Consider the following 226,132-nt stretch of genomic DNA (forward strand, 5'->3'; position numbering starts at 1 on the left):
AACTTACCCACCCGGCCAGTCCCTGTCAAATCGAAGAAACACCCAGTTTCAAGCGCCAAAAAGCGACCAAAACCATGCGACTCGACCAACTAGGAACAGCAGGAGGGAGGCTTACTATCTTAGCCCAACACCGACGCTCTTGAAACAAGAACCCGAAGTTGTGATGACTACGATTTGGTCCCACGTGAGGCCGAAAAGCACTGCGGCTTTCCGCACCTTTGGGGTACGTATAGATACATTACGGCCACCACACCCACCCGTCAAAACGCCCCCCACCCGGGCGTGTCGCACCACCAGCATCCGCTCCCCCACCACCCGAACGACCGGGCCCACCTTATGAACATGGGCCCGGTTTACAACCTGGGCCCAGGGACGGGGCCCAGGCCCCGTCCCTGAAAGCAGGGGCTAGTAGCGGTAGTGGTCTACTTTGTACGGGCCTTCTACGGGAATGCCCAGGTAGCCAGCCTGCTCAGGAGTGAGCACGGTCAGCTCGACGCCGAGAGCGTCGAGGTGCAGGCGGGCAACCTTCTCATCCAGCAACTTCGGCAGCACGTACACGCCAACGGGGTACTTCTCCGGCGAAACATACAGCTCAATCTGCGCGAGGACCTGATTGGTGAAGGAGTTGCTCATGACAAACGAGGGGTGACCGGTGGCGTTGCCCAGGTTCATCAGGCGCCCCTCCGACAGCACGAGCACGCTACGCCCGCTCGGCATGCGCCATTCGTCGACCTGCGGCTTGATCTGCACCTTGACCGCCCCCGGCAGCGACTCAAGCGCGGCCATGTCGATCTCATTGTCGAAGTGGCCAACGTTGGCGACGATGGCAAGGTGCTTCATACGCAGCATGTGGTCGACACCGATGACGTTGAAGTTTCCGGTGCCACTGACGAAGATGTCGACCTGTTCGACGACGGAATCGAGGCGGGCGACCTGAAAACCGTCCATCGCGGCCTGGAGCGCGTTGATCGGGTCGATCTCGCTCACGATCACCCGAGCGCCCTGACCGCGCAGTGCTTCGGCGGCTCCCTTGCCAACGTCACCGTAGCCAGCGACGAAGACGACCTTGCCGCCGATCAGCACGTCCGTGGCCCGGTTGAGTCCGTCCGGCAGCGAGTGTCGAATGCCGTACTTGTTGTCGAACTTGCTCTTGGTGACCGAGTCGTTCACGTTGATAGCCGGAAACAACAGTTGTTTGCCCGCCGCAAGCTCGTAGAGTCGGTGAACACCGGTGGTGGTCTCTTCGGTGACGCCCACGAGGTCGGCGGCCACCAAGGTCCAGCGGTCGTTCGATTCCGCGAGCGAGTGACGGAGGGCGGCGAGGATGACTCCGTATTCGTGGCTGTCCTCGGCAGCATCCGCTGGTACGGCGCCGGCCAGTTCGAACTCGCGACCTTTGTGTACGAGCATGGTGGCGTCGCCGCCGTCGTCGAGGATTAGGTTCGGGCCGGTCCACGCGGCTCCGGCCGCAGCCGCTTCGGCGCTCCAGTCGAAGATCTGCGACGTGCACCACCAGTACTCCTCAAGGGTCTCCCCCTTCCAGGCGAACACGGGAACACCGGCCGGGGCATCGGCTGTGCCGGTGGGGCCCACCGCGATCGCGGCGGCCGCGTCGTCTTGCGTGGAGAAAATGTTGCAACTGGCCCAGCGCACTTGAGCACCGAGTGCAACGAGGGTCTCGATCAACACGGCGGTTTGCACGGTCATATGCAGCGATCCGGCGATGCGGGCGCCGGCCAGCGGCTTGGTCTCACCGAATTCGGTGCGCAGAGCCATCAGCCCGGGCATCTCGTTTTCGGCCAGGCGCAACTGGTGGCGGCCAGCCTCGGCTAGCGACACATCGGCGATCTTGTAGGTGAAGGTGGAGGGCACGGTGGGTGCGGCGACAGTCATGCAGCTATCTTGCCATTTCTCTCTGAACGACCCCCACATTGTTCGGCTGGTGCGTGGGCAGTCCACCCAGCGAACGGATGCCACCCCCACCAAGAATGTGTCACGGCAGCGTCGGGCTTTCAATGTCGGGATCGTCGGCCAGAAGCCGGTGTCGTATGAGGTGCCAGCCACGCGGAGCACTCGTCCGCTCCGCATGTCGAGAGCACAGGTCAAAGCTGTGTGGTTCCGCTTGAACGGAGAGCGGGCCGAGTACTGCCAGGGACTCCCCATAGTCAAAGGTGAGTGTGGCCACCGAGGGTTCGAGGCAGGCGACACGAGAACACGGGCGGAATGTCATTGCCTGTAAGGGTAGCCGCTTCCCGGCCGCCGTAGGATGGCAGCATGTCTCGATCCCGTCGTTCAGCAGCGCCCGAACCGACGGTGCGCGGTCGCGGACGCGACCGGCACGGCCGCGGCATCCGTAGTTCGGCGACCGGCCCGTTCCTGCCGCCACTGCGTACCCGCATCGACCTGTTTGACATGACGATCGCCAGCACAATCGAGTATTTGCGCGGCGTCTGGCCCGAAGAACTGGGCAAATCCGTGTTCGAGGTCGCCTCCGGACCGCCCTCGGTCATACCGGGCATTGGCGTGGAACGCTGGATGGTGACGCCGGAGACGAACCGCGTCGTGTTCTACCGCCTGCCGATCCAGCGACTGTCACGCCTGCACGAAAACGATGAGATACATCAGCGCATGATGATCGAGACCTGCGTCTTTCGCGGCGTCGCCGAACTCCTCGGCAAAGACCCCTGGGACCTCGCGCCGGATCGCTTTCGCCACTTCTAGGTATCGGTCCACGACCGGCGACCACCGCGCGGGCGTCGCGGCACGTGTGCGAGATGGTGACCCGTGATCGAATCAGTGCCACTTCTGCATTGCCTGCCGCGAGCAGCAATCCGGCTCGACCGGCATCCGCTTTTCGGATCGATCCTTGCCATGACTGGGATCGCGGCTTGTCGACGCGATTAGCCGGCGTGTCCGTGTGTCTGGACGTTTGCTGTATTTAGTAACAGAAAGGTAACAGATCGGAGCAATTCCAAACCGATTCCGGGACGGAGCCGAACACCATTCAGACCCCAACACCACCTGCTCGATCTACGGAAAAGGATTCATCCCATGCGTATCTTCACCAAGGCCACCATCGGTTTCGCCTCTGCTGGAATTCTCATCGCCGGCCTCGCCGGCTGCTCGTCGGACGCCGGCACGACGACCCCGGCGCCCGCTTCGAGCTCAAGCTCGTCCAGCTCGGCCGAAGCCACGCCGACGCCGCTCGCCTCGATTCCCAGCCTCTCCGGTGTGGACACCGCCGTGTTGCTCGACGCCGACTTCGGCGCTGCACTGACGAGCCTCGGCCTGGCCGCTGGCACCGTCGGAACGGCCACCCTCGAAGAGGGCAGCCTGCACTTCCCGATCACCGGTGGCAACGTGGACTACTACGACCCGGCCGAAAGCTACCGCCCCTTCGTTCAGGGTTCCATTCAGCACGAGGGATCCGGATTCTCGCTGACCGCCGGCGACACCGTCGTCGAGCTGACCAACTTCACCATCGACCCAGGCACTTCGGAGCTCTTCGGTGACGTCTCGGTCAACGGGGAGTCCGCCGCGACCCAGGCCCTGCTGTTCGACCTCTACGGTTCCACCCTGGAGCCCCTCAAGATGGAAGGTGACAATGCCATCCTCACCGGCACCACGGTTCACATCTCCTCCGTCGCCGCCGGCCTGCTGAACTCCACGTTCAGCACCGACGCCGTCACTGACCAGATGCTCGTCGGCATCGCGACCATCACCGCCGCGACCAAGTAGTGGCTCGGCTCGTCACGAGCGAATAAACAGCACACAAAGATCGGGGCCCGCCACACGGCGGGCCCCGATCTTTGTGTGCGTGGGGCGGCTTACGGTTCGTGGCACGTAGTAGGGAAGCGGGCACCCGTTCGTACGAATGCCCGCTTCCCTACCGAGTGCCACGACACGATTGGGCTACGACACGATTGGGCCACGACACGGCTGGGCCACGACACGATCAAGCCGCGGGATGCGCCAACGGGCGCTCAGCGCATCAAACGGATGCCGCCACCCGGCTGCGCAGCTCGTCGCGCACGCTCACGGCAAGGTCGGGGTGGTCGACGAAGACCCCGTCGATTCCGCTGCCCATGACCGCCGCGAACTCGTCGCGCCAGTGGCCGAAACTGGCCGGCTGATCCCCCCGGCGACACGACGCGGTAAGAAAAGCATTCTCGGGCCGCAGGGTCCAGCAGAAGATGTCCAGCCCGGCCGCGTGGGCGTCAGTAACGAGAGAAGAAATCACCAGGTCGCCGACGGCATCTGCCTGGATGATCAAGGATTTGTCTACGCTGATGCCGTCGACGGTGCTACTGAGGGCATCGAGACCGGTTGCGGTGAGGTAATCGGAGTAATACGGCGCTCCGGCGCCGAGACGGGCGACCTGATCGAGCGGCTGACCGGTTGCGGCGATCAGGAACACGCCTCGAGCGGTCATGCCGCGTGCCGCAATCTGCTCAAGCACGGTCGCTTCGAAGCTCTCGATGATGAGGCGGTCGTCGTCGGCGTTCCAACCGGCCGCGCGCACCTCGGCGACGAACAGCTCGTCGAGGGGCAGTCCGATCGAGGCGAAATAGGCGGCGTCCTTAATCTCCGCGACCATGCCGAGGGGGCGCCGACAGGTGTGTGAGGCCTCGTCGATAAGCTCAAACAGGTCGCTCAACCTCATGATCGGGTATCGGTCGTCGTACTGCGCATTCTGCGGGCGCACGTGCGCAAGACGCTCCCGGGCGCGCAGGGTGGCCAGTTCGGCCCAGGTGAAGTCTTCGGTGAACCAGCCAGTGAGGGTGTGACCGGCGAACTCCTTGGTCGTGCGGCGGCCGGTGAACTCGGCGCGAGAAGCGACATCCGTGGTGACGGAAATGTCGTTTTCGTGGCGCAGCACCAACACTCCATCTCGGGTGGCGACGATGTCGGGTTCGACCGAGTCGGCGCCGAGCTCGAACGCGAGGGCGTAGGCGGAACGGGTGTGTTCGGGGCGGTAGCCGCTGGCTCCGCGGTGACCGATGACAAGAGGGGACATCTGCACACCGTAACGCCGACGAGTGACGCCGACGGTCGGTCCAGGTGAACACCCGCTGAAGTTTTGACGCGGTGCAGGCGAACGCCACGCGACAACTGCGCGCATACGCGTAAATCGACCGATCGGCTATCGATACGTTGCCTAACCTGACAGAGTCTGCTGCTTGGCCGACGGCACTTTTCAGGGGGATTTACGCGCATGCCCACCATCGAGGACCTGCACCGCGGCACTGCGTCAGCGGTAGCGGCCCCGACGAACGTCACGACCCCCGCGCCGCGCCGCGCATTCACCCCGCGCAAGAAAAAGAAACCGTGGAAATCGTGGTCGCTGTTTCTTCTCTTCGCCGGGCCGAACGTGGCCCTGCTCATCGTCTTCACCTATAAGCCACTCCTGCAGTCGCTCTATTACTCGACCCTGCAGTGGAACCTGGGTTCGGCCTCGGCAATTCCGGTGGGTCTTGGCAACTACGTCACCTGGTTCAACGACCCCGGCACGGCTCGGGTCGTCACGGTCACCCTGATCTTCACCGTCGCGACCGTGGGCGGCGGCATGGTGATCGGCCTGCTGTTCGCGGTGTTGCTCAACCGCAAGCTGCACGGCCGCGGCGCCGCCCGCACCGTTATCGTTGCGCCGTATGTGCTCTCCGGGGTCGCGGTCGGCCTGCTTTGGCTGTTCGTTTTCGACCCGAACTTCGGCATCACCGCGGCGCTGCTCGACGCCATCGGCGTGGCCTCACCGCCCTGGTACAACGATCCTCAGTGGGCCCTGGTCATGGTCATCATCGTCTACCTCTGGAAAAACGTCGGCTACGTTGCGCTCATCTATCTGGCGGCCCTGCAGTCGGTGCCCCGAGACTTGCTCGAGGCGGCGTCGCTCGACGGCGCAACGCCGGTGCGCGCATTTCGCAACATCGTGCTGCCGCTGCTCGGCCCGACGACTTTCTTTCTGTCGATCACGACGCTGCTGAGCTCGTTGCAGTCCTTCGACATCATCCAGGCGATGACCAAGGGCGGACCGCTCGAAGGCACCACCACGATGATGTACCAGATCTATCAGGAAGGCTTTCAGGCCGGTCGAGCCGGATATTCTTCCGCGGTCGCGACGATTTTGTTCGCCGTCTTGCTCGTGGTCACTCTGATTCAAATGAAGTACGTCGAGAAACGAGTGCACTACTGATGTCCACGCCTACCTCGACCTCGCGTCGACGTACACCGCTTCAACTCGGCGGCTACCTCGGTCTGATCCTGGCCATCGCGATCATGATTCTGCCGCTGGTCTGGATGTTCCTCGCCGGGTTCAAGGAACGCGACGAGATTTACACGGTGCCGATCCAATGGCTGCCCGACAGCTACGACCTGTCGAACTATGCCGCAGCCCTGGCCGCCGTGCCGTTTGCGAACTTCTTTCTCAACAGCACCATCACCACGGTGATCGGTGCCGGGCTAAAAATGCTGCTCGGCCTGACCACCGCGTACGCTGTCGTCTTTCTGGAGTTTCCGTTCAAGAAGTTCGTCTTCGGCCTGGTGATCTTCGCCCTCCTGGTCCCGCAGCAGATCGTGATGATTCCCAACTTCACCCTCGTGGCCTCGCTCGGGTGGATCAACACGTATCAGGGCATCATCGTGCCTGGCCTCGCCAGCGCGTTCGGCACCTTTCTGTTTCGCCAGCACTTTCTGACCCTGCCGATCTCCATTCTCGAAGCCGCAGCACTCGACGGAGCCAGTCACTGGACCCGACTCTGGCGTTTCATCGTGCCCATCTCGGCACCAACCATCGCCGCGGTGGCTTTGATCTCGATCGTCTCCGAATGGAACGAGTACCTCTGGCCGCTGCTCGTCGTCGACCGCTCCGACATGATGACGCTGCCGGTGGGACTGACCCTGCTGCAAAACAACGACGGCGTCACCAACTGGGGCGTGCTGATGGCCGGCACTGTGCTGGTCACCGTGCCGGTGCTCATCGCGTTTTTTGCGCTACAAAAACGCATCATTGCCGGGCTGACCGCCGGCGGCGTAACCGGCTGACGCATCGGCATCCGGTTATTCAGCGGATGCCGCCCTTCAATTTTCCACTTGTGATCACCCCCTACCAGGAGAGTTCTATGAACACGACACCCTCGTTCACCATCAACCGCCGGCAGATATTAAAGCTCGCCGCCGTATTCGGCGCCACGGCCACCCTCGCCGCGTGCAGCGGACCGTCGCTGGGAGCGGGTGCCGGTGCCGCTGACGTCGCGGTAATGGACTGGACGGGCATCACACCAGCCAAGGAGATCACCTGGTGGAGCAACCACCCGGGAACCTCGAAGCTGATCGAGGAAGAGATCATCAAGCGCTTCCACGCCGAGAACCCGAATATCACGGTGAACCTGGTCACGGCCGGCGCCAACTATGACGAGATCGCGCAGAAGTTTCAGGCGGCGTCGGGTACCAACAGCGTGCCCGACCTCGTGCTGGCCAGCGATGTGTGGTGGTTTCGCTACATGATCAACGGCCAGATTCTTCCGATCGACGATCTTGCCCGGCACCTCGAGATCGACACCGCCGACTTCAACAAAACCCTGTACGACGACTACACCTTCACTGGCAATCACTGGGCCATCCCCTACGCCCGCTCGACGCCGCTGTTCTATTACAACAAGGACGTCTGGGCCAAGGCGGGGCTGCCCGACCGCGCGCCCAAGACCTGGACCGAATTCGATGAGTGGGCGCCGAAGATTCAGGCCGATGGCGGCGTGACCCCCCTCGGCCTCGGCAAGGGTGCGTCCTGGGCTGCGTGGTGGTTCTGCAACATGCTGTGGGGACAGGGCGGTGCCTACTCTGACGAGTGGACGATGACGCTGGACACCCCCGAAGCGATCGCCGCAGCGGACTACCTGCAGTCACTGATTTACGACAAGAAGGTCGCCACCGTGGCGGCTGTGGACCAGGTCGCCGACTTCGGCGCCGGCCTGACCGGCTGCATCATGGGCTCGACCGGCTCGCTCACCGGCATTTTGGAAGCCGCCACCTTCGAGGTCGGCACCGGCTTCCTGCCGGAAGGACCCGAAGGCCAGGCCTGTCCGACCGGCGGAACCGGCATCGCCATCGCCGCCGACCGCACCCCGGAGCAGCAGTTGGCCGCCGGCATGTTCTTGAAGTTTCTGACCAACTCCGAGAACACGGCGTACTTCTCCTCGAACACCGGCTACATGCCGGTACGTACCTCCGCCCGCGACGGCGAGACGATGACCAAGGTCTACGCCGAGTTCCCGCAGTTTCGCACGGCCGTCGACCAGCTCGAGACCACTCGCTCGCAGGACTGGGGCCGCGTCTTCGTGCCGAACGCCGACAAGGAGCTCACTACAGCGCTGGAGAAGATCATGCTTCAGCAGACCGACCCGGCCGAGGCTTTCGCTGTCGCAAGCACGGCGATCGCGACCTCGTTCGACGAGAACGTGAGCCCTTACCTGTAGTTTCGAGGTTTTGTGGAAGCGGGTCCGCCGAGTTGGCGGGCCCGCTTTTGTTCGTCTGGTGATATTTTCCGCGCGTGCGGTGCTGATTTCGGGTCGAGACTCACCGGGTCAGTAGAGCGACTGGCCCGCGATGCCGGTCAGGGCTTTCAGCGCCCGGCCGCCGTAGACGGCGCGAGTTCGGCCAGTTCCGCATCAAGATCGTCGTCGAGATGGAAGTCACGTTGTGTATCCAAACCGAGGTCTGTCACTCCGATGGCTCGATAGAATTCCGCAACCGCCCGACGTCCATACGCCTCATGGTCGAAGGCGCTCGCGACGACGTCTCCGCGCAAAAACGCGGTGAGGCCGGCCGCGAGACCTGCGTCGGTCTGCGGAACGACGAGACCGGCGGCCTGCGGCAACGCATCGTGAACGGATGCGAAGGCCACCGTCACCACCGCCCGCCCCAGTACCAGCGCTTCCAGAATCACCATCGGGGCGCCCTCGTAGTCGCTCGACAGCACGAAGCAGTCCGCTGCCGCGAGCACAGGGTAGGGATTGGCGAGCGCTCCGGTCAGGGTGACCGCGGCCGACAGCTCCAGATCGAGGATCAGCGCTGCGAGTTCGGCTTTCAGCGGCCCCGCGCCGACGATGACGAGCCGGGTGAACGGATTCCGAGCGTGCACGAGAGCGAACGCCCGAATCAGGCGGGCCTGATTCTTCTCCGGAGAGAGACGCCCGATGGTGACGAATGTGGTCGTGGCGGCGGTGGCCGGCGACTCGGTGCACGGCTGGGACACGTCAGCCGCGCCGCGCAGGATGCGTTCAACGTCGACGGTGTTATGCGCGACGGTGAACTTGGAGCGCGGCGCATAAGCGGCGAGCGCCTCGGCGTTGATTTCGGAAAGCGCGGGCGACACGGAGACCAGGTGGTCGTAGCGGTCGTAGCGGGCGAAGGTCTCGGTGAGGCCGTGCAGCATCCGCTTGACTCCCCCGATGGCGCGGTGGGCGTCGGCGCCGAGGTCATTGTGCAGCCAGATCGAGCGCACAGCGGGAGGCGAGTGCAGCAGTAATTCAGCCCAAAATGGACCGTAGCCGCTGAAATCCACGACGTGATCGAAACGGCTGTCGCCAAAGCAGCGGGTGAACTCCGCAGCGAAGTCGGCGTGCGCCGCGGAGGTAGCACGGGCGCCGGACGTGATGCGCGCTCCGCGGGAACCAGCCCCGCCGGGGGCGTCGGCCCGGGCGGCGCGGCGACGAGCAAGCCGCTGCCTCACTCCGCCATTCATGCCGCCGATACGGGCGAACTGTCGCACTCGCGGGTCGATCAGGCGCTGATTGGCACGGCGGGCCGGCGCGGCACTCTTCGCGAAGGTGACCGAGATGTCAAACCGTTCGTGGTCGATCGCGCCGAGCAGGTTGAGCGCGGCAGAGGTGATGCCGTTGGGCTTCATGCCGCCGAGATAGATGAGCACGGAGGTGCGGGCGGCGGCGGTCGGCACGCGTAGCAGCGGACTGGGGTCGGCACCGCGAAAGACGACGTCGATCACGCGGGCACTCGCAGCGCCGTCATCCTGGCCGACATAGTCGTGTTGGGCGATTCGATAGCGCTCGGTGAAGGCCGGCAGCCTTCCATGGTCTGCGATTTGGCCAATGAATGCGACGACCTCCGCTACCGTGCGACAGACCGGGCCGGGCAGCTCAGTCGGCGCCAGGTAGAGCCCTCGGGTCTGCTCGAAGTCGGCGAGGTCGGGCGTGAAGAACACGATCGGCAGACCGGTTGCGAGAAAGTCGAAGAAGATGCTCGAGTAGTCCGTGACGAGTATGCCGGCGAGCCCGAGCACGACGTTGGTAGGCAAGTCGTTCGGCACCAGAATCCGGTCGAGGTCCGCGCGGCCGGAGGCGAGTGCGTGCACAGCCTGGTGAGTTTTCAGCAACACGATATAGCGACTGCCGTCGATTCCGGCTTCAATTTGCCGAACGCGCTCGAGCAGGGCGTCGAGGTCGTCGTCGGGGTCGGCGAAGGAAGCGCCCTTCCACGTGGGGGCGTACAGCACGATCTCGCGGCCATCGGGGTTGAGCTGCGCGAGCCGGGAACGGGCGCTTTGGGATTCCGCAGCGGAGAGCGTCTGCCGGTCGATGCGGGGGTAGCCGGCCAGCAGCATCCGTCCGTGAAAGATGCCGTCGAGTTTGTAGGCGCGCTCATACATTTGACGGGCCATGAACGGGTTGGCGGCGAGCAGATAGTCCGCACTGACAAAGTTGCGCACGATGTTGGCGGTCCCGAAAGCGCCGTCGGCCATGTCGTAGCCCATGTGTTTGAGCGGCGTGCCGTGCCAGGTGTTGAGGTAGATCTGGCCGACTCGTTTGGAAAATTGCGGCGGAAAGGTGGCGTTGCTGATGAGGTAGCGGCTCGTGGCGAGTGCCCGATAGTAGGCGGGCGAGCCGCTTTTCACAAAGCGCACCGTGCGATCGTGGCGAAATTCCCGGCGTGCCAAACGTGGGTTCTTGAGCGCCCAGACATGCCGTAAATGCCTCTGATCGGGCGTATTACGCAGTTGTCTGAACAGGGCCTCTGGGTTGCAGAGCAGCCCGGATCCGTTGAACGCTTCGTACAGCACGTGGTGCGGGCGAATCGGGCGGGTGCGCCAGTAGGCGTGGGCTTCGTAGCATACCGCCCGACGGATGCGGCCAATCAGCCTGGTGAGGCGGCGACGTGGCCCCGCGCTCCAGCGTGAAAAAACGGAAGCGAAGAGCCGCGCGAGCATGCCCAATTTGGCGGCGAGGCCGGAAGCAGGAGGCCCAGCAAGTTGGAAGGCGACGGGTTCAGTGTGGGGCCGGGGCGGCAGTGCGGGCACGGTCACAGCGCCGGGTACGCCGTCGGGAGGCTGAGGCCGCGCTCGGTGAGCACGGCGCGCAACCGGGTGGGATAGTCGGTGATGATGCCGTCGACGCCCAGGTCGACGAGGGTGTGCATGAGCGCGGTCTCGCTGACCGTCCACGGGATCACGGGCAGTCCGGCGGAGTGGGCCTCGACCATGAGCTCGGGCGTGACCGTCTTGAACGTCGGCGACAGGGCGTCATAGCCCTTCGCGGCAGCTGCCCGGGCGACGGACCCGTCGTAGTCGTCGATATCGATCCCACCGAGGTGCACGCTTCTGCCAGGCTGGCCCACTTCGAGCCAGTCGTCGTCCTGGGCGAGGGCGACGAGTCGCAGCTCGGGCGATATCCGCCGCACGAGGTCGAGGGAGGCCCAGTCGAAACTTTGCACGGTGATTCGGTCGGCACGGCCCGAGACCGTAATCGCGGCGACGACGGCGCGCGTGAGCGCCATCATTTCCCCGTCACCGGTTGGGCCTGGGGTTTCGATCTTGGTCTCGATGTTGAGCTGCACGGTGTCGGCCTGGTGAGCGTCGACGAGCGCGAACACATCGGCCAATTCGACGATCATGTTGCCGGGTACGTTGTGCTGCTCCGGATAGCCGGGCAGCTGCTGGTATCCGCAGTCCAGCGTCTGAATCTGGGCAAGGGTCAGTTCACGCACGCGCGTGCCTGCATAGGGGAAGGCGGGGTCCTTACGGAAGGCGGCCTCCGTGTCGCGGCATTTGCTCGTGGTGAGCACATCGTCGTGCCAGACGACGACGGCGCCGTCGCGGGTGAGGTGCGTGTCGAGTTCGAGCGTGCTGACGCCGAGTTCGAGCGAGGCGGCGAAGGCGGCGAGGCTCTCCTCGGTGTGTTCGCCGCGCCCCCCACGATGGGACTGCAGGTCGAAGGTGGCGCTCTCGTCGAGGGGCGCAGCTGCCCGGGCCGGTTCGGCGAGCGCCGACTCTCCCTGCGCGGCCACGACAGCCCCGCCAACCAGAACCGTACTGAGGGCGGCGGCCGCCGCGATGATCAAAATCTTGCGCATGCCGGCACTCTTTCGTGGATCGCAGCACGCCGAAAGGCGCGCCGCTGCTCACGTTATGGAGCCGAGGTGACCGGCATCCGCCGCGCAGCCGTCAGGCGGATGAACTCTGTATGAACACAAATGGGTGCCGCATCCGTTTCAACACTCCGGGGCCGGCGCGACGCAGTGACATGGCGACGATCACGATGACCGCGATCGCGATCGACACCCGGGTGAGCTCCGGGTTCGGCACGAGCAGCCGCAGAGTGAGCGCCATCGGAACGAGCAGCCATTCCCAGCGGCCGCTGAGTGCCACGAACGGCAGCAGCAGCAGCGCATACCAGGGGTAGCGGGGGCTGAGCACGAGCAGGGTCACGCCGATCATGACCAGTTGCCCGACCCAGGGCCGGTTCTGGTCGGTGGTGAGAATCACCAGCACGGCGACCACGGCTAGGATCAGGCCGGCCACGATAATAGCGGATGATCCCGGCGCGACCAGAGACACCAGCGCGAACCGAGAGCCGTCCTGGTACCCCTCCTCACTCAGGTAACCGGGCAGGTAGCCCAGCACCCCGATTCCGGTGGCCAGCACATAGGGCACATACAGCAGCGCAAAGCTGAGAACGGATGCCACCACCATGCGCCAGCCGCCCCGCTTGAGCAGGGCCGGCGCCGCCAGTACCGGGATGAGTTTGGTGCCGATCGCTATTCCGAGCATGATGCCGCCTCGCCAGACCTTCCTGGTCGAAACTAGAAAAACCGCTGCGACGACGAAGATGACGCCGAGCATATCGACGTGCGAGTTGGTGACCGCCTCGGTCGCCACGAGCGGACACCAGGCCCAGAGCGCCGCATTTCTTTCATCGAGGCCGCGGCGGCGCATTCCAACCAGCAGCATGACGGTCGTGCCGAGGCTCAGCAGCAGCCCGGCGAGCTGCAACGGCCAGTAGGCGGGGCCGGGTCCGGTGAGAAAACGTACACCGGCGAAGAAGATCTCGCTGGCCGGCGGGTAAATCGTGGGCACGGCCGTGCGGTTGAGGGCTGAGCAGAGCAGATCACCGTCGGTCGTGCGGGCGCGCGCGATGCGCTCGCCGATGCAGACTTCCGTGCCGGCGGCCGTGGTCTGGGGCGCCGGGAAAAGCCAGTCTGGTCTCAGGGAATCGAGGCGGGCATCCGCTGGTGTGAAGGCGTAGGGGCTGATGCCATTGTTTTGTACGATGCCGTCCCACGCGTAGCGAGCCGAGTCGGTGCTCGTGTTGGGTGGACCGACCATGGCCGCGCCGCCGATCAGCGCGGAGCCAGCCAGGATCAGAGCAACCACAGCCCTGCCGTTCACGCGACGCAGCAGCCACCAGGCCAAGCCGAACAGGAGCCAGAGCGCACTGGTGACCAGCACGAGTGGTACCTCGTCGCGGTCGGGTGCGAACAGGTGGAGGGTGCTGACGCTGAACGCGGTGAGGGCAGCGCTGAGCCCAAGCAGTCCCGAGATCAGAATGAGTCGCACTAGACCATCCTCACCTACCTCTGCCCAATCGCGATGTTTTCGGGGAAGCGCGAGTGAGAAACGTGCAGACTGTAAGACCTCCCGAGTGAACGCTCATCGCCCCCGGTGACGGTAGAGCAGGTCGAGATCCGGCGGCCCGACACCGGCGGCGCTGCTGAGCCCCACCCTTCGGGTTCAATGAGCACGATCAGCGAATTGAGGCAGCGGCCCACGAGAGTGCCGGCGGGCTTGCAGCCACCGAAGCTGATCAGTTCGTCGATCACCACGTCGACCGGCCGCGCCGCGCAACAGGGGCACCAGCCTTTAGCGTCAAAACTGGCGCGCAGGGCTTCGATACAGTCCTTCCGCGACATTCCGACAATGTCGGCGACGATCGCCGTCGGTGTGCGGCCGTCTGAACTCATTCCAGTGAAGGTGCGCCCACAGTCGTACGCCCCGTTGGGGTTGCGCTGGCTGACCGGGCAGGGATCGATCATGCAGACCAGCCCGCTGAAAAAATGATTCCGACCAGCGACTTTTCTGGGAAAAAGTTTGGTCATGTGCAGACCGTAAGAAATTCACAGCGGTTTTAGGGACTGTGTGATGGTGAAATAGAAGTATGCGGCGATTGATGTATGAAGCCCAGCGAGCGCTGGCATCGCCGGTGCGCAATCCGCGGATGGCGACAGTGATCGGGCGGCTGCTCGGCGCCGCTTTTCTGATCTGCTTCGGCACCGGCCTGTACAGTCATTTTTTGCAGGAACCCCTCGACTGGATGCGATTTCCGACCCGACCGGAGTTTCTGTACCAGGTGACGCAGGGCACGCACATCATCGCGGGAATCGCCTGTTTTCCACTGTTGCTGGCCAAGCTGTACATCGTTTTTCCCAAACTGTTCGCCTATCCCCCGGTACGCGGGCTCGTTCATTTTCTGGAACGGGCCTCGATCGCCCTTTTTGTAGGCGCCTCGCTCGTGCAGATCACGATGGGGCTGCTCAACACTTTCCAGTGGTATCCGTGGCCGTTTCCGTTTCGGCAGGTGCACTTCGCGCTCGGCTGGGCGCTGATCGGGTTGTTGGTTATTCATATTGGGGTGAAACTCCCGGCGATCACGCGGTACTGGAGCAAGGGTTCCTTAGACAGCGACCATCCGGAAGATGCGGTCTCGGTCGACCGGGCTTCCGACGCGGAGGCCGTGCGATTGTGGGGCAGCAGCCGGACCGGCGGCGTGACCGGACGCGTACTCGATTACATCGACGCGACGCCGCGCACCCTTACCGATAGCGTCAGTCGGCGCGGATTCCTCACGACGGTCGGCGTGGCCACCACTGCCGTCGTGGGCCTGACCGCTGGCCAGACCTTCACGCCGCTGAACGCGGTCAACCTGTTTGGGCCGCGCAAGAAAGGCGTCGGCCAGCAGGGTGTTCCGGTGAACCGCACGAGCGAGCAGGCCAAGGTAGCGGATGCCGCCCTGGCCTCTGGGTGGACCCTCACCGTGGCGGTGGCCGGCACCGAACGCTCCTTCACTCGTTCCGAGCTGCTGGCGCTGCCGCAGACCGAGGTTCAGCTTCCGATCGCCTGCGTCGAGGGTTGGAGCCAGATGGCCCACTGGCGCGGTGTGCGATTGAGGGATCTGGCCGACCTGCTGAGCGCCGATCCGGACACCTCGTTTCGCCTGATCAGCCTCGAAGAACGCGGCAGCTTCAGCAAGACCCAGATGGGCCGCGAGTATGTGCGGGACCCGCTCACCCTTGTCGCGCTCGAACTGAACGGTGAGACGCTCGACCTCGAGCACGGGTATCCTGCGCGCATGATCGCGCCGGGCCGCCCCGGCGTCCTACAGACCAAATGGCTTAGCCGAATCGAGGCGATCTGATGACAACGAGTGGTACGGGGCTGAATCCCCCGCCGGCCGGAATCTCGGCGTCGACCAGCCAACGGATGCGCAGCATCCGCCTGGCGCTGGTGGGTGTCGGTGTGCTGCTGCTCGCCTGGGGCGCGTTTGTGATGTTCGATTCGGTGCGGGTATCCCGCATACCGGGGGTCGCACTGTGGATTGCGGCGGCGATTGTGCTGCACGACGCGATTCTGGCGCCGATCGTGTTTGCGTTCGGGATCGCGCTTCGGCGTGCCGGTCGGCGCGTAACCGGCACGGTCATTGCGATCGTTCAAGGCGCGATAGTGGTCGGATCGATCGTGTCGCTGATCGCGGTGCCGACGCTCGTGGCGAAGAATTTCGCGCCCGCGAATCCGACCGTGCTCCCACTGAATTACGGGCTGAACCTTGCGATCTTCTGGCTCTTGCTGGCCCTGGTCACCGCGGGGCTGTCGGTATGGGCATTCCTGCGCTGGCGGAGCCCGGTCGAGGCAGTTCCGGACGACTCCGGGCGGTGACATGTCGAGCTCCGGGCCCACCTTGTGGCCGTGGGCCCAGTTTATAGACTGGGCCTTTGGACGGGGCCCAGGCCCCGTCCGTGGGTGGGGGCCCCGTCTTTGGATGCGGGCAGGCAGCTAGGAGCGGGCCAGGCGGACGAACGAACGGCCCCCTCTGGTCCATTCGGCGACCTGCACCAGTCCAACCTTCGCGGCCCGACGACACAGGGCGCTGACGCCGAGTTCGGCCCACGGGAACGCGTCGCTCGTGTGTCCGGCGGCGTCGTGCAGGGTGCCTTCGTAGGCGAGGTCGTGATCGGGGTCGCGGTGCACCTCAACGACGAGCACACCGTCGACGGCGAGTAGCGACGCGCATCGGTCGAGTAGGGCGTCGGGATCACCACCAATGCCGATGTTGCCGTCGACGAGCAGCAGGGTCGCCCACGTTCCCTCCAACGGAATGTCGTCGAAGACGGAGCGTTGCAAAACGGCGAGACCCGCCGCGAGGGCGATTCGCACGGCGGTCGGCGAAACGTCGATTCCGAGGGCGCTGAGTCCCGCGTCGAGGGCCGCTTGGATCATGCGGCCCGGCCCGCAGCCAATGTCGAGCACCGGTCCGGCAGCCCCGTCGAGCAGGGAATGGTCGATCGGATCGGCTCCGGCGCTCCAGCGCCCGGCGTGCATTGTCGACACGCGCATCGGCGTGCCCGGGTCGGCACCGGCCCAATTGCCGTGGAGGTAGAGCACGTTGTCGTCGCTCTGCAACGCCTGGGCATACGGTTCAGACCCGCCAGCTCCGAACGTGGTCGGGCGGCGAAAGCGTTCCGCGGTCGCGCGGTCTATGTTGTCGACTGTTCCGTTTGCCCATTGCTCCCACAGGCGAGGCGACACGAGGGTCACGAGCGCGCCCCGCTCAGGGCTGCTGGCAGAAAATCGGCGTTCTGCAGGCGAGCGGATGCCCGCACCTCCGCGTAAGCACGCGCGAAGCGCGTGCGGGGGGCGGCCGAGGCGACGGTGTGAGCATCCGTTATGGTGTCGATATCGGTGAGCGTCGGCAAGACGCGCACGCTGAGTCCGGCCTCGTCGAGGCGTCGCAGCTGGTGGGCGCCGGTGTCGGAGCGACTCATCGGGACACCCCGGAGCAGCGTTCCACTCGGATTTTTCAGGGCGAGCGCCCAGAAGCCGCCGTCGTCGGCCGGGCCGAACCAGGCATCCGTTTCGTCGCCCCAGTCCGTGAATACGGGGGCGAGCAGCTCGGCACTGACCTGGGGGGTGTCCATTCCGAGCAGCAGAGTGGGCTCGGCGAGGGTGTCGAAAATGGCAGCGAGGCGTTCGTCAAGGCCTCCAGTGCTTTGCGGCAAAATTTCCCACGCGGATGCCTCCACGGGCGCAGTCACGCCATCAAACGCCAGAATGTGGCGCGTTGCCGGCAGTTGTGACGCAACGGCGAGAGTGTCAGCGAGGCTGGCGGCGGCGAGTTCAGCAGCCTGCTCAAGCGAGAGCGGCGGGTGCAACCGGGTCTTGACCTTGCCGGGCAGGCATTCCTTGGCAATGACAACGATCGCGGTCATGAGCGAGCCTCGTTCCGGATGCTGGGGCCGATGTTGTCGGCGGCGGCTGGTCTTCTGCGGTCGGTACTGAGCAGCGCGGACATGTCCGTGATGGCGGTGAGGGTGCCGCGCACGGTTCCGGTCACTTTGCTGCGGCCGACGCGCGGCGCGTAAGGGGTATCGACTTCACGAATGCGCCAGTTGGCCGCTGCGGCACCCAGAAACATCTCCAGCGGATACCCGCTACGGCGATCGATGAGGTCGAGGGCGAGCAGGTGGTCGCGGCGCGCCGCTCGCATAGGGCCAAGATCATGAATGTTCACACCGGTTATTCGGCGCAGTCGCCAGGAAAGATAGGTATTTGCTAGACGGGCGTGCGGAGGCCAGGCGTTGCGGGTGGTGGGGCGGCGGCGTCCAAGCACGAGATCAGCATCGTCAGCGCTGATCGGGTCGACCACAAGCGGCAGGTCGCGGGGGTCCATCGAGGCGTCGGCGTCACAGAACGCCACGATCGGAGCCGTGGCAGCCAGGAGACCGGCGTGGGCGGCGGCACCGAATCCGCGGCGATTTTCGTGCACGACCTGCGCGCCGAAACTACGGGCGATTGCGGCCGATCCGTCGGTCGAGCCGTTGTCGACAACGATCGCGCGGTAGCCGACCGGCATGCGTTCGAGAATCCACGGCAGGGCCTGCACCTCGTTCAAGCAGGGCAACACAACGTCCACCCGGAAATTGATCATTAGGCGAATCTAGGCGGGATGTCTGGGTGTGCGGGGTGAAAGAGGTTACGAAGCACGGAAAAAAGCTGGGGAACCCGTGTGAAGAGTGTTCCGCGGCGGGCGTATGACGTTGCCAGATGTGCGCTAAGCGGTGCGCCACCCCGGTGACCGAGCCCAGGTTCCGGACTCAGGCTCGCGCCGGCCTGTCCCGAAGGCGAAGGCATCCGCTCGGCTGGTGCGCGCGCCGCGGCGGCGGCGCGCTTAGTCTGGGGGGGTGCCTCCCTCTCAACATTTTGCGCCGCCCCAAACGGATGCCCCCGCTGGCCGCCGCGTTCTCGTCATCGAGGACGACCCGATGGTATCCGAGGTGGTCGGGCGGTACCTGCGCGCCGCCGGATTCGTCGTGGATGAAGCCACCGACGGGCTCGCCGGCCTGCGTCAGGCCGAAATCGCCCTGCCCGATCTGGTGGTGCTGGACCGTATGCTGCCGCTGCTGGACGGTATCGAGGTATGCCGGCGGATCCGCATCAACTGGGGCGCGTTACCGGTGATCATGCTGACCGCGCTCGGCGAAGAGGAACACCGCATCGAGGGCCTCGAAGCTGGCGCCGACGACTACCTGGTCAAGCCGTTCTCGCCGCGGGAACTCGTGCTGCGGGTGCGGTCGGTGCTGCGGCGAAGTAACACCGAGTACATTCCGGAGGGGATTCTCGATGTCGGCGAATTCTCGCTCAACCTGGCCGCGCACGAGATTCGACTGCGCGGCCAGCCGCTCGTGCTCACCGCCCGCGAGTTCGATCTGCTCGCCTATCTCATCTGGCGGCCGTCGAAGGTGCTGACCCGCGAGGAGTTGCTCCGTTCGGTCTGGGGCTGGGAGTTCGGCGACCTGTCCACGGTGACCGTGCACGTACGGCGGTTGCGGGAGAAGATCGAGGCCGACCCGGCGCATCCGCTTCTCGTCACGACGGTGTGGGGGGTCGGATACCGGTTCGATCCGGTTCCGCTCGGCGCCAGCGCAGGCACCGTTGACGAAAGCACCGTTGACGAAAGTAGCGTTGACGAAAGTAGCGTTGACGAAAGTAGCGTTGATGAAGGGTCGCGATGAGCGCTGAGATGTTTGCGACCGTCGTCGGCATCGCGCTCGGCTGTGCGCTCGTCGTGGGGGCGCTCGCCCTGCTGACACTGCGCCTGCTGTCGCGGGGGTCGCTCGTGATTCAGGTGGTCATCGTCGCGTTCGCAACCATTACGTCGGTGGTCAGCGGAACGTCCGCGGTGGCGACGCTCATGTATATATCGGCGCACGACCTGAACATGTTCTATACGGTGGCCGTCGTCGCCGGGATTGTGTCGCTCGTGATGGCCGCGGTGCTGGGGCGCTCACTCGCGCGCGACAACCAGTATTTTCGGGCCGCGGCAGCAAGCATCGGCCGCGGCGAAGCCGTTACATCCCCGGAGCGGCATACGAGCACGGAGTTCGCCTCGCTCGCGGGGGAACTGGCCGAGACGGCCAATCGGCTGACCGAATCTCGCAAGCGGGAGGAACGCATGGAGGCGTCCCGCCGCGAGATTGTGGCGTGGATCTCGCACGACCTTCGCACGCCCCTCGCCGGTATTCGCGCCATGGCCGAGGCCCTCGAAGACGGCATGGCGCCAGACCCCCAGCGCTACTACGTGCAGATCCGTGGGCAGGTCGACCGGCTCAGCAGCATGGTCGATGACCTGTTCGAGCTGTCTAAGATCCACGCCGGGGCCCTCCAGCTCCACCTCGAACGGGTCGCCCTATATGACTTGATCAGCGACACAATCGCCGATCTCGCGCCGGTTGCCCTCGCAAAATCCCTCCACCTGCGGTTCGAGGGTGAGCGCGGTCTCACGCTACAGGCGGATGCCCGCGAACTCGCCCGCGCGGTCGGTAACCTGGTCATGAATGCCATTCAGCATTCCCCGGCCGGGAGCACCATCGTTGTCTCGGTCACCCCGCACGTCGACGGGCGGGCGGTGATCTCGGTCGTCGATGCGGCCGGAGGTATTCCCGAGCGCGACCTTGGCCGGGTGTTCGAGGCCGGCTGGCGAGCGAGCGAGCCGCGCACCGCGTCCGGAACCGGCGCCGGCCACAGCGGCGGTGCCGGGTTGGGCCTTGCGATCGTCGAGGGAATCGTGCGAGCGCATGCTGGGCAGGTGACCGTGACCAATGTTGAGAACGGATGCCGGTTTGAGCTGCTGTTGCCGCAGCATCCGTTGGGGTGACGGGGCTGGGTGCTCATTCAGGGAAACGAGGCGCGGTGCACTCGGGCATGCCTGAAAAAATGAGCGGCAGCCTGTGAAAATCTCCCCGGAATGCGTGAATCGGCCCCGAGTGCACGCGCGGGCCGCGGTCAGGGGCGCACTGCTGCGCGCAGCGGAGCCGTGGCGAACTCACGCATACCGTCTTCGAACGAGACCTGAGCTGACCAGCCGAGTTCGGTGCGCAAGCGCTCGGAGGACGCGGTGATGTGCCGCACATCGCCGAGCCGATACTGCCCGGTCACGATCGGAGCCAGGCCGCCCGCCGTAGCAGCAGCGAGGGCGGTGGCCATGTCGCCGATGGTGTGCACGATTCCGCTGCCCACGTTGAATGGCCGCACAGCGCCGGAATGCGCGGATCCCTCCAAAGCGGTGAACTCCAGTGCGGCCACGTTGGCTGCGGCAACATCTCGCACATGCACGAAGTCGCGGCGCTGGCGCCCGTCTTCGTAGACCCGCGGGGCCTCACCGCGCTCGATCGCCGACCGGAACAGCGACGCCACTCCCGCGTAAGGCGTGTTCTGCGGCATGCCCGGACCATAGACATTGTGGTACCGCAGGGCGGCAACCCGCCCGCCGGTCGATCGAGCCCACGCCATGGCGAGGTATTCCTGGCCGAGTTTACTGCTCGCGTAAACGTTGCGCGGGTCGAGCGGATCAGTTTCAGTCACCAAAACGGGTTCGAGCGCCTGCCCGGTCTCGGGATCGAGGGGGTCAAAGCGTCCGGCGTCGAGGTCGCTCGCGAGGCGCGGGCCCGGCCGGGTGAATCCGTTCGGACCACGGTAGCTGCCCTCGCCGTAGACCACCATGGACGAAGCCAAAACCAGGCGACGGATGCCACGCTCGCTCATCGCGGCCAGCAACACCGCCGTTCCGACCTCGTTGCTGTGTACATAGTCGGGGGCATCGGCAATGTCGACGCCGAGGCCCACCTTGGCGGCTTGGTGGCACACCACGTCGATGCCGGCGAGGGAGCGGGCGACCGTGGCAGGGTCGGTGACATCGCCGTGCACGAACTCCACGCGCGGGTCCAGCCCCGCCGGCCGAGCGTTCCCGGCCCCGAGCCCACGTTCCGCACCCGGAACGTGGGGAAGCACCGAGGCAGGGCCGTGCACGTCGGCGCGCAGGGAATCGAGCACGCGCACCGTGTAGCCGTGGGCGAGAGCAGCATTGACGATCGCGGACCCGATGAAGCCTGCGCCCCCGGTGATGAGCACGACGGTCATGCGATCTCCGATGCCACGCCGCGTGCCAGCACGGCGTCGACCTCGGCCGGGTCGATGAGCTCGCGCGGGACGAAGTCCGTGGGCAGGGCACGCAGGATCCCGTCGATCGCGGCCAGGATGCGTGGCTGGGCGTCGTGTAGGCGACGGAACACGGCTGACGCGGTGACGGCATCCGTCTCGCTGGAGGTTGGGATGACGAACGGCGTGGGGCTGCCGGAATCAGGGGCGTCAGCGGCAGCTACCGGGGCCAGACCGGAATCAGCGGCGGCTACCGGGGCCAGACCGGCGTCGGCGTCGGTTACGAACGACAGGTTGACCGTGGCCATGTTGAGTTCACCGGCCAGCACGATCTCAGGGTAGGCGGTCATGTTGACGATGTGCGCGCCGATCGACCGGAACCAGACCGACTCGGCTCGGGTCGAGAACCGCGGGCCCTGAATAACGACGACGGTTCCGGTCGGCGCGAAGTTCTCGCCGAGGTCCTCGAGCGCACGCACGGCATAGCCGCGCAGCGACGGGTCGAACGGGTCGGCGGCGGGGAGGTGCTGCACCGATTCCCGGTCGTAGAACGTGTCGGGGCGGCCGCTCGTGCGGTCGATGAACTGGTCGGTGACCACGAGCAGCCCCGGCGCGTACTCCGGAGTGACGCCGCCGACGGCCGACGAGGAGATGATCGCGCGCACGCCGATCGAGGCGAGAGCCCAGATATTGGCGCGGTAGTTGATCCGGTGCGGAGCGACGCTGTGGCCACTGCCGTGCCGCGGCAGGAACGCGACGCGGCGACCGGCGCGCAGACCGATCGTGACCGGAGCGGTACCGTAGGGCGTCTGCACCTGGTGCGTGACGGCGCCGGATGGGTCAATGAGTTCGTAGAGTCCGGAGCCGCCGATCACGGCGATCTCGGCCCGGGCGGTCGGGTCGGCCACAGGGTCAGCCAAAGAATCGACCACGGGGTCGACCATCGAGGCGGTCGGGTCAAGCGTCACAGGCGGCTCCCAGCGAGTTACAAGTTGAGTGTCCAGTGTGCCATCGAAAGCTGCATACCCACGGAAGCCCGCCGCCGCCACACAGGCACCTCACACGTTCCGGGCCTGGGCCCCGTCCGCGGGCCCAGGTTATAAACCGGGCCCGCGGTCCGGGCCCAGGCCCCGTCCGCGGAGAACTAGTGCGTATAGACGCGGATCGAGGACGCCAGTGGCCCGGGCGGGTTGAGTGCGAAGGACGACAGCACCCCGTCCCCGGAATAGTCCACGAGCGCCCAGAGTTCCGAACCACCGCTCACGACGTAGGTCGTGCCGCCAGACACCGGCACCGTGGCGCTGGCCCCGGCATCGATCTGGAGGTCGACCGGGGTGCCTTCGCTGGGCGTGAGGGTGAGTGCGGCATCCGCTGCCCCGCCGTTGACCAGGTGCAGAGTCGGCGATGGGCCAGCGGCCACGGCTACGGCGAAGGAACCGGCCAACGGTGCCGAGGCGGAGAACCAGCCGAAGTCCTTTCCGCCGGCACTGTCGGTGGCGGTGCGCGCGGCCGCGACGATCGGCTCGTCGGAGCGCAGGTGCACGGAGAAGCTGCCCACGGCCAGCGGCGCAAGCGGAATCTCGGTGGCGATGCCGGGTTCGACGTCCACCTGGGTCGACGTTCCCTCTGTAGTGCCATCGGCACTCGTCACGCCGATCTGCACCGTCGCCGCCTTGGTTCCCGGCACGAATACCCGAATCGACGGGGTGTTGGCGTTGAAACCCTCGCCCGTCGTGACCGTCTCAGCGCTGACGGCCGCCATTACGCGCACCCCGGCAATGGTCTGGTTGGTGGCGGGCGTCGCGGTGACGCCGACGATCTCGACTCCGCCCGGTTCGATACCCTGAATGCTGCTCTGCTCCAGTGACGCAGCCACCTGTCCACCGCGAGATGACACCTGCAGCACCGGCGACTTCAGGTTCGGCGCGAGGCCGGCCAGTGGAATGACCCGCTGCTCACCCGGCTGCACCAAAATGCCGGTCGCTCCGGGCGCGTCAACGAGGCCGCTCTCGCCGAAGACCATCACGTCGACGGTCGCGAGCACGGGGGTCGGGTTGCTCAGGAGCAGCAGGCTGGTGCTTCCGATATCGGTCGACCCCCCGACGATCCAGCTGTCGCTGGCCGCTTCAGCGCAGGCAGCGACGGCGAGTCCGCCAATGGTGTCGGTAGCGGCAAGCTGCGACTGGCTGCCGGCCAGCAGCGGCGGCACTGTGGCACCATTTTGCACGGGAACGGTCAGCAGCACCGGGGGTTGACGACTGTTCGAATCGTCGACCGCGGTGATCTCGGTCACCTGCGGCCGAATCTGTTGCAGCGACACCGCATCAACGGCGCCATACACAGCGGATGCCGCCCCCACGCTCGACGCGGACTGCGCCTGCGTCGAGTCCTCGGCGAGGGTCAGGAGCGGCCCGGGGCAGACCCGCTGCTGCTCGCTCGGCAGGGGCAAGATCTCGCTGGATTGCGCGCCGCGTTCGATGGTCGGCAGGGTCACGAGCGTCGCCGCGCCGAGCGTTGCAACGACGACGGCGATGCCGACGAGGCCGAGCACACCGCGTCCGGCTCGGCCGCCGATGCGGGCAAGTTGGCTCTTATCGGGCATGGTCGTCCTCCACGGAATCGGCGGTGCCACCATCAGGTGCTTCCAGTCCGGTGCCGACGCCGGTCTCCCGGTCTATGGCGAGGTCGGCTTCGAGGTCGGTGCCGAGCGGCACGTCCAGGTCGGCATTCAGGTCAGACGCAACCGATCCCTTCCCCCGCCGCACGCGTCTGGGCTTCTGTTTGGCGTCAGCGCGGGCCGCCCGGCGAATCGCGTCACGGTTAGCCTGCCGCACGGCTTCACGGCCGGCGCCGATGGGCAGCGACAACAGCACCGCGCTGCCCACTACGGTGAGGGCGATGAGCAGGGTCACAAGCCCGAAGACGCCGCCGGCGCGAGCCGGTATGGGCGTGGACGCCGCAGTATCCGTTTCGCCGAACTGCCACAGGCGGCCAAACTCGGTGTCGCCGACCGGAGCCAGCGCCGAGTTGCCATCGAGGGCGGTTTCGGTGCGCAATGCGGTGTCGGCGGCGTCGATGCTGGAACCGGCCGGCTGCAAGACGATGAAGCGGATACCCAACTCGGCCAGGTCCGCGCTGGCGTCGCGTCCGCTGCGTGAAGCCAGGTTGCCAGCGAGCTCGGCGAGCATTTTCTCACGGATGCTGAGGGTCTGGTCCGTGCTGTCCAGAGTGGATTGTTGGTTCAGGGTGGCGCCGACGCCGCGCTCGATTGACGCGAGCAGGCCGCCGTCGGCCTGCGGGGTGAGCTTGAGCGTGCCGACCCGGTTGTCGATCTGGGCTTCAGCGGCGACGAAGGCCGGCTGGGTCTGCCCGGTTCCCTCGCGCACGACCGCGGTACCGACGTGCAGTGAACCAATGAGCGGCAGTACCACCACGGCCAGGGCGAGGGCTGCGACAACGCCGGGCGTCGACGCGAACCGGCGCAGCGAGCGCAGACCGATAATGAGGGCGCCGACCAGGCCGAGCCAGTACAGGCTGAGCCCGGAACCTGACCAGACGCGCACCGGTTCGGCGCCGATCGCGGCGAGCACGAGCTGGTTGGCGACGAGGGCCGTGCCCAAGCCGAGCAGCGCGACCAGCCAGGCACCGCTGGCCAGGCGCGCGCCGGGCAGCAGCAGCGCCAGCAGGGCGAGCACGGCCAGCGGCGCGAGCAGGATGGGCACGAACAGTTGCGGGTCGAAGCCGACGATCCCGAACCGGTCGAGCACAGCCGCCCAGCCGTCAGAGCCGGGCAGCCCGAGCAGCAGTTGCAGGGTTGGTGCGTGCCCGCTCGGCACGGGCAGGCCCGGATCAGCGACGAGGGCCAGCCAGTCACCGCGCAGGCCCCGGTCGAGAATGAGCGGCAGCGCCAGGGCGAGCGCCGGCATCGGAATACCGATGAAGCGCATCACTCGACGGCCAGCCAGGGCCACGCTGAGCAGCCAGCCCACGAGCAGTGCCGGGGCCAGCGACGGCGCAGAGGCCGAAACGGCAGCAAACAGCAGGGCAGCGGATGCCGACGCCGACCAGGTGCGCGCGGCGGCGATCCAGGCGAAGAACAGCCAGGGCAGCAGCAGGTGCACGAGAATCGCGGCGGGGCGTCCGGTGGCGAGAGCAATCAGAAACGTCGGGGCCAGCACCCAGAGAGCTGCGGCCAGGGCCCGCAGACTGCCGCGGTCGGTCAGTCGGGTTGCGGCCATCCACGCGCCGACTGCTGCCAGCGGAAAGGCCAGGGCGTAGACCAGCACAAGCGCGAACGAGGGCGACCAGAACGCGATCGAGCCGAGCACGGCCACGACCGCGGCAAAGGGGTCGGCCGCTCCGACGAAGCCGAGTCCCAGGTCGCGCCAGCCATAGCCGACGCTCGCCCACAGTTCGGGCAGGCTCGGTGAAAGCGGCAACAGTCCGCCGCCGGTGAGGGTGTCGGCGCCGAGCAACGGCACCATCATGATGATTCCCACAACGGCCGCGGCGAGCATGGTCCAGGCGCCGCCGCCGGAGAAGAATCGAATTTCAGGCCTGTCACCGTGCAGGCCGAACAGGCTCGACTCACGCTTGAGCGAGTGCCGTCGGCGCACTTCCGCAGAGGGAACCCGCAGGGTCGCAATGGCATCCCAGCCGAGAGTTCGGGTTCTGGCGAAGGAACGGCGGGCATTGCCAACGCGCATTCCGTTGAAAGCGGCGCCGAATGCCGCAGCGAATTCACCGACAATCGCACCCGGTTCTTTGCGCAGCAGCTGCCCGATCGATCGGAGAAAGGCGAGCGGCAGCAGAGACAGCCAGTGAAAAACCAGGGTCCAGGCCGGAGCGTAGACCAGGCGACGATGCAGTTGGGCAGAGCGTTCGGCCCGTACCCGACGGCGACGGAGGCGCCCCCGCGAGGACTGGTTTGGTCCGGCAACACCGTCACCGGCCGATGCCACACGAGCAGCCGGTACGACCGACACGCGATACCCGGCCAGGCGCACGCGCACGCAGAAGTCGAGCGAGTCGTCCACGACCGAAAGGGCCGGGTCGAATCCCCCGAGCTGCTCCCAGACCGTGTGGCGCACGAGCAGACCACCGGCGCTGACGGCGAGCACGTCGCTCAGGCCGTCGTGCTGGCCCTGGTCGAGTTCACTTTCGACCAGGGTGACGGTGGCACCGGTCGGCGTCATCGACTCGCCGAAGTTGTGGATATATTCGCCGGCGATCCACTCCATCACCTTGGGTCCGGCGACGGCTACCGAAGGGGCGATTTCGAGTGCGTCAACGAGCACTTCGAGCGCATTCGGATCGGGCGCGCTGTCCTGGGCGAGCAGCCAGAGCAGCTCGCGATCGTGCGTGGGCGGCGGCGTCACGCGCACGGCGGCAGCAATCGCCTGTCCAAAGTGCAGATCCGCGTCGGCGGCAATGAACTGCGTCGGCCCGAATTCGGTGAGCAGTTGCGCGGTCGCATCGCTCGAGCCGCAGTCAACGGTGATGACAATGTCGGGTTTACGGGTCTGTAGCGACAGCGTCTTGAGAGTTCGCTCAAGGTGTTTCGCGCCGTTTCGGGCGACAAGGATGGCGGTGACTCTCGGTTGCATAACAGAACTAGCCTAAGTCGGGATCGGCGGGCGGCCCTGAACCGAGAGGGCGCGCCTCGAATATTGGCTGGGCGGATGCCGCAACATCCGTTCACACACCGCGTCGCGACAAGGGGCCGATCGGGAATCCGCTTGGAGCAGGCCGAGCGTTACTCGACGAGCGAACGCTAAGCGCGCTTACGCAGTTTTCGGCGCTCGCGCTCGGACAGGCCGCCCCAGATACCGAACCGTTCGTCATTGCCGAGCGCGTACTCGAGGCACTGGTTACGAACCTCGCAGCCGGAGCAGATTTTCTTAGCGTCGCGCGTGGAACCGCCCTTTTCGGGAAAGAAGGCCTCGGGGTCGGTCTGCGCGCAGAGCGAGTCGGCCTGCCAGGCCAACAGGTTTTCGTCACCGAGATCTTGTCGTATTCCCGGAACACCGAGGGTGACGGGGTCAACGAACCAGTCCTCTGGTACTCCGGAACGATAGTCAGGTATAGCCATATCGTCTCCCAGCGCTCGCTCCGCACCGTTTAGTGCTGTACCTAATTACACCGGTGTAATTCGATAACGTCAAGTCGCAGATCGTAAACCCTCAACACGGGCTAGAGGGTTACGACGCGCCGACGGTGACGACGAATTCGCACATTCGAGGGCAGCAGGCGCATTGCAATGTTGCGAACGTAGCACGATCAGACCCGGGGTCGGCGTGTCGCTGCCCTCAGCGCACGAAGGCGCGCGAGGAATCCCAGGCGCTCTGCACCATCTGCTCGAGGGTGTGGCTCATGCTCCAGCGCAGATCACGGGCCGCGAGCGCGCCGGAGGCCACGATGCGATCCGGGTCACCGGCGCGGCGTGGGCCGATCTCTGGCACGAAGTCGATACCGGTGACTCGGCGCACGCTCGCCATGATTTCACCGACCGAGACGCCGTCGCCACTGCCGAGGTTGTAGACCGGCTCGATCGCGTCGCCGGCGTCGAGGCGGCGGGCTGCGGCGACGTGCGAGAGCGCGAGGTCGGCCACGTGGATGTAATCGCGCACGCAGGTTCCGTCGGGCGTGGCATAGTCGTCGCCGTTGATGCGCGGGGTGCGCCCATCGAGCAGCGCGGCGAAGATCAGAGGGAAGAGGTTGTGCGGGCTGGTGTCGCACAGGGCGAGGTCACCGGAGCCGACGACGTTGAAGTAACGCAGCGAGGTGTGGCGCAGCCCGGTTGCGACGGCCTGATCGCGCAGCAGCCATTCGCCGATCAGCTTGGATTCGCCGTAGGGCGACTCCGGGTTCTTCGGTGTGTCTTCGGTGACGAGGTCCGTGCGCGGCGTGCCGTAGACGGCAGCGCTCGATGAGAACACGATACGGTCGATCTCGGCCGAGTTCATGGCGGCGAGTAGCGTGGCGGTGGCCGTCACATTCTGTTCGTAGGTGTGCAACGGGCGCTGCACCGAGACGCCGGCGTACTTGAATCCGGCAACATGCACGACGCCGCTCACGTGATGCTTGTGAAAGGCCTGCGACAGGGTTCCACCGTCGAGCACATTCGCCCGAATGAACGGGACCCCGGCCGGCACAAACGACTCGTGGCCGCTCGAGAGGTCATCGAGCACGACCACGTCGAGGCCTTCAGCCTGGAACGCACGCACCACGTGGGATCCGATGTAGCCCGCTCCGCCGGTTACCAACCATGCCATGACGCCCCGTTCGTTCGTGCGACACTCGGGTGCGCCACCGCTACAGGCTAGCGCCAGCGAACCGCGGCATCGTACTCGTCGGCCATCAGGGGTGCTCTGCGGCCAGAGCTATCGCGCCGAATGGCGCGAATCGTGCCAACGATTGCGGTGACGGCGAGAGCTGTGAGGAGGAAAAAGAGAATGAACATGGCAGAAATTCTATGAATTGTGCTTTTCTGCCGCGAGTGGCAGAGTCGTCACTGTTTGATACATTCCTGCCAATGTTGACGAGAGGATGCTCATGCTCCAGAAGATCGTCTGCGTCACCCTCCCGGGTCTGGCGCCGTTTGAATTCGGCGTGATCTGCGAGGTGTTCGGTATCGACCGCAGCGCCCAGGGCGGGCCCTTGTTCGACTTTCACGTCGTGGCCGCCGAACCCGGACCGATCCGCACCAAGATCGGCTTCGACATCGTCGTGCACGACAACCTGTCAGCCGCGGCCGATGCCGACCTCATCGCCATTCCCGGCTACGAACAAGGCGAGTCCGTCGACCCGCGCGTGCTGCAGGTGGTGCGCGACGCTGAAGCCCGCGGCGCCTGGGTGCTCAGCGTCTGCAGCGGTGCATTCGTGCTCGCCCAGGCCGGCATCCTCAATGGCCGCCGCAGCACCACCCACTGGATGTACACCGACGCCCTCGCCCGCTCGTTTCCCGAGACGACCGTCGACCCCGATGTTCTGTTCGTCGACGACAGCCACGTCGTCACCGGGGCCGGCACCGCCGCGGGCATCGACGCCGCGCTGCACATCGTGCGCACCGAACTCGGCGTGACGGCCGCCAACGTCATCGCCCGCCGCATGGTCGTGCCGCCGCAGCGCGACGGCGGGCAGTCGCAGTACATCGAAGCGTCGGTCGTCGACTGCCAGAACGAATCCTTCGCCGCCGTCACCGAGTGGATGCTGCGCCACCTCGACCAGGACTTACCGGTCGACCTGCTCGCCCGCCAGTCGCTCATGTCGCCGCGCACCTTCGCGCGCCGGTTTCGTGCCGAGCTCGGCACGACGCCCACCCGCTGGCTCAACCGGCAGCGGCTGCTGCGGGCGCAGGAACTACTCGAAGACTCCTCGCGCAGCCTCGAAGCAATCGCCGTCGATACCGGTTTCGGCGGAGCCGCCGTGATGCGTCACCACTTTCTGCAGGTGCTGCACACCACTCCCACCGCCTACCGCCGGGCCTTCGGCCCCCGCAGGGTCGGCTAGTCGATCGGGCGTGCCGGTATTCGTCGAGATCCGGGCTACGCACCGGGCATCGCGAGAAAGACCTCGCCGGTGCCGGCGAACGTCAGGGTGCCCTCATCCGGCGTGATGTATACGGCCTGGCCGTGCTTGAGCGGTCGCGACGACGCGCCGCCCGCGATGAGAAATCCGCCGGCCGTGCAGATCGCGATGGCCGGGCCGGTGAGGGTGACCTGTCGCATCGTGACGGGCGCCGGCGACGTGGCGTCGGCATCCGCGTGAATGCGCACGAGCTCGAAGTCGGCAACCCCGGGCCGATACCGCGAGACGCCGTCCGCGAGAATGATCGGAGCGAGCAGCGGCGACGTCGCCGGAGTGAAGTCGAGCACCGCGAGCAGCTCCTCGATGTCGATGTGTTTGGGGGTGAGCCCGCCGCGCAACACGTTGTCGGAGGCGGCCATCACCTCCACGCCGAGTCCGGACAGATACGCGTGGATGCTGCCGGCCGGCAGATACAACACCTCACCACGCTTCAGGGAAACCCGGTTCAGCAGCAAAGCGAGCACGATTCCGGGGTCGCCGGGGTACTCGGCGGCGAGCACGCGCACCGCCGCCAGCTCATTCGCGTAGCCGATGATTGCTCCCCCTCCGGCTAGGAACTTGGCGTGCTGGGCGAGCAGGACCACCCGTTCGACCAGCCATTTCACCTCGCCGGAGTCGCCTCCGCGGCCGTCTCGCAACAGCCAGTCCACGGTGTCGCGCAGGCCCTCGGCCAGGTGTTGCTCGAGCAGGTCGATGGCGGCGGCCTGCGGGTTCTCGTTCGCGAGGTCGAGCAGGCGCAGCTCGGCGATGATGCCGCGCACCTCGGCGAGCGGGCGGAACCCGCAGAGCGCTTCGAACGTGTCGCTGAGCGCAAAGAGAAGTTCGGGCTTGTGGAAAGGGTCGCGGTAGTTGCGGTTGCCGGCGTCGACGGCGATTCCGGCCTCGTTCTCAAGCGCGAACCCCGCACGGGCCTGTTCGGTCGTCGGGTGCGCCTGCAGCGACAGCGGGCGTCCCGCGGCCAAAATTTTCAGGAGGAACGGTAGGCGCGGGGCAGTCGTAGCCGCCGTGGCCGAGCCGGCGGTATCCGCTTGCCGCGTCGCCCAGTCCGCTCCGAGTGCCACCGCCGGCGAAGCCGCGATCCAGCCAGCGAGGTCGGTGGAACCGCCCGCCTGCTCCGCGTCCTCGATCACCGATGGAGAGCCGGCGTGGGCCCCGAGCCAGAGCTCGGCCTCCGGCCCGCCCGACGGCGTATGACCGAGCAGATCGGCGATGGCGTGTGTGGAGCCCCAGGCGTAATCGCGCGGGGTATTGGTGATGCCCACAAACATTTTCGGCTCCTTCGTATGCTGTTTAGACCAAACTACCAACCGACTTCGATCATCCAGCCAACGACCCTAGGCTGACGGCTAGACCGGTTGCGTATCGGCCGCCTATTTTGCAACGGAGCATCCATGACCTTTGAGCTACTCGGCAGCGACATCTTCGGCTATGAAAACCTTCTCACCGCGCCCGAGCAGGGGGCCATCCTGAAGCTGCGCGCCTACCTCGACCAGGAGGTTCGCCCCATCGCGAACGGATGCTGGGAGCGCGCCGAATTCCCCGCCCAGATCATCAAGCCGCTCGCCGAGCTCGGTGTGTATTCCTTCGGCTGGGACGAAACGAAACCGTTTACGAATTCAGCCGTGTTCCGTGGCTTCGCGGCTTTAGAACTGGCACGAGTGGATGCATCCGTTGCCACCTTCGTCGGCGTGCAGAACGGGCTGTCGGCCGGGTCGATTGCGGCCTGCGGCTCCGCCGAGCAGCGCGCCGAGTGGATTCCGCGCCTCGCCTCGGGCGAGATCGTGGGAGCGTTCGGGCTGACCGAGCCGCTTAGCGGCTCCGATGCGGCGCAGGGCCTGCGTACCACCGCCACCCGCACGGGTGACACCTGGACCTTGAACGGCGCCAAGCGCTGGATCGGCAACGCCACCTTCAGCGACGTGACCATCATCTGGGCCAAGGACACCGCCGACAACCAGGTCAAGGGTTTCATCGTCCCCACCGACACTGCCGGCTACTCGGCCACCAAGATCGAGGGCAAGATCAGCCTGCGCACGGTGCAGAACGCTGACATCACCCTGACCGACGTGGTCGTTCCCGAGAGCCTGCGCCTGCAGAACGCCAATTCGTTCAAGGACACCGCCAAGGTGCTGCGGGCCACGCGCGCCGAGGTGTCCTGGGCGGCCGTCGGCAACGCTATCGGCGCCTACGATGCGGCCGTGGCCTATTCGAAAAATCGCGAACAGTTCGGCAAGGCCATCGGCGGTCATCAGCTCGTGCAGGATCTGCTGGTGAAGAGCCTCGGCAACATCACCGCGAGCCTCGGCATGGTCGTGCGGGTATCGCAGCTGCAAGACGAAGGTGTGCAGCGCGACGAGCACTCCGCGCTGACCAAGGCCTACACGACCAGTCGCATGCGGGAGAGCGTGGCGTGGTGCCGCGAGCTGTTCGGCGGTAACGGCGTGACCCTCGAGTACAACGTGGCGCGGCACTTCGCCGACGCCGAGGCCATCTACTCCTACGAGGGAACCCAGGAGATGAACACCCTCATCGTGGGCCGTACCATCACCGGCCAGGCCGCCTTCGTCTGAGCCAACGGCCCCGAAAGCGCCGGCCCCGGGATACGGTGTCGGAATGAGACCACAGCAGCGCGGCCCGGCGTGACCACCGACCAGGGGCTCGACGCGATCGTTGTCGGATCCGGCCCGAATGGCCTTGCCGCCGCCGTCACCCTCGCCCGCGCCGGCCTCAGGGTGCGCGTCTACGAGCGCAACCCGCAGATTGGCGGCGGGGCGGCGACCGCCGAACTCACCCTGCACGGGTTCCGCCACGACGTGGGGAGCGCCGTGCATCCGCTCGCGCTCGCCTCCGAGTTCTTTCAGAAGTTCGGCCTCAAGGACCGCATCGAACTTAAAGTTCCCGAGATCTCCTTCGGGCATCCGCTGCCCGGCGGCCGCGCCGGCGTGGCCTGGCACGATATCGAACGCACTGCCAGCGGCCTCGGGCGCGACGGTCCGGCCTGGCTGCGGCTGCTGGGGCCGCTCGTGCAGAATATCAACGCCATCGCCGAGCTCACCGGGGATGCGCTGCTGCGCGTACCGCGGCATCCGCTCATGCTGGCCCGCTTCGGGCTGCGCACCCTCGAGCAGGGCAGCCCGGCCTGGAACTGGCGCTTCTCCGGCGTGACCGCGCCGGCGCTGCTCACCGGAACGTTCGCCCACTCGATCGGGCGGCTGCCGAGCCCCTCGACCGCCGGTGCCGGGCTCACCCTCGCCGCGCACGCGCACGCTCGGGGCTGGCCCATTCCGATCGGAGGAAGCGGCGCCATCGTGCAGGCTCTCGCCGACGACCTGCTCGCGCACGGCGGCGAAATCGTGACGGATGCCAACATCACCAGCCTGAAAGAGCTCCCGCCGGCCCGCATCGTGCTGCTTGACGTGACGCCGCGCGCCCTTGTCGACCTCGCCGACGGGGCATTGCCCGCTCGCTACGCCGCATCGCTCAGGAGCTTTCGTTACGGTAACGCGGTCGCCAAGGTGGATTTCGCGCTCTCCGAACCGGTTCCCTTCACCGCGACCGACCTGCGGCGAGCGCCGACCCTGCACGTGGGCGGCACCCGCGCCGACCAGGCACGCGCCGAGAACGCCGTCGCCCGCGGACGGCACGCTGAGTTCCCCTATGTGCTCGCCGCGCAGCCGAGCATTCTCGACGCCACGCGCGCTCCCGCCGGAAAACACACCCTCTGGGCCTACACGCATGTGCCGGCGGGCTCCACCCACGACCAGACCGAGCAGATCACCCGACAGATCGAACGCTTCGCCCCGGGATTTCGCGACACCATCCTTGCCTCCTACAGCCAGACGGCCGCGCAAATGCAGAACCACAATCCCAATCACGTCGGCGGCGATATCGCGGCCGGAGCGATCAGTATGACCCAGCTCGTGCGCCGCCCGGTGCTCTCCGGCGACCCGTGGCGTACCCCACTCGCCGGTGTCTACCTGTGCTCCTCGTCGACTTCTCCCGGCCCGGGCGTGCACGGCATGTGCGGCTACCGCGCCGCCCTGAGCGCCCTGGCCCACGAATACAACGTCGTTGACCCGCCGGACCTCACTCCCCGTCAGGGCAACTAGGGTCCATCCCGCTGCCAAGTCGACCACGAAACGTCACATGCCGCGCATAACTCCTGCAATTTCTCTCTGCTCGGGAAGACATCCCCGTAATTCCGGGCACGTCGTGGGAGCACCCCCAGGAATTGCAGGAGTTATGCGCCCTGGCCCATAGAGACCGACCGGGCCGAGGGCCACGCCGACCAGCGGCGCGGAACCCGGCGCAGCAACACCGGTAATCTGAAACCATGTCCGCCGTACAGAGTCGCCTCGCCATTCGACTCTTCGCGACCTTCGTCTGGTTCACCGTTCTGGCCGGCCAGTTCTGGCGCAACCTCGGCGGCTGGTGGGGCTTCGGCGCCATCGCCGTGATCGTGGTCGTCGGCAGCATCATCGGCCTCAGCACCCAACGCACCAACGCCCGCAACCGCGCCGCAGTGAACGCCGCAGTGAACGCCGCAGCATCAGACGACACCCCCACCGACCGCGACATCGCCAGGGGCCACACCTACCAGGCGGCCCTGGCCCCGCCCCTGAACTGGCGCAAGTTTCCCAAGACCATCACCGCGTTCTTGCTATTGGCCACCCTGTCGATCGCGTGGTCGTACTACCCGGGGGCATCCGCTCTCGGAATCACCCTGCAACTCATCACCACCCTCGCCGCCCTGTTTCTGGCCGTCACCCTCACCTGGCCGGAGCTGCTGCGCACCTTGGCCGGCGCGCTGCGCTGGGTGCTCGCGCTGAGCCTCGTGTTCGAGCTGTTCGTGGCCGTTGTCGTGCAACACGAAGTGCTGCCGTTCTTCGTCGATTACGGCACCGACGACGTGCCGAACGCCTTCTACTGGAGCCGGGGCCTGCTGCTGGACGGCGGCCCGATCGAGGGCATCGTCGCCAATCGCAACCTGCTCGGATTCGTCGCGCTAACAGCCATCATCGTCTTCATCGTGCAGCTGCGAGCCCGCACCGTCAGGCGCAACTCCGGCCTGGTCTGGCTGGCGCTGGCCGTCGGTATGCTGCTGCTCACCCGCTCGGCCACGGTCACCGTGTCGCTCGTCGCGGTCGTCGCCGCCCTCATCTTCGCGCTCTGGGCCAGACGGGTGCACGATCAGCACCGGCGGCCGCTGTATGTCGTGGCGGCGGCATCCGTTCTGGCGGTGGGAGCAGCCCTCGCACTGTTCTCCTCGCAACTCTTCGGCTTGCTCGGTCGCAGCGACGACCTCACCGGCCGCTTCGATATCTGGGCCAGCGTCACCCAGCTCGCCCTGGAACGACCGGTGTTCGGCTGGGGCTGGGTGAGCTACTGGGTGCCGTGGGTGGAACCGTTCAACGACCTCGCCGTGCGCAAGGGCGTCACCTACCTGCAGGCGCACAACGCCTGGCTCGACGTGTGGCTGCAGCTCGGCATCGTCGGCGTGATTCTGTTCGCCGCGCTGGTCGGCTCGACCCTATGGCGGGCCTGGTTTCTCGCCGTCGACCGGCCCCGTCTCGGCGTGAAAGACACCGAACCGTTCGCCGTGTCGGCCCTGCTTCCGCTGCTGCTGCTCGCCGCGCTGATCGCGCAAAGCATCGCCGAAAGCCGCCTGCTGATCGAGAGTGGCTGGGTGATTCTCATCGTGCTGGCCGTGGTCACCAAGCGGCAGCAGCACGCGCCGAGGCCGATGCCCTGACGCCAGCGCGGTAAATTAGAGGATGCCCACCCTGCCCGACGCCCTGCGGCGCGTGCTGGCGTCGCCGAAATTCGCGGCCGCGCTCACGCTCGCCATTCTGGCCACCGCGTTTGGTACCCACCTGCTGCGCAGCGTGGTGGGCTGGCCCGGTCTCATCGGCATTCTCGGCGGCCTCATCGTGCTGGCCGTGCTCTCACTGCTCGCCCGCCGTCCGATCGTGGAGTGGCACGGTCTGTTGCCCATCTCGATCATCGTGTTCGTGGCGTGGTGCGCGCTCTCCGGCGTGTGGAGCGGCTACGTCTCCGAGACCATCATCGGCGTCGGCTACCAGATCACGGTCGGGTTCCTCGCGATCTACGTGGCCCTCGTGCGCGACACCTTTCAGGTTGTGCGCGCCACCGGCGACGTGCTGCGGGTGCTGCTCGCGCTCTCCATCGTGCTGGAGGTACTCGCGGGGCTGCTGCTCGACCTGCCCATCGCCTTTCTCGGTGTCAGCGGCAACATCGACCAGCTCGGCCCCATTCAGGGCGTCTTCGGCTCGCGCAACGTATTCGGTCTCATCACCCTCATCGCCGCCGTCACCTTCTACGTGGAGCTCCGCGCCCGGTCCATTCCGCGCGGCCTCGGCATCGGCTCCATGTGGCTGGCCGGCATCTGCCTGGTGCTCACCCGCTCCCCCGTCATCGTGGTCGTCGCCATCTGCGTCACCGTCGCTGCACTCGCTCTGTACCGCCTACGCCGCGCCCCCGTCGACGGCCGACGGATGCTGCAGCTCGGCCTCCTGAGCGCGGCTCTCGTCGCCGCCGGCGCGGCCTGGCTCGGACGCATCACCATCATCGACGCCCTCAACGCCGGCAGCGAGTTCGAGGTTCGGTACTCGCTCTGGAGCGAGATGTGGCGGCTGGTGGAGCTGCATCCGCTCGAGGGCTGGGGCTGGGCCGGATTCTGGCCCCAGGACGTCACGCCCTACGGTTGGATTGAATTCACCACCGGACGCCTGCACGCTACCGGGCTCAACGCCTACCTCGACGTGTACTTTCAGGTGGGACTGATCGGCTTTCTCGCCTTTCTCGCCCTGGTGCTTTTGGCCTTTGTGCGTTCCTGGCTGCTCGCCTCGAACAAGCGCTCGCTGGCGTATGTCTGGGCGCCGCTCATTCTGGTCACCCTGCTGGTGACCAGCGCGGCGGAAAGCACCATCCTGTTCGAGTTCGGCTGGCTGCTGCTGGTGATCTGCTCGGTCAAGGCCGCGCAGGGCCTGAGCTGGCGCAACGCACTGCCGCACAAGCCGCACCCCGACGCGCCGTAGGCGGGCACAACGAGCCCTCACACGAGAGCATGCCCGCACGGCGTCAGGACCGCAGCCCGACTCCCCACTGAAGTCGTCGGCAAGCAGTTTGAAACCGCCGACCACCTCGCTGAATACGCAGGCCTCGCACCAGTGACGAGACGATCCGGGTCGTTAATTCGCGGCGAGGAAACAAGTCATTTAAAATGACCCCTGATCCTGTCCGCCTTCGCAGCACTCCGAGCCCCGTGGCACGGACCTCCTAGGACCGCAAAATCGCTCACGACAAACGCCACAACCAAGCCCTCATCGCTTTCGCCCGACGCCGGTGTGACGTCCTATTCGCCATGCGCCGCGACGGCACCCTCTGCGCAACCGAACACCAAGTCGTCGCCAGATAAAAACATAGGGGTGCCCCTAATTGGGGGCAGGACGCTGCGTTTTGGTGCAATACAAATGGCAATAGAGTATTCAGATGACCAAAATTCGGCCCGAGCAAATGGGCCATAGGTCTCTGTTACGCCGGGGACGCAGCACAAAGCCGTTGCAGTACACGCTTCTGGCAATTGCGGCCGGGGCCGCCGGAGTCACCTGCTTTCTCGCACTGACGACATGACCGTGGCCCGTCCCGCAGTTTTCTGGGTAAGCGCCGTGACGATCTCTCTGTCCCTTATCTTCTCGGCACCACCGCCGGCGTTGGCGTTAAACGTGCGCGCCGAAGACGCCCCACCTGCTATCACCACGGAACCGCCGCAATCCCCCACCGAGGAACCGGCTATTGTTCCGGACCAGACGCCGGATCCGATACCAGACTTGATGCCAGACCCGGCGCCGGACGTCGTAGACACCCGCACCGACACACCGCACGACCCAACGGCGACACCAACGGACACCACGACGGTGCCCTCCGAGGTGGACCCCGCGCCGAGCTCGTGGATTTACGTTCCGCCGGCGTCAACCCGCCGGTCGACCTCCGTGGAGAAAAAAACGGCGTCCCCCACGCCCACCCCCACTCCCGAACCGACGGCGGTCGAAGAGGTAGCTCCCACCCCGGTGCCGAGCTCCACACCTACCCCCGAACCAACCCACGAGACCGTGATCACTGAGGTCGACTACACGACTGCGACCTCAGCCGGGGCGTCAACCCTCGCTGTAATCGCTCTCAGCGCCAGCCTCGTACTCGCTGCCCTGCTTGGCGGCTGGGCACTGCTCTACAAGCTGCGCCTCGCCAACCACCCCACGACTGCTCCGTTCAAGCGCCGCTAAACCATACTCGACCTCAACGTTCGAACGGACGGAGATTGCGCACTGCCAGAAAGATATGTGTTGCAGGCTGGAACACTCTTCTTTTTAAAGTTCCGACAGTATGTCGAACTTCGACGACAGTTACGCCTTTGCAGTTGATTTGTACGTGAACGACCCGTTCAGAACATCAGGCCAAAGGCACCGTTTATCAGACGCTGCGCGCGCCGCGTCGACGATCGGAGCGGTGTAGATCGGTTTCACCGCTCGTTTCATCGCATCTCAGTCCTTCTTTGAGTCCAGCTTGAACGTGTGGCGGATCAGATGAATGATGCAGGTCTGTACCGTCGTCAGCGGCCACACGCTCCCGAAACGTCGGGCGGACTTTTTAAGCCGTCAGAGACTAGGAAGAACGTATCGTTGACGCCTCAGTTTTTGATGTCCGTCAGCACAGACATCCAGAACTTAGCGTCCTCTCCGCCGTTGCCGGCCCACAGCTCAAGAATATCCTTGTCGCCGTCCAGAGTCATGCCGATCGCCGCGTAGATGGGCCGGTTAGCGACCTGCCCGTCTCGGATCTTCACCACGATCGCATCTATGAAGATCGCCGCGTAAACGCTGTCCAACGGGCGGAACTACCACGTCTGTATCTCCTCGATCACCTTGTCCGTGATGCGGGGAATGGTCCCTTCGATACCTGCCCACCATAAATCCGGTTGAAGTGCACGCAGAACTCGCCAGTTGTGAGGCCGCGGACGTCCAAGGACGGCATGACCTCATCGACGCCGGTCAGGCGGCGATGTCGTTTCGGCACCATCACCGGAATGAACGTGTCATCCCGGTCACGGGGCCCCTGAACAATCACGGACCCTGTCGTGGAACTGATCACGATTTGGGCCGGGTCCCGTTGCGCACGTTCGAGTCGCCGCGCTCGTCCGACGCACTGTTCTTTTCAAGGCCGAGGTGATCGGTCATTTCCTCGTTGAGCGCCTTCTCGAGAAACGTTTCGTGAACTCGCCCAGCAGCCTGGTCAAGGCCCTCGGCGCCGACACTGGCATCTCCAAGTCCAAAGTGTCCAAGATTTGTGCGGATCTGGACGGGGAAGTGGCCGCGTTCCGCGACCGCGACCTGGTCGAAACCGGGTACCCGTATGTGTTCCTCGACGCCACATATTGCAAAGCCCGCGTTAACCACCGCGTCACCTCCCAAGCGATGGTCGTCGCCATCGGCGTCGCCTCCGACGGTCGCCGCGAGGCCCTCGGTTTCGACGTCGGTGACAGTGAGAACGAGGTCTTCTGGACGGGCTTCCTGCGCTCGTTCCGTGCTCGCGGTTTGGACGGGGTGAAGCTCGTCATCTCCGACGCCTAAATCGGTTTGAGGGACGCGATCAGCACCGTTTTCCAAGGCATCAGCTGGCAACGCTGCCGGGTGCATTTCATGCGGAGCGTGATCTCGATCGTACCGCGCGCCAGTCAGGAAGTGGTCGCGTCGATGATCCGCACCATCTTCGCCCAACCCGACGCGAAGTATTTTCAAGCGCAGTTTGATGAGGTCGTCCGGGTGCTCACACCATCCCACCCCAAGGTCGCCCGGATGCTCCAAGACGCCCGGGAAGACATCCCCGCGTCCTGCGGGTTCCCACCCAAGCACTGGCGTCAGATCTGCTCCACCAACCCGATCGAACGAGTGAACAAAGAGATCAAACAACGCACCGAGGTCGTCGGCGTGTTCCCCAACCCGGCCACCTTGCTCCGCCTCGCCGGCGCCGTCTTCGTCGAACAGCACGACGAGCGGGAAGCCGGCTCTCGCCGATACCTATCGGAGGCCTCCATGCGCCAGCTCGATACCCTCAACGTGGCTCTCACCGACGCTGACGCGGGCACGCTAACCGGGGTGATTCACATTCCCGAACTCACTGCGGCATAATCAGAACCGCTGACCTGCACGGTGTCGAGAAACTCCACAGAGATACTGGATGTGACTCTGGTGCGGGGTGACTCAAAATTACACTGACTCCTTTCGAGGTTGTCTTTGAGTGGATCTGTCCGCCGCACCAGAGCTGCTAATGCCGCTTGATCGGGTCGACATGACTTGATAGGAGCTTGGCCAACAGTCTCACCTCTGTGCTGTCTGCCCTCCCGACCCAACGGTTATTTCCCTTCAACGAAGAAACGGGAGTACCGAAGTCATGACACTTGCAATCAGTGAACCGCCACAATTCAGCATCGCGGTCGAGTCACCACGAACCATTCTCGCCGGGGTTGATACCCACAAGGACACGCACCACGTCGCTATCGTCGATGACCACGGACAACCGATCGTCGACCGGGAGTTCCTCGCAGTCGGCAGCGGCTACCGCAAAATCATCGAGTTCGTCCACGCCTGCGGCATCGTCGACGTTGTTGGCGTCGAAGGCACCGGTTCCTACGGTGCGGAACTTGCCCGCGTTTTGGCGAATGCCGGAATGCGTGTGCTTGAAGTCACTCGCGCCAACCGTGCCGAGCGTCGACTGCGCGGCAAATCCGATCCCCTCGACGCCCACCAAGCGGCGTTGGTTCTCGCCGGGCGCGGGCTATCAACCCCGAAACAACGCGATGGCGACGTCGAGTCGATGCGGGTCTTACTCGCGGTACGCTCCTCTGCCACCAAGGCGCGCACTGCCAGTATCAATCAGATCCATGCACTGTTGGTGAGCGCGCCCGAGGCCATCCGGCAAGATTTTCGCCGATACGACGGTAACAAACTCACGATTGCTCTCGCGCGCACACGACCCACACCGGGCGCCACCCCGGCGCTGATCGTGCGGGCATCAGTGAGTATTTGAGGGTTTGGGGGCCGACCAATATTGCCTTCGGGGGCCGCTGGTATTGCCAGGGGATGCCGGGCTGCCGCGCTGTCGGGGGCCAGTGACCCTCGACCAGCGCGACAGGTTTAGACCGTGACCAAGCCGGCGGTGTGTTCTCGCATGTTGTGGCCGCCCGTCTCGACCCAGATGGTGTTGTGCACGATGCGGTCCATGATCGCGTCGGCGTGAACCCCAGAGCCAAGGCGTTGGTGCCAATCCCGTTGTGCGTACTGGGTGCAAAACACCGTTGAAGCCTGGTCGTAGCGCCGCTCGAGGAGTACCAAGAGCATGCTTCGGGTGCTTTCATCGGGTTCGTCGAGGAGCCATTCATCGATCACCAGGAGCGTGAACGCGGCGTACTTGTTCAGGAACTTCGTCGTCCCGGCGGGTTTGTCGCGGGCCAGCTGCCAGGCTTCTTCGAGCTCCGGCATTCGAATGTAGTGCGCTCGGACCCGGTGCAGGCAGGCGGCCTTCGCTAACGCGCAACCCAGATACGACTTCCCCGACCCGGTGAAGCCCTGGAACACGACGGTCTGCTGCCGATCGATGAACGAGCACGTGCCCAGTCCAGCGATCACAGACCGGTCAAGGCCGCGTTCCTCGACGAGGTCCAAGCGCCGCAGGTCAGCGTTGGGATACCGGAGGTTCGCCCGGCGGATCAGCCCCTCGACCTTGGTTTGGGTGAAGGAGGCATGGGCGTCATCAACGGCAAGTTTGATTTTCTCCTCGAACGCCAAACCGAGGGTCAGGGTGTCGTCTTGGGCATCGAACGCCTCTAACAGGGTGGCCACGCCCATCTCACGGAGCTTGCGTTTGGTCTCAATATCGATCCGGCTCATCGCGCGCCTCCCGCGTAGTAATCGGCGCCGCGGACATACCCGCCCGATTCAGGTTCGGTCGGTTCGAAGCGCGGAATCCTGCGGGCGCTTGCCTTGTCTTGCCCGGTCTCCAGGATCGGCCGCAAGTGCGCATACCGGGGCGACCGGACACGCCCTTCAAGCGCGATCTGACATGCCCTTTCCACTCTCTCACTGGAGTAACGACGGCTCAGCCGCAGCGCTGCCAGAGCGGCATTAAAGCCTTGCTCCTCCACGGGCACCGCCTCGAAAATCCTGTTCACGACGGTCACCATGTTCGGGCCGACACGCGTGGCCCAAGCCCGGATCCTGACGGCGTCCCACTCCCTATATTTCTCTCCCTGAGGCTGATCAGCATCGTTGGTCCGGTATTCATCGATGACATGCTCCGGGAGCAACAGGTGGCTGGTGAGGCGCTCATGATTGCGGTAAACCTCCAGCACTTGGGTGGTGATGCGAAGATCCACGCCCTGCCCGATATGCGCGTAGGGGGCGGAGTAGAAGTTCTTCTCCCAGACCACATGGCCGTTCTTTTGGACTCGGCGCCCCATGACCCATTTGCTGATCTCGTAGGGAGCCGACGGCAGCGGCCGCAGCAGTGCCTTCTCCTCCGTTTGGAACGCGCTCAGGCGTGAGCCAGCGCGTTTCTGGAACGGTTTCTGGTTATAGGCGTCCATGCGCTCCCGGATCGCGACCCGCAGTTCGGGAAGGGTTCCGAAACGTCGATTGCGCAGGCCAGCGATCACCCAGGTAGCCACGTGGGAGACCGTGTTTTCGACGCTGGCTTTGTCTTTCGGGCGACGAATTCTGCCGGGGAGCACCGCCGCTGAATAATGCGCAGCGAGCTCCCGGTAAGCGTCGTTCAACACAATCTCGCCCTCGCGCGGGTGCTTGATCACCCCGGTCTTCAGGTTGTCGGGCACGATCCGGGGAACCGATCCGCCGAACCACTCAAACATCCCCACATTGGCCAGCAGCCAGGTGTCTTGCCGCATATCCAACGCCGGCTCGACGAACGCATACCTCGAAAACGGCAGACACGCCACGAACAAATACACCCGAGACGTCTCCCCCGTCACCGGGTCGATGAGCTGCATCGTTGGCCCCGACCAGTCGACTTCGATGGTCTGCCCAGCCTTATGACCGACCCGGGACGCCGCTCCCGTGATCAACGTATGCGCTGCATATGCCTTGCAAAATCGGTCGTAACCCATCGACGGCTGCTTCTTCACAGCGCACCCGTCGACGTACTCGCCATGCAGCAGCTTCAGCGTCACCCCGACCTTGGCGAGCTCTTTATGCACCCCGCCCCAGTCGGCCTGCACGAAGACACTTTCATGCTCGCCGCGACCCGGGAACAACAACACGTACACCTCAGCATCGCTGCGGCCAACGTGGCCCTCACGGCCGACGCCAGCCTTGTCAGCGGCGTCAAACACCGCCAGCACACTCTTGCGCGACATGCCCTCCGCGAGTGCGATCGCGCGCCCGGTCATGCCCTCGGCGCGGAGTTCGAGCACCCGTTTCGCTTTTATCCTTCGTACCATTGCTAACTACTCCTTCCGCTGCGTGCCAATACACGCAGCGGATGGAGCTAAGCAGATGGCCCCTAACGGAAATATTCGACGGCCCCAGAACACGCTACTCACCGCTTGGATTAGTGGCCCCGAAAGTCAATAACACCGGCCCCCAGGAGAGCGAATATTCATCAGCGAAACGCCTCGCTCTACGCCATCAGGTGCTGACGGCGGATATCGCCCTAATCGACAGCCAACTTGGCCAACTCGCCAGCCGTCAGAATCCGGCTCTCATGGTCGCAAGCGGTGTCGGCCCGTATGTTGCCGCGCACCTGCTCGCCACTGCCGGCGACAACCCAGACCCCATCTCCACCAAGACCCAGTTTGCCGCTCTCTGCGGCGTCGCACCCATTCCTGCATCTTCGGGAAAACATCAGCGTTTTCAACTCTCGCGCGGTGGCGACCGGCAAGCTAACGCCGCCCTGCAGCGAATTTTGCTCCTACGCAAACGCCACAAGGAACCTCGGACTATGGCCTACATCGCCCGACGCACCGCTGAAGGCCTTTCCGACCGCGACATCGTCTGCTGCCTCAAACGCCACGTCGCCAACGAAATATTCGCGTTACTCACCCAAAAGCACACTGACCCTCTGCCCAGCGGACCGCGGCTGCGGCAACGCCGACAAACCCTCGGCATCGTCCTCACCGACGCAGCCAAGCAGCTCAACGTCCCCTACCAGCGCTCACGCCGACTCGAGATAGGGCAACGCGCTGACACCGACCTGGAAACCACTTTCAGCGCCTGCCTCGACGACAAATCCCGACAATCGAATCTCACCCCAAAGGCCCCTTGACATCAATAGGAGCATCCACTGGGCGGGACGTGACCCAAGACCAAATAGAAGCCGCATAAAAGCGCGAGCCCGGAACATTGCCCTACCGCCTATGTTCAGACCCTTGGTCGCCAATGAAAAATCACCACTAGACCAAGCTGCTGCGCGCTCGTTGAGTTCATGTGCAGATTCTCGTGCAGGCATCATGTCCCCACCGACCACGACGGTTTGCAGGGTGCACGCGTGTGCCATCGCATCCACCAAGGCCGACTTGACAGCAAGCGCCCGAGCGCTGATCCACACTATGGCGGGCGTGAATATGACAATTCCCCAATAGACATACTGACGTAAACCTGACGACGTCGATTCACGCGGATTCTTCGAAACGAATGACTGCGTCGTTGGCCCAGCAGAGAATTCGACCAAGAAAACCTTAAAAAGAGGAAGTCGCAGTCGGCCCTAGTCCGAATAAATCCACTTCTCAGTAGCCGCCGGCACTTTCAAAAATGATCAGCGCAGCAAATGCAAAAAAATTCAAACAGGCAAACACAGCATTAAGTAATGGCTCATCAAGTAAACTGTGATGCCAAGCCCCCATGCAAACTTCTTGGTTTGTCCTCGCCGAAAAAAACATCCGGACACCACATACACTTTTTCAGTGGGGCATCGGCCGATTACGACAGATCGAATCTCATATTTCGACCCGACGTATGTATAGTTTGAGCTCAGAAACTTCCATTATGGAGTGGTCGCTGTCCGTCTAGCGCCGACTCGTCCCGTTACAGTAAGATCGCATTTTTATCCAGCCACCCGAGGAGAAAATCTTCGCGTGGGCCTTGGGAGCTCCTTTTCCCGCAAGTGGCATGCATCACCCGCGCGCATGACTGGTCAACTCAAATTTAGATGCTGGAGCTTCACTACCGTCTTACTCGTCAGGCAATGCATATATTACTGAGTCCATATCGGTCAGATAAAGATCTCGACTCCCTTCGACGATATTCACAATGACTGCAGGGAATACAAAAATCGCGATAACACATCTGTCTAAAAGACCGCGAATAACGCCTCAAATGAGGCTAAAGAAAAGTTGAACACATGAATCATCGAATGCTTATTCTCAGTAGCATATCAAACAGTTTGTACACCGTCGCGGTACAAGGTTTAGCATTGGCAACGCTTCTGCCGGCGGAATTTGGTATATTTTCACTGGTATACCTATTTTTCGGATTATCCCTATCATTTTCGCATTCAACGCTTATCGACGTTTGGGTGAGGTCGCCTAAAGTTGCTTGGGCAGAGTACGGCAGCGTGCTTTTCTGGCTCAGTACGGCCATATCTTGGCTAGGGTTTGCAGTTGCACTAACGGTTTCCAGCTCAGTCATCGAGGCAGCATTCATCGGTTTGGGTTTAGGCGCCGGTGTATACCGCAACGGAGCACGTTTCTACTCGGCGCGGAGCCTGAAATGGGGACGAGTCATTGCACCCGATATTTTTGGTCTCGTCATATTACTTTTTTCATTTTATATCCTAAGCATGAGTCAAAATAACTTTACGAGCGTCCTTGTCGCATGGTCGCTTTCCCTTGCCATTTCTGCTGCATCATCAAAGCGTGCGATTATTACAAATCCGAAAGGAATGCAAGCCTGGCTGTCGCGGCATAAGAAATTAATCAAACCTCTATGGCTCGACTCTTCCCTTCTTGATATTAGCGTCATCCTCACACCTATTATGATGTCTGCTTTTATGAGTGCAGCAAGTTTCGGTTTATACAGATCTATCTCGAGTGCCGCCCTGCCCGTTCGGCTCCTATTGTCACCGCTAAGGCCGAACATAAGTTCACTGTCCCCGGATTTTCTCCTGCGCGGGAAACATTTGACGGCTGTGGTGGGTACCGGGGCACTCGTGGCTTTGGGGATATCCCTGGTCCTTGTCGGGATATCTGTATTGGGCGTTTTACCTGAATCGATTCTCCCTAAAGTAGCTGATTACGCCATACCAGCTGGGATTTTTGCATTCGGAACCCTCATTTCAAATGTATACTATATTTCGGCACGATCGCACGCTAACCTAAGATCCGTTAATCTTGGAAGGGTGGTTGAAACAATTCTCATGGTGGCAGGCCCCGTGATTGGGTTAATCTTCAATGGCATTAGTGGAGCAATCTGGGCATTCGCAATTTGTGCCGCGTTGACGGGCGCTTCTTGGCTCTACATTCTCCTTCGAGAGAACCATCATCCGAAATATTAGGCATCGAATTCGCGAGGGTGTGGTTGTATCTCAATGTCGCTATTTAGCCGCGTTGCACCTGCTACGAGGAGAATCCGTTTCAGGTTTTGGGAAATCTCGCACAATGGGAGCAGACACGGCCTCCGAATCAAGTCAGTAGCGCCCGCCCGCACTTATACGAAGTTGATTCCCCGATCCGTGCGGGCGCGCTTGATCCGGTTAGCCATATGCGAGGGGCAAGCGTGTTACCTATCCGTACGGATGGAAGCGAGTCCACCTCGATGCTGGCTCATATACCAGCCGTGAGCGCGGCTTACGTCCTTTGATTGGCGGGCGGACAGCGGGAGTCTGGATGTTTCTCTGACAACGTTCGCGCGGGCATAGCGATCGCGCCAGCGTCATTCGCAACGGGAAGTGAACGGTCCCAGGTTTCATGCCGCCGTTTTGTTGGCGGCTTCAATAATTGGGCCGTTTATTCCAGCGTAATAGTTGACCTCAAATTCAGTCGGCAGCACGTTCCCCCGCGTCGCTATGAAGCCGCCGATTGTTGTACCAGATCGGCTTAGTCGAATCTGAGTTTCTCGATGGCGGCAAGGGTCTTCAACGGCCCGGTGATGAAGGGTGAGTTCCCCGCGACGGCCTCGTTCTTTCAGAGGTCGTTACGGTCTCAGCGGCCGCACTGTCATACTCGTCATCCACCGTTCCAATTGATGCGACCAGTCCCTCGAGTGCAACAGTCTCGGTGAACTTGATCGACGTCTATTTGGTGAGTTCAACTGGTCGAAGCAACACCGGCCCGGGCGGTCAATAATAAATGCTCTGCCCACACCTCGGTGGGGGTTTTTTAGCCAAAATTTTCGCGCGGTCGGTCGTTGACTTTCACAGCAACGGCGTCGAGTTCATCAGCATCCCATCGCGTAAAATTTGTTCCTTTGGGGAAGTACTGGCGTAGTAGTCCGTTTGTGTTTTCGTTCAAGGGTCGTTGCCACGAGGTCTGGGCGTCGGCAATCCCGGCCGCCTGCGCCAATTCCACGTGCTGGGACAGCTCCTTGCCTCGATTCCAGGTCAATGATTTGCCCATCGCCGCCGGCAGAGCACCCACCTTGAGCACAAGAGTGTCAGCGCTCTTCGAAAAGTAGGCCAGTTTCGCTGACAGTTTCAAGAGGATAATGCAAGTGTTGCGGCGTTGTAGACCTCTTGAGGAGTCTGCCACTTTAAAGCTCTACGGGGGCGATTGTTGAGTTCGGTCACGATCTCCGTAAGTCGCGCGGTGTCGGTCAGGTTGAGATCGGTGCTTTTGGGTAGGTATTGACGAAGAAGTCCGTCGGTGTTTTCGTTGGTGCCGCGTTACCAGGTCGAGTACGCGTCGCAGAAGAAGACGGGAATCCCGGTCGCTGTGGTGAAGTCAGCGTGGCGGGCCAATTCGTTGCCACGGTCCCAGGTCAATGTTCGGCGCATGGTTGCGGGCAACATGTTGAACTTTTCGATGAGTGCGGCGATCACTTTCTCGCTCTTCGCGCCGAGCGGAAGGGATAGGGCGATCAGGAGGCGGCTGTGCCGTTCAACTAGGGTCACTTAGTGTGACTTGCCGTAGCGTCCAACGATCATGTCTCCGTCCTTACGATGTTGTGAGTGTCGGAGGCGGAGTAATGTTCCGGCAACCCTCGGGCGATGGGTATGGCTGAGGTCTCCTTGCCGCGTCGGAATTTGATGCTCCTATTGTTGTCAAGCACTGACTTTCGGTTGTTCACTGAGCCATGCGCGGTAGCGCTCAGACAGGACTCGATCTTGGGTGGCGCCGCGTTCAATTCGCGAGATGGCTTTGGGCCAGGCGCTCAGCTCGAGTGCTACTGCGGTCTGGGTGAGGTGCAATGCGAGGCGCCGTGGACGCAGGTCGTTGGTTAGCAGGCCAGGCCGTGGGTTTTGCAGCACGCGGTATATTTCGCGGGCGACGTAACGCTTGAGGCAGCGCATGATCTCCTTCTTGCCTTTGCCCTCGCTGGTGCGTTTGACGACGTAATCCTGGGTGCGTTGGTCCTTCGCCATGCGCACTAGAACGATGCGGTGAATCGCGGAGTTCGCGGCGCGGTCGCCACCGCGGGAAAGCCGGTGCCGTGTCGTCTTGCCCGATGACGCAGGGAGCGGAGCACCTCCCGCGAAATCGTTGAGGCCGGCCGCCGCAATTCGGCCGCGATCGCCGTCAGCGACCGACTCGCGGCGAGACCGCGAGAGATGCTCTCGCGGTCATCGAGCGATAACCGAAACGCCGGCTGCGGCTTTGTCGCACGTGGTCGAACGCCGCCCGATTGCTTGAGCCACAGACAGGCAGTCGACCTCGAAATCCCGGCTAGCGCCGCGGATTTCCGAAGAGATGTCCCTGACGCGCGCGCCGTGAAGAATGCCATCCACGGCTCCGGTGGCTTTGGTTTCCGTCCCATTTCATTCCTCCTACGAAGTACTTTAGGAGGTCACCACGGCCGCGCCGTTGCATTGACCGCTTGAAACTGTCGGCGATACTGGCCCTATTTTCAATCGGCGTTAACACGCCATACCCAGTTCCGCAGCATTTCAACGCCGACATTGAGCTGGGGTGACAGGTCGCGACACGCGGCCCACATCGATGGGTAGTCCTTTACACGATCAAACGTCAGACGAACCGCTCGCTCACGAACCTCAGCACGGTGTTACTTAGGCATAACCGAATCCTCTCACCAGAAAAAAAGCGGCAAGAAATCGGGCACGGTTCAAAGACGCGCGTCTGCGACTTTTGTCGACGCGGGAGGGACAATCTTTGATGCCACATTCAAGCAGCCAATTTGGTCAGGCGATGCGTTGTGGGTAGACGCCACGAGAGCGGTCGTGTGGGTCGATCGAGCAGCGTCAGCCCCCAATCGGTCGCGACGTTCGATCTGATTCTTCCAAGCTGCAGTTGGTTTCTCGACAAGAAACCAACTGGCGATGGCGGCTGAAACGGTGAAGAGGATCGAAAGCGCGCCATCCGCAAGCGACATTTCCATGCCTCCCATCCAGATCACGATCGCGTAATTCCATATGTACGCGGCGTAGGAGATAGTTCCTAGCAAAAGCAGAGGGCGCAACCACTGAGTTGGCAGGCTAACCCAGTTCCTCACGTGGAAGATAACGATAACTGTAAGCGCGCTCACAAGGGGGCCGAGTACGAGATACGTCAACGGTGAGTTTTTGTCTTCTGGGACAAAAAGCAGGACGGCAATCGCGCCAAAGGCGACCGCTGCGAGGGCACCTGTTGGAATGGGCGACCGTGCCAACGCGCTCGATATCCGAGGTTCGCCGAGGCGCGCTGAAGCGCCGATCAGCATCGCAAGAGCCCAAGAACTCGGGAGACCCTGCACGCGCGAAACGTCCGGAGCGGCAAGAATCATCGACGCGATAAGAACGCCGATTATGGCAGCCGCCGAAACGATTAGTACAAGCCGCACACGCTTGGTGCGAAGCCCCACGGCGAGGATGACCGGCCAGATAATATAGAACTGTTCCTCTGTTGCAAGCGTCCACAAATGATCGATTGCCGCAGTCCCATGGTCGATCGGGATGTTGGCGGTGTACGTAACCCCGATTATCACCGAACGGAGCAATCCTGGGCGGTCACCTACGGGGTCAAATACCAAGGTTATAAAGGTGAGGCCCAGCAGGAAAAAGAGCAGAGCTGGTAAGAGTCGGAGTGCTCGGTTCCGGTAAAACCTTTTGTATCGGATTTTCGAGAACCGCTTAATGTCATAGACAAGTACCCCGGTGATCAGATATCCGCTAAGCGCGAAGAACATGACGACCCCGATGGTGCCGCTACTGCCCATCACATCCGGCCATGCGTGTCGAATCATTACTAATGCTATTGCGAACCCTCGCAATAGGTCTAGCCCAGCAATTCGTGTCATTGCGCGCCCCCGCATTCAAAGTTGCATCCGCCGATACTTGATCAGTATACTGCCCGGCGCAACCGCGACTAACTCCCTGTTGTTTCGTATCCGCATAACCGTCTATTTCGCACAGTTGCAATGTTTGCGCAGGTCGCCGATCTTGGGAAACCGGCGTACGGCACTCCGGCCCTCGACCAGCGGCGAGAACAAAAACAAGGGCAAGGGCAAGGGCAAGGGGAAGGGAAAGGGAAACAGACTTCCATATCTGGAGCTTTCCGCGAAAGCGGGTTCGTCGCCGCGCGGTCCTGCTCGATCAGATCGATCGGACGGGGCCCGTCGCGACCGAGAATAACGCGCATTCGCCAGCGGCAACCAGTCGGTTATCTGCTAGCTGAAGTCCGGGGATGCGAAGTGCCGCCTCGGCATGAACGACGACCGAAAGAACCGGTTGCGGCACTCGACCAAGCCCTTGGTTTCCGGGTCGCGGGCTTTGAGTCGCTTTATCTCCACGCCGACGATCCAGGGGTCCTGACATGAGCGACTGGGGTTGGTACATTACTCGTAACTCAAAACCATTCTTTGCTGGCAAATTGCTGGATCAGGTCGGTGCCCAGATAACGGCTTTTGGTTTCGATGAGACTGGCGTGCGGCTCACTGACAGCCGCGGTTTCACGCTCGGTCTGCATCGCGTCCAGCGTGATAATCAGGATGCTCGGCTGGGTAAGGTCGACGTCGCCGGGCTGCTTGAGGATTGGCCGACAAGTCGTGGGCTTGACGGTCGGCACCCTGGAGACCGCTGTTAGTGCGGATCTCACGGGCGAGAGCCACAGCCTTGTTAAAGGCGGCCATCCGGATGATGTGGATGACGCGTTTCATTTCTTGGTCCATTGGCTGCTGTCGGGGTCGCGGCTCGGACCCAGCGAAATCCTGACGGGCAGCTGCCGGTAAGCGTCTTCGGCCACGGCACCCATGGTTTGGGCCGCCAGTAAAATTGCGTGGATGTCGTTGTGCATCTGGTTCGTGATCGTGACGCCGTCGGCAAAAGGCACCAAAGTGTTGATCGCCAATAGTGAGCATTTGAGGCTTTGAGCACGATCTTTTCGTGCGGTTGAGCACCACCGATCGTGCGGTTGAGCGCCAGTGGTGGTGTGGTTGGTAACCGCTGACGCACTCCGTCTTCGATTATGCGCTGGCCAGTGTGGTGTGCTCCCTCATGTTGTAGGTGCCGGTCTCGACCCAGATGGTGTTGTGGATGATGCGGTCCATGAGCGCGTCGGCGTGGACTCCGGAGCCGAAGCGCTGGTGCCAGTCCTTCTGCGAGTACTGGGTGCAGAACACTGTCGACGTTTCGCCGTAGCGTCGTTCCATCAACTCCAGCAACATACCGAGCATTGATTCCATCGGCCGGCCTAGCAACCACTCGTCGATGACGAGCAACGTGAACGCGGCGTATTTGCGGAGGAACGTCCCGGACCCGCCGTGGCTGTCTTGCGCGGCGACCCAGGCTTCCTTAAGGTCGGGCATACGGACGCAGTGGGAGTGGATGCGATGCTCGCAGGCGCGTTTAGCAATCGCGCACCCCAGATACGAGTTCCCCGACCCGGTGAATCCTTGGAACACGACGTTTTGCTGCCGGGCCACGAAGGAACGGGTGCCGAGTTGGGTCAGTAACTGCCGGTTGAGGCTACGCTCGTCGAGTAGGTCGATGCGGCGCAGGTCAGCGTTCGGGTAACGCCGCCCCGCCCGACGGATCAGACCCTCGACTTTGGAGTGCGTGAAGGTGAAATAGGCGTCGTCGACGACCAGCCGCACGCGCTCTTCGAACGGCATGCCGATGCTGAGGGGTCTCGTCCTGACTGCCGATCGTTTCCAGGAGCTCGCCGGCGTTCATTTCGCGGAGCTTGCGTTGGGTCTCCCCGCCCAGCCGACTCATCGGGTGCCACCGGCGTAGTACGCGCTGCCGCGGACGTATCCGCCGCCGTAGGCCTCGGACGCATCGGGGGACGCGCCCCGTTTTGTCTTGCCCTGTGTCGAGGATCGGCCGCAGGTGCGCATCCGAGGCGAGCGGATCGGCCCCCGCAGCGCCAGCTCGCAGGCCGCTATAACCCGGGTCGGGGAGAACCGGCGTGACAGGCGCTGCACGGCTAACGCCGGGTCGTAGCCAGCTTCTGCGATGGAGGCAGCTTCGCAGATCTTGCCGATCACCGTCACCGTGGCCGGCCACATCCGGGCGGCCCAGTCGTCGATCCGGGCCCGGTCCCATGCCTGCCAACTGCGCCCCTCCGGCAGGTCGGCGTCGTTGGTCTGATACTGATTCGTCGTGCTTTTCGGGAGCAGCAGGTGACAGGTCAGGCGCTCATCAGCCCAATAGACCTCCACCATCGTGTCCGTCACGCGAAGGTCAACGAGGACGCCGATGCGACCGAAGGGGACGGAGTGGAAGTTCTCCGCCCAGACCACGTGCGCGTTCTTGCCCACCTTGCGTTTGTAGGACCACGTGCGCGTTCTTGCCCACCTTGCGTGAGTATTTGATGCCTTGAGAGCCACTCGATCGTGCGGTTCAGAGCCACCGATCGTGCCGAAGAGAGCCAGTGGTGGTGCGGCTGGGAGCCACTGGCTCTCTCCGCCGGATTTTTAGGCGCTGGTGAGGGCTGTCTGCTCCCTCATGTTGTAGGTGCCGGTCTCAACCCAGATGGTGTTGTGGATGATGCGGTCCATGATCGCGTCGGCGTGAACGCCGGAGCCGAGGCGCTGGTGCCAGTCCTTCTGCTGATACTGGGTGCAGAACACCGTTGAGCTCTCCCCGTAGCGGCGTTCCATCAACTCCAGCAGCATGCCGCGCATCGATTCCGTCGGGCGATCGAGCAGCCACTCATCAATGACGAGCAGAGTAAACGAGGCGTATTTGCGCAGGAACTTCCCGGCGCCGCCAGGGGTGTCTTGGGCGGCGACCCAGGCGTCCTCGAGGTCGGGCATGCGGACGTAGTGGGCGCGGATGCGATGTTCGCAGGCGCGTTTGGCGATCGCGCAGCCCAGATATGACTTCCCCGACCCGGTGAACCCGTGGAAGACGACGTTCTGCTGCCGGTTCACGAACGAGCACGTGCCGAGCTGGGTCAGCAGTTGCCGATTCAGGCCCCGCTCGTCGAGCAAGTAGATGCTGCGCAGATCCGCGTTGGGATAGCGCAGCCCCGCCCGCCGGATCAGCCCGGCGACCTTGGAGTGCGTGAAGGTGGAGTAGGCGTCATCGACGACCAATCGGACCCGCTCTTCAAACGACAAGCTGATGCTGAGGGTTTCGTCTTGGGTGTCGATCGCCTCCAGCAGCTCGCCCGCGTTCATCTCTCGCAGCTTGCGTTTGGTCTCGGTATCGAGCCGGCTCACCGAACTCCTCCGGCGTAATAGGCGCTGCCTCTCACGTATCCGCCATCATCAGCTTCCGGCTTGTCGGGGACGTGGCCGGTCTTGTCTTGCCCGGTGTCCAAGATCGGCCGCAGGTGCGCATAACGCGGAGAGCGGATCGGCCCCTGCAATGCCAGCGCGCAAGCGGCCTCGACCCGAGTCGGAGAGAACCGGCGCGACAACCGCAACACCGCCAACGCCGGGTCGTAGCCGGCCTCCTCGATCGAGGCGGCTTCGAAGATCTTCCCGATCACCGACACGGCCGACGGTCCCATCCGCACCGCCCACTCCTCGATCCGGGCCCGGTCCCAGGCCTGGAAGCTGCGCCCCTCGGGCAGGTCCGCGTCGTTGGTCTGATACTGGTTCGTGGTGCTGGCCGGCAGCAGCAGGTGACTGGTCAGGCGCTCGTCGTTCCGATAGACCTCCAGCATCGTGTCCGTGATGCGAAGGTCAACTTAGCCGCCGATGTGGCTGAACGGGACGGAGTAGAAGTTCCGCGCCCAGACCACGTGTGCGTTCTTATTCACCTTGCGTTTGTAGGACCACGTACTGATCTCGAACGGGGCCGCCGGCAACGGTTGCATCAGCGGCTTCTCCTCAGTCGTGAAGACGCTCAGCCTGGACCCGTCGCGTTTCTGGAACGGCTGCCGGTTGTAAGCATCGATCTGCTCAGCGATCCGAACCCGCAACTGCGCCAGAGATGCGAACTGCTCCTGCCTGAGGCCAGCAATGACCCAGGTCGCGACGTGGGAAACGGTGTTCTCGACGCTTGCTTTGTCCTTAGGCGCCCGAACTCTGCCCGGCAGCACCGCGGCCGAATAGTGCGCCGCCATCTCCCGGTAGGCATCGTTGAGAACAACCTCGCCCTCGCGCGGGTGGGAGATCACCCCAGTCTTCAAATTGTCAGGCACTAGGCGCGGGACGCTGCCGCCGAAGAAAGCGAACATCGCCGTGTGGGCGCGCAGCCACGCCTCCTGCCGCATGTCCAACGTGGCTTCCACGAACGCATACCGGCTAAACGGCAGGCACGCGACGAACAAATACACCTTCGAAATTTCGCCCATCGTCGGATCCAGCAGCTGCATCGTCGGCCCAGACCAGTCGACCTCGATGCTGCGGCCGGCCTTGTGGCCAACGCGGGACGTCGCGCCCGAGACGGCGGAGTAGTCGCCATAAAGCCGGCAGAAGCGGTCATAACTCATCACCGCTTGCGTCGGGCCGGATGCGTCGACGTATTCCTGGTGCAGCAACTTCAACGTCACTCCGACCCGCGCCAGTTCGGTGTGTACCCGACCCCAATCCGGTTGCGCGAACACGGACTCGTGCACTCCGCGACCCGGAAACAACGCCGAATACACCTCAGCTTCCGGCATCTCCTCGACGTCAGCCCAGCCGACGCCGAGTCGGTCCGCCGCCTCGAGCACCACCTGGACGCTATTGCGAGCGATGCCCTGCCCCGACGCGATCGCCCTGCCAGACAAGCCTTGGTTCCGTAACTGCAAGACAAGCTTCGCCTTGATCTTCCGTACCATTATCGGTACTCCTTCCGCCACGTGGCCCTCACGTAGTGGAAGGAGCCTTGCAGGTGGCTTTCAACCACGCCAACTATGGCTCTGAACGACACGATTCATGGTTCAGTGCAGTGGCCTTCACCCGTTCCACCCTTGGCTCCCTCGGAGGCCAATATTCATTGCGTTTGTAGGACCACGTCCGGATCTCGAACGGGGCCGCTAGCAGCGGTTGTATCAAAGGCTTCTCCTCCCTGAAGAACACGCTCAGCCGAGACCCGTCCCGTTTCTGGAATGGCCGCCGGTTATAGGCAACGATCTGCTCAGCGATCCGGCCCCGCAACTGCGCCAAGTCGCGACATGAGAGACCGTGTTCTCGACGCTCGCTTTGTCCTTTGGCGCCCGGACGCGGCCCGGCAATACCGCGGCTAAATAAGCGCCACCATTTCGCGGTAAGCATCGTTGAGAACAACCTCGCCCTCGCGCGGGTGATCACCCCGATCTTTAAATTGTCAGGAACCAGGCGTGGCATGCTGCCGCCGAAGAAAGCGAACATCGCCGCATTGGCGCGCAGCCACGACTCCCGCCGCATATCCAACGTGGCTTCCACGAACGCATACCGGCTAAACGGCAGGCACGCGACGAATAAATACACCTTTGAGATCTCGCCCCTGGTCGGATCCAGCAGCTGCATCGTCGGCCCGGAACAGTCGACCTCGACGCTGCGGCCCGCCTTATGACCGATACGGGACGACACCCCAGTCACGGCGGCGTGCTCACCATAAAGCCGGCAGAACCGGTCGCCACTCATCACGGCCTGCCCGGCGCGAGAAAACGCATCATCATGATACTGGTGCAACAGCTTCAACGTCACTCCCACCCGAGCCAGCTCGCTGCGTGCCCGTGCCCAGTCCGGCTGTGCGAACACGCTCTCGCGGACACCGCGGCCGGGGAACAGCGCTGCATAGACTTCGGCTTCCGACAGCTCGACGACGTCATCCCACCCAAGACCGGCCCACTCCGCCGCATCAAGGACCGCGTGAATGATGTGCCGAGACATCCCCTGCGATGACTCAATCGCTCGTCGCGACAAGGTTTAATTACGCAGCTCCATCACTAGCTTCGCTATGACGTTCCGTACCATTATCGGTACTTTTTCCACCACATGCCATCACATAGTGGAAGGAGCCTTTGAAATGATGATCAACCATACCGGAAGCGATGCTGAACAACGACATCACGAACCTGAACAATAGCGCTCACCCGCACCACAGCTGGAACCCACAGCAGCCAATATTCATCCGGGCTGCCCAGTCGCCGATCCGGGTCCGGTCCCAGACCTACCAGCTGCACCCCGCGGACAGGTCCACGACGTTCGTTCAATACTGCTTCACCGTGCTTGTCGGCAATAGTAGGTGCCTGGTCAGGCACTCATCAACCCGACTGGCCTCCAACATCGTGTCCGTAACGCAAAAGACAACAAGGCGCCGATGTGGCTGAATGGCACGGAATGAAGGTTCTTCACCCAGGCCACGTAATATACCCAGCCCTTAAACCTGGTTCGTCAGGCCTGCGAATTACTCGACCTACCCGCCTCACGTCCACTCAATCAGCGGCTCTGTCGCATAAATGTGTGCAGAATCGGCGCAGTGGAATTTCAACGAATAACGGGAACCAGTAATGTGCGAAGCGAACGCGCATCTTCCGACCTTCGCGACAAATGCAATACTGAACTGGTCTAAGAGGACCGCAACTAAATAAGTGTGGCGTACAGCGCGAGCAACCGCGACTCCATTTTGGCCCAATCGAACTGTTTAGCGAAAACGTCCTTACCAACATCACCCATGGATTGTGCAGCTACCTCATCGGATAGGAGGGCGTCAACCGCTTCTTCAAACGAGTCGATGTTGTAATCCACAACAAGCCCGACGCCAAAGCCCTCAACGAGTTTGTCCACTCCAGTAGCACGAGCAACAATAATCGGTTTTCCTAAAAAAAGTGCTTCGTAAAACTTATTCGGCGCAGAGTATGTGTGATTTGGAATGGTCGGATCGTAGACAGCAAAAAGGGCACCTGCCGTCGCTTCAAGGGACAGAGTCTCTTCATACGAAATCCTGCCGTGATATACAATATTCTCGAACTTTCGCGCAAATTCCTCGACGATTGACTCTAATTGACCGAATCCACCAATATGGAGCTCCAAGTCGGGCCGGCGGCCAAACAATACTAAAATTTCTTCGAGGAGCCGGTGCCTGCTTAAAATACCGACATAAACAAAACGATTCGAACTCTCCGCGACCAACGGCTGCAAAACCGGCGAAACATCGGGCGTGTTGTGAATTACGCAAACCGATCGCGGTCTCGTACGCCATAGTTGCTCAACTCGCGATTCAGTTGCAATAATTACAACTGTAGCCCTGTTGATGATGCGAACATCGAACCATTCAACAATGCCCTTAAGCGCTTTTGGTACGGGATATCCATCAACATAGTAGTCATAAATATCATAAACGAGGGGAACTTTCAGTATCTTTGACATGAGAAGACCTGCTGCGGCTGTACTTAGATCTGCAGCATGAATCACCTCGATCCCGCGTCGCATCCTCCATATTTGTCCGACTAGGAAAAATTGAAATCCTACAAGTGCGAGCATGTTTTTCATACCCCTCCCGTGACGACCTTGAATTTTAGATCGAATAACATTCGCTTTCCCAGTACCGAGATCCAGGACTTCAGACCGTTTTAGACCACCGTCGCGATCCCACGCCAAAATAGAGATGTCCGAGACTACTCTCAATAAACTTCGTACTTCTTTTTCGACCCTAGGATCGGGCGAAACATGACTGGCCCTCAGAAAAACAATGGACATTATTTCGCTGCCTTTGTTGAAGCGCCCAAAACTACATCACTGACGTCGAAGTCCGGTAAACGCTCGCCGAAACCAAGCATATGCCCAATCGCAGCAAGCGACCTAGCGGCAGCCAAGCCATCACCGTAAGGGTTCACGGCCCTAGCCATGCGTGAATAGTGATCAGCATCGCAGAGAAGCATATTTACTTCGTGAACGATGAGTGCCGAGTCAGTGCCCACCAAGCGCACAGTGCCCGCTACTACGGCTTCAGGCCTCTCCGTATTCGTACGCATGACGAGCACTGGCTTCCCCAAACTCGGTGCTTCCTCCTGAACGCCACCGGAATCACTTAGGACTATCGTGCTCGCACCTAGAACTTTCGTGAATTCTCCATAGCTTAGGGGCTGCGTTACATAAATATTGTTATGATCCATAAGAAATGGGAGAATAACTTCGCGCACAGCAGGATTAAGATGCAGTGGAAAAATCACCATTAAATCAGGATGCGTATTGGCAATTTTTGCGACTGCTAAACCGATATTCTTCATACCATCGCCAATATTTTCGCGTCGATGCGTCGTGACGAGTAATAACTTACGCCCACTGTCCACTAAAAACTGCAAACGTTCATCCAAGAAACTTACGTCTTTTTCAACGACATGCATGAGGGCATCGATCACAGTATTCCCGGTGACAACTATTTTATCCGATGCCACTCCTTCTCTCAGCAAATTTTGCCGACTGATAGCCGTCGGCGCGAGATGCAAGCTTGATATCTGGCTAGTTAATTTTCGGTTTGCTTCCTCGGGGAAAGGAGAATGCATATCTCCGCTTCGCAGGCCCGCTTCAGCGTGCACTACCGGAATTTTATGGTAAAAGGCGACTAGGGCCGCGGCTGTGGAGGTAGTCGTATCACCCTGAACGATAACAACATCTGGCCGATCTTCTGCAAATACTTCCTCCAGTCCAACTAGTGTCCTCGCCATGATTGACGTTAAACTTTGGCGTTCTCGCATAATGTTTAGGTCATGAGAAGGAGAAATACCGAATAGCTCGTTCACTTGATCCAACATGGCTCGATGTTGGCCTGTAACAGTCACAACGCAATCAAACAACGCGCTTCTTTTCAATTCCTGAATAATAGGTGCCATTTTGATAGCTTCGGGCCTAGTACCGTATATGGGCATGATTTTTATCATTGAATGCCTCTCCTCATGCTTAGTTCATTTGTTCGGTGAAATGCATCAACATAACGGTGCTCAGAATTTCCGTCTGCGAAATCAAATTTGGCTTCAACTTACTTACTTAGGAACTTTCTGCTCGACTGCCCCGTCATACTTCTAAAACTTTGCCGCTCATCAGCACTTCTACGAGGAGCGTATTTTCCCAATACAAGCGGTAAAAGTAAAATCATGGTCGAACCCCTCATTCGCACGACGATCCCATAGTTTGTTAAACTTACGGACATTGCGAGTAAAAGCAGCCCAGCAGCCGTCAACAGTACAAGACTAATTGTCTTTTCTTGTATTTGAAAAGTCGATCGGATTGCTAAATACAAAATGGTCAACCACGCAATGGTGTTTATTCCCACCCATATCCACACCGGTGCAAATTCAAATTCCCAAGGGAACGGCCCGAACAAGAGCCTAGGGAAACCTTGAACTGCGGTCGTTAAGAAACCGCCGATGCCTGGCTGAAGGCTTCCAGAGCTAAAACCAGTCGTGGCCTCCACCGAAATGTACTCACGATTTGCTTGAAGACTCGCCTCTGTTACGCCAAGGCCATTAAGAGCGAGTCTGAGCACTGTTGAAGCAAGTGTCACGCACATGACGCTGGCCAGGAGCAGAGTCAAGCGCTTCTTTTTCTTGATTAAGACAACGATTAACCAACCCAAGATGAGTGCAACCAGCACCAAGATTGCTAAAGACGTTCTAACCGCCCCAAAAATGAAGACGCCTATCGCGCCCGTCCACAACGCGCTAACTCTACCCCGAAAGACCGACGCGAGGGCGAAACACATTAGCGAGATACCCAGCCAACACAACGCCTCACGAAGTAAAGAAGGACCAAGCAATGCCAGTAGAGGCGTGCAGAGATACCATAAAATCATTCTCCTCCTGGAAGAACTGCCAAAGATTATCTCAGCGGTGCGAGTGACGTATATTGCGCTGACTGCCGTTGCGACACAATTTATTATGATGCCTACAAATGTCACACGTCCAAAAATGTAGTAGACGCTGCCAAGCAGAATAGGCCAGCCTTCTTTTCCATTCGTCAGAGCCGCCTCGGTTTCTTCCTCACGTATACTTTCTGCAACGCCTAACGCTTGTTCATCGTAAATCGGGCTGTCCGGTGCCAAGAAAAACGGACCGAAAAATGTTACAACCACGCAGCCAATTACGACGAGATAGATGTATAGAGCGAGTCCGTCAGAACTCGCACCCAACAACCGTCGACTAATGACGCCAACGACTAGAAGACCAAGAAGGAAAAAAAGTAAGCCAGCAAGAATGGCTACAGTCGTGTCGGCTGAACCTAAGTGCGCATTCTGGTCTATCGACGCGATTAGCATTTTTTCTGTATACCCGCACTCTTCGTTAAAATAATGATTTGCGATGATCTATTAAGATCAATGCGCCGTCTACGTGCATTATTGGCGGCATTATCTAAACCTCATCTATGATGAAAAACTTACGCTCTCGCACGGATTAGAGACATGACGAAATGATCGATTGCCGCTGCGCTCTTCCGAACGTCGAGCAGATTACGGTCAAAACTAAAACTTTTTGACATCCCATTGACTTCAACATCACTACGAATGGCGTCAGCAAGAAGATGCGGAGAACCTTCCAGCACTAATCGGGCACCTGGAATGTCACGCACGCCCTTGACATCATAAGCGTACGACTTGCGTCCGCAAGCCAATGCCTCCAGCATTACCCTTGGCAACCCTTCCCATTTGGCCGTGTGCACAAGTGCGGTCGCCATTTGCATGTAGTTCTGAACATCAGCGCGCCCAGGAAGTGTCACGATGCTATCCAAATTCGCGTCTTTGACGTGGTCACGCACTCTTTGAAGGAGCGGCCCCTCACCGAGCATGGTGAGAGTGCAGTCGACTCCAAGCTCTTTAAGACGTTTAACAACTAAAATGGCGTCGTGCGGTTGTTTTCTGTCCGTAAATTCACCCACCCAAAGCAGTCTTACCCTTCCGTCCGGCACCACGCTAAACTGCGAATAGTTCTGCAGGGGTACGCCGACGCCGAAACGCAGTCGCAACAGTTGTTCCGGTCTCATTCGAGGCGAAAACCATTCCTCATCGGCCTGATTTATGGTTATCACGCCGGCAGTCCGAGAGACCAATCCTGCTTCAATCATCTTCCACATTTGGTCAGAAGCCGTGCGCCCCTGATTCCAATGCAAACCATGACAAAAGTAGACGACAGGTATGGATAGTTGACTCACACGAGATATCGCGGACGCAGTCGCAGTATTTGTTAGGATAACGTCTGGCCTCACCGCACCAATCCAACGGCGTATCTGCTGTGGTGCCAATAAGTTCCGCATTGAGGGGCCACGTGACAGTGATGGGATTCGCGTGAATGGATGCAGCTTTGACGCCGTCGAGGCCGCAGTTACGACCTCCGTCCCCATAGCGCGCCATTCGGCGACCATTTCAGGAAAGAATGCGTCTAGTGTCGAGCCCATGCTTGCGAGAAGTGCTATTTTCAAAACTGCCTACTGCCCTTAAAATTTTCTAATTCGGCGGTGAGATCTCGTTGCGGAACTCCAGAGCAATTCCTTTCATTCATTCTGTGTCTCACGTCTTTCGTTCTGGATATAACAAATTTAAGGGCCAATTTTATAGTCTTACATTCAGATCCAGGCAGCTCTATTTTTGCGTATCGCTTCTCGTCCGCCGCTCTGGTAACTGTCATCAACTTTGCTCGCGTACCTTGCGTGCTCTTCCGTGAATAGAGCGTGGCTTCTTGGAATAACCTGACTGGCTTCTTCGGCACCCATCTCGGTACTGTCGTCTTGGTACCTCAAAATTCCCTCAAGGTCAGACGCCCTAAATACCCATTTTCTCCACGGATCCTTTGAATAAGTCCGGGACTTCCACTACCTCGGGGTAATGGCAGACTTGATTCTCGTGCAATCCACCTGGACGTCGCACGCGAATTGCTTTCCATCCGAGACTCAATGGGGCCTGAAAATCTTTGAATGGATTATCCCCAATGTAGACACACTGTTCCCTACTTACGCCGAACTTCTTTTCAAGACTAAGGAATGCTGATCTGCCCGGCTTGTGCCAACTCGAATCGTGCTCATCCGTAACTATGATCGCATTTAATAAGTCCGCTAACCCCAAACTGAGTATTTTCGCACGTTGACTTATTTGGGGACCATCCGTAATGAGGGCAGTTTTCACGTCACCAGCAAAAGAATTAATAAAGGCCGCCGAGTCAGGTAAGAGCTTAATTCTCGGGCAATGCTCACGATAGAACTCGACGCATGTTTCAATTTCGTTCGCAGTTAACGCTTTCCCTTCAATGTCTCGAGCGGTATTGAAAATATCGCCTCGCCTGCCTGATTGGAATAATTGCCAGAATTCTACGAAAAACGAAGACCGGCCGTATGCGGTCTCCAGCATGTTGCTCACCGCTGCAAAACCACTTTCTACGTACGACCGTTCAAGAAACAGCGTGTCGTCCATGTCAAACACTACGAGTTTTACGTCCATGGGTTCATCGCAAAATTCGGATCCAGATAGAAAGCGGCTTCGTCGTACCGCAACATGACCGTGCCGGGCTCCCATGCCACCGACAGCGCTTGGTCTGCTTTACTACGGCACATTGCACCGATGAGGTTACCGCCAGACGCATGGCTAAGTGGATAGCCGCCGCCAAACCGAGGATTGATCTCTAAGATCTGCACGGACTTCATAGCGGGGTCGAAAATAACCTGTACATTCAGCACACCGTAGGCACCTGGCAGGGCCGTTACAACATCACGAACCAGCAGCTCTATTTCTGGAGCGTGGATTGTGACGCCCTTCGACACTTCCCCCGAACGCACCTCTAATCGGCGTCGAGGAATGGTTGCTAAGACTCTTCCGCGCGCATCAACGGCGACATCCACTGTCACTTCGATCCCCGGTGCGAAGCGCTGAATAATATAATCGTCAGTCAATGAATCGAAGTCTAGGTCGACAGAATCGTTGGCGATGATAACGCCAACTGACGACGACCCGGACCGAGGTTTGGCGACGATCTTTCCCTCAAAAGGAGAATGCCGCGCTTCGATTAACTCCTGCGTATCAATAGTGGGAAATCGGTTGCTGATCATCCATTGGAACATTTTCCACTTGTCCCAGCCCAGTACGGCGACCTCGGAACTGGATACCCAAACATCGATGCCTCGCTCTTCAAAGTGGCCGCGGGCAGTAGCGAAGACTGCGATCTCAGGGTCGATGGTCGGCACTACTATCTGCGCACCATGCTGCACGGCAATCCGCAGAGTTTCCTTAATGAAATCGTGGGAATCGACGCGGGGTACGATCTCAAATCGATCAGCAAGCCGACCCGCAGCGGAAAGTTCCGACGCATCCGTCACAATTACTCTTGCTCGGCGATTCGGATCTGCAGCACGAATGAGTTCTACTAGGGCCCCGCGACGCCCACCACTCGATACCAGCCAATTACGTGGACACATTCTGAACTCCTTGCTCGAATTCAGGCATGGCCGCGTTCCCTTCGGCGGTCACCCCTTCTCGACGCACGACTGACCTCAGGGTTCGAAAGACGATAGACGTGTCAAGTGCAAAGGTCCGATGATCGACGTATTCGACGTCGAGTTGGAATTTACGCGACCACGACAAAGAATTTCTACCGCTGACTTGTGCCAACCCGGTTATACCGGGCCGGACCTCGTGTCTGCGGTTCTCCAATGATGAATAGCGACTGAGATATCTCACCAGAAGAGGCCGGGGGCCCACCATGCTCATGTCGCCCTTGACCACATTAAAAAGGGTCGGGAGTTCGTCCATGCTCGTTGCTCTCAGGATTCGACCGAATCGTGTCAGTCGTTCGTCGTCACTGACGAGCCCGTGTGCCAACGACACGTTTCGCATCGTTCGGAACTTTCGGAGCGTAAAAATGCGACCGTTCAACCCAGGACGCTCTTGTCTGAACAAAACGGGGCGCCCCAGTTGTACTGCGACAGCGCCCGCGACCACGAGCTGCATCGGGGCAGTCACGACGAGCGCGATCGAAGCACCAATTATGTCAAGTGCGCGCTTGACGATGTCATATCTGTACTGCGGGCTTAAGCGCATCATACTCGTCTCAAAATTAAGTCACTCATTCGGGTGAGAACACGTTCGATCTCATCGGGCCCCAACGATGATCCGCTAGGAAGCGTCAGCCCAGTGTTGAAGAAACGTTCCGCTGTGCCGTTAGACGAAGACCGCGCTCCTCTAAAGATAGGCTGCAGGTGCATCGGCTTCCACAGGGGCCGACTCTCGATGTTATCTAGCAGGAGATGTGCACTGAGTTCGGCGGGTGTCCAGCCCGAGACGGACGAGTTCACTATTACTGACGTTAGCCAGAAGTTGTCGTTCTTGTCGTTCTCTCCCCCGAATATTTCGACACCCGGAACGTCGGCGAAGACTTCGCGATAGGACTCCCGCATCCTGCGCCGGCAGGCGATCATGTCGTCGAGACGAGTGAGCTGGGCGCGGCCAAGCGCGGCGAGCAGGTTGCTCAAGCGGTAGTTGTAGCCAATGTCGGTGTGCTCATAGTGTGTGACCGACTGACGGGCCTGCGTGGCCAAGTAGCGGGTGTGCGATGCGAGCTCCGCATCATCCGTAAGGAGCATACCGCCCCCAGACGTGGTCATGATCTTGTTGCCATTGAACGACAAAATGGAGGCACGCCCGAAGGAGCCAGCGGCCTTCAAATTATGTGTGGCGCCGAGCGACTCAGCAGCATCTGCCAGCACCGGAATGCCATATTCTTCGGCGATCGCACAGATGGCTGTGTAGTTGACCGCCTTTCCCAGCAGGTCAACAGGAACGATGGCGGCGACCATCTCACCGCTGTGGTAAAGCTGATCGAGGGCCTCCCGAAGAAGGGCTGGGTCCATATTGCCGGTCGCTTGCTCGCAGTCGATGAAGTAGGGCTCTGCGCCGGTATAGACGATGGCATTTGCGGTGGCGGCGAAGGTCATGGTGGAAGTGACGACGATGTCGCCCGGCCCTACACCGAGGCCAAGTAGCCCGAGGTGCAGAGCGGCGGTCCCCGAGCTGAGCGCTACGGCGTGTGTAACGCCGACCCGCGCAGCCATCTCTGCTTCGAAGGCATCAACGTCGGGGCCGAGGGGAGCAATCCAGCCGGAACGCATGGCGGCGAGAACGTATTGCTCCTCGAGCTCACCGACGTCAGGCGAAGACATGTAGATACGGCTATTCATGGCTCACTTTTTCTCGGCTAAGCGACGCGGGCACCAGATCAGTGGAACTTGCGTGGCCGTGACGCCAGATCTGTCCATCAAGGCGATCGGGCGCGATGGGGGGCACCTGGGTGTGCGAAATTTTTGGGTGGAGCGGGCGTTCATCGGTTTCACCGAGGCCAACGAGCTCTTCGTGCAGCTTTTCACCTTCACGAAGGCCCGTATAGATGACCTCGATGGCTTTGCCTGACTGGGCGATCATGCGCTGAGCGATGTCGAGAATGCGCACCGGCTCTCCCATGTCGAGAATGAGCACTTCGCCAGGGCGACCGATACCGCCAGCCTGCACGACCAGCTGGCAGGCCTCAGGGATGGTCATGAAAAAGCGCGTGACGTCAGGGTGCGTGATGGTGAGTGGACCACCCGCCTCGATGAGCGCGGTGAAGGTGGGCAGCATAGACCCACGGCTGCCAATCACATTGCCAAAGCGCACCGAGATATAGTCATGCCCCGTCTGTTGGGCAGCGTAGGCGGTGAGCTGCTCACCGGCACGTTTGGAGTAGCCGAGAATGCTCGTAGGGTTCGCAGCCTTGTCGGTGGAAACGTTCACGAACGTCTCGACCCCCACGTTCTGGGCGGCTTCAAGTACATTGCGGGTGCCGAGGACGTTTGTCTTCCACGCTTCGTCGGGGTACTGCTCAAGCATCGGTAGGTGTTTGAGAGCGGCGGCGTGAAAGACCACGTCCGGGCGACGGTCGTTGAAGATGTCGGTGAGCGCATCGAGGTCGCGAATGTCGGCGAGCACCACGTCTTTGGTGTCGAGCAGGCCGTGACCGAGAATCGAAATTTGAGTCGTCTGCAGGCCGGTCTCATCACGATCGAGCATGATGAGCTCGCTCGGCCCGAATTTGCTGATCTGCCGGCACAGTTCCGAGCCAATCGATCCGCCAGCCCCAGTAACCAAAACCCGCTTGCCGGCAATATACCCAGCAATAGACGCCATGTCAGTGTCAACTGGATGGCGACCGATCAGGTCGTCTATAGAGATGTCGCGCAAGTCGTTCAGGCGCACCTTGCCCTTGAGTACATCGTCAAGTGTGGGGAACACTTTGACCCGCAAGCCGACGACGTCCGCTGCGTCTGAAATCTCGCGCAGCAGCTCTGCCTCGACACGAGCGATTGAAACGATCAATATTGTGGCCTTGGTTGCTTCGGCGACGCGCACCAGGTCTGCTCCTGTGCCCATCACTCGAACACCATGCAGCCACACATTGCGCTTTCGCGGGTCGTCGTCGATCAGGCCAACCGCTCGAAAGGACGACTGGGGGTCGGTTTTCATGCGCCGCACGATGGAACCGCCGAGATAGCCAGCACCGTAAATTAGTGCATTTCGGGCGTTGTCCGCGGGCACGATAGACCGTTCAAGGAGTAACCGATTGTAATAGCGCACGCCCCCCATAAATACGAACGCCATAGGCAGTGCAATGACCACGGTGCTGCGAGGTATATCTAATGGGCCGCCAAAAGCAATTACGGGCACACCGAGCACCAGAGCTGTCACGACCACCGGCCAGAGCAGCGAGCGGACTTCGGCGAAGCTACCGTACGGATGGCGGCCCTGGTACAGGTGATAGCTCGACCCGACGACTAGCTGCAAAATTGCGGCGCCTGCACACAGCCCAGCGAGCGGTGCCCAACTGATTTCCGCAACTTGAAACTCGTACCGGAATGCCTGGGCAAGGATGAGCGCAATCGCCCATGAAACGGCATCGAAGCCGAACTGCGTGCCGAATCGTACAAGAGGCACAGACTTTTGTAGGTGCCCTACCGCGTTCGTCACAAACTTACTCAATGCCACGGCTTACTCCCCCAGATTGAAGTGCGCCGCACCCCTGATTGGTCAGCGAGAACGGTCAACTTCGTTGATTGCTATGTTACACGCTGAAAAATTCGGGCATTCGGGGGGTGCCCCTATGAAGCTTCTATATCTCGTCAACCCTCAATTTTGTGGCTGACACGGTGTTGAGGTGCCGGTAGATGCTTCTGGCCAGGTAGCGTTTGAGGATGCGGCGGATCTCTCGGTCGGTCTTTCCCTCAGCGCGTCGGCGTTCGACGTAGTCGTGTGTTCCCGGGTCGTGGACCATTCGGACCATCGCGATGATGTTCAAGGCACGGTTGAGTTGGCGGTCTCCGCCACGGTTTAGTCGATGCCGTGTGGTGTTGCCTGATGATGCGGGAATTGGATTCACGCCGGCGATCGCGGCGAAGGCGGCTTCGCTCTTGACCCGGCCCGGGTGGGACCACGCGACGAGTGTTCTGGCTGCGGTGACGGGACCGATACCGGTTTTTTCCAGCAGCTCGGCTGCAGGGCTCGCTGCGACGAGGTCACTAATACGCGTCATGTTTTGGCCGAGCTCGGTGTCTAACTCGAGGATGCGTTTGGCTAGACGTATTGCTTCTGTGCGCGCGGTGGTCGCGGCGAGGGCTTCTTCTCGTGTGCGCCAGCGCGCGACCTCAGCGATCTTGCGTGCTCCGAGGGGACGTCGGGCGTCGATGCCGAGGTCGATAATCCGAAGTAATGCGGTGAGTGCGTTCACCGCGCGGGTGCGCTCAGCGGCGAGTCCATCGCGTGCAGTCAGGAGGATTTGCGCTGCTGCCCGCACGCCCTCATCTTGCCGCGGGGTGCGGAGTTGATTGACCGGTAAGGACAGCACAGCGGCGGCGATCCGACGTGCGTCGAGGGGGTCGGACTTCCCAATGCCGCGCCGGCCCGTCCGGCCCATGCGTGCGGCCTCAACAACACGGTAGCCGGTGTCCGCTACGTTGCGGGCCAGCTGGGCGCCGTAGCTCCCGGCTCCCTCGATCACCCAGAGCGCATCGGTGACGCCGCCAGAGCGCCGCCCGGCCCAGTTGATTGCGCGGGATCGACCAGCGGCGGTATTGGGGAACGTTTCGGTTCCGAGGTACTGACCTGCCGCCGTGAGGACAGCGTAGGTGTGGGTTCTGGCGTGCGTGTCCACGCCGATAACGAATGGATGAGTGTGCGCAACTATGGTGTCCATAGTGTCCGGGTTCCTCTCTTTGAGATGGGCGATGATCCAGTCGCTGACGACCGGCGCCGATCCGGAGAGGAATCACTTCGGGGCATACCTGTAATGAGCCACGATCCGCACGGATCGGGCATGCTTCTTATTAAGCCACTGAGGTGGGCCGGGCCGGCGTCGGTCACCCACCACGGCCGGACAGTTCATAGGCAAGGCACCCGCGAGGGCCAGTTTTGTCATGAGTCACGACCACGGCGGAGCGACCAACACCAACTCTGCCAGCCAGTCCCGGACCAGCCACCCCAAGACTCACAGCTTTTGTCAAGCAGCGAGTTGGTGTTCAGTTTCTTAGAGGGTGCCGTCTCGCAGCATGGCGAATAGAACATCACACCGGCGTCGAGCGAGTGCGAGGAGGGCTTGGTTGTGGCGTTTGCCTTGGGCGATTTTTCGGTCGTAGTAGGTCCTCGAGACGGGGTCTCGGAGTGCTGCGAAGGCGGACAGAAACAGGGCACGTTTGAGGATCTTGTTTCCTCGTCGGGAGGGATGTTCGCCGCGGATTGAGCTGCCGGAGCGTCGGGTCACGGGTGCGAGGCCGGCGTAGGAGGCGAGGTGGCCGGCGGTTTCGAAGTGCTTGCCGGTGACCTCGGTGAGGAGCCGGGCTGCGGTCCTGACGCCGACTCCGGGCATGCTCGTCAGGACGGGGGAAAGAGGGTGGTCGTTCACCAGCTTCTCGACCTCGGCGGCGAGGTCGGATCGTTGCCGGCGTAGGGCAGCGAGTTGTTCGGCCAAGCGTGGGAGGACCGTTGTGGCGGCATGGGAGCCGACGACCACGACGGTCTGTTCGCCCAGTGCCTGGGTGATTTCCTCTGCCAGGCGGCGGCCCATCCGTGGGGCCAGCTTCAGCAGCCGGTTGGCCATCCGCGTGGTGCCGGCTGTTTTCATCGCCGCTGGTGACGGGTAATGCTGGAGCAGATCTAGCATCGCCGGGTGGTCCAGATGCGGGCCCACGACCCGCTCCAACGCTGGGTGAATCTGGGTGAGCAGCCCGCGAATTCGGTTGCCGGTCGCGGTCATCTGACCCACGATGTCATCGTCAAAACCACACAGCATCGACAGCTCCGCGACGGACTCATCAGCCAGCTGAATCGACCGCAACGCATGCGGAAGCGTTCGGGAGGCTTGGGCGATGATCGCTGCGTCGCGGGCATCGGTCTTCGCCTCACCCGCGTGGAAGTCGGCGATGCGCCGCATCGCCAGGCCAGGCAGGTAGCCGACGAGGACTCCTTCGGCTTGGGCGACGGCGATCGGCAGGGCGCCGATCGTGGCCGGCTGGTCCACGATGACGAGCACCGTACCGGACTGTTTCAGCTTCTGCAGCACCGCCCGCATCTTGCCTTCGTCGTTCGGTAATGCTTTGTCGAAGAGGACCTTGCCTGCTCGGTTCAGGGTGACGGCGTAGTACTCGCCTTTGCCAACGTCGACACCGACGAACACGTCGACGCTGTCATAGTTTTCGATCATGACTGCTCCCATCCACTTGTATTCGTGGCCTGGTCTACGGCGTCAAGTCTCGGAATCCACGTTACGAACGACCTCGGCTTTACGCCGAGTCGAGCCCCTATCAGCGATCACCCGACGCCAATCGAGTCCGGTGACAACACCCCCCGGATCATCAACGACTGGGGGCAACAATCATGCCGGACCCGACAGGCCAACTCCCTCAGATACTCACACCATCCGAGGTTACGAACAAGGTAACGGGGTAGGTGGTAAATTCCACATGACCACGCTGTCGATTACAGCCACGTTGCACCTCCGTCATTTGATCTGCTCAGGGCGGCTCCGGCCCACAACCACAGGGTTCCCCCGCCACTCGACACGGCGACGTCGCCCGGGTTGAAGGCAGCCTCGCGGCAGCCAGCAATCGACAATGGCACCTCCGTCGGCTCGCCGGTCACGAGCACCTGCAGGCCATCACAACTAGCCTGGCTTTGCGCGACCACTAAGTAGCCGTCGCCAGCTGAAGTGAGGTTGACGGCCCCGTTCAGCGCAATGCCCGCCCCCCAACTCGCACCGGCGTCGGTCGTGCGCAGAAACGTGCCATCGGCGCAGAGCAACGCGGCAGCGGTGCTGCTGCGTGCCGCGAGTACTGCCACGCTGGCGCACGGCGCGGCCACGTCACCGTTCGGAGTGTGCACGAGCGCCCGGTTGGACGGGTTGACAAACCAACGACCGCTCGCGCGCTCTGGGTAATTGGCCCACTCTTCGCCAGCAACATAGGTATCGACGACCTGCGGGGCACAATCACTCGCGTCGAGAGTAACGAGTGACGTCTCGGTCTGATCGACCACCGTCATGGTGAGAATCGACGATGCATCAGTCTCGATCGATGCATTGAAGGAGGCCCAGCTGCCACCGGAATCGGTCGTGCGCTCGACCTCCGCCGTAGTGGTCGGACACGGGCCGGTAGTACCGCGCCAAGCAGTCGTGGCGTCAAGAACTGAGAGAATACGCGCGGGTGGCGTCGTTTCAATGGCGACAGGAACGACGTCAACGGGCGCCACCGGTGCCGAGGTCTCGACCGCCGCCACGGCGGGGGTTGCCGGGGCCGTGGCATGCGTGTTGTCGACAATATCGGCCGACGGTGCACCGGGAGGAGCGAGGGCAAGGGCGACCAGAGCTATGTCCCCGATGATGAATGCGGCGAGTGCCGCCAGCATCCATCGGCGGCGCACGGCAGTGTTATGACTCGAGCGTTTCAGCGTCTTGAAAGCAGTCATTCGTGACCCTCGAACTAAACGACGGTCGCAGCCCGCTGAAAAAGCGAGACCACAGCGGTAACGGCGGGTACAAGTTGTCTTGCTGATTCGGCATAGACGTTATCGCTCTGACGGTACGGGTCAACGATGTCGTCGTCCTCGGGATTTTCTGGTGGCAACACCATGCCTCGCTGGGAGGCAGAAAGACCCACCACAGACGCAAACCGTGCGACAGTATCGTCAAGAGGGATGCTCGCAACCTCAGACAGGTCGGCGTCTGTGAGATCGTGCACCAGCCTCGCGAACTCACGAAGAGTGAAAGTGTAACGAATAGCCCGCGGGGAGAGCTCCGCGATAGCACGTCGGTGTTCCCGCGACATCGCTAATATCAGGTTCGACGAGGTGAGGTGCTCGACGGTGAGCTCACGCGCAACGTGAGCCGACGGATCGCCCCCGAATTGGCGGGAAAGCTCTGCAGCTTGATCGGGCATGCCCTGTCCCTTGAGACCGATGGTGCCGGCGCTTGCTACCGACACGCCGGGGTAGGTTCCGAGGCCCACCCGAAGAAGTTGCTCCGCCAAGGGCGATCGGCAAATATTGCCCGAACATACCGTGAGAAGGGAAAACGTCGCCATCATGCGGTTCGCCGATTCATACTGCGCAATGCGCGATCGCTGACCTGTGGGGCTACTTCCACGGACTCGTCGACAATATTTCCGTAGCTGTACTGGCCGTAGCCGTAAGAGTCCGGTCCTGTCGTGGGGAGCATAGTAATGATGACACCAATCGGGGCGCTATCGACCCGTTCAAGAGCTTTCACCGCGCTCGCGAGTTCATTGCGCTTGGTGCGGCCAGAGGCCACCACGAGAAGAGCACCACCGGTGAGCTTGCTCAACACCGCCGCATCAGTCACGAGAAGAAGTGGCGGGGCATCGATCAGCACGACGTCGAACTCCGCCGTGAGAGTATTGAGTAGATTTGCCATTGCCGATGAACCGAGCAATTCGCTGGGGTTCGGGGGAACGCGACCGCTCGGGAGCACGACAAGCTTGCCCCGCCCCCAGCTTTGCAGGACGTCGGCAAGCTCGGCGCGGCCAATGAGCACATCCGTTAGGCCGACAGCGCCCTCAATGCCCATGTAGTGCGCGAGGCGGGGCAGCCGCAGGTCGCCATCGATGAGGGCTACGCGCACGCCCGTTTCCGCCAGGGCGATGGCCAGGTTGGCCGTGGTGGTGCTCTTTCCCTCACCGGGGATGGAACTCGTTACGACGAAGCTGCGCGGGCCGCCTGAGATGTTCACAAACTGCAAGTTGGTGCGCAGGCTGCGGAATGATTCGGCGCGTGGGCTCTTCGGGTCGGCATGCACCACGAGCGGGCGTTTTTTTGCATCGGGGTCAAAGTTGATGCCACCGAGCATAGGCGTGTCGGTCACGAGTTCGATTTCGTGCAGGCTGTGAATGCGCGTGTCGAGAACACTGCGCAGCACCGCAATGCCGATGCCAATGCCAATGCCAACCAACAATCCGAGCGCGATGTTCAACGGTACGTTCGGACTCGCCGGTTGCGTGGGTATCTGAGCCGGCTGGATGGTCTCGATTTTCACCGGGCTGACCGCTTCACCGTCGGGCTTCTCTAGTTCATCGACCACGATGCGGCTGAAATTGCTACCCACAGAGTTGGCAATTTTCGCCGCCAACACGGGGTCACTGTTCGTCACCGATACGTCGATGAGCACGGTGTTCAACGGAGAAGACGAAGCAATTGAGGGGGCTAGCTGCGCGGCCGTTAGGTCGAGACCTAGTTCGGCGATGACTTCGTCGAGCACAATGGCACTGTTGACTACATCCACGTACGACGCCACAGCCTGGCGCGCGAAGCTCGTGCCCTGCACCAATTCACCGGAGCCGGCATCTGCTGCCGACTTCACCGATACGTATAACTGCGTACCGGCAACATATTTTGGTGTTGTGGCGATAGAGCTTGCGGCTGATGCTGCAATGCCCAGAAGCACACACGCCACGATCAAGATCCAGCTTTTATGAAAAATCCTGACGTAGTCTTTTAGCTCCACGTGCATGCCTCCGATAGATCCTGTTGCTGGGAAATTCCCAATGGAGGGAATATCCCCTATCTATAGTGCCATACGAGTACGCGTGACTTGTGCGCCCCATCAATGCACGCCACACCCAATGCTGTTCGTGGTGCGGGGTTGAACGCCCCTACACGTAGGCGCGACTACTTGACGGACACGCTCGCGCAGTCGAGCGGCACGTCTGAGATGGCCGTGGGGTTGACCATCGGTGTCACCTCCGCCGCCAGCACCTTCTGGGCCGTACCGGCCGCGACGACGTCTACGCTCAACTTCGACGTGGCACCCGGTTTCATAGTGAGAACGACCTTAGCCACCGGATAGTCGGTGTCGTGATACTGCTGCAGCTCAACGGCGCCGCCATCGATAGTGGCGCCCACGATTTGTGACCCTGGAGGCGCGTAGACCATGACAATCATGCGCTGTACGCCGGGCTTCAAGTCCTCCCTGACGAACGTGCCTAAAATTGACGGGCTGATCGATGTCGCAGCGTCGAGGGGCAGGTCGTTTGTGAGCTCCAGGCTGATTCGATACGACGCCTTCTGGTCCTCCCGACACACGGCCTGTCCGAGGCCCACCGACTGCTGCAGGTAATAGTTCATCTTGGAACCTACATTCTCCTGCAGGTAGACCCCGACCCGGTCGGTCGTCTCGTCGCTCTGAGGCAGCGGGCCGTCTAACCCGAGTGACATAAAAAGTGCTTGCTCTTTGTCCAAAGGGCTCCACAACAGCATGCGTCGTTCGTCGACAGCTTGGGACACGGCCGACAACAACATGCTGGGATCAGAATTGCCGCCCATCAATTGTTCGAAAGTCTTCTGCACTATCTCTGCATAAACGACGTCCTGCGCCGCGTTGTCAGCCCGTGCGTCTGCAGTGGTATTGCCTGACCAGAATCGCATGTAAACCTCGTTGAGCAGCAAGGGCACGAGCGACTCGCTCGTAAGAACATCGCCGGTCGAGAGCGTCACGGGGGTGACTCCGCGAAGCAGGTAACTCAGCGCCACCGGATCCACAGAGATCACGCCATCGATGTCGGTACCGAACTGACGTTTCCACATCTCCTGGGTCACCTTGGCTGCACTTTCGAAGCTCGGGCGCACTGTGACGTTAGACATGGCCCGCCCGAATTCCGAACCGTAGAGCTCGGCAACACCGTCGGGCATCGCAATGACAGACTCCTGGTAGTAGGCGAAGTTACCGAAACCAGCTGGAACCGCCTTGCCCAGACTGATGCTGCCATTGTCAATCGTCAACAGAACAAAAGACAGGGAAGTACCGCCGAGCGCACGTGCTTCGGCGCTGTTTTGAAACACGATGACGTAGTCACGCGGGGCACTGGCGCCCAACGCATCGGGGATAACGTCGAGAGCTTGGCTGGCGGACGCGAGCGGCGGCGCGAGGCTCGCGAGCAGGGTGTCGAATTTAATCACAGCCGCGGTGAGTGGCGCCATGGTTACGCTCGTGTCTATATCGTTGATCCGGTCCCGTGCTGCGGTAAGTACCGTGCTGGCTCCATTTATAATTTTACCCGCTGAGACGAGCGGTTCAAGATCAATACCCCCATCAACGGACTTGAGCGTTGCCGGGTTCAGATTGGCTACAACCTCCACCAAAGGCATAGCGGCATCCGTGATCACGTCATCGGCGACGGCCGCCAGGGTGCGCACGGCAGCGAGATTGACCCCGACAAACGGCACGAATTCAGCGGCGCGCCACACCGGGTCTCCGGTCAATTCGCGGGCACGTGCGGTGTGGCTGGCCATTTCAGTGACCGACGCGTTGGCCGCTTTTGTGTCTCCTGCAAGTGCTTGGCTCTTGATCGTGGCGGCCAGTGGAATAGCGGCTTCGAGTTCTGTCTTCGCTTGCCATCCGCGAACGCCTACCCATGAGCTCGCAAGCGCGACAACGACGACCACGCCGATGATCGTCCAGAACCACCAGCGGCGGTAGAATCGCGGCCGGGGTCGTTTCGCGGATTTCTGGGCACCAATTGTTGTTTCACTCACCATGCCATTGAATCAGTTCAAACCATCCTAAGAGACCACGGTCGGCGAGTCAGACCGGCTGCACCAAGTCGCGTAGCACGTCTTGCAGGCCCAGCCCGAAACGGAAGTAGTCGCCCGTGCGCCAGCCGCGCAGAATCGGCGCTACCCGCAGTAGCCGTGCCGCTGGCAGCGTGCTTCGACGCGTTTCATGCGCGAGCTTCGCATCGATCAGGGCCAGTACTGAAGTGGATAGCGCCGGCTCAAACTCTGAGGCCCGCTGTTGCAGCGCAGCGACTCGCGCGAGAAGTCGGGCGTTGCGGGCGGTGCGTGACGCACGTAGTCGGCCGAGCTTGCCGGAGGCGTCGAGGGTGGTCACTCCGATCTGGTTACCGCGGTGCTGACGATAGTCGGTGAGGGGTTCTTCAAGCAGGTCGACCAGGCCCGTCACGGCGGCGACCATGGCCATCCACTCGTCGTGCACCCACGCGGGCGGGAACGGTCGTGAGCGCTCGACCAACTCTCGCCGCACCATCATCGTCGCGCCGGTCACGATATTCCGGCGGAGATAGGCGTCGATCGCGTGCCCCGCGTGCACGGCCGCGCGGTCGGTTTCCGACACACCCAACGTTTGCAGCAGCGTATGACCGAGGGGGGCGCCAGCAGCGTCGACGAGGCGGGCGTCGGTGTGCAGCATCTGCAAAGCGGGCCGTCGGGTGAACTCGGTCACCATGCGCTCCACCCGCTCGGGCCACCAGACGTCGTCCTGGTCGCAGAGCGCGATGAGATCTCCCGAGCAGGCGGCGAGCGCCTGCTCGAAGTTCGCCGTCACGCCGAGCGCGCTGGCGTTGCGCAACACCACGACCTCGATGACGTTTCCGTCACCTTTCGTGCGCCAGGCCGCTACGACCCGCTCCAGCACCGCCAACGTCTCGTCGGTCGACCCGTCGTCGGAGACCACTATCTCATCGGGGCGCAACGATTGCCCCAAGATGCTGAGCAGCTGCTCTTCGAGATAGTCGGCACCGTTATAGGTGCACAACGCGACGGAAACGCTTGCAACCATTAGCTACGTTTCACGCCGACCGACAGAACGCCGAGGAACATTCCGGCCATGATCGTCTGCGAACCCAGCATCATGAGCAGCGCGGCCGGAATCGCTGCACGCAGTGTGGCACCCGCGTCGAGCGGGCCAAAGTCGTTTGACGCCCATCCGGTCAACTGCGCAACCGCAACGCCGAGACCGATGAGAAAGAGTAGGAGGCCGACAACGGCTCCGCTCTCCAAGCTGATGCGTTTCTGCAGACGGTCGAAGTTGCGGCTGCGCGGAATGCGAAAACCCTCTTGCTGTGCATAGATCTTAGTGAGAATCGCGAACAGCACTGATTGATAACCGACCACCGTTAGCGCCGCCAAGTAGAGCTGGCTGGAATAGGTGAATCCGACGCGGCCGAAGACGACCGGCCCAAAGCTCAATAGCAGGACGCCGACAAAACCCAGCACAAAGGCCGCCGTACCGGGAATCAGAAATAGCCAGCGCGGGCTGAAAATCAGCAAAAAACGCAGGTGGCGCCAACCGTCGCGCCAGCTGCGCAGGTGCGGCGGCCGGCTCCGGCCGTCTTTCGCAAGAGTGGTCGGCACCTCACTGACTCGGGAACCGCCGAGGGTGGACTTGACGACCATTTCGCTGGCGAATTCCATGCCGGTGGTCTGCAGGTGAAGGTCAAGCATGGACTGGCGGTTGAAACCGCGAAGTCCGCAGTGAAAGTCCTTGATCGGCGAACGAAACAGCATGCGACCGATCCACGACAGCACGGGGTTGCCGAGGTATTTGTGCAGCGGGGGCATTGCGCCGGGCTCGATGCCCCCGCGAAAGCGGTTACCCATGACGAGTTCGTCGCCAGCGCGCAGGCGTTCGACGAACCCGTCGAGGCTGCTGAAGTCGTAGCTATCGTCGGCATCGCCCATGATCACATAGGTGCCGCGGGCGTGTTCGATGCCGCCATTAAGGGCGCTGCCGTAGCCCTTCTCAGCGATGGAAACCACACGGGCGCCGAGCGACTCGGCAATCTTCTGCGAACCGTCGGTGCTCCCGTTATCGGCGATCAACACTTCGCCCACCACACCGCTGCGCTCAAGGTAGCCGAGGGCCTTATTCACGCACACCGCCAGAGTCTCAGCTTCGTTCAGACACGGCATGAGGATCGTCAGTTCGATCGTCGAAGTTTGCTGCATGTGCGTGTGGGTCCTGTCTGTGTTCTATGGTGCGCCCTCAATCGTACAGACTTAGTGCACTATGAACATTGGCCTCGTCGTCACCACCCTCGGTCGAGAGCTGGGGTTGCGCCGCCTGCTGCAGTCGTTGGTTGGCCAGGTCACCGCCGCAGACACGATCGTGATCGTCGCGCAGCGCAATCTGCAAGTGGTCAAGGATCTCGCGGTGGAGTTCACTGCCATCGGCTGCGAGATTATCGTGACGACGTCGCCGTTGGGCGCATCGCGCGGACGCAACGCCGGGGTCGCGACGCTCCCGGCGGGCGTGGACTATCTCCTGCACTTTCCCAATGACACCACTTGGTTTCCGCCAGGAATCATCGCGGGTCTCCGTTCGATTCCTCCCGCGGCCAGTGTCGCCGCATTGACCGTCACAGATGAAAACGGTCCGAAATTTCACCTCCCGACCGCGGGCACGCCCCTGGACCGATGGAACGTCTGGACCGTCATCGAGATGGGCCTCGTCATTCGCCGCAGCTTGTTCACCAGGCTCGGCGGCTTCACAGAGTCGATCGGCACCGGCGCTTCGACACCGTGGCAGTCAGGCGAGGCGACCGATTTGCTCTTGCGTTTGATGCACGCCCGCGAATCAGATTCGTTCGTTTGGTTGCCGGCTGAGGTGGCCATTGGTGGTGTCTCAGACCCGCAGGGGCTTTCCAACGGCGAGCGCCGGCGCAAGTTGCGCAGCTACGCCCGGGGCTTCGGTCGCCTGCTCACGGTGTGGCATTACCCCCTGTATTGGCGGGCCGCAGCATTAGCCGGCGGTCTTCTCTTCGGTCTGCGCAATCGGTCATCTTTTCAGACAGCGGATGGCTGGTGGGTTTTCGTAGGCCGTTTCGAGGGCCTTACCGGCCGCTGCTTCGGTAAGACGTTGTCGAAAGCGGTCGATCGATGAGCCTTTCCCTGCCCCCGCAGATTCGCCTACGCGGCGCAGCAATGTCGCTCATCACACTTCTCGGCGGCGTCTCCTTGGCTGTTATTCCGGCCGCGACCGTTGCCATCTCGGCGCGGCAGTTCAACCTGCACGAACAGGGTGCCATCGCCGTAGCCGTTATGTTCGCCACGTTCGTGGGCCAGGTAACTTTCGCGGTCGTCGTCGAATCACGGTTGAGTTCAGCCGCAACAGCTCGACGGGTGACGTTTCCGCTCTGGCTGGCCGCGCTTTCAGTGCTGACAGCGATCATCGTCGGCTTCAACTCCAGCAACGCCGTCGCGCTGTGCGTCGCTCTCCCCATCCTGCTGGCATCGCTCGAGGTCGGTCGTGGAGTGTCCGTCGCCGAGCGCCTCGACACTCGCGAAATCTGGGCATCCGTTCTCGTCGGCTCCGGGGCCCTGGCTGGCGTACTTGTAGCTTTCTCCGCACAGACCTGGGGAATGATTCCGTTGGTAGCCGGGATCGCCGCGGCCACCTGCGTGCGCTCCCTTCCTGTATCCCACCAGCCGAGTCGGCCCGACCCGGCCGTCATGGGGTGGGTAGTCGCAGACACCTCAATTACCGGTGTCATCTACCCGCTTCTGAACGTGATGATTCTCGCGTTTATCGGCCCGGCTCAGGCCATCATCTTCACCGCCATCTCCACGGTGTCAGGGTTGCTGGCAATACCGCTCAACTTCTTGCGACTGCGGCTGCTGAAGGAGCACTCCCGCCTTGATATCGGAGTGTCCGGGCTCGCACTGTTGGGGGCCATTGTCGCACTCGGCATTCTCGAAGCGACCGGCACGTTTGGTTTCATCTTCGGATCTGCGTGGTCGCTCTCCGACACTGCGCTACCGCTGGCCGTCGCCTGCGCCTGGCGAGCCACATCCATTCTCACCACAATCCCTTTTGCTGCCCTGCGGCGCATGGGCGCGGTACGGCTGCTGACGGGACTGCGGGCGATCGTGGCCGCCATCACATTTGCTCTTGCCGGACTGGGCCTCGTAACCCAGAACATCATCTGGGTCTTTGCGGGAATGCTCGTCGCCGAACTGATTTCCGCGGTCATCTACGAAGGGGCCCGCCGTTCCCGAACCACTTTGGTAATCAAGGACTGATTCGATGCCACTACCACTTATCTTGGTCGACCTGCTCTTCTTCACCGGAAAGAAGGGGGGCATGGAATCGTACGTTCGCGAGGTCTACAGCCGAATGCCGCGCGAAATCGTCGGTCTTCGATTCATGGCCCTCGCGTCGAGCGAACTGGCCGCCGGCGATACCTCCTGGTTTCCCGGCGACGTCATCGATTCCGGCATCAGCGGCGAGAACCGTATCGCCTGGGCACGCGGTGAGTTGTTCACTGTTGCCGGCTTTGCGCGGCGCCGTCGCGCAGCGCTCATCCACTGCCCAGCGAACCTCGGGCCGCTTCATTCAAGGATTCCCGTCGTTCTGACAATTCACGACCTCTTGCCATTCCGGCACCCCGAATACGTTCCCGGTGCCTACTCCATCATTCTCCGAACTCTCATTCGGTTGGGCGCGCGCACCGCACGCCGCATCCTCACAGTCAGCATGGCCTCGCGCACCGACATTCGTCGCTACCTACACATCAAGCGCACCCCAGTCGACGTCATCCCCCTGGCGGGCGAAACGTTGGTCAAAGGCGCAATCCCACCTACGGTTCGTCGCGCCAACCAACTGCTGGCCGTCGGCAACCGGATGCCGCACAAAAACTTCTCGACGCTGCTGACAGCGCTGGCGCTCCTCCCTGAACAAACGCGACCGCACTTAGTGATTACTGGCAGTCACGGCGAGGACCCGCTCACGCCGCTTGTGACCGAACTCGGGCTTCAAAAATGGGTGTCTTTGCGTGGCTGGCTCACGCCGCACGAACTCGACGCACTTTATGCGGAGTCAACCCTGTTCGTCTTTCCAACTTACTTCGAGGGCTTCGGACTGCCGGTACTCGAAGCGATGGCGCATGGCTGCCCGGTGCTCTGCTCCGACATTCCAGTGCTGCATGAGGTCGCCAACGATGCGGCCGGGTACGTCGACACTCACGACGCCGCCCGGCTCGCCGAAAGTATCGGCGAGCTCCTTTCGTCGCCTGACGAGTTGGCGCGTCTCGCGGCTAGTGGGCTCGCGCGGGCCGCAGAGTTCACCTGGGACCGCACCGCGCAGCAGACGCTCGAGTCGTTTCAGCGGGTCTTAGCAGAACGGTAAGCAACCAGAATCTGGTCGATGGATCGACCGAGGCCTCCCGCCGCGCGTTCCTGCTCAAACCAAGCCTGCGTGGAGCGTCTCAACGGCTCACCGGCAGACACCACCGTCACAATGGCGGTAGCAAGGTCGTAAGGTCGCACCGACGCTGCGATAAACCCGTTGATCCCGTTGTGAACCAGCTCGGCTGCCGCGTTGTCGGGGCCGGCCACGACCACACTGGGTGTGGCCACTGCAGCTGCCTCAGCGACGACAAGTCCAAATCCTTCGCGGCGTGACGGGTTGACTAGCGCGCGTGAACCGACCAGCAGCGTGTGCAGTTCAGCGTCGCTGACCCGACCGGCTAGCGTGACCACGTCATCGAGGCCCAGCTCGCTGATCAGTGCGGCCACCGCGGCAGTTTCCGGCCCGGAACCCACGATGACGAGGCGCAGGTCGCTAATCTGCTTGCGCGCCTCATGTAGGGCAGGCAGCAGATCGATGAGTCGCTTGTCAGCGATGTGACGACCCACGAAAATCAGGTACGGATCGTCGCCGCGTTTGGTCGTCACATCGGGTGCGGCACCCACGAGGTCAATCAGCCCCAACGTCACCGGGGTGGCCCGCCGCCGATAGCCCCGAATGCGCGAGCCGGTGAAGTGACTATTGACGGTGTGGAGGTGGCCGAGGCGGATCGCTATCAGTTGCAGCACCGAGGCGACGGTGCCCATGAGCATGCCCGAGTAAGCGCGCCACTGGCGCCACCCCCAAACCTCGAGCCAGTCGGTCACCACGAAGGCCTTGCTTCCGATTAATGCCAGTTGCACCGCGAAGACATTGAGTACGGGTAAGGCGCTCACGATGACCACGTCATAGTTATCGCGGCGCGCCCGAAAGTGGTGAAAAAGAGCCAATGCAAACTTCACGGCGCTGATCGGCGTGCGCGTTCCCGCGTCGTCGTAGATCGACCCGCGCCACACCGGAACGACCGAGAAGCTCGCTTTCGGCGCTGGGCCATCCCACTGGGCGCGCGTCACATAGTCAACGGCGCTCCCCCTCTCGGTGAATAACTCCGCGATTCGTCGATACACCCGTTCGCCGCCGCCCGAATTGATCGGAAAGAAGCAGTCGTAGGCGATCGCCACGCGTGGTTCAGTCACGAAGAGAGCACTCGGTCGGCGCTGCAGCAGTCAGGCTTTCAGCCAGGTCGGCCGCATCCTCGAGTCGCGCCGCGCGCGCGGCAACCCACCCCGTGCACAGAACGAACGCGATCGATACCAGCGCATAAAGCACGACCAGGGTTGGCCAGCCGAGCGGCGGCTGCCAGGCCGGATTTTTCCACATCTCACTGATCGGCTGTCCACTGCCGACTACGTAACGCCACATCACGACTACGAAAGCCAGCAGCCCGTATGACGCGATCAGCGCTGCGCTAATCCAGGTGACTCGTGTCGACAGGAACGCCACGCGATTTCCCTGTTTCGCAGAAAGCAGCCAGGCCGCCAGAATCGTCACGCCAAGATAAAGGAAGAGGCCGTATCGCCCCTGCCAGATAACTCCGGTTTGGCTCACGCTGTAGCCCTGCACCAAGGCCGGTACCAAGACGGCAGCGGCCGTAATCACGGCCATCGTGACCAGGCCGCGTCGCCGGGAGGCGGTGACAGCGAGAACGATCAGAATGCCAATCGGTATGACAAACAGCCAATAAGCGGATGTCGACAGCGGCGCGTCGAACCAACCAAAGTACCCGATGGCCTGCTGAACGAACTGCGGTGTGGTGCGAAGTACGTGCACGAAGCCCTGCACGAATGATGCACCTACCAGCGGCGCGTCCGATTTCTCGGCCTGGCTCGACAGGCTGCCGCCGCTCAGCGTCCACACGATCGAGAAGATACCTCCGGCCGCGACGATACCGAGCGGAATATATGAGCGCGAAGTTGTGAACAGCGACTTGACCGAATTCCAACCGGTCGCGATGAAACAGATACCAACAACGACAATCAACCACAGAGGCCCCGTCGCTCGAGCTGTCGCGAGCGTCACGGAGGCGACGGCTACGATCATCCAGAGATACCAGCGTGAGAGTGAGGACACCTCTTGTGCGACTCGTCGGGTATCGAACCGTTCGAGGAGACGAGGAAGGGTAGCCCAGAGGGCGACAGCCGAAGCGATCTCAATGCCGTTGGGGTTCACCGAACCGAAGAAATAGACGACCATCGGGGCTGCCACAAAGGCCAGGCCCAGCGGCATCCACCGCGATCTGCGCACGGACATCGCTGCTTGAAAACCCCAGGCGACGAACACTGCGGCGAGCAATCCACTCACGATGCGCATGCCGTAGATGCCAGCTGATCCGTCCAAGATCAAGCTCGGCCATCCGACTGCGTAGTAGTACAGGGGGTTGTAGGCGCCCACCCAGGTGTTGAACCAGTCGGCTCCGCCCTCATCGCCAAGTTCGACCCCACAGTTCGCAGGCTGATCAGGGTGAAAAGCGAAACAGAGAATCTGTGGCGAGTACGAGTACCCCCCTGGCAGGTCAACCACCGTGTGCTTGATCCCCGGCACGTCATAGCCGATAACCTGACCATGCATTTGCGCGATGGCCTTGGTTGCATGCGCGTTCTCGTCGGGTACCGAGAAGATGGGGCTGGCCAGTGACCACAGGGTCGAGAGTGCGAACACGAACAGAAAGACCAGCCAAAAAACTGAGCGCGAATTGCCTGCAGTTCGCCCGCCGGCCGTTTGCTTCGCCAGCAAGAAAGTTCGTGGCACGTGTGCGTAGCTCCAGACATTTCGCCAGGACCGACGCCCAGTCAAATCAGAATACCGTCCACTGTCGTCAGCGTCATGATTGTGCGTAGATCCGCCACGCTGCCAAAGCGTCCGCGAAGCCATCGAGGCCATCGAGGCCATCGAAAGACTCGTTCTTCCCGGTCCCGTAGGCAGTTTCGATTGCCGTCATCGTTGACAAGGGGACCCCTGCACGTTCCATTCCCATGCGATTTGCAGACGCCACCTTGGCCGGGTTGCCATACGCCTTGGCGAACGGCGGTATATTGCGTGTTACGACAGACCCCATCCCCACCATGGCCCCGACTCCGACGTACCTTCGTTGATGGACGCACGTGCCCAATCCAAGGTTCGCACCAGCACCGATGCGAACGTGTCCGCCCAGTAGCACACTGGAGGCGAGAGTTACCCCGTCCTCAACCGTGCAATCATGCGCTACGTAAGTCTGGTTCATCAAGAAAACGTCGTTGCCGATGCGTGTTTGATGATGCCAGCCCTGATGAATCTGGGCGTACTCGCGAATGACGCTGTTGTTACCGATGTGGATACCGTTCCCTGAACCTGGATTGAGGGCATCGGCAGGATGCGCCCAACTTCGCACTTCGGGCGGTGCCCCAATCACACAACCGGTACCGATCCAATTTCCGTTCCCAATGGTAACCGGCCCAATAATCACGGCCAGCGGGCCGATCGTGTTGCCTGATCCAAGAAGAACATTCCCGATTAACTGGGCGGTTGGATGTACAGAATTCATTGCTCCCTCACTAAATCTGGATCCGCGTGTCCGGATGGACGTCACACCATCCGTTATTCTTGAGGCGCACGTATTTACACCAGCACATCGAATCTAATCTACGAGGCGACATGATCCCGATTACAACTGTCGAGTTCGGCGAAGAAGAGCAACAACTAGTCTCGGAAGTTTTGCGATCCGGCGCCGTTGCGCAGGGCCCCAAAGTCGCACAACTTGAAGGGCGTTTTGGCCAACTTTTCGGTAGCCCCCATGTTGTCGCTGTCAACAACGGCACCACCGCACTCATTGCAGCTCTGCAGGTTCTTGACCTCCAGCCGGGAGACGAGGTTATCACCTCTCCCTTCACCTTTGTTGCCACACTGAACGCGATCCTGGAGGCGGGTGCGACAGCCACCTTCGCAGATATCAGTGCCGACGACTTCAATATCGACCCAACTTCTGTCGCCGAACGGGTCACAGACCGCACCAAAGTGCTCCTGCCCGTACACCTGTACGGGCAAATGGCCGACATGGACCCATTGGTCGCGCTGGCAACGGACCGGGGCCTTCGCATTCTTGAGGATTCGGCGCAATCTCACGGCGCCAGCTATAAAGGAAAATACGCTGGGAGCTATGGGCTTGGGGCATTTTCCCTTTACGCCACAAAGAACATCACGACCGGGGAGGGCGGTCTCATCACGACGAATGACGACAACCTCGCCGATAAACTCCGACTGCTGCGCAATCAAGGCATGCGAGCGCGCTACGTGTACGAGATGGCAGGCAACAACTACCGTCTGACCGATCTTCAAGCCGCCCTGGGCATTCCGCAGTTGGAGCGCTACGCACAGACGGTGGCCAAGCGTCAGAGGAACGCAGATCGCCTTATTGAAGGACTCGCCGATGTTCCAGGTGTAGTCGTGCCTCGTCAATTGGACGGTCGGGAGCATGTTTGGCACCAATTCACCGTGCGCATCACTGCCGAGTCCCGGGTCCCACGCGACGCATTTGTCGAGGCCCTCGCTCAGCGAGGCGTGGGCAGCGGAATTTACTACCCCAAGCTCGTTACGGATTACGACGCCTACCGTTCCCACCCGCAGGTTATCCCGGCCGACGTGCCCGTCGCGACCCAGATGGTCAAGGAAGTCTTGTCGCTACCGGTACACACGGCACTGTCCGACGCGGAGATCGCAAAAATAGTATCGTCCGTTCGCGCCGTGGCAGGAGTTTGAGTATGGCATCGAAGAAGAAAATTGCTCTGGTAGGCGCCGGCAATATGGGCACGAACCATGCGCGCGTCATCGCTCAGTCCGATCGAGCGGACCTTGCCTACCTAATCGACCCGCGCGAAGATGTAGGCCGACGGGTAGCTGATCGTTTTGGAGCCATTTGGCTTCCCGAACTTCCGACCTTGACGGATGTGGATGCTGTTGTGGTCGCCGCCGCAACCGAGGCGCATTTTGACCTCGCCATGCGCGTTCTGTCCCAAGACCGTCCTCTTCTGATCGAGAAGCCCGTCGCGGACAGCCTGCTTCGAACACAGGAGATTCTGGACGAGGCTGATCACCGCGATATTCCACTCATGTGCGGACTTCTCGAACGTTACAATCCGGCTGTTCTCACTGCTCGGTCACTGCTGGAGCAGCCGCTTCACGTTATGGCCACGCGCCATTCACCATACGCTCCGCGCATTCGCACAGGCGTTGCTTGGGATCTGTTGGTTCACGACGTGGACCTCGCCATCAACATCATCGGCTCTAACCCAACTTCGGTGGACGCGACTCTGGGCTTCTTCCACCCCGATTCCGCTCCCATGGCGGAAGATGTTGCTGAGACCGTGCTCGGCTTCGAAAATGGCGCTATCGCTCACGTTTCTGCCAGCCGCGTCGGCCAGCGCAAAATCCGCCAATTGTCGGTCTACGAGGTCGACCGTCTCATCGAAATTGACCTACTTCGTCGGGATGTCACGATCTATCGACACGTCTCTGAAAACTCCGTCGATGACGGCCGCGGATATCGTCAGCAGACTGTCATTGAGATTCCGGAACTCATTACATCTCAGGAGCCTCTGACAACGCAATTCTCGCGCTTCATGGACGTCATTGATGGTTCAGTAGATGCCGCGGTGGAACGTTCGACTATCGTGGCATCCCATGAAGTCATCGACCAGGTCATCTCCCGAAAACTCGCAGCACTGAGGTGAATAAAGCTGTCCGGTCCCGCGACACGTCGACCAATCCAATCCAATGGCACGTTCGCGTTCGCCAAAATAGCGGGCTTCGATACCTTTTCGCCGGTGGTCTGGCATTCCTTGTCGACGTGGGTGTTCTCGCCCTTCTGAAGAATGTGCTGGACTGGCCTCTCTGGTTAGCAACCGGCGCAGCATTTCTGCTGAGCTTCTTTTTCACATATACGATTCAGCGGATCTTTTCCTTCGGTTCGAACGCACCACACGGCGTGGCGCTGTTCAAATACACGATGCTTGTGGTGGTTAACACTCTGGCCACCGTCGCCATCGTTTCACTTATCGATCAAACCGTTCTCGGATGGCTCGGCGGCAAGGTAATAGCGACTGCCTTGTCAACGCTCTGGAACTATTTTGCATACCGCTATTGGGTCTTCGCTGACACCCGCCCACATAAAAAGGATTAATCGTGTATCACGGTGCTCGTATCGCCGCAGTTGTCCCCGCGTACAAAGAAGAAAAGATGATCGCGACGGTCATCTCGACAATGCCAGACTTTGTCGACTTCATTGTCATCGTCGACGATTGCAGCCCAGACCACACGAGCGCGGTCGTCAATCTCATTGCGGATGAACGCGTGACTCTCATTCGCCACGAGGTCAACCAAGGCGTCGGTGGCGCCATCGTGACGGGACACAAGGCGGCCATGGCACTCGGTGCGGACGTTAACGTCATCATGGCCGGAGATGCCCAAATGGACCCTAATCATCTGCCGGCCTTGTTGGACAAAGTCACCCGCGACGGCTACGGCTTCGCCAAGGCCAACCGATTCTTCGCCCCTGAATCGTTTGACGGCATGCCCCAATACCGTGTATTCGGTAACATCGTGCTCTCGTTCATGACGAAAATGGCTTCCGGATACTGGAATTTGTTTGACCCGCAAAATGGATACACCGCCGTCCGCACCGAGGTATTGAAGCGTGTGCCCCTGGACAGAGTGTCCCGACGCTACAGCTTCGAGAACGATTTTCTCATCCACCTCAACATTCTCCAAGTCCCCGCCATCGACGTGCCGATCCCGGCGGTGTACGCGGACGAGGTATCGAGCATCCGGCTCAGCAAGGTCATTCCAGAGCTCCTGAACCTTCTGGGGCGCGGATTTTGGCGCCGTATTTGGTATCGCTACGTACTCTGGTCCTTCTCGCCGATCGCATTGCTGCTGGCACTGGGGCTGGTTCTCTCCACGATCGGAATTAGTATCGCAATCTGGGTGTGCTTCCAGATTGCAACCTCAGTTATAGCAACCGCGGCCACCGTGATGTTGGCAGCGTTGCCTCTGATGCTCGGCACCCAACTTTTGATTAGCGCTCTGCAACTCGATATTCAGGCCAGCCCATCTAGCCCGACATTCGCCCCATTCGAGTAGGGCCGCAACCAAATCCTCACTTCGCCCCCGTCCCAGCCCGGTCACGGCCCGCGATACTGAGTCGTCGAGGGTTATGGGACCGTCGGTCCGACAGAGGCGGCTTCCTCCAAGGGAAGCACTTCGTAGAGGAAGAACGTAGACGGTCCTTCCTCAACAACTTCGATTTGCTGCATGCATGCCTGATCCGTCTCGGCAACCGCGAGAATATATTTGACGTGATCCTGAGCAAATGCTGCGCAAGAATCAAAAGTCATAAGGATTTGGTCTGGCCCCGGATTTGTTGGGTCTGGCTCACCCTCTCCAGCTACCCACGAGATGTTTGCAAGGCGATTCCATGCCACTTCGTACTCTTCTGCAGGGTCGATTTGATCCCACATCTCCGGGGACGGAGCACCTTGAAAACCGTTATAAGACGGCAGCCCCGACTGGACCAAAATCGCAGTTGGAAGAAAGGAATCGCCAACCCCGACCCAGGCCCCCGCCGCATCGCCCGCGAGACTCTTCATCTCAGAGACCACCCTGGTTTCGTTTAGATCGTAGACACCGACGTAAATCGGATTGACACCAGCAGATCCGAGTAGGGAAGCTGCGAGGAAGCAGCTCGCCCCCGCCAACGCCCACCCTCGCGCGAAAAAGTAAATCGCCACAACGCTGATCACCGATATGAATATCCACGCAGTCGAATTTTCTATAATCCCCGCGTCACGCAGCAGGAGGTATCTCAGCACGAAGAAAACTGGCACGGCACCTACGCAGACTGCGACGAGTGCGATAAGTCGCGGCGGGCGCGTACCAGATTCTGATCTCAATGTGTCAGTGCGAGAAATTGTGACCGCCACAACAATTATGGACAAAACTCCCAGTGCAATTCGAATACGGCCAGTTGTTGTCCGGTCAAGCAGAAGGATATGTGCAACTCGGTCCCACCCCGGGACGAGGAGGTAAGCAAGAATCACGGCGGTAACCGCCGCGAGAGCAACGACGACCCAATCCGTAAGTTTCGCTGACCGCCGGTCTTTCCACGCGAACCATGCAAGGGGGATCAGTAGGAACATGGCAAACAAAAAGAATGTTGAAGCTTCCGATGCGTTCCCGCCGAGCGGCTGGCCATTGGCAAGGCCCAAGCTCTCCGTCACAGGCGCGCCGAAGAGAGAAACCAAACCGTCTTTACTCAGATCACCCGTCTTGCCCAATCTCTGTCCAGGGTAAATTGTTGAGAGGAAACGGTCGATCGTTTCCATACGGGTGAGTAGCCAAACCACCAGCACGCCCACTGCGGTCGCCCCCGCGACGAGCAGAGGCAGGAGCCGATACAGCCTGCGCCTGAGCGGTTCTGCTGCCCATGTCGAACTGCGCGACAGAGTGAAGCCAATGCTGAACGCGGCTGCCACGAAAACTACAGGAACGATGAAGGGTACATAGACGCCCATTCCCATCGTTACTGTCGTGTACCCCACGGCTGCGCTAATACCGATTCTGGGAAGCAACCGTTTCTCGCGCACTAACCAAATGGTGGCCGTCATAACGAGGAAACACCAAGTCACGGGCCAGAATGTGATTGGCAGAAACCACCATTGAAAAAACGGCGCAAAGAAAAATGCGGTCGACAATACCGCTGCCGTGACCGGACGTCGAGGAAGAAGACTCACCAAAAACAGATAACACGCTGCAATCATTGCGAACGCCGGCAACCACCATTTAAGTGACATGGCATTATCGAGCGGGAAAAAGAAGAAACCAGCGAGATGAGGCCGAAAAGCTACAGACCAATCCGTGGAAGGCAAATCGCTCTGCACGGTCGTGTCCGAACCGCCCGGAAAAGTTCTGTTTTCAACCGGAAGTCCCTGTTCGACCTGGGAGATAGTCCACGCGGTTTGCACCGCCCATTCATCACTTCTAATGGACTGCGGGGTTCCAGAGATCAACGCAGGGTCGCTCTGCGAACTGAAGAATTGCTGGAGGAACCCCGTCGAGGATCCTGTGATTCCTAGCCCTACCAAGACTGCAAGAGCAACGGCAAGGATGGCAGGACACCCCCACGTTACCAAGCGATTGGGCATGCCTCCATCAGAAGGACGGAGCCAATGCGTTAACCTCGATCCGAACTGGACTGAGTATGACTTCTCACCGACGGCCCCCGTGTGACTACCGTCAGCACGGGATGTTTTTACTTCTTTATTCCTCAACACCTAACCCAAGTTTTCTACCGTGCGGATGCCCGAGCATTCCTCGCTGTCGGCCACTCCCACAAATCCTTTTTGCTGATACATACGTGCCTCAGCTAACTATTCGCCCGCCCGACTGTGCAGACCACTCGATGGTACCGTTCTGAAATGACTGGGTGCAGCGACCATCAGCCTCGCACACGGCACTCCCCGCCGGCCAACCAAGCGCGCCCGTTTCTCCTCCCACAGTGAAGTAAAAACTTCTAATTTCACCTGTGACCAGGAATGCACCACGCCCACTCGACCAGTAGACAGAGCCTCCCTGATAAGCCTGACCGAGCCCACCGCCATTGGCCGTCGAGGCCAACAGAGTACTGGTTCTTAATTTGAGAACACCGGTGGCGCCACCGGAGGAGGTATATGCCGACTCAATTTCGGGCGAAGCAATTCGTGCGCCCTCGCGCGACGACCAGTAAATAGCGTTGTTCTGAAACAATTGAGAACATTCGTTTTGATCAACACAAACCCGGGGACCCCGAGGCCAGCCCAGTCGTCCCGATTCGCCAGACTGGCTGAAATAGAAGTCGCGGATTTTGCCGTCTACAGCGAATCCGCCGTGAGCACCTGTCCAGTATATGGATCCCCTGTCAAACGCCTGCCCGATTCCTCCGCCATTTGCTGACACCTTGAGGACGCCACTGGTTCGAGATCCCAGCGGGCCCTCTGCGCCGCCTTGGTCGTTGTAAACGGCCTCGATTTCCGGCGCCCCCACTCGAACGGTTCCATTCGTTGCTAGATAGAGTGTCCCGCCCTGAAATGTTTGAAGGCACGCGCCCTCAGGCAAACCGCATTCTTTCGAGCCGGTTGGCCATCCCAAACTTCCGGCCTCACCACCCTGCGAGAAGTAGAATTTCCTGATTGCATCCGCAACAGCAAACGTGCCGCGTCCAGGAGACGAGTAAATCGACCCGTTGGAAAATGCCTGACCACGACCGCCACCATTGGCAGAAACTAAGATGAGGTCACTCACAGGCCAACCGAGCTCCCCGACCTCGCCATTCGCTTCCACGTACGCAGCCTGTATTTCCCCCGAAACGACTCGGGTCGGTCGCCCATTCGGCCAATAGACAGATCCGCCCTGAAAGGCCTGACCGCGTCCTCCACCATTTGCCGACACACTCATAGCCTCACTAGTTGGCCATCCCAACAAACCGGTCTCTCCGCCGACTGCGTGATAGGCGTCACGAATATTCGACGATACTCCGTGGGCTCCGCTCCCTGCCGTCCAGTAGATGGAACCACCGTGGAAGGCCTGCCCTAATCCTCCCCCGTTAGCTTTGGAAGACAAAATGTCGCTCACTGGCCAACCAAAGGGACCTGTTTCGCCTGCTTTGACAAAGTAGTAGTCACGAAGCGGGCCCGTCATCACACGGGCACCCGCAGCCGCCGTCCAGTAGATCGAGCCGTTCGCGTACGCGCGGGCAACGCCTCCACCATTTGCTCCAGGCTCGAGGTACGCGCTTGTAACGCCGCCGAGGATTCCTGCTGCGCCACCCTGCGCTGCGTAGGCCGCATCAATGCGTGCCGGGCCTGGTGAAGTTGCCGGTCCAAACCAGGTGGTGTAGTTGACCCAAAAATTCCGATTGCCATAGGACGAGCATGCATCGCCGCTACCACGAAGATTCGCCAAAGCGGCCGCGTTTGGCTGGTAGGGCGTGTAGTAGTACAGAGAAGCAGTTGCGCGATTGCGGATTTGGACGTTTCTTGATCCACAACTCGCAGTCGGTGAAAACAGCACCGCATTAGATTGGCCGACTTTAATGGAGGTGTGCGACCCCTGCGGGTTGCCGTACCAGGCGAGTTGCCGAGCCCCCGAGAGCACCTGAATGAAGAATCCGTAGAAGGCAGAATCGCATTGGGCGGTATCAGGACATCCCTGCCCCATCGCTTTGCGAAGAATTGCGCTCGTCGGCGCTTTTCTCGTGACGAGGCCCTGCTCTTTCTGGAGCGTCGCCAAAATTACCTTGGCACTTATTGCGCAGGCCTGCTGTACCTTGTAGATAATTCGAGCCGCAGGTTCACCAGCCTCGCCGGAATACGTGCCGCACGTTCCGAAACCGAGCGTCGTTGTCGGCGTGTCGACTTTGAGCACGTTCAGGCACAATTCGTTGCTGCAGCTGCCAATCTGCGCGTCCAGAAACGCTTGAATCTGTGCCTGCGACATAGCATCTTTTGCGTAAAACTGGGAATCAGAAATGATGTATCCGGGATCAAACTCGGTCCCGGACAGTGCTTCAGCCCGATCTGGCACGGAGACGATTGATGCCCCAAGAACAGCCGTTAGGGCCAAAACCGCACTTGCTCGCAACAGACCACGTAGTGACACGTTATTCCTTATCTTGGCCGACTGTGAGCGCGGTCCGGTTACAGCGTACGACGTAGGTTGCGGTTATGTCGCAACATTGATTTCTAGGCGGCTTTAAAATAGGTCAACTTTCGCGCTTGCGTTCCTGGCGTGCGTTGAAACGCTCCAGCACTGCACCGGCGCCACCTTCGCGAAAATAATACAAAACGCGGTCTAGATCGCGACGAACTCCCGTATGGCGGCTGCGGCGCGCGGGCTCACTCGGCTTGACCCTCCCGAGAATCCCCGTGCTGCCGGGAGCAAGCTTCTTGTCCGCCGCGAACAGTGGCTGACGGCAGAAGTCCACTAGCGGAGCCATGGCCCGTTCCCAGATGAAGTTTTGACGCACTCGAGCAACATTGGCTTTCGCCGTTGCTATGGCCTCGTCGTCGTAGAGGTAGGTTTCAATCGCAGCAACGAGTGCACCTTGATCTCGCTCCGGCAAGGAGGCTCCAAGCTCTTCCTTCTCCACCAGATCACCGAACGAATCCCCGCCCGTCGTGACGATGGGTAAGCCCGCCCACAGGTAGTCAAGAATGCGCGTGCGGAAGGAGAATGTGGTCTCAACGTGCTGAAAATGCGTGGAGACCCCAAGGTCGGCCTCGAGGAGGTAATTCTGCCGTTCGTCGTACGGTACCCAGGATTCGTTAAAAAATACGTGCTTGTTGGTCATGCCCAGCTGCTCCGACAGCACGCGAGCTTCTGACACCGCCTCCATTTCAGGAACGTCCGGGTTCGGGTGCTTGACACCCATGAAGAAAAGGCGCACGTCTGGGCGTGTCACAGATAACTCGGCGACAGCTCTGATGAGGATTCCCGGATCAAACCAGTTGTAAATTCCGCCGCCCCACACGATGACCTTGTCATCGATCTCGATACCTGGCACGACGCCACGGATCGCTGGAGATGTCTTCACGGGATCGGTACTAGACATACCAAACGGAGCTACGGCGATCAAGGAGTCGAGCTCACTGTCCCGGGAGTAGGTATACGCATTGATTCGTCCGAGACCCGCTAACTGACCCAGCCAGAAGTGGCGCTGACGATCGCTTGCGCACAGAAAAAAGTCACCGATGAGCAGCTGGTGATTCAGCGCATCCGTTGCGTCGTTGACCTGCTTGTTCCACAGGTCAAGCACTTTTCCCCGGCCCTGCTCAAGTTGCTCCAGGTGTAGCGGGTCGTAGATGTCTACGACCATCACTTTGGTTGAGGTCTCGAGTGCAGGAAAGAGTGCAAGAGCGTGGCCCTGCACAATAATGACGTCGGCCCAGTGCTCGTGTGCCATGACCGAGCTCGGACGATGGTGGGAGATCACGCCAACTTCGAACGCGTCGTCAAGAGACTCCGCGCGCGTCATGCTCAACAGGCGAACGTCATGGTCACCAGACAGCAGTTTGGCGATGTTCCAGGCGCGAATTGCGGGTCCGGCCATTTTCTCGCCGACGGAATCGCCGGTAATCACCAGAATACGACGACGAGTTGTCACGGCCAGAACATTGAGACTCTCGACAATCTTGTCGTATCCGCGCAAGTAACTTTCAATCGGGTACGCCGGCTCATCAACGTTTCCGAAGAGGCGAGCCATTTCGCGGTCTGACCGCACGCGACTCTTCTGGACTTGCGCACGGGCCTGTGTCATTTGAGGCAGGAGTTCGACGAGCTGGTCAATTGCGAACACACCGGCCATCGTTGACTTGGGAACCGACATCATCGGCTCGTTGTCGTCGCCCGGGACTCTGAGGTCCAGCGACGTGGAGTCAAGCTTTCCACGGCCAATGGCTCGTCGGGTTGCAAGTAGTAGGGCGCCAGGGAGAACGCGGGCCAAAGACTCATCATCGAGGTTTTTATAAAGAGAATAGAGCGCGTTTCGTTCCAGAAGGTACTCCTCACGAAAGTTGCCGAACTTGTTCATCGAGGCGTGGTGCTTGTGGAAAGCCAGCGACTTGGGCTGAAACCGGAATCTGTAACCCAGCAGATTGAGCCGCCACCCGAGGTCCACATCGTCGTAGAACATGAAGAAGTCGTCGTCGAACCCGCCGAGCTCCTCGAAGATAGCGGCCTTGATGAACATGGCAGCTCCTGTGCCGAACAGCACGTCCTTCTCGTCATCCCACCCGCCGCGATCCTTCTCGCCGGCGTGCGGCTTGTAGCCCATGCCATACCAAGTCACGGCCGCGTCGACGAAGTCGACGTTGACGCCGTCCCAATCGAGAACTTTGCTGGCCACAGCACCGATATCAGAGCCGGTCGCGAAGGTGTTGATAGCTTCCTTGATCCAGTCAGCGTGCGGCTTCGCGTCGTTGTTGAGAAAAGCCACGTACTCCCCCGTGGACTTCGAGACGCCGAGATTGCAACCGCCGGTGAATCCAAGGTTCTCGGAGGACTCAACGAGGGTGACATCGTCGCCGAGTTGCTTGAGCCTCGTCAAGCTGTCATCGCCAGACCCGTTCTCGACGATCACGATCTCGAGCAGGTCCGAGTCCCAGTTCAGCGCCTGCAGGCCGCGAACGCATTCGATGGTGTCATCTGCCCCCCGAAAGTTAACCAATACAACGGACACGAGACCCGTGCGACGTTTTCTCATGCATCTGTCCTTAAGTTGGCCGAGCCGAAAGCGATCGAAGTCTATCAATGGAGCTTGTGCTCAACTGCGCCGCTCAGCGCCGGGCCGGTAGGCTCGGCCGCCAGGCGATGTCCTCGAGGGAACAGCTATAGTGTTGTCTGCTTATGTCCAATCAAAATAATGCCGACTCGACCAACCGCGACACTCGCTTCGCGGCCATTGCTCGCGCACCCATGCAAGTAGTGGGCGCACCGTCTCAGGCCCTCGGCGGCGTCTGGTCGTCCGCAAGGGACATTTGGGGCCAGCGCGAAATGCTGGACCTCCTGATTCGCCGTGACCTGAAGGCGCGATACAAGGACAGTGCTCTCGGCTTCTTGTGGTCCCTAATCAAGCCGCTCACCCAGCTGGTTATCTACTACGTAGTGATGGGCAAGTTCCTCGGCGCCGCACGAGGAATTCCTGATTTTGCGGTGTACATCTTTGCGGGCCTTACCGTCTACTCGCTTTTCAGCGAGATCATTTCAAGCACCACTGGGTCGATCGTAGGAAACTCGGGCCTGATTAAAAAGATCTACCTTCCGCGGGAGATTTTTCCCCTCGCCAGCGTCGGATCGGCACTCTTCAACTTTTTGATCCAGTTCAGCATCCTGATAGCCGCGACGCTGGCACTAGGCACATTCACATTGTCGCCGAACCTTCTATTTATTCTTCCGTCACTCTTCATCGTTGTCGTTTACGGGCTCGCGTTTGGGCTACTCCTGTCCGCTGTCAACGTGTACATGCGCGACGTTCAGTACCTCGTCGAGGTGGGGCTGATGGTTCTACTCTGGGCCTCGCCCATCGTGTACTCCTGGTCCATGGTTAGCGACCAGGTCGGCAACACAATCCTCCTCGACATCTATACGAATAACCCCGTGACTCTCGCGGTGCTCGGATTCCAGCGCGCACTGTGGAGCGGTGGCACCGACAGCGCAAACTCTCCCGAAAACCTTCTCCTCCGTCTGGCTATTGCGGGGATTATCGGCATCATCTTTGTTCTGGCATTCCACCGCGTGTTTGCTCGGCTCCAGGGCAACTTCGCCCAGGCCCTGTGACGGCCGTCATGATCGAAAGCGTAATGGACTCTTCAATAACTCCCGAAGCCACCGATGATCGGCCAGACGTCATCATCATCAAAGATGTCTCCAAGCGATTCGTCATTCGTAAGGACAACTCGCTGAAGGAGCGAATGATCACCTTCGGCCGGATGGGCCGGCGGCACCGCGAGGATTTCTGGGCCCTCAACAACGTCACCGCCACGATTAAAGCTGGAACTACTATCGGCCTAATCGGCCACAACGGATCAGGCAAGAGCACCCTGCTCAAAGTCATCGGAGGGATCATCGATCCCACGAGTGGCACCGTCAGTCGCCGCGGTCGTGTGGCCGCACTTCTGGAGCTGGGAGCCGGATTTCATCCCGACCTCACCGGCCGCGAGAATGTCTTTCTGAACGCGGCCATCCTCGGTCTGAGCCGGAAAGTGACGGAGGAACGTTTTGACGACATCGTCGCCTTCTCCGGCATAGCGGACTTCATTGACACCCAAGTGAAGTTCTACTCCTCTGGTATGTACGTGCGGCTCGCCTTCGCCGTCGCTGTGCACACCGATCCGGACATTCTTCTCGTTGACGAGGTGCTGGCGGTCGGCGATGAGGCTTTCCAACGTAAATGCTTGGACAAGATTCGATCCTTCCAGGAGGAGGGACGAACGATCATTCTCGTGACGCATTCCCTCGGGCAGGTTGCGGAGTTGTGCGACCGTGCCATCCTGTTGAACCGTGGAAACGTGGTCTACGAAGGGCCAGCGCACGAAGCCGTGGCCCGGATGCGCGACATTCTCGAGGAGCGGCGGGTCGATGAGCTCGTCGAGGCCGACCCGGTAATCGAGGTCGTTGTCCCGCGCATTCTGGACACCACCATCCACGCGGTGGGCAAAACAATTGGAGCCCCGGTTGAGCATGGTGATAATCTGCTTATCACCACTACCTTTGAATACCCGGAATTGAGCCCCGTCTGGATTGGCGCAGTGCAGATGGACAACTCGTCGGGCCAGGTTGTCTTTGGCACCAGCAGCCGACTGCTCGGCCGTGATCTGGCCCCGTTCGCCGGACACTACACCCTGCAGTTCACGCTCAAGAATGTGAGGCTCGGAACCGGAAAATACTTCATCAATATTTCGATGCTGGACACATCCGGCAGGCATCTCGCTGATTTTCCGCAGGCAGCCTCGTTTGACGTGCCCTATTATCCCTTGGCCGTCGGTACCAGCTATTTGGAACCCGAATTGCTCGAAGTCGGCCCCCCGACGCCCGCGCAGTAATCAGATGAGCCCGTCTTTACTTCTGGTAACAGTCACGTTCAATTCGTCCTCTGTTTTGGACGATTTTCTTACCTCCATCGAGGTCGGAACCTCGCACGAGCACGAGGTCATCGTGGTCGACAACGCTTCCCAAGACCTCGACGTCCTCCGCGAAATCGTCGCCCGGTACCCGTCAGTTCGACTGCTCGAGATGGCCGAGAATCGGGGTTATGGCCGCGGGATGAACGCCGGCGTGGAGTTCGCGGGCAGCTCGTCTGACTACATCCTCATCGCCAATCCGGATGTCAGTTTTCTGCCTGGGTCAATCGACTCTCTCGTCGCGACTGCAGAAATAACCCCCACAGGGGGGGCCTTCGGCCCCGCGATCCTGAACGCCGATGGCACCCTGTACCCCTCGGCACGGCAGCTACCCTCCCTCAGAACGGGAATCGGGCATGCCCTGTTCGGCAGGGCTTGGCCTGAGAACCCGTGGACTCGGGGCTATCGGATTCCCGTATCGGCGGCGGTTGGCCAACGACACGCGGGATGGCTCTCCGGCGCGTGCGTTCTGATCCGAACCGTTGCCTTCGAGCACCTAGGCGGCTTTGACACCTCCTACTTCATGTACTTCGAAGACGTCGATCTTGGCGCGCGCCTAACCGCCCAGGGCTGGTCGAACGTCTACCTACCCGAAGCACAGGTGTTGCACTCGGGGGCGCACTCGACCTCGCAGTCGCCCACGTCTATGGGTCAGGCACATCATGACAGCGCGTACCGCTACCTGTCCCGGCGCTATTCAGCACCGTGCCTGGCGCCTCTACGCGGTGCGCTCCGGCTTGGCCTCTACCTGCGCCGTCGCTGGCTAACACGCAACCGTTAGACTGACGCATGGGAAAGCCAAGAACCAGAGGGTGAATTCAAAGACCATGAAACTAATCATGACGCTCATGGTGCGCGACGAGGCTGACATTATCGGGCCGATGATCGATCACCACCTGTCCCAAGGTGTTGACACGATCATCGTCACCGACAACGGCTCGGTCGATGGGACATTGGAGATTCTCCAGTCGTACGGAGACGTCATTCTTCTCAAACAAGATCTGGTTCAGCGCAAACAACAACACAGCGTGGTGACGGCCATGGCCCGGGAGGCGTACACCCGATTCGGTGCCGACTGGGTGATAAACGCCGATGCCGACGAATTCTGGCTTCCGACAGCGCATGCCCGTTCCCTCCGTGACGTGTTCACCGAAATACCCCAGGACCTCCAGACGTTCGCAGCGCCCGTCATCGACATGATCGGCGCCCCTAGTCTACGCGGCACGGGCTTGCAGCGGCTCCGCTACCGTGACACCCGCTCCCTCACTAGGATGAACGAGCTCGGCTTGCACGCCCACTCAACCCCAAACGCAGTTCACATCGGCCACGAATTCATAGAAGTTGCCCAGGGCAATCACTTTGTCAATCTGGAATCAATGGGCACACTGCCCGAGCATCTAGGCATCGAAGTACTGCACTTCCCGTGGCGCTCCTGGGAACAATTCGAGCGCAAAGTACGCAACTCCGGCAAGGCGTACGAGAGCAACCCCGATCTCCAGCCCAGTCCAAACCATCACGGCATGCGCGAGTACCGACGGTGGAAGCTCAGCACCCTGCAGAGCTTCTACGTGCTGAGGCACCCATCCGAAGACGAACTCGCCCAGGGCACCCTGACCGATGAGCTCAGTCTCGACTCGCGTATCGCCGATACAATGACTTCTCCCATCAAGGACCATCCGCTGGAACCGTTCACGGAACAGGCCGCCCGTGCCTACGGCCCGATGCTCAGCGCGACTGAGCAAGAGTCTCGGACGCTGGCTGAAGTTTCCGACATTCGCATCCAGAAGCTTCTAGGCTATATCGATGAGGCCAAGCACCGTATCGACGGCCTACTCTCTGACCTGCTCGAGATCGAAGCCGCGGCGGGTCTTCGTGAGGACGGTCTCAAAGCCGAGCTCGAAGCGATGCACTCCCGTAAGATCATGCGGCTAGTCGATGCCGTCACGCGAAGATCTCAGGGCCGCTTCTAGGGGCTTTTACATGAAGTGCTTTATGATTTTCATTGCCGGCAACTACTCGGCGCTGGTCGGCGGAACATCATTCGGTGCAAGGCCTTGACGCCTTTGTGTTTGCACAATCGGGGGCATCCGTCGGCGTGTCACGAACTCTAAGACAATGTTCCGATCGCGGATCCGCTTACCTATGAGCGAACCGCGGTCCAGTAATGATCGAGCTGGACACCGCTGTCAAAAGCTATGAGGAACGAGGCGGTTTTAACTAATGTCGCATCACTCGATCATGGTCACTTACATCTTGTAGCGAGCACGACGGAGGCGAATTCCTTGGCCACACGCGTCGGCGATGACGCGGTGGCCGCAGCGCGAGCGGCGTGACGTGCTTCCGCATTTTCATGGAACCGCAGACCGCTTTCGCGGCAGATCATTTGAAAGCCGGTTCGTCTCGGAGTGCAAGAAGGAGATCCGGGATTCCAACCGCAGATATTCGCTTGATGGTGCCCGCCGAATCGCCATGAGCAGTTCGAATGTTGCCGCAAGAGAAACAACGCTGACGCTGACGGATTCACGGTACGAAAGTAACATCACATCTGTTGCGTTGCTTATAAAGCCGCGACGTCGCGCTCCGTTTTCTACCCGAGGAAGCACGCGCCCCAATCGGGATTGGATGCGCCAGTAAGCGCCGCGTTGTCGCCGCAGCACTCCGATTTCGGCCTCCATCCCGGCCTGCACTTCCGCAAATTCCGTACACATCGATATAGCAGACACGACCTCGGCTACAAGCCGATCACGTGCCAGGTCGAGACGACGTTCGAGATCAAGAATGCGCTCGACCGATTCGATAGCCAGGGCATCCACGCTCTACCGCATGTTTACTACGCCGGGCCGGTGGAAGCAAGGTTCGTTAGATAGGTCCCGTATCCACTCTTGACCAGTGGTTCAGCTAGGGCGGCGAGCTGGGCATCCGAGATCCAGCCGGCCCGCCAGGCGATCTCTTCAATGCAGCCCACCTTGAAGCCTTGGCGGTCTTCGATCACGCGCACGTACTCCGACGCCTGCATCATCGACTCGAACGTGCCGGTGTCCAGCCACGCCGTGCCGCGATCAAGAACCTGTACGTGCAGTGTTCCCTGCTTCAGATAGCGCTCGTTGACCGTACTGATCTCGAGTTCACCTCGCGCACTCGGCTCGATGCTCTTGGCTATGGCGACAACCGAGTTGTCATAGAAATACAGTCCAGGAACGGCGTAGTTACTCTTGGGTTTGGTCGGCTTTTCTTCGATCGAAATTGCGGTGCCGTTGCCGTCGAACTCGACAACTCCATAGGACGCGGGGTTGCTCACGTGATACGCGAAAATTCGAGCGCCTTGAATCTCGGCGTTACCTCTCAACGCCGAGCCGAGTCCCGCACCATGGAAGATATTGTCGCCGAGAACGAGAGCTACGCTCTCGTCTCCGATAAACTCTTCGCCAATGATGAATGCTTGAGCGAGACCGTCCGGTGACGGCTGAATGGCGTACTCAATGCGAATGCCCAGATCGGAGCCATCGCCGAGCAAGGCGCGGAAGTGCTCGTTGTACTCGGGAGTAGTGATGATCAGAATCTCTTTGATGTCAGCCATCATCAGAGTTGACAAGGGGTAGTAGATCATGGGCTTGTCGTAGATGGGCATGAGCTGCTTTGAGATGCCTTTGGTGATCGGCCACAGGCGCGTGCCCGAGCCACCGGCGAGAATGATTCCGCGCATAAGTGTTAGTTCCTGTCGTTCAAAGTGGCGTAATAGGCGCGCGCGGCTTCCCAGGTGGGGAGAAGACCAGCTGCCGCTGCAGCTCCGAGAGTGGGGGCATCTGTGTCTTTAGGAGACAGCAGCAGGTCACCGGCCTCGGGCGGAAACACCAGGCCGATCTCCTCATCGAGGGGACTGATGCCGTGTTCGCGGCCTGGGCTGAACGTGCTGTTCACGAGATAGCTCACCGTGGCGTTGTCGGTCAGGGCTACAAAACAGTGGCCAAGCCCCTCCGCGATGTAGACCGCACGTCGATCGGTGTCATCGAGGAGCACGCTGTCCCACTGGCCGTACGTCGGCGAACCGACGCGAATGTCGATGATGTAGTCGAGGACGGCGCCATGAACGGCAGTGACGTATTTTGCTTGGCTGGGCGGCACATCCGCGAAATGAATTCCGCGCACCGAGCCGCGCTTCGACACCGAGGTGTTGGCCTGAGCGAGGTCGAGCTTGTGCCCGACCTTTTCTTCAAGCTTGTCAAAGCGGTACCACTCGAGGAACACTCCCCGCTCGTCACCGAACTGCTTGGGAGTGATTTCAAAGGAATCGGGGATAGAGAGTTCGCGAATCTGCACGACCGGAGTCTACCAATCGCAATCCGGTAGAATCGCGGAGGCCATTGAAGCGAACGGAACGGTTACTCCTATATGAAGATCCTCGTCACCGGCGGCGCCGGTTTTATCGGCTCCAACTTTGTTCGACGCACGATTGAAGACAAATACCCGGGCCTGGAAGGCGCCGAAGTCGTCGTACTCGACGCGCTGACCTACTCGGGAAACCTTGAAAACCTTGCCCCGATCGCCGATTCTCCGCGTTACACCTTTGTGCACGGCGATATTCGCGACGGCAAGCTGCTTGACACGCTGTTCCCTGGCCTCGACGCGGTCGTGCACTTCGCCGCCGAATCGCACGTGGACCGCTCGGTGATGGACTCCACCATCTTCGTCGAGACCAACGTGCTCGGCACCCAGCAGCTGCTGGACGCGGCGCTTCGCCACAAGCTTGCTCGGTTCGTGCACGTTTCCACCGACGAGGTCTACGGCTCGATCGCCGAAGGCTCCTGGAACGAGGAACGTGCGCTTGAGCCCAACTCCCCCTACAGCGCCTCGAAGGCCGGCAGCGACCTGCTCGCCCGCAGCTATCACCGCACCCACGGACTCAACGTGTCCATCACCCGCTGCTCGAACAACTACGGCCCGTACCACTTTCCCGAAAAGGTCATTCCACTCTTCGTCAGCAACCTGATCGACGACCTGCACGTTCCGCTTTACGGCGAGGGCAACAACATCCGCGACTGGCTGCACGTCGATGACCACACCCGCGCCATCGCCATGGTGCTCGTCGGCGGTCGCGCCGGCGAAATCTACAACATTGGCGGCGGCACCGAGCTGACCAACAAGGAGCTCACCCAGTTGCTGCTCGACTCGACCGGCAAAGACTGGTCGTACGTGGACCGCGTCGCCGACCGGCTCGGCCACGACCTGCGCTACTCGGTCGATATCAGCAAGATTCAGGCCGAACTGGGCTACGCCCCCGAGGTTCCGTTCGAACAGGGCCTCGCCGACGTCGTGCAGTGGTACCGCGACAATCGCCAGTGGTGGGAACCCCTCAAGGCTCGGGCGGCGCTGAACTAGCATGACCCGTTACCTGATCACCGGGGCCACGGGCATGCTGGGGCGCGATCTGCAGGCGGCTTTAGCCGGGCGCGAAGTGACGGCTCTCGGCCGGAGCGATCTCGACGTGACCAACCTCGAAGCAGTCACGGCCGCCGTTGCCGGGCACGACGTCATCATCAACTGCGCGGCGTACACCAAGGTCGATGATGCCGAAACTCATGAAGACGAGGCCTATCAGGTGAATGCGGTGGGGCCGTGGAATTTGGCGGTGGCGGCATCCGCTCTGCAGGCGAAGCTCGTGCAGATTTCGACGGACTACGTCTTCGACGGCAGCGCGACCACGCCCTACGCCGAGAACACACCGCACAGCCCGATCTCGGCCTATGGCCGCACCAAGGCCGCCGGCGAAGAATTCGTGCAGGTGGAGAACGGCGCGCGCAGCTACATCGTGCGCACCGCCTGGCTGTACGGCAAGAACGGACCGAACTTCGCCAAGACCATGCTCAAGGCTGCTGGCACGCGCGACACGCTGAGCGTGGTCAACGACCAGGTCGGCCAGCCGACCTGGACGGCGGACCTGGCCACGCAGATCGTGCAGCTGCTCGACTCCGACGCGCCGGCCGGCATCTACCACGGTACGAACTCCGGCCTGGCGTCGAAGTTCGACCAGGCCCGCGACGTCTTCGCCCTCGCCGGACTCGACCCCGAGCGTGTCCTGCCGACCGACAGCTCAGCCTTTGTGCTGCCCGCTCCACGGCCGGCCTACTCGGTGCTCGGCCACGTCAACTGGGCTGCGGCCGGGCTCGCACCGATGCGCAGCTGGCAAGACGCCCAGGCCGAGGCATTTGCGGCGGGAGTTTTCGAGACAGCATGATTACTCTGCGGGTAGTCGTCGACCAGATGGTCGCCCCGGTGTCGGGTGGTACCGGGCGTTACACCGAGGAACTCACCCGCGCGCTGATCGCAACGGCACCGGCCGAGTGTGACGTTGAGGGCATCGTCTCGTCGTCGACCCCCGCACAGTATCAACTCATCGAGGCCGCCCTGCCCGGCCTGGCCAACTTGCACAAGACGAGCCTGGCCCGCCGGGAGCTGGCCACAGCCTGGGCTCTTGGCGTGACCGCGTCGTCGGGCACCGGCCTGATCCACGCGCCGGGGCTGCTTGCCCCGCTCCGCCGTCACAACCGGGCGGACGACGGCACTCAAATCGCGGTAACGCTGCACGACGTGCTGGCGTGGACGCATCCGTCATCACTGACCCCGACCACAGTGGCCTGGACCAAGGGCATGCTCAAACGCGCCCGCAAGCACGCCGACGCGATCGTCGTGCCGAGCCACGCCGTGGCACGGCAGCTAACCGAGATCATGAACCTGGGCGACCGGGTGCGCGTAATCGGCGGCGCCGTGGGCCGGAGGCTCGTGCTGCCGGCCATTCCCATGGTGGAGGAGCGCCTGCAGGCGCTGGCGCTGCCGTCGCAGTACATTCTGACCTCCGGGTCGCTCGACCCGCGCAAGGCCGTCACTGCGCTGATCACGGCGCTCGGGCTGCCCGGAGCACCGGACCTGCCGCTGATCGTGCTCGGACCAGACACCTGGGGCGAACTCGACCTTGCCTCGGTCGCCGATGAAGCCGGACTGGCACCGGGGCGCGTGCGCGCCCTGTCGGGGCTGAGCGACTCCGACCTGGCCGTGGTGATTGCCCGGGCAAGCGTGTTCGTCTACCCGAGCCTGGAAGAGGGATTTGCGCTGCCGATCATCGAGGCGTTTCACCTCGGCACGCCGGTCGTGCACTCCGACGCCCCTGCCCTACTCGAAGCCGCCGGTGATGCTGGCGTCGCCGTCGAGCGCTCGGACCCGAAGGAATACCCCGGCCGGCTTGTTGAAGCAATCAACCGGGTGCTCGGCGACAGCGTGCTGCGAAACCGCATGAGCATCTTCGGCGGTGACCGGTCGCGGGCCTTCAGCTGGCGGGACTCGGCCGAGCGAGTCTGGCAGCTGCACGCGGACTTGTAGCCCCTGGTGCGCTTCTTACAAGACCAGCGCGTGCGGTTTCTCGCGGTCGGCGCCACGAACACGCTCGTCGGGTATCTGGTCTTCTCGGCCTTCACCCTGTGGGTTTTTGCGGATGTCCACCTCGGCTACCTGCTCAGCCTCGCCCTCTCGTACGCGGTCGGCATCTCCCTCGCCTTTGTGCTGTACCGACGATTCGTCTTCGTGGTGCACGGCCATGTGCTGCGGGACTTCGCCCGGTTCGTGAGCGTCTACCTGGTCGCGATCGGCATCAATGCTGTCGCGCTACCGCTGCTGGTGGAAGTTGTGCGGGTGCCGCCGCTGCTGGCCCAACTGGTCATTCTCGTGGTCACGACGCTGCTGAGCTTCTTCGGTCACAAGAAGTTCTCGTTTCGCCGCAGTGGCACCGAGTAGCAGTGGCACCGAGTAGCAGGCGAGGACCGAGTTACGGCGTCGCAGTGGCGCTGGGCGCAGGCGCCAGGGCTGCAGCGATCATGGCCTGGATGGCGGAGTAGTCGGGGTCTTCGGGGTCGACCCCATTCACGGGAATCAGCGGCACCGAGATGACCGGCAGTTCCTTGGTCTTCGAGGCGAGGTTCACGAAATAACCGAGCATGCCCTGCGGAACGTCGGTCTTGACGACGCGGCTGCCGGCGGCGGCCACGCCCTGAAACTTTGTGAGCACGTTGGCCGGGCTGGCCTGCGCGAGCAGGGCCTCCTGCATCTGGGTCTGGCGCTGCATGCGGTCGTAGTCGCTCGTACCGTGGCGTGAACGGGCAAACCAGAGGGCGTGGTAGCCGTCCATGTGCTGCATGCCCGGCTCGAACCAGAACAACACCTTGGTGAAGGTTTCGTCGGTATGCACCGGAACGCGGTTCTGCACGTCGATGTCGACACCGCCGAGGGCGTCGATGAGGTCGGAGAAGCCCTGCATGTCAATGAGTACGAAGTACTGAATGGTGAGGCCGGTGATGCCCTGCGCCGCCTCGCGGGTGGCTTCGATGCCCGGGGAGCTGCCCTCGGCCACCGCGTTGGGATAGTACTCCGGGCGTTTCAACTCGGCCTCGGTGAAAATGGAGTTGAGCATGCAGGCCGACACGTCGCATCCGTCGGTGGCGCCGTAGCCCTCTGGGTACAGGGCGCCGAGCGAGGATCCGGCCGAGAACGGCGCGTCCTCGAGGTTGCGCGGCAGGCTGATGGTTGTGGCCTGGCCGGTCGTGGCGTCGATGCTGACCACCGACAGGCTGTCGGGGCGGAGGCCCTCACGGTCGGCGCCGGCGTCACCACCGAGCAGCAGGATGTTGTAGCGGCCATCGACCGGCGGTTCGCTCGGGCCGGCGACGAACACAGAGGAGAGGAATTCGCTCGCCGATGTGGCGACGAAGGCGCCGTAGCCGGCGGTGCCCGTAACAAGGAGCATGAGAACCGTCGAGAACGCGGCGATGACCGGGCGGGCGCCCGGCGCGGCGCGGCCCAACCTGATCAGGCTGAGGGTGTTGAGCGTGAGCACGAGCCAGGTGACCGCGTAGAACGCGAGCACCGCGGCGGCAGCCCACAGGCCGATCGTGCTCGTGAACACGGTGAGTACGACTGCCGGCCACAGCAGGTAGACAGCGCCGGCGATGATCGCAGCGGTGATCAGTGTGAGGGTCGCGCCGAGGCCAAACCGGCCAAGGCGGCGATTGCCGGCCAGAACCTGCGCCGAGCCGGGCAGAATGAAATTGAGTACGACGAGCCACCACGCACGCGTCGTCATGATGCGTGCGGAGCCGGAATTCGGGTGCCGGATCGGGTCTGTCACACGGCCCTGGTTTGTCATACTGGTCATAATCGCGTTTGGAGGTCCCGGTTCTTCTGCTCGACCAAATCTGCGAGTTGCACGGAATAGTCTTCGAGTTTGATGCGCAGCGTGTCATCGCTCGTGGCGAGGATCTTGATCGCGATCAGCGCGGCGTTCTTCGCCCCGCCGATCGACACCGTCGCGACGGGCACACCGGCCGGCATCTGCACGATCGACAGCAAGGAATCGAGGCCGTCGAGCAGCCCGAGTGGCACGGGCACCCCGACCACGGGCAGCGTGGTCATGGCGGCGAGCATACCGGGCAGGTGCGCTGCTCCCCCGGCTCCGGCGATGATCACCTTGAGGCCGCGGGACTGGGCGCTACGGCCGTAGTCGAGCATTTTCTCGGGAGTGCGGTGCGCCGAGACCACCTGCACCTCGTGTGCCACCCCGAAGTCCCGGAGGGTCTGTGCGGCGGCGCTCATGACGGTGAAGTCGGAGTCGCTGCCCATCACCAAGCCGACCAGCGGCGTGTTATGGCTCGCAGGCACGCTAGATGTCTCGATATTGTCTGGCACGCAGTTGATCCTATTGCTCACTGCTGAAAGATTTGTGCAGTGGCACGCGCTTGGTAGGCCACTTCGTCGAGATCGTCGCCGCTTGCCGTGACATGGCCCACCTTGCGGCCGGGCCGTGATGCCTTGCCATAGTTGTGCACTTTCACAAGCGGATGCTGCGCCAGGCCCGCCCCATAACGGTCACCCAGCGAGCCGGACGCGGGCCCGCCGAAGATGTTCACCATGACCGTCCACGGGTCCCTCGCACCGGTTGCACCGAGCGGCAGGTCGAGTACCGCCCGCAGGTGTTGCTCGAATTGGCTGGTCGTGGACCCGTCGATCGACCAGTGACCGCTGTTGTGCGGGCGCATCGCCAATTCGTTGATGAGGAGACGCTCATCCGTTGTTTGAAACAGCTCAACGGCAAGCACCCCGGTGACGCCGACGCCCTCGGCCACGGCCACCGCGATGTCGGTGGCGACGTCGGCGAGTCGCCCCATGGACTGGGGGGCCGGTGCGATGACCTCGGCGCAGACGCCGTCGCGTTGCACGGTCTCCACGACCGGCCAGACCGCGATCTCACCGCTCGGGCGCCTGGCGACCACCTGGGCGAGTTCACGGCTGAAGTGCACGAGCTCTTCGACCAGCAGTGCGCCGCCGTTGCCGTCTTCGGCGAGCGCCTGGAACCAGTCATCGACGTCGTGTTCGTGGCTGACCACGCGCACGCCCTTGCCGTCATAGCCGCCGCGGGCGGTCTTCACGACGGCGCGGCCGCCGTGGTTGGTGAGAAATTCGGCGAGCCCGGCGACGTCATCGATGCGCGCCCAATCCGGCACCGGCAGACCCAGCTCGGCGAGCTTTTCGCGCATCAGTAGTTTGTCTTGCGCGTACAGCAGGGCGTCGGGCCCGGGGTGCACCGTGATGCCCTCGCGCACCAGTTCGCGCAGAATCTCCTGAGGCACGTGTTCGTGGTCGAAGGTGATCACGTCAACGGTCTTCGCGAAGGCGAGAACCGTGGCCAGGTCGCGGTAATCACCGACGCTCACGGCCGCGAGCGCTGCGGACATACCATCGGCTTCGGCAAGAACCTTCAGCTCGATGCCGAGGTTCACGGCCGCGGGAATCATCATGCGGGCGAGCTGGCCCGCTCCAATCACACCGACGGTCAGAGCCATCTGTTCACCATTTTCTCTGCAAGCGTTCAGCTAAACCCATGTCTTAACCCAGCCCGAAAATTTCGTTACGCCATAGACTTCGAGACTTGAGTGCTTTCTACCCCACTTTACCGAACGTCGGACGGATGCATGTCGATCACCCTGAAGCAGCGCCTGCTCAGCTTTCTGAGTCAGGGCCTCAAGTTCGGTGCCGTCGGTGCGCTGGGCTTCGTGGTGGACTTCACGGTGTTCAACCTGTTGCGCACCACCGTGCTGGATTCCGCCGATGTACACGCCGGCCCCATCTACGCCAAGGTCATCTCGACGGTGCTGGCCATTCTGGTGAACTGGCTGGGCAACCGGTACTGGACCTTCAGCACGAACCGCCAGAACCACACGGCTAGGGAGGGCCTGGAATTTCTCGCGGTGAGCCTCGTGGGCATGGGCATTGGCATCGCCTGCCTGTGGTTCAGCCACTACGTGCTCGGCTACACCAGCGTTCTCGCCGACAACATCTCGGGCAACGTCGTCGGCCTGCTGCTCGGGGCGATGTTTCGCTTCACGCTCTACCGCTACTGGGTGTTTGCACCGAGCCGGAGCGGAGCGCCGGCATCCGCTGGTATCGCTCTGGTCAGCACGCGCACCGGGGCGATTCAGTTAGCGGCGACCCCAGAACGCTGACTCTGCAGAGGGGGCTGACTGCTCCTGCCGGCGGGAACTCATGACGGTGCTCGCCTTTTCCATGAGGTCGTGCAGCGCACTCTGCACCAGGTCGACGTTGGGAACGTCGGTCAAGACCAGCGGATGCTCCAGCCCTGAATTGATCAGCACCGTACCCGAGTGAAACCCGGCCTGCACCCAGTTCTGCCGCACGCTCACGTCGTAGCCGCGGCTGTGCAGTAGCTCCTGACGGGTGCGCACGAAGAATCCGTGGCGAAAGATGATGCGGCGGGTGGTGATCGTGTAACGCTTGGTGAGCCAGGCGGCGAGCGGCAGCAGCCAGCCGAGTACGGCGAGCGCGATGGCGCCGCCGAGCACAGCGGCGTTCTGCCACGGCTCCGCCATGTTGCCGAAGAAGTATCCGGTGCCGCCGGCCAGGGCGAACAGGAGCAGCGTCGGCCAGACCAGTACGCGAGCGTGCGGGCGCAGGCGGGCGACGACCTTTTCGGGCCGGCTCTCTCGGGCATAGCCGGAGGATTCGGTCTCGTTGGTCTCGCCCTGCGTTTTCTTCTTCATTACTTCTATTAATACCTCAGGTGGGTGACATCGCCGGCGGCGACAGACCGTTCCTCGCCATCGGCCTGATTGACGACGGTCAGCCGGCCGCCAGCGTCAATGCCGGTGGCGGTGCCGATTAGGTCGGTGCCGCCGGGCAGTTCCACGCGCACGACACTGCCAAGCGTGCCGCAGAGCTCGGAGACGGCGGCATGCAGGCCGCTCTGGAGGGCGTCGCCGTTGGCTGAGGTAAACGCCCGGTACAGCGTGACGAGCTCGTGCAGGTAGGCGGCGAGCACCTGATCGGGGTCGGGCGCGGTGCGGGTGACCAGCAGCAGCGAGGTGGAAGTGAGGGTGGGCAGGTCGTGTTCGTCGAGGGAGAGGTTGAGACCGGCGCCGATGATGATGCCTGTTCCGTCGGGCAGCAGCTCGCACAGGATGCCGCATACCTTGTAGCCGTCGATGAGCACGTCGTTGGGCCATTTGAGAGTCGTGTCGTGGCGGGGGTCCTCGGCCTCTTTAACCCCTTCGACGGGCTTCATGTTCGCCTCGACGACTTTTTTCACGGCGCGGGTCATGGCGGCTCCCGCCAGCAGAGGGAACCAGCCGAGGGCGTGGGGCGGCACCTTCGGCCGCACGAGCACGGAGATGGCCAGGGCTTTGCCGGTCGGGGCCGACCAGACGCGGCCGAGCCGGCCACGCCCCTGGGTCTGGTTGTCGGTGACGATGACCGAGAGGTCGGGCCAGGTGGCGGCATCCGCTGTGGCTTGTTCTTTGAGTACATCGTTGGTGGAGGTGGCCTCGGAGCGGTACTCGAACCGGCTCACCTCGGTACGGCTGAGCGAAAACTCCATGGTGGCGACCCTCTCGTCGGCATAACTCCTGCAATTCTGTCGAATATGGCCTCAAAACACCTATTTCAAGCTGTTTTTGACCAAATTGCAGGAGTTATGAACGTGGCGGAAGAGTTTCGGCTGGCCAATGGACCGCTGGAGGGGGGAAAGGTGCAGTGTTGGCCGGCAAATTTGTGGAACATCGTCAACGGGGACCGTGCGGGGGGTGCCGGTAGAGTGAAATGGTGACTGACAAGACGCCCGCCGCGGCACCCGACCTGTATACGACGGCGGGAAAACTCGCCGACCTCAAGCTGCGTTATCACGAAGCCGTGACGGCCAGCGGGGCGACCGCCATCGAAAAGCAGCATGCCAAGGGCAAGATGACCGCCCGCGAGCGCGTCGACCTGCTGCTCGACCAGGGCTCTTTCGTGGAGCTCGACGAGTTCGTACGGCACCGCACCGTGGCTTTTGGCATGGAGAAGAAGCGGCCATACGGCGACGCGGTCGTCACCGGAACCGGCACGATCCACGGCCGCCAGGTGGCCGTGTACTCCCAGGACTTCACCATCTTCGGCGGGTCGCTCGGCGAGGTGGCCGGCGAGAAGATCATCAAGGTGATGGACCTCGCCCTGAAGACCGGGGTCCCCATCATCGGCATTCTCGACTCTGGCGGAGCGCGCATTCAGGAGGGCGTCGTGGCCCTCGGCAAGTACGGCGAGATCTTTCGCCGCAACACGGCCGCATCCGGTGTCATTCCACAGATCTCGATCATCTGCGGTCCGGCCGCGGGCGGAGCGGTCTATTCTCCCGCTCTGACCGACTTCGTGATCATGGTCGACAAGACCAGCCAGATGTTCGTCACCGGCCCCGACGTCATCAAGACCGTCACCGGCGAAGACGTCGGCATGGAAGAGCTCGGCGGGGCCCTCACCCACAACAAGGTCTCCGGCGTCTCGCACTATCTTGCCAGCGATGAGCCCGACGCGCTCGACTTCGCCCGTGCCCTCTTGAGCTACCTGCCCGACAACAACCTGGCGGAGTTGCCCGTGTTCGACAGCGAGGTGGAACTCGAAACAACGGATGCCGACCGTCGCCTCAACACGATCATCCCCGATTCGCCCAACCAGCCCTACGACGTCAAGACCGTCATCGAGCACATCGTGGACAACGGCGACTTTCTCGAGACGCAACCGTTGTACGCGCCGAACATCGTCGTGGGATTCGCCCGGGTCGAGGGCCGCTCGATTGGAATCGTCGCCAACCAGCCCAACGCCATGGCTGGCACCCTCAACATCGAGGCCGGCGAGAAGGCCGCACGCTTCGTGCGGTTCTGCGATGCGTTCTCCATCCCCATCCTCACCCTCGTCGACGTGCCCGGCTTCCTGCCCGGCACCGACCAGGAATGGACCGGCATCATTCGGCGCGGCGCGAAACTGCTGTACGCCTATGCCGAGGCCACCGTGCCGCTCGTCACCGTTATTCTGCGCAAGGCCTACGGCGGCGCGTACATCGTGATGGGTTCCAAGCAGCTCGGCGCCGACACCAACCTGGCCTGGCCGACCGCGGAGATCGCTGTCATGGGCGGCCAGGGCGCCGTGAACATTCTCTACCGCGCCGAGATCAAGGCGGCCGAACAGGCCGGTGAAGACGTCGCAGCGGTGCGCACCCGCCTGGCCAACGAGTACACCTACAACGTGGCCAGCCCGTTTCTCGCGGCGGAACGCGGCGAACTCGACGGCATCATCGAGCCGGCGGCTACTCGGGTATCGGTCATCAAGGCGTTGCGGGCTCTTCGCACCAAGCGGGCGAACCTGCCCGCCAAGAAGCACGGGAACATTCCGCTGTGAAGACATCCCACACAGCGACGCCGGCTAACACCGAGCGGCCGAAGCCGTCAGAGTTCGATCCGTCGGAGCTGGTTTTTGTGACCCACCGTGTCAGCGCTGTCGAGGTGTCGGCGGTGACCGCCATCATCCGTGGTCTGTTACGGGAAGAATCCGACGAGCGCCGGGCCACGCCGGAACTCGGTCAGAGTGCCTGGCAGCAAAACCAGCGCCCTATTCGCGTGCCGGTGCACCCGGGCGCCAACCGCTGGCGCGGCTTCACCGGCTGATGCGTGCATCCACCGGTGCGTCTGTCCTCCTAAATGCCGACTATACGCATGAGTTTGATAGTGCAGACTGGTAAGGCTCGGTGACGCTCCTGGAGTGCCACCACCGATCATTCGCTAACTAGGGTAAGCGAGCGAATGTGTTGGGGGCGGGAACGGATGGCATTCGGGTTGTCGTCCTTTCTCGAATAATCGCTAGGGGATCAGCTTCGGCTGATCCCCTAGCGCGTATGCCCCGCCTGACGCCGTCCCCTTTCGCGTGTGCCCCACCTGACGCCGTCAGCTTTCGCGTATGCCCCGCCTGACGCCGTCAGGCTTAGTCGGAAACGACGCGCGCGACCGTTCGGGGAATTTCTATCCACAGGTCTACTTCTTCTTCACCGGACGAGTCCGGTCCGAGGGCGCTCACGGCCGGGTCAGGGCTGCTCAGGCCCACCACGGTGACCGCGATGGTCGCGCTGTCGGCAGATGTACGAGCAATGATCCTGTCGGCCGTGGTGCCGCCGATGGCGGTTGCCAGGGTGTTGAGCACGACCTCCAGGGGGGATCCATTGAGATCGTCTATCCCGCCTTCATCGAGCAGGGTCACGATCGCACCGCGTCGACGGGCGGCCATGACCTGTTCGCGCACGGCATTGTTGAGCAGACGCCGCCCACGGATTTCGTCGCGAATTGCTGCTTCGAGTAGTCGGCACTCCTGACGGTCGTCCTCACTGAGATCGCCACCGCTTTCGCTGATACGCCGCAGCATGGGCATGGCCAGTCGCATAGTCTGGGTCAACCGCACCTGGCGCTCAAAGAGGTGGGCCTCCTGAGCGGCATGCCATCCGCTCGCCTCCCGCTCGGCCCTTCCATACTGGCGGGCATGCCGGTTGGCCTTCACGAGCGCTCTCGTCAGCAGTGCGGCCGCGACAACCCAGACCACGCTGCCGATGACGCCCAGGTGCCCCAGCTCGCCAACGCCGGCCCAGACGACACTGTGCAGCACGAGCGTGCCGACCCCCAGCAGGGCCAGCTGCGGGCGTTTGCGGGCAGCAGTGATCGTCATGAGGGTGCCAATCGCGGCCACGTACCAGGTGGCATACCCGAGCTTGACGGAGGATCCGTCGAGCTGGCTGCCCACGATCAGCGGAATCGCCACCGAAACGCCCACGTTGAACAGGGCCAGCGGCAGCGACATGCGCATGGGACTGCTGATCCAGAGACTCGCAACCGTCGCCACGACATACAGGCCCATCGCCGCCAAAATCGGTGCTGCCGACGCCGGCTGGTCGAGCGAATATACGCCGAGCAGCACATGGTAGCCCGAGAAGAAAGCGGCCACGATGAGCGCCAGGGTGCGAGAAACAACCACGGCACCGGCCATCATCGGGTGCCCGCGTCTCGCCCGGACAGCGAGCCCTTCGGCTCGACCGACTGGTCACCGCTCGCATCGTTTCGCTCGTCGGGCCGCGGCCAGGTGAGGGTGATAGTCGTGCCGTGGCCCAGGCTCGTGCGCAGAACGGCCACGCCGCCGGCGGTGGCCACCCGGTCATGGATCGACACGCGCAGGCCCAGACGGCCGCTGGCGACGCTGGCGACGTCGAAACCGCGGCCGGTGTCGGTGATGCAGATGATGCATCCGCTTTGGTCGTCACCGCCCACCGTCACGGTGCGCGATTGTGCGGAGCCCGCGTGCTGCACGCTGTTGACCATGGCCTGCACGCTGGCCGAGTAGAGGGCCTCCGCGGCGTGCTCGGGAAGGGTGAGGCCGGCCACGCACAGCTCAGTGACGGTGAACACTCCGGTCGCCATCGCGGCGGAACGAATGCGCGCCGCCAGCTGGCTGACGCTGGCCGCGGCATCATCGACGTTTCGTTCTCCGCTGGCCACCTGCAAGCGGATGATGGCGCTGCGAGCCATAGCGGCGGCCAGCTCGGCTCCCTTGGCATTGCGCACGCCTGCCGCGGAGAGCAGCGTCGCAAGCACACTGTCGTGCACGATGGAGTCGACCTCAACCCGTTCAACTTCAGTAGCGTGATGTCGCACCGCTACGGCGTACTTGGCGAGTGCGTTGGACTGGGCAGTATCGACTTGTGCTGTGGCCTGGCGCAGCACGTAGATGATGATGAGCACGGTTCCGCCGAGCAGCATGGCGTAGAAAGTGTCGAGCACGGCGAGCAGGTTCTCGGCCTCGCCGCCGGAGGGCAGTACCCGCAGGAGCCCAAAAGTAACCGGGGTAATCACGGTGTAGACGACCGCCCACGCTAAGGGCAGGGCAATTGCCGCGCACGAGGTGGCGACACCGCAGAGATACCAGAGCCACGGTTTACTGTCGAGCACCGCGGTGGGATCGATCATGACCGGCGGCCACACAAAAAGTGCGGCAAGATACACGGCCGCTACTGCGCTCGCAGCGATACGGATGCCCTGCCGGGTCAGCGTCGCAGTGACGAAGATCACAATCACCAGTGCCAGAACGATCGCAATGGGCACGGCTGCCGAAGCTCTGCGGCTGTCCAGTTGCTCGAGCATGACCGGCAGGGTCTGCAGGGCGAAGATCACGGCGACGGCGGCCACCGACCGCGACAGCACAATTTCGATCTGGGCGCGGCTGATCGGGTTGCGCGGCTGCCGCGCGCGGTCGAACAGGCTGCCGTCGGCCTGGAATACGTCGTCACCGACCGCGGTGAACGGTTTAGTTGCCGTGAAGACCAGGGCACCCTGGCGGTTCTGGTCGCCCTCGCGGGCGGCCCGTTCAGACACCGCGGTCAGCTTCAGTGGCGTCGAGCCCGGGCAGGATTCCGTCTTCGACGGCGCGACGCAGCAGGTCGACCTTGGTCGGAGCGGGACGCCCGACCTCGACATACTTCACCCGAATGCGGTCCAGGTATTCGCGGGCGGTGGAGTGCGCAATACCGAGCTGCATGGCGACCATCTTGAGTGGCAGTCCCGAAGCATAGAGGTGAAGCACGTCGCGTTCGCGGCGGCCGAGTTGCGCCTTGGCGAAGTCGCGGTCGGCGTCGATGGCGCTGGCCCATTCGAGGTTGTTGAGCACATCGCCTCGGGCGACGGATGCGACGGCCGCCATGACGGTTGTGGTCGGGGACGACTTGGGAATGACTCCGGCAGCGCCGGCAGCAAGGGCTTCTCGCACCGAAGCGACGCGGTCGGCAATGCTGTGTACGAGCACAGCGGAGCCGGTGGTCGCCGCCAGGTGCACGTTGTCGGTGACGAGCGACCCGTCGCCGAGCGAGAGGTCGAGCACGATCACGTCGCAGGTGCGCCCGGCGAGACCGTCGACGAGTCCCTGAGCGGTTGCTGAAGCGAACAAGACTTCGTAGCCGGCGTTCTCGCAGGCGGCCTGCAAGCCCAGTCGCACCGACTCATGGTCGTCGACAATGCCGACCCGCACGGGCGCATCGGGGGGGATGGATGGTGCGGATTCAGAAGCTGCGTGGCTCACGGTAGGGCTGCCTTCGGTTTGTCTGGTCTCAACGATAGCTATTTGCAGAGCAGCGCGACGGCCTCGACGTGGTGGGTATTGGGAAACAGGTCGAAAGCACGCAGGTTCTTCAGCTCATACCCCTGCGTCCGAAACAGCGCCACGTCACGGGCGAGAGCTACGGGGTCACAGGCCACATAGACGATTTGTTGTGGGGCGAGGGCGACCAGCTGGTCAACGACGGCCTTGCCGGCGCCGGAGCGCGGCGGGTCGAGCACCACCGTCGCGGCGGCGAGACGGGCCCGTTCGGAGGCATCTGCTTCGCGCAGCAGTCGTTGTAGAAAACGGTCGACCCGTTCGGCTTCGGCGGTCGCGCCGGCCCATTCCTTGAGGTTGCGAGCGGCGAATGCGACCGCTTCGGGGTCGCTCTCTACCGACGTGATGCGGGTCGTCGGGCCGAATTTATCGCCGACGGCCGCGGCAAGCAGGCCCACACCGCCGTACAGGTCGAGGTTGGAGGCGCGCGGGTCGAACATGGCGGGGTCGATGATGTCCTGCACCGCGTGGTAGAGGGTGTCGGCGGCCATCGAGTGCACCTGCCAGAAGCCCGAGCGGTCTAATTCGAACTCACGATCGGCGACGATCTCGTGAATCAGACCGTGCGGCACCCGCTTGGGCTTACCGTTCATATCTCTAGCGGAGACGAGCACCTGCACGTCGCCCTTGCTCGGCGCGACCAGGTCGACTGTCGCCGCGTTGTGGAACAGGGTGTCGAGCGGGGCGCGCAGTTCGAGTTCGTGCTCGGCGAGCGGCAGATCATCGACCGGGATGACGCGGTGGCTGCGGGCTGCGTACGGGCCGATGGTTCCGTCGGCGGCCACATGCAGACTGACTCTGGTGCGCCATCCGGTGCCGTCCATCGCGTCGCCGGGGCTGGCCTTCGCGCTGACCGCGACCGGCTCCACGACGACATCAGTGCTGATCCCGGCCATGCGCTGCAACGCATCGGAGAGCACCAGGCGCTTGAGTTCGCGTTGAAAGCCGAGCTCGATGTGGCCGAATTCGGCGCCGCCGGCGCGGTCTTCGGGGGCGCGATCAACGGATGCCGCACTCCAGATGTGCGGCTGACGTTCGGGGGCTTCGTCGAGGACGGTGACTGTTTCGGCGCGCCAGAAGCTCTTGTGATTGGCCTCGGTGAGGCGGGCGCGCACCCGTTCACCGGGAAGGGTGTCGCTGACGAAAATCACGCGGCCCTCGTGGCGGGCGATGAAGATTCCCCCGTGGGCGACGTTGGTGATATTCAGTTCAAGCTCGTCGCCGACACTCGCCGAGGATGTCGGCTCAAAGGCCTGGGGCTGGTGACTCGTGTTGCTCATCTAATGATGATCCCACACCCCCTCGCCGACTGTCCCTCCATGCCTGCTTGAATAGACGCTCACCCTTCGTTGAAAGGACCGCATGCGCCTGTACCTGGCTTCCACGTCTCCGGCCCGCCTCGCCCTACTGCGCGCGGCCGGCATCGAACCCATACTGATCAACCCCGACGTCGATGAGGCTCGGGTCGTCGCCGAAACCGAGGCCGCGGTGGGCTCGGCTCTGGAGCCGCGAGTGCTCGTGGAACTGCTGGCGCGCGCGAAAGCGGAAGCTGCGGTATCCGCTTCGCTGCAGAAACCGCTGACCGGGCTGTTGCTGGGCGGTGACTCGGTGTTCGTGCTCGACGGCGTCATCTACGGCAAACCGCACACCGCTGAGGCCGCGCGGGAACGCTGGGAGCGCCAGCGCGGGCGCACGGGAACGCTGTATTCAGGGCACTGGCTGATCGAGGTCGCCGACGGCGTGCCTGGCCGGGCGATCGGCGCGGCCGCAGTGGCTGAAGTGACCTTTGCCGACGACCTCGACGACGCCGAGCTCGACGCCTATATCGCCACCGGGGAGCCTTTGTTTGTGGCAGGCGCATTCACCATTGACAGCCTCGGCGCTCCCTTTATCACCAGCATCGTCGGCGATCCATCCACCGTGGTGGGGTTGTCGCTTCCGACGCTACGGCGGCTGGTGCGCGCTCTGGGGCATGAGTGGCCGACCCTGTGGAATCGCCCCGGAGCGTTGTAATTGTAGGCATCCACAATAATCTGCCGGGTCTTTTTGTGGGACAGAACCAAAAGGGATATGACGGCGGGCAATAGGCTAAGTGATTGTGTCACTCATAACGAAGGTCCTCATCGCCAACCGAGGCGAGATCGCCGTTCGGGTCATCCGTGCCGCGAAAGACAGTGGAATTCTCTCTGTCGCCGTCTACGCCGACCAGGATCGCGACTCTCTTCATGCCCGCCTGGCCGATGAGGCATACGGTCTCGACGGCACCACCGGCGCCGAAACGTACCTGGTCATCGACAAGATCCTCTCGATCGCCCGGCGTTCCGGCGCCGACGCCGTGCACCCCGGTTACGGCTTTCTGGCCGAGAATGCCGACTTCGCCCGCGCCGTGATCGGCGCCGGCCTGACCTGGATCGGGCCCCCTCCCGAAGCCATCGAGCAGCTCGGCGACAAGGTCTCGGCCCGCAAAATTGCCGAAAAAGTCAACGCCCCCATGGCGCCGGGCACACTGAACCCTTGCAGCGACGCGGCCGAGGTACTCGCCTTCGTTGACGTGCACGGCCTGCCCGTGGCGATCAAGGCTGCCTTCGGTGGCGGCGGACGCGGCCTCAAAGTGGCCCGCACCCGCGACGAGGTCGCCGAGATGTTTGATTCCGCCACCCGGGAGGCCATCACAGCTTTTGGTCGCGGCGAATGCTTCGTCGAGAAGTACCTCGATTCTCCCCGCCACGTTGAGACCCAGTGCCTGGCCGACATGCACGGCAACGTCGTCGTCGTGTCGACCCGCGACTGCTCGCTGCAACGCCGGCACCAGAAGCTCGTCGAAGAAGCTCCGGCCCCGTTTCTCACCGATGCACAGCGCGACGAGATGTACCGCGCTTCCAAGGCCATCCTCAAGGAGGTCGGCTACGTCGGCGCCGGCACCTGCGAGTTTCTCATCGGCCAGGACGGAACGGTATCGTTCCTCGAGGTCAACACCCGCCTGCAGGTCGAGCACACGGTCTCCGAAGAGGTCACCGGCATCGACCTGGTGCGCGAGCAGTTTCGCCTCGCCGAGGGTGACGAGCTCACCTACGGCGACCCCGTCGCATCCGCTCACTCGTTTGAATTTCGTATCAACGGAGAGGATGCCGGCCGCGGCTTTCTGCCAGCGCCCGGCCCGGTACACGTGTTCAAGCCCGCGGGCGGTCCCGGCGTGCGCGTAGACACCGGCGTACAGTCTGGTGACGTGATCAGCGGATCGTTCGACTCACTTTTGGCCAAGCTCATTGTCACCGGCGCAACCCGCGAGGAAGCCCTCGAGCGTTCGCGCCGGGCCCTCGACGAGTTCGAGGTGGCCGGCCTGCCCACCGTGCTGCCCTTTCACCGCAAGGTCGTGCGCGACCCCGCCTTCGCGCCGACCGACGGCAAGCCGTTCACCGTCTTCACCCGCTGGATCGAGACCGAGTTCGAGAACGACATCGAACCGTGGAGCGGCAGCATGGAAGACGCCGTCGGCCAACAGAAACGCCACAGCATCGTCGTCGAGGTGGAGGGGCGGCGCATTGAGGTCACCCTGCCCACCCGACTGTTACCCGGCGGCGCAAGCGCCCGCTCGGTCGGCCCAGCCCCGAAGCGTCGCGGCGGCCTGCACTCCGTCGACACCGCCACCGGAGACGCCGTCACGGCGCCGATGCAGGCGACCATCATCAAGCTGCTCGTTGCCGAAGGTGACACCGTAGTCAAGGGAGACCTGCTGCTCGTTCTCGAGGCCATGAAAATGGAGCAGCCACTCGTTGCCCACCGTGACGGCACAGTCGGCAACGTCGCAGCTGTCATCGGCGAAACGGTCTCCTCCGGCAGCGTTCTGCTCACGGTCTCTGACGCCGCCTAGTTTTCGCCGACGGCTGCGGGTTTTCGACAGCCTGCGCATGCTTCGTTGACGGGGTTGGGGCCGGGGATCCGCTCCCACGGCCCACCTCGAAAACTAACCGATGACGTCCAGAGCTAGAGGACGATGTGCATGGCGCGCGCCGCATCCGTTATGGACCCGGTCAGCGAGGGATAGACCGGGAAGGTGCGTGCGACTTCGTCGACGGTGAGCCGGTGCTCAACGGCCAATGCGAGCGGAAAGATGAGTTCGCTGGCCTTGGGGGCAACGATGACTCCCCCGATGACCGTGCCGCTGCCGGTGCGGGCGAACAGCTTCACGAAGCCGTCCTTGATTCCCATCATTTTGGCTCGCGGGTTTTGCGAGAGCGGCAGCTTGTAGATCTCACCCTGGGCGAGCCCGTCTTCGATCTGCTTCTGGGTGTAGCCGACGGTGGCGATTTCGGGCTGGGTGAAGATGTTCGCGGCAACGTTGCGAATCTCGATCGGATTGACGGTGTCCCCCATGGCGTGGAACACCGCGGTGCGGCCCATCATCGACGCCACGGATGCCAGCGGAATCTCGGTCGTGCAGTCGCCGGCTGCGTAGATGTTCGGAATCGAGGTGCGGGCGACCCGGTTGACCTGGATATGTCCGGAGTCGGTGATCTGCACGCCGGCCTGCTCGAGGCCAATGTTGGCGGTGTTCGGAATGGAGCCGACGGCGATAAGGCAGTGGCTGCCTTCGACCGTGCGTCCGTCTTCGAGCATGGCGACGACGCCGGTCTCGGTGCGCTCGACCGAGGAGGCCCTCGATTTGGAGAGCACGATCATGCCGTTACGCTTGAAGACGTTTTCGATGACGTTGGCGGCGTCGGCGTCTTCTCCGGGCAGAACCTGATCACGGCTGGAGATGAGAGTGACCTTCGCGCCGAGGGCGCGGTAGGCCGAGGCGAACTCGGCGCCGGTGACGCCAGAGCCGACCACGATGAGGTGTTCGGGAATGGCCTTGAGGTTGTAGAGCTGGGTCCAGGTGAGGATGCGCTCACCGTCGGGTAGCGCTGACGCGAGCACGCGGGGGCTGGCGCCCACAGAGACGACGACAGTGTCGGCATCGATGCGGTCGAAGTCGGTGGCCGTGGAGTCGCCGGAGGTGGCGACGATGATGCCGGTGGTGCCATCGAGACGGCCGTGGCCCTGGACATAGCGCACACCGGCGCGAATGAGGGTGGCCTTCATGTCTTCGGACTGCTGGCGCGCGAGGGCAAGCAGTCGTTTATTCACGGCGGCCAGGTTGATGGCTACCTCGGGGCGCAGGGGCTTGGCGGTTTCGCCGCGCACAAAAAACTGAACACCAAGGTCGGTCGCCTCGCCGATCGAATTCGAGGCCTCGGCCGTGGCAATAAGGGACTTGGAAGGAACAACATCCGTTATCACGGCGGAACCGCCAACTCCGACGCTTTCGATGAGGGTGACATCGGCACCCTGTTGTGCTCCGGCGATGGCCGCTTCGTATCCGCCGGGCCCACCGCCCAGTACTGCAATGCGCTGCTTGCGTTCGAACTCATAGGCCATGTCCTTATTCTCTCAAGGCGCGCAGTTCCCGCCAAACCGATTCATCGACCGCACAGTCCGCGTGACCGTCGAAAAGAGCGAAATTCAGCCGCATATTCGTCTCAGCGCCCGTTCGGCGCGCCGATGAGCAGAATTCGCTCAGAATGTCCGTGCCCGAGGCGGGGGTTCTAGAGTAGTCAAATGTTCACGAACGAGATCAACCCGTTAGACCTGCCCGAAACAGATCCGTTTGAGGCAGCACAGTCGGCCGCTGCGGAGATCGCCGGCATCACGGGGGTTCCCCGACACGACATCGCTCTCACGCTCGGCAGCGGCTGGGCCAGGGCCGCCGACCTGATCGGCGAGACCACCCACACAGTGTCCGCCGCAGACATCACCGGGTTCAGCGCTCCCGCCCTGGCCGGCCATGCCGGCACCCTGCGCTCCATTCTGCTTCCCAGCGGCAAGCGCGCCCTCGTGATCGGTGCCCGCACGCACTACTACGAGGGTCACGGTGTGCGCCGGGTCGTGCACAGCGTGCGCACGGCGGCGGCGACCGGAGCGACGACGATGATTCTGACCAACGGCGCCGGCGGCATCCGTGAATCGTGGACGCCGGGCACCCCGGTGCTCATCAGCGACCACATCAACCTGACTTTCGATTCTCCGGTCGAGGGCGCGAACTTTGTCGACTTGACCGACCTGTACTCGAAGCGGCTTCGCGATCTCGCCCGCGGCATCGACCCGACGCTCGACGAGGGCGTGTACTGCCAGTTTCGCGGGCCGCACTACGAGACCCCGGCCGAAGTTCAGATGGCCAAGGCCATCGGCGGTCACATCGTGGGTATGTCGACCGCGCTCGAGGCCATCGCGGCCCGGCAAGCCGGACTGGAGGTGCTCGGCCTCTCGCTCATCACCAACCTCGCCGCCGGCATTCAGAAGACCCCGCTCAGCCACGGCGAAGTCATCGAGGCCGGCGCGCTGGCTGAACCGGTGATCAGCGCACTCCTCGCCCGGATCGTGGCCACGCTGTGACGGGCTCCGACCGCCCCGACGCTGGCCATCCCGATAACGACGACGAACGGCCGACCGAGCGCACCGGCGGTCGCCATTCCGGCCCGCCAGCGGATGCCGCACCGCAGGTCACGCCGCCACCCACCCCGGATGCCGCGCCGGAGGTTCTCGACCCGGACACAGCCGATGAGATCCACACTCCGACCCGCGCCCTGCCGATCACGCACAACCCCGACGACGCCTCCGAAGCCACGGTCGCCATTTCAACGATCATGCACAACAGCGACGATGCCGGCTTTGAACCGACCGTTGCCATTTCGACGATCACGTCTGACGGCGCTGAGAGTGATGACGTCGACGAGCTTGCGACTGCGCCGGTGGCACACGAGACACCGGAGACCTCGAGCAATCGCACCATTGCGCTGCTGCAGGCCGCTCGGGCCTGGCTGAACCAGGATCCCGACCCGGAAACGCAGGCGCAACTTCGCGTTCTGATCAACGCCGTCGACGACGGCGATACCACGGCCCTGTCCAATCTGCATTCGCGGTTCGACACCCGGCTCGCATTCGGCACGGCCGGGCTGCGCGGCGAGATCTCCGCCGGACCGAACCGCATGAACCGCGTGCTGGTCTCGCAGGCAGCGGCCGGCCTCGCGACTTACCTGCGCCGGCGTGCTGCTTCTGGCGTCACTCCGTCGGTGGTCATCGGCTACGACGGACGCAAGAACTCACAGGTCTTCGCGACCGACACGGCGGCGATCATGGCTGGAGCGGGGGTGCGCGCCATCCTCTTGCCTCGTCTGCTCCCGACGCCCGTACTCGCCTTTGCCGTACGGCACCTCGACGCAAGCTGCGGCGTGATGGTAACCGCCTCACATAATCCTGCGATCGATAACGGCTACAAGGTCTACCTGGGCGGCGCAAACAATGGCGCGCAGATCGTCTCCCCCGACGACTTGGCCATCTCGACCGAGATTCTGCGCGTTGCCGCCGACGAACACGTTCTGCACCTGCCGCGCGGCAGCTATGAAACCGCCGAAGAAGACGTCGTGCACGCCTACATCGCGGCGACGGCCGGCATCGCCCACACGCCCCGCGCGCAGGTGAACGCGGTGTACACCGCGATGCACGGCGTGGGTTGGGACACCACGCGTCGGGTGTTGGAGAAGGCCGGATTCGACCTGCCGACCCTCGTTGATGCCCAGATCGCGCCGGACGCTGCTTTTCCGACCGTCGCTTTTCCGAATCCGGAAGAACCCGGAGCGCTGAACCTGGCCTACGAGAGCGCGCGCGAGGTGGGCGCTGAGCTCATCATCGCCAACGATCCGGATGCCGACCGCCTCGCCGTGGCCATCCCCGACCTGTCCAGTGCGAGTGGGTACCGCCGACTCAGCGGCAATGAGGTTGGCGCGATTCTCGGTTGGCGGGCGGCCGCCCTGGCTCCGGCGCACGATCCCGACGCTCTGCCCACCATCGATGCCGGAACCCTGGCCTGCTCGATCGTGTCATCGCCGGCACTGCATGCGGTCGCGGATGCCTACGGCCTGCGCTTCACAGAAACCCTCACCGGCTTCAAATGGGTGTCGCGGGTGCCCAACCTGGTTTACGGGTACGAAGAAGCGCTCGGCTATCTGGTCAACCCGGATACCGTACGTGATAAAGATGGTATATCGGCCGCAGTGGCATTGCTTTCGCTGGTGAGCGATCTCAAGTCGGAGGGAACGACCCTCGCCGGCTATCTCGACTCGTTCAGCGAGAAGTTCGGATACTTCGCCTCCGGACAAATCTCCGTGCGGGTCTCTGAACTCTCGACGATCGCCCTGGTCATGACGCGACTGCGGGAATCCCCACCCACCCACGTCGGCCGTATTCGGGTCGACGAAATCGACGATTTTCGTTGGGGGCTGGGCGAGCTGCCGCCGAGCGATGTGTTGCGCATCCGCTTGACCGATGGGTCGCGCGTGATGGTGCGCCCGAGTGGAACCGAGCCAAAACTCAAGGTGTACATCGATACCCGCTGCCCGGTCGGCACTCTGGTGGAGCGCCGTTCTGCCGCGCAGGCCGCCCTCGACGAGCTCGATCGGGGCATGCGGGCGCTGATCGCGTAGGTGAAGCCTCCGGTGCGGCGTGGGAAGATCCGCTCGCCGGGCCCACCTTTTGACCGTGGGCCCAGTTTATAAGCTGGGCCCACGGACGGGGCCCGGGCCCCGTCCGTGACAGCGGTGGGGCTGGAACGCGGAGACGTGTGCGGGCGCGGGGTTCTAGGAACCCAGAGCGATGTCGAGCTTGACGACCAGTTCGTCGACATCGAAGTAGTTGTTGATGACGATGACGTCGGCGTTGGTCTTGCCGATCGCGTCGACGAGCTCAGACGAAGTCAAAATGACCTGGGCGTCGGCCGCGGCGGCGCGCACGCCGGCGACATCCGTAGCCAGCACACTCGCATCGATCTCGAGGCGTTCGAGCGCGCGTTCCGCATTGACTTTGAGAATGGCCGAGGTGCCCAGGCCGATACCGCACATCACGACGATCTTCATGAGGCAGTCCGGTCGAACACGCTCTGCACGAACTCGGCGTTGGTGGCGCCGGCCAGTGCCGGAATCACCGTCGGGTCATTGAAGACGTTGGCGAGTTCGGCGACGAACTGCAGGTGGTCGTCGGCACCGGCCACGGCCAGGCCCACGATCACGCTGACCGGGTCGTTGTGGGGGTGCCCGAAGGCGACCGGCTCGACGAGGGTGACGACGCAGAGTCCGTCTGTGAGAACATCCGCTCCCGGGCGGGCGTGCGCGAGCGCCAGGCCCGGCGCGATCACGATGTAGGCACCGAATTCGCGAATAACCCCGATCATGCGCTCGGTATAAGCGGATGTGGCGGCGCCGGAACGCACGAGGGCGTCACCGGCCGCCGTGATGGCGGCCGGCCAATCGTCGGCGTGCGCACCGATCGTGATGGCGTCCAGCGGGAGATGCGGCAGTGACATGATTCCTTCGGTTCTGCGGGGTGGTGCTTGGTGCGCTGGCGCTTTGGGTCAGCCAGCGTCAGGCGTCGCCGAAGCCGGCTTCGATGGCCTCGACCAACTCTTCACGGTCTTCCAACGGCAGGAACGCCGCGTGGGCTGCGTTGAGCTGGAAGATCTCGAGGTCGCCGACGTCATAGCCGAAGGCGTCGGCGAGCAGGGCGAGTTCCTGGGTGAGGGTGGTGTCGCTCATCAGGCGGTTGTCGGTGTTGACGGTGACCTTGAAGCCAAGCTGGTAGAGCAAGTCGAACGGGTGGTCGAAGAGTTCCGCGCCCCAGGCGGCGACCGCCCCGGTCTGCAGGTTCGACGACGGGCTCAGTTCGAGCGTGATCTCGCGGTCGCGCACCCACTGGGCCACCGGGCCGAGGGTGACGAAGGTGTTGTCGTCGTCCTGGCGTTCGATGGTGACGTCTTCGGCGAGTCGCACGCCGTGGCCGAGGCGCAACGCGCGGCCATCGAATAGGGCGCTGCGAATGCTGTCCAGGCCGTCGGCCTCCCCGGCGTGCACGGTGACCGGCATGAATTCGCGGGCAAGCAGGTCAAAGGCTGCGCGGTGGTTGCCGGCCGGAAAGCCGGCTTCCGCGCCGGCGATGTCGAAGCCGACAACTCCGTCGAAGCGGTAGCGCACGGCGAGTTCGGCGATCTCGAGGCCGCGGTTCGCGTGGCGCATGGCGGTGATGAGCTGGCCGATGCGAATGCTGCGGCCCGACCCTTCGACGTTCTCGATGCCGGCTTCGATGCCGTCCTGCACGGCTTCGACGACCTCGTTGAGGGTGAGGCCGCGGGCCAGGTGCTGCTCGGGAGCCCAGCGAACTTCACCGTAGATGACGCCATCGTCGGCGAGATCCTCGACGAATTCGCGGGCGACCCGGCTGAGTCCCTCGCGGGTCTGCATGACCGCGGTCGTGACGTCGAAGGTCTTGAGGTATTCCACGAGCGAACCCGCGTTGGACTGGTCGGAGAACCATTCACCGAGCGCGTCGGCATTCGTTGTCGGAAGGACGAATCCGATGGAGTCAGCTAATTCGATGATGGACTGCGGGCGCAGGCCGCCGTCGAGGTGGTCGTGCAGCGAAACCTTGGGCAGGGTGTTGATGCTCGTGCCGCCGCCGGGCATGAGGAATTCCTCGATCACAGTCATACGGACAAGCTCCTCGGTACGGGGGCGGCTGTGAACTACAACCGCGCGCTCAGCTTATCGGAGCGGCTCTGGGCGGACCATGAGAAATGCGGCCAGCGGATGCCGACCCTCGCGTCGAGCCCTGCGGCCAGGGCCCGGCCCCGTAAGCACGAGTAGATCTACCCTGAACTGTGCCCACCACAATCATTCTCGACTGCGACCACGAGAAGTTCTGGGCGCTCATCGTCGATGCCCTCGAGCGTGTCGGTGACCCGCCGCAGCACTCGGCCGCCTGACCGCGCAGCCGTGAATCCGCCGCAGGCCCCAGCCGCCGCGTGACTTCCACCCTCCAAACGGGGTTGGATGGAGCTCTACGACAAACGGGAGCCCCATGACCACACGCGCCAAGCACCTCCCCGACATGCAGATTCCCGACCTGCACGGCAAGCTTGCCGTCGTCACGGGCGCCAACAGCGGCCTCGGATTCGGCCTCACCGGCCGCCTCGCCCGCGCGGGCGCCGAGGTCATCCTCGCCGTACGCAACGAGGAAAAGGGGGCCGCGGCCGTGAGACGCATTCGTGAACAAACCCCGGAGGCGAGCGTCAGCATCCGTCGTCTCGATCTGGCTTCGCTGTCGAGCATCGCCAAATTCGGTGAGGAGCTCGCGAAGGAAGGGCGCCCGATCGATATTCTGCTCAACAACGCCGGCATCATGATGCCGCCGGTGCGCGACGAGACCGAAGACGGCTTCGAGCTGCAATTCGGCACCAACCACCTCGGCCATTTCGCGCTCACCGCCCACCTGCTGCCGCTGCTGCGCGCCGCCACAACGAGCCGGGTCGTGAGTCTCTCAAGCCTGATCGCCCGCACGGGGCGCCTCGACTTCGACGACCTGCACGGCTTGCGTTACCGGCCGCACCGCGCCTACGCGCTCTCCAAACTCGCCACGCTCATGTTCGCGCGGGAACTCAACCGGCGCAGCGTCGTCGGCGGTTGGGGCCTGCGCAGCATCGCCGCGCATCCGGGCGCGACCGTCACCAACCTGCAGATCACCGGACCCACCCACAAGGGAGCCTCGGCCCGGGTTTTCCTCGCCGTCAACGAGGCCACCCACCACATCGGCTGGATCTGGCAGCAGGTCGACCAGGGCATCCTGCCGGCCCTCTACGCGGCGACGAGCCCGGCAGCGGCCGGCGGCGGCTACTACGGCCCCGGTGGCTTCGGCGAACTCACCGGCGCCGCCGCGCCCGCCAGGCTGCCGCCGCGATCGCTCGATGAAGCGGATGCCCGCCGTCTCTGGTCGCAGTCCGAGGAACTCACCGGCGCCACCTTCCCGGCCGTGTAGTTTCGCTGTCGATGACCTTCACGAGCACCCGCGCCAGGCGCTTCCGAATGATGTGGTCGTTGGCCTCCACGCGATGCATGGTGACGTGGCGCATCCGCTCGATGACGGTCATGCTGCCCTGGGCGATGAACGCGTCGAACGCTCCGTAGATCACGTCGACCGGCACCGTGAGGCTCGCGATGTCGCTCACCACGGTCTGCGATTCGATACAGTGCTCCATCGATTTGATGAAGGGGGTCCAGGTCTTCTCGGTGAGTTCGAAGATGCCCTTGGGCAGCAGGCGCGACATGATCGCGGCGTTGGCGAGCGTGAATTCCTTGTTGGCGCGCAGAAAATCGTAGGCGCGCAGGTACGCGCTGACCCGCGCCTTGACCCGCGGATCGCCGATGTCGCTCGGTGAGACGTAGACCGGCGGCCCGACCAAGACCACGCGTGATACCGTGCCGCGAGCGGCCAGACGCCGCCAGAATGTCGCGACACGGCCGTGTCGCTCCATCGCGGCGTAGCGCGTGCTGATCAGGCTGCCCAGCGAGTGGCCGACGAGCACGAACGGCTCGCGCAACTTCAGAGAGCGGATGGTCGCAGCCAAGGCCCCGACATGATCCTCCAGTCGGTACTGGCAACCGTTCGGCGCCGGCGACTGACCGAAGCCCAGAATATCCACGGCAATCACGCGATGGTTCGGTGTCAGCAGCGGAATCACCTCGTAGAAGGTGATCGAAGACGACGCGATGCCGTGCACCAGGAGGACGACCGGACCGGTGCCGGCATCCGTTGCTACGTGCAGGAGCGGTGGGCAGGACCGACGCGTCGTACGCATCCGTTCCGCCCACCAGGACATGCGCTACGTATCGTCACGCAGCGTGGCCTTCAGGTCATTTTTAGCCTCGGTCGCATTACGCTCGGCTTCAGCATGCTTCACGTCGCCCTCGGCCTGCTTCACCTTGGCATTGGCTTTAGCCTCGTCGACCTTGTCATCGATGCGGTCCTTGGCGTCGTCCACTGCCCGACCGATCTTCTTGCCGGTGGCATCGAGTGCATCCTTGGCATTGTCTGCGAATCCCATGCTGTCCTCCTGATCGTGTGAGCGGTCGGGTTGAACCGCGTATTCCCTGACCATACTTCGGGGGTTGGGCGCCGAGTCCCAATTGTGATCCGACTCCCAGACTGCCTCCAGACAGTGCCCCCACAACGCTCGGTACGGTGAGATATGAGACGAACTTGGGGTGTCATCACGGTTCTGCTAACGGCCGTGTTGCTGGCGGGATGCACGGCGAACAGCGGCAGTTCCGTGACCACGGACTCGTCGGGAAGCATCTCCAGCGGGGCTGTTCCCGCTGAGGGTGACCGGGCGACCGACGAAAGCCTGGTCACCGGCACCACCGGCGCCGTGACGACCACGAACCGCGACGTCATCACCACCGGATCCATGTCGATCACGGCCACCGACCCGGTCGCGGCAGGCGAAACCGCCGTCACCATTACCGAACAGGCCGGCGGACGGGTGGACAGCCGCAGTGAAAACCCGGCCACCGACATCCAGCCGGCCAGCGCGCACCTCACCCTGCGCATTCCGTCCGACGAACTCGACCGCACCCTGGCCGATCTGAAGAAACTCGGCACCCTCAACTTCGTGACACTCACCGCCGAGGATGCGACGCAGCAAAGCCAGGACCTCGACGCCCGCGTCACCGCGCTGACCACATCGGTCGACCGGCTGCTCGCGCTGATGGCCTCCGCCACCACGACAGCAGACCTCATCAGCATCGAAAGTACGCTGTCGAACCGGCAGGGTGAGCTGGAAAGTCTGCGGTCCCAGCGCGACTTTCTCGCTGACCAAATCGACTACTCGACCCTGCAACTCGACCTGGTCTCGGAGGGTACCGTCGCCGCGGGCGGCCCCGACAACTTCTGGACCGGTATCACCGCCGGCTGGAGCGCCCTCGTCGCAGCCCTCGGTGGCCTGCTGATCGGTCTCGGAGTGGCCCTGCCCTGGCTCGTCGTGCTGGCGATTTTCGGGGCAATTGTGTTGCTTATCGTGCGGTTGTTCACACGCCGGCGCAAGGCTGCATAGGCTTGTCTATGTGACCGAGTTTCTCCCTGCGCCAGCCCTGCTCGAAACGCCTCCGGCAGCGCCAGTTTCCCTACCCGCAAGCGACCAAAACGAGCCGCTGCTCTCTGACCAGATCCTGGCGGGCATCCGTTCGCGAGCTGCCGGTTATGACCGGGCCAATACATTCTTCTTTGAGGACCTCGAGGAACTTGTCGCCGCCGGTTACCTGCGTGCCCTCGTGCCGATTCGGTTCGGCGGACTCGGTTGCACCCTGCAGCAGATCGCGCGCGCGCAGACCCGGCTCGCCGCGCACGCCCCGGCCACCGCTCTCGGAGTGAACATGCACCTGATCTGGACGGGAGTCGCCGCGAGCCTCTCCGCGCAGGGCGACCACTCGCTCGACTTTCTGCTCGAGGAGGCCGGCCGCGGTGAGATCTTCGCCTTCGGCGTGAGCGAACCCGGCAACGACCTTGTTCTCTTCGGCTCGACAACGGATGCCATCCCCGAGCCAGGCGGCGGCTACCGGTTCACCGGCACTAAGGTTTTCACCTCACTCTCCCCCGCCTGGACCCGGCTCGGCACCCTGGGCCTCGATTCTTCCGACCCGGGCGACCCTGCGATCGTCTGGGCGTTTCTCGATCGAGCGGATGCCGGCATCCACTCGAAAGACGACTGGGATACCCTCGGCATGCGCGCCAGCCAGAGCCAGAGCACTGTGCTGGAGGGCGCACTGGCCCGCCCCGACCGGGTCGTGCGCAAGCTGCCGGTCGGCCCGAACGGCGACCCGCTCGTCGCCGGGATTTTCGCCAACTTTGAAATTCTGCTCAGTGCGGTGTACACCGGCATCGGCCAGCGGGCGCTCGAGCTCGCAGCCCTGGGCGCGCACCGACGTACATCGCGCAAGAACGATGGGCGCACGCACGCGCAGGATCCGGTGGCACGCTGGCGGGTGGGCGAGCTCGTCATCGCGATGGACGGCATCTACCCGCAGATCGACGCCCTCGCTCGCGCCGTCGACGAACAAACCTGGCAGGTCGGTCCGGCCTGGTTCGCCCAGCTGTCCGGGCTCAAGTATCGGGCCACCCAGAACGCCAAGTTTGTCGTCGATACCGCCGTGCAGGTCGCGGGCGGCTCCGCCTTCAACGCCGACTCCGAACTCGCGCGGCTCTACCGCGACGTGCTCGCGGGTCTCTTCCACCCCTCAGACGCGGACTCCGCGCACGCGACCGCCGCAGCATCCGTTTTGGGACCCCTCGATGTGCGCACCTCATGAGTTTTAGTAAAACCACCGCCATCTCACTCGACCACTCCGGCTACACCCGGGCAGTGCTCGATCTCACCATGCGTCTGGCCGAGGTCATCTTCACCGCCGGTGCCGGCGCCGAAGATGCGACCGCCGCTATGATCGCGTTGACCCGTGCCTACGGGCTCAAGGGCACCGACGCCAATATCACGCACACAACCATCACGCTCACTCAGGAAGATGCGTTGACGCACGAGTCGATCATTCGCAGCCGCAATGTGAAGTACCGCACGCTCGACTATTCCAAGCTCACCGCGACGTCGGAGCTGATCGCGGACATCATCGAAAAGCCGATCGAAGTCGCCGAAGCCCGAAAAATTCTGGCGACGATCGTGAGCTCCAAGCCGCAGGTACCCAAGCAGTGGCGCCGCATCGGCTGGAGTCTCGTCGGCGCGGGCGCCGCCGTGCTCATCGGCGCCGGACCCACCGTGATCATCGCCGCATTCGCGGCCACCTGGATCATCGACTGGATCACCTCGGTACTCGACCACCGCCAGGTTCCTTTGTTCTACCAGACCGTCGTCGGGGGCGCGATCGGCCCGATCGTCGCCGCGATCGTGCGGCTGATCGATCCCACGGCGAACCCCTCCCTCGTAGTCGTAGCGACCATCATCATGCTCCTGGCCGGAGTGACAACCTTCGGCGCCGTGCATGACACCCTGTCGGGGTTTTATCTCACCGGAACCGCCCGAATGGTGGAGGCCCTGCTCATCACGGCCGGGCTGGTCACCGGAGTCTCCGGTTCCGCGCTGTTCCTGGCCCGCTTCGGACTGTTACTCGAGATCGATTCGAACCCGATCGTGACGCTCGCTGTTTTGCCGGTTCTGCTCGTGGCAGCGATCGTGATCGTGATCGGGTTTGCCCTCGCCGTGCAGGTACCGTGGCGTGCGTTCTGGGTGGTCTGCGTGCTCGGCGCCCTCGCCGAATTCTTGTTCGTCGCGGCCCTGGCCGGTGGATTCGGCCTGGTTGGCTCATCGGCGGCGAGCGCCCTCGGCGTTGGGCTGTTGGCCGCTGTCACCGCCCGCATCGTGCGCACCCCGCCGCTGGTCATCATGGTGACGGCTCTCGTGCCGCTGGTGCCCGGACTCACCCTGTTTCGCGGTCTGCTCATGCTGTCAGAAGGCGACATCAACGGGCTGCTTTCCCTCCTCACGGCGGCGGGTATCGCCATGGCCCTGGCGGCCGGCGCCCTGCTGTCGCAGTACATCGTGCAGATCGTGTGGGGCCCGGCACGCCGGCTGCAGCGCCGCTTCGTCGGGCCGCTCATGGCCCTCCCGGTGCGGCTCGGTCGGGACTCCACCAAGCGCATCTAGCGCGTTGCGGCATCCGCTTTCCCAGCGGATGCCGCGTCACTGCCGATCAGTTGGGAACGTTGGCTTCGCCGCCTGCTTCATCGACGTCTTCCTCAACAAAACGGTACGGGATGGGCTCATCGGTTTCGCGCCCGCGCTTGTAGGTGCGGGTGATCGTTTCGGTGTCCTCGATCTCTTCGAGCACGATCACGTCCTGGTATTGCCCGTCGATATATTCCAACTCCACCTCTGTTCCGGCGGCGATCGGGTTCGGTCCAAAGAGTACTGCCCGGTAGGTGGCGCTATGGCTCATGACGGTGACCTTTCAACGAGGTGAGGGTTTCGTAGAGCGTCAGCATACGACACACCGGCAGTGGGTGCACAGGGTTCCGGCCGAGTTGACCGGTTCTCACGCGACGCTCGGACGGTGAGATGACGTTTGCGGCAAATCCGCGTATTCTCAAGGTGACGGGGCCCCACGGCTCGGCGCGAAGGAGTACACAATGGCTGATAAATCACCGAAAAAGGATGCGACCAAGAAGGTTGCCGACAAGTCCCTTAAGGAAAAGAGGGCCGACAAGAAGGCGAAGTCTGAAGAGACCGCTTCTCGGGCCCGCAAGAGCTAGGTTTCAACCAGCGCACGGGGTGCCGCCACGGTCGTGGCGGCACCCTCTTTCTGTGCTGTCCGCATCCGCTTGAAAAGGAGCAGTCATGACCCTGCCCACCGAAGACACCCGCGTGCTCTACCCGAGCGGCGCCATCGACACGCAGGCGACAGTGTTGCACTCCGAGCCACTCGGCGACGGACGCTTCGCCGTTTTGCTCGACGCGACCTGCGTGCATCCGGTCGATGCGGGATGGCCCGACCAGGGGCCGGATCTGGCGCTGCTGCACCACGGCGCAGCCTTCTGGCCGGTCGAGGACTGCATCGTGGGAGCCACCGACGGATCGACACTCTACATCGGCGACGACATTCCGGTGGCTAAGGGAACACCCGGTTGGGCCTTCGTCGTGGTGCACGTGGTCGACGCGACCGGATTGAACGCCGGCGACACCGTCACCGTCGAGGTGGACGACGGCCTGCGCGATGCCACGAGCGCCGGGCACACCAGTTGCCACCTGGCCTCGCTCGCCCTCAACGACGCCCTCTCTGGCCGCTGGAAGAAGGAGGTACGCCCCGACGCCCTCGGCGCCCCCGACTTCGACGGGCTCGCCATCGACGAGTCACTGATCGGGCCGAACGCCTCCGTCGACACCTACCGCCTCGGCAAGTCTTTGCGCAAGAAGGGATTCTCGGTCGACGGTCTCGCCGAAGCGCTCGCCTCGGTTGAAGCGACCGTCAACGCGACCCTCGCCGGGTGGGTGGGAACACATGCCGAGGTGCGCATCGACCGCGACGGATATCTCTTGACCGACCGCCGCTATTGGGTCTGCGAACTGCCCGACGCGAGCGTGCGCATCCCGTGCGGCGGCACCCACGTGACCTCGCTCGGCACGCTCGGCGCCGTGACCGTGACGCTCACCCTGCACGACCTGAATGGCACCGACGTGCTCACCATGAACACGTCCGCCACGCGCTAGCTTCGCGCATTCGGGGCAATCTGGGGGGTCATCAGCGCCTGAGGGGTAGCACTATGCACGGTGTTCAGGCGAGTGATTGCGCAATTCCTCCCATCGGCGCAGAATTCAGGGGTACCAGGTCAGAGAGGACCCGCCATGAGCACCGTCATTGACAGCCCCGAGGTCGGCATCGCCGCAGCGGATGCGACCACCCCCGAGTTCTTCACCGGTTCCACGAACGACTTCTTCTTCTACGAAGATCTACTCACCCCCGAGGAGCGGCAGCTCGTGGCCGAGGCCCGAGCGGTGTTCGAGCGTGACGTACGCCCGGTCGTGGCAGAACACTGGAACAACGCGACTTTTCCGTTCGAGATCATCCCCGTGCTCACCGCCCTGAACTTGGTTGAACTCTGCGCGCGCGGTAACAACTTTCTGCTGCACGGCTTCATGACCCTCGAGCTCTCGCGAGTGGATGCTTCGATCTCCACCTTCGTCGGTGTGCACAGCGGCTTGTTCGCGGCGGCCATCGCCCAGCTGGGCACCGACGACCAGCGCGAACGGTACCTGGACGACGCCATCTCCCTACGCAAGATCGGTGCGTTCGCACTCACCGAACCGGAGCACGGCTCCGACGTCTCCCGCAATATGGAAACGACTGCGACCCGGTTTGGCGACTCGTGGACCCTGAACGGCGTCAAACGCTGGATTGGCAGCGGAACCTTCGCTGCCAACGTGCTGGTCTGGGCGCGCGACACCGCCGACGACCAGATCAAGGGTTTCATCGTCAGCGCGGCTCTGGACGGGTTCACGGCCGAAAAGATCGAAAACAAGATCGCGCTGCGCATCGTGCAGAACGCCACGATCACCCTGGACCACGTCGTGGTCGCCGAACGTGACCGCCTGCCGGGAGCCACCAGCTTTCGCGACACCAACCGACTGCTCACCAACTCCCGAGTCTGGGTGGGCTGGCAGACCGTCGGACTGCAGTTCGCGACCTACGACTATGCGCTGCGTTACGCCCTGGAACGCCAGCAGTTCGGCAAGCCGATCGCGTCGTTCCAGCTCGTGCAGGAAAAGCTCGTGCGCATTCTGGAGAACGCGACGACCTCGCTCGGCACGATGGTGCGCATCGCCCAGCTACAGCAGGCCGGCACGCTGCGGCCCGAACACGCCGCGATGGCCAAGGCCTCCGCCAGCGCTCGCATGCGGGAATCCGTGGCGCTTGGCCGCTCGGTGCTCGGCGGCAACGGAATCTCCACCTCCTGGGGCATGGCTCGCGTCTTCGCCGACGCCGAAGCGCTCTACACCTACGAGGGCAGCTACGAAATCAACACCCTCGTCGTCGGCCGTGCCATCACGGGCATCTCCGCGTTCCAATAACGCTCGCGCGCGCCCATCCGCTCGCCGAGCCGTAACTTTCTCGCCAGTCGTGGCGGGCAGGGTCACACGGTGAGGGTCACGCGGTGAGCATAACTCCTGCAATTTGCACGCTCGTCAGAATTACACTGCGGATTTACGCGGGAGTCTGCACAGGGTCTGGGAAATTGCAGGAGTTATGCTCCGGGGGTGGCGGGCACGCCTGCCCCATGCACTCTTCCGGAGCAATTTGTCCGAGGACAAGCCAATTCATGCAGAAAAGTTGCGCGGATTGTTGAACAATCATAGGCTTTCTGTCAATCAGTGACCGCCGGTGCTGACTCGTATCCCAAAGAAGTGAGCAGCGCCCATGGCCACGACCACCACACGCAAACCTAAAACGCTCAAGAACAAACACCGTGGCGCACTACTCGGGGCGATGTTTCTCATGGCGACCAGCGCGGTCGGCCCCGGCTTCATCGTGCAGACCACCACCTTCACGGTTCAGCTCGGCGCCGCCTTCGCGTTCGCGATTCTGGTATCGATCCTGGTGGACATCGCCGTGCAGCTGAACGTGTGGCGGGTGATCGGGGTGAGCGGCAGGCGCGCCCAGGAACTCGCCAACACCGTACTCCCGGGCGCCGGCTGGTTTCTCGCCGCCCTCATCTGCATCGGCGGTCTCGTCTTCAACGTGGGCAACATCGCCGGAACCGGCCTTGGCCTCAACGTTCTGTTCGGCATCGATCCGAAGGTCGGCGGGCTCGTGTCGGCCGCCGTCGCCATCGCCATCTTCCTGAGCAAGCGCGCTGGCGTGGCCCTCGACAAGATCGTGATCGTGCTTGGGGCCGTCATGATCCTGCTCATCGGCTACGTGGCCATCGTGTCGAAGCCACCGCTCGGTGAGGCACTCCGAAACACTGTTATCCCCGACAACATCGACTTTCTCATCATCACGACCCTGATCGGCGGCACTATTGGCGGATACATCACCTATGCCGGGGCGCACCGCATGATCGACGCCGGTGTTTCCGGCCCCGAGAATGTGGGCGAGATCACCAAGAGTTCGATACTGGGTATCATCATCACCGGCGTCATTCGGGTGCTGTTATTCCTGGCGATTCTCGGAGTCGTCGCCGGTGGCGTAGCACTCACGAGCGATAACCTCGCCGCCGAAGCCTTCCAGTCAGCGGCCGGCAACATCGGTTTCAAGCTGTTCGGCGTGATCCTCTGGGCCGCCTCGATCACCTCAGTGATCGGTGCCGCCTATACGTCGATTTCGTTCGTCACGACCGCCAAGACCTCGCCGCGGGTGCGCAGCATCGCCACCTGCGTGTTCATCGCGGTGTCGGCCACGGTCTTCACCCTTCTCGGCCAGGCACCGGCCACCCTGCTCATCATGGCCGGCGCGGTGAACGGACTGATCCTGCCGGTCGGCTTCGCGGTCATCCTCTGGGTGGCGTGGCGCCGCCGCGACCTGCTCGGCGGCTACGTCTATCCCCAGTGGCTGCTCGTCAGTGGAGTCGCCGCCTGGCTGCTGACCCTGTATCTCGGCTACCGGTCGCTCGGCGGCCTCGTGCAGCTGTGGACGTAACGACCTTCGACCGGGCAACCGTCACCCCCGCCGAGGCCCGCGCACTGTTTCGCGAGGGCCTCGCCACGCCGACGGCGGGCTGGTCGAGCGGTTACACCCAGGCCAACCTCATCATCGTGCCCAAAGAACAGGCCTTCGACGTTCTGCTGTTCGCCGAACGCAATCCCAAGCCGTGCCCGATTCTCGGCGTGCTCGAAGCCGGGCAGACGACCGGCCCGCTGCTGGCCGGCGGCGACATTCGCACCGACGTCGGCCGCTACACGGTTTACCAAAACGGTGAACTCGTCGACGAGCCGACCGACCTCTCGGCCTGGTGGCGCGACGACCTGGTGACGTTCATCGTCGGCTGCAGCTTCACCTTCGAGGCGGCGCTGCAGCGCGCGCACATTCCGATCGCGCACATCGAGCAGGGCCGAAACGTGCCCATGTACCGCACGAACCGGCGCTGCGCGTCCGCGGGCAACATGGCGGGCCCCCTCGTCGTGTCGATGCGGCCGATCCATGCTGACCGGGTAGCGGATGCCGCGCGCATCACCGCGCGCTACCCCGCCGTCCACGGCGCCCCCGTCCACATCGGGGATCCAGCCGAGCTCGGCATCCGTGACCTCGCCAGCCCCGATTTTGGAGATGCGGTGACGGTGGCCGACGGTTTCGTGCCCGTGTTCTGGGCCTGCGGAGTTACACCGCAAGCCGCCGTGATGGAGTCCCGACCGCCACTGGCGATCGGTCACGCCCCCGGCCACATGCTCATCACGGACGCCCGCGACGCCGATTATCTGGTGCCGTAGCGCGCGCCGCTACGCGCGGGAATGCGCCTCGAGCAGCTGCTCCTCTGCGCGGCGCAGGTAGTCGACCATGAGCGCCGCCGCCGCCTGGCGGTCCCCGGCCTCGAACGTGTCGAGAATGACGGCGTTGTCATCGATGTAGGGCGCGTGAAAGAGCGGATTGGCCACCATCGAGTGGAACACCAGCCGCATCTCGGCGAGTACCTGCATCATCTGCGCATTAAGGCGGTCACTTCGAGTCAGCGCGACGACGCCCGCATGAAAGTCCTGATTGGCGCTCGCCATGCCCGGTACGGAACCGTTATCTCGGGCGGCCCGGGCGCGCGCGATCGCGGCGTGGAGGGCATCCGTTCTCGGGCTCGTCGACCAGGTGAGGGCCGCCGATTCCAGAAAGCGTCGCACCCGGTAGATCTCCCGGATGTCATCGGCGGTCGGACGGGTAACGAAGACACCACGATTGGGGATGCGGGTGACGACGTGCTCGCGGGCGAGGGTGGCGAACGCCTCGCGCAGGGTGTTGCGGGAGACGCCGAGCACCTCGCAGAGCGGCTCCTCCGACAGCTTGGCACCGGGCGCGAGCTGACCGGCCGAGATGCGGTCACGCAGCATCGACGCCGCCCACAGGCCAGTTTCGGTGTGGCGTGCGTCGACGCTCTGGCGACGCAGGTCGGGCAGGATCTCGTCGAGGGTCATAGACACAGCGTATCCATTCCCGGGTGCGGGTCAGGCTTCGATCCCAGCGACGACGGCGTGCACGGGCACGGCGTCGCCTTCCGCCACGAGGAGTCCGACAAGCGTTCCGGAGCGGTGCGCGACGACGGTCGATTCCATCTTCATGGCCTCGAGTACGAGCAGCGCCTCGCCTTCGGCCACCGTTGCGCCGGCCTCGACGAGCCACTTTACGACGGTGCCGCTCATGGTGGAGCGCAGTTCGGCCGGGTTTGCTTCCGGGATCGGCGCCCCCACGGCAGCAGCGCCGCCCTGCGCGAGGCCGCCGAACAGGTTCTCTGGCAAGCCCAGGGCCACCCGTCGCCCGTCGAGTTCGATCGTGATGGTTCGGCGGCTTACCGGCGGGTCGGCCGGGATGAGTGAGGAGTCAGCGGCGAGGTGCTCGGCGAACTCTGTTTCAATCCAGCTGGTGTACACACCAAGCCGGTCGGGCCCGGTGAACGAGGGGAGGTCAACGACCGCCCGGTGGAACCCGAGCACGGTGGGGAGGCCCACGAGCTCAAACTCGGCGAGCGCCCGGCGGGCGCGTCGCAGGGCCTGCGGCCGGTCAGCGCCGGTGACGATGAGCTTGGCGAGCAGCGAATCGAATTGCGGGGCGACAGTATCTCCGGAACGGATGCCGGCATCCACCCGGATTCCCGGCCCGGTCGGCACGGTGAACGTGGTCACGGTCCCGGGTGATGGCAGAAATCCGCGGCCAGGGTCTTCGGCGTTGATGCGGAATTCAAACGAGTGGCCGCGCGACACCGGATCCTCCGACACCGGCAGCCCGTCCCCGGCAGCGATGGCCAGCTGGGCGAGCACGAGGTCGACGCCGGAGGTCTCTTCGGTGATCGGATGCTCCACCTGCAGGCGGGTGTTGACCTCGAGAAAGGACAGGCTGCCGTCATCGGCCAACAGGTACTCCACGGTGCCGGCGCCGACATAGCCGGCCTCCCGGCAGATCGCCTTCGCCGAGGTGTAGATGAGATCGCGCTGGTCTGCGGTGAGAAAAGGGGCCGGTGCCTCCTCGACCAGTTTCTGGTTGCGGCGTTGCAGGGAGCAGTCGCGGGTGCCGACGACGATCACGTTGCCGTTCCCGTCGGCCAGAATCTGGGCTTCGACGTGCCGGGGCTTGTGCAGAAAGCGCTCGACGTAGCATTCGCCGCGGCCGAAGGCGGCAACGCTCTCACGCACCGCCGAGTCGAACGATTCCTCGATGGCGTCGAGTTCCCAGACCACCTTCATGCCGCGGCCTCCGCCGCCGAACGCCGCTTTGATGGCTACCGGGAGCCCGTGTTCCTCGGCGAAGGCGCGCACCTGCGCTGCGCTGTCGACGGTGCCGTTCGAGCCGGGCACGAGCGGAGCGCCAACACGCACGGCGATCTCGCGGGCCGACACCTTGTTGCCGAGCATTCGGATGCTTTCCGGGCTCGGACCGATCCAGGTCAGGCCCGCGTCCTGCACGGCCTGGGCGAAGTCGGCATTCTCGGAGAGAAAGCCGTAGCCGGGGTGCACCGCGTCGGCGCCGGCCCGGCGCGCGATGGCCAGCAGTTTTAGCACGTTGAGATAGGTGTCGGCCGGGCTGTTGCCGCCCAGCGCATAGGCCTCCGTGGCCAGGCCGACGTGCAGCGCGTCGGCGTCGACATCGGCGTAGACAGCCACCGAGTCGAGCCCGGCGTCTGAACAGCCACGAATGATGCGCACGGCGATTTCCCCGCGGTTGGCGATGAGTACTTTGTGCACGGTTCAGCTTTCGTTCAGGGGTTCAGGGGTGATGGCGAGAAAGCGGATGCGTGCGCCGGTGCCGAGTTGAGCCGCCTTGTCCAGGTCGGTATGCAGCACCACGCCGAGCACGGGGTAGCCGCCCGTGACCGGGTGGTCGGCGAGGAACAACACCGGAAGGCCCGAGGCGGGCAGCTGGATGGCGCCGGATACGGTGCCCTCGCTCGGCAGTTCGCCGCCGCGCGCGCGTTCGAGGGCTCGCCCGTCGAGGCGCAGGCCGATGCGGTTGGACTGCGCGGTGACGGCCCAGTCGGTGCGGTCGAAATCAGCGAGCGTGTCGGCGCTGAACCAGTCGGCGCGGGGGCCGGGAATGTAGCGCAGCACGGTCACTGCGGCCGGCGGGTCGACCGCGGGTTCAGCGGCACCGACCACGCTCGATGGCGGAGCCGGCAGCACGCGCAGTGCGGTGCCGGCCAGAAGCGGCGCCGGCCCGATTCCCGACATCGAGTCGCTCGAGCGGCTGCCGAGCACGAGCGGCAGGTCGAAGCCACCGCGCACGGCGACATAGCTGCGCACGCCCGACACGGGGGCGTCGAGGGTCAGCCGTTCGCCGACGTGCAACGCGAACGGCGCGTCGGTAGGCACGACGCGGGGGCCGGCATCCGTTCTGTCGATCGTAATGAGAACGGATGCCCCCGCTACCGCGAGAACCTGCTCGGTGCGCGCGTCGAGCACGAGGCCGCCGAGGGCGTTTTCGAGTACGGCGGCGGAGGCGAGGTTACCGACCAGCCGGTTGGCGCGGCGCAGGGCTCCGCGGTCGAGGGCGCCGGCGCCAGCCACGCCGAGGTGGGCCAGGCCCGGGCGGCCGAGATCCTGCACGGTGGTCTGCGGCCCGGGTTGTACGACGACGAGGTCGGCCGGGAGGTCGACGACGTCGGTGCCGATGGCCGTCGGCGCAGCGCGCACGAACTCACGCACGGCGCGAAACTGTACCCGACTGCCGGGTTGGATGAGGGCCGGCTGGTCGCGGTCGAGGTTCCACAGGGCAGCATCCGTGCGGCCGATCAGCTGCCAGCCACCGGGAGTGACCTGCGGATAGACCGCCGAGTAGGCGTCGGCGAGCGCCACCGAACCGGCCGGCACGGCCCCCCGCGGAGTGCTGCGTCGGGCGACCCGCAGGCGGTCGTCGCCGACGAGGTACGCGAAGCCGGGGGCGAAACCGCCGAACGCTGCGGTCCACAACTGCCCGGTGTGCGCCGCGATCACGCCGTCTGGACCGAGGCCGGTGAGTTCGCCGACCTCGTCGAGATCGCCCCCGTCGTAGATGACGTCGATGATCACGAGCCCCTCGTGCGCGCTGGCGACCGTGTGCGGTTCGATCGCGCGCAGCAGCTGAGCAAAGCCGCGTGCGGATGCCGCTGAGTCGGCCGTCACCAGCACGGTTTCGGCGGCGGCGACGAGGTCTACCTGGCCGGGCAGCGGATACTCGCGCAGTGCTTCGTATAGCCCGAGCACCTCGCTGAGGCTGCCGAGCTGCACGAGCACGGCCCGGTCGCCGACCGGCCGGATGGATCGAATACGGGAGGGCATCCGCTATACGAAACTAGCGATGGAGACGCCGGCACCCAGCAGCGCGGAACGCACCGCTTCGGCGAGGCGCACCGCGTCAGGGGTGTCGCCGTGCAGGCAGATGCTCGTCGCCGGCACGGCGATGACCGAGCCGTCGATGGCGACCACAGTGCCGTCGAGGGCGAGGCGAACGACCTGCGCGGTCACCGCCTCGACCGAGTGCAGCACGGCTCCCGGCAGTGTGCGCGACACGAGACTGCCATCGGGGTTGTAGGCGCGGTCGGCGAAGGCCTCGGACACGGTGCGCAGGCCGGCGGCCCGGGCGAGGCGTTCGATGTCGCTGTTGGGCAGCACCATCAGCGGCAGCGTCGAGTCGACGGCGAGTACGGCGTCGACCACGGCCTGCGCCTGCACCGGGTGGTGAGCGATGGTGTTGTAGAGGGCGCCGTGCGGTTTCACGTAACGCACCGCGGTGCCGGCGGCGCGCGCGAGGGCCTGCACGGCGCCGATCTGGTAGATCACATCGTTGCTGAGTTCGGCTGCATCCATCTCGATGAAACGTCGGCCGAAGCCGGCCAGATCGCGGTAACCGGGGTGTGCGCCCACCGTGACGCCGGCAGCGGCGGCCGCGGAGCAGGTCGCGCGAATAGTCGTGGGATCGCCGGCGTGGAACCCGCCCGCCACGTTGACGCTCGTGACCGAGGCGATGATGGCGGCGTCGTCGCCGAAGGTCCAGTTGCCGAAGGACTCTCCGACGTCGCTGTTCAAATCGATGGTTGCCATAGGTTCTATGCTGCCGTATCGGTCGAGTTTGTCAGAGCGGATGCCGATAACAGCGCATCCCAGGCGAAGGTTGCAAGCCAGTGCGAGGACATGAACTCCGGCGCCACGACGGCCGCGAGTCCGGCCCGAAGCAGGGGGTCCCTGGCGGCGTCCAGGGCCGCCACTGTCGGTGCCGACTCCGGCGTCTGGCCCAGCGCGGCGAGAATGCGCGTCACCTGTCCGGCGCGGGAGAGGTTCAGCCCGTGCAGGTGCACGAGATATCCGTCGGTCTCGTCGGTGACCCGAAACGGGCGCACGATGCGCGAATCGGCCGTCAGGCGGGGCAGGAACGATGCGAACCAGGCGGCGAATTGCTCGGGCGCCAGTACTCGGCGCAGCAGGTCAGCCTCGCTCAGCCCGGCGGAGAGAAAGTCCTGGCCGCTCATTTCCCAGTCACCGGGCCAGTCGGCATCCGCGTGGAACCAGGTGAGGGCCGCGGTTTCGCAGGCCAGAGCAGCGTCGGCGCGGTCGAGAGCTCGAAAAGCGTCGAGCAGCAGGCCGAGCCCGAACGCCGAGTTGGTGTGCAGACCATGACGCACCGGCCATTCGGCTTTTTCCACCCAGGCCATGAACAGTTCGGCCACGATGTCGACGATCGGATCGAGAGCGGATGCCCACCCACGAACCTCGGCGTCGGTCGACGCCGCGCAGGTGGCCGCAAGCCGGACCAGCCAGGCCCAGCCATAGGGTCGTTCCCAGCTGGGGTTGGCAAGCAGATACGCGCCCTCGACGCGCAGCTTCTCGGCCGTGAGGTTGGCGCCGATCGCCTGACGGAGGGCGGCGTCCCGCTCGCGGTCCAGACCGTGCTCGAGCAGCATCACGCCCAGGGCGTGCATGTGCACGCAGGAATGCCAGTCGAAGGAGGTGTAGAAGGCCGGGTGAATCTGCTCGGGCGTTGGTCGGTCATCCGCTGAATGCGTCGTGTGGTGGGCCGAGTGCGGATAGGGCCTGGCCAGATTGTCGAGAACGACGTCGGCGTACGTCGGGGCCAGCCCACCCAGTAGCGCGGGTGCGTCGAGAACGGTTGGTGCGTCGGGCATGGTGCTCCACTTCGTTGTGCGGTTTAGAAAGCGAGAAAGTACATCAGGGCAACGTTGACGCCGAGCATGGGCACGCCGGTGCCGACCTGGGCCTTGATCACACCGTACTTATCCTTCATTTCCAGCAGGGCGGAGGGAACGAGGTTGAAGTTGGCCGCCATGGGCGTGATCAGCGTGCCGCAGAAACCGGACAGCATGCCGATGGCGAAGACGGCGGCCGGGTTGCCGTCGAAGATCTGAACGAGTACGGGCCAGCCGATCGCGGCGGTCATGATCGGGAATGCCGCGAAGGCATTGCCCATCAGCGCCGTGAACAGGAACATGCCCACGCTGACCAGCAACACACCAATCAGTACGAGCATATTTCTCCCAATAGCGCCCGCGTGCCCGGGTGCGCCAAACAAACCCGTGATCACCGGGGGTATTGCTCACCATTTTTGAGCGGATGCCCGATCAGCGTTTTGCAGAGCCTATCGAATTGTTGAACAATCGTACAAGCTTAAGCCGTAACTTCTCCTGCCCCCGCTCGCTCGATCGCGTCAAATCTAAGAGATTTCTCACGATTGCCTTGGTCCGGGCTTAGCTGCGAGCGCCACACTGATGAGGCATTGCCGATGGGAGGCCTCATGAACGCTCGCAATATCTGGACTCGACCGCTGCTCTGGATCGCCGGCGCGGGGGTGGGGGCGGTTCTGCTCGTAGCCCTGGCTTCGGTTCTGGCCGATTCGCTCGCGATCGCAGAGCAACCGGGGCGATCCATCGACGTTCCGGCGGTGTCTGTGCAGCCGAGCGGGGCATCCACTGGGGCGGCGACACCGGATTCAACGCCGAGCGCTGAACCGACGGGCGCTGCACCGACGAGCACCGAACCAACGGACACTGACCCCACGGACACTGACCCAACGGACACCGAACCGACCGTCCCCAGCGCCGCCCCCGAAGTCGTACCCGAAGTCGTTCCCGAAGTCGTTCCCGCTCAGGATCCCGTCGTCGTGGACGATCATGGCGGTGACAACCCCGATCACAATGACGATATCGGCGTTGACGATTCCGGCGGAAGCTCCGGTTCGGTCCGCAAGAGCGGCTGATCCCTGTGCATGAGAGCGCTCTCATGCACTTCTCGTGCCGGTCTTATCGGCGTGCGGTTAGTTGATCTTGTGGAGATAGACACCACGACATCAACCCTCCGCTTACCCGGCGCAGACGAAAGGTCACCCCATGTTTCAGATGAAGAAGAAGCACACCATCACCCTCGCAACCCTCGGCCTCGCCGGGTTGATGTCGGTCGGCGTGATCGCCGCCCAGGCGAACACCGCCCCGAACGTCGTGGCTCCCACCAGCGTGTCGAGCAGCAGCCCAGTCGCTACAGGTACGCCCGATGCCCCCGACGACAGTGACGGGCGCGTCGGCAACGGCAACGACGATCAGTTCGATGACGCGATCAGTGACGATGTGAACGACGCCCCGGACGACAGTGACGGACGCATCGGCTCCGGCCAAGGCGCCGCCGACGTGAACGACGCCCCCGATGACAGCGACGGCCGAGTCGACAGCAACTCCGGCTCCGGCAACGCGGTCACAGTCGACGACTCCAGCAACTCAGGCGGCGGTGACTCCGGACACGATGACTACAACGACAACAGCAATTCCGGAAGTGACAACTCCGGCCACGGCAGCGATCACGAGTAACCCGCTCAGCCGCTGAATGGGCTGTCGGCTCAGGTGAGTCGGTAGCCCATTCCGCGTACCGTCTCAATGCGGTCCGCACCGAACTTGGCGCGCAGGTACCCCACGTAAACGTCGACGATGTTCGATCCGGGGTCGAAATCGTAGCCCCAGACTCGGCTGAGCAACTGTTCCCGGCTCAGCACCTGGTCGGCGTGGCGCAGAAATTCTTCGGCGAGCGCGAACTCCCGGGCCGAGAGATCAACCTGCCGGTTCCCCAACGTCGCCCGCCGGGTACGCAGGTTGAGCTGCAGTCCGGCGACGCTGAGTACGGTGCTCGTCTCGCGCGGGGCTTCCGCCATGCGCAGGCGCACCCGCGCCAGCAGTTCGTCAAACCGAAACGGTTTCGACATGTAGTCGTTGGCGCCGCCCTCGAGGCTCGCCAGGGTGTCTTCGGCCGAGTCGCGAGCGGTCAACACGACCACGGGCAGCTCCGACCCGTCGGCCCGCAGCTGTCGTAGCACCTCGTAGCCGTCGAGTCCAGGCAGCCCGATGTCCAGAATCAGCAGGTCGAACCCGCCGGTGATGGAGTAGTCGAGGGCGTCCGTTCCGGTGCGCACCACCACGGTGGAGAACCCGGCGGCGACGAGTCCCTTCTCAATGAAACTGGCGATGCGGTCTTCGTCTTCGGCGATCAGAATGCGGCTCACAAGCGGATGTCCTTTTGGTCGGGTGTCGCAGGCGCCGAGTCGGCGGGGAGGTCGATGGTGAACGTAGCGCCGCCGCCGGGGGTCGGGGAGACTAAAACAGTCCCGCCGTGTGCCTCGGCGATGGCCGCCACGATGGCCAGGCCGAGGCCGGAGCCAGCCGGCCCACGTCCGCGAGTTCCTCGCTGAAACCGGTCGAAGATGCGCGGCAGCAGTTCGTCACTGACACCCGGGCCGTGATCGCTCACCCAAAGCTGCAGGCGCGGCCGACCGGCGGCATCCAGTGTGAGAGCGCTGCCGAGCTCGATCACTCCGGTCGGCGCGCCGTGGGTGACCGCGTTGGCGGCCAGTTGCAGCAGCGCCTGCGTCAGCTTGTCGGCGTCGACGGCCACGACCACGTCGGCCGTCTCCGTAGTGACCCAGCTGTGCGTCGAGAGCGCGCCCGCGTTCTGGCGCACCCGTTCGACCAGCGCGCCAATATCGGCGGGGTAGCGTTGGGCGAGCGCCGACCGTTCGACCTGTGCCAGAGCGGAGATATCGCGTACCAGGCCACCCATGCGGTCGAGTTCGTCGATCGCGAGGTCGCGGGTGGCCGCGACATCGGCCGCGCTACTGGAATTCATCAGCTCGAGATGCCCGCGCACAATGGTGATCGGCGTCTTCAACTCGTGACCGACATCATCAAGCAGCTGGCGCTGACCGGTGAGCGCTCCCTGCAGGCGGTCGAGCATCTCATTCACGGTCGAGGTCAACGCCGACACGTCGTCGTGGCCAACGACGGGGATACGTTCGCTCACATCCGACGCGGTGATGCGCGCGGTCGCTTCGCGCAGGCCACGAATCGGGCGCAGCAGGCGCCCGGCCACAACCCAGCCGACCAGCCCGACGACCATCAGGGTCGCGAGGCCCACGAAAAGGTAGGTGAGGGACGCCTCGGACACTGGCCGCAGTTCGGCGTTGACATCAAAAGCGGCAATGAACGTGCCCCGCGCCGGATCGCCATCGACGGAGACCGGCACGAAGACGTAACGCAGCAGCCGGCCCGACGCCGTGACGGTGCCGAGCACGACCTCGCCCATGGCCGTTTCCGCCACGCTGCGCGCAACCAGCACGTCATCGGCCAGCCGAAAATCGACGGCACGCGGTTCCAGCGCCGCCACCCCATCAATGACGGCGAGGGTGCTTTCGTTGGTAGCCGGACGTACTCCGGCGATGATGGCACGCAGCGCGCCGCGCACATCGACGGCTGCCGAATCTGCGGCGACGATACGCGCGTCGTCAACGGTGTCGGTGAGCACCGCGTCGATCTCGATCAATGTGCGTTCGCGCTGCACCACGTAGGCGGTCGTTCCGGCGATCGCCAGTCCGGCCGCGGTCACGAGCAGAATCGCGGCCAGAATGCGCACGCGCACCGACAACGCGGGGCTTCGTCGCCGTGCGCGCACACCCATCCGGTCCGACATGCACTCAGTATGGCGGGTGCCGCGGTCGGTCGACCATTCGAACGAAAAATGCACCCCAGGTAGGCTGCCCCCATAAAGGGTAGACAACGCGATCACTGCCAAATATTGTATTGATACTGGCGGTAAATCAGTTCGCTGGATGTGATCGATAACTGGAGTGAAGCACATGATGCGTAGCAAAGTTAAGACCGGCGCCCTCTCGGCGCTTCTGATCGGCACGTTAGTCGGTGCTGGCGGGTTATTGTCGACCGGCGTAGCAACCGCCGCCAGTGTGCCGGGGGCCGTTATTACGTCTTCCTCGGCGGATGTCGACCGCTGGGTCGTCCCACAAACGCAGCAGGGCGGTGACTACTGGACACCGGAACGCATGCAGGGCGCCATACCGGGGGACGTCCTGGTGCAGGACAACATTGTGGCCGGGGCGATCGGCGCCGTCGCTGCCGGCGCGACCTCTCTGGTAGCCCCGCAAAAGGCCGACCCCGAGCAGTCGCCGACGGCCTCTCGAGTCTCACCCATCTCCCACATCGGCAAGGTCTTCTTCACCCTCGGCGGCACCGACTACGTCTGTTCCGGCAACTCCGTCTCGGCGGTAAATGAGAACACGGTCGTCACCGCCGGGCACTGCGTCAACGAAGGCCCCGGCGCTTTCGCGTCACGGCTCACCTTCGTGCCGGCCTATGAAAACGGCTCGGCACCGTTCGGCCAGTGGAATGCCACCGAGCTGTACGCTCCCACCCAGTGGAGCAACAACGGTGACATCAGCTATGACACCGGCTTCGCCATCGTGTCCTCACCCACCGGCATGTCATTGAGCGACAGCGTCGGCGCGTCGGGCGTCACGTTCAACCAGAGCCGTGGCCTCACGTACACCGCCTACGGCTACCCAGCAGCAGCGCCGTTCAACGGTGAGACCCTGCAGTCCTGCTACGGCACCGCCACCCCTGACCCCTACGGCCAGAGCCAGTCGCAGGGCATCCCCTGCAACATGACCGGTGGATCGTCGGGCGGCCCGTGGATGATCGGCAGCGGTTCTACTGGCCTGCAGAACTCGGTCAACAGCTTCGGCTACAACAACATCGCGGACACCATGTTCGGGCCCTACTGGGGGTCGGTCATCGAGAACACCTATGTCGCGGCATCCGCGTGACCCGAGCGACGCGAACCCGGTTGCCCGGCGGCGCCTCGATTCCGATGCCGCTGACTGGACTGAGGAACAGATGCGCGCGGCCCGGCCGCGCATAATCCGTCTGAACCCCGACGGGTCGCGCGAGCTCGACGACGCAAGCGCCGTACCGGAGGCCGAGTGCGCGGACGACGCGGATACCCCGCCGACAAAATCCTGAATCACTGAAAGCCCCGTCCGAGACATGGACGGGGCTTTCAGTGATTGCTGACGACTAGACCAAAGCAGTTTCCCCGACCGTGAATGCGGCCTCGGTGGTGTCTTCGATGTCCTGCAGGCTCACGCCAGGGGCGCGTTGGCGCAGCACCAATCCGGTCGGCGTCACGTCGAAGACGGCCGTGTCGCTGATGATGCGATCGACAACACGCACGCCGGTCAGTGGCAGGGTGCACTCGGTGACGATTTTCGGCGTCCCATCTTTCGCGACGTGTTCGGTGAGCACCACGACGCGCGGACTGCCCGCCACGAGGTCCATCGCGCCGCCCATTCCCTTGACCATTTTACCAGGAATGGTCCAGTTGGCGAGGTCGCCAAGCCCCGAAACCTGCATGGCGCCGAGGATGGCGACCTTCACGTGACCGCCGCGGATCATGCCGAACGAGGTCGCTGAGTCAAAGATCGCCGCCCCCGGCAGCATCGTGACGGTCTGTTTGCCGGCGTTGATAAGGTCGGCGTCTTCCTCGCCCTCCCACGGGAACGGTCCCATGCCCAGCAGCCCGTTCTCGCTCTGCAGCGTCACGTGAATGCCCTCAGGCAGATTGTTGGCCACGAGCGTCGGGATGCCGATGCCGAGGTTCACGTAGTCGCCGTCACTGAGTTCCTGCGCCGCGATCGCGGCCATTTCATCTCTGGTCCAAGCCATGGTTTTCTCCTCAACTACAAGCTGGCCAGCACAGGGCGGCTGCGTACGGTGCGCTGTTCGATGTCTTTGACCCGGGCTGAGGCCTGGAAGAGGCGCTGCACGTAGACACCGGGGGTGATGACGTGGTTCGGATCGATGTCACCGGGCTCAACGATCACCTCGGCCTCAGCGATGGTCACGATACCGGCGGTGGCCACTACGGGGTTGAAGTTGCGGGCGGTGAACCGATACTCGAGATTGCCGAGAGTGTCGGCGCGCCAGGCCTTGACCAGTGCCACGTCGGCGACGATGCCGCGTTCCTGGAGGTAGGTTTCACCATCGAAGTCGGCGAGCGGTTTACCCTCGGCGATCAGCGTGCCGACGCCCGTTTTGGTATAGAACGCGGGGATACCAGCGCCCCCGGCCCGCAACCGCTCGGCGAGGGTGCCCTGGGGGCTGAATTCAACCTCGAGCACGCCGGCCAGAAACTGTTCGGCGAACAGCTTGTTCTCGCCCACATACGAGGCGATGACCTTGCGTACCTGCCCGGCCTCGAGCAACACGCCCAGGCCCTTGCCGTCGACGCCCATATTGTTCGACACGACCGTGAGATCTTTCACACCGGATGCCCGCACCGCGTCGATGAGATCGGCCGGGATTCCGCTGAGCCCGAAACCGCCGACCGCGAGAACCATCCCATCGCGCAGAACGTCGTGCAGCGCCTCGCATGCGCTGGCCTGAACCTTGGACATACTGTCTCCTCCTTGAGCGGTGTCGAGCGTGCTGTCCACGCCGTGGACAGCACCTCTATACGTCATGGTATTCAGAGCCGACAGACCCTGTCAATCAGTATCATCTTGCGACTTCACCCCGTGAACAGTAGGCTGCGAATCATCCACATCATGGACAGAGGCATCGATATGGTCGCTCAGCCACCCACACGTGAGACGCAGACGGCACGCGGTGGCCCACCACTACCGCTGGCACAGCCCGTGCAGGGCGCTCAGGTCGTCACCCGCATAGCCCTGCTGTTGCGCCTGATCGGGCGCAACTCGGCCGGCACTCCCCTGGCCGAGATCGTGCGCGACTCCGGCCTGACCCGGCCTACCGTGCACCGGCTGCTCACGTCGCTCGCCGCCGAGGGCCTGCTCGACCACGATGCCGTGCGGCACACCTGGCACTACGGCCCCGAGGTCTTCGTCATGGGAACCGTTGCTGCCGCCCGCTACCCGATCGAAGAGCTTGCCCGGCCAAGCCTGGTGCGCCTGGCCGAGGAGACCGGGGAGAGCGCGTTCCTCTCGATCCGGCGCGGTGCCGAAACCGTGTGTCTGCTCCGTGAAGAGGGCAGCTTTCCCATCCGCTCCTTCGTGCTGCACGAGGGGGTGCGTTTTCCGCTGGGGATCGCATCCGCTGGACTGGCCATTCTGGCCTACCTACCCGCGGCTGAAGTAGATACCCTCCTCGCCGACACCACGGATTTCTCGGCTCGCTGGGGCGATCAGCACTCCCCTGCCAGCATCCGGGCCAATCTCGAACGAACCCGGGAAACCGGCTACGCGGTGAATCCGGGACTCATTCTGGAGGGAAGCTGGGGCATGGGCGCCGCGATCTTCGACCGCAGCGGCCGCCCCGGCTGGGCGCTCTCACTCACCGGAATCGAGCCACGGTTCAAGCCCGAACGGCAGAGGATCCTCGGCCAGCTGCTCCTCGACGAGGCCAGCCGCATCACCCAGACCTTGCAACGCCCACCCATCGCCTAGCGGCCTGGGCGGGAAATGAGAAAAGTCCCGGCCGAGGCCGGGACTTTTGCCACAGTGTGGTGGAGCTAAGGAGATTCGAACTCCTGACCTTCTCATTGCGAACGAGACGCGCTACCAACTGCGCCATAGCCCCAAACTGCCTTTGAAGAATATCACGGGCTGGCCGACAGTTTTGCCGCTTCGAGCGCGAGGCGTCAGTTAGACCGCGCGACGGCGACGCAGCACGGCGTCGAGGTCGGTCATGCCTGGGGTCGTCTCGCCGACAATACCCATCGACGCGAATCGGCTGGGCACCGCAGCAGCAGTCGCCGCGACGACGGGCCGCGCGATCGGCGTGACCACCCGGTTGGTCTCCTCCGCGAGCGCGGCGGCACGACGGGCAACCTCCGCTTCAGCGGCTGCCCGGCGCAGCTGGTTGGCCGCTTCAACGGATGCCATCGCCGTCTGCGCGATGGAGCCGCGCGAGAGGTGCAGCGCTCGCGGCACGGGTTGCGGCGTCCACGTGGCAGCGGCGACCGGAGACTCTTCCAGTTGCACGGGCTCAAAGGTGTGCCGGATCGGCACGGACCGCGCCACCGGGGCTTCGACGCGAACGATGCGCGCCGAGCGTGCGACCGTGGCCAGTCTTTCGAGAATGCCGAACGCGGCGACCATGACGACGCCGCCGCCAACCAGCGCGGAGAACGAACCGGCCAGAGCGGGAACGATCCCCGACACCGCCAGCACGAAACCGGTCAGCAGAATGAGCGAGACCACGCCACGAAAGAGACGAAGACGCCGAAGTTTCTTCATCGGCGACTCCGGGAGGCGCGGCGCGGCCGCGACGGCCACAGCGGCGGCCACGCGGCGAACATCGCTGGCGGCATCCGCTTTCGCCTGCGCTTCAGCCCGCTTCGATTGCTCGGCCCTCGCCAGAACCCGTTGCTGCTCGGCGACCGTGCGGGCGTTCGCTTCAAGCCGCACTTGCTGCGGAACCTCGGCGGTTTCGGCCAGAATGCGCAGTGTCTGCTGCAATCGCACCGCGTTTCGTTCGGTTGCCTGAAACTGCTTGCGGCGTGACCAGGTGGGCATCAAGTAGGCAACCCAGAGCACAGCGGCCACCGCCACCATGACCCCGCCACCCAATGCCTCACTACTCATGTTGACAACGGTAAGAGGCGCGGGTACATCCGGCGAGGATTACTCTCGGTGTGTCACCTAAGTTAATATACTGATTCCGCCCCCGAACAGGGTGGTTCGTAACCGTCATCGGGTGATGACGGTTACCGGATGCGCGGCCGACTCCAAATCTGCCGCGGTGACGCTCGCGGCAGCCTCTGGTACCAAGCCATCCTGCCAGCGGCGCATGACGCCCTGGCTGAGTTCCTCGGCGATCAGGCCGAAGCAGAAATGGTCGCGCCAATCACCGTTGATGTGGATATACCGTCGGCGCAGGCCCTCATACCGAAAGCCGAGCTTTTCGACGACGCGCAGGCTGGCCTTATTCTCGGGACGGATACAAATTTCTATTCGATGGAGGCCGAGCTCGTAGAAGCAGTAGTCGGTCGCGAGCGCCACGGCCGTGGGGGTGACCGACTGGCCGGCAAACTTTTCACTCACCCAGTAGCCGATCGTGGCCGACGACAGCGATCCCCAGGTGATCGACGACACGTTGAGCTGACCGGCCAGTTCACCGTTTTGTTCCACGATGAACGGCAGGCCGTTGCCCGACCGCGAATGCGTCAACAGGCTGCGGATGCTCGCGCGCGTGTCGAAAGACATCGGCGCGTAAGGGTTGGTGGCCTCCCACTTGCGCAACCACGAGCGGTTCGCCAGCAGTTCGCCCTCGAGAGCGCGCGAATCGCGCAATCGGATGGGACGCAGAGTGACTGCCCCCTCGCGGAGGGTCGGGATTGCGATCGGCACGGTTTGCCTGTCTGTCGTGGGTTGGAAGCCGGGTGGAGCGGGGAAGATCCTTAGTCGAGTGTGGCGACGAATTCGCGCAGCCAGGGCTTGAGGTCGGCACCGAGATCTTCACGATCGACGGCGAGCTGCACGATGGCCTTGATGTAGTCGAGCCGGTCGCCGGTGTCGTAACGACGCCCCCGAAAGATGAGGCCGTACACGCCGCCGGTGGACTCCGGGTTGACGGCCATCTCCTGCAGGGCATCGGTCAGCTGGATCTCGTTGCCCTTGCCGGGCGCCGTGTGTTCCAGAATATCGAAAACTTCGGGGCGCAACACGTAACGGCCGATGATGGCGAGGTTGGAGGGGGCGTCTTCGGGGCTGGGCTTCTCGACGAGGCCGGTGATACGCACAACGTCGGGGTCATCGGTCGCTTCGACCGCAGCTGCTCCATACATATGAATCTGCGCGGGGTCGACCTCGAGCAGGGCAACGATGCTGGAGCCACGCTTGACCTGTTCTTCGAGCATGCGGGTCAGCAGCGGGTCGCGGGAGTCGATGATGTCGTCACCGAGCAGCACCGCGAACGGCTCGTTTCCCACGTGCATGCGCGATCGCAGCACGGCGTGGCCGAGTCCGCGCGGGTCGCCCTGCCGCACATAGTGGATGTCGGCGAGCTCGTTGGATTCACGCACCTTGGCCAGCCGGGTCCGGTCCCCCTTGCGTTCCAGCAGCGCTTCGAGCTCGGTCATGCGATCGAAATGGTTCTCCAGGGCGTTCTTGTTGCGCCCGGTAACCATCAACACGTCGCTGAGCCCAGCCGCAACAGCTTCTTCGACGACGTATTGAATAGCCGGTTTATCCACGACGGGCAGCATCTCTTTCGGCATGGCCTTGGTCGCTGGCAGGAAACGTGTTCCCAGTCCAGCTGCGGGAATGACGGCTTTAGTTATCGGGGTACCCATGGGCACTAGGTTAGTGGCAAGTAGGATGCCTTATATGTACTCCGACATAGCTCATCGAAAGCGTGCGCTCAGAGCGGAATTACGCGAACGCCGTCAGAACCTGACATCCTCGGAGCGCGACTTCGCCACGGCCGGTTTCACTGAAAATCTGCAAAGCCTCGTTCTCGACCTGTCCGCGCGGTCGATCTCCTGCTACCTGTCAGCCCACAACGAACCCGATACCCGACCTTTTCTCAACTGGGCCACGGCAGAGGGCATCCGTATTCTGTTTCCGATTTCGCGCGAAGACGGCCTGCTCGATTGGACCGTCGGCGACGGCGACGAGGAATTCAGCGGAATTTCCGGCGTACCGGAGGCCGTGGGAACCCTGCTCGGGCCAATCGCCATCAATGACGTCGACCTTATTATTGTTCCAGCGGCAGCCGTGGACGAATCGGGATTGCGCATGGGCTGGGGCCGCGGCTACTTCGACAAGACCCTCGGCTCCATGGAGAAATGCCCGCCGGTGTACGCCATGGTCTTCGACAGCGAATACCTCGACGAAGTTCCCCGCGAGGTGCACGACCAGCCTGTGAACGGCCTCATAACGCCGACCCGAATCATCGCTTTCTAATCGTTTCACCGCCCGTGACCCCGGTTCTGAACCTGCGGGGCCCTAGGCGCGCATAACCTTAGTCTTGGCAGGCGTTTGCCTGCTGGCCCAACCAGCTGGAGATGCAGTGCCTACCTACTCTTACCGTTGCACCGCGTGCGACACCGCTTTCGATATCCAGCAGGCCTTCACCGACCACTCGCTCACGGTGTGCCCGACCTGCCAGGGAAAGCTGCGCAAGGTGTTCTCTTCGATCGGCGTGACCTTCAGCGGCTCCGGTTTCTACAGCAACGACTCCAAGTCGGATTCGAAGCAGTCCAACCCGAATCTCGACCGCAAGCCGAACGAAAAGTCTGCCGACAAGACCGACTCGACGTCGAGCAAGCCTGCTGAGAGCAAATCCGAAAAGAAGTCCGACAGCACGCCGGCGAAGAAAGACAGCTCGTCGCCGTCGTCATCATCCTCCGTTCCGACCGCGAAGGCGTCTTAGGTAGATGGCGCTGGCAAAGACGGTCACCCGAGTCATCCGTTTGGAGCACCCCGTGATCAGCGGTTTCAAAGAATTCATCATGCGTGGCAACGTCATCGATCTCGCCGTGGCCGTCGTCATCGGCACGGCGTTCACCGCGCTCGTCACCGCCATCGTCGTCAATATCTTCAACCCGCTCATCGCCTCGATCTTCGAGGCCGAATCGCTCGCTCAGGCCCTCCCCCTGACCCTTCCCGGTGGCGACAAGATCCTGTTCGGTGCCGTCATCGGCGCGCTCATCAACTTTCTGCTGATCGCCGCGGTCGTCTACTTCGTGATCGTGCTGCCGCTGAACAAGCTCAAGGAGGCTCAAGACCGTCGTCGCGCTGCGGGCGTGCCCTCCGCCGTCGTCGTGGATCCCACGACCGAACTCGATCTGCTCACGGAGATCCGCGACCTGCTGGCCAAGAACGCTGCAGCCGACCAGGGTCCCAAGCACTAGCAGCTACCAGTGCGGTGGGCGATCCTGCCGCAACTGCGCCTCGTTCGCGCTGGGCGCGCTTCCGGTGTGCGCCACGCCCCCATCTTCGCGGAGCACCGGCGGGTGCGGGTTTGGGTCGGTATCCGGTGCTGGCAGCAGCTTGGCGCGCCGAGCCGTGCCGCCAGCCTTCACGATTGGCTGGCGGGCCGATCCGAGGAGCGGCTTATCCTCCGAACCACTCACGCGCCCGGACGTTTCGGGGTGATGGTGGAAGCGTCGCCGGTCGAAAAGGACCGGGCATCCGCTAGCGGAACACCGGCGATTGCGGCCACGCGTGCCGCAACGGCGTCGGGGTTGCTGAACAGTTCGAAGCTGTGCACGCGCAGGTAGTGCCAGCCGAGCCGGCGCAGCACCTCAGGGCGCAGCCGCAACGACTCGCGCAGGCTTGCACGATTGACGACGGCATCCGTTTCGACCACGATCGCGCGGGTTCCGTAAGAAGCAGCCAGGGCAAGCTTGCCGCGGTGGCCGAGGCGCACACTGAGACCGAGCTTTTCGAGGCGCTTGCCGAGATCGACCAGCATGGCTTCGCTCGCGTCGGGAACCCGCACCTCGTCACGACGTGCTTCGGTCTCGCTGAGAACCTGAGACAGGGCGAGGATACCGTGACGCTGGCGGTCTTCGTCGATGTCGACGGGGCGAAAGCAGGAGACGATGTCCAGCGCCCGACGTGCACGGGTCATGCCGATCGCGAGCAGGCGTTCTCCACCGGGTTCACCGAGGGAACCGAAGTTCGACAGCAGGCGACCGTGCGGGGTGCGGCCGTAGCCGATCGAGAAGATGACCCGGTCGCGGCTCTGTGCCACGGCCTGCTCGAGGGTGAGTACGGTGAATGGTTCGCTGCGGTCTTTGAGAATGAAATCAGAGAGGTCGGTGCGCTTGGCAAACGCCGCGAGCACGGCCTGCTGCACGCGCACGGCATGCCGGGTGCTCGCGGTGATCACCATGAGCGATTCGCGCGGACGCTTTGAGGCGTGGTCGAGTACGAGGTCGACGACCTTCACGACCTCCGCGTCGACGCTCTCGATGGCGCCGCTGTCGGCGTCGGGCATGCCGCGGCCGCCGGCCACATAGTTGATGGTGAGGCTTCCGTGGCCGAGATAACTTCCGGCCCAGGGCAGGGAGTCGATGCGTCCGCCGTAGAAGCGGTGGTTGACGAGCTCGGCGAGGTCCTCACCGCCAGCCCGGTAGCTGCGGGTGAGGGTGAGAGTTGGCAGCAGTTCGCCGAGGCGGGCCAGGGCAGAGTCGGCGTGTAGGGCGTCCACCGATGCGTCGGGCGCGGCGGTCTCCCCCGAGCCGGCAATGCCGGTTTCGAAGGCTGACGGCGTCTGGGTGACCGGATCGCCGAACGCCACGATCTGTCGGCCGCGGCGAATCGCACCGACGTTCTCGGCCAGGGTCGTGGCTCCGGCGTCGACCAGCAGCACGGTATCGAACGTGATCTGGTCGCTGATTCCGGCGATCTCGTAGGGTGAGGCCAGCCAGACCGGGGCGAGCACTCGACCGAGGTGCGGTGCGACCTCATTGAGCCGGGCTGGGGTGGCACGGTCGGCGCGCAGCAGGCGTCGCAGCTGGTCCGCTTCCTCGGGAAAGTCGACGACGCCGATCTTCCAGGTTTCGGCGAGCAGCCAGGCCAGCAGCTTGCCGGTTGCGGATGCGTGCGCTTCGTCGACGAGTTTGAAATCGGCCTCGAGGCGGTCCAGTACCTGGGTGTTGGCGCCCAGCAGTGCCCGGTCGCTCGCGAGCATGATCTCGAGCACGGACTGCCACCAGGCCAGCTCGAGCTCGACGGCGACGTTCTCTTCCGACACGTGGCGCTGGGACAGGTCGGTCATCAGCGGGTCGAGGTTGTGCTCGCGCAACGTCGCCAGCAGCGCTGTGCGCTCGTGCAGGTTCGCGAGCACCTCGCTCTCAGCGGCGAGGCCGGAGATCATCGATACGAGCTCATTCAGCTGACGCCCGGCAAGGGCTCGGGGCGTGCCGCTGGTGCCGAGCGGAATGTCGAGCAGACCGAGGTCTTCCCACACTCGCTGAAAGGCAACGTGCACGTCGTTGATGCCCACCGGCACCTCCGGAGTGACGCCAGCGGCCGCGTAGCGCTGCCAGAGCGTGCGCTGGCCCTGGATGCGCCGCAGGCTCTCGTTCATGTCGGTCACCCGCACGCCGGGGCGCTGGTATTCCTCGGCGAGTTTTCGCAGCCTACGCCGACTGGCCGAACTCATCTCAGACGACTCGCGCCGCGACGACGTGGCGGCGATCAACTCGGTGAGAGACCGGTCGTAGACGCCAGGTTGAAATTTGTCGAGGGTTTCGCGAATATCCAGCAGCAGACGCAGGTAGATACCGAGTTCATTGATCGTCTCGAACGGGCGCAACCGGGTCTGACCGATCAGGCCGTTGGCGCGTTCAAGCAGCCGCGGCAGTTCGATCTGGTTGATGCGTTTGGCGAGCTGGTGCGAGTTGGAGGCATCTGCCGTGGAGGTGAACGAGGCCCCGTACCAGGGCGAGTCGCCTGGTCCGTACCGAAATTCGCCGAGAACAGCGGCCTTGATCAGGGTGTTCGCGGCGGCCGCCCGCGAGTGAGCGAGAAGCTCGAGGGCGTGCCGGTCGAGGCGAGCAGTGGTCGACGGCGGCTCGGGCAGCTGGGCGAGCCGGGCCAGTTCGCCCAGCGCGTCGAGCACAGAGACACCGAGAGCGGAGTCGCGACGAGTGAGCGCCGAACGGTAGTCGAGCAGCACCTTGCGCAAGCGCACAAGGGCGTCATCGACGTCGCCGACCCGCGGCTGGGCCGCTTTCTCGTTTCTTGTGATCGACGCGATCAGGTCACGGCGCAGGGTGCGCGAGGTCACGGCAATGCCGGGCAGTCCCACTTGCACGAGGCGGCCGTGGATACCATCGAGGCTGGAGCGGCGGGCGCTCACCACGAGTACCCGCTTGTGCTGGGCCACGAGCGAGCCGATCGCGTTGACGATGGTTTGGGTGCCGCCGGTGCCGGGCAGCGTTTTCACAACGAGGGAGTTGCCGGCCGCGATCTGCGCGACGACGTTCTCCTGCTCGGAGTCGGCGTCACCGAGCAGCGTGTCTGTGGCGGGCGGACGGGCGTCCTGGCCGATCGGGACGACCGGGTTATACGCGGTCTCGATGTTGCGCCGAGCCGTCAAGTTACCGGCAACGGCGTCGAGCAAAGGGTGGTCGAGCGATGAGGCATCGGCGGCGAGCGCCCGGCCGACATCGGCGAAGCTCGACACAACGAGGCGCGGTACGACGTTGAACCAGGGCAGGTGCGAGGTGAGCCCGCGTAGCCGATCAATGACCGGCTGCGGCTTGAACGCACCATTGGTGACGGCGAGCGCCACGAAAGCGTCGGCGTCGAGCACGATCTGAAACTGGTCCTTCAAGGCTCGGGCAAGCTCAGGGTTGAGAAAGGGCTGACCCTTGAGCTTGAGCTCGTAGTCGCGTCCATACCGGCGAATGGCGAGGGGACGCAGCAGCACCGGGGCACTGTAGTCGACGTCTTGGTAACGCCACTCGGCGAGGCCGATGGCGAGGTTGACCGATTCGAGGCCGCGCATGGAGCGCAGTTCGATGCCCTTCTGCGTGATCTCGTTCGCGGCCAAACGGGCGTTGCGCAGCGCCAACTCGTCGCGAATGAGGTTGGACAACAGGGTGGTCTTGCCGATGATGAACTGCGGCAGGCCGCCAGGGTGCGTGGCGCTCAGTTCGATGCGGGTGCGAGCCTCGTCGGTGAAGTGCAGCAGCGGTGAACGACCGCCGAGCGCGGCAAGTTCGTCGCGCCAACGCTGCCAGACCGGCTCAGCAATATTCCCGGCCGTGAAGGCCGGGTCGCCCAGACTGAGGTTGTGTGGACTGGTCACGTTTTTTGGGTCGACAGGGACGGCGCCCAGGTACTTGGAAAGCACGTCGTCGTCGTCTTGTTTTCTATCGAGGTGCCACACAGGCCTACCCTAATTGCGAAAACACCGGTTTGCCCTGAGGCGGCCGGGGTTTCGCGCGTTTTAGACGCAATCGTGGCACTCACAGCCAGTCCCGACGTTTGAAGACCGTGTACAGGGTGACGCCCATCGCGAGCATCAAGGCGAGGGCGAAGGGGTAGCCCAGTGCCCAGTGCAGCTCGGGCATGTGGTCGAAGTTCATGCCGTAGATCGTTCCCACCAGTGTCGGTGCGAACAGGATGGCCGCCCAGCTCGAGATTTTCTTGACCTCTTCGCTCTGGGCCAGGCTGGTCTCGGACAGGTGGCGCATTTCGTCGTTCTGGCGTTGCCCGACCAGAGTGCTGTGCACGGTGAGGGCGTTCTGCAACAATTGCCGATACGCGTCACCGCGTTCCACGACGCGCAGGGTGTGGTCGAGTACGTCGCGCAGGTGCCGGTGCAGTTCGAGGTCGACGTTGTATTTGTCGAATCCACGCTGCATCGACTCGAACATGCCGACAAGCGGCTGGGTGGCCCGCTGAAACTCGATCACCTCCCGAGACAGGGCGTAGATGCGACGGGACACCTCGGGGTCGCCGTCGAACAACTGGTCTTCGATCTCGTCGATATCGTTCTCGAGCCCGGCCACGACCGGCCCGTACTCGTCTACGACCTGGTCGAGGATGGCATAGAGCACGGCCTCCGGGCCGAGGCCGAGCAGGTGCGGGGTGCTTTCCATGCGTTCGCGCACCTGCGCGAGGTCGGGCGATTCGGCGTGGCGAATGGTGACCACGAAATCCGGACCGACGAAAACGTGCAACTCACCGAATTCGACGCGCTCCTCGTCGTCCATGTAGCGTGCCGGGCGCAGCACCACGAACAGAATGTCGCCGTACCGTTCGATCTTCGATCGCTGATGGCCGGCGAGTGCATCCTCCACGGCTAGATGGTGCAGGCTGAACTCGGTGGCGACGGCACGCACTTCCAGCTCGCTCGGCCGGTACAGGCCGATCCAGGCGAAACCCTTGTTCTGCTTCATAACTTCAAAGGTCTCGTCGAGCGTGTGCGGGGTGGACACCCGGTGCCCATCCACGTACACCGCGTTATCAACCAGCGCCATCGGCTCTCCTTGTTCGATCTTCTAGTGTGTCATTCGCCTTCACCGCCCGGTAACGTTTGAGGGTGCCGCAACCGGATGTCTCCCTTTTTCTGGCTCCGCGCGCGCTGCTCCCCCAGACCGACCGTGCACGGCTCGCCGCCGCCGTTGCCCGGGTCTGCCCGAACTCGGGCCCGGTCACCGTTCAGCAGCGCTGCGAGCGCTGCGGCGGAGCGCATGGCCGCCCACGCGTACTCGCGCCCGACGGGGTGCACGTGAGTCTGAGCCGCGCCGGCGACACAGTGGTTGTGGCCGTATCGGTGGTGGGGCCGATCGGTGTCGACCTCGAGAGCATCAGCGCCGTCGCGCGCGCCGGGTTCGACGACGTGGCCTTCAACGCGCTCGAGCGCGCAGCGCTGTTCGAGATACCTTTCTCCGACCGCAATCGCGCGCGCGCGGGCCTCTGGACGACGAAGGAGGCACTGCTCAAGTTGTCGGGTGAGGGGCTGACGGTGGACCCGCGGCACGTGACGGTGGGGTGGACTGGCGCGGGAGCATCCGTTTTGCTGGACTGGCCCACGGCCACCCTCGACCTGGCCCGGGTGCACGTGGCGAACTTCGACGCTGGCCCCGGCCTGATCGGCACGCTCGCCGTGCTTGGCGGGGCGGCCCCACGAGTATCGGTGCGTTAGAGGCTCGGCAGCGCGCTCTGCTGCACCCACCGGGCGACGAAGCCGCCGATCGCCCGACTGCCGGTGTGTTCGGAGAAGAAATCTACGAAATCCTCGGTCGAGACCTGCCCGTATCGCCGAGCCGCCGTGTAGGCGCGCAGTGCCGCGAAGAAGGCCTCGTCACCGAGAGATTTGCGAATGGCGTGCAGGGCGAGTGCGCCTCGTTTGTAGACACGGTCATCGAACATGGCGTGCGCGCCGGGGTCGCCGACGACGATGTCGCGGGGCAGCGCCGCAACCCGGCCGCGGTGCAGCACAGCGAGGGCGTCGGCCGTGCGGCCACCGCGCTGCTCCTCCCAGAGCCATTCCGCGTAGCACGCGAAACCCTCCTGCAACCAGATGTCCTGCCAGCGGGCCACGGTCAGGCTGTTGCCGTACCACTGGTGCGCCAGCTCGTGGGCGATCAGCCGGTCGCTGCCATGGTTGCCGTCAACATGGTTGCTGCCGAATATGGCCAGGCCGTGGGCCTCCAGAGGAATCTCCAACTCGTCCTCGGTCACGACGACAGAGTAAGACGCGAACGGATATGACCCGAACCGGTCGGCGAAGAATGCGATCATTTCGGTGAGGCGGGCGAAGTCGGTTTCGACACGGGTCGCGAGTCGGGCGGGAAAGTACAGGCTGTGCGCGACGGGAGCGTCGGCCAGGTCGCGGCGGCGGTAGCGGCCGATCAGCACCGTGGCCAGATAGGTCGCCATCGGCTCTCGCACATCGAAGGTCCAGCTGGTACGGCCGGAGCGGCTCGACCGGCTCGATAGCACCCCGTTCGACACCACCGTGTAAGCCGATTCGCAGGCGATCTCGATGCGATAGGTGGCCTTGTCGCTCGGATGGTCGTTGCACGGAAACCAGGACGCGGCACCACAGGGCTGTCCGGAGACGAGCACGCCGTCGTCGAGTTCTTCCCAGCCCACGTCGCCCCAGGCGCTCCGTACCGGATGCGGTGCCCCGCGATAGCGCACCACCACCTCAAACACGGCCCCGGCCGCGATCGTCGTGGCGAGACTGATGACGAGTTTGCGTGAAGAGTGCGTCACCTTGGTCGGCCGCGCACCGTTCACCAGAATTTTTTCGATGCTCAGCCCCGCGAAGTCGAGGCTGAACCGGTCGAGGGGCATGAGGGCGCGTGCGGTGATGATTGCGGTCGCGTTCAAATGGTTGGTGGCTACCCGATAGGAGAGATTCAGGTCGTAATGTTCCGCCGTGTAGCCGCCATTGCCGCCGGTGGGAATATAGGGGTCGCCAGCACTAATCGAGCCGTAGGTCGTGCGCACAGTCTGAGCCATCGTCTTACTATTCCTTGCTCAACGATCCCACGGCGGCTGGCGCCACGGCGTGATCGGGTTGCCCGACCAGAGCGAACCCGGCGGCACCCGTTCGCCGCGCATCACCAGAGAGCCGGGCCCGACCGTCGCCCCGGCATCGATGGACGCCGCCGGCAGGATGACTCCGTTCGGGCCGAGCGTGGCGCCCTCGGCGAGCACGACCGCGTCGAGTTGCATGATGCGATCGTGAAACAGGTGGGTCTGCACGACACAGCCGCGGTTCACCGTGCTGCCGGCGCCCAGCCGCACCAGGTCAGCTTCGGGCAGCCAGTAGGTTTCGCACCAGACGCCCTTTCCCACGGTGGCGCCGAGGGTGCGCAGCCACACGGCGAGCGCCGGCGTGCCTGAGGCTTTCTCCGCGAACCAGGGTCGGGCAACCATCTCGACGAAGCTGTCTGAGACCTCGTTGCGCCAGATGAACGAGGACCAGAGCGGATGCTCCGACGCGTCGATGCGCCCGACCAGCGTCCACTTGACCACTGTCGTGACCCCGGCCGCCACCGCACCCGCCGTGAGCATGACCACACCCGAGAGACCGATCGCCGCGCCGAGGCCGAGCTGCAGCCACAGCAGGTCCAGCAGTGCGAGCACCAGAAGCGCGATCCACGCGGTGGTGAAGCCGGCCACGATGCGCAGTAGTTCCCACAGCGACCGGGCTATTTTCAGGCGAACGGGAGGGTGGAAGGTTCGCGAGTCGTCGGCATCCGTTTGTCTGCGGCGCAGGCGGGCCGGCGGGTTGCCGAGCCAGCTCGAGCCGCGTTTGGCCTTGCGAGGCGTCGACGAAAGCACCGCGACGAGCCCGTTGCGCGGCACGGTGCGGCCGGGGCCGGCCATGCCGCTGTTGCCGAGGAAGGCCCGGCGGCCTACCTTGGCGGGCCCGATGTGCATCCAGCCGCCGCCAAGTTCGTAGCAGGCGACCATGGTGTCGTCGGCGAGGAATGCGGCTGGCGCGATGGTCGTCAGTGAGGGCAGCAGCAACACGGTTGATGCCTCGACATCGGCACCGACTTTAGCCCCGAGCAGCCGCAGCCAGGTGGGCGTGAGCAGGCTCGCGTAGACCGGAAATAACACGGTGCGGGCGCCGTCGAGAATACGTTCGGTCATCCAGACCTGCCAGCCGATGCGGCTGCGCACCGGATAGTAGCCTTCCCGCAGGCCCACTCCGAGCCCGCGCACGAAGATAATCACCAAAAGTGCGTAGGCGAGCCCGCCGACGACGACGGCTACCGGCATGATCAGGGCTGCGCGCAGCGCGGCAACGCCGAGGTTATCGGCGTCGCCGATAGCGGCGCCGACAACGAGCACGCCGAGCACGATTGCGATCGTGGGGATGGCGGTCATCGCCACCGATCCGGCCGCGAAGGCGCCGAGCCAGCGACTGGCACGCGGCGGGCGTTCGGCCGGCCACGGGCGGCGGCCCGACCCCACGCGGTGAGCAGGGGAACCGGCCCACCGCTCTCCGGCTGGTACACGCGACGAGACCACGGAACCGGGTTCAACCTCGGCGCCGTTGCCAACGTGGGCGCCCCCGAGCAGGGTGCTGCGGGAACCGATCCGGGCATCGGCACCGACATGCACATGGCCGATGCGCAGCACGTCCCCGTCGATCCAGTGTCCGGCCAGGTCGACCTCGGGTTCGATCGAGGCCTGCGCGCCGATGGTGAGCAGCCCGGTAACCGGGGGCAACGAGTGCAGGTCGACGTCGGAGCTGATCTCAGCGCCGAGGGCCCGCGCGTAGTAACTGATCCAGGGCGCCCCGGCAAGGCTCGCCGCGTCGACGAGCAGCGCGATCTGCTCGGCCAGCCATAGCCGCAAGTGCACGGACCCGCCCCGCGGATAGTTGCCTGGCATCACGTCGTGCAGCAACAGTCGGGCCGCCACGACCGCGATGAGCATTTTGCCGGGCGGGGTCACGAACAGCACAAATCCGAGCGCCACCCACCACCACGACAGGGTCGGGCCGAAGGTTGCGCCGGCCAGGCTGAGCAGATTGTTGGCGATGGCGAGGTAAACCAGCCAGCGGGCGCCGCTCAGCACGTGCATCGGAATGCCGAGCACCGTCTGTGCGAATTGGCTGCGAGCCGGAGTGGGCAGCACCTGCCGCACTGCCGGCGGTGTCACGGGGGTGCGGGCGTCGAGTTCCTCGGCGAGCGACCCGATACGCGGGTGGTCGTACAAATCGGCGACGGTGGTTTCGGGGTGGCGGGCGCGCACGGCCGACACGAATTGGGCGGCCGAGAGCGAGCCGCCGCCCTGGGCGAAGAAATCATCGTCGGGTCCGGTCACCGGCACCCCTAAAATCGATGCCCATGCCTCCGCCAGCCAGGCCGCCGTCGGTGACAGCACCCCCGCATCGTCGTCCGACCCGGGCTGCGTAGCGGGCAATGGCCACGGCAATGCCGCCCGGTCGACCTTGCCCGAGGTACGGGTGGGTAGCGCATCGACGATGGCGAGCAGCGGCACGAGCGCGGCGGGTAGTTCTTCCCGCAGCCTGGCGATTGCGGCCTGCCGGTCGAATGGCGTTCCGGCAGTCGCAAGGGCGATATAGCCGACTAGAACGTGGTTGCCGGCAGGGGTGGTCTGCACCACGGCGGCACCGCCGGCCACTCCGTCGAGGGCGCCCAGGGCGGCATCCACTTCGCCGAGTTCGATACGTCGCCCGCCGAGTTTCACCTGGTCGTCGGCTCGGCCGGCGAAGACCAGACCGGCCCGGTCGAAACGCACGAGGTCGCCGCTACGGTAGGCGCGGTGCCAGCCGAGCTCGTCGTGCGGAGCATACTTCTCGGCGTCTTTCTCGGCGTCGAGGTAACGGGCCAGACCCACGCCGCCGATGATGAGTTCGCCGGTCTCCCCCTCGGCGACCCGGTTGCCGTGAGCGTCGACGACGGCGAGGTCCCAGCCGTCGAGCGGCAGGCCAATGCGCATCTCACCGACACCGTCGACGAGTGCGCCGCAGGCCACGACAGTCGCTTCGGTGGGGCCGTAGGTGTTCCACACTTCCCGGCCGCGGGCATTGATGCGGGCGACCAGTTCGGGCGGGCAGGCCTCACCGCCGAAGATCAGCAGCCGCACTGCCTCAAGCGATTCTTCCGGCCAGAGTGCGGCGAGGGTTGGCACGGTCGAGACGACCGTGATGCCGTGCGCGATCAGCCAGGGACCAAGATCGGCACCGCTGCGCACCAGGGAGCGCGGGGCCGGCACCAGGCAGGCGCCGTTGCGCCAGGCCAGCCACATCTCTTCACAGCTCGCGTCGAAGGCCACTGACAGACCGGCCAGAACCCGGTCGCTGGTGCCAATCGGCTCGTCGCGCAGAAACAGGCCGGCCTCGGCGTCTACGAAGGCGGCCGCTGAACGATGCGTGACCGCGACGCCCTTGGGTACGCCCGTCGAGCCGGAGGTGAAGATGATCCATGCGTCGTCGCCGGGCGTGGGAATGCTGCCATTCGGAAAGACCAATGCCGGGTCGTCGTGCGGGGGCACGGGGCGCCCCCGGAGCGACTGCAGGTCGAGGCCCGCACGCGGCGCAAAAAAACTGCTCTCCCCGATGATGCCAACCACGCGGGCCTCGGCAAAGACCAGCCGTGCGCGTTCTTCCGGGTCGTCGGCGTCGACGGGAACGTAGGCGGCCCCCACGAACAACGTGGCCAGAATCGACACATACAGGTCACGCGTACCAGAGGGAATGCGAATGCCCACGGTGTCCCCTCGGCGCACTCCGGCCAGGCTCAGCGCGTTCGCCTGGGCCTGCACGCGCTGCAGCATGCCGCGATAACTGATGGTGCCGACCGCGTCTTCCAAGGCCAGGGCATCGGGATACTGCGCCGCGGTCTGCGACAGGATGTCGACCAGGGTGCGGGCGGGCTTTGCCCGGTGGCCCGCCACGAGCACAGCCTGGGTGTGCCCACTGTCGCCAGCTGGGCTGTACTGGTGCTCGCTCACACGACTCCTCGTTCAGGTCGTGGCACTTGTACGGCACGCCGCGAAAGTAACAGTCTAGAACTCTCTCGGCACGCGCGGGTGCTGCAGACGATCGAGGCGGTCTTTGGTTTGTCGCCACTCGGCGTTGTAGCCGCCCCATCACGAACATCTGGAAGTAGACGCCAGTGCACGGGTTCCCCTGTGAGGTCTCCTCGCTGAGCCCCTTAGGGTCGATGGTCCTGGCCGAGTAGGACAAGGACCATCACGAGCCGAAACGAATATCCGGCAGTCCGGTCAATCAAGCGCCTTCACTCGCGCCGTTTCCAGAGCGCGCTCGCGCATCGCGAGGAAGAGCGGGAACGTGAAGGCGAAGGCGGTGACTCCCGAGAGGGCGACGTACAGCCAGCCCCGCTTCATGCCGAGCCGTCGCGCCTCGACGATGATCAGGATGCTCCCGGCCACCGCTGCGATGAGCAAGTCAACGGTGAGCGACGAGACCGCCGGTCCACTGTCCACCCAGTCGACGATGAAGTCGCGCATCTGCACGATCGCGACAACGTTGTAGGTCCAGGTTCCAGCGAGCCCGGCGAGACTCAGTCCGAGGTAGACGAGAGCGAGCGGCGTCCAGTGTTTCATCATGCCGACATTATGCCCGCCGCAGGTTTGGGACAGGCCCTTGTTGGATCTTTCTGCCAACGGGGACTTCCAGAACAATTGCTCGACGAAATCAACGGACTGCCCTGAACCAGCGAAAATCTGCATCACCCCAACGACCCGACACATCGAGCGTATGGAATTGAGAAATCAATCCGTTCTCAAACCGCACTTCTGGTTGTTCTCTGGTGCCCCTGGAGGGATTCGAACCCCCGGCCATTTCCTTAGGACGGAATTGCTCTTCCACTGAGCTACAGAGGCGGGCTTAGCAAGTTTAGCCGATCAGTCCGCACAGTCGAGCGCGCCACCCGCGTTGTCGCGGGGCAAGCTCTGCCCCGTCAATACGCTCGTGATCGTGCCGTCGATTTCGGCACTTCTGTTGGCCGCGCATCAGAGCGTGGTCCTAGGCGGCCGGAGCCAGATAGGCGTCCCATTCCTGCTCGGGGCGCTCGACTCCCCGTACAATCCAGGTCGTGCCCTGCGGCATCCGTGGGGTGAAGCGCAGCTTCCAGCCCATTTCGGCCGGGGTGTGGTCGCTCTTGAGGTTATTGCACCGCAGGCAACACGCGGCGAGGTTGTCCCAGGTATCACGGCCACCGCGCGAACGCGGCAACACGTGGTCGATCGTGGCAGCCGACTTGCCGCAGTAGCAGCAGCGATGCTCGTCACGGCGCAAGACTCCCCGGCGACTGACCGGAACCAGGCGCGACATGGGGATCCGCACGTACCGCGTGAGCAGAATGACGCTCGGGCGATCCCACGAGCCGGAGGTCGCGAAAACGGGGTGTCCCTGATCGGACTGCACGATCGTCGCTTTCTGGTTCATCACCAGAATGAGCGCTCGTTTGAACGAGACGACGGCGAGGGGCTCGTAGCCCGCATTGAGTACCAGTGTGCGCATGCGCTTCCTTTCGAAGGAGACTGGACGGCTTCCAGCCATTCGAACTACATCCGATGCGTAAAGAACAGGAGCACGACGGGGCGAAAAAGAGTACAAAAAAAGGCGCTGTCACAATGACAACGCCTTCTGGCTGCTCACACAGCTTTTCTCGCTCTGACAACTATGCCGAAAGCACTCGCGACCGCGCACATCCATGGTGTGGATAGTGCGTCGCTCATGCATTGGCTCTCCTTTTGAACCTACAAACTACATCAGGGCACTAGGTTAACCCACAAATGGCGCAACAGGTGAACCTGTATGCGCCATTTGTGTGAGCTGTAACCCAGTGTTCACAGGAAGGGGCGAATTAGATGCCGATTCGCACGATGTAGTAGTCGCTGGTCCAGATGGGCTGAATCCGCACGGACTGGCCGGTATACGGCGCGTGCAGGATGTTTCCGTTGCCCGCATAGAAACCATCGTGACCGTCCATGATCACCAGATCGCCTGGCACGGCGTCCTCGATCGAGATCTTCGTTCCGGCCGCTCCCTGGCCCACAGAGGAGTGCGGCAGGCTGATCCCGAATTGCGCGTAAACGTACATGATGAAGCCGGAGCAGTCGAACCCGGCCGGTGTGGCGCCGCCATAGACGTACGGTGTGCCCTGGTACTGCGAGGCAACATTGAAAACGGATGCGAGGTCGAAATTCGGGTACGTCGGGTTTGCCAGGAAGTCAGCAACACTCGGACCGGAATAGCTCGCTGCATAGGTCGTCATCTGCGCGGCGACCTCAACACGACGGGTTTCCGCGGCGGCGGCAGCGACGGTTGCAGCGGCGGCGGCCGCAAGCTCTTCGGGCGTGGTAGCAGTGAACCCTTCGCGAGCGACGCTCACGGTTGCCGCCTGAGCATCGACCTCAACGGCCTGCGCCTGTGTCTTGGACATCTCCGTGGACTCGGTGGCCTTGAAGGAGACGTCTTTCGAGCCGGGAGCAAAGGCATATGCCGGAAGCGCCATGGTGGCAACGAGTCCGGTAGCGAGGGTCATGACGACGATATTGGCGATACCGCCACGTCGCTTCTTCGGGGCCGCTCGAGGCAGGGCGCCGTTGGGGCGTACCGACGATTCCACTTTTTCCAGAGAATCCACGGTTCGGCTCAGCCCGCGACGGGACCGTCTCTTTCCTGATGCAGCCAAAGTTTTAACCTCCGGCGCCTCGACAACACGAGGTTGTCGTCCCGTCCACTTCGCTAATCGCGGGTGTGTTCGTAAATCAAGAGACAGGGCAGGCGTCTTGACTAGAGTCCTTCGACCTTTCCTGGCCTGTGGGACTCCCCGAGGTTACAAGAGCGACGCTCATTTGTCACCCTGAAGCGGCACATTTCTAACGGATTGGTAACGAACCTGCGAGCGGGTCGAGACGACTGGCTCGATTCACGGCGCTGCGAACCCGGTGCAATTTCAGTGAGCGACCGGGCTGTGGCCGGTCGGTGTCGTAACAAAAATGTGCCCGGCCACCTCATTGGGGAGCTCTAACCCGGCACCGAAACCTTCGACCTGAACTAGAACGTACGATCCGGCGGCCGAAAACACCCCGCTCGCGCCCGGCATGACGCCGCTCTGTTTGAGCTGCAAGAGCAGCTCGGGGTCGAACTGCACCGGTTCACCGAGACGGCGGATGACTGCGGTTACCGGCACGGTCGAACTCGCCACCACCGACACCACGTTGGTCACGCCCGCCATGAAGGCGACTGCCGGTGAATCACCGAGCTCGTCGAGCCCCGGAATCGGATTGCCGTAGGGAGATTCGGTCGGGTGACCGAGCATCTCCAAAATCTTGCGTTCGACCTGTTCGCTCATCACGTGTTCCCAGCGGCAGGCTTCGTCGTGCACGAACTCCCACTCGAGTCCGATCACGTCGCTGAGTAGGCGTTCGGCCAGGCGATGCTTGCGCATCACGTGCACGGCCTTGCTGCGTCCGGTCGGGGTGAGTTCCAGGTGCCGATCGCCGGACACGATGACGAGGCCGTCACGTTCCATCCGCGCGACGGTCTGCGAGACGGTCGGGCCGGAGTGTCCGAGTCGTTCGGAGATGCGGGCCCGCAGGGGCACGATCTGTTCTTCCTCCAGGTCGAGGATCGTGCGGAGATACATTTCGGTGGTGTCGATCAGATCGCTCATCCGAAGCCCTTCATTCGGCTCGTGCGCGCACCGCTCATCGAGTGATAGAACGGCGCCCAGTTGGCGGCCTCGGCAGTGGCCCGCACAGCGTTCCAAGCCTACCCGCCCGTGGCAGGGCAACTAGAATCGCCGTATGGCCGACCTCTTGATACCCACCGATCTACTCCCCCTCGACGGACGATTCGGCTGCGGCCCATCGAAAATCCGGCGCGAACAGCTCGACCATCTTCTCGGATTCGGCACCGGAGTACTCGGCACCTCGCACCGCCAGGCACCCGTGAAAGACCTCGTCGGCCGCGTGCGCGCCGGTTTGGGTGACCTGTTTCGCATTCCCGACGGCTACGAAGTCGTGCTCGGCAACGGCGGCTCGACCGCGTTCTGGGACGCCGCAGCCTTTTCCCTGATCGAAAACCGCGCGCAAAATCTCGTCTTTGGCGAGTTCGGCGGCAAGTTCGCCAAGGCAGCGGCTGCCCCCTGGCTTGCCGCTCCCGACGTGATCAAGGCCGACACTGGCTCCCGCAGCGATTTCGTGGTGCGTGAGGGCATCGACGTCTACGCCTGGCCCCAGAATGAAACGTCAACGGGCGTCATGGCCCCGGTCACCCGGGTCAACGGCGACGCGGGCGCGCTCACCGTCATCGACGCCACCAGCGCCGCCGCCGGCATCGACTTCGACGTGAGCCAGGCAGATGTCTATTACTTCGCGCCGCAGAAAAACCTCGCTTCGGACGGCGGCCTGTGGCTCGCCTTGTTCTCACCAGCGGCCCTCGAACGGGTCGAACGCATCGCAGCGAGCGGCCGGTACATTCCCGAGTTCCTCAGCCTCAAGAACGCCGTGGACAACTCGCGCCTGAACCAGACGCTGAACACGCCGGCTCTTAGCACCCTCCTGCTGATGGAGAACCAGATCGACTGGATCAACCAGAGCGGCGGCCTGGAGTGGGCGTCATCGCGAACGAGGGAGTCGTCATCCGTTCTCTACGACTGGGCGGCGGGCGTCGACTACGCGACCCCATTCGTGGCCGACCCGACGCACCGCTCACAGGTCGTCGTGACGATCGACTTCGACGACGCCATCGACGCCTCATCGATCAGCAAGACCCTGCGCGCCAATGGCATCGTCGACACCGAGCCGTACCGCAAGCTCGGCCGCAACCAACTGCGCATCGCGACCTTCACGGCCATCGACCCTGATGACGTCAAGAAGCTCGTGGCATCCATCGAGCACGTCGTGGCACACCTCTGAAATTAGCTGCACGAAACGCAACGAAAGGATCGCACGATGCGCCTGTGGTTGAAAGACAGCGAACGCCGGCCCGATCCGCTGCCCGCACGAACGGATGCCCGCACGGCACTGATATGCGGCACCCTGCTCTGGCTGGTCGCACTCGGCGCCGCCCTCTTCTTTGAGGAAGCGGCGCCGGGCGCCTCAAAGTCAGGGGCGGCGAGCGCGCCGGGAACGGGTTGGTGGCTGTGGTGCACTGTGATCGGCGTCAGCCTCGGCCTCGCTGGACTCGCCTGGGTTCAGTTCCGCCGCCGCTAGCGCTTCGTTGAAGTCGATGCCGTCCAGAGCATCGAGGGAGTCATCCGCTTCATCGTCGACCAAATCTGCGTCGTCGACCGGATGCTCGTTTGACCCGTCATCGTCATCGTCATCGTCATCATCATCATCGTCGTCGCCGTCGTCGCCGTCGTCGTCGTCGTCGTCGTCATCGTCGTCATCGTCGTCATCGTCGTCCAAGTCATCGTCGTCGACGGACTCGTCATCATCCGCTGCAATGTCGTCATCGACGAGACGATCCGACCACGGCACCCACTCGGGCGCGAGCAGCGAGTCATTGCCGGGCGTGAGCTCGGTTTCAAGAACCTTCGGCTCGGAATTCTCGTCGACCCGCGCAAGACTCACGGTCCAGCGCCAGCCCGGATAGCCGGTCAGCAAGCAGTCGAACAGCAGCGACACCACGAGGTCGCCCTCGTCGATGTGGCCGATGACCTCGCCGATCGTGTCGTCCGTCGTGATCTCCAGCAGCGCCGTGCGCGCCAGCTCAACGGCCGCGAGCAGGGTGGCATCGGTCTGCTTGTCCGATTTCGTCGGCGGTGCGTCGGTCTCCTGCGCCTCGGTCGGCTGCGCGTCGGTGACCTCAGGCATCCAGTTCCTCGGCGACCTTGCGCAGCATCGCCGCGATCTTCTTACTGTGACTTGATTCGGGGTACCGACCGCGCTTGAGATTTGTGCCGATACCGTCGAGCAGCTTCACCAAATCTTCAACGATGATCGACATATCGTCGGCTGGCTTACGGTTGAATTTAGACAGGCTCGGAGGAGCTTCGATCACGCGCACCGACAGCGCCTGGGCGCCGCGTTTGCCGTCGGCAATACCGAATTCGAGCTTCGCGCCGGGCTTGATGGTTACGCCGGACGGCAAAGCGGAAGCGTGGAGAAAGACCTCCTGACCGTCATCGGATGTGATGAAGCCAAAGCCTTTCTCCTCGTCGTAAAACTTGACCTTGCCGGTGGGCATCTGAACCTCACTTGAGTTTTGGGCGCACAATATAGTGCGGGATGTAAACCCAGCATATTCGGTTGCGGCACCCGCGTGCCCGTATCCTTAGGCTGTGACCAATCAAACTCCACAAGCCGTCAGCCGGCTTGAACGTGTGCTCGCTTACATGGTGGCGAGCGTGGTGGGGCTGTCGATTCTCGCGTTCCTTGCGGTCATCATCGCGACCGCGATGGGCGTCGGCCAAAACGACGGGTTCAGCCGCGGCTTCTGGCCGCCGATCTTCATCCTGCCGCTCTACGGCCTGCCCATCGGTTTCGTGCTCATCATCGTGCTCATCATCTCTGCAGGAGTTCGACGCAGTCGCGAAGCTCGACGAGACCGCGAGTAATGCTCGGCCTCGCATCGAGACTTCGGGTCCTGCCCGATGCCGAGCTGCGGCACGTCATCAAGGTGCGCGGTGTTTCTGCGAACGGCATCCACGACTTCTTCGATCTGGCCGAAGCCCTGCTTGATGCTGGCAATGTGCAACTGGCCCTGAGCCACCTGGACCGCTCGACCCTTGCCATTCTGGCCGTGGCCGGACAACTCACCAGCAGCAATTCCGTTCCGACGCTGGTCGCGGTGACGAACCGACTGGTTGAACTAGGTTCGACCGAGGTCACGCTGGCCGATGTGGCCCGCCGGGTCGACAGCTTGCACGCCGTACTTTTGGCCGAGCGAAACGACGGATGCTGCATTCCATACGACGCCGTCTCGGCTCATCTGGCGCGCTGGCCGGCTCAGGGTCTACCGGATACCGCCGACCTCGCCGTCGCTGCGCCCCCGGTGGCCGTCGCCACCGTGCCCGACACCGAGATTGCGTTCATCGACCAGCTGGCCGCTGAACGCGCTTTTGGGATGGTGTCGTCGATCGCCGAGCTGGTCAACGAGCTGTGCCGCGAGCCCGCCCGGCAGCTCAGTCGGGGTGGGCTCGGCCTGCCCGACACCAAGCGCCTCGCCGCGGTAATGACGGTCGACGTCGAACTGGTTGCCCCGATCCTCGCCTTGGCTTCCCGGGCCGACCTGCTCGCCCACTCCGACGGTTATTGGATGGAAACCGAGGCCGGCGAGGCCTGGCTGCTCGAACACACGACCACCCGATGGGCGGCCTTGGCCGTGGCCTGGTTGGCGGCGCTCCCGCCGACCGTGGCCGACATTCTTCCGCGCCAGGCCGGGCTGCCCTGGGGTGGTGGACTGACCGCGTTTATCGCCTGGCTCTATCCGGCCGGCGGCGAGTGGATGCTCTCCCAGCTAACCGAGTTCGCCCGCGACGCCGAGTTGCTCGGTATCACCGCAAACGACACCACCAGCACGGCCGGCGCCAACGTGCTGCGCGGTGACCTCGAGGTAGCCGTCGACATCATGGCGGGCGCGCTGCCGGCTGAAGTCGGCGCGGTGTATCTGCAGCACGACCTCTCGATCGTCGCGCCCGGCCCACTCGCGCCGTCGATCGACTCCCGGCTGCGCGGGATGGCCGACGTGGAAAGTCGAGAACTCGCGTCGAGCTATCGCATCACCGCGGCATCCGTCAATCGCGCCCTGGCCGCGGGCGAGAATGCAGACTCGCTGCTCGCTTTTCTGACGTCGATCTCACTCACCGGCATTCCACAGCCGGTCGATTACCTCATCAACGAATCGGCTTCGCGGTACGGCCGGGTGCGAGTGGGACGTCTCACCGACGGGCCGAACGCTCCGATCGCTCCACCCGGTAATGACACCGTTTTTCTCAGCTACGTCTGCTCAGCTGATGCCGCGCTGCTCGGCACAATCGCTGTCGACCAGACTCTGGCGCCGCTCGCGCTCGTGCGCGCCGGCGACAGCGAACACCTGCTCAGCCGCTTCGCCGGTGACGCCGTGTTTTGGGCGCTGAGTGACGCTCGTTATCCCGTCGCTGCCGAAGACGACCTCGGTGAGATCGTGCACTTGCGCCGACACCAGATCGCCCGTGTCACGCTGACACCAACGGTTGACACCGCCCGCAACCTGGTCGACAAGCTGCGGCTTCGCCCTGAAAGTGGCGTTTCAATAGCGGATGCCTGGCTTGCCCGCCAGCTCGACACCGCCATCAAGGCCAAGCAGACCATCCTGGTCAGTATCGCAATGCCCGGCGGCGCGGTGGTGGACTACCTGCTCGAACCGGCCAGCGTCAGCAACGGACGCTTCCGAGCCCGCGACCGGCGGGCCGACATCGAGCGCACCCTGCCACTCAAGAGCATCCTCAGCATCACCCCGGCCCCGTGACCGCTTGTGCGCGGCAGCGGCCGGTACCGTAAAAACTGCCGAACGGGCGTAGAATTAGGGGTTATGTCTGATGGCCCCCTGATTGTGCAAAGTGACCGCACGGTGTTGCTCGAAGTTGCCCATCCTCTTGCCGAGGATGCTCGTCACGACCTCGCCGTTTTCGCAGAGCTCGAACGCGCCCCCGAGCACATCCACACCTACCGCATCACGCGGCTGGGCCTGTGGAATGCCCGGGCGGCAGGGCACGATGCGTCCGACATGCTCGCGACGCTCGAGAAGTATTCCAAATTCGCCATACCTCAGACGGTCAGCGTGGATATCACCGAGACGGTCGGTCGCTACGGGCGACTCGTCATTGAACGTGACCCCGAGGGTTCCCTCGTACTGCACAGCAGTGACCAAGCCGTTCTCACCGAGATCGCAGGGGCGAAGCGCATTGCGCCACTGTTGATCGGGCATCCTTCCCCGGAAACGTATCTCGTCGGAGCCTGGGCTCGCGGGCAGCTCAAGCAGGAACTGGTGAAGCTCGGGTGGCCCGCCGAGGACCTTGCCGGGTACACACCAGGCACCCCGCACGATATTGCGCTGAAGGAAGACGGCTGGTCGCTACGTGACTATCAGAACAAGGCCGTAGCGAGCTTCTTTGACGGCGGCAGCGGCGTCGTTGTGTTGCCCTGTGGCGCTGGCAAGACCCTCGTCGGCGCCGGGGCCATGGCCACCGCGAAGACCAACACGCTCATTCTGGTGACCAACACCGTCTCGGCCCGCCAGTGGCGCGACGAACTGCTCAAGCGCACGACACTGACACCGGAGGAGATCGGCGAATACTCCGGACAGGTAAAAGAGGTCAAGCCGGTGACCATCGCGACCTACCAAATTCTCACGGCGAAGCGCAAGGGCGAGTACGCCCACCTTGAACTGCTCGACGCCATGGACTGGGGCCTGGTGATCTACGACGAGGTACACCTGTTGCCCGCTCCCGTGTTCAAACTCACCGCCGAATTGCAGGCGCGCCGCCGCCTCGGCCTCACCGCCACCCTGGTGCGCGAGGACGGCCGCGAGGGCGATGTGTTCAGCCTGATCGGCCCGAAGCGGTTCGACGCCCCATGGAAGGAGATCGAGGCCCAGGGCTTCATCTCCCCGGCCAACTGCTACGAAGTGCGCATCGACCTGCCGCAGTCGGAGCGCCTCAGCTATGCCGCCGCAGCGGACGATGAGCGCTACCGCATGGCCGCGACCGCGCCGGCCAAGCTCGGCGTGGTGCAGGCGCTGATCAAGAAGCACGAGGGCGAACGCATCCTCGTGATCGGCCAATACCTCGACCAGATCGATGAACTCGCCGAGGTCTTGCATGCCCCCCAGCTCACCGGTGCCACCCCGGTCGACGAACGCGAACGTTTATACCAGGCGTTCCGCGTGGGCGAGGTGAAGGTACTCGTGGTGTCGAAGGTCGCGAACTTCTCGGTCGACCTGCCCGAGGCGACCGTGGCCATCCAGGTGTCTGGTTCGTTCGGCTCCCGCCAGGAGGAGGCCCAGCGCCTCGGCCGGCTGCTGCGCCCGAAGGAATCTGGACTGTCGGCGAACTTCTACACGCTCGTCGCCCGCGACACCGTCGACCAGGACTTCGCGCAGAACCGCCAGCGTTTTCTCGCCGAACAGGGCTACAGCTACACAATCCTCGATGCGCAGGGCCTCACCGCCCAGACCCTGGTCGCCTGACCCGTGTCGCCTGACCCGTATCTCCACGGACGGGGCCCGGGCCCCGTCCACGGGCCCAGCTTATAAACTGGGCCCCGGAACATAAGGTGGGCCCAGCGCATGCTGCCCGCCCGCCTCAGCTCAGGATTGTCGGCGGGCATACCGCAGGAACAGCATGTCGCCGGCGCGCAACACGTGCAACAACTCCATAGCGCGAGTCGCCGCGCTTGTCCCGACAGCGATGCGCCCGGCAGAGCCCCCCTCGAGCGCCGGGGCGAGGCTCAAGCAGAGCTCGTCGACGCGGTCCGCCGCAACGAGGTCTCCGAATAAGTGCGGACCACCCTCGCAGAGAATCTGGGGCAGACCGCGCTCAGCGAGCTCCGCCACCATGCGTCGCGGGTCAACCCTGTCCTCACCGCAGTCGACCACGTCAGCGCGCGAGGCGAGCGCCGCCCGCCGGTCGGTCGGCGCTGCGGCATGGGTCAGCACAATTGGTCGGGTCGCCGCATCCGTGAAAACCGGATGCCCGGGGTCAAGATCCAGCCGACCCGACACGATTGCGACCCGGGGCTGGGCGGCCAGGCCGGCCTGCACGCGCCAGGTCGCGTCGTCCTCTGGCAGCAGAATGCCGCCGTAGCCCTCGGCGCGCACCGTTCCGGCACCGACCAGAATGACGTCGGTGAGCAGCCGTAGGGTGTCGAAGACGATCTTGTCGTCGGCGTTGTTCAGGCCGCCGCTGAGCCCCTCATGCGTTGCAGCACCATCGAGGCTGGCGATGAAGTTGACGCGCACCCGCGGCAGCGATCGGGCGGCCACTCGGTAGTGCTCGATCAGTTCGGCCCGCGGAGGCAGTTCGGCCCGCATCAGGCGAGGTTGTGGCGCTCGTAGGCGGGCTCACGAAACCCGAGGATGGCCTCGGTCATGCGCACGGCGTCGACGGCGGCCCGCACGTTGTGCATGCGCACGATGCGGGCACCCTGCAGAATACACACCGTCATGGCGGCCAGAGAACCCTCCACGCGTTCACCGCGTGGCCGGTCCAGGCTCTCCCCCACAAAATCTTTATTAGACACGGCGACCAGAGTCGGCAGGCCGAGTCCGGTGATCTCGCCGAGCCGCCGGGTCAGCTCGAGCGAGTGTCTGGTGGTCTTGTTGAGGTCGTGGCCCGGGTCAATAATAATTCGCTCCCGCAAAACGCCGCGTCCCATAGCCCGATCAACCCGGGCCAGCAGAAACTCGCGGACATCGGCGACGACGTCGTCATAGTGCGGTGCCGGGTGGGGCCTGCGCGGCGCGGCCAGGCTATGGGTTATCACGAGTGTGGCGTCGCTGTCCGCGACGATGTCGGCCATGGCCGGATCATGCACGCCCGTAGTGTCGTTGATCACGTGCGCGCCGGCGGCGATGCTCGCGGCGGCCACTGCCGGGTGAAAGGTATCGACCGAGATGACCACGCCCGAGCCTCGCAGTGCCTCGACCACCGGCACCACTCGGTCGATCTCCTGTTCGATGGGCACTGCCGGCCCGGGCGCGAATTTGGCACCGCCGATGTCGATCCAGTCGGCCCCATCGGCAATTGCCCGATGCGCCGCCACAACGGATGCGTCGAGCGCGAACGTTGCGCCCTGGTCATAGAACGAGTCCGGCGTGCGATTGACGATGGCCATCACGGCCACCTCTCGATCGAAGTTGAAGGTGCGGCCGCCGATCACCCGGCGCGGGGCATCTATTTGAGGCAACGTCAGTGCCGTTTCGGGGGTCGTGCGGTTCATAGCGGTCCTCACCTGTGAAGCGAATCGATCGTCCATGACCATCATGTCGGTAATCCGCGTCGCGCAGCGGATATCTGCCACCCATCTCCGCACACACCGTCCACTGTCAGCAAAGCTCCAGCTAACGCGCAGATACTGGGGTCATGACTGACGGCCCCCGCATCCTTATCGTCGATGACGAACCCAATATCCGCGATCTCCTCACCACCAGCCTCCGCTTCGCCGGTTTCGCCGTGCGCGCTGTTGGCAATGGCGCGCAGGCCATTTCCGCCGTACTCGAGGAGGAACCGGACCTCATCATTCTCGACGTCATGCTGCCGGACATGAACGGCTTCGGGGTGACCAAACGCCTGCGTTCGGCCGGTTATACCGCCCCGATCCTGTTCCTGACCGCCAAGGACGATACCGAAGACAAGATCACCGGCCTCACCGTCGGCGGTGACGACTACGTGACCAAGCCATTCAGCCTTGACGAGATCGTCGCTCGCATCAAGGCGATCCTGCGTCGCACCATGCACGCTGACGAAGACGCGGTGATCCGGGCTGGCGAGCTCACCATGGATCAGGACACCCACGAGGTTCTCGTAGGCACGGAAGCCATTGAACTGAGTCCTACCGAGTTCAAGCTGCTGCGCTACCTCATGCTCAACCCCAACCGCGTGCTGTCCAAAGCGCAAATTCTGGACCATGTCTGGGAGTACGACTTCAACGGTGACGCCGGAATTGTGGAGAGCTACATTTCCTACCTGCGCCGCAAGGTTGATGTGCACTCGAGCGAACCACTCATTCAGACCAAGCGTGGCTTCGGCTACATGCTCAAGGCTGCCAAGGCTTAGTCACGGCGCACGTTATACACAGCGAGCTTTCGTAGACTGAATCCAAATGCACGAAACCCTGTCGAGACGGTGGAGCAGCATCTCCCTCCGTTCCAAGATCACCGGCGTCACGGTGCTGATGCTCACGCTCGGCCTGCTTGTTTCGGGCATCGGCACCATGGCAATGCTGAAGCAGTACGTGGTGACGCAGGTCGACACGCAGCTGCAGGTCGACACGCAAACCGCGCTCAGCGGCTATTCGGCGAGCGTGTTCTCGCAGGGCGACACCGAGGGCGTCGCGTCGGACTACTTCGTGGCCCTCTACGACCAGGACGGTACCCTGATCACGCGTACCTGGCAGGAACGCGACCACGCCGAACTGCCGGTCGTGGGCATGCCGCTCGACCTGAAACGGGTCTCGCAGCTTGACGGGCAGATCCAAACCCTGTGGGACGCTGCCCACGACACCGAGTTTCACGCGATCATGGTTCCCGTGGTGATCAGCCCCACCGGCACCTATGGCACCCTCGTCATGGCGGTGTCGCTCCGGCCGACCGAGAACACCATGGCCACCTACCTCACGATCTTTCTCGGCTTCGGCGCTGGCGTTGTCTTGATCGGAGCCATGCTCACCCGGGTGCTCGTCACGACCACCTTCGTGCCGTTGCGTGAGGCAGAGCAGACGGCAGCGGCCATCGCCGACGGTGACTTCAGCCAGCGGCTCGGTGGTGCGACCCCCAACACCGAGGTCGGTCGCCTCAACCGTTCGCTCAACATCATGCTCAGCCGCATCGACCGTGCCTTCAAGGACCGCGCCCGCACCATCGACCAGATGCGTCGTTTCGTCGGCGACGCAAGCCACGAATTGCGCACCCCCCTCGTCTCCGTTCGTGGCTACGCCGAGCTGTACCGCATGGGCGCGCTGCAGACGCCCGAAGATGTTGCACAGGCCATGGAACGCATCGAAAAAGAGGCCATTCGCATGGGTGGTTTAGTCGAGGATCTGCTCGAACTGGCCCGCCTCGATGAAACCAAGCCGCTGGCTTTGACCCCGGTGGATCTCGTTCCACTGGCCCGCGACGCCGCCCTCGACACCATGGCCAGTTCCCCTGGCCGCCAGGTCACTGTGCTCACTCCCCCGCCGCCGGTTGGGCCGCGCGGCGACGACCTCGACGTGACTCTTGACGGGAACCCTGGAGAAATTCTTCCCGTCGGGCATGACTCGTCGGAGAGCGTCACCACGGGCACCATCACCCGGCCGCCGGGAACCGGCACACCAACCGGAGCGATCGCCTTTGCCGGAGCCACCTTGGCCCGGCTGCGCACCCGCAAGCCCCGTCGGGGAAGCCCTGTTATGCCCGACGCCGACCTGACCGCGCTGCCGGTGGATACGCCACTACCGCCGATCGTCATGGCTGAAGAGAATAAGATTCGCCAGGTCATCACCAACCTCATGGGCAACGCGATGCGTTTCACCGCCACTGATAGCCCGATCGAACTCGAAGTCAAGGTGGATTCGCACACCCAGCGGGCTTCGATCGCCGTGATCGACCACGGTGAAGGTATTCCGCCGCAGATTCGAGAGAAAATCTTTCAGCGCTTCTGGCGCGCCGACTCCTCTCGCGCCCGTGAAACCGGCGGTAGCGGGCTCGGGCTGGCTATCGTCGCCGCAATCGTCGCGAGCCACAACGGCACGGTCGACGTCATCGAAACCCCGGGCGGAGGCGCGACTTTTCGCGTTTCACTCCCGCTCGCCGGCTCGGCGAGCGCCCCGCAGCACGCGCAGCCCGTCATTCCGTAGGGATTTCGCCGCATCCTCCACAGGCCACCAGCGCCGGCATGCGCGCACAGATCCGTTTCGAAGAGCGGATGCCGCCCGCCCACCTTCTACGCTCACAGTCACCAACCACTGTTATGTAGGAGAAGGGCACACCATGACAAGCTTCCAGGTCGACAGCGATGCGGTACAGAGCACGGCGAGTACCGCCCGTGGCACCATTGCGCGCGTGCAGGCAGATGTCGGCGATCTCAACGCCCAGCTGACCAGCCTCGAAGGCTTCTGGACCGGCCAGGCTTCCGCGGCCTTCCAGGGGGCGTTCGCCGAGTGGCGCGGCATGCACCAGCAGTTGGAAGAGAGCCTGACTCTGCTCAATCAGGCACTGAGCGTCGCCGGGCAGCAGTACGCCGAGACCGAGCAGGCGAACACCCGTCTGTTCGCCCGCTAGGCGGGTCGGCGGGTGCTTTCGGCGGTAGGTGGCGTTCATCCGTGTGCGCTGTCACGCGCGGGATGACACCATCTCACTCCGCCGAGCCTCGAGTATTCTTGAAAATACGGGGATTCTCGGTGCTAGACTGACAGATACTCACAAGCGCCGCCACCGCGGCCACTCGGACAGCCGACTCGCGCACACGCGGCCGGCACCATCGAGACATCACACCAAGCACCAAGGATGAGATGACTCTCTCTGCCCCCATTCCCGCCGCAGTACCGTCGACAGGGCCTCCCGATCCGCCCCCGGAAAACAAAACCCGGGTCAATAAGACGGTTTTCTTCGGATCAGCCTCCGGTATCATCGCCATCGCACTCTGGGCGATCCTCGCCCCGACCAACGCGAGCGACGTTATCGCCGCCGTCGTCGACTGGGTGTCGGTCAACCTCGGCTGGTACTACTTCCTGATCGTCACCGTCGTTCTGGTCTTCGTCATCGTCGTCGCCCTCTCCCGGGTCGGTAAAACTCGTCTGGGTCCCGACCACTCACGCCCACAGTTCAGCCTGTTCACCTGGACGGCCATGCTGTTCGCCGCAGGAATCGGCATCGACCTGATGTTCTTCTCGGTCTCCGAGCCGGTCACGCAGTACCTCGCCCCGCCCACCGGCGACGGCGGTTCCGTCGAGGCCGCACGTCAGGCCATGGTCTGGACGCTGTTCCACTACGGCATCACCGGCTGGGCGCTCTACGCCCTGATGGGCCTAGCCCTCGGCTACTTCGCCTATCGGCAGAACCTGCCGCTGAGCATCCGTTCGGCGCTGTACCCGATTTTCGGCAAAAAGATTCACGGCCCGATCGGTGACGTGGTCGACATCGCCGCAATTCTCGGAACCATCTTCGGCATCGCGACGAGCCTCGGAATCGGCGTCGCCCAGCTCAACTACGGCCTGACCTTCATGTTCGGAACGCCGGAGACCGTTCTGGTGCAGGGCTCTCTCATTGCCCTGAGCGTGGTCATGGCGACGATTTCCGTCGTCTCCGGGGTCGAGAAGGGCATTCGACGCCTGTCGGAACTCAACGTCCTGCTCAGCGTTGGTCTCATGCTATTCATTCTTATCGTCGGCAACACGAGCTTTCTGCTCGACGCCATCATTCTGAACATCGGCGACACCCTCAGCCGGTTCCCGGCGATGACTCTCAACACATTCGCTTACAACCGCCCCGACGAGTGGCTCAACTGGTGGACCCTGTTCTTCTGGGCGTGGTGGATCGCCTGGGCACCGTTCGTAGGCCTGTTCCTGGCCCGCATCAGCCGCGGCCGCACCATCCGCGAGTTCGTCGCCGGCACCATGATCGTTCCGTTCGCGTTTATCCTGCTCTGGATCGCCGTCTTCGGCAACAGCGCCCTCGCGATCGTCATCGGCGGAGACGCCGGCTTTGGCGAGGTGGCGATGAATTCACCGGAGCGCGCCTTCTACTCGCTGCTGGCCGAATTCCCGTTCGCCCCTGCAACGGCCGCGATCGCCACGTTCACGGGTTTGCTGTTCTACGTCACGAGCGCCGACTCCGGTGCCCTGGTGATGGCGAACTTCACCTCGCACCTCAAAGATTCCGAATCCGACGGTCCCAAGTGGCTGCGCATCTTCTGGGCGGTGACCACCGGCGTGCTGACAATGTCGATGCTGCTGGTCGGCGGCATCCCAACCCTACAGAATGCCACCATCATCATGGGGCTGCCGTTCTCGGCGGTGCTGCTGCTCGTCATGCTGGGGCTGTATCGGGCGCTGCGGCTCGAGCAGTCTCTCACCGACAGTTACCGCGCGAGCCTGCCCGGACTGCTGTCCGGCCGCAGTACCGACCCGGCCCGCGCGCGTAACTGGCGCCAGCGGCTGAGCCGCGCGATGAGCTACCCCGGCCCGCGCCAAGCCGAACGCTTCCTGTCGGGCGTGGCACTGCCCGCCCTGCAGGAAGTGCGCGACGAACTCGTGACGCAGGGCGCCGAGGTGACCCTGTCGAAGGGCGTCGTCGACGGCCTGCAGCTACCGCACCTCGACCTGAACGTGTCCATGGGCGACGAGCGCGGGTTCAAATACCAGATCTACCCAGTGCAGCTCGACACCCCGACCTACGCCGTACGGGCGGCCAGCGCGAGCGGAAAGTACTACCGCATGGAGGTCTTCTCCCTCGAGGGCAGCCACGGCTACGACCTCATGGGCTACAGCAAGGAGCAGGTCATCACCGACGTGCTCGACCATTACGAAACGCACCTCGACTTTCTGCACCTCAACCGGGCAGAGCCGGGAAACACCGCCCTCGCCGAGGACCAGGTGGCCAAAGACAATTGGGAAGCCGATTTCGAATCGGACGAGGTCAAACAATGAACACTCTGAACGATTCTGCTGTGCCGGCCACCCTGTTCATCAACGGCGCCTGGGTGCCCGCGAGCGACGCCGGCACCCGCGAGATCCGCTGCCCGGCCGACCAGAGCGTCGTCGGTACGGTCAGTGAGGCGACCACAGCGGATGTCCACGCCGCCATTCACTCCGCCCGCACCGCTTTCGACAGCCACGTTTGGAGCGCGGTTCCGGCGCCGGAACGCGGCGACTTTCTGCTGCGTGTCGCCGCCGAACTGCGCGTACGTCGCGCAGAGTTCGCCCGCGCCGAAACCCTCGACACCGGCAAACGCCTGGTCGAGAGCGAGATCGACATGGACGACATCGCGAATTGCTTTGCCTACTTCGGCAAGCTCGCCGGGCAGGACAGCGGACGCATCGTCGATGCCGGCGACGAGAGCGTCGTCAGCCGCATCGTGCACGAACCCGTCGGCGTCTGCGGCCTGATCGCGCCGTGGAACTATCCGCTGCTGCAGGCCGCGTGGAAGATCGCTCCGGCCCTTGCCGCCGGCAACAGCTTCGTACTCAAGCCGAGCGAGCTGACCCCGCACACCAGCATGCTCATGATGATCTTGCTCGACGACCTCGGCCTTCCGGCCGGCGTCGCCAACCTCGTGCTCGGCGCAGGCGCCGTGGCCGGGGCGCCGCTCTCCAGCCACCCCGATGTCGACCTCGTTTCATTCACCGGCGGACTCGAAACCGGCAGGAAGATCGCCGCGGCCGCCGCTGGAACGGTCAAGAAGGTCGCGCTCGAACTCGGCGGTAAAAATCCCAACGTGATCTTTGCCGACGCCGACTTCGACGCGGCGCTGGACAATGCGCTCAACGGCGCGTTTGTGCACTCGGGGCAGGTCTGCTCGGCGGGCGCGCGCATCGTGGTGGAAGCATCCGTCGCGGAGAAGTTCGTCGACGAGCTGGTGCGCCGCGCGAACCAGATTCGTCTCGGCGGACCGTTTGATCCAGAGTCCGAAACGGGGCCGCTGATCAGCGCAGCCCACCGCGACAAGGTCACCGCCTACGTGGCGAAGGGCATCGCCGAGGGCGCGCGCCTGCGCGCCGGCGGGACCTGGGGCGAGGGCGACCTCGCCCAGGGCTACTACTACACGCCGACCATTCTTGACCAGGTGTCGAGCGGCATGTCCGTTGTGATCGACGAAGCTTTCGGCCCGGTGGTGACGATTGAAACCTTCGAGACCGAAGCCGAAGCCGTGCGCATCGCCAACGACACCGTCTACGGCCTGGCCGGCGCGGTCTGGACCCAGGACGCCGGCAAGGCCCAGCGCGTTGCCAAGGCCCTGCGCCACGGGACCGTCTGGATCAACGACTTCCACCCCTACCTGCCACAAGCGGAATGGGGCGGCTACGGCCAGTCGGGCGTCGGCCGCGAGCTCGGTCCGATGGGCCTCGGAGAGTACCAGGAGACCAAGCACATCTACCAGAACACGGCACCGGCCGTGACGGGCTGGTTTCAGCGGCGCTAGCGGGCATCCGCTCACCGGTATGACAGGAACACCCAGATTAGGAATCAATTGACCACTGCAACACCAGCTACTCCCACCGAATTCGACTACATCGTCATCGGGGGCGGATCGGCGGGGGCCGCCGTTGCCGCACGGCTCTCGGAGGACCCGACCGTTGAGGTCGCCCTCGTGGAGGCCGGTCCGGACGACCGCGGGATCGACGCCATTCTCCAGCTCGACCGCTGGATGGAATTGCTCGAGAGCGGCTACGACTGGGACTACCCCATCGAACCGCAGGAACACGGCAACTCGTTCATGCGGCACGCCCGCGCGAAAATCATGGGCGGCTGCTCGAGCCACAACTCCTGCATCGCCTTCTGGGCACCCGCGGAAGACCTCGACGACTGGGCCGGTAAGCACGGCGCGACCGGTTGGGAGGCCGCCAACACCTTCCCGCTGTTCACCAAGCTGGAGACCAATGAAGACCAAGCTCCGCACCACGGCCAGGATGGCCCCGTGCACCTGATGAATGTGCCGGCCAACGATCCGTGCGGGGTCGCCCTGCTGGATGCCTGCGAGCAGGCCGGTATTCCGCGCACCACGTTCAATGCGGGCACAACCGTGATCAACGGTGCGAACTTCTTTCAGATCAACCGACAAGTTGACGGCACGCGGGCATCGTCCTCGGTCTCCTACATTCACCCGATCATGGAACGCCCCAATTTCACGCTGCTCACCGATCGGCGTGCGCGCAAGCTCGTCTTCGACGAGAACAAGCGCTGCACCGGCGTTGATGTTGTCGACGCCGCCTTCGGTAAGACGCACCGCCTGAACGCCCGCGCCGAGGTCATCCTCTCGGCCGGCGCCATCGATTCACCGAAGCTGCTCATGCTCTCCGGTGTCGGTCCGGAGGAGCAGCTCGCCTCGTTCGGCATCGAGGTAATCGCGGACTCCCCCGGCGTCGGCGAGAACCTGCAGGACCACCCCGAAGGCGTCATTCAGTGGGAGGCCAAACGGCCAATGACCGATACCTCCACGCAGTGGTGGGAAGCCGGCATCTTCACCACGACCGAGGACGGCCTCGACCGTCCCGACCTCATGTTCCACTACGGCTCCGTACCGTTCGACATGCACACCGCGCGCCACGGATACCCGACCACGGAAAACGGATTCTGCCTGACTCCGAACGTGACCCACGCCCGGTCACGCGGTACGGTGACGCTGCGCAGCAGCGACTATCGCGACAAGCCCAAGGTGGACCCGCGCTACTTCACCGACCCGCACGACATGCGCGTGATGATCGCCGGTATCCGCAAGGCCCGCGAGATCGTCGGGCAGCCGGCCATGGCCGACTGGGCGGGTGAAGAGCTGTACCCCGGCATCGACGTGCAAACGGATGCTGAGATCACCTCCTATATCGAGAAGACCCACAACACGGTTTACCACCCGGCCGGAACCGTGCGCATGGGCGCGATCGACGACGTGTTCTCGCCACTCGACCCGGAGCTGCGAGTAAAGGGTGTCACCGGCCTGCGCGTCGCCGACGCCTCGGTGATGCCAGAGCTCGTCACCGTCAACCCGAACATCACCACAATGATGATCGGTGAGCGCTGCGCTGAGCTGGTGAAGGCGACCCGCACCATCCGCTAGCACGCAGACCGATAGATACATAAAAGTGGGCGCCTCCCGAAGGAGACGCCCACTTTTATGGTCTTGCTAGCGGCGGGACTTAGAAGTCCATGCCACCCGAGGGGTCGCCGGCCGGAGCCGAGTTCTTCTCGGGCTTGTCGGCAACGACGGCCTCGGTGGTGAGGAACAGTCCGGCGATCGACGACGCGTTCAGCAGCGCGGAACGGGTGACCTTCACCGGGTCATTGATTCCGGCAGCGATCATGTCGACGTACTCGCCGGTGGCGGCGTTGAGGCCCCATCCGACGGGCAGGTTGCGCACCTTGTCGGCGACGACGCCGGGCTCCATGCCGGCGTTGAGCGCGATCTGCTTGAGCGGGGCGTCGATGGCGACGCGCACGATGTTGGCGCCCGTTGCCTCGTCGCCGACGAGGTCAAGGACAGCCTTGCTCTCGAATGCGGTCTTGCCAGCCTGGATGAGTGCAACGCCACCACCGGCGACGATGCCCTCTTCAACGGCAGCCTTGGCGTTACGCACTGCATCTTCGATGCGGTGCTTGCGCTCCTTGAGCTCAACCTCCGTAGCGGCTCCGGCCTTGATGACAGCAACGCCGCCAGCAAGCTTGGCGAGGCGCTCCTGGAGCTTCTCGCGGTCGTAGTCGCTGTCCGTGTTCTCGATCTCGGCACGGATCTGCGAGACGCGACCGGCGATGGCTTCGACGTCACCGGCACCCTCGACGATTGTGGTCTCGTCCTTGGTGATGACGACCTTGCGGGCGTTACCAAGCAGGTCGAGCGTGACGTTCTCGAGCTTGAGGCCGACCTCTTCCGAGATGACCTGTCCACCGGTGAGGATGGCGATGTCCTGCAGCTGAGCCTTGCGACGGTCTCCGAAGCCCGGAGCCTTGACGGCGACGGACTTGAAGATGCCACGGATCTTGTTTACAACGAGCGTGGCCAGGGCCTCACCGTCGACGTCTTCCGCAATGATGAGGAGCTGCTTGCCGGTCTGGATGACCTTGTCCACAATGGGGAGCAGGTCCTTGATGTTGGAGACCTTGGAGTTGACGATCAGGATGTAGGGGTCTTCGAAGACCGCTTCCTGACGATCAGGGTCGGTGACGAAGTACGCCGACAGGAAGCCCTTGTCGAAGCGCATGCCCTCGGTGAGCTCGAGCTCGGTGCCGAAGGTGTTCGACTCCTCGACGGTGACAACACCTTCCTTGCCGACCTTGTCGATGGCCTCGGCGATGATCGCGCCGATTTCGGTGTCTCCGGCGGAGATCGACGCGGTCGCGGCGATCTCTTCCTTGGTCTCGATCTCCTTGGCGCTGGCGATGAGCTCGGCGATGACAGCAGCCGTGGCCTTTTCGATACCGCGCTTCAGGCTGATCGGGTCAGCGCCGGCTGCGACGTTGCGCAGACCTTCGCGAACCAGGGCCTGGGCCAGGACGGTTGCGGTGGTCGTGCCGTCGCCGGCAACGTCATCCGTCTTCTTGGCGACCTCTTTGACGAGTTCCGCACCGATCTTCTCGTACGGGTCGTCGAGTTCGATCTCCTTGGCGATGGACACACCGTCGTTGGTGATCGTGGGGGCGCCCCACTTCTTCTCCAGAACGACGTTGCGGCCGCGCGGGCCGAGGGTGACCTTGACGGTGTCGGCCAGAATGTTCAGGCCGCGCTCAAGCCCACGACGGGCCTCTTCATTGAATGCAATGATTTTTGCCATATGTGTAACTCGTCCCTCCCGGACGTTCCAAATGATGATGGGGTTGGCACTCAGGTGACGAGAGTGCTAAGTCGATTCTGGCACTCTGGGGTCGAGAGTGCAAGCGAGCATCTGGGGTTACGCCGGGTCAGCTACAGACCGTCAGGGAACGAGATCGGTCGAGCCGGTGCCGTTGGGCACCAATTGAAACCAGGTATTGCCCGGAGCTAGCCGTATTGTTACTCCATGAGCGTCGACAAGGCGGATCGGTGAGGTCTGAGAGCTCTTGCTCCAGGTGGCCGCAAGCGTCTTTCCACCGGTCGAGATCGACGCTTCACCCGAAGCGATGAGCTCGGTCTTGGGAATGCTCTGGTCGACGGTGACGTCCACCCGCAGCACCACAACATTAGTGGCCGCCAGCTGCACACCGTCGCCGGTGACGTCGGGCGTGCCGTCCTGGGCGCGCAGGTAGGCGGTGGCTTCAGCATTCCAGGTCCAGCTGCGGGCACTCGAGTTGGAGAACCTGGTGTTGATCACTGAAATCGGAGCGCCGTCCACGACAGCGGACGCCCCGGCGAGAGTGGCCGCATAGGCGTACTGCTGGGCAGGCGGGGCAACTGTGACGTTGCGGTTAGCGAATTCCTTGGCGGCGAGGATTACGTTGTGCGGGGCCGCGGTAGCTTTCGATCGGGAGAACAAACCGGTCGTGTCGTAGTCGAAGATGGCGCTGATCTGACCGGTCGCGGTCATGGCCTCGACGAATCGCTCCTGGCCGCCCGAATACGAAACGAGTCCGCCGAACGGGGCGATAATATCGGGGTCCATCGGGCGGATCGACCGTACCGGCCCGACCTGGTCAGGAATGCTCGACTGCCACACGGCGACGTACCGGGTGATGCCACCCTCGACCAGTTCTTCGAACACGAGGTCGGTGCGGTCGATCGCGACCTGCGGGCGGGCGGCCACGTGGTTGTCGATCTTGGCTGCGAGGGAGGGGTGCGCCGGCGACCCGACTGCGACAGCAATGCCGGTGAGCGGTGCGATCTCCGTGGCGGCGGGGGCCGCATAGCCTGAAGCCCAGGCGGGGGTTGGAGTCTGGGTCGGCGTCGCGCTACTGCCGGAGCATCCGCTCAGCAGCAGTGCCGGCACGATCAGGGTGAGCAGGACCGCGGACTTCAACGGTCGTGTCGTGCGGGCTGTCTTTTTCTTGATCACCGGTAAACACTAATGCCGCCCGTTGCAGCGGGCGGCATTAGGTGGGGGACAGACCCCGATTACGGGGTGTGTCAGGCCGGTCGAACCGATTCAGCCTGGGGGCCTTTCGCTCCGGCACCGACCTCGAAGACTACCTGCTGGCCTTCTTCAAGAACCTTGTACCCGCTCATGTCAATGGCGGAGTAGTGGACGAAAACGTCTTGCCCTCCCCCATCGACAGTGATGAAGCCGAAACCCTTTTCAGCGTTGAACCATTTCACGGTTCCGTTCGCCATGTGTTACTCCTTGCTCAATTTCGACGGCACCGCCCATTGGCTGTTCCGGGCCCTGTCGCAAAAACTGCGTTCATTCTGTGCGAGCAGCAAATCCCCGAGAGCAAGTCTTCTGTTTCAAGTTACCTACTGGTGCAAGTTACCTTGGGCGAGCGTTCTTGATCCGGGCGGGTAATGCCCGAACAAAATGTGTGACCAAGTCCAGATAGTACTGAAGCCACGGCGAAAGAACAGGGGCTTGACGAATCGGGCAATGCCCACTAAGTCCGAAGTTTTGACTGCCTATCAGCCCGCTGGCAGGACGTAGTCGTTGCCGACGACGACGGTGAGGGCCGCTCCCGAATCGACGAAGCCGGTCGAGAAAACGATCTTCGATCCCGGCAGTGAAGCAGCGATGCCGCGGGCGGCGCCTTCCTGGCTGGCATCGGTGTAATAGATGACGGAAATCGGTTCCGTGTCGGTGCTCGCGTTGCCGGTGGCGTTGACCACCCAGCCAGCGGCGGTAAGCGTGTCACTGACGGATGCTGCGACGCCGTTGGTCGCGGAGCCGTTCAACACATTCACGGTCAGCGCCGGGTCGACGGTCGCTTCGGCGGTCGGAATAGCGGTCTCGGTGGGGACCGGAGTCGAGCTGGGCGACGACAAGCCGGGGAAACTGGAAAAGTCGAGGCGGTTGTTGATCGCGAAGATTCCGACCACGCCGACCGCGATCAAGAGCACTGTGGCGCCGAGCGCCCACCAGAACCCGATCCAGCCGCGGCCCCTTTTCCGGGGAGCACGGTGGGCACCGACTCGGTCGAGGGCATGCATGTGGGTGTCGAAACGGTCTTTCGCAAATTTTCGCGCCATAGTGATTGGATCCTTGATTGGCCGGTCGCCTCGTGCCGGCGAAATGCGGTCAGGTACTAGTCGTGAGCGGGCAGCGAACGACTGGCGCGCGCCTCGGATCGGGCGGAACGCATCCGCTGCAGTCGGTTCACGAGCATCGGGTCGAAGGCCAGTGCCAACGGTGAATCGACCAGCGCCGCCAATAGCTGATAATAGCGCGCGGCCGAGAGACCGAAGGTGGCGCGGATAGCCTCTTCCTTGGCGCCGACATGCCGCCACCATTGCCGTTCAAAGGTAAGCACTGCGGCGTCGCGTTCGCTGAGTTGGGTCAAATCCGGGGTACTTATGGCGGGCGGAGCGGGAGGTTGCGCGTGGGTCGGTGTTCTCTCACTCATTGATGTATCTTTCCCCCAAAGCAGTTTTGACGGGTTATCCGACGCTCTCATCCTATTTGTGAGCGGCTGGATGTTGCCTCCGGCACGCCCGGAACGCCGGAGTCGCGGGGTCTATCGCCGTGCAAACACTGCGAAACGGCCGGGCCTGGAATGCGGGTACTGCCACACGAGTTTAGGCTGAGTAGACGTTGTCCGTTTGTGGACGGCCGGATCGAAGGGACATCCACCATGGACTACGCAATCAAGAAGTCAAACAGCGAGTGGCGCTCCGAACTGGGTGACGAAAAATTCGCCGTGCTCCGCGAGGCTGGTACCGAGCGCCCCGGAACCGGCGAGCTGCTCGACGAGAGTCGGGCTGGCACGTACACCTGCGGCGCCTGTGACGCTGAGCTGTTCAAGAGCGGCACCAAGTTCGATTCCGACTGCGGCTGGCCAAGTTTCTACGAGTCGGTGCGACCCGAAGCGGTCGAACTGCTCGAAGACCGTTCGCTCGGCACCGTGCGCACGGAGGTCCGCTGCGCAAACTGCGGCTCGCACCTGGGTCACGTTTTTCCCGACGGATTTGGCACTCCGACCGGCGATCGCTATTGCATGAACTCGATCTCGCTCACCTTCACGCCCGCCGAGTAGCGCGGTGAGCCTGCCTCCCTCAACAACGAAAGTTGTCCCGTCTGCGGTCTTCCAAGCCGTCAATTGCCGACGCAGCTACTCTAAAGTGACGGCATCCGCGCCTACCCGGGCCGAGTTGTTGCCCTTGGTAGGCGCAGCCGCGCGGGTGGCCGATCACGGTGCGCTGCGGCCGTGGCGCCTGCTCGAACTACGCGGCGAAGCGTTGGAGCGGCTGGGAGCGGCATTTGTGGCGGCATCCGCTTGTCAGGGCAGTGAGGCCGTCAAACTCGCCGGCAAGCCGTTGCGGGCGCCACTGCTGATTGCCGTCGTCGCCGTGCGGCGGGCCAGTGACAAGGTGGCCGACTGGGAGCAGGATGCGTCGGCGGCCGGCGTCGCGCACCTGCTCACGCTACTTCTTGACGATGCCGGCTGGGGTGCGATGTGGCGCACCGGCCCGTTCGTGCGCACGGCAGCGGTACGTGCGGTGCACGGCCTCGCCGACAACGAGGAACTGCTCGGATGGCTGTATGTCGGCGGGATTCCCGCGGACTGCAAGCCTGGTGTGCGGCTGTCGATAGACCCCGTCGAGTTCCTCGACGTTCTCTGATCGAACGCGGGTTCTCGGCGCGGGTTTTGGGCGCGAGTTCTGGACTCGGGTTTTCGGCGCGGGTTTTCGGCGTGGGTTCTCGACGCGGGTTTTCGGCGCGGGTTTTCGGCGCGGGTTCTAGGCGCGAACATGGCCGGGGCGACGCCAGCGCACCGCGGCAATGACCACGGCCACGAGCGCCAGTGCGGTCCCGACGATGGTCGTCACGCCGAGCGGATGCCCCGCCGTTGGCGCGAGCAGATCCAGCGCTAGGGCGCAGACCAACTGGCCGGCCACGATGCACAGGCCGAGCATGAGTACCCCGGTCGTGCGCACGACGACCGCGGCCCCGGCGATGAAGACGCAGCCGATGAGTCCGCCGGTGTAAAGCCACGGATTTCCCGGCAAGTCGAACGCGAAACCGACCAGCAGGCCGTGCACGAGGGCGGCGAGTACGAGGGCGATGGTACCGGTGAGAAAGTTCAGAAAGGTCGCGGTGAGCGCGCTCTGGGCAGTGGCCCGCACCTGACCGTTGACAGCCTGCTGCCAGCCCTGGCCGATACCGGCGATCAGCGGCAGCGCTAGCAGCCAGGGCGCCCCGCTGCCGCGCAACTCGCCACTCACCGTGAAGGCGACGGCGATCAGGGCGAGCACGGCACCAACGATTTTTGACGCGTGCAGAGGACGTCGCCCGCCCGGGCCGATGCCGAAGCGGTCCATGAGCACGCCGCTCACGGTTTGGCCGGCCACTACGGCAACCGTGAACAAGGCGATGCCAAGCGGTGCGGCGACGAGGCCCTGCGACAGCACGAACAAGGCGCCGGCCAGTCCGCCGAACAGGTGCCACCAAGACAGGTGGTTCGCTGCAACGCCGCGCGCGACGAGTTGCAGGCCGCGGCGTCCGCTGCGGAACACGATGAGTCCGAGGCTGAGAACAATCAGGCCGGAACCAAAAGAGATGACGGCGGCGGTGAATCCGTCGCCGATTCGGTGCCCGAGTTCGCCGTTCACCCGTGATTGCACGGCGTATAGTGCGCCGATCAGCACGGAGAAGACAAGGGCTAGCCAGACCGGCACAGTGGATGCCGCGAGCGCGGCCGACGCATCCGTTCGTTTTCGTGCGCGGGCCTGGGTCACCTCGTAATTCTACGAGAGAGAGTACGTTGCCGCGCCGCCCGGCCTCCCCGGACATTTCGACCAAGCCTGGGCCGCTGGGCCGCTGGGCCGCTGGGCCGCTCGACCACTGGGCCGCGGCGCCGCTGGGCGCACCTTGTGACCCCGGGCCCAGTTTATAAACTGGGCCCACGGTCCGGGCCCGGGCCCCGTCCGTGAGAGACAGGGCGGGACGAGTCAAGCGGCGCGCACTTGAATCTGGCCGGGGGCGGCTCCGTCGCTGCCGAAGACCAGGCGGCGGTTGGCGATCTTGTCGGTGAAGAAGCGGTCGTGACTGACCACCACGACGGCGCCGGGAAAGTGCACGAGGGCGCGTTCCATCACCTGGGTGCTCGACATGTCGAGATGGTTGGTGGGTTCGTCGAGCAACAGCACCGAAGCTCCGGAAAGCAAACACTGGGCCATCGCCACGCGGGCGCGCTGGCCACCCGAGAGAGCACCGATCTTCTGCTTGAGATCGGCCTCGCTGAACTGGAACATGGTCAAAAAACGGTTGACCGACTTTTTCGTCGCGGTGAGGGCAAGGCTGCCCGGCATGGCGTTGACGGCATGGCTGACGGTATCGGTCTCGTCGAGCTCGGCCAGAATTTGATTGTACGAGACGACGCCGGCGCCGCTGGCCCAGGCGACCGAGCCGTGGTCGGCCGTCTCCTCACCGGTGAGCACCCGCAACAGGGTGGTTTTACCGCTGCCGTTGCTGCCGAGTACGACGATGCGGTTGCCGCGGCGCACCTCGAAGCTGAGGTTTTCGAACAATAGTTTGTCGCCGTAGCGCTTGGCGAGGCCGTCGACCCGACACAGCACATCCTTCACGTGCAAATTGCCGTAGATCTCGGTGATGATCTGGTCGACCGGGCGCGGCGTGCGCGATTTCTTGATGTGGGCCAGCTGGTTGCCGAGCTGGCGGCTCTCCGCCTTGGCGGCTTGCCGACGGTCGGCGATTCCCTCGGCTTCGAAGGCGAGCAGCTCGGATTCGTGCACGAACTGAGCCTGAAGAGTCTTGAGCCGAAACTGCTTCTGCACGATGTACTCACCGAAGTTGCCGGGATACTCGTGCAGGTGAAAGTTTTCCACCTCGATGATGCGGGTGACGACGGCGTCAAGAAACTTGCGGTCGTGGGAGACGACGATGGCGGCGCCCGTGAAGCTCGTGAACCAGGCTTCGAGCCACTCAACGCCGGCCACGTCGAGATAGTTGGTGGGTTCGTCGAGTAGCAGCACGTCGGGGGCTTCGAGCACGATCTTGGCCAGGGCCGCACGGTTGCGCCAGCCGCCGGACAACTCGTCAATCGTGCAGACGCGGTGCGCCTCGTTGAACCCGAGGGTGGTCAACGCGGTGTCAATGTGGCGTTTGTAGTCCCAACCGTCCAGGCGGTCCATCTCCTCGAATAGCTCACCCTGCCGAGTGATCAGCCGGTCGAGTTCTGCGCTGGCCGAAGCGTCGAGGGCGATTGCCGCGTCGATCGCCGCGAGTTCCGCCTCAATCGCTTTCACGTCCACGAACAACGCGTCGAGCACCTCGGTGATCGTTTGGGCGCCGTTGAGTTCTGAGAACTGGGAAAAGTAGCCGACCCGGATACTGTCCTCGAGCGTGACCTCGCCGGTGTCGGGCGAGACCTGGTCGAGGATGAGCTTGAGAATGGTGGATTTGCCGGAGCCGTTCTTGCCGATCAGGCCGACCCGGTCACCGGGTTCAAGGCGAAAGAACGCTTCGCGCAGAATCTGCGTGTTCTCGAAGCGAATACTGACGTCGTTCAGCCGGATCAGACTCATGCGTGTTTCCTCTCAGGGCGCGCGGGCATCCGCACCTAAAACCCCCGCCATCAGTGTACGTGGCGACCCTGTTCGGCCCGGCGGCTGGGGCCATAGGGTAGGCCCACGACGCATCGCCGTCACGGCCGCGCCCGCTGCGCTTGGCGTATCGCGGGCGCCCATCCGGTTGAAAACTCACTCACGCTTCTGGCGCGGGAGCCGTGGGGCCGGCCACGGGACTTGAACCCGTAACCCCCACTTTACAAGAGTGGTGCGCTACCAATTGCGCCAGGCCGGCATGAGGCGCGAAGCCTCAGTTCCCCATCCTAAATGATTTCAGCGCTGCCACGGGCAACAGCCAAGCGGAGGCGCGTGGCGCGAGTTGAAGCATCCGCTTCGAAGACGTGGCAGACTACCCGCCGGGGGTGGGATTTGGCGTCGGCGTTGAGGTGGAATACGTCTCGCCGAGGGCCACCTGCACGAAGGATGCGAACTCTTTCGGGTCTTCGAGCTCTCCGGTATATGGCTTGCCGTTGACCAGAATGGTCGGTGTTCCGATGATGGACTCCATCGAGGAATTGGGGATAGGACCGTCGAGCGCACGGTTGGTTGCCGCTGTGACCCACGACTCGTAGGTGCCGTCCTCGATGCAGGCATCGATGTTGGAGAGGGCTGTGCTCACACCGGATTTACGGACGACGGTTTTGATCTCGTCGTCGCTGCGGCCGGGCGATGTTTCTTCCGGCTGGTCGACGAACAGGGCGGAGCTGAAGGCGAAGAAATCATCTGGTGAGTAATTGGCAACGCACGCTGTCGCGTTCGCTGCGCGCAGGGAGTACTTGGTGCCGGCGGATTTGCTCGTGAGAATAGCTACCGGGTGGATTTCCACTGTTGCCGCGCCGGAGTCGACCCATTGGGCGATCTGTTTGTTGTTGGCGTTTTCGAAGTCGCCGCAGAGCGGGCAGAGGTAGTCGACGTAGACCCGGATGTTGGCTACGGCGCCGGTGGTATCCGGCTCGGACGGCCTCGGGTTTGCGTCAGGCTGCAATGCGGGTGTCAGAGTGGTGACCATTCCCTCACCGATGAGAGCGCCGTCACTGGCCATGTTCTTTGGGCCCGGGCCAGCCGGTTTGATCGAATTCATAATGATGACGGAAACCAATACGACGATCGCGACGGCTGCGATCGCGATGCCGCCTTGCAAAAATACCTTGTTCCGGCGGTCCTTCTTTTTTTGACTGACTCGAAGCTGCTTGGCTTTCACCCGGGCGGCGTCACGCCGCCGGTTTTTTGCGGGACTGCCGTCGCCTGATCCGCTAATAGTCATAAAAAATCGCTTTCCAGAAGAGGTAGCGCGCGTGAAGGCGCCTCTGAAATAGTAGGTCCAGTGACTGGGAATCGACCAAACGGGGTGCGGACCCGCGCGGGGGCATCCGTCGTGTAATGTTGAGCAAAACGCGTGCTATGGCACACGAAGCACAAATCCTATTCACAACGGATCGTCCGGCACGTTCCTGCCGGTGAAGGAGAAATAATCATGGCTTCAGTGACCTTTGACAAGGCAACCCGGCTTTACCCGGGGTCCACCAGGCCGGCTGTTGACCAGCTCGACCTCCAAGTCGCCGATGGCGAATTTCTGGTCTTGGTCGGCCCGTCCGGCTGTGGCAAGTCCACGTCACTGCGCATGCTCGCTGGTCTCGAAGAGGTCAACGACGGCAATATCTTCATCGGCGAGCGTAATGTAACGGATGTTCCCCCGAAAGACCGCGATATCGCCATGGTCTTCCAGAACTACGCGCTCTACCCGCACATGACCGTCGCCGAGAACATGGGTTTCGCGCTCAAGATCGCCGGCATCAACAAAGATGAGCGTGCCGCTCGCGTGCTCGAAGCGGCCAAACTGCTCGATCTGGAGCCGTACCTCAGCCGCAAGCCGAAGGCACTCTCCGGCGGCCAGCGTCAACGCGTTGCCATGGGCCGCGCGATCGTTCGTCAGCCGCAGGTGTTCTTGATGGACGAGCCGCTCTCCAACCTCGACGCCAAACTGCGCGTGCAGACGCGCACCCAGATCGCTTCGTTGCAGCGTCGGCTCGGCGTCACCACCGTCTATGTAACCCACGACCAGACCGAGGCTCTCACCATGGGCGACCGGATTGCGGTCCTGAAGGACGGCGTTCTGCAGCAGGTCGGTTCGCCCCGCGACCTGTACGCGAAGCCGCAGAACGTATTCGTGGCCGGTTTTATCGGCAGCCCTGCGATGAACCTGTTCCTCGCGGACACCGTCGATGGCGGCATCAAGTTCGGCACGGCCACCGTTCCCGTGCAGCGCGAGACGCTCGCGAGCTCGACCGGCAAGAAGGTCACCGTTGGCATTCGCCCGGAGGACATCCAAATGTCGTCCACCGCCGGCGACGGCCTGCAGATCGAGGTCGACCTGGTTGAGGAGCTCGGCGCTGACGGCTACCTCTACGGTCACTCCACGATCGAGGGCAAGCGCACCGACATCGTCGCGCGCGTCGACGGCCGTTCGCACCCGAACGCCGGTGAGACGGTGTACCTCACTGCCACGCCGAACCACCTGCACGTGTTCGACGCTGAAAGCGGCCTGCGCCTCGGCGGCGCCGTCACCGACTAGTCAGTATCGTAAAACGGCTGGAGGGAGTGCGCTCCCCCCAGCCGTTTGTTGTTTGTTAGGGTCAACTAATGAGCGGTTCACTCAACATCACGTCGGCTACGGTCGATCCTGCCCTGCTCGACTTGCCGTGGCAGCTGCCCCTCGACGCCTGGCCGAATGAGAACATCGCCTCACTGCCCAAGGGTATCTCGCGCCACCTCGTGCGGTTCGCTCACTTGAGCGGACGGGTGGTGGCCATCAAAGAGACCACGAGCGAGATGGCCAAGCGCGAATACGACATGTTGCGCACCCTGGCCAACCTCGAAATTCCCTGCGTCGAGCCGGTAGCCGTCATCACCGACAGAACGGATGCCGCGCTCGACCCGCTCAATTCGGTTTTGGTTACCCGTCATCTCAAGTTCTCACTCCCGTATCGCGCGCTGTACTCGCACGAACTGCGCCCGGATACCGCCACCCGGCTGGTCGATGCCCTCGCGGTGCTCCTGGTGCGCCTGCACATGATCGGTTTTTTCTGGGGCGACGTCTCGCTTTCGAATACCCTGTTTCGTCGCGACGCCGGCGCCTTCGCCGCCTACCTCGTCGATGCTGAAACGGGACAGCTTTACTCGGGCGGTCTCTCGAACGGTCAGCGCGAGAACGACCTCGAAATTGCCCGCGTGAACATCGCCGGCGAGCTGATGGATCTGGAAGCCGGCGGTCGCGTCGCCGACGAGCTGGACCCGGTCCGCATCAGCAACGGCATCGTCGCGGCCTATCGGCTGCTCTGGCAGGAACTCACCGGCTCCGAGTCCTTCTCCAACTCCGAACGCTGGCGAATTGCACAACGGGTGGAACGTCTCAACGACCTCGGCTTCGACATCGAGGAACTCGCCATCAAGACCGACAGCACGGGTTCAAGCGTGCGCATCCAGCCGAAAGTCGTCGACGCTGGCCACCATCAGCGCCGGCTGCTGCGCTTGACCGGCCTCGACGCGGAAGAGAACCAGGCCCGCCGTCTGCTGAACGACCTCGACTCTTATCGGGCTGCCTACGGTGACCCTGGAGCCGACGAAGAAATGGTCGCGCACGAGTGGCTGGTGCGGGTATTCGAACCGGTCGTGCGCGCCATCCCCGAGGAGTTGCGAGGCAAGCTCGAGCGGGCTGAGGTGTTTCACCAGTTGCTCGATCACCGCTGGTTCATGGCGCAAAACCAGTCGCGGGATATTCCGCTCGCCGAGGCCGTGACTTCGTACGTGCAGGACGTACTGCGCCACCGCCGCGACGAGGCGACCGTGATCGACCCACTCACCGGAGCCATCACCCTGCCGATTCGCATGCAGCTGGGCGACGACGCGTCCGCTGACCCCGACGATGCCGATGACTGGATGCTCAAGGTCTAGCCTTCTCTGGCGCTTCCCGAGCCCGTTCAGTACTTCCCTCTCGGACGGGGCCCGGGCCCCGTCCACGGGCCCAGTTTATAAACTGGGCCCCGGGTCACAAGGTGGGCCCCAGCGCGGTAGCGACGGAAATTCGCGCCGCTCAGGGTACGCGCGGGGCGCAACCGCTGCAGGTTTAGGCGCGTGGAACGTCGTGCTGAATCAGGAATTCGGAGAATAAGCGGGGAGAGTAGGCCGTGTCCCAGTCCCAGCGGTCGAAGCTGGTGACTTCAGGACGCAGGCGATCTTCTCGATTCTTCTCGGCGACGACCACGTCGCCCGGGTGACGGTTGCCCAATAGTGCTCCCCGGGTGTATTTGATTTTGCCGTCGAATTCGCCGATTTTGCGCACTCCGCGCCAGAAGAAATCGACCCAGTACTCTCGGCCCTGCACGACGAAGCGCACCTGAAGTTCGGGTATCTCGAAGCCCAACTCGGCCATGCGCACCCGGCTCAACGACTCGCCCGGATTGGCAGACAGCGGATTCGCGAAATCTATCACCCGACGCACCTTCTGGCCTCCGCGTCTGGGATGCACCATCGCCAGTTCGGCGTAGAGGTCGTCCTTGCAGAGTGCCGGAGCGCTGATGCTGCTTTGCCGGCGTTCCCGCTGCACGCGCTCCTGCTCCACGCGCAGGGCATGGTCCATCATCGTGACGCCGACGAGAAAGCTTGAGGTTGCCGCCACATCGATGAGGGTGCGCGTGAGGGTGGTAGCGGAGCATCCGTTTATCGTGACCGGCTCCGGCTCGACCACGCTCCGATGGCTCGTGGTGAATCGGGCGCTGCTGCCCCCGGCCGCGTCGTTGTTGATCGCGTGCACGACTGTGGGCCAAGGCCCGATGATGGGCAGATGGTGAAGTGCCGCCGCCGAATGATGGGAGAGGAGAAGCGGTTCCTCGGCCGTGACCACGGTGGCACGAACGAAGAGTCGATATTGGTCGTCGCTCTCGCCCCTGCGCCAGGTGTCCCCCAAGGCATAGACTCCGCGACGGATGCGTACCAGCTCACCATTGGCAAGCAGTGCGCGCACGGCCCGCGTGTTCAGCCCCGCCGCCCACAGGGACTCGGCGAGAATCAGGCCGTCGTTATGGGCACTTGAAACATCCAGAATGTCAAGCATGACCAATTGTCATCATGCTCAGGACGTGGAGGGTGTGACGTCGACTGATCTGTGGGAAGCGGACAGCTACATCTGCTGTGGAGGGCGGGCACCGGTCGGGAACGTTCCGTCAATCGCGATGGTCGCCGGGCCCACCTTATGACCGTGGGCCCAGTTTATAAACTGGGCCCGTGGACGGGGCCCGGGCCCCGTCCGGGAAGGAACGGGGCTACTGCTTGGCGGCCTTTGCCTGCTTGATCTGGGCACGCAGGCGCGCCACCTCGTACAGGGTGACTCCGGCAGCGATTCCGGCGTTGAGCGACTCGGTCGCGGCGCTGATGGGAATCGAGACGATCGCGTCGCAGGTCTCGGTGACGAGGCGCGACAGGCCCTTGCCCTCGCTGCCGACGACGATCACGACGGGGCGCTCGGCGAAGCCCGTGCCGAGGTCGGGCAGCGACACGTCGCCGTCGCCGTCGAGACCGAGCACGAACACGCCCTGCGCTTTGAGCGCTTTCAGGGTCTGGGTGAGGTTGCTCGCCATGGCAACGGGGGTGCGGGCGGCCGCTCCGGCGCTGGTCTTCCAGGCCGAGGCGGTCACGCCGACCGAGCGACGCTGCGGCACGATGATTCCGTGCCCGCCGAACGCAGCGGTCGAGCGGATGATCGCGCCCAGGTTGCGCGGGTCTGTGATGCCGTCGAGGGCCACGAACAACGGCTTGTGGCCGCGGCTGATGGTGAGTTCGAGCAGCTCCATCGGGTGCGCGTACTCATAGGCGGGAACCTTGAGCGCGAGCCCCTGGTGCACGGCGTCACGACCGGCGAGACGGTCGAGTTCGGGGCGCATGACCTCGAGGATGGGGATGTTGCGGCTCGTCGCCATGAGCAGCACCTCTTTGACCCGTTCATCCATTTCGATGCGCGCGGCAATGTACAGCGTCAGCGCGGGGATCTTCGCCCGCAGTGCCTCGAGCACCGAGTTGCGACCGGTGACAATCTCGTGCTCGTCGATCTGCTTGGCCCGACGCGTCGAGGAGCCGCCACCGCCGGTGTTGCCCGTGCCGCGCTGGGGTGCACCCTGCGAGGCGCCGCGGGCGCCGCCACGAGGGGTACCGCCACGCGCTCCGCCACGGTTGGCGGACGCATCCGCTGCGGGGCGCGAGTTGAAGCCGCCGGCCGCGGTGAACCGCTCGGCCGCCGCCTTGCGCTTACCGGCGGGGTGGTACGGACGGTCTTCGGCCTTGGGAGTGGGCTTTTTACCCTCGAGCGCCTGACGCCCTTGGCCGCCGGAGCCGACCTGGGCTCCGCGGCTGCCCTTGCGCACCGATCCGGTGCGCGATTTGCGGTCTAAGTTCTTCATCAGTCAAAGCTCCAATGGGCACCCGACGGGGTGTCTTCGATGGTGATTCCGGCGGCGACGAGTTCGTCCCGGATTCGGTCTGCGGCCGCGTAGTCGCGGTTTTCCCTGGCGAGGTTGCGGTCGCCGAGCAGTCGCTCGACCAACGCGCTCAGGGCCACCATGGCCGGTTCGTCCGTCGCCACGGCCCAGCCGGGCGACAAAGGGTTGATTCCCAGTACTTCGCTCATCGCGAGTACTCCACTGCGAGCGGATGCCGCAGCGTGCAGGTCTTCGGCATCCAGCGCAGCGTTGCCGGCGCGCACGGTGTCGTGGAGTACGCCGAGCGCCTGGGGAACGGCGAGGTCGTCGTCCATGGCCGCGGCGAAGTCATCCGGCACGATCTCGACGCCGGTTCCGGCGAACCGGGTTCCGGCGAGCCTTCGGTCGGCACGGTCGAGAAAACTTTCGATGCGCTCGAGGGCAGCTTCAGCCTCGACCAGGGAGCCGTCGTTGTAGTCGATGGTGGAGCGGTAGTGGGCAGCGCCGAGAAAATAGCGCACGACGATGGCGCGGGCTTGGCTGAGCAGTTCGGCTGCGAACACCGAGTTGCCGAGCGACTTCGACATCTTCTGACCGTTCACGTTCACCAGGCCGTTGTGCACCCAGTAGTTCGCGAAGTCGCTGCCGGCCGCGTTGGACTGCGCGAGTTCGTTCTCGTGGTGCGGAAACCGCAGGTCGAGGCCGCCGCCGTGAATGTCGAAGTGCTCGCCGAGGTAGCGGGCGGCCATAGCGGAGCACTCAATGTGCCAGCCCGGACGGCCCTGCCCCCACGGCGAGATCCAGGCGGCGGAGGCGGGGTCGCCAGCCTTGGAACCCTTCCAGAGGGCGAAGTCGCGCGGGTCTTTCTTGCCGCGGGGCGAGGCGTCCGTTGCCGCTTCCATATTGCCGGGCGACTGGTGGGTGAGGGCGCCGTAGGCGGCCCAGCTTGCACTGTCGAAGTAGACGTCGCCCGACGAATCGGGGGCGGCATAGGCGTGACCACGCTTGATCAGGGTAGTGATGAGGGTCTGCATCTCGGTGATGCTCGCGGTCGCCCGCGGCTCGTAGGTGGGGGCGAGAATGCCGAGTCGCTGGTAGCCGGCGGTGAACTCGAGTTCATAACGGTAGGCGAGGGCCCACCACTGCTCGCTCGATCCTTTCGCGTTGATCAAAATCTTGTCATCGATGTCGGTGACGTTGCGCACAAACGTGACGTTCAGTCCGCGGTAGCTGAGCCAGCGACGAAGCTGGTCGTAGACCAGGGCACTGCGCAGATGACCAATGTGCGGGCTGGACTGCACGGTGGGTCCACACACGTACATCGAGACCTGGCCCGCTTCGAGGGGGACGAAGTCACGCAAGGCCTGCGCCTTCGAATCGTACAGTTGCATGGTCACGCCTCCCAGTTTAGGTCAGGGGTCTGACCCGGCTCGGGCAGGGGCGCAGGCGCGGCCGACTGCCCAATGAATCGATCTGTGCGAGGTGCGGGGTAGAGCAACGCGGTAGCCGTCGCCGCCACACCTTCACCGCGGCCGGTGAAGCCGAGCGCGTCGGTCGTCGTCGCGGCAATATTGACCGGTGCCAGGAGGATGCCGGCGAGTAGCGTTTCTGCTTCGCCGCGACGCGGCGAAAACCTGGGGCGATTGCCGATAATCTGCACGGACACATTGCCGATGAGATAACCGGCGGCGGCGACCAGGCGCACGGTTTCGGTGAGGAAAATCTCGCCGTGTGCATCGGTGAACCGGGGGTCGGCCGTGCCGAAAACGCTGCCGATATCCCCCAGTCCGGCGGCGCCGAGTATGGCATCACAGATAGCGTGCGCGACGACATCGCCGTCGCTGTGCCCGCTCAGACCACGTTCCCCTGGCCAGTACAACCCGGCCAGCCAGAGCTCCGTCGTGGCGTCGGTAGCGAACGAGTGCACGTCGAGGCCCGTGCCGATGCGCGGAAGGTGCCAGGCGGGCGTCGGGGACGCCGTCACCGCGTGCAGGATAGCCTCGGCACGTTCGAGATCTTCGGGGGTCGTGATCTTGAAAGCGAGTGGATGGCCGGCAATAACGCTCACCGGGAGTCCGGCGTCGGCGACGAGGGCCGCATCGTCGGTGTGGGCTTCGAACCGGCCGTTCTGCGCGGCCCGGGCGTGGGCATTCGCAAGCATCGAGCGCGGAAAACCCTGCGGGGTCTGCACCGCGGAGAGCTCAGAACGATCGACGGTACCGAGGATGGCGCCGGAATGAGCAATGCGCTTAATGGTGTCGACCAGGGGCAGCCCCGGAATAATGCCGTGTCCTGTGGAACGCACCGCAGCGACGACCTGGTCACAGAGGGCGGCGGGGGTGAGCGCACGCGCGGCGTCGTGCACGAGCACGATGTCGATGCTCGGCATCAGTGCACTCATGCCCCGGTCAACCGAGTCCTGCCGGGTGCGCCCGCCTTCGATGATGGTGACCGTGCGCGAAGGAGGCGCGGCGGTACCGGTTGACGTGGCGGCGGGACTGGGCGCTGGCGGGGTAGTCGTGTCGGGCGCCTCGTGACGGGCGGAGACCGAAGCGGCGATGCGTCGGGCATCCGTCAGCCGGTCGATGGGGGCAACCACAATGATCTGCACCGCTTCACGCATTGCGAAAATCGAATCCAAGGCACGATCCAGGAGGGGGCGCATCTGCAGCAGAACGAATGCTTTGGGTTCGACGTGACCGAGGCGGGAACCACTTCCGGCGGCCACGACGATGACGGCAACCGAGGGCGCAGCCGCTAGTGCAGGTGAATCAGTCATATCTGGAGGGTATCTATCCGGGGGTCGGGCTGGAGAGCATGGTCAGGACAAGCAAGCAAAAAGGCGACGCCTGTCGGCGCCGCCTCTCACGAAGCACAGTGATAGAGCTGGGCTCGGAAGTTCAGGAAGCAAGGACCTCGTCGAGAACGGTGGATGCTTTCTCTTCGTCGGTTTTTTCGGCCAAGGCCAACTCGCTGATCAGAATCTGTCGGGCCTTGGCCAACATCCGCTTTTCACCGGCGGACAGGCCGCGGTCCTGGTCGCGGCGCCACAAGTCGCGCACCACCTCGGACACCTTGATCACATCGCCGCTGGCCAGCTTTTCAAGATTAGCCTTGTACCGGCGGGACCAGTTGGTGGGCTCTTCGGTAAACGGTGCCCGCAACACTTCAAAAACCTTGTCGAGGCCGTCTTGACCGATAACATCGCGAACGCCGACGAGATCAACGTTCTCGGCGGGAACTTCGATCGTCAGGTCCCCTTGGGTGACGTTCAGCTTGAGGTAGAGCTTTTCTTCACCCTTGATGATGCGGGTTTTCACCTCGGTGATCATCGCCGCGCCGTGGTGGGGATATACGACGGTCTCGCCAACCTCAAACAGCATGGATGTGATCCCTTCAGCGGCTTTGAGTTTACCACAGCTGAGAGGTGCTAGAGTTCGCGCACCCCCGCGAGGCACGTCGACGACAGTCGCGCCCCCAAACTCGCCGCTAAGCTATTAGCACAGGGAATTCTGCAGCGTCGGCCCACCGCCGAACGCTGCTTCAGTAGTGGAGGTTTTGTGAGAGCGCGCATCGCTGCATCCGTTGTATTGGCGGCTGGCATTCTGTTGGGCACGAGCGCGTGCGGGTTTTTCGCACCCCCGGCCACCTCGATCGCCTACAACGCGAGTGACGGCGTCAGTGGCGATGTGGGCGAGATTCACATTCGCAACGCTATGTTGATCTCGACCGACGGAGAACTGGCCAATCTGGTCGTCTCCGTCGTGAACCCCACAGACGCCCTGCAAACTCTGCTCGTGCAGTACGAGTCGAGCACCGGTAAGGTATCGCAGCAGGTGCCGGTTGAGGCCAACACGACCGTGACGTTCGGCACAGAGGGCGCCCCCTCGGTGGTTCTGGAGAACATGGCCAGCCAGCCCGGCTCGCTGTTCCCGGTGTTCTTCCAGTACGGAGAAGAGACCGGTATTGAGCTGTTGCTGCCCGTTCTCTCCGGCGCCCAGAGCGAGTACTCGACCCTTCTGCCCACGCCAGCACCGACCGTGACACCGACCCCCACGCCAGCACCGACCGTGACACCGACCCCCACGGCCACGCCTTCCGCGTAACGCGCGCAACACACGAGACAGGCCGCCATCCATCAGGGACGGCGGCCTGTCTCGTTTCTCCCTAGGCTTCGAACCGGTAGCCGAGACCGCGCACGGTGACGAGCATGACCGGCTCGGATGGGGCTGCCTCGATGCGTGAGCGGATGCGTTTGATGTGCACGTCGAGCGTTTTCGTGTCACCAAAGTAGTCGGTACCCCAGACTCGGTCGATGAGCTGGCCGCGGGTCAGCACACGACCGGCGTTTCGCAGCAGGAACTCGAGCAATTCGAACTCTTTCAACGGCATGTTCACGAGCTCGCCGGAGACCGTCACGGCGTGCCGTTCCACGTCCATGCTCACGGTGCCAGCCGTGAGCATGGTGTCCACGTCAGCCGCACTCTGATCCTCGTGCCGACGCAGCACCGCACGAATGCGGGCGACCAGTTCGCGGGTTGAATACGGCTTGGTGACGTAGTCGTCAGCTCCGAGCTCGAGACCAACGACGATGTCAATCTCGGAATCTTTTGCGGTGAGCATGATGATGGGTACGGTCGACCGGGTTCGAATCTCACGGCACACCTCGGTGCCGGGGATGCCGGGCAGCATCAGATCGAGCAGAATGAGATCGGTGCCGTTCTGGTCGAACTCGCTGATCGCGCTCGGGCCGTCTTCGGCGACGACGACCTCATAGCCCTCGCGTTCAAGCAGAAAACTCAACGGTTCGCTCAGGGCGCTCTCGTCTTCAACTAAGAGAATGCGTGTCATAGTGTGTCTCCTGCGGTCGCACGAGCGACCGTTCGCGGTTTATTCGGGCGTGGTTCGATGATCGGTGTAGCCGCCTCCGGGAGGCGGATGGTGAAAGTGGATCCGCTGCCGGGCTGCGACCAGACGCGAATATCGCCGCCGTGGTTTTGCACGACGTGTTTGACAATGGACAGGCCGAGGCCTGTCCCACCGGTATGCCGCGATCGAGCCTGGTCGACGCGAAAGAAGCGTTCGAACACCCGGTCGAGGTCGCTCTCGGCGATGCCGACTCCCTGGTCGGTAACGGTGATCTCGACGATGCCCTTCTGCAGGCGCACGCCGACGCCGACTCGCGACCCCTCGAGGGAATAGTTCACCGCATTTGCGACGAGGTTGTGCACGGCGACGGTCAGTAGAGCCTCGTCACCGAATACCCGCGCCCCGGACTTCTTGCCGATGACGATCGTGATGCGCTCGGCCTCGGCGACGACCCGACTTTGATCGACCGCTGCGGCGACGATGTCGTCGACACGGAGAATCTCAGGTTCCGCGAGGGCATCCTGCGCCTGCAGCCGGGACAGCTCGATGATCTCCTGGGTGAGGCGGCCGAGCCTCGCCGACTCTGTCGTTAACCGGTTGGCAAAGCGGCGAACCTGCTCCGGTTCATCCGCTGCCTGGTTGAGAGCCTCGGCGAGCAGACCGACCGAGGCGATGGGGGTCTTCAGTTCGTGGCTGATATTAGCCACGAAGTCACGGCGCACCTCGTCGAGGCGAAAGGCCTCGGTGCGGTCCTCAGCCAACATGAGCACGTAGCGCGTGCCGAGTCGAGCCAGGCGCACCCGAAAGCGCATGCTCGCGTCGCCGAACGGTCCGCGGGAGAGCACCAGGTCTTCGGAGATCGGTTCGCCGGTCTGCCGCACCCGACGGGCGAGTTCGAGCAGTTCGGGGTGCACCAGCTGCTGGTTCCAGACCAAGCCCAAAGTAAGAGCACCCGGGCTGGTCTTGATGACGTTGTTCGACGGGTCGAGCACGACACCAGCGGTCTCGAGGGCGTCGAGCACCTGATCGATACCGTCGGGCACAGCGGGGTTGACGACATCCGCAGCGCGGCGGCCGTGACGCTCGGCGACGTGTATGAGCGACACGAAACCGGCGCCGACACCGAGTCCGAGTGCCAGCGACAGCAACAGCAACCACGTCGATTCCATCTCTACAGATTACTGACAGTATCCGCCCCTTGTTCGCAACGCACCTGCGCCGCACCCTGTACTTTAGTTAGTGTTCAAGTGGGCGGCACCTGCCGTTAACCTAAATTCGACACCATAAAGTGGTGGCCAAGGCTGGTCACACAGATCGTGCGTGTTCGCGCGGCCGGAAGGATCACCCCATGCGCGATGTATTCCAACAGGAACTCGCCGAAGTTCAGCACCGACTCGTCGATATCGCCCGGCTCGTCGCGATTTCTATGGACAAAGCAACGCGCGCCTTCAATGAGAGCGACGTGAGTCTGGCCGAGGAAGCCATCACCGAAGACGAGAAGATCGACGAACTCACCGTTGAACTCGATGAACTCGCCATCACCATTCTCGCGCGCCAGCAGCCGGTCGCCCGCGACCTGCGCATCGTGGTCAGCGCCCTACGCATCAGCGCCTCTCTCGAGCGGATGGGCGATCTCGCCACCCACATCGCCCAGCTGGCCCGGTACCGGTTTCCCGACAAGGTCATCCCCAAGGGGCTGCGCGGCACCTTCGCCGAGATGGGCGCCCTGGACGTGGTCATCGCGAACATGCTCACCGAGTTGCTCACCAACCAAGACATGCAGCTCGCCGACAAGATTCGCCACGAAGACGACAAGGTCGACGCCCTACACCTGAAAGTGTTCGACGCCGTGCTCGGCGAAACCTGGAAGGGACTCGCCGCCGACACGGTCGACGCGACCCTGGCCAGCCGGTACCACGAACGTTTTGCTGACCACGCAGTCTCCATCGCCAAAAAGGTGCAGTACCTCGGCACGGGCGCCTGGCACCAGGACGACCGCGACTGAATTCTTGATCAAGAAAGGCCCCGGAGCATCCGCTTCCGGGGCCTTTCTTTGTGGGTTCATTGCGGCCATGCGCGCACAACTCCTGCAATTTCTGCACCGACAGCGTGTCGACCGCATAATCACGGGGGACGTGCTGCGATGTCGAAGAATTTGCAGGAGTTATGAGAATGAACCGGCGCGCACCGGGCCTGTCGCGTGGGCGCGCAGGCTACTTCGTGTTGCCCTGGGCGGCTACGGCCGCCGCGCCGGCCGCAGCAGCTTCGGGGTCGAGGTACTCCCCCGGTGCGAGCGGCATGAGGTCTTCGCCGAGCTGGTAGACGAGCGGAATTCCGGTGGGGATGTTCAGCTCGGCGATATCGGCGTCGCTGATGCCGTCGAGGTGCTTGACCAGGGCGCGCAGGGAGTTGCCGTGCGCGGTGACCAGTACGGTTTTACCCGCGAGCAGGTCGGGCGCGATGTCGGAGTGCCAGTACGGCAGCATCCGCTCGACGACGTCTTTGAGGCACTCGGTGCGGGGTAGGTCGGAGCCGAGGCCCGCGTAGCGGACATCGTGCGCCTGCGAGAACTCGCTCGAGTCGTCGAGCACGGGCGGTGGGGTGTCGTAGGAGCGGCGCCACAGCATGAACTGCTCCTGGCCGAATTTTGCCTGGGTCGCGGCCTTGTCAAGGCCCTGCAGCCCGCCATAGTGGCGTTCATTGAGGCGCCAGGAACGCCTCACCGGGATCCACGAGCGGCCGGCCTCGTCGAGCGCGAGATTCGCGGTCTGGATGGCGCGGGAGAGCAGGCTGGTGTGCAGCACGTCGGGCAGCAGGCCGGCATCCCTCAGCAGCGCGCCGGCGCGCGCGGCTTCGCTGGTGCCCTGCTCGCTCAGGGGAACGTCCACCCAGCCGGTGAACAGGTTCTGCTGGTTCCAGGTGCTTTGGCCGTGGCGGAGAAGGACGAGTGTGTAGGGGGCAGACATGTGCCCACTCTATCGAGCGGCGGGGTGGACTCAGTGACCGGGGGTGCGGATGCCCAGGCGAGGCAGGCGGGGGATGTCAGCGACGGACCCGGCCGACTGCGGCACGATAATCTCCTGGCTGGCCGAGATGGAGATCCCTTCGGAGGCAACGTACAGCGTCGACGCAGCCGGAATGGTGCGCTTGATCACCGCGAGCGCGATCGGCCCAAGCTCGTAGTGGATTCCGCTCGAGGTGATGACGCCGACGGTGACCCGCTCGGCTTCCTGCTCGGGCCTGACGCGATCGGCCTGTACCGCGTCGCCAGGGGCAGGCAGCACACCCTCTGATCCGTCGAGGTGCAGCATGACCAGCCGGCGCGGCGGGTGGCCGAGGTTGTGCACCTTCGCGACGGTTTCCTGCCCGCGATAGCATCCCTTGCTCAGGTGCACGGCGGTGCGCAGCCAGTCCAGTTCGTGCGGGATGCTCTTCTCATCGACCTCGCGGGCCCGGCGCGGCCGCCAGGCGGCGATGCGCAGCGCTTCGAGGGCGAGGAGTCCTGCGGGTTTCACGAACGAGGACGCTGCGGCGCCGGTTGGCGGGACGGTCACGGTTCCGGCGGCCAGGGCATCGCGCAGGGCCGGCAGGCTGGCCCGGGCCACGAGGGTTTCCGTGTAGGTCCAGTGGGTTCCGGGGTGCTCAGGAGTTTCGGCGTACTGGTAGCCGCCGCGGGCGACTTCGGCCCACGGGTCCAGCCAGGTCAGGGGAACGCCGTTCGGGGCTGCGGGAGCGATGCCGACGGTGGCGGGGGCATCCGTCATGGCGCCGATCGTGGCGTAAGCAAGGGTGTGGTCGACGACCTGCACGCGCAGCATGAACTTCATACGGTCGAGGAACTTCTGTAGGCCGGGCAGCTCGGCAGCCTCGATCAGAAGCCAGGTTTCGACGCCGTCGTCGAGCACGCGGATGGCGTATTCGAGACGCCCGGTGGGGTCGAGCAGCAACATCTCGGCGGATTCGCCCGGTGCAAGGCTTTTCAGTTCCTGGCTGGCGATGGAATTGAGCCAGGTGAGGCGGTCGGGGCCGGCGACGGAGAGCACGCCGCGGTGGGACAGGTCGACGATGGAGCTGCCGGCAGCAAGCGTGCGCTGCTCGATCATGGGGTTGCCGTAGTGCGCGGCGACACCGGCGTCGATTCCTTCGGCTTGCACCGCGCCGGGCAGGCCGAGCAGCGGGGAGGAGGTCAGGGCCGGGTCAGTCATGTCGCTCAATTCTGCCGTCCCGGGTTGTGGGCGGCGATCGTGCTTCGATGCGTGGGTCATCACTAGCAACAGTACGACCACGCGATTTATTCGATGGAGGGGCGGGTACACGGACTTCACCGCGCAACCGGGCCCACCTTATGACCCTGGGCCCAGTTTATAAACTGGGCCCAGGGCCCGGGCCCAGGCCCCGTCCCAGAAAGTGGGGTGGGGGCTATTGCACGCGGGTCAGGCGGCCGGAGGTGTGGGTGCGCAGATCCTGGCCGAGGGCGGCGATGTCCCAGGCCCAGAGCAGATGGTTGTCGACCAGGCCGTAGAGGCGGGTGGCAGCAGCGTAGGGCTTGGCGCCCGCGGTGCGCAGCACGGCATCCGTTGCGAGATCGATGCGCGGACCCTTGACCTGGCCGAGGTAGAGCTCGGCGACACCGCCGGGGTGCACGAGCGTGACCTCAATGTCGAAGCCGCCATCCCTGTTGCGTAGCGTTTCGACGGCGGCGGCCGAGGTGAACGGACGCCCGCCCGTGCCGGGCAGCATGCCGGGGCCGGGGTCGCCGTCACCCTGGTGACGGCTGAGCCGCCAGTATCCGGTTTCGGTGACCAACGGTGTTTTCTCGTCGGACATCATCTCGGGAGGTAGCGCTGGGGTCAGCCCGTGAGGCAGCGCGGAGGCCACGCCGGCGGCATCGGTTTCGGCAGGAGCGGACGAACCAGCGAATGCACCGGCATCCGTTTCGCGGGAAGCGACCTCGGGCTCGAGCCAGGTATAGGAGCTGTAGTTCAGGTGTGGGAGGCCGTCATGGCTGAAGCTGATGCGGTGGCCGAAGGTAGCACTGACCGACTCTTCGCCGATCTTGTATTCGAGTACGCCAGAGCCTTCCCACACTCCGATCAACCAGGAGAGCGGAACGAGTTCGGACGGCAAACCGACCGGCAGGTCACGCATGCGTGATTACCGCTGCCCCCGGAACAGCTTGAACACGACCATGCCCGATACCCAGGCGATCGACAAGCTGGCCAATCCGAGCAGGCCCAGGAAGAAAAGTTCAAGCGCTAACAGATCCATGCCAGTAAGCCTAGTGCGAGCGGTCAGATGGAGACGACGATCGTGGCCGCCACCAGAATAACGATGGCTCCGGTGATGCTCATGGTGACCCTTGTGACGTAGCCCTCTTTGGTTCGGGTGGCGATCTGCAGGCCCAGCGTAACAAGGGTGCAGACAGCCAGAGTGAGGCCGATCCAGCTGATCTCCGCCCCGTCGGTGGCGAGAATCGCGGTAAGGATTGCGCCCGCAATGGCCAGTACCCACACGGTCGCGATCGTTTTCCAGTGCCAGCTCACGTGTCTATTCTGCCTGACCGCTCGCGTGTCATGGCACGCTAGTATAAATTTCGAGATACTTGGAGGGCGCGAGTGGCGCAGTTGTTGATCCTGACCTCGGTGGCCAACAATGACGTGCTCCCCGCCCTGGCGTTGCTGTCACACAGCGCGAAACTGATTCCCGCCCAGGCGGATCAACTGATCAATGCGCCCGATTCAGATCTCATTCTGGTCGACGCCCGCAGCAACCTTGCCGCGGCCAAGTCGCTGTGCCAGATTCTGCGGACCATGGGCAGCTCCACTCCCCTGCTGCTGGTGGTCACCGAAGGCGGCCTCGCCGCTGTCAGCCCCGATTGGGGCGTCGACGACGTCATTCTCGACACGGCCGGTCCCGCCGAAGTGGATGCCCGCATCCGCCTGACCGCAGGGCGCCTCGCCCACACGGTGCCGTCGAACACGATTCGTGCCGCCGGAGTCGTCATCGACGAGGCGAGCTATTCGGCGAAGGTGCACGGCAAGCCGCTCGACCTCACCTATAAGGAGTTCGAGTTGCTGCGGTTTCTGGCGGCGCATCCGTCACGCGTTTTCACCCGCGAACAGCTACTGAGCGAGGTGTGGGGCTACGACTATTTCGGCGGAACCCGCACGGTTGACGTGCACGTGCGGCGCCTGCGCGCCAAGCTCGGCGACCAGGAGTCGCTCATTGGCACGGTGCGCAACGTCGGCTACCGTTTCACTGTGCACGAAGAAAACGATGAGCGGGTTCCCAATTCTGTCCGCGCTTAGTACAGCGGATGCCGCTGGGCTGGCTACCTTTCACCGGGTCGCCGATTCCGCGCTGGCCTTCGACAGCTACGCACCGTTCAACGAGCAGGCGCTGTATGACCTGCAGGCAGGCCGGCGAACCGCCTATCTGGTGCGAATGAACGAACTCGTCGTCGGGGCGTCGCTGGGAGGTCCGGGCGAGATTGACCTCGTGATCAGCCCGGCCTATCGGCGGCGCGGGTACGGGCGCATGGCGGCGCACGAACTCGCGCACACCGAGCCGGATGGCGTGACCGCCTGGTCGCACGGCGATCATCCAGCAGCCCGGGCGCTCGCGACTGAGCTGCACTTCGTCGCTGCGCGCACGTTGCTGGAAATGCGCAAGCCCCTGCTCGACGAGGCGACGGCATCCGCTCCGTCCACTGATGAAGATATTTCGGCGTTCCGGGTGGGGACTGATGAGCGGGAGTGGGTGGCGCTGAACGCGCTCGTGTTTGCAGCACACCCGGAACAGGGCGCTATCACCGAGGCAGACCTGGCGGCGCGGCAGGCGGAGTCGTGGTTCAACGCTGACGACTTTCTGATTTTACGCAACGCCGCCGGCCGCATGATCGGCTACAACTGGCTCAAGGTCGATGGGACCATCGGCGAAATCTATGTGGTCGGGGTGCATCCGGATGCCGCTGGCCGCGGCCTCGGACGAGTGCTCATGCAGGCCGGTCTGCACCGCCTGGCCGACGCTGGTTGCACGACCGCCTCGCTCTATGTCGAGGGCGACAGCTTCGGACCGGTGCACCTGTATCGGTCGCTTGGTTTCGTCGACCACACGGTCGACGTGCAGTACCGCCGCGTCACCGGCTGAGGGCACCTCACGGGTCGCCGTGCAGGTCGCGGCCGGAAGAAAACCAAAGTTGGGGAACAAGTCTGCGCGCGCGTGACACGCGACACTCCGAAAAGTCAACGGCTGCCGGATTATTTCGCCAGACGTTCACCCCGTTCGTCACGGCGGCGTGACCAAGGGTGTCAGGATGGTGAGATGGACGGCGAAATCACCCAAGCAGACTCGGGACTCACAGACTTCGATGACGACTTTGACCCACTCATCGAAAAACTTGACCCGGCGCTGCCCGACGACCGCTACCTCGACCGGGAACTGAGCTGGCTCGCCTTCAACCAGCGCGTGCTCGAACTGGCCGAAGACGAGAGTCTGCCCGTTCTGGAGCGCACCAACTTTCTGGCCATCTTCGCCAGCAACCTCGACGAATTCTTCATGGTGCGTGTCGCTGGTCTGAAACGTCGTATTCTCACCGGGCTCGCGGTACCGACCAACGTGGGTCGAGCCGCCCAGGACGTGCTCAGCGACATCTCGGCGGCCGCCCACGCCCTGCAGAATCGCCACGCCCTCGCCTTCCAGAAACTCGTGCGCCCCGCCCTCGCCAACGCCGGGGTCGACGTCGTGGCCTGGGACAGCCTGGGTGACGCCGATCGCCGATCGCTGCGCACCTACTTCTCGAACCAGATCTTTCCGGTGCTGATGCCCCTCGCGGTCGACCCGGCGCATCCGTTTCCCTATATCTCCGGCCTGTCACTGAATCTGGCTGTGCGGGTGCGCAACTCGAAAACCGGCAAGCAGGAGTTCGCCCGGCTCAAGGTGCCGCCGATGTTGCCGCGGTTTGTGCGGGTGGATCGCACCGAGTCGGTCGACTGCATCCGCTATATCGCTCTGGAAGACCTGATCGCCAACCAGCTCGGCGACCTGTTCCCGGGCATGGAAATTCTGGAACACCACGTCTTTCGGGTTACCCGCAATGAAGACGTCGAAATCGACGAAGACGAAACCGAGAACCTGATCAAAGCCCTCGAGAAAGAGCTGCTGCGCCGCCGGTTCGGCCCGCCCATTCGGCTGGAGGTCACCGAGGACATGGACGACGTCACCCTCGGGCTGCTCGTGCGTGAACTCGACGTGACCGAGCAGGAGGTCTATCACCTGCCAGCGCCTCTCGACCTCGGCGGCCTGTTCGACTTGCGCATCGACCGCCCGGACCTGCACTTCGTCAAGCACGTGCCCACAACGGCTGCTCAGCTGCTGCCGAGCGAGCCGAACGCCGAGCAGGACATCTTCGCAGCGGTCGCCAACCGTGACGTGCTGCTGCACCACCCCTATGAGTCGTTTGCGACGAGCGTGCAGGCTTTTCTCGAGCAGGCCGCGGCCGACCCGAACGTGCTGGCCATCAAACAGACGCTGTACCGCACCTCGGGCGACAGCCCCATCGTCGAGGCACTCATCGCCGCCGCCGATAGCGGCAAGCAGGTACTCGCCCTGGTCGAGATCAAGGCCCGCTTTGACGAACAGGCGAACATCACCTGGGCCCGCAAACTCGAGAAGGCCGGCGTGCACGTGGTCTACGGCCTGGTCGGCTTGAAAACACACTGCAAGCTCGCCCTCGTGGTGCGCTACGAGAAGGGCGTGCTGCGGCACTACAGCCACGTCGGCACGGGAAACTACAACCCCAAGACCAGCCGCATCTACGAAGACCTCGGCCTGCTCACAGCCGATGCCCAGGTCGGCAAAGACCTGACCCGCCTGTTCAACGAGTTGTCGGGTTATGCCATCGAGAAGAAGTTCAAGCGACTGTTGGTCGCTCCGTTGCACCTGCGGAAGGCCTTGCTCAAACACATCGCGATCGAGACCCAGAATGCGCTCGACGGCAAGACGAGTGGCATCCGGATCAAGGTCAATTCCATGGTTGACGAGGACATCATCGACGCGCTGTATCGGGCCAGCCAGGCCGGCGTACAGGTCGACGTCTGGGTGCGCGGCATCTGCAGCCTGCGGCCCGGCGTCGCGGGCATGAGCGAGAACATTCGGGTGCGGTCGATTCTGGGCCGGTATTTGGAACATTCGCGCATTTTCTCCTTTCACAGCCTCGGCGGCACCCAGGTGTACATCGGCAGCGCCGACATGATGCACCGCAACCTTGATCGCCGGGTTGAGGCGCTCGTGCGGCTGGTCGATCCTGAGCACCTGGTCGAGATCGACGAACTGTTCGAGCGAGCGATGGATCCGCGCACGTCAAGCTGGTGGCTCGACGAAACCGGTCAGTGGACCCGCCACGACGTCGACGAAAAGGGCGTGCACCTGAGCGACATGCAGAACAAGCTGATGCGGCAGATCAGTGCGCGCAAGCGGCCGTCCGGGCGTCGCTAGTGGCCGTCAAGGCTAACGACCCCGCCGTTTACGCCGCCGGCGCCGTCTGCTGGCGACTGATCGAGGGTCGCGTGCAGGTGCTGCTGATCCACCGCACGGTGCACGGCGACGTGACCATTCCCAAGGGCAAGGTGGACCCGGGCGAAACGCTGCCCCGCACCGCGGTGCGCGAAGTAGAGGAAGAGACCGGGTTGGCCGTGGCCCTCGGCGTGCCGCTCGGCGTGTCGCACTACGACATGCCAGACGGCCGCACCAAGATCGTGCACTATTGGGCCGCCGAGATTACGTCCGATGCCATCGCGCACTCCACCTTTGTGCCGAACGGCGAGGTCGCCGCCATTGAATGGGTCACCATCAAGAAGGCGCGTACCTATCTGAGTTACCCGGCCGACGTCACCATTCTCGAGGCGTTCTCCGCTTTGGTCGACGCCGGGGTGACCCGTACGTTTGCCCTGATCGCGCTGCGGCACGGCAAGGCGGCGCCGCGCACCGGTGCCCTGCCCGACGCGCGTCGTCCGCTGACCGCTCGCGGCGTGAAGCAGGCGGCGAGTCTCGTCGACACGATCACGGCGTGGCGCCCGCTGCGCATAATCTCGAGCACGGCAACGCGATGTGTCACGACCGTGGCGCCGCTGGCTGCCTCCACGGGTATCCCGATCAAACAGACCGACCTCATCAGCCAGGACGCGCTCGAAAGTGACGAAGCGGATGTTCGCGGCGTCGTCGGCAAGCGCGTGCGGGCCCGCAAGACGGCCGTGCTCTGCAGCCACGGGCCCGTACTGCCGGAGATTTTGCGCGAGATCGCGCTCGCGACGGGAAGCCAGACGTCGTCGGCACTGTCGGAGGCAGCGAACCTGGACACCGGTGGATTCACGATCGTGCACCTGTCGTCGGAGAATCCGGCGGCCGGCATCCTCGCGATAGAAACATACCCCGCGACGACCTGATTTCTTGCTTTCTCTTGGGCAAGCGTTATCTCGCGTTTACCTTCCGTTTACCAATAGGTCGGTCGGCGGTTACTTGAGATGTCTAACCTCTTTCATGGGCCAGCACCGGCCCGGTACCCAGCAATCACAGACTTGTCAAACCCTCGAAAGGGACTACACGTGAACTTCAAGCGTTTCGGCCGCCCGGCGATCATCGCCATCGTTGCAGGCCTCGCACTGTCCTCCTGTGCTGCAAACGAGGGCGCCGCGCCCGCCTCTGACGCCGCAGCGGCCAGCACGCTCTCCGGCACGATCAACGGCGCCGGCGCCTCTTCAATGGGTGCGGCGCAGGAAGCATGGCGCGCAGCGTTCCAGACGGCCAACCCCGAGGTCACCGTCAACTATGACCCCACCGGCTCCGGCGCAGGCCGCGAAGCTTTCATCGCTGGCGGCACCGACTTCGCCGGCAGCGACTCCTACATGGGCGACGAAGAGCTCGCCGGTACCTTCGCTTCTTGCGCTCCCGACAGCAAGGCTGTCGATCTGCCGGTCTACATCTCCCCCATCGCCGTGATCTTCAACGTCGACGGCGTTGAAGAACTCAACATCGATGCTGACACGCTCGCGAAGATCTTCTCCGGCGCAATCACCAGCTGGGACGACGCCGCCATCGCGGCCCTGAACCCCGACGCAACCCTGCCGGCCACCGCGATCACCGCCGTGCACCGCTCGGACGACTCGGGTACCACCAAGAACTTCTCCGACTACCTCGGCCAGGCCGCAGCCGACGTGTGGACCGAGAAGGCCTCGGACACCTTCCCGTACTCCTTCGCTGGGGCTGAAGGCGGACAGGGCACCTCGGGTGTCGTTGACGCGGTCACCAACGGCGTCGGTACCATCGGATACGCCGATGCGTCACAGACCAACGACCTCAACACCGCCAAGCTCATGGTCGGCACCGACTTCGTTGCTTACACCCCCGAGGCCGCGGCCGAAGTTGTCGCCGGATCGCCCCTCGTGGCCGACCGCGCAGCCGATGACCTCGCGCTCGACCTGAACCGCAAGACCACCAACCCGGCCGAGTACCCGCTGGTTTTGGTGAGCTACGCGATCGTCTGCAACGAGTACGATGATGCCACCCAGGGCGAGCTCGTCAAGGCTTACATCGAGTTCATCGCCAGCGCCGAAGGCCAGGCCGTTGCTGAAGAAGCTGCCGGTGTTGCACCACTGACGGCCGAGCTCGAAGCCAACGTCGCCGCGGTTCTCGCCACCGTCAAGTAGTACCTGAACACTCCTGCCCGGTTCGTTCTCGCACAACTGCGAGGGCGGATCGGGCAGACTGGGGTGTACGGCCACTTGCGTCCAGCCGTCCCACCCCACATTTCTACACAATCTGACCAGCTCGACGCTACAGTTCGACCTTACTTAGGGAGACCGGCATGACCACAGTTGCCGCCACGACCATCAAGGCCAGGCAACGACCCGGCGACCGCATCTTCTCGTCGGCCACCCTCATTGCCGGCAGCCTGATTCTGGCCGTGCTCGCCGCCGTCGCGATCTTTCTGTTGGTCGAGAGCCTGCCGGCATTCATCGCCGACCCGGCCGAATTCAGCGGAGACACGACCAACTTCTGGTCCTACGTCGGCCCGCTTGTCTTCGGCACGATCTACTCGGCCATTCTGGCGCTGATCATGGCCGTACCGGTGGCCATCGGCATTGCCCTGTTCATCTCGCACTTCGCCCCGCGCAAGCTTGCGCAGGGCCTCGGCTATCTGGTGGACCTGCTGGCCGCCGTTCCCTCCGTGGTCTTCGGTCTCTGGGGCATCGGCGTACTGGCCCCGCTCGCGCAGCCGTTCTACAGCAACGTGGTCGACTGGTTCGGCTGGTTCACCCCCTTCGCCGGCCCCGTCTCGGGCACCGGCCGCACCATTTTCACGGTATCCATTGTGCTGGCCGTAATGATTCTGCCGATCATCACCGCCATCTGCCGCGAGATTTTTCTGCAGACGCCGCTGCTGCACGAAGAGGCGGCCCTGGCTCTCGGCGCCACCCGCTGGGAGATGATTCGCATGGCCGTGCTGCCGTTCGGCCTGCCCGGCATTATCTCGGCTGCCATGCTCGGTCTCGGCCGCGCTCTCGGCGAGACCATGGCCGTAGCCATGGTGCTCTCCCCCAGCCGCGAGGTGATCTTTCAGCTGCTCACCTCCCAGAACTCCAACACGATCGCCGCGAACATCGCACTGAACTTTCCCGAGGCACACGGCGTCGGCGTGAACGTTCTGCTCGCGACCGGTCTCATGCTCTTTGTGGTCACCCTGCTCGTGAACATGCTCGCCCGGGCCATCATCAACAGCCGTAAGGCATTTTCGGGAGCCAACTGATGACATCCGTTGTGGAAGCTTCGCCGCTGACCAACTCGCTCACCGCGGGCAAGCTGCCGCGGCGTTCGTCGCTCTGGGTCTTGCTGGCCAGCTGGGCGGTATCGGCCGCCGTCTTCGCGATGCTCTTTCTGTCGGGAAACGTCGACGGTTTCAACGTTGTAGGCACGGTCGTGTTCGGCACGGTGCTGTACTGCGTAGCGATTTATGTGCTCTCCCGCCTGGTCGAAGGCTCGCGCAAGGCCAAGGACCGGCTGATGACGGCGCTCGTGACCGCCGCGTTCATCATTGCCCTGCTGCCGCTCGTGTCGATCATCTACACGACCGTCGTGAACGGGCTGCCCGCGTTTTTGACGCCGACGTTCTTCACCTCGTCGCAGCGCAACGTGGTGGGCGCGGGCGGCGGCGTGCTGCACGCCGTCATCGGCACACTCATGGTGACCGGCATGGCCACCCTCATCTCGGTGCCGATCGGCCTGCTCGCCGCGATCTACCTCGTCGAGTATGGCCGCGGCCGGCTGGCCAAGGCCATCACCTTCTTCGTCGACGTGATGACCGGCATCCCCTCGATCGTTGCCGGGCTCTTCGCCTTCGCACTGTTCGCGTTGTTGTTCGACGACCCCGGAATTCGCTTTGGGTTCGGCGGGGCGATTGCGTTGACCGTGCTGATGATTCCGGTAGTTGTGCGCTCGAGCGAAGAGATGCTCAAGCTCGTACCGAACGAACTGCGCGAGGCCGCTTTTGCACTGGGGGTTCCGAAATGGCTGACCATTCTAAAGGTGGTGCTGCCGACATCCATTGCGGGAATCGTGACCGGTGTGATGCTGTCGATCGCCCGGGTGATCGGCGAGACGGCGCCGCTGCTGATCATTGCCGGGTTCACGTCGAGCATGAACTACGACCTGTTCGGTGAGCGCATGATGACGCTGCCGGTGTTCGTGTACACGCAGTACGCCAACCAGGGCGCGGATTCGCAGGCATACATCGACCGGGCGTGGGCCGGAGCGCTCACCCTGATCGTGATCGTCATGCTGCTCAACGGGCTCGCTCGCCTGATCGCCCACTGGTTCTCGCCCAAGCTGGGCCGCTAACTTTTTCACCCGCTTTTAGAAAGATCCTAGAAAGGGACTGATGTCCAAGCGCATCGAAGTCAACGACCTCAACGTGTATTACACCAATTTTCTGGCCGTCGAGGGTGTCTCGATCGTCATCGAGCCGCGCACGGTGACCGCGTTCATCGGGCCGAGCGGTTGCGGTAAGAGCACATTCATTCGCACGCTCAACCGCATGCATGAAGTCATCCCCGGCGCCCGCGTTGAGGGTGAGGTGCTCATCGACGGCAACAACCTGTACGGACCGGGCGTTGACCCCGTGCTCGTGCGTCGCCAGGTGGGCATGGTCTTTCAGCGACCCAACCCGTTTCCAACCATGTCGATTCAGGACAACGTGCTGGCCGGCGTGAAGCTCAACAACCGTCGCATGTCGAAAACGGATGCCGACGACCTCACCGAAAAGGCCCTTCGCGGCGCCAACCTGTGGAACGAGGTGAAGGATCGCCTGGGGCGCCCCGGATCGGGGTTGTCGGGTGGGCAGCAGCAGCGACTGTGCATCGCCCGCGCCATTGCCGTCGAGCCCGACGTGATTCTGATGGACGAGCCGTGTTCGGCGCTCGACCCGATCTCGACGCTGGCCATCGAGGACCTCATCGAAGAGATGAAGCAGGAGTACACGATCGTGATCGTGACGCACAATATGCAGCAGGCTTCGCGGGTGTCTGACCGGACGGCGTTCTTCAACATTGCAGGCACCGGCAAGCCGGGCAAGCTCATCGAGTACGACGACACGACGACGATATTCTCGAACCCGAGTGTGCAGGCGACCGAGGACTACGTGTCTGGACGGTTCGGGTAGCCCTTCCCTCAGCCGCCGAAAAGGGCGGCGCCGTGGGTAGCGCGACCGGCGAGCAGCGTGGCAGCCACGGGCATCCGTTCAAAGACGGCATCGGAGACCTGTAGCGGGTCACCGTCGAGGATGGCAAGGTCGGCGACATCGCCAACGCGCAGGCGGGTGCGGCCGCGAGCTGACGCGGCCAGTGCCTGACTGCGGGTGACGACCTGATCGGGGCGCCAGGGTTCACGGCCGTCGCTACGAGCCCGGGACGACGCTGCGCTCATGGCGGTGAAGGGGTCGAGAGGGGCGACGGGGGCGTCGGATCCGAAGGCCAGGGTGGCGCCGGCGTCGAGTAGCGAGCGCAGAGCAAAGACACGGTCGGCTCCGGCGGCCCAATTGGATTCGATGGCGTCGCGGTCGTCGAGGGCCTGCTCCGGCTGCACGCTCGCCGTGACGCCCAGGTGCGCAAAGCGCGCGAAATCCCGGGCCTGCAAAAACTGGGCGTGTTCGATGCGGCCGACCGTGCTGCCGGGGTTGTTACGGCCGGTAGTTCCGGCGCGCTCGAAGGCGTTGAGGGCGACGGTGTTGGCCGCGTCGCCGATCGCGTGCACCGCGGGCAGCAGCCCGTCGTCTCGCGCCTTCAACAGAACCTCGGTGAGCTCGTCTTCGCTCACGACGAGCACCCCGTGCCCGCCGACCGGGTATTCGTTGACGCAGAAGGCCGTGCGGGTGTTTAGCGACCCGTCGATGAGCAGTTTGAGCGGCCCTACGCTGAGCAGGCCGCGGGTGTCTGCGATGCGGTCGCCGGTGTGCAGCCGCTCGGCGACAGCGCGGTCGAGGTCGGCGACGTAGACGCCAGCATCGATGCGAAGGGCCTCGAATCCATTGCCGATGCGGCGCTGCCACGGGTCGCGGTTCCAGGTCATTTCAAAGTCGACGACACCGACGATACCGCGAGCGGCGGCCCGACTCCCGGCCCGGGCGGCCAGAACGTCGACTTCGGCGTCGGGCAGTTGGCCGAGTGCCAGGGTGAGGTCGAAGGCGGCCTGCTCCCTCAGCAAGCCGGACGCGTCGACGAACACGTCAAAGCGCAGAGCGGCCGCGCTGTTGAGCCAGACGCAGTGCAGGTCATGACTGATCAAAGCGGTCGGATGCCCCTCTGTCGCCTCATCGAGGCCGCGCAGGGTAGGCAGGTCAGGCCAGGTCGCGTCGCGAAATCTGACTCCGATCAACGGGGTCGGCTGCGCGGCCGTGATGATCTGCGCACGCACGAGCCCGAGCGCCTCATGGGCCGAAGAGGCTGCGGAGAGGTCGAACCGGGCTCCGGCGAGCGCCCACTGGGTCATGTGCACGTGTTCATCCCACAGGCCGGGGATGACGGTGCGGCCCTCGAGGTCGATGGTGGGGGCGTCCGCTTTGGTTTTGGTGTTTGTCGGCGCGATCTGCGTGATAACTCCGCTGGAGATATACACGTCGCAGAGCGTGGTGTTGCCGGGCTGCGTGACGGAGCGCAGAACGAGATCGGGCATAGATCGTCTTTCACTCAAGGGGCAATGTGCCCCCTTGCCACACTACAGGCGGGTGAGGGGCGGATCCGTTGACCAGTTTCGACTCCTTCGGCGCAACTTTCACCTCGCGCGCGCAGCGGGCCAGAAAAGCGAGGCAACGGCCCCGGAGCTGTAGCTGTAGCTGTAGCTGTAGCTGTAGCTGTAGCTGTAGCTGTAGCTGTAGCTGTAGCTGTAGCTGTAGCTGTAGCTCATAATGCTTCAGTGAGAATTTGTCAGCAACCTGTAGATATCTACGGTAGAAATCGCTACGGTATGAGACGTTCAAGACACACATTCACCTCGATTCGTGCCGAACCAACCGTTCTGACAGGAAATCTCTCATGCTCAAGAAGTTTTTTGCAATTACTGCCCTCGCCACGCTGGCCGTCTTCGCTGTGCCAGCCGCGGCATCCGCTGTAACGTACGTTCCAAACGATAGTTCGAGCCCGGAGGTGACCGGTGCCGTTGTTCCTCCGGACGCGGGGCTTGTCGGGCTTGCCTCCACGGGCTATGACGCCTCCGTGCTGGCGATTTCGGGCGGAACCGCAGCGCTGCTGCTCGGACTGACCCTTGTCACCACGTCCGCGGTGCGACGGAAGCGTGCCGAAGGCGCGGCGCGCGCATAAATCGAACGTCAGCCGCCCTCGTGGCACCGTCTAGGGACGAGCGCACTCCAAGGAACCGGTGCCGTCTTCCCTCAACGGTGCCGCGAGCGCTCAACATCTGCCCGGCGGGTCTTGTCGCTGAAAGACAGGTGGGTCGGCGCCCGATCGCACCTCGCCACCCGAAAGGGTGGCCTTGCCCCCGTTCGGTGGACACCTCACAAGAGAGAATGTTCACGTGGGAAACACAGGCAGGGAGCTCACTCCTGGGTGCACAAATGAGGCCGTGAAGCTGGTGATCAACACCGGCAGGGCAGTCGCGACCGTCGCCCGTGAGCTCGGCATCAACGAGGCCTCGCTGGGCCGCTGGGCCGCTGGGTCGCTGGGTCTGCGCTTTCAAGGCGCGTACCGACACCGGCGAGACCGCCGTCACCGAGCCTGAACGGGCCGAGTTGCTCCGGCTGCGGAATGAGAACGCAGACGTGAAACTTGATCGGGTGTTTCTAAAAAAGCGTCCATCTTGTTCGCCCAGGAAGCGTCGGATACGAGCGTAAAGCGTTCGAATTGATACTGGCGGAGAAGACCAATTCACTATCACCCGCATGGTTCGCCTGCTCGAGGTGTCTCGATCCGGCTACTCCGTCTGGCTCAACCGAAAGCCGTCGGACCGCATGATTCGGCGGCAGGGCATCGAGCAAAAAGCGGTGTGGTTCCACGGCAACTCCGACGAGGTTCACGGTTCGCCGAGGATCCTCACCGACCTCCGTGCCGACGGGAAACGATCTCACGCGAGACCGTCGCCAAGACCATGCAACGCCTCGGATTGGTGGGTATCTGCCCGAAGAAATGGAAGACCACCACGATCATCGACCACGCCGACGCAGAAGACGGTGCAAGAGATGTGATTTGATCGCTCATGCTCGCGCAGCAGTAGTCCGGTGATGAGAAAGCCGATGATTACGAAGAAGACATCGACACCCACGAAACCGCCGGCCGGCCACGCCCAGATATGGTCGAAAATGACGGCCACGACGGCGAGCGCACGAAGTCCTTGAATGTCGGAACGGAGGCCGCTCGGTTTATTCTCCTGCGCCCGTGGGATCTGAGCAGAGGGTAGTAGATCATGAGGATTGCGCGTTATTCGTTCCGGCTTGTCGATGGCGTGGCACCCCGGAAGACAACGTCTGGCCTGCGGACACACACTGTTCGACGCGTTCATTCGCGCTGCGGGCGCGTCGAGTGGCGTACGTGGCGTCTCAGCTGGTCGCAGAGAGGTCTGACCTGCCGCGGGCATTTCGGACAGCGGAATTAGTGGTTTCTTCTACGCTGCCAATGCTGGCTGTTGATAACCGTA

At 63.2% G+C, this 226,132-nt stretch carries 203 protein-coding genes, 3 tRNA genes and 6 pseudogenes; 87 read left to right on the plus strand and 125 right to left on the minus strand.

Annotation, left to right across the window (positions count from 1 at the left end; genetic code table 11):
* Positions 1-405: 405 nt before the first annotated feature.
* Positions 406-1,893: an adenosylhomocysteinase gene (gene ahcY, locus CXY74_RS06945; protein WP_104199770.1), complete on the minus strand. Its 1,488-nt coding sequence runs from the start codon at positions 1,891-1,893 to the stop codon at positions 406-408.
* Between the two features lie 100 nt (positions 1,894-1,993).
* Positions 1,994-2,230: a DUF3499 family protein gene (locus CXY74_RS06950; protein ID WP_104199771.1), complete on the minus strand. Its 237-nt coding sequence runs from the start codon at positions 2,228-2,230 to the stop codon at positions 1,994-1,996.
* A gap of 44 nt (positions 2,231-2,274) precedes the next feature.
* Between CXY74_RS06950 and CXY74_RS06955 the strand changes: the two genes are divergently transcribed.
* Both CXY74_RS06955 and CXY74_RS06960 read left to right on the plus strand, forming a co-directional pair.
* Positions 2,275-2,721, plus strand: coding sequence for a metallopeptidase family protein (locus tag CXY74_RS06955; RefSeq protein ID WP_104196569.1), 447 nt, complete (start codon positions 2,275-2,277; stop codon positions 2,719-2,721).
* Between the two features lie 330 nt (positions 2,722-3,051).
* Positions 3,052-3,738 carry a hypothetical protein gene (locus tag CXY74_RS06960; protein ID WP_104199772.1) on the plus strand — a complete coding sequence of 229 codons (687 nt, stop codon included), beginning with the start codon at positions 3,052-3,054 and terminating at the stop codon, positions 3,736-3,738.
* Between the two features lie 253 nt (positions 3,739-3,991).
* Here CXY74_RS06960 and CXY74_RS06965 read toward each other — a convergent pair whose 3' ends face one another.
* A complete protein-coding gene (locus CXY74_RS06965) occupies positions 3,992-5,017 on the minus strand; it encodes a glycerophosphodiester phosphodiesterase family protein (RefSeq protein WP_104199773.1) in 1,026 nt (341 codons plus the stop codon).
* A 198-nt stretch (positions 5,018-5,215) separates the two neighbouring features.
* On the opposite strand from CXY74_RS06965, the gene CXY74_RS06970 reads away from it, so the two are divergent.
* The 3 genes from CXY74_RS06970 to CXY74_RS06980 all read left to right on the plus strand — a co-directional run bounded on the left by CXY74_RS06970 (position 5,216) and on the right by CXY74_RS06980 (position 8,471).
* A complete protein-coding gene (locus CXY74_RS06970) occupies positions 5,216-6,193 on the plus strand; it encodes a carbohydrate ABC transporter permease (RefSeq protein WP_104199774.1) in 978 nt (325 codons plus the stop codon).
* Positions 6,193-7,041, plus strand: coding sequence for a carbohydrate ABC transporter permease (locus tag CXY74_RS06975; RefSeq protein WP_104199775.1), 849 nt, complete (start codon positions 6,193-6,195; stop codon positions 7,039-7,041). Before CXY74_RS06970 ends, CXY74_RS06975 begins: the two co-directional genes overlap by 1 nt.
* A gap of 77 nt (positions 7,042-7,118) precedes the next feature.
* Positions 7,119-8,471 carry an ABC transporter substrate-binding protein gene (locus CXY74_RS06980; protein WP_104199776.1) on the plus strand — a complete coding sequence of 451 codons (1,353 nt, stop codon included), beginning with the start codon at positions 7,119-7,121 and terminating at the stop codon, positions 8,469-8,471.
* A gap of 146 nt (positions 8,472-8,617) precedes the next feature.
* On the opposite strand, the gene CXY74_RS06985 is transcribed toward CXY74_RS06980, so the two are convergent.
* The 3 genes from CXY74_RS06985 to CXY74_RS06995 form a co-directional block, all read right to left on the minus strand.
* The gene (locus tag CXY74_RS06985) at positions 8,618-11,314 is read right to left on the minus strand and encodes a glycosyltransferase (RefSeq protein ID WP_233193257.1); all 2,697 of its coding nucleotides are present in this window, start codon (positions 11,312-11,314) and stop codon (positions 8,618-8,620) included.
* Positions 11,311-12,360, minus strand: a complete 1,050-nt coding sequence (locus CXY74_RS06990; RefSeq protein WP_104199778.1) for a glycerophosphodiester phosphodiesterase family protein — start codon at positions 12,358-12,360, stop codon at positions 11,311-11,313. Before CXY74_RS06990 ends, CXY74_RS06985 begins: the two co-directional genes overlap by 4 nt.
* Before the next feature lie 91 nt (positions 12,361-12,451).
* Entirely contained in the window at positions 12,452-13,843 is a 1,392-nt protein-coding gene (locus tag CXY74_RS06995; RefSeq protein WP_104199779.1) for a glycosyltransferase family 87 protein, read from the minus strand.
* Positions 13,844-14,020: 177 nt separating this feature from the next.
* Here CXY74_RS06995 and CXY74_RS17920 point away from each other — a divergent pair, with 177 nt between their 5' ends.
* The 3 genes from CXY74_RS17920 (at position 14,021) to CXY74_RS07010 (ending at position 16,216) form a co-directional block, all read left to right on the plus strand.
* Positions 14,021-14,344, plus strand: coding sequence for a hypothetical protein (locus CXY74_RS17920; RefSeq protein WP_233193258.1), 324 nt, complete (start codon positions 14,021-14,023; stop codon positions 14,342-14,344).
* Between the two features lie 157 nt (positions 14,345-14,501).
* Positions 14,502-15,698 carry a molybdopterin-dependent oxidoreductase gene (locus tag CXY74_RS07005; protein ID WP_233193259.1) on the plus strand — a complete coding sequence of 399 codons (1,197 nt, stop codon included), beginning with the start codon at positions 14,502-14,504 and terminating at the stop codon, positions 15,696-15,698.
* Complete coding sequence (locus tag CXY74_RS07010; protein WP_104199782.1) at positions 15,698-16,216, plus strand: hypothetical protein; 519 nt, start codon at positions 15,698-15,700, stop codon at positions 16,214-16,216. Before CXY74_RS07005 ends, CXY74_RS07010 begins: the two co-directional genes overlap by 1 nt.
* Before the next feature lie 117 nt (positions 16,217-16,333).
* Here CXY74_RS07010 and CXY74_RS07015 read toward each other — a convergent pair whose 3' ends face one another.
* From CXY74_RS07015 to CXY74_RS07025, 3 genes are read right to left on the minus strand one after another with little or no spacing between them, the layout of a single operon-like run.
* Entirely contained in the window at positions 16,334-17,095 is a 762-nt protein-coding gene (locus CXY74_RS07015; protein WP_233193260.1) for a bifunctional 2-polyprenyl-6-hydroxyphenol methylase/3-demethylubiquinol 3-O-methyltransferase UbiG, read from the minus strand.
* The gene (locus CXY74_RS07020; RefSeq protein ID WP_104199783.1) at positions 17,092-17,766 is read right to left on the minus strand and encodes a DUF2064 domain-containing protein; all 675 of its coding nucleotides are present in this window, start codon (positions 17,764-17,766) and stop codon (positions 17,092-17,094) included. The genes CXY74_RS07015 and CXY74_RS07020 overlap by 4 nt, the downstream gene beginning before the upstream one ends.
* Positions 17,763-18,485, minus strand: a complete 723-nt coding sequence (locus tag CXY74_RS07025) for a glycosyltransferase family 2 protein (protein WP_104199784.1) — start codon at positions 18,483-18,485, stop codon at positions 17,763-17,765. The genes CXY74_RS07020 and CXY74_RS07025 overlap by 4 nt, the downstream gene beginning before the upstream one ends.
* A gap of 253 nt (positions 18,486-18,738) precedes the next feature.
* Here CXY74_RS07025 and CXY74_RS07030 point away from each other — a divergent pair, with 253 nt between their 5' ends.
* Positions 18,739-19,569, plus strand: coding sequence for a response regulator transcription factor (locus tag CXY74_RS07030; protein WP_233193261.1), 831 nt, complete (start codon positions 18,739-18,741; stop codon positions 19,567-19,569).
* Entirely contained in the window at positions 19,566-20,711 is a 1,146-nt protein-coding gene (locus CXY74_RS07035) for a sensor histidine kinase KdpD (RefSeq protein ID WP_104199786.1), read from the plus strand. The genes CXY74_RS07030 and CXY74_RS07035 overlap by 4 nt, the downstream gene beginning before the upstream one ends.
* Positions 20,712-20,839: 128 nt before the next feature.
* Here CXY74_RS07035 and CXY74_RS07040 read toward each other — a convergent pair whose 3' ends face one another.
* The 7 genes from CXY74_RS07040 to CXY74_RS17555 all read right to left on the minus strand — a co-directional run bounded on the left by CXY74_RS07040 (position 20,840) and on the right by CXY74_RS17555 (position 29,453).
* Positions 20,840-21,973 (minus strand): NAD(P)-dependent oxidoreductase, encoded by a 1,134-nt coding sequence (locus CXY74_RS07040; RefSeq protein WP_104199787.1) that lies wholly within the window; start codon positions 21,971-21,973, stop codon positions 20,840-20,842.
* Positions 21,970-22,959 (minus strand): MTAP family purine nucleoside phosphorylase, encoded by a 990-nt coding sequence (locus CXY74_RS07045; RefSeq protein ID WP_233193262.1) that lies wholly within the window; start codon positions 22,957-22,959, stop codon positions 21,970-21,972. The genes CXY74_RS07040 and CXY74_RS07045 overlap by 4 nt, the downstream gene beginning before the upstream one ends.
* 176 nt (positions 22,960-23,135) lie before the next feature.
* On the minus strand, positions 23,136-24,593 hold the full coding sequence (locus tag CXY74_RS07050) for a DUF5719 family protein (protein WP_104199788.1): 1,458 nt from the start codon (positions 24,591-24,593) through the stop codon (positions 23,136-23,138).
* A complete protein-coding gene (locus CXY74_RS07055) occupies positions 24,583-27,597 on the minus strand; it encodes a glycosyltransferase family 2 protein (protein WP_104199789.1) in 3,015 nt (1,004 codons plus the stop codon). Before CXY74_RS07055 ends, CXY74_RS07050 begins: the two co-directional genes overlap by 11 nt.
* 167 nt (positions 27,598-27,764) lie before the next feature.
* Positions 27,765-28,082 carry a WhiB family transcriptional regulator gene (locus CXY74_RS07060; protein WP_104127507.1) on the minus strand — a complete coding sequence of 106 codons (318 nt, stop codon included), beginning with the start codon at positions 28,080-28,082 and terminating at the stop codon, positions 27,765-27,767.
* A gap of 217 nt (positions 28,083-28,299) precedes the next feature.
* The gene (gene galE / locus CXY74_RS07065; RefSeq protein WP_104199790.1) at positions 28,300-29,265 is read right to left on the minus strand and encodes a UDP-glucose 4-epimerase GalE; all 966 of its coding nucleotides are present in this window, start codon (positions 29,263-29,265) and stop codon (positions 28,300-28,302) included.
* A 47-nt stretch (positions 29,266-29,312) separates the two neighbouring features.
* A complete protein-coding gene (locus CXY74_RS17555) occupies positions 29,313-29,453 on the minus strand; it encodes a hypothetical protein (protein ID WP_158252320.1) in 141 nt (46 codons plus the stop codon).
* A gap of 92 nt (positions 29,454-29,545) precedes the next feature.
* Here CXY74_RS17555 and CXY74_RS07070 point away from each other — a divergent pair, with 92 nt between their 5' ends.
* A complete protein-coding gene (locus tag CXY74_RS07070) occupies positions 29,546-30,502 on the plus strand; it encodes a GlxA family transcriptional regulator (protein ID WP_104199943.1) in 957 nt (318 codons plus the stop codon).
* A 35-nt stretch (positions 30,503-30,537) separates the two neighbouring features.
* On the opposite strand, the gene manA is transcribed toward CXY74_RS07070, so the two are convergent.
* Complete coding sequence (manA, locus tag CXY74_RS07075; protein WP_104199791.1) at positions 30,538-31,848, minus strand: mannose-6-phosphate isomerase, class I; 1,311 nt, start codon at positions 31,846-31,848, stop codon at positions 30,538-30,540.
* Between the two features lie 123 nt (positions 31,849-31,971).
* Between manA and CXY74_RS07080 the strand changes: the two genes are divergently transcribed.
* The 6 genes and pseudogenes from CXY74_RS07080 (at position 31,972) to CXY74_RS07105 (ending at position 38,883) form a co-directional block, all read left to right on the plus strand.
* Complete coding sequence (locus tag CXY74_RS07080) at positions 31,972-33,150, plus strand: acyl-CoA dehydrogenase family protein (protein WP_104199792.1); 1,179 nt, start codon at positions 31,972-31,974, stop codon at positions 33,148-33,150.
* Positions 33,151-33,219: 69 nt separating this feature from the next.
* Positions 33,220-34,689, plus strand: coding sequence for an NAD(P)/FAD-dependent oxidoreductase (locus CXY74_RS07085; RefSeq protein ID WP_104199793.1), 1,470 nt, complete (start codon positions 33,220-33,222; stop codon positions 34,687-34,689).
* A 224-nt stretch (positions 34,690-34,913) separates the two neighbouring features.
* Positions 34,914-36,332: an O-antigen ligase gene (locus CXY74_RS07090; protein ID WP_104199794.1), complete on the plus strand. Its 1,419-nt coding sequence runs from the start codon at positions 34,914-34,916 to the stop codon at positions 36,330-36,332.
* 22 nt (positions 36,333-36,354) lie between these two features.
* Positions 36,355-37,638, plus strand: coding sequence for an O-antigen ligase (locus tag CXY74_RS07095; RefSeq protein WP_104199795.1), 1,284 nt, complete (start codon positions 36,355-36,357; stop codon positions 37,636-37,638).
* Positions 37,639-37,677: 39 nt separating this feature from the next.
* Positions 37,678-38,018, plus strand: a pseudogene (locus tag CXY74_RS07100) (transposase); the annotation flags it as partial.
* Positions 38,019-38,268: 250 nt separating this feature from the next.
* Positions 38,269-38,883: a hypothetical protein gene (locus CXY74_RS07105; protein WP_146070084.1), complete on the plus strand. Its 615-nt coding sequence runs from the start codon at positions 38,269-38,271 to the stop codon at positions 38,881-38,883.
* Positions 38,884-39,066: 183 nt separating this feature from the next.
* On the opposite strand, the pseudogene CXY74_RS17925 reads toward CXY74_RS07105, so the two are convergent.
* Positions 39,067-39,858, minus strand: a pseudogene (locus tag CXY74_RS17925) (IS256 family transposase); the annotation flags it as partial.
* Between CXY74_RS17925 and CXY74_RS17930 the strand changes: the two are divergent.
* Positions 39,838-40,785: pseudogene (locus CXY74_RS17930) on the plus strand (IS256 family transposase); the annotation flags it as partial. The pseudogenes CXY74_RS17925 and CXY74_RS17930 sit on opposite strands and share 21 nt — an antisense overlap.
* 262 nt (positions 40,786-41,047) lie before the next feature.
* Positions 41,048-41,683, plus strand: coding sequence for a transposase (locus CXY74_RS07125; protein ID WP_104199800.1), 636 nt, complete (start codon positions 41,048-41,050; stop codon positions 41,681-41,683).
* A gap of 107 nt (positions 41,684-41,790) precedes the next feature.
* Here the strand turns inward: CXY74_RS07125 and CXY74_RS07130 are convergent, their stop codons facing one another.
* Together CXY74_RS07130 and istA (CXY74_RS07135) are read right to left on the minus strand one after the other, a co-directional pair.
* On the minus strand, positions 41,791-42,543 hold the full coding sequence (locus CXY74_RS07130) for an ATP-binding protein (RefSeq protein WP_104199801.1): 753 nt from the start codon (positions 42,541-42,543) through the stop codon (positions 41,791-41,793).
* Positions 42,540-44,108: an IS21 family transposase gene (istA, locus tag CXY74_RS07135; RefSeq protein ID WP_104199802.1), complete on the minus strand. Its 1,569-nt coding sequence runs from the start codon at positions 44,106-44,108 to the stop codon at positions 42,540-42,542. The genes CXY74_RS07130 and istA (CXY74_RS07135) overlap by 4 nt, the downstream gene beginning before the upstream one ends.
* Positions 44,109-44,221: 113 nt before the next feature.
* Here istA (CXY74_RS07135) and CXY74_RS07140 point away from each other — a divergent pair, with 113 nt between their 5' ends.
* Positions 44,222-44,932 carry a transposase gene (locus CXY74_RS07140; RefSeq protein ID WP_158252324.1) on the plus strand — a complete coding sequence of 237 codons (711 nt, stop codon included), beginning with the start codon at positions 44,222-44,224 and terminating at the stop codon, positions 44,930-44,932.
* Positions 44,933-46,018: 1,086 nt separating this feature from the next.
* Positions 46,019-47,158 carry a hypothetical protein gene (locus CXY74_RS17290; protein ID WP_146070085.1) on the plus strand — a complete coding sequence of 380 codons (1,140 nt, stop codon included), beginning with the start codon at positions 46,019-46,021 and terminating at the stop codon, positions 47,156-47,158.
* Between the two features lie 823 nt (positions 47,159-47,981).
* Here CXY74_RS17290 and CXY74_RS07145 read toward each other — a convergent pair.
* From CXY74_RS07145 to CXY74_RS07285, 29 genes and pseudogenes are all read right to left on the minus strand, one after another.
* Complete coding sequence (locus tag CXY74_RS07145; RefSeq protein WP_146070086.1) at positions 47,982-48,350, minus strand: IS30 family transposase; 369 nt, start codon at positions 48,348-48,350, stop codon at positions 47,982-47,984.
* Between the two features lie 134 nt (positions 48,351-48,484).
* Positions 48,485-48,712 carry a hypothetical protein gene (locus CXY74_RS07150; RefSeq protein WP_104199805.1) on the minus strand — a complete coding sequence of 76 codons (228 nt, stop codon included), beginning with the start codon at positions 48,710-48,712 and terminating at the stop codon, positions 48,485-48,487.
* Positions 48,713-48,862: 150 nt separating this feature from the next.
* Positions 48,863-49,321, minus strand: coding sequence for a transposase (locus CXY74_RS17935; protein ID WP_370446135.1), 459 nt, complete (start codon positions 49,319-49,321; stop codon positions 48,863-48,865).
* 14 nt (positions 49,322-49,335) lie between these two features.
* Positions 49,336-49,575, minus strand: a pseudogene (locus CXY74_RS18380) (hypothetical protein); the annotation flags it as partial.
* Positions 49,576-49,881: 306 nt separating this feature from the next.
* Positions 49,882-51,066, minus strand: coding sequence for an acyltransferase (locus tag CXY74_RS07165; RefSeq protein WP_104199807.1), 1,185 nt, complete (start codon positions 51,064-51,066; stop codon positions 49,882-49,884).
* Between the two features lie 533 nt (positions 51,067-51,599).
* Positions 51,600-51,818, minus strand: coding sequence for a hypothetical protein (locus CXY74_RS07170; protein WP_104199808.1), 219 nt, complete (start codon positions 51,816-51,818; stop codon positions 51,600-51,602).
* Positions 51,819-51,905: 87 nt separating this feature from the next.
* Positions 51,906-52,100 carry a hypothetical protein gene (locus CXY74_RS07175; protein WP_104199809.1) on the minus strand — a complete coding sequence of 65 codons (195 nt, stop codon included), beginning with the start codon at positions 52,098-52,100 and terminating at the stop codon, positions 51,906-51,908.
* 115 nt (positions 52,101-52,215) lie between these two features.
* The gene (locus tag CXY74_RS07180; RefSeq protein ID WP_233193265.1) at positions 52,216-52,863 is read right to left on the minus strand and encodes an ATP-binding protein; all 648 of its coding nucleotides are present in this window, start codon (positions 52,861-52,863) and stop codon (positions 52,216-52,218) included.
* 99 nt (positions 52,864-52,962) lie between these two features.
* Positions 52,963-53,511: a hypothetical protein gene (locus CXY74_RS07185; protein WP_104199810.1), complete on the minus strand. Its 549-nt coding sequence runs from the start codon at positions 53,509-53,511 to the stop codon at positions 52,963-52,965.
* A 156-nt stretch (positions 53,512-53,667) separates the two neighbouring features.
* Positions 53,668-54,417, minus strand: coding sequence for an ATP-binding protein (locus CXY74_RS07190; RefSeq protein WP_104199811.1), 750 nt, complete (start codon positions 54,415-54,417; stop codon positions 53,668-53,670).
* Positions 54,414-55,967: pseudogene (istA, locus tag CXY74_RS07195) on the minus strand (IS21 family transposase). Before istA (CXY74_RS07195) ends, CXY74_RS07190 begins: the two are co-directional and overlap by 4 nt.
* Before the next feature lie 73 nt (positions 55,968-56,040).
* A complete protein-coding gene (locus tag CXY74_RS07200) occupies positions 56,041-57,003 on the minus strand; it encodes a hypothetical protein (protein ID WP_104199812.1) in 963 nt (320 codons plus the stop codon).
* Between the two features lie 693 nt (positions 57,004-57,696).
* Positions 57,697-58,812 carry a glycosyltransferase family 4 protein gene (locus CXY74_RS07205; protein ID WP_104199813.1) on the minus strand — a complete coding sequence of 372 codons (1,116 nt, stop codon included), beginning with the start codon at positions 58,810-58,812 and terminating at the stop codon, positions 57,697-57,699.
* Positions 58,812-59,993 (minus strand): non-hydrolyzing UDP-N-acetylglucosamine 2-epimerase, encoded by a 1,182-nt coding sequence (gene wecB / locus CXY74_RS07210; protein ID WP_104199814.1) that lies wholly within the window; start codon positions 59,991-59,993, stop codon positions 58,812-58,814. The genes CXY74_RS07205 and wecB overlap by 1 nt, the downstream gene beginning before the upstream one ends.
* A gap of 98 nt (positions 59,994-60,091) precedes the next feature.
* Positions 60,092-61,366 (minus strand): hypothetical protein, encoded by a 1,275-nt coding sequence (locus CXY74_RS07215; RefSeq protein ID WP_104199815.1) that lies wholly within the window; start codon positions 61,364-61,366, stop codon positions 60,092-60,094.
* 119 nt (positions 61,367-61,485) lie between these two features.
* Complete coding sequence (locus CXY74_RS07220; protein WP_104199816.1) at positions 61,486-62,499, minus strand: glycosyltransferase; 1,014 nt, start codon at positions 62,497-62,499, stop codon at positions 61,486-61,488.
* A gap of 364 nt (positions 62,500-62,863) precedes the next feature.
* The gene (locus CXY74_RS07225; RefSeq protein WP_158252326.1) at positions 62,864-63,508 is read right to left on the minus strand and encodes an HAD family hydrolase; all 645 of its coding nucleotides are present in this window, start codon (positions 63,506-63,508) and stop codon (positions 62,864-62,866) included.
* 17 nt (positions 63,509-63,525) lie between these two features.
* On the minus strand, positions 63,526-64,506 hold the full coding sequence (locus CXY74_RS07230) for an ATP-grasp domain-containing protein (RefSeq protein ID WP_104199818.1): 981 nt from the start codon (positions 64,504-64,506) through the stop codon (positions 63,526-63,528).
* Positions 64,493-65,131, minus strand: coding sequence for a sugar transferase (locus CXY74_RS07235; RefSeq protein ID WP_370446133.1), 639 nt, complete (start codon positions 65,129-65,131; stop codon positions 64,493-64,495). Before CXY74_RS07235 ends, CXY74_RS07230 begins: the two co-directional genes overlap by 14 nt.
* The gene (locus CXY74_RS07240) at positions 65,128-66,264 is read right to left on the minus strand and encodes a DegT/DnrJ/EryC1/StrS aminotransferase family protein (protein WP_104199819.1); all 1,137 of its coding nucleotides are present in this window, start codon (positions 66,262-66,264) and stop codon (positions 65,128-65,130) included. The genes CXY74_RS07235 and CXY74_RS07240 overlap by 4 nt, the downstream gene beginning before the upstream one ends.
* A complete protein-coding gene (locus tag CXY74_RS07245; RefSeq protein ID WP_104199820.1) occupies positions 66,257-68,050 on the minus strand; it encodes a nucleoside-diphosphate sugar epimerase/dehydratase in 1,794 nt (597 codons plus the stop codon). The genes CXY74_RS07240 and CXY74_RS07245 overlap by 8 nt, the downstream gene beginning before the upstream one ends.
* A gap of 175 nt (positions 68,051-68,225) precedes the next feature.
* Positions 68,226-69,305 (minus strand): IS110 family transposase, encoded by a 1,080-nt coding sequence (locus CXY74_RS07250; protein ID WP_104199821.1) that lies wholly within the window; start codon positions 69,303-69,305, stop codon positions 68,226-68,228.
* Between the two features lie 330 nt (positions 69,306-69,635).
* Positions 69,636-70,808, minus strand: a complete 1,173-nt coding sequence (locus tag CXY74_RS07255; RefSeq protein ID WP_104199945.1) for an IS110 family transposase — start codon at positions 70,806-70,808, stop codon at positions 69,636-69,638.
* A gap of 275 nt (positions 70,809-71,083) precedes the next feature.
* Positions 71,084-72,067: a hypothetical protein gene (locus CXY74_RS07260; protein ID WP_104199822.1), complete on the minus strand. Its 984-nt coding sequence runs from the start codon at positions 72,065-72,067 to the stop codon at positions 71,084-71,086.
* Positions 72,068-72,081: 14 nt separating this feature from the next.
* A complete protein-coding gene (locus CXY74_RS07265; protein ID WP_104199823.1) occupies positions 72,082-72,684 on the minus strand; it encodes a low molecular weight phosphatase family protein in 603 nt (200 codons plus the stop codon).
* Positions 72,681-74,123, minus strand: a complete 1,443-nt coding sequence (locus tag CXY74_RS07270; RefSeq protein ID WP_233193266.1) for a polysaccharide biosynthesis tyrosine autokinase — start codon at positions 74,121-74,123, stop codon at positions 72,681-72,683. Before CXY74_RS07270 ends, CXY74_RS07265 begins: the two co-directional genes overlap by 4 nt.
* A gap of 158 nt (positions 74,124-74,281) precedes the next feature.
* Positions 74,282-76,144, minus strand: coding sequence for a DUF4012 domain-containing protein (locus tag CXY74_RS07275; RefSeq protein ID WP_158252329.1), 1,863 nt, complete (start codon positions 76,142-76,144; stop codon positions 74,282-74,284).
* A 49-nt stretch (positions 76,145-76,193) separates the two neighbouring features.
* The gene (locus tag CXY74_RS07280) at positions 76,194-77,186 is read right to left on the minus strand and encodes a glycosyltransferase family 2 protein (protein WP_104199825.1); all 993 of its coding nucleotides are present in this window, start codon (positions 77,184-77,186) and stop codon (positions 76,194-76,196) included.
* Entirely contained in the window at positions 77,186-78,355 is a 1,170-nt protein-coding gene (locus CXY74_RS07285; RefSeq protein WP_104199826.1) for a glycosyltransferase family 2 protein, read from the minus strand. Before CXY74_RS07285 ends, CXY74_RS07280 begins: the two co-directional genes overlap by 1 nt.
* Positions 78,356-78,416: 61 nt before the next feature.
* On the opposite strand from CXY74_RS07285, the gene CXY74_RS07290 reads away from it, so the two are divergent.
* From CXY74_RS07290 to CXY74_RS07300, 3 genes are read left to right on the plus strand one after another with little or no spacing between them, the layout of a single operon-like run.
* Entirely contained in the window at positions 78,417-79,289 is an 873-nt protein-coding gene (locus tag CXY74_RS07290) for a glycosyltransferase family 2 protein (protein WP_104199827.1), read from the plus strand.
* Complete coding sequence (locus CXY74_RS07295) at positions 79,286-80,428, plus strand: hypothetical protein (protein ID WP_104199828.1); 1,143 nt, start codon at positions 79,286-79,288, stop codon at positions 80,426-80,428. Before CXY74_RS07290 ends, CXY74_RS07295 begins: the two co-directional genes overlap by 4 nt.
* Positions 80,429-80,432: 4 nt before the next feature.
* Positions 80,433-81,533 carry a glycosyltransferase family 1 protein gene (locus CXY74_RS07300; protein ID WP_104199829.1) on the plus strand — a complete coding sequence of 367 codons (1,101 nt, stop codon included), beginning with the start codon at positions 80,433-80,435 and terminating at the stop codon, positions 81,531-81,533.
* On the opposite strand, the gene CXY74_RS07305 is transcribed toward CXY74_RS07300, so the two are convergent.
* The 3 genes from CXY74_RS07305 to CXY74_RS07315 all read right to left on the minus strand — a co-directional run bounded on the left by CXY74_RS07305 (position 81,509) and on the right by CXY74_RS07315 (position 85,053).
* Positions 81,509-82,669, minus strand: a complete 1,161-nt coding sequence (locus CXY74_RS07305) for a glycosyltransferase family 4 protein (protein WP_146070088.1) — start codon at positions 82,667-82,669, stop codon at positions 81,509-81,511. The two genes, CXY74_RS07300 and CXY74_RS07305, sit on opposite strands and share 25 nt — an antisense overlap.
* The gene (locus CXY74_RS07310) at positions 82,662-84,191 is read right to left on the minus strand and encodes a DUF2142 domain-containing protein (protein ID WP_158252330.1); all 1,530 of its coding nucleotides are present in this window, start codon (positions 84,189-84,191) and stop codon (positions 82,662-82,664) included. The genes CXY74_RS07305 and CXY74_RS07310 overlap by 8 nt, the downstream gene beginning before the upstream one ends.
* 163 nt (positions 84,192-84,354) lie before the next feature.
* Positions 84,355-85,053, minus strand: coding sequence for an acyl-ACP--UDP-N- acetylglucosamine O-acyltransferase (locus CXY74_RS07315; RefSeq protein ID WP_104199832.1), 699 nt, complete (start codon positions 85,051-85,053; stop codon positions 84,355-84,357).
* A 110-nt stretch (positions 85,054-85,163) separates the two neighbouring features.
* Here CXY74_RS07315 and CXY74_RS07320 point away from each other — a divergent pair, with 110 nt between their 5' ends.
* The 4 genes from CXY74_RS07320 to CXY74_RS07335 are packed head-to-tail and all read left to right on the plus strand — an operon-like array spanning position 85,164 to position 88,643.
* Positions 85,164-86,264, plus strand: coding sequence for a DegT/DnrJ/EryC1/StrS aminotransferase family protein (locus CXY74_RS07320; RefSeq protein ID WP_104199833.1), 1,101 nt, complete (start codon positions 85,164-85,166; stop codon positions 86,262-86,264).
* 2 nt (positions 86,265-86,266) lie between these two features.
* Positions 86,267-87,235, plus strand: a complete 969-nt coding sequence (locus CXY74_RS07325) for a Gfo/Idh/MocA family protein (protein WP_104199834.1) — start codon at positions 86,267-86,269, stop codon at positions 87,233-87,235.
* Complete coding sequence (locus CXY74_RS07330) at positions 87,232-87,684, plus strand: GtrA family protein (RefSeq protein ID WP_104199835.1); 453 nt, start codon at positions 87,232-87,234, stop codon at positions 87,682-87,684. The genes CXY74_RS07325 and CXY74_RS07330 overlap by 4 nt, the downstream gene beginning before the upstream one ends.
* A 2-nt stretch (positions 87,685-87,686) precedes the next feature.
* The gene (locus tag CXY74_RS07335; RefSeq protein ID WP_104199836.1) at positions 87,687-88,643 is read left to right on the plus strand and encodes a glycosyltransferase family 2 protein; all 957 of its coding nucleotides are present in this window, start codon (positions 87,687-87,689) and stop codon (positions 88,641-88,643) included.
* Positions 88,644-88,714: 71 nt separating this feature from the next.
* On the opposite strand, the gene CXY74_RS07340 is transcribed toward CXY74_RS07335, so the two are convergent.
* The 3 genes from CXY74_RS07340 to CXY74_RS07350 form a co-directional block, all read right to left on the minus strand.
* On the minus strand, positions 88,715-90,703 hold the full coding sequence (locus CXY74_RS07340) for a hypothetical protein (RefSeq protein ID WP_104199837.1): 1,989 nt from the start codon (positions 90,701-90,703) through the stop codon (positions 88,715-88,717).
* A 217-nt stretch (positions 90,704-90,920) separates the two neighbouring features.
* Positions 90,921-93,194: an LGFP repeat-containing protein gene (locus CXY74_RS07345; protein WP_146070089.1), complete on the minus strand. Its 2,274-nt coding sequence runs from the start codon at positions 93,192-93,194 to the stop codon at positions 90,921-90,923.
* A 103-nt stretch (positions 93,195-93,297) separates the two neighbouring features.
* Positions 93,298-95,844 carry a glycosyltransferase gene (locus CXY74_RS07350; RefSeq protein ID WP_233193268.1) on the minus strand — a complete coding sequence of 849 codons (2,547 nt, stop codon included), beginning with the start codon at positions 95,842-95,844 and terminating at the stop codon, positions 93,298-93,300.
* Between the two features lie 95 nt (positions 95,845-95,939).
* Between CXY74_RS07350 and CXY74_RS07355 the strand changes: the two genes are divergently transcribed.
* The 4 genes from CXY74_RS07355 to CXY74_RS07370 are packed head-to-tail and all read left to right on the plus strand — an operon-like array spanning position 95,940 to position 100,182.
* Positions 95,940-96,869, plus strand: coding sequence for an ABC transporter permease (locus tag CXY74_RS07355; RefSeq protein WP_104199840.1), 930 nt, complete (start codon positions 95,940-95,942; stop codon positions 96,867-96,869).
* 23 nt (positions 96,870-96,892) lie between these two features.
* Complete coding sequence (locus CXY74_RS07360; protein ID WP_104199841.1) at positions 96,893-98,134, plus strand: ABC transporter ATP-binding protein; 1,242 nt, start codon at positions 96,893-96,895, stop codon at positions 98,132-98,134.
* A gap of 4 nt (positions 98,135-98,138) precedes the next feature.
* A complete protein-coding gene (locus tag CXY74_RS07365) occupies positions 98,139-98,993 on the plus strand; it encodes a glycosyltransferase family 2 protein (protein ID WP_104199842.1) in 855 nt (284 codons plus the stop codon).
* Between the two features lie 46 nt (positions 98,994-99,039).
* Positions 99,040-100,182 (plus strand): glycosyltransferase family 2 protein, encoded by a 1,143-nt coding sequence (locus tag CXY74_RS07370; protein ID WP_233193270.1) that lies wholly within the window; start codon positions 99,040-99,042, stop codon positions 100,180-100,182.
* A 378-nt stretch (positions 100,183-100,560) separates the two neighbouring features.
* On the opposite strand, the gene CXY74_RS17295 is transcribed toward CXY74_RS07370, so the two are convergent.
* From CXY74_RS17295 to CXY74_RS07380, 3 genes are read right to left on the minus strand one after another with little or no spacing between them, the layout of a single operon-like run.
* Positions 100,561-101,025, minus strand: coding sequence for a hypothetical protein (locus CXY74_RS17295; protein WP_146070090.1), 465 nt, complete (start codon positions 101,023-101,025; stop codon positions 100,561-100,563).
* 17 nt (positions 101,026-101,042) lie between these two features.
* Positions 101,043-101,915: a glucose-1-phosphate thymidylyltransferase RfbA gene (gene rfbA / locus CXY74_RS07375; protein ID WP_104199844.1), complete on the minus strand. Its 873-nt coding sequence runs from the start codon at positions 101,913-101,915 to the stop codon at positions 101,043-101,045.
* Positions 101,916-101,920: 5 nt separating this feature from the next.
* Positions 101,921-102,529 carry a dTDP-4-dehydrorhamnose 3,5-epimerase family protein gene (locus tag CXY74_RS07380; RefSeq protein ID WP_104199845.1) on the minus strand — a complete coding sequence of 203 codons (609 nt, stop codon included), beginning with the start codon at positions 102,527-102,529 and terminating at the stop codon, positions 101,921-101,923.
* 72 nt (positions 102,530-102,601) lie between these two features.
* On the opposite strand from CXY74_RS07380, the gene rfbB reads away from it, so the two are divergent.
* The 4 genes from rfbB to CXY74_RS07400 are packed head-to-tail and all read left to right on the plus strand — an operon-like array spanning position 102,602 to position 105,994.
* Positions 102,602-103,588, plus strand: a complete 987-nt coding sequence (rfbB, locus tag CXY74_RS07385) for a dTDP-glucose 4,6-dehydratase (RefSeq protein WP_104199846.1) — start codon at positions 102,602-102,604, stop codon at positions 103,586-103,588.
* A gap of 1 nt (position 103,589) precedes the next feature.
* A complete protein-coding gene (gene rfbD / locus CXY74_RS07390; RefSeq protein ID WP_104199847.1) occupies positions 103,590-104,444 on the plus strand; it encodes a dTDP-4-dehydrorhamnose reductase in 855 nt (284 codons plus the stop codon).
* Positions 104,441-105,583 (plus strand): glycosyltransferase family 1 protein, encoded by a 1,143-nt coding sequence (locus CXY74_RS07395; protein WP_104199848.1) that lies wholly within the window; start codon positions 104,441-104,443, stop codon positions 105,581-105,583. Before rfbD ends, CXY74_RS07395 begins: the two co-directional genes overlap by 4 nt.
* Positions 105,584-105,589: 6 nt before the next feature.
* The gene (locus CXY74_RS07400) at positions 105,590-105,994 is read left to right on the plus strand and encodes a GtrA family protein (protein WP_233193271.1); all 405 of its coding nucleotides are present in this window, start codon (positions 105,590-105,592) and stop codon (positions 105,992-105,994) included.
* A gap of 31 nt (positions 105,995-106,025) precedes the next feature.
* Here the strand turns inward: CXY74_RS07400 and CXY74_RS07405 are convergent, their stop codons facing one another.
* From CXY74_RS07405 to CXY74_RS07415, 3 genes are all read right to left on the minus strand, one after another.
* Entirely contained in the window at positions 106,026-107,408 is a 1,383-nt protein-coding gene (locus CXY74_RS07405; RefSeq protein ID WP_233193272.1) for an LCP family protein, read from the minus strand.
* Positions 107,405-107,872: a 5-(carboxyamino)imidazole ribonucleotide mutase gene (gene purE, locus CXY74_RS07410; RefSeq protein ID WP_104199948.1), complete on the minus strand. Its 468-nt coding sequence runs from the start codon at positions 107,870-107,872 to the stop codon at positions 107,405-107,407. The genes CXY74_RS07405 and purE overlap by 4 nt, the downstream gene beginning before the upstream one ends.
* An 83-nt stretch (positions 107,873-107,955) precedes the next feature.
* The gene (locus tag CXY74_RS07415) at positions 107,956-109,092 is read right to left on the minus strand and encodes a 5-(carboxyamino)imidazole ribonucleotide synthase (RefSeq protein WP_104199850.1); all 1,137 of its coding nucleotides are present in this window, start codon (positions 109,090-109,092) and stop codon (positions 107,956-107,958) included.
* A 129-nt stretch (positions 109,093-109,221) separates the two neighbouring features.
* Between CXY74_RS07415 and CXY74_RS07420 the strand changes: the two genes are divergently transcribed.
* On the plus strand, positions 109,222-109,752 hold the full coding sequence (locus CXY74_RS07420) for a GtrA family protein (protein WP_104199851.1): 531 nt from the start codon (positions 109,222-109,224) through the stop codon (positions 109,750-109,752).
* Here the strand turns inward: CXY74_RS07420 and CXY74_RS07425 are convergent.
* On the minus strand, positions 109,729-110,307 hold the full coding sequence (locus CXY74_RS07425; protein WP_104199852.1) for a PH domain-containing protein: 579 nt from the start codon (positions 110,305-110,307) through the stop codon (positions 109,729-109,731). The genes CXY74_RS07420 and CXY74_RS07425 overlap by 24 nt on opposite strands.
* A gap of 8 nt (positions 110,308-110,315) precedes the next feature.
* The gene (locus tag CXY74_RS07430; RefSeq protein ID WP_104199853.1) at positions 110,316-111,140 is read right to left on the minus strand and encodes a biotin--[acetyl-CoA-carboxylase] ligase; all 825 of its coding nucleotides are present in this window, start codon (positions 111,138-111,140) and stop codon (positions 110,316-110,318) included.
* A 221-nt stretch (positions 111,141-111,361) separates the two neighbouring features.
* On the opposite strand from CXY74_RS07430, the gene CXY74_RS07435 reads away from it, so the two are divergent.
* Together CXY74_RS07435 and CXY74_RS07440 are read left to right on the plus strand one after the other, a co-directional pair.
* Complete coding sequence (locus CXY74_RS07435) at positions 111,362-112,969, plus strand: acyl-CoA carboxylase subunit beta (protein WP_104199854.1); 1,608 nt, start codon at positions 111,362-111,364, stop codon at positions 112,967-112,969.
* Complete coding sequence (locus tag CXY74_RS07440; protein ID WP_104199855.1) at positions 112,966-113,235, plus strand: acyl-CoA carboxylase epsilon subunit; 270 nt, start codon at positions 112,966-112,968, stop codon at positions 113,233-113,235. Before CXY74_RS07435 ends, CXY74_RS07440 begins: the two co-directional genes overlap by 4 nt.
* 313 nt (positions 113,236-113,548) lie before the next feature.
* Here CXY74_RS07440 and CXY74_RS07445 read toward each other — a convergent pair whose 3' ends face one another.
* The 4 genes from CXY74_RS07445 to CXY74_RS07460 are packed head-to-tail and all read right to left on the minus strand — an operon-like array spanning position 113,549 to position 118,032.
* Positions 113,549-114,586, minus strand: a complete 1,038-nt coding sequence (locus tag CXY74_RS07445; RefSeq protein ID WP_233193273.1) for a hypothetical protein — start codon at positions 114,584-114,586, stop codon at positions 113,549-113,551.
* Positions 114,587-114,597: 11 nt separating this feature from the next.
* Positions 114,598-115,977, minus strand: a complete 1,380-nt coding sequence (locus CXY74_RS07450; protein WP_104199857.1) for a sensor histidine kinase — start codon at positions 115,975-115,977, stop codon at positions 114,598-114,600.
* Positions 115,970-116,677 (minus strand): response regulator transcription factor, encoded by a 708-nt coding sequence (locus CXY74_RS07455; RefSeq protein ID WP_104199858.1) that lies wholly within the window; start codon positions 116,675-116,677, stop codon positions 115,970-115,972. The genes CXY74_RS07450 and CXY74_RS07455 overlap by 8 nt, the downstream gene beginning before the upstream one ends.
* A 38-nt stretch (positions 116,678-116,715) precedes the next feature.
* Positions 116,716-118,032, minus strand: coding sequence for a class I SAM-dependent RNA methyltransferase (locus CXY74_RS07460; RefSeq protein WP_104199859.1), 1,317 nt, complete (start codon positions 118,030-118,032; stop codon positions 116,716-116,718).
* Between the two features lie 82 nt (positions 118,033-118,114).
* Here CXY74_RS07460 and CXY74_RS07465 point away from each other — a divergent pair, with 82 nt between their 5' ends.
* Positions 118,115-118,765, plus strand: coding sequence for a nucleoside triphosphate pyrophosphatase (locus tag CXY74_RS07465; RefSeq protein ID WP_104199860.1), 651 nt, complete (start codon positions 118,115-118,117; stop codon positions 118,763-118,765).
* An 85-nt stretch (positions 118,766-118,850) separates the two neighbouring features.
* Positions 118,851-120,623 carry a biotin carboxylase N-terminal domain-containing protein gene (locus CXY74_RS07470; RefSeq protein WP_104199949.1) on the plus strand — a complete coding sequence of 591 codons (1,773 nt, stop codon included), beginning with the start codon at positions 118,851-118,853 and terminating at the stop codon, positions 120,621-120,623.
* Positions 120,624-120,736: 113 nt separating this feature from the next.
* Here CXY74_RS07470 and CXY74_RS07475 read toward each other — a convergent pair whose 3' ends face one another.
* Positions 120,737-122,173, minus strand: a complete 1,437-nt coding sequence (locus CXY74_RS07475) for an NAD(P)H-quinone dehydrogenase (RefSeq protein WP_104199861.1) — start codon at positions 122,171-122,173, stop codon at positions 120,737-120,739.
* Positions 122,174-122,353: 180 nt separating this feature from the next.
* Here CXY74_RS07475 and CXY74_RS07480 point away from each other — a divergent pair, with 180 nt between their 5' ends.
* Together CXY74_RS07480 and CXY74_RS07485 are read left to right on the plus strand one after the other, a co-directional pair.
* Positions 122,354-123,187: a purine-nucleoside phosphorylase gene (locus CXY74_RS07480; protein ID WP_104199862.1), complete on the plus strand. Its 834-nt coding sequence runs from the start codon at positions 122,354-122,356 to the stop codon at positions 123,185-123,187.
* Positions 123,184-125,274 (plus strand): phospho-sugar mutase, encoded by a 2,091-nt coding sequence (locus CXY74_RS07485; RefSeq protein ID WP_233193274.1) that lies wholly within the window; start codon positions 123,184-123,186, stop codon positions 125,272-125,274. The genes CXY74_RS07480 and CXY74_RS07485 overlap by 4 nt, the downstream gene beginning before the upstream one ends.
* Before the next feature lie 153 nt (positions 125,275-125,427).
* On the opposite strand, the gene CXY74_RS07490 is transcribed toward CXY74_RS07485, so the two are convergent.
* From CXY74_RS07490 to CXY74_RS07500, 3 genes are read right to left on the minus strand one after another with little or no spacing between them, the layout of a single operon-like run.
* Positions 125,428-125,703, minus strand: a complete 276-nt coding sequence (locus CXY74_RS07490) for a PTS sugar transporter subunit IIB (RefSeq protein WP_104199863.1) — start codon at positions 125,701-125,703, stop codon at positions 125,428-125,430.
* Complete coding sequence (locus CXY74_RS07495; protein WP_104199864.1) at positions 125,700-126,149, minus strand: PTS sugar transporter subunit IIA; 450 nt, start codon at positions 126,147-126,149, stop codon at positions 125,700-125,702. Before CXY74_RS07495 ends, CXY74_RS07490 begins: the two co-directional genes overlap by 4 nt.
* A 58-nt stretch (positions 126,150-126,207) precedes the next feature.
* The gene (locus tag CXY74_RS07500; protein ID WP_104199865.1) at positions 126,208-127,326 is read right to left on the minus strand and encodes an adenosine deaminase; all 1,119 of its coding nucleotides are present in this window, start codon (positions 127,324-127,326) and stop codon (positions 126,208-126,210) included.
* A 370-nt stretch (positions 127,327-127,696) separates the two neighbouring features.
* Between CXY74_RS07500 and CXY74_RS07505 the strand changes: the two genes are divergently transcribed.
* Entirely contained in the window at positions 127,697-128,650 is a 954-nt protein-coding gene (locus CXY74_RS07505) for an SDR family oxidoreductase (protein ID WP_104199866.1), read from the plus strand.
* Here the strand turns inward: CXY74_RS07505 and CXY74_RS07510 are convergent.
* Together CXY74_RS07510 and CXY74_RS07515 are read right to left on the minus strand one after the other, a co-directional pair.
* Entirely contained in the window at positions 128,622-129,491 is an 870-nt protein-coding gene (locus CXY74_RS07510; RefSeq protein ID WP_104199867.1) for an alpha/beta fold hydrolase, read from the minus strand. The genes CXY74_RS07505 and CXY74_RS07510 overlap by 29 nt on opposite strands.
* A 3-nt stretch (positions 129,492-129,494) precedes the next feature.
* A complete protein-coding gene (locus CXY74_RS07515; RefSeq protein WP_104199868.1) occupies positions 129,495-129,716 on the minus strand; it encodes a hypothetical protein in 222 nt (73 codons plus the stop codon).
* Positions 129,717-129,860: 144 nt separating this feature from the next.
* Here CXY74_RS07515 and CXY74_RS07520 point away from each other — a divergent pair, with 144 nt between their 5' ends.
* From CXY74_RS07520 to CXY74_RS07530, 3 genes are read left to right on the plus strand one after another with little or no spacing between them, the layout of a single operon-like run.
* Positions 129,861-130,724: a DUF4349 domain-containing protein gene (locus tag CXY74_RS07520; RefSeq protein WP_104199869.1), complete on the plus strand. Its 864-nt coding sequence runs from the start codon at positions 129,861-129,863 to the stop codon at positions 130,722-130,724.
* A 37-nt stretch (positions 130,725-130,761) separates the two neighbouring features.
* Positions 130,762-131,976 carry an acyl-CoA dehydrogenase family protein gene (locus CXY74_RS07525; RefSeq protein ID WP_199183171.1) on the plus strand — a complete coding sequence of 405 codons (1,215 nt, stop codon included), beginning with the start codon at positions 130,762-130,764 and terminating at the stop codon, positions 131,974-131,976.
* Complete coding sequence (locus CXY74_RS07530; protein WP_104199870.1) at positions 131,973-133,319, plus strand: threonine/serine exporter ThrE family protein; 1,347 nt, start codon at positions 131,973-131,975, stop codon at positions 133,317-133,319. Before CXY74_RS07525 ends, CXY74_RS07530 begins: the two co-directional genes overlap by 4 nt.
* A gap of 46 nt (positions 133,320-133,365) precedes the next feature.
* Here CXY74_RS07530 and CXY74_RS07535 read toward each other — a convergent pair whose 3' ends face one another.
* A complete protein-coding gene (locus tag CXY74_RS07535) occupies positions 133,366-133,611 on the minus strand; it encodes a hypothetical protein (protein WP_104199871.1) in 246 nt (81 codons plus the stop codon).
* A gap of 190 nt (positions 133,612-133,801) precedes the next feature.
* On the opposite strand from CXY74_RS07535, the gene CXY74_RS18205 reads away from it, so the two are divergent.
* The 5 genes from CXY74_RS18205 to CXY74_RS07555 all read left to right on the plus strand — a co-directional run bounded on the left by CXY74_RS18205 (position 133,802) and on the right by CXY74_RS07555 (position 138,593).
* Positions 133,802-133,924 (plus strand): hypothetical protein, encoded by a 123-nt coding sequence (locus CXY74_RS18205; protein ID WP_255408738.1) that lies wholly within the window; start codon positions 133,802-133,804, stop codon positions 133,922-133,924.
* An 85-nt stretch (positions 133,925-134,009) separates the two neighbouring features.
* The gene (locus CXY74_RS07540) at positions 134,010-134,879 is read left to right on the plus strand and encodes a metal-dependent hydrolase (protein ID WP_104199872.1); all 870 of its coding nucleotides are present in this window, start codon (positions 134,010-134,012) and stop codon (positions 134,877-134,879) included.
* 135 nt (positions 134,880-135,014) lie between these two features.
* Positions 135,015-136,238 carry an acyl-CoA dehydrogenase family protein gene (locus CXY74_RS07545; RefSeq protein WP_104199873.1) on the plus strand — a complete coding sequence of 408 codons (1,224 nt, stop codon included), beginning with the start codon at positions 135,015-135,017 and terminating at the stop codon, positions 136,236-136,238.
* 346 nt (positions 136,239-136,584) lie between these two features.
* Positions 136,585-137,805 (plus strand): NRAMP family divalent metal transporter, encoded by a 1,221-nt coding sequence (locus tag CXY74_RS07550; RefSeq protein ID WP_233193276.1) that lies wholly within the window; start codon positions 136,585-136,587, stop codon positions 137,803-137,805.
* Positions 137,796-138,593, plus strand: a complete 798-nt coding sequence (locus CXY74_RS07555; RefSeq protein WP_104199874.1) for a putative hydro-lyase — start codon at positions 137,796-137,798, stop codon at positions 138,591-138,593. The genes CXY74_RS07550 and CXY74_RS07555 overlap by 10 nt, the downstream gene beginning before the upstream one ends.
* A 9-nt stretch (positions 138,594-138,602) precedes the next feature.
* On the opposite strand, the gene CXY74_RS07560 is transcribed toward CXY74_RS07555, so the two are convergent.
* From CXY74_RS07560 to CXY74_RS07585, 6 genes are read right to left on the minus strand one after another with little or no spacing between them, the layout of a single operon-like run.
* Positions 138,603-139,283: a GntR family transcriptional regulator gene (locus CXY74_RS07560; RefSeq protein WP_104199875.1), complete on the minus strand. Its 681-nt coding sequence runs from the start codon at positions 139,281-139,283 to the stop codon at positions 138,603-138,605.
* 30 nt (positions 139,284-139,313) lie between these two features.
* Positions 139,314-141,044, minus strand: a complete 1,731-nt coding sequence (locus CXY74_RS07565) for a biotin carboxylase N-terminal domain-containing protein (RefSeq protein ID WP_104199876.1) — start codon at positions 141,042-141,044, stop codon at positions 139,314-139,316.
* A gap of 3 nt (positions 141,045-141,047) precedes the next feature.
* Complete coding sequence (locus tag CXY74_RS07570; protein WP_104199877.1) at positions 141,048-142,613, minus strand: 5-oxoprolinase/urea amidolyase family protein; 1,566 nt, start codon at positions 142,611-142,613, stop codon at positions 141,048-141,050.
* 3 nt (positions 142,614-142,616) lie between these two features.
* Positions 142,617-143,375, minus strand: a complete 759-nt coding sequence (locus CXY74_RS07575; protein WP_104199878.1) for a LamB/YcsF family protein — start codon at positions 143,373-143,375, stop codon at positions 142,617-142,619.
* Between the two features lie 5 nt (positions 143,376-143,380).
* Complete coding sequence (locus CXY74_RS07580) at positions 143,381-144,454, minus strand: DUF2891 family protein (protein ID WP_104199879.1); 1,074 nt, start codon at positions 144,452-144,454, stop codon at positions 143,381-143,383.
* A 23-nt stretch (positions 144,455-144,477) separates the two neighbouring features.
* The gene (locus CXY74_RS07585) at positions 144,478-144,816 is read right to left on the minus strand and encodes a 5-oxoproline transporter, DUF979 family subunit (RefSeq protein ID WP_104199880.1); all 339 of its coding nucleotides are present in this window, start codon (positions 144,814-144,816) and stop codon (positions 144,478-144,480) included.
* 264 nt (positions 144,817-145,080) lie between these two features.
* On the opposite strand from CXY74_RS07585, the gene CXY74_RS07590 reads away from it, so the two are divergent.
* Together CXY74_RS07590 and CXY74_RS07595 are read left to right on the plus strand one after the other, a co-directional pair.
* Entirely contained in the window at positions 145,081-145,542 is a 462-nt protein-coding gene (locus tag CXY74_RS07590) for a hypothetical protein (RefSeq protein WP_146070091.1), read from the plus strand.
* A gap of 130 nt (positions 145,543-145,672) precedes the next feature.
* Entirely contained in the window at positions 145,673-146,143 is a 471-nt protein-coding gene (locus tag CXY74_RS07595; protein ID WP_104199882.1) for a hypothetical protein, read from the plus strand.
* A gap of 29 nt (positions 146,144-146,172) precedes the next feature.
* Here the strand turns inward: CXY74_RS07595 and CXY74_RS07600 are convergent, their stop codons facing one another.
* The gene (locus tag CXY74_RS07600; RefSeq protein WP_104199883.1) at positions 146,173-146,829 is read right to left on the minus strand and encodes a response regulator transcription factor; all 657 of its coding nucleotides are present in this window, start codon (positions 146,827-146,829) and stop codon (positions 146,173-146,175) included.
* Complete coding sequence (locus tag CXY74_RS07605; protein WP_158252331.1) at positions 146,826-148,289, minus strand: cell wall metabolism sensor histidine kinase WalK; 1,464 nt, start codon at positions 148,287-148,289, stop codon at positions 146,826-146,828. Before CXY74_RS07605 ends, CXY74_RS07600 begins: the two co-directional genes overlap by 4 nt.
* Positions 148,290-148,455: 166 nt before the next feature.
* Here CXY74_RS07605 and CXY74_RS07610 point away from each other — a divergent pair, with 166 nt between their 5' ends.
* Positions 148,456-149,436 (plus strand): serine protease, encoded by a 981-nt coding sequence (locus CXY74_RS07610; RefSeq protein ID WP_233193277.1) that lies wholly within the window; start codon positions 148,456-148,458, stop codon positions 149,434-149,436.
* Positions 149,417-149,632 (plus strand): hypothetical protein, encoded by a 216-nt coding sequence (locus CXY74_RS07615; protein WP_104199886.1) that lies wholly within the window; start codon positions 149,417-149,419, stop codon positions 149,630-149,632. The genes CXY74_RS07610 and CXY74_RS07615 overlap by 20 nt, the downstream gene beginning before the upstream one ends.
* A 54-nt stretch (positions 149,633-149,686) precedes the next feature.
* Here the strand turns inward: CXY74_RS07615 and CXY74_RS07620 are convergent, their stop codons facing one another.
* The gene (locus CXY74_RS07620) at positions 149,687-150,334 is read right to left on the minus strand and encodes a CoA transferase subunit B (RefSeq protein ID WP_104196488.1); all 648 of its coding nucleotides are present in this window, start codon (positions 150,332-150,334) and stop codon (positions 149,687-149,689) included.
* Between the two features lie 14 nt (positions 150,335-150,348).
* Positions 150,349-151,065, minus strand: a complete 717-nt coding sequence (locus CXY74_RS07625; RefSeq protein ID WP_104199887.1) for a CoA transferase subunit A — start codon at positions 151,063-151,065, stop codon at positions 150,349-150,351.
* A 150-nt stretch (positions 151,066-151,215) separates the two neighbouring features.
* Between CXY74_RS07625 and CXY74_RS07630 the strand changes: the two genes are divergently transcribed.
* Entirely contained in the window at positions 151,216-152,073 is an 858-nt protein-coding gene (locus tag CXY74_RS07630; RefSeq protein ID WP_233193278.1) for an IclR family transcriptional regulator, read from the plus strand.
* A gap of 57 nt (positions 152,074-152,130) precedes the next feature.
* On the opposite strand, the gene CXY74_RS07635 is transcribed toward CXY74_RS07630, so the two are convergent.
* The 4 genes from CXY74_RS07635 to galU form a co-directional block, all read right to left on the minus strand.
* A tRNA-Ala gene (locus CXY74_RS07635) sits at positions 152,131-152,206 on the minus strand.
* A 65-nt stretch (positions 152,207-152,271) separates the two neighbouring features.
* Positions 152,272-153,213, minus strand: a complete 942-nt coding sequence (locus CXY74_RS07640) for a hypothetical protein (protein ID WP_104199889.1) — start codon at positions 153,211-153,213, stop codon at positions 152,272-152,274.
* A 105-nt stretch (positions 153,214-153,318) separates the two neighbouring features.
* Positions 153,319-153,978 (minus strand): GNAT family N-acetyltransferase, encoded by a 660-nt coding sequence (locus CXY74_RS07645; RefSeq protein ID WP_104196484.1) that lies wholly within the window; start codon positions 153,976-153,978, stop codon positions 153,319-153,321.
* A 50-nt stretch (positions 153,979-154,028) separates the two neighbouring features.
* Entirely contained in the window at positions 154,029-154,922 is an 894-nt protein-coding gene (gene galU / locus CXY74_RS07650) for a UTP--glucose-1-phosphate uridylyltransferase GalU (RefSeq protein WP_104199890.1), read from the minus strand.
* A 34-nt stretch (positions 154,923-154,956) separates the two neighbouring features.
* On the opposite strand from galU, the gene CXY74_RS07655 reads away from it, so the two are divergent.
* From CXY74_RS07655 to mscL, 3 genes are all read left to right on the plus strand, one after another.
* Complete coding sequence (locus tag CXY74_RS07655; RefSeq protein WP_104199891.1) at positions 154,957-155,535, plus strand: 5-formyltetrahydrofolate cyclo-ligase; 579 nt, start codon at positions 154,957-154,959, stop codon at positions 155,533-155,535.
* 106 nt (positions 155,536-155,641) lie between these two features.
* On the plus strand, positions 155,642-156,004 hold the full coding sequence (locus CXY74_RS07660) for an FmdB family zinc ribbon protein (protein WP_104199892.1): 363 nt from the start codon (positions 155,642-155,644) through the stop codon (positions 156,002-156,004).
* A gap of 4 nt (positions 156,005-156,008) precedes the next feature.
* Entirely contained in the window at positions 156,009-156,485 is a 477-nt protein-coding gene (gene mscL, locus CXY74_RS07665; RefSeq protein ID WP_233193279.1) for a large conductance mechanosensitive channel protein MscL, read from the plus strand.
* 3 nt (positions 156,486-156,488) lie between these two features.
* On the opposite strand, the gene CXY74_RS07670 is transcribed toward mscL, so the two are convergent.
* From CXY74_RS07670 to CXY74_RS07680, 3 genes are all read right to left on the minus strand, one after another.
* On the minus strand, positions 156,489-156,707 hold the full coding sequence (locus CXY74_RS07670) for a hypothetical protein (RefSeq protein WP_104199893.1): 219 nt from the start codon (positions 156,705-156,707) through the stop codon (positions 156,489-156,491).
* Positions 156,704-160,480: an AAA family ATPase gene (locus CXY74_RS07675; protein ID WP_233193280.1), complete on the minus strand. Its 3,777-nt coding sequence runs from the start codon at positions 160,478-160,480 to the stop codon at positions 156,704-156,706. The genes CXY74_RS07670 and CXY74_RS07675 overlap by 4 nt, the downstream gene beginning before the upstream one ends.
* Positions 160,481-160,559: 79 nt before the next feature.
* Complete coding sequence (locus tag CXY74_RS07680; RefSeq protein WP_104199894.1) at positions 160,560-161,576, minus strand: magnesium and cobalt transport protein CorA; 1,017 nt, start codon at positions 161,574-161,576, stop codon at positions 160,560-160,562.
* 62 nt (positions 161,577-161,638) lie between these two features.
* Between CXY74_RS07680 and CXY74_RS07685 the strand changes: the two genes are divergently transcribed.
* Positions 161,639-162,244: a 4'-phosphopantetheinyl transferase superfamily protein gene (locus CXY74_RS07685; protein WP_158252332.1), complete on the plus strand. Its 606-nt coding sequence runs from the start codon at positions 161,639-161,641 to the stop codon at positions 162,242-162,244.
* Here CXY74_RS07685 and CXY74_RS07690 read toward each other — a convergent pair.
* The 7 genes from CXY74_RS07690 to CXY74_RS07720 all read right to left on the minus strand — a co-directional run bounded on the left by CXY74_RS07690 (position 162,241) and on the right by CXY74_RS07720 (position 171,242).
* Positions 162,241-163,569 carry a M1 family metallopeptidase gene (locus CXY74_RS07690; RefSeq protein ID WP_104199896.1) on the minus strand — a complete coding sequence of 443 codons (1,329 nt, stop codon included), beginning with the start codon at positions 163,567-163,569 and terminating at the stop codon, positions 162,241-162,243. The two genes, CXY74_RS07685 and CXY74_RS07690, sit on opposite strands and share 4 nt — an antisense overlap.
* An 18-nt stretch (positions 163,570-163,587) precedes the next feature.
* A complete protein-coding gene (locus CXY74_RS07695) occupies positions 163,588-167,547 on the minus strand; it encodes a Pls/PosA family non-ribosomal peptide synthetase (RefSeq protein WP_104199897.1) in 3,960 nt (1,319 codons plus the stop codon).
* A gap of 273 nt (positions 167,548-167,820) precedes the next feature.
* The gene (locus tag CXY74_RS07700) at positions 167,821-168,165 is read right to left on the minus strand and encodes a DUF2834 domain-containing protein (RefSeq protein WP_104199954.1); all 345 of its coding nucleotides are present in this window, start codon (positions 168,163-168,165) and stop codon (positions 167,821-167,823) included.
* 201 nt (positions 168,166-168,366) lie between these two features.
* Positions 168,367-168,441: transfer RNA gene (locus CXY74_RS07705), tRNA-Arg, on the minus strand.
* Between the two features lie 142 nt (positions 168,442-168,583).
* Positions 168,584-169,081 carry an HNH endonuclease gene (locus CXY74_RS07710; protein WP_104127589.1) on the minus strand — a complete coding sequence of 166 codons (498 nt, stop codon included), beginning with the start codon at positions 169,079-169,081 and terminating at the stop codon, positions 168,584-168,586.
* Positions 169,082-169,427: 346 nt separating this feature from the next.
* Positions 169,428-170,210, minus strand: coding sequence for a C40 family peptidase (locus tag CXY74_RS07715; RefSeq protein WP_233193281.1), 783 nt, complete (start codon positions 170,208-170,210; stop codon positions 169,428-169,430).
* A 312-nt stretch (positions 170,211-170,522) separates the two neighbouring features.
* Positions 170,523-171,242, minus strand: coding sequence for a metal-dependent transcriptional regulator (locus tag CXY74_RS07720; RefSeq protein WP_104199898.1), 720 nt, complete (start codon positions 171,240-171,242; stop codon positions 170,523-170,525).
* A 133-nt stretch (positions 171,243-171,375) separates the two neighbouring features.
* On the opposite strand from CXY74_RS07720, the gene serC reads away from it, so the two are divergent.
* Positions 171,376-172,488, plus strand: coding sequence for a phosphoserine transaminase (gene serC / locus CXY74_RS07725; protein ID WP_104199899.1), 1,113 nt, complete (start codon positions 171,376-171,378; stop codon positions 172,486-172,488).
* 189 nt (positions 172,489-172,677) lie between these two features.
* On the opposite strand, the gene CXY74_RS07735 is transcribed toward serC, so the two are convergent.
* Together CXY74_RS07735 and CXY74_RS07740 are read right to left on the minus strand one after the other, a co-directional pair.
* Positions 172,678-173,391 carry a DUF3027 domain-containing protein gene (locus CXY74_RS07735; RefSeq protein WP_104199901.1) on the minus strand — a complete coding sequence of 238 codons (714 nt, stop codon included), beginning with the start codon at positions 173,389-173,391 and terminating at the stop codon, positions 172,678-172,680.
* The gene (locus tag CXY74_RS07740; RefSeq protein WP_104199902.1) at positions 173,384-173,764 is read right to left on the minus strand and encodes a cold-shock protein; all 381 of its coding nucleotides are present in this window, start codon (positions 173,762-173,764) and stop codon (positions 173,384-173,386) included. The genes CXY74_RS07735 and CXY74_RS07740 overlap by 8 nt, the downstream gene beginning before the upstream one ends.
* Before the next feature lie 94 nt (positions 173,765-173,858).
* Between CXY74_RS07740 and CXY74_RS07745 the strand changes: the two genes are divergently transcribed.
* The 3 genes from CXY74_RS07745 to CXY74_RS07755 all read left to right on the plus strand — a co-directional run bounded on the left by CXY74_RS07745 (position 173,859) and on the right by CXY74_RS07755 (position 177,745).
* Positions 173,859-174,134 carry a hypothetical protein gene (locus tag CXY74_RS07745; protein ID WP_233193282.1) on the plus strand — a complete coding sequence of 92 codons (276 nt, stop codon included), beginning with the start codon at positions 173,859-173,861 and terminating at the stop codon, positions 174,132-174,134.
* Complete coding sequence (locus CXY74_RS07750; protein ID WP_104199903.1) at positions 174,134-176,026, plus strand: helicase-associated domain-containing protein; 1,893 nt, start codon at positions 174,134-174,136, stop codon at positions 176,024-176,026. The genes CXY74_RS07745 and CXY74_RS07750 overlap by 1 nt, the downstream gene beginning before the upstream one ends.
* 63 nt (positions 176,027-176,089) lie before the next feature.
* A complete protein-coding gene (locus CXY74_RS07755; RefSeq protein WP_104199904.1) occupies positions 176,090-177,745 on the plus strand; it encodes a DNA repair helicase XPB in 1,656 nt (551 codons plus the stop codon).
* A gap of 120 nt (positions 177,746-177,865) precedes the next feature.
* Here the strand turns inward: CXY74_RS07755 and CXY74_RS07760 are convergent, their stop codons facing one another.
* On the minus strand, positions 177,866-178,588 hold the full coding sequence (locus CXY74_RS07760) for a pyrimidine reductase family protein (RefSeq protein WP_104199905.1): 723 nt from the start codon (positions 178,586-178,588) through the stop codon (positions 177,866-177,868).
* Complete coding sequence (folP, locus tag CXY74_RS07765; RefSeq protein WP_104199956.1) at positions 178,588-179,496, minus strand: dihydropteroate synthase; 909 nt, start codon at positions 179,494-179,496, stop codon at positions 178,588-178,590. Before folP ends, CXY74_RS07760 begins: the two co-directional genes overlap by 1 nt.
* 143 nt (positions 179,497-179,639) lie before the next feature.
* Between folP and CXY74_RS07770 the strand changes: the two genes are divergently transcribed.
* The 6 genes from CXY74_RS07770 (at position 179,640) to CXY74_RS07795 (ending at position 188,024) form a co-directional block, all read left to right on the plus strand.
* Complete coding sequence (locus CXY74_RS07770) at positions 179,640-180,332, plus strand: response regulator transcription factor (RefSeq protein ID WP_092112483.1); 693 nt, start codon at positions 179,640-179,642, stop codon at positions 180,330-180,332.
* Between the two features lie 46 nt (positions 180,333-180,378).
* Positions 180,379-182,112, plus strand: a complete 1,734-nt coding sequence (locus tag CXY74_RS07775) for a HAMP domain-containing sensor histidine kinase (protein WP_104199906.1) — start codon at positions 180,379-180,381, stop codon at positions 182,110-182,112.
* 133 nt (positions 182,113-182,245) lie between these two features.
* Entirely contained in the window at positions 182,246-182,536 is a 291-nt protein-coding gene (locus CXY74_RS07780; protein WP_104199907.1) for a WXG100 family type VII secretion target, read from the plus strand.
* Between the two features lie 230 nt (positions 182,537-182,766).
* Positions 182,767-184,902 carry a choline BCCT transporter BetT gene (gene betT / locus CXY74_RS07785; RefSeq protein WP_104199908.1) on the plus strand — a complete coding sequence of 712 codons (2,136 nt, stop codon included), beginning with the start codon at positions 182,767-182,769 and terminating at the stop codon, positions 184,900-184,902.
* Positions 184,899-186,395 (plus strand): aldehyde dehydrogenase family protein, encoded by a 1,497-nt coding sequence (locus CXY74_RS07790; RefSeq protein WP_104199909.1) that lies wholly within the window; start codon positions 184,899-184,901, stop codon positions 186,393-186,395. The genes betT and CXY74_RS07790 overlap by 4 nt, the downstream gene beginning before the upstream one ends.
* A 48-nt stretch (positions 186,396-186,443) precedes the next feature.
* The gene (locus CXY74_RS07795) at positions 186,444-188,024 is read left to right on the plus strand and encodes a GMC family oxidoreductase (RefSeq protein WP_104199910.1); all 1,581 of its coding nucleotides are present in this window, start codon (positions 186,444-186,446) and stop codon (positions 188,022-188,024) included.
* Between the two features lie 79 nt (positions 188,025-188,103).
* Here CXY74_RS07795 and groL read toward each other — a convergent pair whose 3' ends face one another.
* The 5 genes from groL to CXY74_RS07820 all read right to left on the minus strand — a co-directional run bounded on the left by groL (position 188,104) and on the right by CXY74_RS07820 (position 192,421).
* Positions 188,104-189,732 carry a chaperonin GroEL gene (gene groL, locus CXY74_RS07800; RefSeq protein ID WP_104127600.1) on the minus strand — a complete coding sequence of 543 codons (1,629 nt, stop codon included), beginning with the start codon at positions 189,730-189,732 and terminating at the stop codon, positions 188,104-188,106.
* A 141-nt stretch (positions 189,733-189,873) separates the two neighbouring features.
* Positions 189,874-190,926: a DUF3048 domain-containing protein gene (locus CXY74_RS07805; RefSeq protein ID WP_104199911.1), complete on the minus strand. Its 1,053-nt coding sequence runs from the start codon at positions 190,924-190,926 to the stop codon at positions 189,874-189,876.
* A 71-nt stretch (positions 190,927-190,997) separates the two neighbouring features.
* Positions 190,998-191,201, minus strand: coding sequence for a cold-shock protein (locus CXY74_RS07810; RefSeq protein WP_035834941.1), 204 nt, complete (start codon positions 191,199-191,201; stop codon positions 190,998-191,000).
* 282 nt (positions 191,202-191,483) lie between these two features.
* Positions 191,484-192,047, minus strand: a complete 564-nt coding sequence (locus CXY74_RS07815; RefSeq protein ID WP_104199912.1) for a LytR C-terminal domain-containing protein — start codon at positions 192,045-192,047, stop codon at positions 191,484-191,486.
* A gap of 56 nt (positions 192,048-192,103) precedes the next feature.
* The gene (locus CXY74_RS07820; RefSeq protein ID WP_104199913.1) at positions 192,104-192,421 is read right to left on the minus strand and encodes a DUF3263 domain-containing protein; all 318 of its coding nucleotides are present in this window, start codon (positions 192,419-192,421) and stop codon (positions 192,104-192,106) included.
* A gap of 228 nt (positions 192,422-192,649) precedes the next feature.
* Here CXY74_RS07820 and msrB point away from each other — a divergent pair, with 228 nt between their 5' ends.
* The gene (gene msrB / locus CXY74_RS07825; protein ID WP_104199914.1) at positions 192,650-193,051 is read left to right on the plus strand and encodes a peptide-methionine (R)-S-oxide reductase MsrB; all 402 of its coding nucleotides are present in this window, start codon (positions 192,650-192,652) and stop codon (positions 193,049-193,051) included.
* Between the two features lie 4 nt (positions 193,052-193,055).
* Positions 193,056-193,637, plus strand: a complete 582-nt coding sequence (locus CXY74_RS07830) for a nitroreductase (RefSeq protein WP_370446134.1) — start codon at positions 193,056-193,058, stop codon at positions 193,635-193,637.
* A gap of 117 nt (positions 193,638-193,754) precedes the next feature.
* Here CXY74_RS07830 and CXY74_RS07835 read toward each other — a convergent pair whose 3' ends face one another.
* From CXY74_RS07835 to CXY74_RS07850, 4 genes are all read right to left on the minus strand, one after another.
* Complete coding sequence (locus tag CXY74_RS07835) at positions 193,755-194,753, minus strand: DMT family transporter (RefSeq protein ID WP_233193283.1); 999 nt, start codon at positions 194,751-194,753, stop codon at positions 193,755-193,757.
* Between the two features lie 213 nt (positions 194,754-194,966).
* Positions 194,967-196,562 carry an ABC-F family ATP-binding cassette domain-containing protein gene (locus CXY74_RS07840; protein ID WP_104199915.1) on the minus strand — a complete coding sequence of 532 codons (1,596 nt, stop codon included), beginning with the start codon at positions 196,560-196,562 and terminating at the stop codon, positions 194,967-194,969.
* 201 nt (positions 196,563-196,763) lie between these two features.
* Positions 196,764-196,839 (minus strand) — tRNA-Thr (locus tag CXY74_RS07845).
* Positions 196,840-196,953: 114 nt separating this feature from the next.
* On the minus strand, positions 196,954-197,868 hold the full coding sequence (locus CXY74_RS07850) for a thioredoxin domain-containing protein (protein WP_104199916.1): 915 nt from the start codon (positions 197,866-197,868) through the stop codon (positions 196,954-196,956).
* Between the two features lie 210 nt (positions 197,869-198,078).
* Here CXY74_RS07850 and CXY74_RS07855 point away from each other — a divergent pair, with 210 nt between their 5' ends.
* Positions 198,079-199,176 carry an ABC transporter ATP-binding protein gene (locus CXY74_RS07855; RefSeq protein ID WP_104199917.1) on the plus strand — a complete coding sequence of 366 codons (1,098 nt, stop codon included), beginning with the start codon at positions 198,079-198,081 and terminating at the stop codon, positions 199,174-199,176.
* A gap of 68 nt (positions 199,177-199,244) precedes the next feature.
* Positions 199,245-200,555, plus strand: coding sequence for a DUF4032 domain-containing protein (locus CXY74_RS07860; protein WP_104199918.1), 1,311 nt, complete (start codon positions 199,245-199,247; stop codon positions 200,553-200,555).
* A gap of 172 nt (positions 200,556-200,727) precedes the next feature.
* On the opposite strand, the gene CXY74_RS07865 is transcribed toward CXY74_RS07860, so the two are convergent.
* The 5 genes from CXY74_RS07865 to CXY74_RS07885 all read right to left on the minus strand — a co-directional run bounded on the left by CXY74_RS07865 (position 200,728) and on the right by CXY74_RS07885 (position 206,454).
* Positions 200,728-201,714, minus strand: coding sequence for a type IV toxin-antitoxin system AbiEi family antitoxin domain-containing protein (locus tag CXY74_RS07865; RefSeq protein ID WP_104199919.1), 987 nt, complete (start codon positions 201,712-201,714; stop codon positions 200,728-200,730).
* A gap of 208 nt (positions 201,715-201,922) precedes the next feature.
* A complete protein-coding gene (gene rlmB, locus CXY74_RS07870) occupies positions 201,923-203,053 on the minus strand; it encodes a 23S rRNA (guanosine(2251)-2'-O)-methyltransferase RlmB (RefSeq protein ID WP_104196456.1) in 1,131 nt (376 codons plus the stop codon).
* Positions 203,053-204,468 carry a cysteine--tRNA ligase gene (gene cysS / locus CXY74_RS07875; protein ID WP_104199920.1) on the minus strand — a complete coding sequence of 472 codons (1,416 nt, stop codon included), beginning with the start codon at positions 204,466-204,468 and terminating at the stop codon, positions 203,053-203,055. Before cysS ends, rlmB begins: the two co-directional genes overlap by 1 nt.
* Positions 204,465-205,850, minus strand: a complete 1,386-nt coding sequence (gene ispD / locus CXY74_RS07880) for a 2-C-methyl-D-erythritol 4-phosphate cytidylyltransferase (protein ID WP_104199921.1) — start codon at positions 205,848-205,850, stop codon at positions 204,465-204,467. The genes cysS and ispD overlap by 4 nt, the downstream gene beginning before the upstream one ends.
* Positions 205,851-205,971: 121 nt before the next feature.
* Positions 205,972-206,454 carry a CarD family transcriptional regulator gene (locus CXY74_RS07885; protein WP_104192043.1) on the minus strand — a complete coding sequence of 161 codons (483 nt, stop codon included), beginning with the start codon at positions 206,452-206,454 and terminating at the stop codon, positions 205,972-205,974.
* A 177-nt stretch (positions 206,455-206,631) separates the two neighbouring features.
* Here CXY74_RS07885 and CXY74_RS17705 point away from each other — a divergent pair, with 177 nt between their 5' ends.
* Positions 206,632-207,177: a DNA modification methylase gene (locus CXY74_RS17705; protein ID WP_199183169.1), complete on the plus strand. Its 546-nt coding sequence runs from the start codon at positions 206,632-206,634 to the stop codon at positions 207,175-207,177.
* A 61-nt stretch (positions 207,178-207,238) separates the two neighbouring features.
* On the opposite strand, the gene CXY74_RS07895 is transcribed toward CXY74_RS17705, so the two are convergent.
* Positions 207,239-207,922: a response regulator transcription factor gene (locus CXY74_RS07895; protein WP_104199923.1), complete on the minus strand. Its 684-nt coding sequence runs from the start codon at positions 207,920-207,922 to the stop codon at positions 207,239-207,241.
* A complete protein-coding gene (locus tag CXY74_RS07900; RefSeq protein ID WP_104199924.1) occupies positions 207,919-209,109 on the minus strand; it encodes a cell wall metabolism sensor histidine kinase WalK in 1,191 nt (396 codons plus the stop codon). Before CXY74_RS07900 ends, CXY74_RS07895 begins: the two co-directional genes overlap by 4 nt.
* Positions 209,110-209,288: 179 nt before the next feature.
* Here CXY74_RS07900 and phoU point away from each other — a divergent pair, with 179 nt between their 5' ends.
* On the plus strand, positions 209,289-209,945 hold the full coding sequence (gene phoU, locus CXY74_RS07905) for a phosphate signaling complex protein PhoU (protein ID WP_104199925.1): 657 nt from the start codon (positions 209,289-209,291) through the stop codon (positions 209,943-209,945).
* Positions 209,946-210,153: 208 nt separating this feature from the next.
* On the opposite strand, the gene CXY74_RS07910 is transcribed toward phoU, so the two are convergent.
* The 4 genes from CXY74_RS07910 to CXY74_RS07925 all read right to left on the minus strand — a co-directional run bounded on the left by CXY74_RS07910 (position 210,154) and on the right by CXY74_RS07925 (position 213,483).
* Positions 210,154-210,906 (minus strand): phosphoglyceromutase, encoded by a 753-nt coding sequence (locus CXY74_RS07910; protein ID WP_104199926.1) that lies wholly within the window; start codon positions 210,904-210,906, stop codon positions 210,154-210,156.
* 30 nt (positions 210,907-210,936) lie between these two features.
* Positions 210,937-212,145 carry a folate-binding protein YgfZ gene (locus CXY74_RS07915; RefSeq protein WP_104199927.1) on the minus strand — a complete coding sequence of 403 codons (1,209 nt, stop codon included), beginning with the start codon at positions 212,143-212,145 and terminating at the stop codon, positions 210,937-210,939.
* A 214-nt stretch (positions 212,146-212,359) separates the two neighbouring features.
* Positions 212,360-213,088 (minus strand): FABP family protein, encoded by a 729-nt coding sequence (locus tag CXY74_RS07920; protein WP_104199928.1) that lies wholly within the window; start codon positions 213,086-213,088, stop codon positions 212,360-212,362.
* Positions 213,089-213,231: 143 nt separating this feature from the next.
* Positions 213,232-213,483, minus strand: a complete 252-nt coding sequence (locus CXY74_RS07925) for a hypothetical protein (RefSeq protein ID WP_104199929.1) — start codon at positions 213,481-213,483, stop codon at positions 213,232-213,234.
* Positions 213,484-213,555: 72 nt separating this feature from the next.
* Here CXY74_RS07925 and CXY74_RS07930 point away from each other — a divergent pair, with 72 nt between their 5' ends.
* The 8 genes from CXY74_RS07930 (at position 213,556) to pstB (ending at position 222,650) form a co-directional block, all read left to right on the plus strand.
* On the plus strand, positions 213,556-214,248 hold the full coding sequence (locus CXY74_RS07930; protein WP_104196446.1) for a response regulator transcription factor: 693 nt from the start codon (positions 213,556-213,558) through the stop codon (positions 214,246-214,248).
* Positions 214,217-215,089, plus strand: a complete 873-nt coding sequence (mshD, locus tag CXY74_RS07935; RefSeq protein ID WP_104199930.1) for a mycothiol synthase — start codon at positions 214,217-214,219, stop codon at positions 215,087-215,089. The genes CXY74_RS07930 and mshD overlap by 32 nt, the downstream gene beginning before the upstream one ends.
* Positions 215,090-215,263: 174 nt before the next feature.
* Entirely contained in the window at positions 215,264-217,435 is a 2,172-nt protein-coding gene (locus tag CXY74_RS07940; protein ID WP_104199931.1) for an RNA degradosome polyphosphate kinase, read from the plus strand.
* The gene (locus CXY74_RS07945) at positions 217,435-218,382 is read left to right on the plus strand and encodes an NUDIX hydrolase (RefSeq protein WP_104199932.1); all 948 of its coding nucleotides are present in this window, start codon (positions 217,435-217,437) and stop codon (positions 218,380-218,382) included. Before CXY74_RS07940 ends, CXY74_RS07945 begins: the two co-directional genes overlap by 1 nt.
* A 159-nt stretch (positions 218,383-218,541) precedes the next feature.
* Positions 218,542-219,642 carry a phosphate ABC transporter substrate-binding protein PstS gene (gene pstS, locus CXY74_RS07950; RefSeq protein ID WP_233193284.1) on the plus strand — a complete coding sequence of 367 codons (1,101 nt, stop codon included), beginning with the start codon at positions 218,542-218,544 and terminating at the stop codon, positions 219,640-219,642.
* 158 nt (positions 219,643-219,800) lie between these two features.
* The gene (gene pstC, locus CXY74_RS07955; RefSeq protein WP_104199934.1) at positions 219,801-220,742 is read left to right on the plus strand and encodes a phosphate ABC transporter permease subunit PstC; all 942 of its coding nucleotides are present in this window, start codon (positions 219,801-219,803) and stop codon (positions 220,740-220,742) included.
* The gene (pstA, locus tag CXY74_RS07960) at positions 220,742-221,830 is read left to right on the plus strand and encodes a phosphate ABC transporter permease PstA (RefSeq protein ID WP_104199935.1); all 1,089 of its coding nucleotides are present in this window, start codon (positions 220,742-220,744) and stop codon (positions 221,828-221,830) included. The genes pstC and pstA overlap by 1 nt, the downstream gene beginning before the upstream one ends.
* Positions 221,831-221,870: 40 nt before the next feature.
* Complete coding sequence (gene pstB, locus CXY74_RS07965; RefSeq protein WP_104199936.1) at positions 221,871-222,650, plus strand: phosphate ABC transporter ATP-binding protein PstB; 780 nt, start codon at positions 221,871-221,873, stop codon at positions 222,648-222,650.
* Between the two features lie 8 nt (positions 222,651-222,658).
* Here the strand turns inward: pstB and CXY74_RS07970 are convergent, their stop codons facing one another.
* Both CXY74_RS07970 and CXY74_RS18210 read right to left on the minus strand, forming a co-directional pair.
* Positions 222,659-224,158 (minus strand): amidohydrolase, encoded by a 1,500-nt coding sequence (locus CXY74_RS07970; protein ID WP_104199937.1) that lies wholly within the window; start codon positions 224,156-224,158, stop codon positions 222,659-222,661.
* A gap of 99 nt (positions 224,159-224,257) precedes the next feature.
* On the minus strand, positions 224,258-224,389 hold the full coding sequence (locus CXY74_RS18210) for a hypothetical protein (RefSeq protein ID WP_255409524.1): 132 nt from the start codon (positions 224,387-224,389) through the stop codon (positions 224,258-224,260).
* 128 nt (positions 224,390-224,517) lie between these two features.
* Between CXY74_RS18210 and CXY74_RS07980 the strand changes: the two genes are divergently transcribed.
* On the plus strand, positions 224,518-224,802 hold the full coding sequence (locus CXY74_RS07980) for a hypothetical protein (protein WP_104199939.1): 285 nt from the start codon (positions 224,518-224,520) through the stop codon (positions 224,800-224,802).
* 262 nt (positions 224,803-225,064) lie between these two features.
* Complete coding sequence (locus tag CXY74_RS18385; RefSeq protein ID WP_158252333.1) at positions 225,065-225,220, plus strand: transposase; 156 nt, start codon at positions 225,065-225,067, stop codon at positions 225,218-225,220.
* A gap of 441 nt (positions 225,221-225,661) precedes the next feature.
* Here the strand turns inward: CXY74_RS18385 and CXY74_RS07990 are convergent.
* Positions 225,662-225,880: pseudogene (locus tag CXY74_RS07990) on the minus strand (acyltransferase family protein); the annotation flags it as partial.
* Positions 225,881-226,132 lie beyond the last annotated feature (252 nt).

The organism is Cryobacterium sp. Y29 (assembly GCF_002929825.1).
Taxonomy (GTDB): domain Bacteria; phylum Actinomycetota; class Actinomycetes; order Actinomycetales; family Microbacteriaceae; genus Cryobacterium.

Bases quoted from the DNA above. Each gene is read 5' to 3' on its own strand.
- CXY74_RS17555 (WP_158252320.1), bottom strand. From the start codon at position 29,453: ATGTTCATTCTCTTTTTCCTCCTCACAGCTCTCGCCGTCACCGCAATC.
- CXY74_RS07590 (WP_146070091.1), top strand. From the start codon at position 145,081: ATGAACGCTCGCAATATCTGGACTCGACCGCTGCTCTGGATCGCCGGC.
- CXY74_RS06990 (WP_104199778.1), bottom strand. From the start codon at position 12,360: ATGCGCAAGATTTTGATCATCGCGGCGGCCGCCGCCCTCAGTACGGTT.
- ahcY (WP_104199770.1), bottom strand. From the start codon at position 1,893: ATGACTGTCGCCGCACCCACCGTGCCCTCCACCTTCACCTACAAGATC.
- CXY74_RS07575 (WP_104199878.1), bottom strand. From the start codon at position 143,375: ATGGCAACCATCGATTTGAACAGCGACGTCGGAGAGTCCTTCGGCAAC.
- CXY74_RS07520 (WP_104199869.1), top strand. From the start codon at position 129,861: ATGAGACGAACTTGGGGTGTCATCACGGTTCTGCTAACGGCCGTGTTG.
- CXY74_RS06970 (WP_104199774.1), top strand. From the start codon at position 5,216: ATGCCCACCATCGAGGACCTGCACCGCGGCACTGCGTCAGCGGTAGCG.
- rfbA (WP_104199844.1), bottom strand. From the start codon at position 101,915: ATGCGCGGAATCATTCTCGCCGGTGGCTCGGGCACGCGCCTGTGGCCG.
- CXY74_RS06975 (WP_104199775.1), top strand. From the start codon at position 6,193: ATGTCCACGCCTACCTCGACCTCGCGTCGACGTACACCGCTTCAACTC.
- CXY74_RS07970 (WP_104199937.1), bottom strand. From the start codon at position 224,158: ATGCCCGATCTCGTTCTGCGCTCCGTCACGCAGCCCGGCAACACCACG.
- CXY74_RS07430 (WP_104199853.1), bottom strand. From the start codon at position 111,140: ATGGAGTTTTCGCTCAGCCGTACCGAGGTGAGCCGGTTCGAGTACCGC.
- CXY74_RS07560 (WP_104199875.1), bottom strand. From the start codon at position 139,283: ATGACCCTCGACGAGATCCTGCCCGACCTGCGTCGCCAGAGCGTCGAC.
- CXY74_RS07900 (WP_104199924.1), bottom strand. From the start codon at position 209,109: ATGGAATCGACGTGGTTGCTGTTGCTGTCGCTGGCACTCGGACTCGGT.
- purE (WP_104199948.1), bottom strand. From the start codon at position 107,872: ATGGGCAGCGACTCCGACTTCACCGTCATGAGCGCCGCCGCACAGACC.
- istA (WP_104199802.1), bottom strand. From the start codon at position 44,108: ATGGTACGAAGGATAAAAGCGAAACGGGTGCTCGAACTCCGCGCCGAG.
- CXY74_RS07810 (WP_035834941.1), bottom strand. From the start codon at position 191,201: ATGGCGAACGGAACCGTGAAATGGTTCAACGCTGAAAAGGGTTTCGGC.
- CXY74_RS07050 (WP_104199788.1), bottom strand. From the start codon at position 24,593: ATGCCCGATAAGAGCCAACTTGCCCGCATCGGCGGCCGAGCCGGACGC.
- CXY74_RS17920 (WP_233193258.1), top strand. From the start codon at position 14,021: ATGAGCACGATCAGCGAATTGAGGCAGCGGCCCACGAGAGTGCCGGCG.
- CXY74_RS07595 (WP_104199882.1), top strand. From the start codon at position 145,673: ATGTTTCAGATGAAGAAGAAGCACACCATCACCCTCGCAACCCTCGGC.
- CXY74_RS07610 (WP_233193277.1), top strand. From the start codon at position 148,456: ATGATGCGTAGCAAAGTTAAGACCGGCGCCCTCTCGGCGCTTCTGATC.
- CXY74_RS07720 (WP_104199898.1), bottom strand. From the start codon at position 171,242: ATGAGCGATCTGATCGACACCACCGAAATGTATCTCCGCACGATCCTC.
- pstC (WP_104199934.1), top strand. From the start codon at position 219,801: ATGACCACAGTTGCCGCCACGACCATCAAGGCCAGGCAACGACCCGGC.
- CXY74_RS07735 (WP_104199901.1), bottom strand. From the start codon at position 173,391: ATGCCTGAGGTCACCGACGCGCAGCCGACCGAGGCGCAGGAGACCGAC.
- mshD (WP_104199930.1), top strand. From the start codon at position 214,217: ATGAGCGGGTTCCCAATTCTGTCCGCGCTTAGTACAGCGGATGCCGCT.
- CXY74_RS07035 (WP_104199786.1), top strand. From the start codon at position 19,566: ATGAGCGCTGAGATGTTTGCGACCGTCGTCGGCATCGCGCTCGGCTGT.
- CXY74_RS07505 (WP_104199866.1), top strand. From the start codon at position 127,697: ATGACCACACGCGCCAAGCACCTCCCCGACATGCAGATTCCCGACCTG.
- groL (WP_104127600.1), bottom strand. From the start codon at position 189,732: ATGGCAAAAATCATTGCATTCAATGAAGAGGCCCGTCGTGGGCTTGAG.
- CXY74_RS07360 (WP_104199841.1), top strand. From the start codon at position 96,893: ATGGACTCTTCAATAACTCCCGAAGCCACCGATGATCGGCCAGACGTC.
- CXY74_RS07240 (WP_104199819.1), bottom strand. From the start codon at position 66,264: ATGAATAGCCGTATCTACATGTCTTCGCCTGACGTCGGTGAGCTCGAG.
- CXY74_RS07285 (WP_104199826.1), bottom strand. From the start codon at position 78,355: ATGCAGCAAACTTCGACGATCGAACTGACGATCCTCATGCCGTGTCTG.
- CXY74_RS07265 (WP_104199823.1), bottom strand. From the start codon at position 72,684: ATGATGGCGACGTTTTCCCTTCTCACGGTATGTTCGGGCAATATTTGC.
- CXY74_RS06955 (WP_104196569.1), top strand. From the start codon at position 2,275: ATGTCTCGATCCCGTCGTTCAGCAGCGCCCGAACCGACGGTGCGCGGT.
- CXY74_RS07260 (WP_104199822.1), bottom strand. From the start codon at position 72,067: ATGACTGCTTTCAAGACGCTGAAACGCTCGAGTCATAACACTGCCGTG.
- CXY74_RS07130 (WP_104199801.1), bottom strand. From the start codon at position 42,543: ATGAGCCGGATCGATATTGAGACCAAACGCAAGCTCCGTGAGATGGGC.
- CXY74_RS07300 (WP_104199829.1), top strand. From the start codon at position 80,433: ATGCCACTACCACTTATCTTGGTCGACCTGCTCTTCTTCACCGGAAAG.
- CXY74_RS07295 (WP_104199828.1), top strand. From the start codon at position 79,286: ATGAGCCTTTCCCTGCCCCCGCAGATTCGCCTACGCGGCGCAGCAATG.
- ispD (WP_104199921.1), bottom strand. From the start codon at position 205,850: ATGACTGATTCACCTGCACTAGCGGCTGCGCCCTCGGTTGCCGTCATC.
- CXY74_RS07700 (WP_104199954.1), bottom strand. From the start codon at position 168,165: ATGATGAAACACTGGACGCCGCTCGCTCTCGTCTACCTCGGACTGAGT.
- CXY74_RS07760 (WP_104199905.1), bottom strand. From the start codon at position 178,588: ATGCGGGCCGAACTGCCTCCGCGGGCCGAACTGATCGAGCACTACCGA.
- CXY74_RS07435 (WP_104199854.1), top strand. From the start codon at position 111,362: ATGGTGACTGACAAGACGCCCGCCGCGGCACCCGACCTGTATACGACG.
- CXY74_RS07230 (WP_104199818.1), bottom strand. From the start codon at position 64,506: ATGTGTCCACGTAATTGGCTGGTATCGAGTGGTGGGCGTCGCGGGGCC.
- CXY74_RS07850 (WP_104199916.1), bottom strand. From the start codon at position 197,868: ATGACTATTAGCGGATCAGGCGACGGCAGTCCCGCAAAAAACCGGCGG.
- CXY74_RS07095 (WP_104199795.1), top strand. From the start codon at position 36,355: ATGCCCACCCTGCCCGACGCCCTGCGGCGCGTGCTGGCGTCGCCGAAA.
- CXY74_RS07280 (WP_104199825.1), bottom strand. From the start codon at position 77,186: ATGGTTGCAAGCGTTTCCGTCGCGTTGTGCACCTATAACGGTGCCGAC.
- CXY74_RS07165 (WP_104199807.1), bottom strand. From the start codon at position 51,066: ATGCGGGGGCGCGCAATGACACGAATTGCTGGGCTAGACCTATTGCGA.
- CXY74_RS07515 (WP_104199868.1), bottom strand. From the start codon at position 129,716: ATGGGATTCGCAGACAATGCCAAGGATGCACTCGATGCCACCGGCAAG.
- CXY74_RS07910 (WP_104199926.1), bottom strand. From the start codon at position 210,906: ATGTCTGCCCCCTACACACTCGTCCTTCTCCGCCACGGCCAAAGCACC.
- CXY74_RS07205 (WP_104199813.1), bottom strand. From the start codon at position 58,812: ATGTCCATTGTTTTTCTGAGGGCCAGTCATGTTTCGCCCGATCCTAGG.
- CXY74_RS07415 (WP_104199850.1), bottom strand. From the start codon at position 109,092: ATGGCTCTGACCGTCGGTGTGATTGGAGCGGGCCAGCTCGCCCGCATG.
- CXY74_RS07815 (WP_104199912.1), bottom strand. From the start codon at position 192,047: ATGGCGCGAAAATTTGCGAAAGACCGTTTCGACACCCACATGCATGCC.
- CXY74_RS07585 (WP_104199880.1), bottom strand. From the start codon at position 144,816: ATGCTCGTACTGATTGGTGTGTTGCTGGTCAGCGTGGGCATGTTCCTG.
- CXY74_RS07405 (WP_233193272.1), bottom strand. From the start codon at position 107,408: ATGACCAGTATGACAAACCAGGGCCGTGTGACAGACCCGATCCGGCAC.
- CXY74_RS07940 (WP_104199931.1), top strand. From the start codon at position 215,264: ATGGACGGCGAAATCACCCAAGCAGACTCGGGACTCACAGACTTCGAT.
- CXY74_RS07820 (WP_104199913.1), bottom strand. From the start codon at position 192,421: ATGAGTGAGAGAACACCGACCCACGCGCAACCTCCCGCTCCGCCCGCC.
- rfbB (WP_104199846.1), top strand. From the start codon at position 102,602: ATGAAGATCCTCGTCACCGGCGGCGCCGGTTTTATCGGCTCCAACTTT.
- CXY74_RS06980 (WP_104199776.1), top strand. From the start codon at position 7,119: ATGAACACGACACCCTCGTTCACCATCAACCGCCGGCAGATATTAAAG.
- CXY74_RS07980 (WP_104199939.1), top strand. From the start codon at position 224,518: ATGCTCAAGAAGTTTTTTGCAATTACTGCCCTCGCCACGCTGGCCGTC.
- CXY74_RS18210 (WP_255409524.1), bottom strand. From the start codon at position 224,389: ATGAGCTACAGCTACAGCTACAGCTACAGCTACAGCTACAGCTACAGC.
- CXY74_RS07640 (WP_104199889.1), bottom strand. From the start codon at position 153,213: ATGAGTAGTGAGGCATTGGGTGGCGGGGTCATGGTGGCGGTGGCCGCT.
- CXY74_RS07325 (WP_104199834.1), top strand. From the start codon at position 86,267: ATGGCATCGAAGAAGAAAATTGCTCTGGTAGGCGCCGGCAATATGGGC.
- CXY74_RS07550 (WP_233193276.1), top strand. From the start codon at position 136,585: ATGGCCACGACCACCACACGCAAACCTAAAACGCTCAAGAACAAACAC.
- manA (WP_104199791.1), bottom strand. From the start codon at position 31,848: ATGTTTGTGGGCATCACCAATACCCCGCGCGATTACGCCTGGGGCTCC.
- CXY74_RS07235 (WP_370446133.1), bottom strand. From the start codon at position 65,131: ATGATGCGCTTAAGCCCGCAGTACAGATATGACATCGTCAAGCGCGCA.
- CXY74_RS07355 (WP_104199840.1), top strand. From the start codon at position 95,940: ATGTCCAATCAAAATAATGCCGACTCGACCAACCGCGACACTCGCTTC.
- CXY74_RS06965 (WP_104199773.1), bottom strand. From the start codon at position 5,017: ATGTCCCCTCTTGTCATCGGTCACCGCGGAGCCAGCGGCTACCGCCCC.
- CXY74_RS07395 (WP_104199848.1), top strand. From the start codon at position 104,441: ATGATTACTCTGCGGGTAGTCGTCGACCAGATGGTCGCCCCGGTGTCG.
- CXY74_RS07895 (WP_104199923.1), bottom strand. From the start codon at position 207,922: ATGACACGCATTCTCTTAGTTGAAGACGAGAGCGCCCTGAGCGAACCG.
- CXY74_RS07620 (WP_104196488.1), bottom strand. From the start codon at position 150,334: ATGGCTTGGACCAGAGATGAAATGGCCGCGATCGCGGCGCAGGAACTC.
- CXY74_RS07790 (WP_104199909.1), top strand. From the start codon at position 184,899: ATGAACACTCTGAACGATTCTGCTGTGCCGGCCACCCTGTTCATCAAC.
- rlmB (WP_104196456.1), bottom strand. From the start codon at position 203,053: ATGAAGAACTTAGACCGCAAATCGCGCACCGGATCGGTGCGCAAGGGC.
- serC (WP_104199899.1), top strand. From the start codon at position 171,376: ATGGCCGACCTCTTGATACCCACCGATCTACTCCCCCTCGACGGACGA.
- CXY74_RS07225 (WP_158252326.1), bottom strand. From the start codon at position 63,508: ATGGACGACACGCTGTTTCTTGAACGGTCGTACGTAGAAAGTGGTTTT.
- CXY74_RS07570 (WP_104199877.1), bottom strand. From the start codon at position 142,613: ATGCCCTCCCGTATTCGATCCATCCGGCCGGTCGGCGACCGGGCCGTG.
- CXY74_RS17290 (WP_146070085.1), top strand. From the start codon at position 46,019: ATGCTTATTCTCAGTAGCATATCAAACAGTTTGTACACCGTCGCGGTA.
- CXY74_RS07710 (WP_104127589.1), bottom strand. From the start codon at position 169,081: ATGCGCACACTGGTACTCAATGCGGGCTACGAGCCCCTCGCCGTCGTC.
- CXY74_RS07615 (WP_104199886.1), top strand. From the start codon at position 149,417: ATGTCGCGGCATCCGCGTGACCCGAGCGACGCGAACCCGGTTGCCCGG.
- CXY74_RS07580 (WP_104199879.1), bottom strand. From the start codon at position 144,454: ATGCCCGACGCACCAACCGTTCTCGACGCACCCGCGCTACTGGGTGGG.
- CXY74_RS07025 (WP_104199784.1), bottom strand. From the start codon at position 18,485: ATGATCAATTTCCGGGTGGACGTTGTGTTGCCCTGCTTGAACGAGGTG.
- CXY74_RS07865 (WP_104199919.1), bottom strand. From the start codon at position 201,714: ATGCTTGACATTCTGGATGTTTCAAGTGCCCATAACGACGGCCTGATT.
- CXY74_RS07605 (WP_158252331.1), bottom strand. From the start codon at position 148,289: ATGTCGGACCGGATGGGTGTGCGCGCACGGCGACGAAGCCCCGCGTTG.
- CXY74_RS07920 (WP_104199928.1), bottom strand. From the start codon at position 213,088: ATGCGTGACCTGCCGGTCGGTTTGCCGTCCGAACTCGTTCCGCTCTCC.
- CXY74_RS07215 (WP_104199815.1), bottom strand. From the start codon at position 61,366: ATGCTAATCGCGTCGATAGACCAGAATGCGCACTTAGGTTCAGCCGAC.
- CXY74_RS07780 (WP_104199907.1), top strand. From the start codon at position 182,246: ATGACAAGCTTCCAGGTCGACAGCGATGCGGTACAGAGCACGGCGAGT.
- CXY74_RS07655 (WP_104199891.1), top strand. From the start codon at position 154,957: ATGTACTCCGACATAGCTCATCGAAAGCGTGCGCTCAGAGCGGAATTA.
- CXY74_RS07535 (WP_104199871.1), bottom strand. From the start codon at position 133,611: ATGAGCCATAGCGCCACCTACCGGGCAGTACTCTTTGGACCGAACCCG.
- CXY74_RS07220 (WP_104199816.1), bottom strand. From the start codon at position 62,499: ATGGGCTCGACACTAGACGCATTCTTTCCTGAAATGGTCGCCGAATGG.
- CXY74_RS07885 (WP_104192043.1), bottom strand. From the start codon at position 206,454: ATGCTGTTTGAGGTTGGCGAGACCGTCGTATATCCCCACCACGGCGCG.
- wecB (WP_104199814.1), bottom strand. From the start codon at position 59,993: ATGATAAAAATCATGCCCATATACGGTACTAGGCCCGAAGCTATCAAA.
- CXY74_RS07460 (WP_104199859.1), bottom strand. From the start codon at position 118,032: ATGAGCAACACGAGTCACCAGCCCCAGGCCTTTGAGCCGACATCCTCG.
- CXY74_RS07770 (WP_092112483.1), top strand. From the start codon at position 179,640: ATGACTGACGGCCCCCGCATCCTTATCGTCGATGACGAACCCAATATC.
- CXY74_RS07250 (WP_104199821.1), bottom strand. From the start codon at position 69,305: ATGGACACCATAGTTGCGCACACTCATCCATTCGTTATCGGCGTGGAC.
- CXY74_RS07070 (WP_104199943.1), top strand. From the start codon at position 29,546: ATGCTCCAGAAGATCGTCTGCGTCACCCTCCCGGGTCTGGCGCCGTTT.
- CXY74_RS07860 (WP_104199918.1), top strand. From the start codon at position 199,245: ATGAGCGGTTCACTCAACATCACGTCGGCTACGGTCGATCCTGCCCTG.
- CXY74_RS07315 (WP_104199832.1), bottom strand. From the start codon at position 85,053: ATGAATTCTGTACATCCAACCGCCCAGTTAATCGGGAATGTTCTTCTT.
- CXY74_RS07690 (WP_104199896.1), bottom strand. From the start codon at position 163,569: ATGGCTCAGACTGTGCGCACGACCTACGGCTCGATTAGTGCTGGCGAC.
- CXY74_RS07055 (WP_104199789.1), bottom strand. From the start codon at position 27,597: ATGCAACCGAGAGTCACCGCCATCCTTGTCGCCCGAAACGGCGCGAAA.
- CXY74_RS07680 (WP_104199894.1), bottom strand. From the start codon at position 161,576: ATGGCGCTGGTTGATAACGCGGTGTACGTGGATGGGCACCGGGTGTCC.
- CXY74_RS07855 (WP_104199917.1), top strand. From the start codon at position 198,079: ATGGCTTCAGTGACCTTTGACAAGGCAACCCGGCTTTACCCGGGGTCC.
- CXY74_RS07775 (WP_104199906.1), top strand. From the start codon at position 180,379: ATGCACGAAACCCTGTCGAGACGGTGGAGCAGCATCTCCCTCCGTTCC.
- CXY74_RS07255 (WP_104199945.1), bottom strand. From the start codon at position 70,808: ATGATCGAAAACTATGACAGCGTCGACGTGTTCGTCGGTGTCGACGTT.
- CXY74_RS06950 (WP_104199771.1), bottom strand. From the start codon at position 2,230: ATGACATTCCGCCCGTGTTCTCGTGTCGCCTGCCTCGAACCCTCGGTG.
- CXY74_RS07365 (WP_104199842.1), top strand. From the start codon at position 98,139: ATGAGCCCGTCTTTACTTCTGGTAACAGTCACGTTCAATTCGTCCTCT.
- CXY74_RS07420 (WP_104199851.1), top strand. From the start codon at position 109,222: ATGTCGATCACCCTGAAGCAGCGCCTGCTCAGCTTTCTGAGTCAGGGC.
- CXY74_RS07750 (WP_104199903.1), top strand. From the start codon at position 174,134: ATGCTCGGCCTCGCATCGAGACTTCGGGTCCTGCCCGATGCCGAGCTG.
- CXY74_RS07465 (WP_104199860.1), top strand. From the start codon at position 118,115: ATGCGCCTGTACCTGGCTTCCACGTCTCCGGCCCGCCTCGCCCTACTG.
- CXY74_RS07125 (WP_104199800.1), top strand. From the start codon at position 41,048: ATGACACTTGCAATCAGTGAACCGCCACAATTCAGCATCGCGGTCGAG.
- pstB (WP_104199936.1), top strand. From the start codon at position 221,871: ATGTCCAAGCGCATCGAAGTCAACGACCTCAACGTGTATTACACCAAT.
- CXY74_RS07740 (WP_104199902.1), bottom strand. From the start codon at position 173,764: ATGCCCACCGGCAAGGTCAAGTTTTACGACGAGGAGAAAGGCTTTGGC.
- CXY74_RS07270 (WP_233193266.1), bottom strand. From the start codon at position 74,123: ATGCACGTGGAGCTAAAAGACTACGTCAGGATTTTTCATAAAAGCTGG.
- CXY74_RS07495 (WP_104199864.1), bottom strand. From the start codon at position 126,149: ATGTCACTGCCGCATCTCCCGCTGGACGCCATCACGATCGGTGCGCAC.
- CXY74_RS07510 (WP_104199867.1), bottom strand. From the start codon at position 129,491: ATGTCCTGGTGGGCGGAACGGATGCGTACGACGCGTCGGTCCTGCCCA.
- CXY74_RS07060 (WP_104127507.1), bottom strand. From the start codon at position 28,082: ATGGCTATACCTGACTATCGTTCCGGAGTACCAGAGGACTGGTTCGTT.
- CXY74_RS07480 (WP_104199862.1), top strand. From the start codon at position 122,354: ATGTTCACGAACGAGATCAACCCGTTAGACCTGCCCGAAACAGATCCG.
- CXY74_RS07005 (WP_233193259.1), top strand. From the start codon at position 14,502: ATGGCGACAGTGATCGGGCGGCTGCTCGGCGCCGCTTTTCTGATCTGC.
- CXY74_RS06960 (WP_104199772.1), top strand. From the start codon at position 3,052: ATGCGTATCTTCACCAAGGCCACCATCGGTTTCGCCTCTGCTGGAATT.
- CXY74_RS07475 (WP_104199861.1), bottom strand. From the start codon at position 122,173: ATGGCCTATGAGTTCGAACGCAAGCAGCGCATTGCAGTACTGGGCGGT.
- phoU (WP_104199925.1), top strand. From the start codon at position 209,289: ATGCGCGATGTATTCCAACAGGAACTCGCCGAAGTTCAGCACCGACTC.
- mscL (WP_233193279.1), top strand. From the start codon at position 156,009: ATGGCGCTGGCAAAGACGGTCACCCGAGTCATCCGTTTGGAGCACCCC.
- CXY74_RS07545 (WP_104199873.1), top strand. From the start codon at position 135,015: ATGAGCACCGTCATTGACAGCCCCGAGGTCGGCATCGCCGCAGCGGAT.
- CXY74_RS07180 (WP_233193265.1), bottom strand. From the start codon at position 52,863: ATGCCGTTCGAAGAGCGCGTGCGGCTGGTCGTCGACGACGCCTATTTC.
- CXY74_RS07080 (WP_104199792.1), top strand. From the start codon at position 31,972: ATGACCTTTGAGCTACTCGGCAGCGACATCTTCGGCTATGAAAACCTT.
- CXY74_RS07290 (WP_104199827.1), top strand. From the start codon at position 78,417: ATGAACATTGGCCTCGTCGTCACCACCCTCGGTCGAGAGCTGGGGTTG.
- galU (WP_104199890.1), bottom strand. From the start codon at position 154,922: ATGGGTACCCCGATAACTAAAGCCGTCATTCCCGCAGCTGGACTGGGA.
- CXY74_RS18205 (WP_255408738.1), top strand. From the start codon at position 133,802: ATGGCTGATAAATCACCGAAAAAGGATGCGACCAAGAAGGTTGCCGAC.
- galE (WP_104199790.1), bottom strand. From the start codon at position 29,265: ATGGCATGGTTGGTAACCGGCGGAGCGGGCTACATCGGATCCCACGTG.
- CXY74_RS07320 (WP_104199833.1), top strand. From the start codon at position 85,164: ATGATCCCGATTACAACTGTCGAGTTCGGCGAAGAAGAGCAACAACTA.
- folP (WP_104199956.1), bottom strand. From the start codon at position 179,496: ATGAACCGCACGACCCCCGAAACGGCACTGACGTTGCCTCAAATAGAT.
- CXY74_RS07490 (WP_104199863.1), bottom strand. From the start codon at position 125,703: ATGAAGATCGTCGTGATGTGCGGTATCGGCCTGGGCACCTCGGCCATT.
- CXY74_RS07915 (WP_104199927.1), bottom strand. From the start codon at position 212,145: ATGACTGACCCGGCCCTGACCTCCTCCCCGCTGCTCGGCCTGCCCGGC.
- rfbD (WP_104199847.1), top strand. From the start codon at position 103,590: ATGACCCGTTACCTGATCACCGGGGCCACGGGCATGCTGGGGCGCGAT.
- CXY74_RS07340 (WP_104199837.1), bottom strand. From the start codon at position 90,703: ATGCCCAATCGCTTGGTAACGTGGGGGTGTCCTGCCATCCTTGCCGTT.
- CXY74_RS07010 (WP_104199782.1), top strand. From the start codon at position 15,698: ATGACAACGAGTGGTACGGGGCTGAATCCCCCGCCGGCCGGAATCTCG.
- CXY74_RS07200 (WP_104199812.1), bottom strand. From the start codon at position 57,003: ATGTCTCGGCACATCATTCACGCGGTCCTTGATGCGGCGGAGTGGGCC.
- CXY74_RS07755 (WP_104199904.1), top strand. From the start codon at position 176,090: ATGTCTGATGGCCCCCTGATTGTGCAAAGTGACCGCACGGTGTTGCTC.
- betT (WP_104199908.1), top strand. From the start codon at position 182,767: ATGACTCTCTCTGCCCCCATTCCCGCCGCAGTACCGTCGACAGGGCCT.
- CXY74_RS07500 (WP_104199865.1), bottom strand. From the start codon at position 127,326: ATGACTGTGATCGAGGAATTCCTCATGCCCGGCGGCGGCACGAGCATC.
- CXY74_RS07625 (WP_104199887.1), bottom strand. From the start codon at position 151,065: ATGTCCAAGGTTCAGGCCAGCGCATGCGAGGCGCTGCACGACGTTCTG.
- CXY74_RS07530 (WP_104199870.1), top strand. From the start codon at position 131,973: ATGAGTTTTAGTAAAACCACCGCCATCTCACTCGACCACTCCGGCTAC.
- msrB (WP_104199914.1), top strand. From the start codon at position 192,650: ATGGACTACGCAATCAAGAAGTCAAACAGCGAGTGGCGCTCCGAACTG.
- CXY74_RS07090 (WP_104199794.1), top strand. From the start codon at position 34,914: ATGTCCGCCGTACAGAGTCGCCTCGCCATTCGACTCTTCGCGACCTTC.
- CXY74_RS07540 (WP_104199872.1), top strand. From the start codon at position 134,010: ATGACCCTGCCCACCGAAGACACCCGCGTGCTCTACCCGAGCGGCGCC.
- CXY74_RS07630 (WP_233193278.1), top strand. From the start codon at position 151,216: ATGGACAGAGGCATCGATATGGTCGCTCAGCCACCCACACGTGAGACG.
- CXY74_RS07020 (WP_104199783.1), bottom strand. From the start codon at position 17,766: ATGACCGCGATCGTTGTCATTGCCAAGGAATGCCTGCCCGGCAAGGTC.
- CXY74_RS07040 (WP_104199787.1), bottom strand. From the start codon at position 21,973: ATGACCGTCGTGCTCATCACCGGGGGCGCAGGCTTCATCGGGTCCGCG.
- CXY74_RS07840 (WP_104199915.1), bottom strand. From the start codon at position 196,562: ATGAGTCTGATCCGGCTGAACGACGTCAGTATTCGCTTCGAGAACACG.
- CXY74_RS07370 (WP_233193270.1), top strand. From the start codon at position 99,040: ATGAAACTAATCATGACGCTCATGGTGCGCGACGAGGCTGACATTATC.
- pstA (WP_104199935.1), top strand. From the start codon at position 220,742: ATGACATCCGTTGTGGAAGCTTCGCCGCTGACCAACTCGCTCACCGCG.
- CXY74_RS07425 (WP_104199852.1), bottom strand. From the start codon at position 110,307: ATGAAGAAGAAAACGCAGGGCGAGACCAACGAGACCGAATCCTCCGGC.